249 protein-coding genes, 2 tRNA genes, 5 pseudogenes and 1 riboswitch (1 of these 257 cut by a window edge) are annotated in these 230,686 nt (G+C 46.2%); of the genes and pseudogenes, 38 read left to right on the plus strand and 218 right to left on the minus strand.

From position 1 onward, the window contains the following. Positions 1-13 precede the first annotated feature (13 nt). The 3 genes from ABXS70_RS17175 to metA are packed head-to-tail and all read right to left on the minus strand — an operon-like array spanning position 14 to position 3,318. Positions 14-1,195: an aminotransferase class I/II-fold pyridoxal phosphate-dependent enzyme gene (locus ABXS70_RS17175; protein ID WP_366289417.1), complete on the minus strand. Its 1,182-nt coding sequence runs from the start codon at positions 1,193-1,195 to the stop codon at positions 14-16. After that, positions 1,192-2,376 (minus strand): aminotransferase class I/II-fold pyridoxal phosphate-dependent enzyme, encoded by a 1,185-nt coding sequence (locus ABXS70_RS17180; protein WP_342555087.1) that lies wholly within the window; start codon positions 2,374-2,376, stop codon positions 1,192-1,194. Before ABXS70_RS17180 ends, ABXS70_RS17175 begins: the two co-directional genes overlap by 4 nt. 24 nt (positions 2,377-2,400) lie before the next feature. Continuing rightward, the gene (gene metA, locus ABXS70_RS17185) at positions 2,401-3,318 is read right to left on the minus strand and encodes a homoserine O-succinyltransferase (protein ID WP_342555086.1); all 918 of its coding nucleotides are present in this window, start codon (positions 3,316-3,318) and stop codon (positions 2,401-2,403) included. Between the two features lie 125 nt (positions 3,319-3,443). Beyond that, positions 3,444-3,568, minus strand: a riboswitch (SAM riboswitch). Positions 3,569-4,034: 466 nt separating this feature from the next. Between metA and corA the strand changes: the two genes are divergently transcribed. After that, positions 4,035-4,970: a magnesium/cobalt transporter CorA gene (gene corA, locus ABXS70_RS17190; protein ID WP_123065051.1), complete on the plus strand. Its 936-nt coding sequence runs from the start codon at positions 4,035-4,037 to the stop codon at positions 4,968-4,970. A gap of 119 nt (positions 4,971-5,089) precedes the next feature. On the opposite strand, the gene ABXS70_RS17195 is transcribed toward corA, so the two are convergent. The 15 genes from ABXS70_RS17195 to ABXS70_RS17265 form a co-directional block, all read right to left on the minus strand. After that, positions 5,090-6,091: an HRDC domain-containing protein gene (locus ABXS70_RS17195; RefSeq protein WP_342555085.1), complete on the minus strand. Its 1,002-nt coding sequence runs from the start codon at positions 6,089-6,091 to the stop codon at positions 5,090-5,092. A gap of 180 nt (positions 6,092-6,271) precedes the next feature. Next, entirely contained in the window at positions 6,272-7,150 is an 879-nt protein-coding gene (locus ABXS70_RS17200; protein WP_342555084.1) for an ROK family protein, read from the minus strand. A gap of 78 nt (positions 7,151-7,228) precedes the next feature. Next, positions 7,229-7,915, minus strand: coding sequence for an MOSC domain-containing protein (locus tag ABXS70_RS17205; protein WP_342555083.1), 687 nt, complete (start codon positions 7,913-7,915; stop codon positions 7,229-7,231). 28 nt (positions 7,916-7,943) lie between these two features. Beyond that, a complete protein-coding gene (locus ABXS70_RS17210) occupies positions 7,944-9,050 on the minus strand; it encodes a phosphodiester glycosidase family protein (RefSeq protein ID WP_342555082.1) in 1,107 nt (368 codons plus the stop codon). An 8-nt stretch (positions 9,051-9,058) separates the two neighbouring features. Next, entirely contained in the window at positions 9,059-9,952 is an 894-nt protein-coding gene (locus ABXS70_RS17215; RefSeq protein WP_342555081.1) for a 5'-3' exonuclease H3TH domain-containing protein, read from the minus strand. Between the two features lie 196 nt (positions 9,953-10,148). After that, positions 10,149-10,511 (minus strand): arsenate reductase family protein, encoded by a 363-nt coding sequence (locus ABXS70_RS17220; protein ID WP_342555080.1) that lies wholly within the window; start codon positions 10,509-10,511, stop codon positions 10,149-10,151. A gap of 911 nt (positions 10,512-11,422) precedes the next feature. Continuing rightward, positions 11,423-12,439: an RluA family pseudouridine synthase gene (locus tag ABXS70_RS17225; RefSeq protein WP_342555079.1), complete on the minus strand. Its 1,017-nt coding sequence runs from the start codon at positions 12,437-12,439 to the stop codon at positions 11,423-11,425. Continuing rightward, entirely contained in the window at positions 12,436-13,011 is a 576-nt protein-coding gene (locus tag ABXS70_RS17230; protein WP_342555078.1) for a cob(I)yrinic acid a,c-diamide adenosyltransferase, read from the minus strand. The genes ABXS70_RS17225 and ABXS70_RS17230 overlap by 4 nt, the downstream gene beginning before the upstream one ends. 89 nt (positions 13,012-13,100) lie before the next feature. Next, positions 13,101-13,637 (minus strand): bifunctional adenosylcobinamide kinase/adenosylcobinamide-phosphate guanylyltransferase, encoded by a 537-nt coding sequence (locus tag ABXS70_RS17235; protein ID WP_366289426.1) that lies wholly within the window; start codon positions 13,635-13,637, stop codon positions 13,101-13,103. Positions 13,638-13,672: 35 nt separating this feature from the next. After that, positions 13,673-14,224 carry a hypothetical protein gene (locus tag ABXS70_RS17240; protein WP_342555076.1) on the minus strand — a complete coding sequence of 184 codons (552 nt, stop codon included), beginning with the start codon at positions 14,222-14,224 and terminating at the stop codon, positions 13,673-13,675. A 183-nt stretch (positions 14,225-14,407) separates the two neighbouring features. Beyond that, positions 14,408-14,596 (minus strand): aspartyl-phosphate phosphatase Spo0E family protein, encoded by a 189-nt coding sequence (locus tag ABXS70_RS17245; RefSeq protein ID WP_342556286.1) that lies wholly within the window; start codon positions 14,594-14,596, stop codon positions 14,408-14,410. 222 nt (positions 14,597-14,818) lie between these two features. Continuing rightward, a complete protein-coding gene (locus tag ABXS70_RS17250) occupies positions 14,819-16,027 on the minus strand; it encodes an aminotransferase class I/II-fold pyridoxal phosphate-dependent enzyme (RefSeq protein WP_342555075.1) in 1,209 nt (402 codons plus the stop codon). Positions 16,028-16,040: 13 nt separating this feature from the next. Continuing rightward, positions 16,041-16,541 (minus strand): Lrp/AsnC family transcriptional regulator, encoded by a 501-nt coding sequence (locus tag ABXS70_RS17255; protein ID WP_342555074.1) that lies wholly within the window; start codon positions 16,539-16,541, stop codon positions 16,041-16,043. A 159-nt stretch (positions 16,542-16,700) separates the two neighbouring features. After that, a complete protein-coding gene (locus ABXS70_RS17260; protein WP_366289431.1) occupies positions 16,701-17,084 on the minus strand; it encodes a spore coat protein in 384 nt (127 codons plus the stop codon). A gap of 44 nt (positions 17,085-17,128) precedes the next feature. After that, the gene (locus ABXS70_RS17265) at positions 17,129-17,362 is read right to left on the minus strand and encodes a hypothetical protein (protein ID WP_366289434.1); all 234 of its coding nucleotides are present in this window, start codon (positions 17,360-17,362) and stop codon (positions 17,129-17,131) included. 95 nt (positions 17,363-17,457) lie between these two features. Here ABXS70_RS17265 and ABXS70_RS17270 point away from each other — a divergent pair, with 95 nt between their 5' ends. Further along, a complete protein-coding gene (locus ABXS70_RS17270; protein WP_342555071.1) occupies positions 17,458-18,702 on the plus strand; it encodes an FAD-dependent oxidoreductase in 1,245 nt (414 codons plus the stop codon). Between the two features lie 99 nt (positions 18,703-18,801). Here the strand turns inward: ABXS70_RS17270 and ABXS70_RS17275 are convergent, their stop codons facing one another. The 4 genes from ABXS70_RS17275 to ABXS70_RS17290 form a co-directional block, all read right to left on the minus strand. After that, the gene (locus ABXS70_RS17275) at positions 18,802-20,022 is read right to left on the minus strand and encodes an MFS transporter (RefSeq protein WP_366289439.1); all 1,221 of its coding nucleotides are present in this window, start codon (positions 20,020-20,022) and stop codon (positions 18,802-18,804) included. A gap of 129 nt (positions 20,023-20,151) precedes the next feature. Beyond that, entirely contained in the window at positions 20,152-20,712 is a 561-nt protein-coding gene (locus tag ABXS70_RS17280) for a hypothetical protein (protein ID WP_342555069.1), read from the minus strand. 120 nt (positions 20,713-20,832) lie between these two features. Further along, on the minus strand, positions 20,833-21,252 hold the full coding sequence (locus ABXS70_RS17285; RefSeq protein WP_342555068.1) for a DUF350 domain-containing protein: 420 nt from the start codon (positions 21,250-21,252) through the stop codon (positions 20,833-20,835). Between the two features lie 68 nt (positions 21,253-21,320). Continuing rightward, the gene (locus ABXS70_RS17290) at positions 21,321-23,687 is read right to left on the minus strand and encodes an endonuclease MutS2 (protein WP_342555067.1); all 2,367 of its coding nucleotides are present in this window, start codon (positions 23,685-23,687) and stop codon (positions 21,321-21,323) included. 190 nt (positions 23,688-23,877) lie between these two features. Here ABXS70_RS17290 and ABXS70_RS17295 point away from each other — a divergent pair, with 190 nt between their 5' ends. Continuing rightward, positions 23,878-24,237 carry a phage holin family protein gene (locus ABXS70_RS17295; protein ID WP_342555066.1) on the plus strand — a complete coding sequence of 120 codons (360 nt, stop codon included), beginning with the start codon at positions 23,878-23,880 and terminating at the stop codon, positions 24,235-24,237. Positions 24,238-24,466: 229 nt separating this feature from the next. Then, on the plus strand, positions 24,467-24,844 hold the full coding sequence (locus tag ABXS70_RS17300; protein ID WP_342555065.1) for a cytochrome C oxidase subunit II: 378 nt from the start codon (positions 24,467-24,469) through the stop codon (positions 24,842-24,844). 102 nt (positions 24,845-24,946) lie between these two features. Here the strand turns inward: ABXS70_RS17300 and ABXS70_RS17305 are convergent, their stop codons facing one another. The 15 genes from ABXS70_RS17305 to leuB all read right to left on the minus strand — a co-directional run bounded on the left by ABXS70_RS17305 (position 24,947) and on the right by leuB (position 45,814). Further along, positions 24,947-27,730, minus strand: coding sequence for a hypothetical protein (locus tag ABXS70_RS17305; RefSeq protein WP_366289445.1), 2,784 nt, complete (start codon positions 27,728-27,730; stop codon positions 24,947-24,949). A gap of 138 nt (positions 27,731-27,868) precedes the next feature. Further along, positions 27,869-30,322: a phenylalanine--tRNA ligase subunit beta gene (gene pheT / locus ABXS70_RS17310; RefSeq protein WP_366289448.1), complete on the minus strand. Its 2,454-nt coding sequence runs from the start codon at positions 30,320-30,322 to the stop codon at positions 27,869-27,871. Between the two features lie 45 nt (positions 30,323-30,367). Further along, positions 30,368-31,402, minus strand: a complete 1,035-nt coding sequence (pheS, locus tag ABXS70_RS17315; protein ID WP_342555062.1) for a phenylalanine--tRNA ligase subunit alpha — start codon at positions 31,400-31,402, stop codon at positions 30,368-30,370. Between the two features lie 418 nt (positions 31,403-31,820). Then, entirely contained in the window at positions 31,821-33,716 is a 1,896-nt protein-coding gene (gene abc-f, locus ABXS70_RS17320) for a ribosomal protection-like ABC-F family protein (protein ID WP_366289453.1), read from the minus strand. A gap of 449 nt (positions 33,717-34,165) precedes the next feature. Beyond that, positions 34,166-34,236 (minus strand) — tRNA-Gly (locus ABXS70_RS17325). Between the two features lie 11 nt (positions 34,237-34,247). Beyond that, positions 34,248-34,321: transfer RNA gene (locus tag ABXS70_RS17330), tRNA-Pro, on the minus strand. A 140-nt stretch (positions 34,322-34,461) separates the two neighbouring features. Continuing rightward, positions 34,462-36,588, minus strand: a complete 2,127-nt coding sequence (locus ABXS70_RS17335) for an EAL domain-containing protein (protein ID WP_342555060.1) — start codon at positions 36,586-36,588, stop codon at positions 34,462-34,464. Positions 36,589-36,919: 331 nt separating this feature from the next. After that, a complete protein-coding gene (locus ABXS70_RS17340; RefSeq protein WP_366289458.1) occupies positions 36,920-37,876 on the minus strand; it encodes an aldolase catalytic domain-containing protein in 957 nt (318 codons plus the stop codon). 83 nt (positions 37,877-37,959) lie between these two features. Continuing rightward, the gene (locus ABXS70_RS17345; RefSeq protein WP_366289461.1) at positions 37,960-39,279 is read right to left on the minus strand and encodes a hypothetical protein; all 1,320 of its coding nucleotides are present in this window, start codon (positions 39,277-39,279) and stop codon (positions 37,960-37,962) included. Then, positions 39,276-40,391, minus strand: coding sequence for a DUF58 domain-containing protein (locus ABXS70_RS17350; RefSeq protein ID WP_366289463.1), 1,116 nt, complete (start codon positions 40,389-40,391; stop codon positions 39,276-39,278). The genes ABXS70_RS17345 and ABXS70_RS17350 overlap by 4 nt, the downstream gene beginning before the upstream one ends. Positions 40,392-40,395: 4 nt before the next feature. Beyond that, entirely contained in the window at positions 40,396-41,361 is a 966-nt protein-coding gene (locus ABXS70_RS17355) for a MoxR family ATPase (RefSeq protein ID WP_342555056.1), read from the minus strand. A gap of 124 nt (positions 41,362-41,485) precedes the next feature. Continuing rightward, positions 41,486-42,565, minus strand: coding sequence for an ATP-binding protein (locus tag ABXS70_RS17360; protein ID WP_342556285.1), 1,080 nt, complete (start codon positions 42,563-42,565; stop codon positions 41,486-41,488). A gap of 485 nt (positions 42,566-43,050) precedes the next feature. Further along, complete coding sequence (locus ABXS70_RS17365) at positions 43,051-43,467, minus strand: hypothetical protein (protein ID WP_090922221.1); 417 nt, start codon at positions 43,465-43,467, stop codon at positions 43,051-43,053. A gap of 353 nt (positions 43,468-43,820) precedes the next feature. Continuing rightward, positions 43,821-44,360, minus strand: a complete 540-nt coding sequence (locus ABXS70_RS17370; protein ID WP_062320195.1) for a peroxiredoxin — start codon at positions 44,358-44,360, stop codon at positions 43,821-43,823. Positions 44,361-44,728: 368 nt separating this feature from the next. After that, on the minus strand, positions 44,729-45,814 hold the full coding sequence (gene leuB / locus ABXS70_RS17375; protein WP_342555055.1) for a 3-isopropylmalate dehydrogenase: 1,086 nt from the start codon (positions 45,812-45,814) through the stop codon (positions 44,729-44,731). 250 nt (positions 45,815-46,064) lie between these two features. Between leuB and ABXS70_RS17380 the strand changes: the two genes are divergently transcribed. After that, positions 46,065-47,045 carry an aldo/keto reductase gene (locus tag ABXS70_RS17380; RefSeq protein ID WP_342555054.1) on the plus strand — a complete coding sequence of 327 codons (981 nt, stop codon included), beginning with the start codon at positions 46,065-46,067 and terminating at the stop codon, positions 47,043-47,045. 193 nt (positions 47,046-47,238) lie between these two features. Here ABXS70_RS17380 and ABXS70_RS17385 read toward each other — a convergent pair whose 3' ends face one another. From ABXS70_RS17385 to ilvB, 4 genes are all read right to left on the minus strand, one after another. After that, a complete protein-coding gene (locus ABXS70_RS17385) occupies positions 47,239-48,780 on the minus strand; it encodes a 2-isopropylmalate synthase (RefSeq protein WP_342555053.1) in 1,542 nt (513 codons plus the stop codon). A 143-nt stretch (positions 48,781-48,923) separates the two neighbouring features. Then, positions 48,924-49,916, minus strand: coding sequence for a ketol-acid reductoisomerase (gene ilvC, locus ABXS70_RS17390; RefSeq protein ID WP_090922211.1), 993 nt, complete (start codon positions 49,914-49,916; stop codon positions 48,924-48,926). Positions 49,917-50,239: 323 nt separating this feature from the next. Further along, the gene (gene ilvN / locus ABXS70_RS17395) at positions 50,240-50,722 is read right to left on the minus strand and encodes an acetolactate synthase small subunit (protein ID WP_342555052.1); all 483 of its coding nucleotides are present in this window, start codon (positions 50,720-50,722) and stop codon (positions 50,240-50,242) included. Further along, positions 50,719-52,470 (minus strand): biosynthetic-type acetolactate synthase large subunit, encoded by a 1,752-nt coding sequence (gene ilvB, locus ABXS70_RS17400; RefSeq protein ID WP_342555051.1) that lies wholly within the window; start codon positions 52,468-52,470, stop codon positions 50,719-50,721. Before ilvB ends, ilvN begins: the two co-directional genes overlap by 4 nt. 598 nt (positions 52,471-53,068) lie before the next feature. Here ilvB and ABXS70_RS17405 point away from each other — a divergent pair. Further along, complete coding sequence (locus tag ABXS70_RS17405; protein WP_366289472.1) at positions 53,069-53,515, plus strand: GNAT family N-acetyltransferase; 447 nt, start codon at positions 53,069-53,071, stop codon at positions 53,513-53,515. 6 nt (positions 53,516-53,521) lie between these two features. Here ABXS70_RS17405 and ABXS70_RS17410 read toward each other — a convergent pair whose 3' ends face one another. From ABXS70_RS17410 to ABXS70_RS17450, 9 genes and pseudogenes are all read right to left on the minus strand, one after another. Next, complete coding sequence (locus tag ABXS70_RS17410; protein ID WP_366289475.1) at positions 53,522-53,896, minus strand: hypothetical protein; 375 nt, start codon at positions 53,894-53,896, stop codon at positions 53,522-53,524. A gap of 177 nt (positions 53,897-54,073) precedes the next feature. Further along, complete coding sequence (locus tag ABXS70_RS17415; RefSeq protein WP_342555048.1) at positions 54,074-55,036, minus strand: ABC transporter permease; 963 nt, start codon at positions 55,034-55,036, stop codon at positions 54,074-54,076. Then, positions 55,037-56,116 (minus strand): ABC transporter permease, encoded by a 1,080-nt coding sequence (locus ABXS70_RS17420; RefSeq protein WP_342555047.1) that lies wholly within the window; start codon positions 56,114-56,116, stop codon positions 55,037-55,039. Beyond that, positions 56,109-57,647 carry an ABC transporter ATP-binding protein gene (locus ABXS70_RS17425; RefSeq protein WP_342555046.1) on the minus strand — a complete coding sequence of 513 codons (1,539 nt, stop codon included), beginning with the start codon at positions 57,645-57,647 and terminating at the stop codon, positions 56,109-56,111. The genes ABXS70_RS17420 and ABXS70_RS17425 overlap by 8 nt, the downstream gene beginning before the upstream one ends. A gap of 307 nt (positions 57,648-57,954) precedes the next feature. Beyond that, positions 57,955-58,994: pseudogene (locus tag ABXS70_RS17430) on the minus strand (BMP family ABC transporter substrate-binding protein). Between the two features lie 573 nt (positions 58,995-59,567). After that, positions 59,568-59,927 carry a 50S ribosomal protein L20 gene (rplT, locus tag ABXS70_RS17435; protein WP_017689664.1) on the minus strand — a complete coding sequence of 120 codons (360 nt, stop codon included), beginning with the start codon at positions 59,925-59,927 and terminating at the stop codon, positions 59,568-59,570. An 88-nt stretch (positions 59,928-60,015) separates the two neighbouring features. After that, the gene (rpmI, locus tag ABXS70_RS17440; protein ID WP_017689665.1) at positions 60,016-60,219 is read right to left on the minus strand and encodes a 50S ribosomal protein L35; all 204 of its coding nucleotides are present in this window, start codon (positions 60,217-60,219) and stop codon (positions 60,016-60,018) included. A gap of 24 nt (positions 60,220-60,243) precedes the next feature. After that, the gene (infC, locus tag ABXS70_RS17445; RefSeq protein ID WP_342556284.1) at positions 60,244-60,738 is read right to left on the minus strand and encodes a translation initiation factor IF-3; all 495 of its coding nucleotides are present in this window, start codon (positions 60,736-60,738) and stop codon (positions 60,244-60,246) included. Positions 60,739-61,077: 339 nt separating this feature from the next. Continuing rightward, complete coding sequence (locus tag ABXS70_RS17450) at positions 61,078-62,316, minus strand: glycosyltransferase family 2 protein (protein ID WP_342555044.1); 1,239 nt, start codon at positions 62,314-62,316, stop codon at positions 61,078-61,080. 707 nt (positions 62,317-63,023) lie between these two features. Here ABXS70_RS17450 and ABXS70_RS17455 point away from each other — a divergent pair. Together ABXS70_RS17455 and ABXS70_RS17460 are read left to right on the plus strand one after the other, a co-directional pair. Then, positions 63,024-63,551 carry a phosphatase PAP2 family protein gene (locus tag ABXS70_RS17455; protein ID WP_342555043.1) on the plus strand — a complete coding sequence of 176 codons (528 nt, stop codon included), beginning with the start codon at positions 63,024-63,026 and terminating at the stop codon, positions 63,549-63,551. A 50-nt stretch (positions 63,552-63,601) separates the two neighbouring features. Then, the gene (locus tag ABXS70_RS17460) at positions 63,602-64,753 is read left to right on the plus strand and encodes a glycosyltransferase (RefSeq protein WP_342555042.1); all 1,152 of its coding nucleotides are present in this window, start codon (positions 63,602-63,604) and stop codon (positions 64,751-64,753) included. A 111-nt stretch (positions 64,754-64,864) separates the two neighbouring features. On the opposite strand, the gene ABXS70_RS17465 is transcribed toward ABXS70_RS17460, so the two are convergent. The 3 genes and pseudogenes from ABXS70_RS17465 to ABXS70_RS17475 all read right to left on the minus strand — a co-directional run bounded on the left by ABXS70_RS17465 (position 64,865) and on the right by ABXS70_RS17475 (position 68,384). After that, a complete protein-coding gene (locus ABXS70_RS17465; protein WP_342555041.1) occupies positions 64,865-66,400 on the minus strand; it encodes an extracellular solute-binding protein in 1,536 nt (511 codons plus the stop codon). 105 nt (positions 66,401-66,505) lie between these two features. Beyond that, positions 66,506-67,442, minus strand: a pseudogene (locus ABXS70_RS17470) (carbohydrate ABC transporter permease). 36 nt (positions 67,443-67,478) lie between these two features. Next, positions 67,479-68,384, minus strand: coding sequence for an ABC transporter permease subunit (locus ABXS70_RS17475; protein ID WP_342555039.1), 906 nt, complete (start codon positions 68,382-68,384; stop codon positions 67,479-67,481). Between the two features lie 395 nt (positions 68,385-68,779). Between ABXS70_RS17475 and ABXS70_RS17480 the strand changes: the two genes are divergently transcribed. Further along, complete coding sequence (locus tag ABXS70_RS17480) at positions 68,780-71,044, plus strand: AraC family transcriptional regulator (RefSeq protein WP_366289484.1); 2,265 nt, start codon at positions 68,780-68,782, stop codon at positions 71,042-71,044. 60 nt (positions 71,045-71,104) lie between these two features. On the opposite strand, the gene trmB is transcribed toward ABXS70_RS17480, so the two are convergent. Both trmB and ABXS70_RS17490 read right to left on the minus strand, forming a co-directional pair. Next, positions 71,105-71,866, minus strand: a complete 762-nt coding sequence (gene trmB / locus ABXS70_RS17485; protein ID WP_342555037.1) for a tRNA (guanosine(46)-N7)-methyltransferase TrmB — start codon at positions 71,864-71,866, stop codon at positions 71,105-71,107. Positions 71,867-72,017: 151 nt separating this feature from the next. Further along, positions 72,018-72,218, minus strand: coding sequence for a hypothetical protein (locus ABXS70_RS17490; protein ID WP_251502605.1), 201 nt, complete (start codon positions 72,216-72,218; stop codon positions 72,018-72,020). A 301-nt stretch (positions 72,219-72,519) separates the two neighbouring features. Here ABXS70_RS17490 and ABXS70_RS17495 point away from each other — a divergent pair, with 301 nt between their 5' ends. The 4 genes from ABXS70_RS17495 to ABXS70_RS17510 all read left to right on the plus strand — a co-directional run bounded on the left by ABXS70_RS17495 (position 72,520) and on the right by ABXS70_RS17510 (position 76,259). Further along, complete coding sequence (locus ABXS70_RS17495; protein WP_342555036.1) at positions 72,520-73,473, plus strand: TIGR01212 family radical SAM protein; 954 nt, start codon at positions 72,520-72,522, stop codon at positions 73,471-73,473. Then, a complete protein-coding gene (locus tag ABXS70_RS17500) occupies positions 73,474-74,058 on the plus strand; it encodes a class I SAM-dependent methyltransferase (RefSeq protein WP_342555035.1) in 585 nt (194 codons plus the stop codon). A 210-nt stretch (positions 74,059-74,268) separates the two neighbouring features. Next, positions 74,269-75,249 carry a type I phosphomannose isomerase catalytic subunit gene (locus ABXS70_RS17505; protein ID WP_366289489.1) on the plus strand — a complete coding sequence of 327 codons (981 nt, stop codon included), beginning with the start codon at positions 74,269-74,271 and terminating at the stop codon, positions 75,247-75,249. Positions 75,250-75,293: 44 nt separating this feature from the next. Beyond that, positions 75,294-76,259, plus strand: a complete 966-nt coding sequence (locus tag ABXS70_RS17510; RefSeq protein WP_342555033.1) for an alpha/beta hydrolase — start codon at positions 75,294-75,296, stop codon at positions 76,257-76,259. A 246-nt stretch (positions 76,260-76,505) separates the two neighbouring features. Here ABXS70_RS17510 and odhB read toward each other — a convergent pair whose 3' ends face one another. The 8 genes from odhB to ABXS70_RS17550 form a co-directional block, all read right to left on the minus strand. Next, entirely contained in the window at positions 76,506-77,777 is a 1,272-nt protein-coding gene (gene odhB / locus ABXS70_RS17515; protein WP_366289492.1) for a 2-oxoglutarate dehydrogenase complex dihydrolipoyllysine-residue succinyltransferase, read from the minus strand. 5 nt (positions 77,778-77,782) lie between these two features. After that, the gene (locus ABXS70_RS17520) at positions 77,783-80,656 is read right to left on the minus strand and encodes a 2-oxoglutarate dehydrogenase E1 component (RefSeq protein WP_366289495.1); all 2,874 of its coding nucleotides are present in this window, start codon (positions 80,654-80,656) and stop codon (positions 77,783-77,785) included. A 614-nt stretch (positions 80,657-81,270) separates the two neighbouring features. Beyond that, positions 81,271-81,699, minus strand: a complete 429-nt coding sequence (locus ABXS70_RS17525; protein WP_342555030.1) for an NUDIX domain-containing protein — start codon at positions 81,697-81,699, stop codon at positions 81,271-81,273. 65 nt (positions 81,700-81,764) lie between these two features. Continuing rightward, positions 81,765-82,250, minus strand: a complete 486-nt coding sequence (locus ABXS70_RS17530; protein ID WP_342555029.1) for a GNAT family N-acetyltransferase — start codon at positions 82,248-82,250, stop codon at positions 81,765-81,767. Between the two features lie 147 nt (positions 82,251-82,397). Next, entirely contained in the window at positions 82,398-82,832 is a 435-nt protein-coding gene (locus ABXS70_RS17535; RefSeq protein ID WP_342555028.1) for a GNAT family N-acetyltransferase, read from the minus strand. Positions 82,833-82,919: 87 nt separating this feature from the next. Next, positions 82,920-83,288: a nuclear transport factor 2 family protein gene (locus ABXS70_RS17540; protein ID WP_342556283.1), complete on the minus strand. Its 369-nt coding sequence runs from the start codon at positions 83,286-83,288 to the stop codon at positions 82,920-82,922. Further along, the gene (locus tag ABXS70_RS17545) at positions 83,278-83,793 is read right to left on the minus strand and encodes an 8-oxo-dGTP diphosphatase (RefSeq protein ID WP_342555027.1); all 516 of its coding nucleotides are present in this window, start codon (positions 83,791-83,793) and stop codon (positions 83,278-83,280) included. Before ABXS70_RS17545 ends, ABXS70_RS17540 begins: the two co-directional genes overlap by 11 nt. 219 nt (positions 83,794-84,012) lie before the next feature. Beyond that, positions 84,013-84,801, minus strand: a complete 789-nt coding sequence (locus ABXS70_RS17550; protein WP_342555026.1) for a DUF3891 family protein — start codon at positions 84,799-84,801, stop codon at positions 84,013-84,015. Positions 84,802-85,017: 216 nt separating this feature from the next. On the opposite strand from ABXS70_RS17550, the gene coaA reads away from it, so the two are divergent. Both coaA and ABXS70_RS17560 read left to right on the plus strand, forming a co-directional pair. Continuing rightward, positions 85,018-85,947, plus strand: a complete 930-nt coding sequence (coaA, locus tag ABXS70_RS17555; RefSeq protein ID WP_342555025.1) for a type I pantothenate kinase — start codon at positions 85,018-85,020, stop codon at positions 85,945-85,947. A 96-nt stretch (positions 85,948-86,043) separates the two neighbouring features. Next, complete coding sequence (locus tag ABXS70_RS17560) at positions 86,044-86,406, plus strand: DUF423 domain-containing protein (RefSeq protein ID WP_342555024.1); 363 nt, start codon at positions 86,044-86,046, stop codon at positions 86,404-86,406. A 73-nt stretch (positions 86,407-86,479) separates the two neighbouring features. On the opposite strand, the gene ABXS70_RS17565 is transcribed toward ABXS70_RS17560, so the two are convergent. The 21 genes and pseudogenes from ABXS70_RS17565 to ABXS70_RS17665 all read right to left on the minus strand — a co-directional run bounded on the left by ABXS70_RS17565 (position 86,480) and on the right by ABXS70_RS17665 (position 103,977). Further along, positions 86,480-87,058: a histidine phosphatase family protein gene (locus tag ABXS70_RS17565; protein WP_342555023.1), complete on the minus strand. Its 579-nt coding sequence runs from the start codon at positions 87,056-87,058 to the stop codon at positions 86,480-86,482. Positions 87,059-87,082: 24 nt separating this feature from the next. Further along, positions 87,083-87,880 (minus strand): glutamate racemase, encoded by a 798-nt coding sequence (gene murI, locus ABXS70_RS17570; RefSeq protein ID WP_366289502.1) that lies wholly within the window; start codon positions 87,878-87,880, stop codon positions 87,083-87,085. 556 nt (positions 87,881-88,436) lie between these two features. Next, on the minus strand, positions 88,437-88,679 hold the full coding sequence (locus ABXS70_RS17575; protein ID WP_366289505.1) for a hypothetical protein: 243 nt from the start codon (positions 88,677-88,679) through the stop codon (positions 88,437-88,439). Between the two features lie 2 nt (positions 88,680-88,681). Beyond that, complete coding sequence (locus tag ABXS70_RS17580) at positions 88,682-89,194, minus strand: GNAT family N-acetyltransferase (RefSeq protein WP_342555020.1); 513 nt, start codon at positions 89,192-89,194, stop codon at positions 88,682-88,684. 25 nt (positions 89,195-89,219) lie between these two features. Further along, positions 89,220-89,594, minus strand: coding sequence for a hypothetical protein (locus ABXS70_RS17585; protein ID WP_342555019.1), 375 nt, complete (start codon positions 89,592-89,594; stop codon positions 89,220-89,222). A 66-nt stretch (positions 89,595-89,660) separates the two neighbouring features. Beyond that, positions 89,661-89,936, minus strand: a pseudogene (locus ABXS70_RS17590) (serine/threonine protein kinase); the annotation flags it as partial. 59 nt (positions 89,937-89,995) lie between these two features. After that, positions 89,996-90,541, minus strand: a complete 546-nt coding sequence (locus ABXS70_RS17595; protein ID WP_342555018.1) for a GNAT family N-acetyltransferase — start codon at positions 90,539-90,541, stop codon at positions 89,996-89,998. A 155-nt stretch (positions 90,542-90,696) separates the two neighbouring features. Next, complete coding sequence (locus tag ABXS70_RS17600) at positions 90,697-90,864, minus strand: hypothetical protein (RefSeq protein WP_342555017.1); 168 nt, start codon at positions 90,862-90,864, stop codon at positions 90,697-90,699. Positions 90,865-90,927: 63 nt separating this feature from the next. Next, the gene (locus ABXS70_RS17605; protein ID WP_366289510.1) at positions 90,928-91,941 is read right to left on the minus strand and encodes an SDR family oxidoreductase; all 1,014 of its coding nucleotides are present in this window, start codon (positions 91,939-91,941) and stop codon (positions 90,928-90,930) included. Positions 91,942-91,953: 12 nt separating this feature from the next. Next, on the minus strand, positions 91,954-93,273 hold the full coding sequence (locus ABXS70_RS17610; RefSeq protein WP_366289513.1) for a F390 synthetase-related protein: 1,320 nt from the start codon (positions 93,271-93,273) through the stop codon (positions 91,954-91,956). Beyond that, positions 93,270-94,154 carry an MBL fold metallo-hydrolase gene (locus ABXS70_RS17615; protein ID WP_366289516.1) on the minus strand — a complete coding sequence of 295 codons (885 nt, stop codon included), beginning with the start codon at positions 94,152-94,154 and terminating at the stop codon, positions 93,270-93,272. Before ABXS70_RS17615 ends, ABXS70_RS17610 begins: the two co-directional genes overlap by 4 nt. Beyond that, a complete protein-coding gene (locus tag ABXS70_RS17620; protein WP_366289518.1) occupies positions 94,148-95,143 on the minus strand; it encodes an NAD-dependent epimerase/dehydratase family protein in 996 nt (331 codons plus the stop codon). The genes ABXS70_RS17615 and ABXS70_RS17620 overlap by 7 nt, the downstream gene beginning before the upstream one ends. Continuing rightward, entirely contained in the window at positions 95,140-96,489 is a 1,350-nt protein-coding gene (locus tag ABXS70_RS17625) for an ATP-grasp domain-containing protein (RefSeq protein ID WP_366289521.1), read from the minus strand. The genes ABXS70_RS17620 and ABXS70_RS17625 overlap by 4 nt, the downstream gene beginning before the upstream one ends. Continuing rightward, positions 96,479-97,480: a beta-ketoacyl-ACP synthase III gene (locus tag ABXS70_RS17630; protein WP_366289524.1), complete on the minus strand. Its 1,002-nt coding sequence runs from the start codon at positions 97,478-97,480 to the stop codon at positions 96,479-96,481. Before ABXS70_RS17630 ends, ABXS70_RS17625 begins: the two co-directional genes overlap by 11 nt. Positions 97,481-97,738: 258 nt before the next feature. Next, a pseudogene (locus tag ABXS70_RS17635) lies at positions 97,739-98,628 on the minus strand (TIGR01777 family oxidoreductase). Positions 98,629-98,782: 154 nt separating this feature from the next. After that, positions 98,783-99,223 carry a hypothetical protein gene (locus tag ABXS70_RS17640; RefSeq protein WP_366289527.1) on the minus strand — a complete coding sequence of 147 codons (441 nt, stop codon included), beginning with the start codon at positions 99,221-99,223 and terminating at the stop codon, positions 98,783-98,785. Positions 99,224-99,501: 278 nt separating this feature from the next. Next, the gene (locus tag ABXS70_RS17645) at positions 99,502-100,290 is read right to left on the minus strand and encodes a YdcF family protein (protein ID WP_366289530.1); all 789 of its coding nucleotides are present in this window, start codon (positions 100,288-100,290) and stop codon (positions 99,502-99,504) included. Then, the gene (locus ABXS70_RS17650) at positions 100,260-100,811 is read right to left on the minus strand and encodes a nucleotidyltransferase family protein (RefSeq protein WP_366289533.1); all 552 of its coding nucleotides are present in this window, start codon (positions 100,809-100,811) and stop codon (positions 100,260-100,262) included. The genes ABXS70_RS17645 and ABXS70_RS17650 overlap by 31 nt, the downstream gene beginning before the upstream one ends. Positions 100,812-101,086: 275 nt before the next feature. Further along, positions 101,087-101,932, minus strand: a complete 846-nt coding sequence (locus ABXS70_RS17655) for an AraC family transcriptional regulator (RefSeq protein WP_366289536.1) — start codon at positions 101,930-101,932, stop codon at positions 101,087-101,089. 121 nt (positions 101,933-102,053) lie between these two features. After that, positions 102,054-102,911, minus strand: a complete 858-nt coding sequence (locus ABXS70_RS17660; RefSeq protein ID WP_366289539.1) for a DMT family transporter — start codon at positions 102,909-102,911, stop codon at positions 102,054-102,056. Between the two features lie 106 nt (positions 102,912-103,017). Then, the gene (locus ABXS70_RS17665) at positions 103,018-103,977 is read right to left on the minus strand and encodes a metallophosphoesterase family protein (protein WP_342555005.1); all 960 of its coding nucleotides are present in this window, start codon (positions 103,975-103,977) and stop codon (positions 103,018-103,020) included. A 348-nt stretch (positions 103,978-104,325) separates the two neighbouring features. On the opposite strand from ABXS70_RS17665, the gene ABXS70_RS17670 reads away from it, so the two are divergent. The 3 genes from ABXS70_RS17670 to ABXS70_RS17680 all read left to right on the plus strand — a co-directional run bounded on the left by ABXS70_RS17670 (position 104,326) and on the right by ABXS70_RS17680 (position 106,916). Beyond that, positions 104,326-105,096, plus strand: a complete 771-nt coding sequence (locus tag ABXS70_RS17670; RefSeq protein WP_342555004.1) for a DeoR/GlpR family DNA-binding transcription regulator — start codon at positions 104,326-104,328, stop codon at positions 105,094-105,096. A gap of 85 nt (positions 105,097-105,181) precedes the next feature. After that, positions 105,182-105,727, plus strand: coding sequence for a TetR/AcrR family transcriptional regulator (locus ABXS70_RS17675; RefSeq protein WP_342555003.1), 546 nt, complete (start codon positions 105,182-105,184; stop codon positions 105,725-105,727). Between the two features lie 79 nt (positions 105,728-105,806). Beyond that, positions 105,807-106,916, plus strand: a complete 1,110-nt coding sequence (locus ABXS70_RS17680) for an MFS transporter (protein ID WP_366289544.1) — start codon at positions 105,807-105,809, stop codon at positions 106,914-106,916. Between the two features lie 34 nt (positions 106,917-106,950). Here the strand turns inward: ABXS70_RS17680 and ABXS70_RS17685 are convergent, their stop codons facing one another. The 3 genes from ABXS70_RS17685 to ABXS70_RS17695 form a co-directional block, all read right to left on the minus strand. Then, complete coding sequence (locus ABXS70_RS17685) at positions 106,951-107,556, minus strand: DUF1349 domain-containing protein (protein ID WP_366289547.1); 606 nt, start codon at positions 107,554-107,556, stop codon at positions 106,951-106,953. A 123-nt stretch (positions 107,557-107,679) separates the two neighbouring features. After that, positions 107,680-108,213 (minus strand): hypothetical protein, encoded by a 534-nt coding sequence (locus ABXS70_RS17690; RefSeq protein WP_366289550.1) that lies wholly within the window; start codon positions 108,211-108,213, stop codon positions 107,680-107,682. Positions 108,214-108,265: 52 nt separating this feature from the next. Further along, positions 108,266-108,763, minus strand: a complete 498-nt coding sequence (locus ABXS70_RS17695; RefSeq protein WP_366289553.1) for a GrpB family protein — start codon at positions 108,761-108,763, stop codon at positions 108,266-108,268. A gap of 251 nt (positions 108,764-109,014) precedes the next feature. Between ABXS70_RS17695 and ABXS70_RS17700 the strand changes: the two genes are divergently transcribed. The 4 genes from ABXS70_RS17700 to ABXS70_RS17715 all read left to right on the plus strand — a co-directional run bounded on the left by ABXS70_RS17700 (position 109,015) and on the right by ABXS70_RS17715 (position 112,356). Next, positions 109,015-109,284 (plus strand): hypothetical protein, encoded by a 270-nt coding sequence (locus ABXS70_RS17700; protein WP_342554998.1) that lies wholly within the window; start codon positions 109,015-109,017, stop codon positions 109,282-109,284. A gap of 274 nt (positions 109,285-109,558) precedes the next feature. Then, a complete protein-coding gene (locus ABXS70_RS17705) occupies positions 109,559-110,500 on the plus strand; it encodes a DUF5643 domain-containing protein (RefSeq protein WP_366289556.1) in 942 nt (313 codons plus the stop codon). A gap of 91 nt (positions 110,501-110,591) precedes the next feature. Then, a complete protein-coding gene (locus ABXS70_RS17710; protein WP_366289559.1) occupies positions 110,592-111,185 on the plus strand; it encodes a sigma-70 family RNA polymerase sigma factor in 594 nt (197 codons plus the stop codon). Beyond that, entirely contained in the window at positions 111,157-112,356 is a 1,200-nt protein-coding gene (locus tag ABXS70_RS17715) for a DUF4179 domain-containing protein (protein WP_366289562.1), read from the plus strand. Before ABXS70_RS17710 ends, ABXS70_RS17715 begins: the two co-directional genes overlap by 29 nt. A gap of 145 nt (positions 112,357-112,501) precedes the next feature. Here the strand turns inward: ABXS70_RS17715 and ABXS70_RS17720 are convergent, their stop codons facing one another. From ABXS70_RS17720 to ABXS70_RS17760, 9 genes are all read right to left on the minus strand, one after another. Continuing rightward, entirely contained in the window at positions 112,502-113,512 is a 1,011-nt protein-coding gene (locus ABXS70_RS17720) for a carbohydrate ABC transporter permease (RefSeq protein WP_366289565.1), read from the minus strand. A 28-nt stretch (positions 113,513-113,540) separates the two neighbouring features. Beyond that, the gene (locus tag ABXS70_RS17725) at positions 113,541-114,440 is read right to left on the minus strand and encodes a sugar ABC transporter permease (protein WP_342554993.1); all 900 of its coding nucleotides are present in this window, start codon (positions 114,438-114,440) and stop codon (positions 113,541-113,543) included. Continuing rightward, positions 114,437-117,022 (minus strand): DUF5696 domain-containing protein, encoded by a 2,586-nt coding sequence (locus ABXS70_RS17730; RefSeq protein WP_366289567.1) that lies wholly within the window; start codon positions 117,020-117,022, stop codon positions 114,437-114,439. Before ABXS70_RS17730 ends, ABXS70_RS17725 begins: the two co-directional genes overlap by 4 nt. A gap of 14 nt (positions 117,023-117,036) precedes the next feature. Then, on the minus strand, positions 117,037-117,657 hold the full coding sequence (locus tag ABXS70_RS17735; RefSeq protein WP_342554991.1) for a YIP1 family protein: 621 nt from the start codon (positions 117,655-117,657) through the stop codon (positions 117,037-117,039). Then, positions 117,638-119,104 carry an NHL repeat-containing protein gene (locus ABXS70_RS17740; protein ID WP_342554990.1) on the minus strand — a complete coding sequence of 489 codons (1,467 nt, stop codon included), beginning with the start codon at positions 119,102-119,104 and terminating at the stop codon, positions 117,638-117,640. Before ABXS70_RS17740 ends, ABXS70_RS17735 begins: the two co-directional genes overlap by 20 nt. An 11-nt stretch (positions 119,105-119,115) precedes the next feature. Further along, the gene (locus ABXS70_RS17745) at positions 119,116-119,979 is read right to left on the minus strand and encodes a carbohydrate ABC transporter permease (protein ID WP_342554989.1); all 864 of its coding nucleotides are present in this window, start codon (positions 119,977-119,979) and stop codon (positions 119,116-119,118) included. A 2-nt stretch (positions 119,980-119,981) separates the two neighbouring features. Beyond that, positions 119,982-120,893: a sugar ABC transporter permease gene (locus tag ABXS70_RS17750; RefSeq protein WP_342556282.1), complete on the minus strand. Its 912-nt coding sequence runs from the start codon at positions 120,891-120,893 to the stop codon at positions 119,982-119,984. 75 nt (positions 120,894-120,968) lie between these two features. Beyond that, positions 120,969-123,899 (minus strand): extracellular solute-binding protein, encoded by a 2,931-nt coding sequence (locus tag ABXS70_RS17755; protein ID WP_342554988.1) that lies wholly within the window; start codon positions 123,897-123,899, stop codon positions 120,969-120,971. Positions 123,900-124,011: 112 nt separating this feature from the next. Then, positions 124,012-125,388 carry an extracellular solute-binding protein gene (locus tag ABXS70_RS17760; RefSeq protein ID WP_342556281.1) on the minus strand — a complete coding sequence of 459 codons (1,377 nt, stop codon included), beginning with the start codon at positions 125,386-125,388 and terminating at the stop codon, positions 124,012-124,014. A gap of 528 nt (positions 125,389-125,916) precedes the next feature. Here ABXS70_RS17760 and ABXS70_RS17765 point away from each other — a divergent pair. Continuing rightward, entirely contained in the window at positions 125,917-126,957 is a 1,041-nt protein-coding gene (locus tag ABXS70_RS17765) for a LacI family DNA-binding transcriptional regulator (protein ID WP_342554987.1), read from the plus strand. 96 nt (positions 126,958-127,053) lie between these two features. Here ABXS70_RS17765 and ABXS70_RS17770 read toward each other — a convergent pair whose 3' ends face one another. The 13 genes from ABXS70_RS17770 to ABXS70_RS17830 all read right to left on the minus strand — a co-directional run bounded on the left by ABXS70_RS17770 (position 127,054) and on the right by ABXS70_RS17830 (position 136,558). Then, complete coding sequence (locus ABXS70_RS17770) at positions 127,054-128,232, minus strand: DUF4272 domain-containing protein (RefSeq protein WP_342554986.1); 1,179 nt, start codon at positions 128,230-128,232, stop codon at positions 127,054-127,056. Positions 128,233-128,322: 90 nt separating this feature from the next. Then, positions 128,323-129,543, minus strand: coding sequence for an RtcB family protein (locus tag ABXS70_RS17775; protein WP_366289572.1), 1,221 nt, complete (start codon positions 129,541-129,543; stop codon positions 128,323-128,325). A gap of 243 nt (positions 129,544-129,786) precedes the next feature. Then, the gene (locus ABXS70_RS17780) at positions 129,787-130,245 is read right to left on the minus strand and encodes a GNAT family N-acetyltransferase (protein WP_342554984.1); all 459 of its coding nucleotides are present in this window, start codon (positions 130,243-130,245) and stop codon (positions 129,787-129,789) included. Further along, positions 130,242-130,694: a GNAT family N-acetyltransferase gene (locus tag ABXS70_RS17785; RefSeq protein ID WP_342554983.1), complete on the minus strand. Its 453-nt coding sequence runs from the start codon at positions 130,692-130,694 to the stop codon at positions 130,242-130,244. Before ABXS70_RS17785 ends, ABXS70_RS17780 begins: the two co-directional genes overlap by 4 nt. 33 nt (positions 130,695-130,727) lie before the next feature. Continuing rightward, on the minus strand, positions 130,728-131,258 hold the full coding sequence (gene pgsA / locus ABXS70_RS17790; RefSeq protein WP_342554982.1) for a CDP-diacylglycerol--glycerol-3-phosphate 3-phosphatidyltransferase: 531 nt from the start codon (positions 131,256-131,258) through the stop codon (positions 130,728-130,730). Further along, positions 131,255-131,983 carry an SDR family NAD(P)-dependent oxidoreductase gene (locus tag ABXS70_RS17795; RefSeq protein ID WP_342554981.1) on the minus strand — a complete coding sequence of 243 codons (729 nt, stop codon included), beginning with the start codon at positions 131,981-131,983 and terminating at the stop codon, positions 131,255-131,257. The genes pgsA and ABXS70_RS17795 overlap by 4 nt, the downstream gene beginning before the upstream one ends. Positions 131,984-132,051: 68 nt before the next feature. Next, positions 132,052-132,792 (minus strand): class I SAM-dependent methyltransferase, encoded by a 741-nt coding sequence (locus ABXS70_RS17800; protein WP_366289577.1) that lies wholly within the window; start codon positions 132,790-132,792, stop codon positions 132,052-132,054. A 264-nt stretch (positions 132,793-133,056) separates the two neighbouring features. Next, a complete protein-coding gene (locus ABXS70_RS17805) occupies positions 133,057-133,440 on the minus strand; it encodes a VOC family protein (protein WP_342554979.1) in 384 nt (127 codons plus the stop codon). 151 nt (positions 133,441-133,591) lie between these two features. Continuing rightward, positions 133,592-134,122 (minus strand): GNAT family N-acetyltransferase, encoded by a 531-nt coding sequence (locus tag ABXS70_RS17810; protein WP_366289580.1) that lies wholly within the window; start codon positions 134,120-134,122, stop codon positions 133,592-133,594. Positions 134,123-134,134: 12 nt separating this feature from the next. After that, entirely contained in the window at positions 134,135-134,659 is a 525-nt protein-coding gene (locus ABXS70_RS17815; protein ID WP_366289583.1) for a YfiT family bacillithiol transferase, read from the minus strand. Between the two features lie 45 nt (positions 134,660-134,704). Further along, entirely contained in the window at positions 134,705-135,259 is a 555-nt protein-coding gene (locus ABXS70_RS17820) for a GNAT family N-acetyltransferase (protein WP_342554976.1), read from the minus strand. Positions 135,260-135,546: 287 nt separating this feature from the next. Beyond that, positions 135,547-135,867, minus strand: a complete 321-nt coding sequence (locus ABXS70_RS17825; protein ID WP_366289586.1) for a hypothetical protein — start codon at positions 135,865-135,867, stop codon at positions 135,547-135,549. A 13-nt stretch (positions 135,868-135,880) separates the two neighbouring features. Then, on the minus strand, positions 135,881-136,558 hold the full coding sequence (locus tag ABXS70_RS17830) for a class I SAM-dependent methyltransferase (RefSeq protein WP_342554974.1): 678 nt from the start codon (positions 136,556-136,558) through the stop codon (positions 135,881-135,883). Between the two features lie 166 nt (positions 136,559-136,724). On the opposite strand from ABXS70_RS17830, the gene ABXS70_RS17835 reads away from it, so the two are divergent. Further along, entirely contained in the window at positions 136,725-137,498 is a 774-nt protein-coding gene (locus tag ABXS70_RS17835; protein ID WP_342554973.1) for a sporulation protein, read from the plus strand. Between the two features lie 168 nt (positions 137,499-137,666). On the opposite strand, the gene ABXS70_RS17840 is transcribed toward ABXS70_RS17835, so the two are convergent. The 38 genes and pseudogenes from ABXS70_RS17840 to ABXS70_RS18025 all read right to left on the minus strand — a co-directional run bounded on the left by ABXS70_RS17840 (position 137,667) and on the right by ABXS70_RS18025 (position 160,180). Beyond that, entirely contained in the window at positions 137,667-137,945 is a 279-nt protein-coding gene (locus tag ABXS70_RS17840; protein WP_342554972.1) for a hypothetical protein, read from the minus strand. 21 nt (positions 137,946-137,966) lie between these two features. Further along, positions 137,967-138,533, minus strand: coding sequence for a DUF4375 domain-containing protein (locus ABXS70_RS17845; RefSeq protein WP_342554971.1), 567 nt, complete (start codon positions 138,531-138,533; stop codon positions 137,967-137,969). A gap of 245 nt (positions 138,534-138,778) precedes the next feature. Then, positions 138,779-139,450, minus strand: a complete 672-nt coding sequence (locus ABXS70_RS17850) for an HAD family hydrolase (protein ID WP_342554970.1) — start codon at positions 139,448-139,450, stop codon at positions 138,779-138,781. A 57-nt stretch (positions 139,451-139,507) separates the two neighbouring features. Then, positions 139,508-139,681 (minus strand): YHYH domain-containing protein, encoded by a 174-nt coding sequence (locus tag ABXS70_RS17855; protein ID WP_342556280.1) that lies wholly within the window; start codon positions 139,679-139,681, stop codon positions 139,508-139,510. Between the two features lie 104 nt (positions 139,682-139,785). After that, positions 139,786-140,562, minus strand: a complete 777-nt coding sequence (locus tag ABXS70_RS17860) for a Cof-type HAD-IIB family hydrolase (protein WP_342554969.1) — start codon at positions 140,560-140,562, stop codon at positions 139,786-139,788. Positions 140,563-140,687: 125 nt separating this feature from the next. Next, on the minus strand, positions 140,688-142,331 hold the full coding sequence (locus ABXS70_RS17865) for a PH domain-containing protein (protein WP_366289592.1): 1,644 nt from the start codon (positions 142,329-142,331) through the stop codon (positions 140,688-140,690). Further along, a complete protein-coding gene (locus ABXS70_RS17870) occupies positions 142,328-142,858 on the minus strand; it encodes a PH domain-containing protein (protein ID WP_342554967.1) in 531 nt (176 codons plus the stop codon). The genes ABXS70_RS17865 and ABXS70_RS17870 overlap by 4 nt, the downstream gene beginning before the upstream one ends. 120 nt (positions 142,859-142,978) lie before the next feature. Beyond that, positions 142,979-143,554, minus strand: coding sequence for a GNAT family N-acetyltransferase (locus ABXS70_RS17875; protein WP_342554966.1), 576 nt, complete (start codon positions 143,552-143,554; stop codon positions 142,979-142,981). A 31-nt stretch (positions 143,555-143,585) separates the two neighbouring features. Beyond that, positions 143,586-143,987 carry a hypothetical protein gene (locus ABXS70_RS17880; RefSeq protein WP_366289596.1) on the minus strand — a complete coding sequence of 134 codons (402 nt, stop codon included), beginning with the start codon at positions 143,985-143,987 and terminating at the stop codon, positions 143,586-143,588. A gap of 102 nt (positions 143,988-144,089) precedes the next feature. Next, positions 144,090-144,260, minus strand: a complete 171-nt coding sequence (locus ABXS70_RS17885; RefSeq protein WP_366289598.1) for a hypothetical protein — start codon at positions 144,258-144,260, stop codon at positions 144,090-144,092. 49 nt (positions 144,261-144,309) lie between these two features. Further along, positions 144,310-145,098 (minus strand): hypothetical protein, encoded by a 789-nt coding sequence (locus ABXS70_RS17890; protein WP_342554964.1) that lies wholly within the window; start codon positions 145,096-145,098, stop codon positions 144,310-144,312. A 114-nt stretch (positions 145,099-145,212) separates the two neighbouring features. Next, a complete protein-coding gene (locus ABXS70_RS17895) occupies positions 145,213-145,665 on the minus strand; it encodes an NUDIX hydrolase (protein ID WP_342554963.1) in 453 nt (150 codons plus the stop codon). A 123-nt stretch (positions 145,666-145,788) separates the two neighbouring features. Beyond that, positions 145,789-146,655, minus strand: a complete 867-nt coding sequence (locus ABXS70_RS17900; protein WP_366289602.1) for a GNAT family N-acetyltransferase — start codon at positions 146,653-146,655, stop codon at positions 145,789-145,791. Positions 146,656-146,684: 29 nt separating this feature from the next. Then, the gene (locus ABXS70_RS17905) at positions 146,685-146,957 is read right to left on the minus strand and encodes a hypothetical protein (RefSeq protein ID WP_342554961.1); all 273 of its coding nucleotides are present in this window, start codon (positions 146,955-146,957) and stop codon (positions 146,685-146,687) included. Positions 146,958-147,072: 115 nt separating this feature from the next. Then, on the minus strand, positions 147,073-147,717 hold the full coding sequence (locus tag ABXS70_RS17910) for a Type 1 glutamine amidotransferase-like domain-containing protein (protein WP_342554960.1): 645 nt from the start codon (positions 147,715-147,717) through the stop codon (positions 147,073-147,075). Further along, positions 147,714-148,286, minus strand: a complete 573-nt coding sequence (locus tag ABXS70_RS17915; RefSeq protein WP_342554959.1) for a GNAT family N-acetyltransferase — start codon at positions 148,284-148,286, stop codon at positions 147,714-147,716. The genes ABXS70_RS17910 and ABXS70_RS17915 overlap by 4 nt, the downstream gene beginning before the upstream one ends. A 56-nt stretch (positions 148,287-148,342) precedes the next feature. Further along, positions 148,343-148,738, minus strand: coding sequence for a hypothetical protein (locus ABXS70_RS17920; protein ID WP_342554958.1), 396 nt, complete (start codon positions 148,736-148,738; stop codon positions 148,343-148,345). A 58-nt stretch (positions 148,739-148,796) separates the two neighbouring features. Further along, the gene (locus ABXS70_RS17925; protein ID WP_366289607.1) at positions 148,797-149,369 is read right to left on the minus strand and encodes a histidine phosphatase family protein; all 573 of its coding nucleotides are present in this window, start codon (positions 149,367-149,369) and stop codon (positions 148,797-148,799) included. A gap of 11 nt (positions 149,370-149,380) precedes the next feature. Then, on the minus strand, positions 149,381-149,872 hold the full coding sequence (locus tag ABXS70_RS17930; protein WP_342554956.1) for an NUDIX hydrolase: 492 nt from the start codon (positions 149,870-149,872) through the stop codon (positions 149,381-149,383). Further along, positions 149,869-150,057 (minus strand): hypothetical protein, encoded by a 189-nt coding sequence (locus ABXS70_RS17935; protein WP_342554955.1) that lies wholly within the window; start codon positions 150,055-150,057, stop codon positions 149,869-149,871. Before ABXS70_RS17935 ends, ABXS70_RS17930 begins: the two co-directional genes overlap by 4 nt. Positions 150,058-150,107: 50 nt before the next feature. Continuing rightward, the gene (locus ABXS70_RS17940) at positions 150,108-150,359 is read right to left on the minus strand and encodes a hypothetical protein (RefSeq protein ID WP_342554954.1); all 252 of its coding nucleotides are present in this window, start codon (positions 150,357-150,359) and stop codon (positions 150,108-150,110) included. A gap of 35 nt (positions 150,360-150,394) precedes the next feature. Next, positions 150,395-150,910 (minus strand): hypothetical protein, encoded by a 516-nt coding sequence (locus ABXS70_RS17945; RefSeq protein WP_342554953.1) that lies wholly within the window; start codon positions 150,908-150,910, stop codon positions 150,395-150,397. Positions 150,911-151,188: 278 nt separating this feature from the next. Then, positions 151,189-151,494 (minus strand): annotated as a pseudogene (locus ABXS70_RS17950) (hypothetical protein); the annotation flags it as partial. 169 nt (positions 151,495-151,663) lie between these two features. Next, complete coding sequence (locus tag ABXS70_RS17955) at positions 151,664-152,077, minus strand: hypothetical protein (RefSeq protein WP_366289612.1); 414 nt, start codon at positions 152,075-152,077, stop codon at positions 151,664-151,666. Next, complete coding sequence (locus tag ABXS70_RS17960) at positions 152,074-152,523, minus strand: LytTR family DNA-binding domain-containing protein (RefSeq protein WP_366289615.1); 450 nt, start codon at positions 152,521-152,523, stop codon at positions 152,074-152,076. Before ABXS70_RS17960 ends, ABXS70_RS17955 begins: the two co-directional genes overlap by 4 nt. A gap of 150 nt (positions 152,524-152,673) precedes the next feature. Further along, complete coding sequence (locus tag ABXS70_RS17965; RefSeq protein WP_366289618.1) at positions 152,674-153,183, minus strand: hypothetical protein; 510 nt, start codon at positions 153,181-153,183, stop codon at positions 152,674-152,676. 29 nt (positions 153,184-153,212) lie between these two features. Further along, the gene (locus tag ABXS70_RS17970) at positions 153,213-153,728 is read right to left on the minus strand and encodes a DUF4188 domain-containing protein (protein ID WP_366289621.1); all 516 of its coding nucleotides are present in this window, start codon (positions 153,726-153,728) and stop codon (positions 153,213-153,215) included. A 47-nt stretch (positions 153,729-153,775) separates the two neighbouring features. Further along, complete coding sequence (locus tag ABXS70_RS17975) at positions 153,776-153,970, minus strand: hypothetical protein (protein WP_342554948.1); 195 nt, start codon at positions 153,968-153,970, stop codon at positions 153,776-153,778. A 1-nt stretch (position 153,971) separates the two neighbouring features. Further along, entirely contained in the window at positions 153,972-154,466 is a 495-nt protein-coding gene (locus ABXS70_RS17980) for a GNAT family protein (RefSeq protein ID WP_342554947.1), read from the minus strand. 24 nt (positions 154,467-154,490) lie between these two features. Then, complete coding sequence (locus ABXS70_RS17985) at positions 154,491-155,126, minus strand: hypothetical protein (RefSeq protein WP_342554946.1); 636 nt, start codon at positions 155,124-155,126, stop codon at positions 154,491-154,493. 36 nt (positions 155,127-155,162) lie between these two features. After that, positions 155,163-155,627 carry an NUDIX domain-containing protein gene (locus ABXS70_RS17990; protein WP_342554945.1) on the minus strand — a complete coding sequence of 155 codons (465 nt, stop codon included), beginning with the start codon at positions 155,625-155,627 and terminating at the stop codon, positions 155,163-155,165. Positions 155,628-155,859: 232 nt separating this feature from the next. Next, the gene (locus ABXS70_RS17995; protein WP_342554943.1) at positions 155,860-156,084 is read right to left on the minus strand and encodes a hypothetical protein; all 225 of its coding nucleotides are present in this window, start codon (positions 156,082-156,084) and stop codon (positions 155,860-155,862) included. A gap of 70 nt (positions 156,085-156,154) precedes the next feature. Then, the gene (locus tag ABXS70_RS18000) at positions 156,155-156,643 is read right to left on the minus strand and encodes an isochorismatase family cysteine hydrolase (protein WP_342554942.1); all 489 of its coding nucleotides are present in this window, start codon (positions 156,641-156,643) and stop codon (positions 156,155-156,157) included. Positions 156,644-156,694: 51 nt separating this feature from the next. Beyond that, a complete protein-coding gene (locus ABXS70_RS18005) occupies positions 156,695-157,408 on the minus strand; it encodes an AAA family ATPase (RefSeq protein ID WP_366289627.1) in 714 nt (237 codons plus the stop codon). A 113-nt stretch (positions 157,409-157,521) separates the two neighbouring features. Then, entirely contained in the window at positions 157,522-158,472 is a 951-nt protein-coding gene (locus ABXS70_RS18010) for a radical SAM protein (protein ID WP_366289630.1), read from the minus strand. A gap of 140 nt (positions 158,473-158,612) precedes the next feature. Continuing rightward, positions 158,613-159,269, minus strand: a complete 657-nt coding sequence (locus tag ABXS70_RS18015; RefSeq protein WP_366289633.1) for a pyridoxal 5'-phosphate synthase — start codon at positions 159,267-159,269, stop codon at positions 158,613-158,615. Positions 159,270-159,381: 112 nt separating this feature from the next. Then, entirely contained in the window at positions 159,382-159,996 is a 615-nt protein-coding gene (locus tag ABXS70_RS18020; RefSeq protein ID WP_366289636.1) for a histidine phosphatase family protein, read from the minus strand. Positions 159,997-160,111: 115 nt separating this feature from the next. Then, positions 160,112-160,180: a DUF2569 family protein gene (locus tag ABXS70_RS18025; protein ID WP_366296678.1), complete on the minus strand. Its 69-nt coding sequence runs from the start codon at positions 160,178-160,180 to the stop codon at positions 160,112-160,114. Positions 160,181-160,326: 146 nt separating this feature from the next. Here ABXS70_RS18025 and ABXS70_RS18030 point away from each other — a divergent pair, with 146 nt between their 5' ends. Then, entirely contained in the window at positions 160,327-161,271 is a 945-nt protein-coding gene (locus tag ABXS70_RS18030) for a hypothetical protein (RefSeq protein ID WP_366289639.1), read from the plus strand. Positions 161,272-161,313: 42 nt separating this feature from the next. On the opposite strand, the gene ABXS70_RS18035 is transcribed toward ABXS70_RS18030, so the two are convergent. The 8 genes from ABXS70_RS18035 to ABXS70_RS18070 form a co-directional block, all read right to left on the minus strand. Next, positions 161,314-161,613 (minus strand): RNA polymerase alpha subunit C-terminal domain-containing protein, encoded by a 300-nt coding sequence (locus tag ABXS70_RS18035; protein ID WP_342554936.1) that lies wholly within the window; start codon positions 161,611-161,613, stop codon positions 161,314-161,316. Next, the gene (locus ABXS70_RS18040; protein WP_366289642.1) at positions 161,600-162,394 is read right to left on the minus strand and encodes a hypothetical protein; all 795 of its coding nucleotides are present in this window, start codon (positions 162,392-162,394) and stop codon (positions 161,600-161,602) included. The genes ABXS70_RS18035 and ABXS70_RS18040 overlap by 14 nt, the downstream gene beginning before the upstream one ends. 37 nt (positions 162,395-162,431) lie before the next feature. Further along, a complete protein-coding gene (locus ABXS70_RS18045) occupies positions 162,432-163,025 on the minus strand; it encodes a DUF4304 domain-containing protein (protein WP_342554934.1) in 594 nt (197 codons plus the stop codon). A 73-nt stretch (positions 163,026-163,098) separates the two neighbouring features. Next, positions 163,099-163,656: an NUDIX domain-containing protein gene (locus tag ABXS70_RS18050; RefSeq protein WP_366289645.1), complete on the minus strand. Its 558-nt coding sequence runs from the start codon at positions 163,654-163,656 to the stop codon at positions 163,099-163,101. A 208-nt stretch (positions 163,657-163,864) separates the two neighbouring features. Then, entirely contained in the window at positions 163,865-164,542 is a 678-nt protein-coding gene (locus ABXS70_RS18055) for an ABC transporter ATP-binding protein (protein WP_366289648.1), read from the minus strand. After that, on the minus strand, positions 164,539-165,714 hold the full coding sequence (locus ABXS70_RS18060; protein ID WP_366289651.1) for an ABC transporter permease: 1,176 nt from the start codon (positions 165,712-165,714) through the stop codon (positions 164,539-164,541). Before ABXS70_RS18060 ends, ABXS70_RS18055 begins: the two co-directional genes overlap by 4 nt. Positions 165,715-165,781: 67 nt before the next feature. Next, complete coding sequence (locus tag ABXS70_RS18065; RefSeq protein WP_342554930.1) at positions 165,782-167,170, minus strand: HAMP domain-containing sensor histidine kinase; 1,389 nt, start codon at positions 167,168-167,170, stop codon at positions 165,782-165,784. Further along, complete coding sequence (locus ABXS70_RS18070) at positions 167,167-167,844, minus strand: response regulator transcription factor (RefSeq protein ID WP_342554929.1); 678 nt, start codon at positions 167,842-167,844, stop codon at positions 167,167-167,169. Before ABXS70_RS18070 ends, ABXS70_RS18065 begins: the two co-directional genes overlap by 4 nt. Positions 167,845-168,178: 334 nt before the next feature. Between ABXS70_RS18070 and ABXS70_RS18075 the strand changes: the two genes are divergently transcribed. Continuing rightward, on the plus strand, positions 168,179-169,162 hold the full coding sequence (locus ABXS70_RS18075; RefSeq protein WP_342554928.1) for a cation diffusion facilitator family transporter: 984 nt from the start codon (positions 168,179-168,181) through the stop codon (positions 169,160-169,162). Positions 169,163-169,381: 219 nt separating this feature from the next. Here ABXS70_RS18075 and ABXS70_RS18080 read toward each other — a convergent pair whose 3' ends face one another. The 9 genes from ABXS70_RS18080 to ABXS70_RS18120 form a co-directional block, all read right to left on the minus strand. Beyond that, positions 169,382-169,762, minus strand: coding sequence for a VOC family protein (locus ABXS70_RS18080; protein ID WP_342554927.1), 381 nt, complete (start codon positions 169,760-169,762; stop codon positions 169,382-169,384). Between the two features lie 141 nt (positions 169,763-169,903). Next, on the minus strand, positions 169,904-170,287 hold the full coding sequence (locus tag ABXS70_RS18085) for a hypothetical protein (RefSeq protein WP_366289656.1): 384 nt from the start codon (positions 170,285-170,287) through the stop codon (positions 169,904-169,906). Positions 170,288-170,317: 30 nt separating this feature from the next. After that, positions 170,318-171,166 (minus strand): hypothetical protein, encoded by an 849-nt coding sequence (locus tag ABXS70_RS18090; protein WP_366289659.1) that lies wholly within the window; start codon positions 171,164-171,166, stop codon positions 170,318-170,320. A 423-nt stretch (positions 171,167-171,589) separates the two neighbouring features. Then, positions 171,590-172,453: an MBL fold metallo-hydrolase gene (locus tag ABXS70_RS18095; protein WP_366289662.1), complete on the minus strand. Its 864-nt coding sequence runs from the start codon at positions 172,451-172,453 to the stop codon at positions 171,590-171,592. 168 nt (positions 172,454-172,621) lie between these two features. Then, positions 172,622-173,488 carry an aminoglycoside phosphotransferase family protein gene (locus ABXS70_RS18100; RefSeq protein WP_366289665.1) on the minus strand — a complete coding sequence of 289 codons (867 nt, stop codon included), beginning with the start codon at positions 173,486-173,488 and terminating at the stop codon, positions 172,622-172,624. 21 nt (positions 173,489-173,509) lie between these two features. After that, positions 173,510-173,797: an SHOCT domain-containing protein gene (locus ABXS70_RS18105; protein WP_366289668.1), complete on the minus strand. Its 288-nt coding sequence runs from the start codon at positions 173,795-173,797 to the stop codon at positions 173,510-173,512. 34 nt (positions 173,798-173,831) lie between these two features. Then, complete coding sequence (locus tag ABXS70_RS18110) at positions 173,832-174,152, minus strand: hypothetical protein (RefSeq protein WP_366289671.1); 321 nt, start codon at positions 174,150-174,152, stop codon at positions 173,832-173,834. Between the two features lie 4 nt (positions 174,153-174,156). Beyond that, the gene (locus ABXS70_RS18115) at positions 174,157-174,702 is read right to left on the minus strand and encodes an HAD-IIIA family hydrolase (RefSeq protein ID WP_366289674.1); all 546 of its coding nucleotides are present in this window, start codon (positions 174,700-174,702) and stop codon (positions 174,157-174,159) included. A 78-nt stretch (positions 174,703-174,780) separates the two neighbouring features. Then, a complete protein-coding gene (locus ABXS70_RS18120; protein ID WP_342554919.1) occupies positions 174,781-174,993 on the minus strand; it encodes a hypothetical protein in 213 nt (70 codons plus the stop codon). 144 nt (positions 174,994-175,137) lie between these two features. Between ABXS70_RS18120 and ABXS70_RS18125 the strand changes: the two genes are divergently transcribed. Both ABXS70_RS18125 and ABXS70_RS18130 read left to right on the plus strand, forming a co-directional pair. Continuing rightward, positions 175,138-175,650, plus strand: coding sequence for a sigma-70 family RNA polymerase sigma factor (locus ABXS70_RS18125; RefSeq protein WP_366289677.1), 513 nt, complete (start codon positions 175,138-175,140; stop codon positions 175,648-175,650). Next, positions 175,650-176,726, plus strand: a complete 1,077-nt coding sequence (locus ABXS70_RS18130) for an anti sigma factor C-terminal domain-containing protein (protein ID WP_366289680.1) — start codon at positions 175,650-175,652, stop codon at positions 176,724-176,726. The genes ABXS70_RS18125 and ABXS70_RS18130 overlap by 1 nt, the downstream gene beginning before the upstream one ends. 179 nt (positions 176,727-176,905) lie before the next feature. Here the strand turns inward: ABXS70_RS18130 and ABXS70_RS18135 are convergent, their stop codons facing one another. The 5 genes from ABXS70_RS18135 to ABXS70_RS18155 all read right to left on the minus strand — a co-directional run bounded on the left by ABXS70_RS18135 (position 176,906) and on the right by ABXS70_RS18155 (position 179,756). Next, positions 176,906-177,769 (minus strand): DUF4085 family protein, encoded by an 864-nt coding sequence (locus tag ABXS70_RS18135; protein WP_366289683.1) that lies wholly within the window; start codon positions 177,767-177,769, stop codon positions 176,906-176,908. A 39-nt stretch (positions 177,770-177,808) separates the two neighbouring features. Continuing rightward, positions 177,809-178,318, minus strand: coding sequence for a hypothetical protein (locus tag ABXS70_RS18140; RefSeq protein ID WP_342554915.1), 510 nt, complete (start codon positions 178,316-178,318; stop codon positions 177,809-177,811). A 60-nt stretch (positions 178,319-178,378) separates the two neighbouring features. Then, complete coding sequence (locus ABXS70_RS18145) at positions 178,379-178,603, minus strand: hypothetical protein (protein ID WP_366289686.1); 225 nt, start codon at positions 178,601-178,603, stop codon at positions 178,379-178,381. A 225-nt stretch (positions 178,604-178,828) separates the two neighbouring features. Further along, positions 178,829-179,323, minus strand: coding sequence for an NUDIX domain-containing protein (locus tag ABXS70_RS18150; protein WP_366289689.1), 495 nt, complete (start codon positions 179,321-179,323; stop codon positions 178,829-178,831). A gap of 19 nt (positions 179,324-179,342) precedes the next feature. After that, positions 179,343-179,756, minus strand: coding sequence for a helix-turn-helix domain-containing protein (locus tag ABXS70_RS18155; RefSeq protein ID WP_342554912.1), 414 nt, complete (start codon positions 179,754-179,756; stop codon positions 179,343-179,345). 275 nt (positions 179,757-180,031) lie between these two features. Here ABXS70_RS18155 and ABXS70_RS18160 point away from each other — a divergent pair, with 275 nt between their 5' ends. Next, positions 180,032-180,628, plus strand: a complete 597-nt coding sequence (locus tag ABXS70_RS18160; RefSeq protein ID WP_342554911.1) for an NAD(P)H oxidoreductase — start codon at positions 180,032-180,034, stop codon at positions 180,626-180,628. A gap of 221 nt (positions 180,629-180,849) precedes the next feature. Here ABXS70_RS18160 and ABXS70_RS18165 read toward each other — a convergent pair whose 3' ends face one another. Continuing rightward, a complete protein-coding gene (locus ABXS70_RS18165; protein WP_342554910.1) occupies positions 180,850-181,491 on the minus strand; it encodes a FusB/FusC family EF-G-binding protein in 642 nt (213 codons plus the stop codon). Positions 181,492-182,007: 516 nt separating this feature from the next. Between ABXS70_RS18165 and ABXS70_RS18170 the strand changes: the two genes are divergently transcribed. Continuing rightward, complete coding sequence (locus ABXS70_RS18170) at positions 182,008-182,991, plus strand: hypothetical protein (RefSeq protein ID WP_366289694.1); 984 nt, start codon at positions 182,008-182,010, stop codon at positions 182,989-182,991. Between the two features lie 250 nt (positions 182,992-183,241). On the opposite strand, the gene ABXS70_RS18175 is transcribed toward ABXS70_RS18170, so the two are convergent. The 4 genes from ABXS70_RS18175 to ABXS70_RS18190 all read right to left on the minus strand — a co-directional run bounded on the left by ABXS70_RS18175 (position 183,242) and on the right by ABXS70_RS18190 (position 186,489). Continuing rightward, on the minus strand, positions 183,242-183,709 hold the full coding sequence (locus tag ABXS70_RS18175; RefSeq protein ID WP_342554907.1) for a GNAT family N-acetyltransferase: 468 nt from the start codon (positions 183,707-183,709) through the stop codon (positions 183,242-183,244). Positions 183,710-183,787: 78 nt separating this feature from the next. Further along, positions 183,788-184,447, minus strand: a complete 660-nt coding sequence (locus ABXS70_RS18180) for a hypothetical protein (protein WP_366289697.1) — start codon at positions 184,445-184,447, stop codon at positions 183,788-183,790. Positions 184,448-184,739: 292 nt separating this feature from the next. Then, the gene (locus ABXS70_RS18185; RefSeq protein WP_366289700.1) at positions 184,740-185,612 is read right to left on the minus strand and encodes a carbohydrate ABC transporter permease; all 873 of its coding nucleotides are present in this window, start codon (positions 185,610-185,612) and stop codon (positions 184,740-184,742) included. Positions 185,613-185,631: 19 nt separating this feature from the next. Continuing rightward, entirely contained in the window at positions 185,632-186,489 is an 858-nt protein-coding gene (locus tag ABXS70_RS18190) for an ABC transporter permease subunit (RefSeq protein WP_342556279.1), read from the minus strand. 455 nt (positions 186,490-186,944) lie between these two features. Here ABXS70_RS18190 and ABXS70_RS18195 point away from each other — a divergent pair, with 455 nt between their 5' ends. The 3 genes from ABXS70_RS18195 to ABXS70_RS18205 all read left to right on the plus strand — a co-directional run bounded on the left by ABXS70_RS18195 (position 186,945) and on the right by ABXS70_RS18205 (position 192,764). Further along, positions 186,945-188,756, plus strand: coding sequence for a histidine kinase (locus ABXS70_RS18195; protein WP_366289703.1), 1,812 nt, complete (start codon positions 186,945-186,947; stop codon positions 188,754-188,756). A 597-nt stretch (positions 188,757-189,353) separates the two neighbouring features. Next, positions 189,354-190,961, plus strand: a complete 1,608-nt coding sequence (locus tag ABXS70_RS18200; RefSeq protein ID WP_366289706.1) for a response regulator — start codon at positions 189,354-189,356, stop codon at positions 190,959-190,961. A gap of 123 nt (positions 190,962-191,084) precedes the next feature. Next, positions 191,085-192,764 carry an ABC transporter substrate-binding protein gene (locus ABXS70_RS18205; RefSeq protein WP_366289709.1) on the plus strand — a complete coding sequence of 560 codons (1,680 nt, stop codon included), beginning with the start codon at positions 191,085-191,087 and terminating at the stop codon, positions 192,762-192,764. Between the two features lie 208 nt (positions 192,765-192,972). Here ABXS70_RS18205 and ABXS70_RS18210 read toward each other — a convergent pair whose 3' ends face one another. From ABXS70_RS18210 to ABXS70_RS18280, 15 genes are all read right to left on the minus strand, one after another. Next, a complete protein-coding gene (locus ABXS70_RS18210; RefSeq protein WP_366289712.1) occupies positions 192,973-193,278 on the minus strand; it encodes a hypothetical protein in 306 nt (101 codons plus the stop codon). Between the two features lie 21 nt (positions 193,279-193,299). Then, positions 193,300-193,464: an aspartyl-phosphate phosphatase Spo0E family protein gene (locus tag ABXS70_RS18215; RefSeq protein WP_366289715.1), complete on the minus strand. Its 165-nt coding sequence runs from the start codon at positions 193,462-193,464 to the stop codon at positions 193,300-193,302. A gap of 445 nt (positions 193,465-193,909) precedes the next feature. After that, positions 193,910-194,524 carry a hypothetical protein gene (locus ABXS70_RS18220; protein ID WP_366289718.1) on the minus strand — a complete coding sequence of 205 codons (615 nt, stop codon included), beginning with the start codon at positions 194,522-194,524 and terminating at the stop codon, positions 193,910-193,912. 111 nt (positions 194,525-194,635) lie between these two features. After that, on the minus strand, positions 194,636-195,382 hold the full coding sequence (locus tag ABXS70_RS18225) for a hypothetical protein (RefSeq protein WP_366289721.1): 747 nt from the start codon (positions 195,380-195,382) through the stop codon (positions 194,636-194,638). Positions 195,383-195,615: 233 nt separating this feature from the next. Continuing rightward, the gene (locus tag ABXS70_RS18230; RefSeq protein WP_366289724.1) at positions 195,616-197,553 is read right to left on the minus strand and encodes a hypothetical protein; all 1,938 of its coding nucleotides are present in this window, start codon (positions 197,551-197,553) and stop codon (positions 195,616-195,618) included. Between the two features lie 106 nt (positions 197,554-197,659). Then, positions 197,660-198,274 carry a hypothetical protein gene (locus tag ABXS70_RS18235; RefSeq protein WP_366289727.1) on the minus strand — a complete coding sequence of 205 codons (615 nt, stop codon included), beginning with the start codon at positions 198,272-198,274 and terminating at the stop codon, positions 197,660-197,662. Positions 198,275-198,429: 155 nt separating this feature from the next. Next, entirely contained in the window at positions 198,430-199,566 is a 1,137-nt protein-coding gene (locus tag ABXS70_RS18240) for a hypothetical protein (RefSeq protein ID WP_366289730.1), read from the minus strand. A gap of 166 nt (positions 199,567-199,732) precedes the next feature. Next, the gene (locus tag ABXS70_RS18245) at positions 199,733-199,873 is read right to left on the minus strand and encodes a hypothetical protein (RefSeq protein WP_366289733.1); all 141 of its coding nucleotides are present in this window, start codon (positions 199,871-199,873) and stop codon (positions 199,733-199,735) included. Positions 199,874-200,100: 227 nt separating this feature from the next. Then, the gene (locus tag ABXS70_RS18250; RefSeq protein ID WP_366289736.1) at positions 200,101-200,550 is read right to left on the minus strand and encodes an NUDIX domain-containing protein; all 450 of its coding nucleotides are present in this window, start codon (positions 200,548-200,550) and stop codon (positions 200,101-200,103) included. A 117-nt stretch (positions 200,551-200,667) separates the two neighbouring features. Continuing rightward, on the minus strand, positions 200,668-201,312 hold the full coding sequence (locus tag ABXS70_RS18255) for a hypothetical protein (RefSeq protein WP_366289739.1): 645 nt from the start codon (positions 201,310-201,312) through the stop codon (positions 200,668-200,670). Positions 201,313-201,520: 208 nt separating this feature from the next. Beyond that, positions 201,521-202,600, minus strand: a complete 1,080-nt coding sequence (locus ABXS70_RS18260) for a phospholipase D-like domain-containing protein (RefSeq protein ID WP_366289742.1) — start codon at positions 202,598-202,600, stop codon at positions 201,521-201,523. A 362-nt stretch (positions 202,601-202,962) separates the two neighbouring features. Further along, positions 202,963-203,169: a hypothetical protein gene (locus ABXS70_RS18265; protein WP_366289745.1), complete on the minus strand. Its 207-nt coding sequence runs from the start codon at positions 203,167-203,169 to the stop codon at positions 202,963-202,965. A 95-nt stretch (positions 203,170-203,264) separates the two neighbouring features. Then, a complete protein-coding gene (locus ABXS70_RS18270) occupies positions 203,265-203,678 on the minus strand; it encodes a hypothetical protein (RefSeq protein WP_366289748.1) in 414 nt (137 codons plus the stop codon). A gap of 210 nt (positions 203,679-203,888) precedes the next feature. Then, complete coding sequence (locus ABXS70_RS18275) at positions 203,889-204,110, minus strand: aspartyl protease family protein (RefSeq protein WP_366289751.1); 222 nt, start codon at positions 204,108-204,110, stop codon at positions 203,889-203,891. After that, positions 204,100-204,357 (minus strand): hypothetical protein, encoded by a 258-nt coding sequence (locus ABXS70_RS18280; protein WP_366289754.1) that lies wholly within the window; start codon positions 204,355-204,357, stop codon positions 204,100-204,102. The genes ABXS70_RS18275 and ABXS70_RS18280 overlap by 11 nt, the downstream gene beginning before the upstream one ends. Before the next feature lie 500 nt (positions 204,358-204,857). Here ABXS70_RS18280 and ABXS70_RS18285 point away from each other — a divergent pair, with 500 nt between their 5' ends. Continuing rightward, positions 204,858-205,301: a hypothetical protein gene (locus ABXS70_RS18285; RefSeq protein ID WP_366289757.1), complete on the plus strand. Its 444-nt coding sequence runs from the start codon at positions 204,858-204,860 to the stop codon at positions 205,299-205,301. A 562-nt stretch (positions 205,302-205,863) separates the two neighbouring features. On the opposite strand, the gene ABXS70_RS18290 is transcribed toward ABXS70_RS18285, so the two are convergent. The 5 genes from ABXS70_RS18290 to ABXS70_RS18310 all read right to left on the minus strand — a co-directional run bounded on the left by ABXS70_RS18290 (position 205,864) and on the right by ABXS70_RS18310 (position 211,423). Then, positions 205,864-206,700, minus strand: a complete 837-nt coding sequence (locus ABXS70_RS18290) for a carbohydrate ABC transporter permease (RefSeq protein ID WP_251502444.1) — start codon at positions 206,698-206,700, stop codon at positions 205,864-205,866. A 17-nt stretch (positions 206,701-206,717) separates the two neighbouring features. Beyond that, on the minus strand, positions 206,718-207,653 hold the full coding sequence (locus ABXS70_RS18295) for a sugar ABC transporter permease (protein ID WP_366289760.1): 936 nt from the start codon (positions 207,651-207,653) through the stop codon (positions 206,718-206,720). A 70-nt stretch (positions 207,654-207,723) separates the two neighbouring features. Beyond that, positions 207,724-209,022, minus strand: a complete 1,299-nt coding sequence (locus ABXS70_RS18300) for an ABC transporter substrate-binding protein (protein WP_366289763.1) — start codon at positions 209,020-209,022, stop codon at positions 207,724-207,726. A 546-nt stretch (positions 209,023-209,568) separates the two neighbouring features. Continuing rightward, entirely contained in the window at positions 209,569-210,693 is a 1,125-nt protein-coding gene (locus ABXS70_RS18305) for a GntR family transcriptional regulator (protein ID WP_366289766.1), read from the minus strand. Between the two features lie 607 nt (positions 210,694-211,300). Further along, a complete protein-coding gene (locus ABXS70_RS18310; protein ID WP_366289769.1) occupies positions 211,301-211,423 on the minus strand; it encodes a hypothetical protein in 123 nt (40 codons plus the stop codon). 141 nt (positions 211,424-211,564) lie between these two features. On the opposite strand from ABXS70_RS18310, the gene ABXS70_RS18315 reads away from it, so the two are divergent. After that, on the plus strand, positions 211,565-211,885 hold the full coding sequence (locus ABXS70_RS18315) for a hypothetical protein (protein WP_366289772.1): 321 nt from the start codon (positions 211,565-211,567) through the stop codon (positions 211,883-211,885). 205 nt (positions 211,886-212,090) lie between these two features. Here ABXS70_RS18315 and ABXS70_RS18320 read toward each other — a convergent pair whose 3' ends face one another. The 6 genes from ABXS70_RS18320 to ABXS70_RS18345 form a co-directional block, all read right to left on the minus strand. Continuing rightward, positions 212,091-212,705 carry an oxidoreductase gene (locus tag ABXS70_RS18320; protein ID WP_342554890.1) on the minus strand — a complete coding sequence of 205 codons (615 nt, stop codon included), beginning with the start codon at positions 212,703-212,705 and terminating at the stop codon, positions 212,091-212,093. A gap of 377 nt (positions 212,706-213,082) precedes the next feature. Then, entirely contained in the window at positions 213,083-214,804 is a 1,722-nt protein-coding gene (locus ABXS70_RS18325; RefSeq protein ID WP_366289776.1) for a helix-turn-helix domain-containing protein, read from the minus strand. 45 nt (positions 214,805-214,849) lie between these two features. Beyond that, entirely contained in the window at positions 214,850-215,626 is a 777-nt protein-coding gene (locus tag ABXS70_RS18330; RefSeq protein ID WP_342554888.1) for a (2Fe-2S)-binding protein, read from the minus strand. Position 215,627: 1 nt separating this feature from the next. Further along, entirely contained in the window at positions 215,628-216,668 is a 1,041-nt protein-coding gene (locus ABXS70_RS18335) for an iron-siderophore ABC transporter substrate-binding protein (protein WP_366289779.1), read from the minus strand. A 150-nt stretch (positions 216,669-216,818) separates the two neighbouring features. Then, positions 216,819-217,097 (minus strand): hypothetical protein, encoded by a 279-nt coding sequence (locus tag ABXS70_RS18340; protein ID WP_342554886.1) that lies wholly within the window; start codon positions 217,095-217,097, stop codon positions 216,819-216,821. Positions 217,098-217,123: 26 nt separating this feature from the next. Continuing rightward, a complete protein-coding gene (locus ABXS70_RS18345; protein WP_366289782.1) occupies positions 217,124-217,702 on the minus strand; it encodes a TetR/AcrR family transcriptional regulator in 579 nt (192 codons plus the stop codon). 177 nt (positions 217,703-217,879) lie between these two features. On the opposite strand from ABXS70_RS18345, the gene ABXS70_RS18350 reads away from it, so the two are divergent. After that, positions 217,880-218,581, plus strand: coding sequence for an NAD(P)H-binding protein (locus tag ABXS70_RS18350; RefSeq protein WP_366289785.1), 702 nt, complete (start codon positions 217,880-217,882; stop codon positions 218,579-218,581). A gap of 1,097 nt (positions 218,582-219,678) precedes the next feature. On the opposite strand, the gene ABXS70_RS18355 is transcribed toward ABXS70_RS18350, so the two are convergent. The 9 genes from ABXS70_RS18355 to ABXS70_RS18395 form a co-directional block, all read right to left on the minus strand. Beyond that, positions 219,679-220,161, minus strand: a complete 483-nt coding sequence (locus ABXS70_RS18355; protein ID WP_342554882.1) for a GyrI-like domain-containing protein — start codon at positions 220,159-220,161, stop codon at positions 219,679-219,681. A gap of 15 nt (positions 220,162-220,176) precedes the next feature. Beyond that, positions 220,177-220,404, minus strand: a complete 228-nt coding sequence (locus ABXS70_RS18360) for a hypothetical protein (protein WP_366289788.1) — start codon at positions 220,402-220,404, stop codon at positions 220,177-220,179. After that, complete coding sequence (locus ABXS70_RS18365; protein ID WP_366289791.1) at positions 220,405-220,512, minus strand: hypothetical protein; 108 nt, start codon at positions 220,510-220,512, stop codon at positions 220,405-220,407. It lies immediately after the preceding gene. A 43-nt stretch (positions 220,513-220,555) separates the two neighbouring features. Beyond that, on the minus strand, positions 220,556-221,437 hold the full coding sequence (locus tag ABXS70_RS18370) for an alpha/beta hydrolase (protein ID WP_366289794.1): 882 nt from the start codon (positions 221,435-221,437) through the stop codon (positions 220,556-220,558). 15 nt (positions 221,438-221,452) lie between these two features. Then, entirely contained in the window at positions 221,453-221,995 is a 543-nt protein-coding gene (locus tag ABXS70_RS18375; protein ID WP_366289797.1) for a hypothetical protein, read from the minus strand. 46 nt (positions 221,996-222,041) lie between these two features. Then, positions 222,042-222,224: a hypothetical protein gene (locus ABXS70_RS18380; protein ID WP_366289800.1), complete on the minus strand. Its 183-nt coding sequence runs from the start codon at positions 222,222-222,224 to the stop codon at positions 222,042-222,044. 196 nt (positions 222,225-222,420) lie between these two features. Then, positions 222,421-223,146: a hypothetical protein gene (locus ABXS70_RS18385; protein WP_366289803.1), complete on the minus strand. Its 726-nt coding sequence runs from the start codon at positions 223,144-223,146 to the stop codon at positions 222,421-222,423. A gap of 38 nt (positions 223,147-223,184) precedes the next feature. Beyond that, positions 223,185-223,535, minus strand: coding sequence for a hypothetical protein (locus tag ABXS70_RS18390; RefSeq protein WP_366289806.1), 351 nt, complete (start codon positions 223,533-223,535; stop codon positions 223,185-223,187). A 106-nt stretch (positions 223,536-223,641) separates the two neighbouring features. Beyond that, positions 223,642-224,202: a histidine phosphatase family protein gene (locus ABXS70_RS18395; protein WP_366289809.1), complete on the minus strand. Its 561-nt coding sequence runs from the start codon at positions 224,200-224,202 to the stop codon at positions 223,642-223,644. A 116-nt stretch (positions 224,203-224,318) separates the two neighbouring features. Between ABXS70_RS18395 and ABXS70_RS18400 the strand changes: the two genes are divergently transcribed. Together ABXS70_RS18400 and ABXS70_RS18405 are read left to right on the plus strand one after the other, a co-directional pair. Then, entirely contained in the window at positions 224,319-224,663 is a 345-nt protein-coding gene (locus ABXS70_RS18400; protein WP_342554873.1) for a hypothetical protein, read from the plus strand. Positions 224,664-224,774: 111 nt separating this feature from the next. Continuing rightward, complete coding sequence (locus ABXS70_RS18405; RefSeq protein WP_366289814.1) at positions 224,775-225,389, plus strand: hypothetical protein; 615 nt, start codon at positions 224,775-224,777, stop codon at positions 225,387-225,389. Between the two features lie 94 nt (positions 225,390-225,483). Here the strand turns inward: ABXS70_RS18405 and ABXS70_RS18410 are convergent, their stop codons facing one another. The 9 genes from ABXS70_RS18410 to ABXS70_RS18450 all read right to left on the minus strand — a co-directional run. Then, positions 225,484-225,963, minus strand: coding sequence for a hypothetical protein (locus ABXS70_RS18410; RefSeq protein WP_342554871.1), 480 nt, complete (start codon positions 225,961-225,963; stop codon positions 225,484-225,486). Positions 225,964-225,999: 36 nt separating this feature from the next. Next, a complete protein-coding gene (locus tag ABXS70_RS18415) occupies positions 226,000-226,554 on the minus strand; it encodes a hypothetical protein (protein WP_366289817.1) in 555 nt (184 codons plus the stop codon). Positions 226,555-226,615: 61 nt separating this feature from the next. Beyond that, complete coding sequence (locus tag ABXS70_RS18420) at positions 226,616-226,990, minus strand: hypothetical protein (protein WP_366289820.1); 375 nt, start codon at positions 226,988-226,990, stop codon at positions 226,616-226,618. 56 nt (positions 226,991-227,046) lie between these two features. Next, positions 227,047-227,610 carry a hypothetical protein gene (locus ABXS70_RS18425; RefSeq protein WP_342554868.1) on the minus strand — a complete coding sequence of 188 codons (564 nt, stop codon included), beginning with the start codon at positions 227,608-227,610 and terminating at the stop codon, positions 227,047-227,049. 34 nt (positions 227,611-227,644) lie between these two features. Beyond that, positions 227,645-228,301, minus strand: coding sequence for a hypothetical protein (locus ABXS70_RS18430; RefSeq protein WP_366289822.1), 657 nt, complete (start codon positions 228,299-228,301; stop codon positions 227,645-227,647). Positions 228,302-229,134: 833 nt separating this feature from the next. Next, positions 229,135-229,404, minus strand: coding sequence for a hypothetical protein (locus ABXS70_RS18435; protein ID WP_366289825.1), 270 nt, complete (start codon positions 229,402-229,404; stop codon positions 229,135-229,137). A gap of 29 nt (positions 229,405-229,433) precedes the next feature. After that, on the minus strand, positions 229,434-229,832 hold the full coding sequence (locus ABXS70_RS18440; protein WP_366289827.1) for a hypothetical protein: 399 nt from the start codon (positions 229,830-229,832) through the stop codon (positions 229,434-229,436). A gap of 36 nt (positions 229,833-229,868) precedes the next feature. Next, positions 229,869-230,252: a hypothetical protein gene (locus ABXS70_RS18445; RefSeq protein WP_366289830.1), complete on the minus strand. Its 384-nt coding sequence runs from the start codon at positions 230,250-230,252 to the stop codon at positions 229,869-229,871. Then, positions 230,249-230,686 carry the 3' portion of a GNAT family protein gene (locus tag ABXS70_RS18450; protein ID WP_366289833.1) on the minus strand. The gene runs 111 nt beyond the window's last position, so 438 of the gene's 549 nt are visible here — the last part of the coding sequence; its start codon lies beyond the right edge, outside the window; it ends in the stop codon at positions 230,249-230,251. The genes ABXS70_RS18445 and ABXS70_RS18450 overlap by 4 nt, the downstream gene beginning before the upstream one ends.

Here is a 230,686-nt window from a genome sequence, read left to right on the forward strand (position 1 = left end):
ATCGAGTTTAACTTTATAAAGTGGCCTGAAGCGCCTGCTCAAGATCAGCAATCAGATCATCAATATCCTCAAGTCCAACAGAGAAACGAAGCAGCCCGTCCGTGATTCCCCGCTCATGTCGAACCTCTGCCGGCATGGCAGCATGGGACATCATCGTCGGATACGAAAGAATGCTCTCAACGGCGCCCAAACTTACAGCAACAATTGGCAGTTTCACCTGATTCAAGACTGCTTTGGCTCGATCTCCCGAACCAACATCAAACGAAACCACAGCCCCGTAGCCCGTAGACTGACGCTCGTGTGCTTCACGCCCCGGATGATCCTCCAGTCCTGGGTAGTAGACAGCCGTTATATCAGAACGCTTCTTGAGCCAGCCAGCCAGTTTAGCCGTACTCTGCTCACTATGAGCCATACGTGCACCAAGTGTTTTCATACCGCGCATCAGAAGCCAGGATTCCTGTGCTCCGAGAACGGTACCGAGCCCGTTTTGCAGCTGTTTCAGCTGTCTTCCCAGTTCGTCTGTACGTGCAACAGCCAGACCCGCCAGCACATCGCTGTGACCACCTAGAAACTTCGTAGCACTATGTACAACGATATCTACACCAAGCTCAATCGGACGCTGATAGTACGGTGTCATGAACGTGTTATCCAAAATGGTAATCAGATCATGTTCCTTCGACCATGACGTTACCGCCGCAATATCCGTAATTCTCAGGGTCGGGTTGGATGGTGTCTCCATATACACAGCTTTGGTGTTCGGCTTGATCGCTGCCTTGACTTCCTCAATGCTGGTCATATCCACAAAGGTAGTCTCAATCTGCATCCGGCTTAGTATCGTAGTCAGCAGACGATATGTACCGCCGTATACATCTTCCGTTACAATGATATGATCCCCTGCGGAGAACATCATGAACACACTGGATATGGCAGACATCCCTGTAGAATAGGCAAATCCGCGTACCCCGCCTTCAAGCAGTGCAATGTAATCTTCCAAAGCTTGACGGGTTGGATTACCTGAACGGCTGTAATCATGCTGCGGCGGATTAAAAATATCAAAGTGATGGAATGTAGAAGCCTGATAGATCGGCACACTCGACGCACCCGTCGTCTTGTCAATCTCATCTCCAAAGTGAAGCAGTTTGGTATCAAACTTCAGCTCCGACGTACTCGGCTTATGGTTGCTCGATTCACTCATGAGGTTACGCCTCCTTCAACTTCCTGCTGTGCGGCCAGCAGTGCAGCGTTCAGGTCTGCAATCAAATCTTCCGCATGTTCAATGCCTACCGAGAACCGAAGCAGGCGATCATCCACACCTACAGCATCACGAATTTCATGTGGAATATCCGCGTGGGTCTGCACCGCAGGATACGTCATGAGTGACTCTACACCCCCAAGACTTTCAGCAAATGCAATTAATTTGATATGGCGCAGCAGCGGCTCAACATAACGTGCGTCTTTCACTTTGAACGAGAAAATGCCTGTATTTCCCGAAGACTGCTTCTGCTGAATCTCATATCCCGGATGATCAGACAACCCCGGATGAAACACTTCGGCAACAGCCGGATGCTCCAGAAGGAACTTCGCAATGGTAAGCGCGTTATACTCATGACGTTCCATACGAAGGGCAAGTGTTTTCATGCCTTTCATCAATTGGTAGGAATCATTCGGTGATAACACGGCACCAATGGAGTTATGAAGGAAGGCCATCTCTTCAGACAAGGCTTCCCCTTTGGTAATAATCAATCCGGCAAGCACATCATTATGCCCACCCAGATATTTGGTCGCACTATGGATGATGATATCTGCGCCAAGTTCGATCGGACGCTGGAAGAATGGGGTCAGCAGCGTATTGTCCACGATGGTTAGCAAGTTGTGTGTTTTGGCCCAAGAAGCAACAGCTTGTATGTCCGTAATCATCATGAGCGGGTTCGTTGGTGTCTCGATAAATACCGCTTTTGTATTCGGCTGACGGATGTCTTCCAGCGCTGTAAGATCATTCGTATCTACATAGCTTGCAGTTACACCAAACCGGGACAAAATTCGTTCCAACAGGCGATATGTACCACCATACAGATCCAGGGAAACAATCAGGTGGTCCCCTTGGCTAAACATCGCAAAGATTGTTTGCAGCGCGGCCATACCCGAGCTGCAGGCAAAACCTGCATCACCGGACTCCAGAGCAGCAGCGGCTTCCTCAAGCACTTTGCGCGTCGGATTTGTTGTACGGATGTAATCAAATCCCGTGCTTTGTCCCAATTTTGGGTGACGGAACGCAGTGGATTGATAGATCGGAAAGTTCACGGCCCCGGTGACCGGTTCATTGATGGACCCGATTTGTGCTAAACGGCTTTCAATTTTCAACTTGTTATCTTCCATTACTGCATCCTCCTGTAATCTCGATTAGATTTGCGGTCCAATATCGTAAGGTGTTTCTTGATACACATAGTAATTGAGCCAGTTAGAGAATAATAAGTTAGCATGCGCACGCCATGTTGCCGGAGGAATCCGGCTAGGATCATCATTAGGGTAATAATACTTCGGCAGTGCGATATCCATTCCTTTGGCAGCATCACGGTCATACTCCCATTTCAATGAGAACGGGTCATACTCGGCATGTCCTGTAGCAAAAATTTGCTTGCCGTCTTTGGTCGCAACCAGGAATACGCCTGCTTCTTCCGATTCAGCTAAAATGTCGAGCTTATCGTTCTTCTCGATATCCTCTCTTCTTACCTCCGTGTGACGAGAGTGGGGAACGTTAAACACTTCATCAAATCCACGCAGCAGCGGAACATGGGGTTTGCTGATCGTGTGTGGAAATACGCCAAAACACTTTTCAGCCAAGGGAACTTTGGGTACATCAAAATGGTGGTATAAACCTGCTTGTGAGGCCCAACATATATGCATAGTCGAGGTCACGTTCGTTTTGGTCCATTCAAAAATCTCCTGAATTTCTTCCCAATAATTCACATCTTCAAAATCCAACTGCTCTACTGGCGCACCGGTAATAATCATCCCGTCAAAACGACGGTGCCGAATCTCGTCAAATGTTTTGTAGAACAGATCGAGATATTCCTGGGACGTGTTCTTGGAAGTGTGGGATTTGGGATGTACCAATACCACGTCAACCTGAATTGGAGTGTTACCCACCAAACGGAGCAATTGCGTTTCGGTTGTCTCTTTGGTAGGCATCAGGTTCAGAATCGCAATGCGGAGCGGTCGAATATCCTGCTTGTATGCAGATGATTCGTCCATGACGAATATATTCTCCCCTTCAAGCACTTCTTTGGCTGGTAGTGTGTCCGGAATTTTAATTGGCATGGTGAGTTGACTCCTCCTTGTTCATAGATTACATTGGCCGCGAAAATCACTGCTGAGAAGTTGGGCATATAACAAAGACCTTTCTCGGATTCCGAGAAAGGTCATATGTAAATAGATATGCGCCTCTCTCATCTCTCAGTTACAACAGCACTACGGGAGTGCTTGGTCGCTGCAAGAATTAGCACCGTGCAGTATATCGCCGGTTGCCGGGTTTCATCGGGCTGGTCCCTCCACCTACTCTTGATAAGATTTCGCTGTATTCAATTTTAATTCAAATTTATTAACTTTTACTTTAAAACATTACTGTCCTCACGTCAAGATGCAGTTGCTTGGTTTCGAGCCTGAAATTGTAACCGTTTATCGTCCCTTGTCATACACTGCCTCAGGGCGCGAAATAGACACATTTTTGCGCTTGAAAGCACTCTGGACCAGCGGTATACTAGACAAGTGTTTATAAGCCCTTATGTGAGAGGTGACATATTAAATGGATGGCGACCCGAGGCCCAACTGGCAGTCGAATTCCGAACAACTGCATAGAGAATTGACATCAGCATGTCGGCAGCGGGACGTTTCTTTCCGTTTGATTATAGATTGATGAACGCAAGCAAGCGGAGACCTATACATCAGGCTTCGCTGCCGACCGGCTGATCTGTTCTTTTGCGCCCATATTAATGATGATATCCGCCAAGACGGCGGGTGCAGAAGGAGTAGATAACATGAAAATCCGGTTGGTTAACAATGGTGTATTTATCCCGGTGGACGATATTCAGCAAGCGCTGACTCCGCCAGCGGAAGGATTCTACTGGATTGATGCGGATGTGGACGATCTGGCTGTACTGCAGCCTCTGTTCTCCATGCATGATCTGGCTGTGGAAGACTGCTTGAGTGATGAGGAGCAGCGCCCAAAGATCGAAATTTATGAAAATCATTATTTTATTGTTATTAACAGCATTCGTTTTGATGATGAAGAAATATTCCTGCGGGCAGTAAATCTCTTTCTCGGCAGACATTTCATCATCAGTGTAACCAAACAGAAGGTCAGTGAACTGCGTACATTGAAGCCGATCCTGTGGGAACAGGAGATCAGCAGTCCCGACCGTCTGCTCTATCTGCTGGTTGACTTGATCGTAGATAATTACTTTACTGTTGGTGACCGAATTGAAGCTCGCATTGAAAAGCTTGAGGAAGACATTCTAATGCATACCAAAAAGTCACATTTGAATGAAATTATCGGGCTGCGAAGCGAGATTTTATGGCTGAAGAAGGTACTGGGACCTCAAAAAGAGGTTATCAATACATTAAACAAAAAAGATCTGCGTCTCATTGATGACCAGCTGCAGAAATACTTCAGTGACATCTATGAGAACGCCGTAAAAATATCAGAAACGTTCGAAACCTACCGCGATCTGATGGGCAACTTGCGAGAAGCTTATCAATCCAGTATTGCGAACCGGGCGAACGAGATCATGCGGGTGTTTACAGCCATCACGACCGTGTTCATGCCGCTGACCGTTATTACCGGAATATACGGAATGAACTTTGATAACATGCCGGAGCTGCACTGGAAATACGGTTATTATGCGGTGATTGGCCTGATGATTACGCTCGGCCTGACGATGTTCTTTATTTTCCGCAAAAAAGACTGGATCTGAAATGACCGCAGTATCCGTCTTATGACACAAAATACATGTTGAAGACGAAGCGCTCCTTCCCGGAACGACTTCGTCTTTTTGGTCTTTACGGCTTTTGTGTATTTCTGAACGCTTTCCAACTAACCTGCATTGCGTTCGGTTTCGGCGTGTCGGCGGAAACGAATGCGAATCATACGTAATCGCTCATAGACCTGTTCCAGGCTCCCTCCTTCCGGACGCTCTCCTCCATACACTTTATGTAATACAGGCTTCAGAAACGCATCTCCCAGTTCCTCATAGGCATTCCATACTGCCTCTTGTTCCGTTTCAGGCATAACGGCCAGTTCGACGTCAAGCAGCGAATCTGTGTCGTACCCTTCCAGATCCAGTGCCTCCAGCAGTTCGATTAACTCCCTGCGGGATAGACCGGAGCGATTCACAATCTCTTCCAGAGTCTGTCCTTCTTTCATTCCTTCCAGCACATGTTTACGTGTAACGAATTTGTCCAGTTCCTGCTTGTATTTCTGCTCTTTCTGCTTGTACAACCAGCTTTCGTACTCGTCCTCTCTCAATACGGTATATACCCAGTCCAGCGGAAAAGATCTTGATCTTTCAATGCCACTTGTCATTTCCAGCCATTCCATTCCATATTCCGCAGCTTTGCTATCCCCTACGCCAGGAAGCTGTATCAACTCGTCCATCGTCTGCGGAACAAAAGCGCTGATCAGACGCAGCAGACGATTCGTTGCGACAAAATACGGAGCTTTCCGATCACTGGCGGCTTTCTGCCGTCGCCATGTACATAGATCATCATATAACTGTTCATTACCATACAGCTCGCTAAAACAATGCAATCGCTGGCCCGCATAACTGCGCTGCTTCAAATCATCTTTTTCATCATATAATCCATGCAGCAGCGGACGGTAGCCCTCGCTCATTCTCATGGCTAGCTGATGACGATATATATGCAGCAGTTCCACCCATGAATTCCCTTCGTACCAGATCGTATCCTCCCGGTCCCCTGCTTCATATCGGCTCCACCCCAAATGCCAGATGCTCTCCTCCTCGCCAATCCATAACTGGGCAATTTCCTCAGTGTGCTCTGACATTCTGGATAATTTGTTCATAAAAATAACTTCCATTACCATTCCCTCCTTTTTACATTTCAGCCTGTACGATTAATGAAATATTCTCTGTTTCCAAACAGCACGAAAAAGCACCCCTCCTGCAAAATGGCTGCAAGAGAGGTGCTTCCTCATTAATCGTACTATACTGTTGCTCCTATCATACCACACTGGTAAAATTCGTCAATCCTAGAAGCGTTATTTGCACAAGGCCAATTTTGCCAGTGCCAATGAACCGCACAACCCCGCATTGTCTCCCAAACCGGGTGGAACAACATACTGATCTATTCCGGCATGAAGTGAAGGATGCTGCACATAACCTGCAAGCAGTTCCTGCAGTTTTCCGCGAACCATCGGGAACAGATGCTCCTGCTTCATTACGCCTCCGCCCATCACAATTTTCTGAGGGGACAGAATCAGCACGTAATTCATCAGAGCGTGTGCAAGATAATGGGCTTCAATCTCCCACGCTTTGTGATCTGCCGGCAGTTCATAGGCTGGCTGTTCCCAGCGTTTGTTAACAGCTGGACCGGCTGCAAGACCTTCAAGACAATCCCCATGAAACGGACAGAATCCTTCGTATGTATCTTCCGGATGCCTTCTTACCATGATATGACCCATCTCGGGATGGGACAATCCATGAACCATTTTCCCGCCGACCACAGCTCCGGCACCAATACCTGTACCTACTGTTATATACAGACAGCTGTCCAGTCCCTGTGCAGCTCCCCAAGTGGCTTCGCCCAGAGCAGCTCCGTTCACATCGGTGTCAAATGTCATGGGTACATCAAAGTGTTCCTTGAGTTTGCCAATCATGTTGTACTGTCCCCAATGCGGCTTCGGTGTGGTGGTAATGTAACCATATGTTGGGCTGCCTTCAATTGGATCAATCGGACCGAACGAACCTACACCCAGTGCTTCAACACCTTTACCTTCAAAGAAAGAAATAACCTGAGCCATCGTTTCTTCCGGTGTGGTTGTAGGAAAGCTTACTCGTTCCAGAACCTCTCCACTTTCTGTCCCAATGCCGCATACAAATTTGGTTCCGCCTGCTTCAATCGCACCTAAAACTGTCATGTTGGTCTCACTCCCCTGTTGATTTAGAAGAAGAAATGCCGCTGGCCCAATAGAACAGCAGCATTCCTGTAGAATGGTTTAGTTACGCTCAAGCTTGTTCAGCCGTTTCAGTAATGACTGCTTCCAGCTGTCCGATAGTGCAGGCACAGATAACAAAGCCCGCATTCCCTCCTCATCCTGTTTCCCTTGATGCATAATTCGATTAGCCTCTAGAATTGTCATCGATGCAGCATCCGTCTGGACTCGTTTGAAACGTGGTGCAGGGCCGACTTCTCCCTCCTGCAGCACTCTGAAATAAAATCCTGTATGACCGCTTTCCTGAAAATAGACAGGCAAGTCCTTATAATTATATCTTGCACTCAGCTTGAAGCACGGCTGCCTGGGCTGACTGACCTGGACCTGCGCATCTCCGATTTCAAATACATCACCAATGCGCACCTCTTCTTCCTTACAGCCAGTAACGGTCAGATTCTCTCCGAATGCTCCCCAATCCAGCTTACGGTCCATCAATCGCTCAAGGGCTGAATACCTGCTGTAGTCATATACACAAACAGCTTTATCAGGACCGCCATGATTCACAAGGTCTGCCTGCCCATCCCCGGTCATGCCAGTGAAGGATAGAAATACGGGGACAGAGACCGGATGTTTCACGATACCGCTCAACACTTCACGCTTCTGACCAGGCAGTGGTTTAGGCTGCCCTACATTAATCGCCAGGACGGCTGTACCGTCTTTTTCTGTTATCAGATCAGGTATAGATGTCATGCCGCGTCATACCTCCTGCTATCCGTTTTTATCGAACAGAACCACCGAATACGAGGGTATTGCTTAACAGTCTCCCTGGAGAGGTCAGCATCTTGCCGCCTGCATACATGCCTGATGATGCACCCCCATCCAGATTCATTGCCTGTTTAGCTCCCAGCTTCTGCATGATGGCTGCCCATTCTTTTATTGTAGCACCTGATACGGTAGCAAGCATCACTGAACCATCGGCCATGATTGCAATTCCACTTCTTGCACCGGACGCATTCAGAATCTTGGGATCTTTGAACCCTTCACCTGCGGGATTTACAGCAATCTTGCCGTCTTTAATCAAACGCGGACCAGCGCCAACAGCAGTCACGACATCCTGCCATGGAATCTCCTGACCAGATGCATTGGTATATCTGTAGTTCATCTCTACGGTAGAACCTACAGTGAAACGGTCTGCTGTGGATTTCTCTCCGCCTGTGAAGACAAGCACAGCACCATTTTTGGGAATGGCCGCATTTGTATTAGGAACTTTTTTGGTGACTTTGCCCTTTTCTATGACAACTGCGGTACCTCCCTTAAATCCAACGTTCGCTCCACGCTCCGGAGTGTACAGCATCGAGATGCTTGCATCTGCTGAAGGTGTGCGATTAATAAACGTCGCATACCAGCTGCGGGATTTTCCCTTCGTATCCGTAACCGTGCCCGTCAAACTCACTTGGAGCGAATCCATTACAGCTGATCCGTCGGATTTAAAGCCAATCGATGTTCCATATCTTCCTATATGTATAACTTTTCCGTTTGCTATTAACATCCCGTAAGGATCAGGTGCCCCGTGATAGGCTTCGAAAAAAGCCCCGTTAATTGCTGCCTGTGCACCGTACGCTTTTACAATGGATGGCAAAGTCGCGGTTTGACCCACCTGTTTCTTCGCAAGTCCTACGGTTACCGGTGTACCTTTGGGAATCGAAACGGTCTGCACGCTAAAACTGCGTCCTGCTGCTTTTACTTTCTGTACTTTCGCGCTAATGGCTGCCTTCGCCTCAACTGTCTGTGGAGCACTTATCGCCCCCGAAAGCAGTACCGGAAATGCCAGGACAAGGGCCAGCGCCCCGGTCCACCACTTTTTATTTGCTATTCTCGCTGTCATCCTGCTGCTCACCCGATCGCCACTCCCATCCAAGAGCCTAGGCTCTTCATCTCAAGTTGTTCAAACTTGTCCATCACCATATCCGGATCCAGACGCAACTCACAGCCATCCAGTGCACATGCCACCGGAACCGCACAGTGAATCTCTGCCAGTTTGCGGGACAGATGCAGCATATCGAGATCATTCTCGATTTTTTTGCGAACTGAAGGGGTCAGCTTGTCCAAATTGCTCAAAATCCCTTCAATCGAGCCATATTCCTGCACTAACTTCAAAGCCGTTTTCTCGCCAATCCCCCGTACTCCAGGATAATTGTCGCTGGCATCCCCCATCAAGCCTTTCATGTCAATCACCTGACGAGGCGTCAACTGTTTCTCAGCCATCAGCGTTTCAGGATTGTACACCATGTAGTTGCCATGACCTTTTTTCATAATAATAATACTTGTGCGGTCATTAATCAGCTGCAGCATATCATGGTCACCCGTCAGCACCATTACATTCATATCGGTTTCTTCGGTGTAATACTTGGCAAGCGTCCCGATACAATCATCGGCTTCGAATCCTTCAGCTCCAATATTCGGAATATTAAGGCTGTCCATCACTTCACGAATGAGTGCAAACTGGGGAATGAGGTCATCCGGAGCTTCGGCACGATTTCCTTTGTACGCTGCGTACTCCTCACCGCGAAACGTCTTGCCTCCCATATCCCAGCAGCAGATGACATGGCTTGGTCCAAATGTCTGAACCGCATCCCAAAAATAACGGATAAAGCCATAGACTGCATTAGTCGGAAGCCCTGCCTTTGTGCGTCTGATATATCCGCTTGCAGATGTTGCGTAGAATGCACGGAACAACACTGCCATACCATCTACCAGTAACAAAGTAGGTTCATTACGTTGATTCACTTGAATTTGTTCTCTCCTTGATCTATAAAAGTTGAACATTTAATTCAACCTCGATAGCGTATAAAATATCGAAACTCATTCTACCATTATAACATAGTTACGCCAACCCTCATTACAGCATAATTATGCCACCTGCGTAGTTAAGCCAAAAAAGCCCTGAATTGTGAACAATTCAAGGCTTAACTATAGCATTAGATTAGACAGCGCTCCATTCCTGCTCATATGTTTCTTCTTTAAAACCAACCGTCACTTTGTCACCATCCGTCACAATCGGCCGTTTGATTAGGCGGCCATTGGAAGCCAGTAAAGTAATCTGCTCCTCCTCTGACATGCCGGGCAGCTTATCCTTGAGCTGCTGCTCTTTGTACACTTCCCCGCTGGTATTAAAAAACTTTTTAACTTCCAGCCCGCTCTTCTGAATCAACTTCGTCAATTCGTCTTTGGATGGCGGTGTGTCGAAAATGGGGATCAGCTCCAGCTCATGTCCTTTCGCTTCAAGCCATTTCACGGCCTTGCGGCACGTACCACATTTAGCATATTGATATACTGTAAGTTTCATGGATGTTGCCTCCTCGGGGGACTCGGGGGCTCGGGTTTCGACCTCTCGCTTCCCTTGGTTTGCTCCGCAAATCCAAAAGTCGCTCCATCCCGATACCCTCGCCCTGCATCTTTTTTTAGTCGAATGCGGGCTTATCGCCCCTCACTACGACGTGATTTTTCAACATTTATTCCAACATCTACAAAGAGAAATGTTGGGAGATTCCGTACCTTAAGATCTTAGAGGATTATGGGAATCAGGCTTAAACTACCTTCAACCCTGAGAATCTTAAAAGCTTTAAAGTCTCTTTAGCCTTCGGCGTGCTGTTCAGGTGCTTTGCTCTCTGAACTTTAAGGCTCAAACACCTTAAAGCTACAAAACCTCTCTAGCCTTCGGCGTGCTGTTCAGGTGCTTTGCTCTCTGAACTTTAAGGCTCAAACACCTTAAAGCTACAAAACCTCTCTAGCCTTCGGCATATTGTTCAGGTGCTTTGCTCTCTGAACTTTAAGGCTCAAACACCTTAAAGCTACAAAACCTCTCTAGCCTTCGGCATATTGTTCAGGTGCTTTGCTCTCTGAACTTTAAGGCTCAAACACCTTAAAGCTACAAAACCTCTCTAGCCTTCGGCGTGCTGTTCAGGTGCTTTGCTCTCTGAACTTTAAAGCTCGAAAACCTTAAAGCTCAAAACCTCTCTAGCCTTCGGCGTGCTGTTCAGGTGCTTTGCTCGCTGAACTTTAAAGCTCGAAAACCTTAAAGCTCAAAACCTCTCTAGCCTTCGGCGTGCTGTTCAGGTGCTTTGCTCGCTGAACTTTAAAGCTCGAAAACCTTAAAGCTCAAAACCTCTCTAGCCTTCGGCATATTGTTCAGGCGCTTTGCTCTCTGAACTGTAGACACCTTTATTTACGAACATGCAGCTGCGTCCAAAATCATGGTTACTTTTCCGCTTGGGTATGTCCATCTGCGTCCTGCAGCACTTCTCTTGGCGCCGCCTCGGCATCTAAACGTTTCTCCAGTGTGGCCATATCAGCCGGAAATGGAGCCTGGAACGTCATACGTTTCCGGAGAATCGGATGTTCAAACGTGAGCTCACACGCATGCAGCGCTTGGCGTTCAATCCATGCATCCCGTTCTTGCCGAACTGTCAGTATCTTCTCATTCACGTCATGCATCGGCAGCGTTTTATACATACGATCACCAATCAAAGGACAGCCAATCGACGTCATATGTACACGAATCTGATGTGTTCGCCCGCTCTCCAGCTTCAAACTTACAGCACTGGCACTGCAGTCCGCCCAGCGTGATAATGTTCTATAAAGGGTTCTGGCTGCATACCCATCAGGTGTAACGATGCGGCGATGTGGTTCCTCAGGATCACGGTCAATCGGGCCGTCTACGGCTCCCTGTTCAGGCACAGGACTGCCGTGTACAAGTGCGATATACTTTTTGTCCACCGTACCTGCGATCATCTGCTCGGACACATGCTGGTGTACATACGGATTTTTGGCGATCGCCAGCACCCCTGAGGTTTCCTGATCCAATCGATGGATTGGCCGGAACCGAAACTTCTCGCCTTTCTTTTGCCAATAATGAACTACGCCGTTAGCCAGAGTGCCTGTATAATGCCCATGGGTTGGATGCACGATGATTCCGGCATCTTTGTTCACAATGAGCAGATGTTCATCTTCGTACAGCACGGTAAACGGGATATCCTCCGGCAGTATATCATCCGACTCCTCCTGCTCCATCCGCACTTCCACCAGATCACCTGCACTCACTTTGACACTGATATATACCCGTTCACCATTGAGCATTACACCCTGTTCGGTCAGTTTGATTTTGGACAAAAGTTTGCGCGAAACCAACAGCCGCTTCTGAAGCACGGTTTTCAACAGCCATCCTTCCTCCTGCTCCGTAACCGTGTAGGTGATTGGCGCATAATACGGGCTCATTCTTTGCGGCGGAATACTTTTTTGCTCCGCACATATTCAATATCAGCAACCTGCTGTCTAGCATTGGCTGTCCGTGCCACAACAAAGAAATAGTCCGATAGACGGTTTAAATACCGACGTACCGACGGATTGATATCCGCATGCTGCCCCAGCGTAACCGTGCGGCGCTCTGCCCGGCGGCATACCGTACGGCACACATGCAGTGCTGATGACAGCTGACTGCCTCCAGGAATGATAAAACGTTCAACCTTCGGATTTTCGGCATCATATTGATCGATCCACTGTTCCAACCGAGTAACCATTTCGTCCCGCACTTTGTACTTTGTCTCACTTATACGTACAAAAGCCAGATCTGAGCCGCAGTCGAACAGCTCCTGCTGCACTTCCAACAGATTTTCGCGCAAATCCTCGAACTCCCCATTGGCAGCGTCAATCAAGCTAATAGCTTGACCAACGAAGCAGTTTAATTCGTCAATCGTACCGTAAGCTTCTACCCGGTCATCATCTTTAATGACCCGGCCTCCGATCACCGAAGTTTGGCCTTCATCCCCGGTTCTTGTGTATATCCCCATCCTTAATCCCTCCAATTTACAATTTAAGCTGTATGGCCAAATGCCAGACATTTCAGCCTGATCATTTACCACTTATCCATCCAAATCCTCTAATCCTCATAGCGCACTTGTTGGGCCTTCATGTCCAGTGCAATGCCGGATACCAGCATGTACATCTGTTCCGCATGGGCGTGCAAAATCCGATTAACCGAAGCCATTCTCGCAGCAAAAACACGTTCCTCTTCCGATGGATGCAGGCTGCCGTGCATCTCGTTCGTAATCACCAGGATCTTCCCCTGATAAGACAGCAGTGCTTCAATCAGAAGCTGCGTTTCTACACGCTGTTGGTGCAGATCCACTGCTGTCCTGAAACTGGCCGCCATCCAGGATGTCAGACTATCTACGACCACGATGCGTTGGTCCGCCAGAAACAGATTGGATTCCCGATTAATCTGGGTCACCACTTCTGCAAGTTTTGGACCGTTCCCCGCTTGAATGGCACGATAATGAGCGGATGGCAATTCGGGCATAACGGGATCATGATCACCAGTGGATAAATATACACCCTCCCGGCTGATTTGGGCTGCGTGTTTCAGCGCAAAACGCGTTTTACCACTGCCAATGCCGCCCGTGACCGTAATCAGCAATCCGCTCCCTCCTTCTATACTCTTCTAAATGAATGTTACTCCGTCAACGCCTTAAGCACTTTTTTTGACTCGTCTGTGTTAGCTGCCGACAATGGGATCGTAGCGAACAAATTGCTTGGAGCATAGTTTACGTCTTTGAACATCTGCATATCCTCTACCGGAATTCCGTACAAATGCGTTTCCTTTTTCATGTCTGAACCGTCGTCGCCTTTCCCCTTTTCAACCAATACAGACCCTTCAAACACACCGCGTTCGTATTTTTTGACATCAAACGTATCATCCAGCGGCACATTCGAGCCGTTCTGACCATACTGCTTCATATCATTTTCAGGCAAAATGAAGATGTCGTGACTGCCTGCTGCATATTCAACCATTATTTTTTGAACATCATACATCGCACTTGTAATAATTTCGACTTTCGGCTCTTCACCAAGCTTTTTCTGCAAATTTGCCTGCAGTTGTTCCGAAATACCGGATGGATTGCCCTGATTATCAATGATAAACACCGTGAATCCGTCTTTGCCCCCACATCCAGCTAATAAAAAAATGAATGAAACCATAACTGCAAGCCCCAAAAATCTCTTCATTCCAGCTCCCCCTTTAGTCTCCTAAGTCCAATATATCACAATTGTTCCACGCAAAAAAATAACTTGGTTATTCAAAAGCGCCTGTAGAGGCACAGCAAAAAAGAGATCCTCTCGGATCTCTTCTCCAACGTGTCATTCAGCATTTCTCTAACGTTATATCCAGCACGTATCCAGCGTCCGTAATTATTTGGGCTTGACTGGGTTAGCCTTCATGTATTCGTTAATTTTGAGATCCAGCAAACTGCTGATTTCAATAACAATATCAGAAGTAAATGATTTTTCTTCCAAAAAAATCTGTTCCATCCTGCGCCGAAGCATATGAATCTCATCTTCCAAGGAAATGTTATGCAAGGATGCGTGATCAGGGTTCACCGACCATCGGTCGCCATGATCGCCTTCTGCCAGAACGTGTCCACGATTCGTCGGTAAATCATATTCAACACAAAACAAAGCTAACCCCTCCTCGGAAAATGTCTTTTCCAAATATATGAAATCTCATTTCAAATTGAAATTATATCATAATATTTTGTAAAAGAAAGTATTTTTTTGGTAAAGTTCCAGATAAAATTATTTAAACCGACCTTCTTCTTTCTATTAACCCTCTTTTTGAACTTTATAAACAAAATTTCCGATTCGTTCCAATGCTTCATTCAATTGGGACACCGAAGTCGCATAAGAGCAGCGTAAAAATCCTTCTCCCTGCGGACCAAATACGTTACCGGGCACAGCAGCCACCTTGTTCTCCGTTAACAAACGTTCAGCAAACAGGTCAGAATTCAGGCCCGTCTTCTGAATACTTGGAAAAGCGTAGAACGCACCTTGAGGTTCATGGCAATCCAGCCCGATCTCACGGAATCCCTGTACAATCAAACGTCTGCGCTGATTATAAGATTCAACCATCCGGTCTTTCTCGCCCAGTCCGTTAGTCAGCGCTTCAAGAGCCGCTACCTGTCCCATTGCCGGAGCACACATCACGGTATATTGATGAATTTTGAGCATCGCTGCAATAAGCTCGGGATGTCCGCACATATAACCAATCCGCCAGCCTGTCATTGCAAAAGCCTTCGAAAAACCGCTTACCAGAATTGTACGGTCTTTCATGTCAGGAATTGAAGCAAAGCTGACATGTTTTTGATTATACGTCAATTCAGCATAAATTTCGTCAGCAATCACAATCAAGTCATGCTTTTTGATAACTTCGGCAATCGGCAGCCAGTCTTCATAAGTCATAATGGCCCCTGTAGGATTACTCGGATAGCATAGAATAACGACTTTTGACTTCGGTGTGATGCTGGCTTCCAGCGCTTCAGCCGTTACCTTGAACTGATCTTTCGCATATGTCTCCACGCCAACAGGGACGCCTCCGCCAATCGATGCAATTGGCGAGTATGCTACATAAGATGGTTCCGGAATCAGAATTTCGTCTCCCGGTACAATCAATGCACGCAGAGCGAGGTCAATCGCTTCACTACCGCCTACGGTAACAATGATCTCGTCTTTGGGATCGTATTTGGTATCAAACTGCGTATCCAGATAATGACTGATTGCTTCACGCAGCTTCGGCATACCCGCATTCGATGTGTAGCTGGTCATGCCTCTTTCGAGCGAATATACGCAAGCTTCGCGCATATGCCAGGGCGTTACGAAATCCGGCTCCCCTACACCCAGTGTGATGATATCCTTGTTGTCACCCACCAGATCAAAAAACTTGCGAATACCGGATGGCGGAATCTGCTTAACGAGCGGAGCCAGATATGAGGACATCGTTTTGCTGCTTCCGGTTGTCTGTTCATTCACTATCATGGCACATCTTCCTTTACGGCGAGATCATGAGACGGTTGTCTTCCTGATGGTCTTCAAAAATAATCCCGTCCTGCTTATATTTTTTAAGAATAAAATTCGTCTTGGTTGACAGTACTGAATCGATCGGAGACAGCTTCTCCGATACAAAGTTCGCGACTTCACGCAGATTGCCGCCCTCCACTTCAACGAGCAGATCGTATGCCCCTGACATGAGGTAAACGGACTTTACTTGTGGATAGAGATAGATGCGCTCGGCAATTCCTTCGAAACCCCGGCCGCGCTCGGGCGTAATCTGAACTTCGATCAGGGCCGTTACTTTCTCATCATCGATCTTGCTCCAGTTCACCACGGTTGCATATTTCACAATGACATGGTCCTGTTCAAGCTGTGCTACAGCAGCTTTAATATGATCTTCCGACTCCCCCAGCAGCGTTGACAGCAGTGCGGGAGTCCTTCTCGCGTCTTCTTTCAACAGATCCAGAACTTTAAGTTGCAGATCGTTCAACTCTTTCATCGTTTTCCCTCCAGCGTCATCCAGGTTCCTGAAAATGAATTAATACTTATATTACATGAATTTAACGTTGATGCATAGACAAAAGACCGCCTGCCCTGAATTCAGGCAAGCGGTGGTATGGTCCGGTTCTGGGTATGCTTCAAAACCCTTGTTCACAGGTTACATGTAATAAGGGTTACCGTAATTCGGCTGACGTGGAGACACATTCGGGATCTGGCTGTAAGGGCTGTTTTGAACCGTTTTCTCCTGCACGAACTGCTGGCACTTTTGCTGTGCCTGGTGTGCAGACTGAATCTGCTTATCCAGATCCTGACGGGGTGCTTTGGCGGAAGCCGAATACATGTTGTTCTGCTGCATCAGGTTGAACAGTTCACCCTGCAGCCGGAGTGTATCATTTGTCAGTTCATTAAACATGCTGCGCACCATCGGACATGATGACTCCGTCGTTGCTGTTGTATACTCGCGCGAAGTTCGTCTTAAATCGGCAAGAATCGTTTTAAGCAAATCCTGCTCCTGCATAAAATTACCGGTTTGATTGTACATGTATTTTCCTCCTATACGCTGATATTACTAAGACTGCCTGTGATTCATTGAGATTGAGAAGGCGCAAGGGACTGATGCTGATGCAGTGTCTGGATCAGCGTATTCATATGCTGCTCATGGGAGCGAACATATTGATTCAATGCCTGCTGAATTGCCGGTTGAGTGGAGATGGAAGCTGTCGCTGCACACTGCTTGATCAGCATCTCCTCATTGGAGATGGAATCGGCAATATAGTTCAATTCCTTGGGGCTCAGTGGTTGCATCTGTGAATGCTGCATGTACGTCTTACCTCCTTGATCTAAAGTTTATGCGAGCTTATTGTTACCTCGAATTGCAAAACTATACCAATGTGATGACAAAGGAGCTGTTTCAGATGGATCTCGTGTATGGCACACCTTATTGGCCTTCGACTTATAAACCGGACTTTGAATATCCCTCTTTAAATACGGATATTTTATGTGACTGCCTGATTATAGGCGGTGGTATGGGAGGTGCACTTACTTCCAGACTGCTTGCACAGCGCGGCATAGATACCGTTGTCATTGATAAACGAAAAATCGCTCATGGGAGCAGTTCGGCCAATACCGGTCTGCTTCAGTATACTAATGACAAAACGTTGACATCCTGCATCAACACGTTTGGAGAAGAGAAAGGCGTACGATTTTATCAGCTGTGCCGTGAAGCCATGCAGCAGCTTGGCGAGATTGCCGGAAGTCTGAAGACCGATCCGTGGTTTATTCCGCGAACCAGCTTTTGCTTTGCCAGCTGTGAAGAAGATGTCGCTTTGCTGGAGGAAGAGTATCATACCCTGCAAAAGTATGGATTTGATGCAGAGCTGTGGAGTGAAGATCGGATCAAGAATCATTTCCCTTTTGCTAAGCCTGCGGCCCTTTATACCAAGGGAGATGCTGAAGTCAATCCATATCGCTTTGTCCAAGGTTTGTTTGAATCTGCACGGGAGCATGGTGCCCGGATTTACGAACAGACTGAAATGATACACTGTGATTATGATGGCGAAGGGGTATGGTGTTATACTCCTAATGGCAAAATTCGAGCAAAACAGGTGGTTTATGCCGCCGGATATGAAACTCAGGAGATCAAGAAGGATCGTGGAGCTTATTTGAAATCCACGTATGCAATTACTACCAAACCGCTGCCTGATATGAACAGCTGGCATGAGCAAGCCATGATCTGGGAAACGGCACGTCCGTATCTATATATGCGTACCACTCCGGACAATCGCATTATAGCGGGTGGTCTTGATGAAGAGACACCTGCCGAGGATCAGCGCGAGCTTCGTTCCAAAAACCAAGGTGCTGTTCTTCTGGAAGAGGTTAAATCGTATTTTCCACTTGAAGCTCTTGAAGTGGATTACGCCTGGGGTGCGGTGTTTGGCAATACGCATGATGGTCTTCCCCTCATCGGAACGCATCCTGATTACCCTCATTCTTTCTTCGTTGAAGGTTACGGAGGGAACGGAACGGTTTACAGCATGATTGCAGCCTCTCTGATCGCAGATGCGATCACCGGTAAGGACAATGAAGACATGAAGCTCTTTTCCTTAACCAGAACGAGTAAACCTTCTCCTCCCAAAACAGACGATCTACCCATGCTTTAATCCAATTCCTCCGTATCAACGTAAGCAGAGGAAAAGATCATAAAGGGTACTGCAGAGGAAATTCACATTTCCTTGTACAGTACCCTTTTCACGTTCATATTAGACAGCTGCATTCGAATCCTCAGATGCCGTTTGTATTAACAATTTCCGCATAAAAATCCACCCGATCAGCGGGAATGTACCTAACAAAATGATCAGCCAAATTAACACCTGCTGCGATGGAGCATTTATAACCGCAATTAAGAATATGATCAAACCAAAAAGCCGTCCAGTCATGAGACACAGCTCTCTTAATACGACAAGTTCAACTCTTTTCTCTACATTTTCGCCGCTTGTGCCCATCATGTCGAAACCTGCGGATATCATCGGCAAAATATAAAGCGGCATCGCTGCTGCACTACCGATCCCCATAAAGAGCAGCGTCCCGTAATTGACTTTCCAGAGCAAAGGCAGCAGAACCAAAAGCAGCAGTATAGAGCCCGTCAGCATGCCTTTGGATCTATAATTGGGCTTAAACCATTTTCCTGCGGCCCAGTAACAGACCAAAGCCACCGCTGAAGTAATCAGAGAAAATTGTCCAAGTTTGTACTCTTGAGCTGTTGCCAAATATACAAGCAGTGCAATCAAAAAGGCAAATACGCCTTCCCGTACCCCTTGGGCAAACAGCCCCATCGCCAAAGGACGCCATGGACTTTGCGATGCAGACAGCTGCAGAACTGGTTCTGACCAACGGTATGTACCGCTGACTTTCCGTTTTTTCAGAAAAAAACTGAAGACTACGGCGATGATATAAATGACAAGGGACACCGTAAAGATGAGCCGGTACCCCGTATTATCTGCCATGCGTGAAATAACAAACCCGGAAAACCACGGCCCGATAATTCCCGTCATAGAGCCCAGCAATCCAACCCAGCCATTAAACAAGTCTCTGTTATCGCGATCGGTGACTTCAAAATACACGACATTAAATGCGAGCCAGAACAGTCCCAGTGCACAACCCAGCAGCAGTCCAAGCGGCCAGATCCAATCTACTGCACGCGCACCGGTCCACAGAACCAGCATATAGAAGACGCCAGATAACCCTGTTCCCAGTCTGAGCGCATTCATTTTATTGTGTTCTTTGACCCACTTTCCGGCGAGCCAAAACGTCAGACCGATCGCCAGCTGCTGACTTATGGTGAACCAGCCGAGCATAGCGTAATCCGGGCGGCTCTTCCAGAGAAACACGTTCAAAAATGTACCGGATAATGCTCCGGCTAACGCAAACAATCCATTCACGCCCAAAAGCAGAATGGATTGTCTTCCTAAAGAAATCTTCATCTGCCCCCTCCTTGATCACCTGAAGCAAAAACATGAACAGGCTGCTCTTGGGTTTAACCTGCCCCAAGCGGAAGAAAAACATAATGATTCTTTAGGTTTGTATAAAATTAGCTCTCCGTAAACGATTGCTTACTGTGCACTCAGGTTCTGAATCAACCGCAGACGGTCATCCTCAGACAAACTGTATTGGACTTGGAAGCAGCCTGAGCAAACATAGGTAAGGACCGTAAATGGAGGTGCCAATACGGATCCTTTACCTGAAGCAGCGTTCGCGATCGGCGTAAACGTATCCTGACTGGCTGCCTGTGATCCGGCAAGAATCATGAACTCCCGGCAATTCGGACACTCCGGTACTTCCTCCTGCTGGTCCAACTGCTTCTCCACACCCTGCTCATACTGAATGAGATCATTACCCTCGTCTGCGTATTTGTTCAATGTGCGCAGCTCCGGCAGTTTAAGTTCGACCTCGTCCCCCCATAATGAGGTCAGATCCGAGATTTGCTTTTGATCCTTCACTTCGACATCATAGAACTCTTCCTCGGTTTCATCGCTCTCTTCGTCGCCAATGTTAATATTCAGTGTACGGTAACCATTCAATTCATTGTGACAATACGGACATTCTTCTTCAGGTCCCAGCTCCTCGTCCCAAACAATTTCCGTCTGACACCAAGGACATACTGTTGTTTCCATCGTGTATCAACCTTTCTATTTCATATAATTACGTGTTTATCACATAGATTACACCGATGGCAAAAAAAACAATCGATGCCGCAAACAAAATCCGTATCAATAGTTTCATCATCGATCCCCCTAGATAATGCTTGCGCCGATCACAAAGGACAGTGAGACAGAAATGATCATCGATATCAATCCGACTGCGCGATTATCTGCTTCAATCTCCCGGTCGATTGAAAACACTGGCGTCAGAAATTCAAACAAAAAATAAGCAGCAAGCAGCAGTACGAACCCGACTATGGACCATGTCATCGCTTCATAAACGGAAGATTTCGCTTGAATGCAAAAACGCAGCACGTTGCATATTCCGAAGATTTTACCTCCTGTAGCCATCGCTACAGCTACGTTTCCTTTCTTGATCTCCGTCCAGCATTTATATTTGGTCACCAGTTCAAAGCATGCCAGAAAGACGAGCAGCTCCATAATCGCTACTGAGAAGAAACCGAGGACCATCCCCAAAGGATGGGACAGCAGTCCGTCAATCGCTTCTTTCACTCCCCATTCTCCTTCCGAATCCGCTCTTCAGATCAACTGAACAGCAGATTTATTCATTCGTGTTCCGGCTATTCAAGCTCAGCAACAGTTACACCATTGCCGCCCTCCCCATAGTTGCCCAGACGATAACTTTTAATATGTTTATGCTTCCGCAGGTAATCCTGAATACCGGAACGCAAAATTCCTGTACCTTTACCATGAATAATATATACTTGACCCAAGTTCGCAAGGAAAGCCTCATCAATGAAACGGTCTGTCTCCATCAGCGCCTCTTCCAGATTCGTGCCGCGCAGGTCGAGCTCGCTCTTCACATTATCATCACGAGTTCGTTTCATGCCCGTAACCGGTTTTTGCTTCGTCTGCTTCGCTGCAGGTGCGGCCTGCTGCAGTTCCAGATCGTCCAGCGACACTTTCATTTTCATAATTCCGAGCTGTACAACGGCGTCTTTGCTGCCAGCCATCTCTACGACATGTCCCTTCTGATTAAGACTATACACAAGCACTTCGTCCCCAGGACCGATAGCACGGGCTTTCGGAACAGCTGCCTTTTTGACCGTTTTTCTTCGCTTCTCCGGCTCTGCTTCATCCAGCTGTTTGCGGGCTGCAATCAATTTGTGCTCCTTGACAGAAGCACCTTCTTCCATAGCCAGCTGACGAAGATCAGCAATAATTTTCTCTGCTTCTGCACGAGCCTTATCTACAATGCTGCGGGCATCTTCCTCTGCTTTTTCAATCCGGCGGTCACGCTGCTGTTCCAGTTTCTCCAGCTCCGCCTGATGACGGCTGCGTAATTTTTCCATATCTTGACGAAGCGTCTCCGCTTTCTCACGTTCCTGTTCGGCCGTAAGACGATTCTCTTCGAGGGAAGCGATCATGTGCTCGATCCGCTGATCTTCTTCTTTCACTTCACCGCGGGCATATTCCAGAATGTATCCTGGCAGGCCGAGTCGCTCGGCAATTGCAAATGCGTTACTGCGCCCAGGTACACCAACCAAGAGGCGGTATGTCGGACTAAGCGTATTAATATCAAACTCCATGCTCGCATTAATGACTCCTTTGCGCTCATACGCATAGGCTTTCAGCTCACTATAGTGAGTTGTTGCTACCATACGGCAGCCTGTCCGGTGCATATGCTCCAGCATGGAAATCGCAAGCGCAGAACCTTCTGCAGGATCTGTTCCTGCTCCAAGCTCATCCAGAAGGATGAGACTTTTGGGTGTCATATTTTTCAGAATACGAATGATGTTGGTCATATGGCTGGAGAACGTACTCAGATTCTGCTCAATGCTCTGCTCGTCCCCAATATCAGCGTAAATGGCATCAAATACGCACAGCTGACTGCCGTCCTCGGCTGGAACAAATAATCCTGACATAGCCATCAAACTCAACAGGCCTATTGTTTTCAGCGTTACCGTTTTACCACCTGTATTCGGTCCAGTCACAATAATAGAGGTATAGTCATTCCCAAGCTCCACGTCAATTGGGACAACATGCTCAATCGGAATCAGAGGATGACGTCCTTTTTTCAGCTTGAGGAATCCCCTGTCATTCATACGAGGCAGCGTTGCTTTCAGCTCACGGGCAAGGCGGGCTTTAGCAAAGATGAAGTCCAAGGATGCCAGCAAATCGACATCATACAGCAGCCATTCTCCCTGCTCACTGACATGTGCCGTCAATTTCTGCAAAATCACTTCAATTTCACGTTCTTCCCTGATCCGGGTTTCACGCAATTTATTGTTCATTGCAACGATCGCTTCCGGCTCGATGAACAGAGTCGCGCCTGAACCCGACTGGTCATGGACAATGCCGCCGAAATACGAACGGTATTCTGCCTTAACCGGAATAACAAATCGATCTCCGCGAATCGTTATGAGCTGGTCCTGCAGCATTTTGGAGACGGTAGACGAACGAATCATGGAATCCAGTTTTTCACGAATGCGCGCTTCTCCGCCCCGCAATTCACGACGGATCTGTGCCAGCGTCACACTTGCACTGTCTGCCACCTCCGCATTGTCATCGATACAGATCCGAATTGCGTCCTCCAGCTCCTTCTGCTCGGACAACTGATCACTTAAAAAGAATAGGGATTCAATGGGTTCATCCTCATGCAGTGCTGCAATCTGGCGTTTCAACCGTCTGGCCGCATTAGTCGTATTGGAGATGCCAAGCAGTTCATGCGGATTCAGGGTCCCGCCAATCTCGGCCCGTTTCACGGACGCTGTGATGTCTACAATCCCTCCAAAAGAAGGCGATCCTTTGAGTCGGTCAAAGGTGAACGCTTCATCTGTCTGCTGCAGCAGACGTTTTACTTCTTCAAGTTCACTAATCGGCTCAAGCTGCTCCGCTTTTTTCTTGCCCATTGACGTCTGGGCGAAGCCAAGCAATGTATTTAAAATTTTTCGATATTCGAGTGTGTGTAATATTTTCGTGTCCAAATGTACAACTCCTTCCAACCTATATCTGTATTATAACGAAAGAAACTTTGCCGCGCTATTTAACGAATCCTTCCACACATAACTTGAAGTACAACACCACAAACTACGAGAGTCAGGATTGTGCCATCCATTCCGCTCGCCTTCGAGCCTGTGCTGTGCCCAATCCAATCTGAACAAAGGAGGTAACCCCATGAATTTTCTGGGTCATGTCGTACGATTTATTATCGCAGCTATTGTATTAATGGTCGTTAGCTGGATCGTTCCCGGTTTTGCCGTTGGCGGTTTCTGGAGCGCATTGATGCTGGCTCTGGTCATCGCACTGCTGGGCTGGATCATTGAAGGCATCTTTGGCAGAAGAGTTAATCCGTTCGGTCGGGGAATCGTCGGTTTTATCGTGAGTGCACTGGTGATCTGGCTCGGTCAATATGTCGTTGATCACGTTGAAGTCAGCCTGCTCGGTGCTATTCTTGCTGCTTTGGTCATCGGGATTATCGATCTCTTCATCCCGGTATCCACACCGTTTGATGCTGGAAGAAACTCCAAAAGCTAAACGCAGGCCGCTTGTACAAGCTTGACTGTTTGCAAGAAATGTAACCTCGGAAGGCCTTTGGCCCGAAGAGGTTTTTTCGCCGTATTTCGAAAAACGGGCAGCTAATTTGTATTCTTAATCACTTTTCAAGAAAACGTCATACCTGACATGTACAGGCGTCTGCAGATTGAGGTATGATGACTTGAGAAATCATTCAAATTTTATCCATCTTACATGTTTAAGGAGGCACATGATGAAGAGAGGTATAGCATGGCTTGCCGCCTGTATGTTAATCCTTGTTCTCGCTGCATGCGGAAACCCCAAAGACTCAGGAGCATCATCCGAGCCTGAGGTTCAGGCTAGTGAACAACTGGTAATTAAGGCAAGCAACTACGAGTTTGACCAACCTGAATACCGACTCAAAAAAGGGGTTCCTGTTAAAATTGTCTATGAAAATGTAAACGGGAATCACGGTCTGCTTGTACCCGAGCTGAATCTTCGGCTGGACACCCAAAAAAGTTCCAAAGTGATTACCCCGGACAAAGCTGGTGAATTCGAGATGTCCTGTTCTGTTTTTTGCGGTCCCGGCCACAGCAGCATGATCTCCAAAATCATCGTAGAAGAATAACTTCATCACAAGGAGCCCCCGCAGCGACGGGAGCTCCTTGTGTATTATAACAAATTATGCAGGAGTTCGCTGTTCCGCGTCTGGACGAAAAAAGTCTGTCCGCTACGTCTGATCCTGCTCGATCAATTCAATCCATTCGTTATATTCCGTCTGTAATTTCGTATATTCATCATGCAGCTGGCGATATTCCGTATTTAACTGCTCAGCCTTCTCTTGTTCCATTTCCCGCTCGACCTGCAGCAGCCGCAGCTGGTTGGCTGCCAGTTCATAACGTTCTCCTATTTCTCGCAGTTCATTCTCCATAATCTGTTTTTCTTCATTCACTTCAGCCTGCAGCTGTTCGCGCTGTGCACGCTCTTTCAATAACTGATCTCGTTGCTGTTCCAGTTCTTCAAGCTTCTCGGAACTCACCGCACTTTCACGCTGCCATGCTGTCAACTCGTTCTCGAGTGCAGTCCAGCGTTCCTGCCAGGTCTGCTCCTGAACTGCCCATTCATCTGCGCGGAGCTGCCACACCTTTTCGTTCTGTTCTGCAGTCTCTGCTGCCTGTTTTAATTGAGAACGAAGCTCTTCTTCGGTTGTTGTCAACTGCTGTATGCGTGAAGACAGTGCAGCCTGATTGGCTGACAGATCCTCATGTTTAATTTGCCATTCGAGCGCTTCCTCTTCCGTCTGTGCAAGCTGATTAGCCTGCTCTGTGTACCGCTTCGCAAGCTGCTCAGCCGATTGTCTGGCTTCCAACAGGGCCTGCTCTAAGGTCTGCTTCTCTGCCTCAAGCTCACTCATTCTGGAGCCAGCATTTTCTTCTCGCTGCAGAGCATCACTATACTCATTACGGATTTGTTTGTACTGTTCCTGCAGACGGCTTAACTCCTCCTGAGCACCATGCAGTTCATCACGAGTATCCTTCAGCTCCTCACGAATACCGCTGATTTCCTCCTGCAGCTGCTTGCGCTTTTGTTCCAGAATCTCTGTTTCCTTCTCATAACGAACGGCCTCTTCATTGTAGAGACGTGCTTCTTCCTTCACGACGGTTAGTTCATCATGCAGGGACTGCACACCAGATTCCAGAGTTTCATTTTGCTCGGCTGCCTCAAGTATTTGATTCTCCAGATCACCTATATCCGCCAGCCGCTGTTCGGCAAGTTCTTTCCAAGACCGTTCACTCTCTGTAAGTGAAGCAATCTCTTTTTGCAGCGTACGTACAGCAGCATGAGCCTGTTCAAGCACCTTATGCAGTCTGCGCTGTTCCTCTTCCGATTTGGTCTCAGCTTCGAGCAGATGCTGTGCATCCTGTTCAAGCTGTACGTGCTGTTCCTGAAGTTTGCGCAGCTGGGCTGTGAGCGCGGTTTCGCGGTCTACTGCTTCATTATACTGCTCCTGCCACTGCTGCTGGGACTCCCGTGTCTGCTTCAGTGACTGCTCTGTTTCGCGAAGCTTGTTCCGCAGCTCCGTGCTGTCTTCTTTCAGCTGCTCCAACTGCTGCTGAAGCTCAATAATCCGACGTGCCTGAGTCTCCTGCTCCTGAATACGAGTCTCATGCTCCTGACGCAGCGACTCCACTTGTGTCCGTTCCGCCTGAAGCAGGTGCTCCTGCTCAGAAACCACTTCCTGCGCATGCTTCAGTTCATTTCGAACCGAGGAAAGCTGTTGATTTATCTCGGATATGCGTGACTCAGCCTGTGTACGTTCTTCTTCAAGCTGACGCAGCAGCTTGCTCTGCTCCTGCTGATGCAATTTCTCCGCAGCAGCCGCGGCCTCAGCAGCACGGGAAGCCGCGGCTTCCTGTTCTTCTTTTAATTGCTCTTCATATAGTGCCTCTTTCTCCATCCATTCCAATTCGGACTGTTCAGTAAGAGCTTTGAACTCAGCCTGCATCTGTTCAACGGCAGCCCGGCGCTTCTGTTCAGCTTCAGCAAGCAGCGCTTCATGCTCTTGTTTCGCCTGTGCTTTGTAAGCATCCGCCTGTTTCTGAGCATTTTGTTCAGCCTGCTCCAGCCGCTGCTTCATCTGCTCCTGCAGCTCACTATATTGAAGGGCCGCTTCTTCCTGCACCTGCTTCAATTTAACCTCAGCCTGCTCCAGCTCGGACAGAATGGCGGATTCCGCCTCTTCTTTGGCAGCCTGCACCTGCTCTGCTGCCTGAGCCTGTACTTTCTGGCGTTCTGCTAAAGCCCGACTCTCGGCTTCTTTCAGCTGCGCTGCGGTTCGATCCTGCAGCTCTTTGTATTGGGCTGACGCTTTTGCCTGTACCTGCTGCAGCTCTGCTGCCGCACGGTTCTGCGCTTCCTTCAGCTGTGCAGCTGATTGTGCCTGCAGCTGTTTGAGCTGGTTTGCCGCTTTTTCCTCTGCCTCCTTAACCCGTGCTGTCCCTCTTGCTTCGGCCTCTTTGAGCTGTGCCGAAGCTTGGGCCTGCAGCTTCTGAAGCTGCTCTTTCGTCTGACTGCGCTCCTTCTCCAGCAGGGCGTTCAACTTGGAGATTTCAGCCTGCTTCTCTGCAGTCAGTTTTTGTAAAGCCTGTTCCGCTTCAGCCTTCTGCTGCCGAACTTCGGCGAGAGACTGGTCCCGCTGCTGCAGTTCTTGTTGGTGCTCACTCTGTATGGCGTTTAACCGGTTGATTTCTTTGCGAAGCTCTGTACGTTCTCCCGTAAGCATCTTGAGCTCATTGCGGATTTCCTCCGTCTGAAGAGACTGCTCAGCCATATGTACGGCCGCAAGTACAGCAATCCGCGGCGTATCCAAACGGGAATGACTTTTGGAGATGGCGCTCATACGTTCATCTACCAGATTAGCTACTTGTTTCATATAATCGGCACTGCTGCCGACAAGTTTATAGGAAGTCCCGTAGATCTCTACGGTGACGCGTGTACGATCAGGTGTAGTCACAGTTGTGCCCTCCTTCAAGTCTGTATGTTGATTCTAAGCTGTAATGACAAAAAAGTCACATCGATCCTCTAATGCTAAGGATTCGATGTGACTTCAAGCAATTCCTGCTAATCTTTGTTCAAAAAATTGACTTCTGTCCTATTTGCGCAGTTCTGCGTTGAATTGCTCTTCCAGACGTGTTACGACACGGGTATGAACTTCGGTAACTTCCTCGTCTGTCAGCGTACGTTCACGATTTCGGTATACCAAAGCCATAGCTACACTTTTCTTGTCTTCACCAAGTTTGCTGCCCGTGAACACATCGAATACCTGTACCGTCTGCAGCAGCTCGCCTGCTGATTCACGGATGGTATGAAGCATGTCGCCAGCTTCAATATCTTTGCTTACCACCACGGCAATATCCCGCTCTACTGCCGGGAAACGTGGAAGCTCACGATAACGGATATCCGCATCGGCTTCCTTATAAATAGCTTCAAGTGCAATCTCAGCAGCATAAACATCGTTCAGATCATACTGCTGCTGCAGCTCTGGATGCAGCTGACCGATCGTACCGATCAGGGCGCCTTCGCTGCCATCTTTTCCATCCAGATAGATAGAGGCAGAACGACCAGGATGGAATCCTTCCGGACTATTCGCTGCGAAACGAATACGCTGCTCCAACCCCAAATAAGCAAACAGATTTTCAAGCGCACCTTTAATGTCAAAGAAATCCACTTTCTCTGCACCAGCATTCCACTGCTGCGCTGCACGGTTACCCGTGAGCAGTAGAGCCAAAACCGGAATTTCATGCGGCTGCTTGGTCAGCTTTTCTTCTTCCGTGAAGAAAATACTTCCTACTTCAAACACGGCAAGCGAATCCTGTTTCCGGTTCATATTGTATACAGCAGCGTCCAGCATCTGCGGTAGAATGCTCGTACGCAGCACGCTGCGATCCTCACTCATCGGCATAGCCAGTTTAACAGCTTTGCTTCCTTGCGTCAGCGCAGGGAACAGAACGGTTTTGTCCGGATGCACAAAGGAATAACTGATCATTTCCTGCCAGCCGCTTCCAGACATCACACCACGGATGGTACGGCGGATGGCTTGAGGACGTGTGTAAGCTCCCGGAGTAGTCGGCCCTTCGATCCAAGTTGTGGGAATGTTGTCGTAGCCGTACAGACGGGCAACCTCTTCAAACAGATCCACATCCAGCGTGATATCCCCTCTTCGCGTTGGGACTTCAACGTCCAGAACGCCCTGCTCCGCATCACCGCAAGCAAAATGCAGACGGCCAAAGATCGTTTTCACCTCAAGCAGGGACAGGTCCGTGCCGAGATAACGATTGAGTCTGTCCAGAGACATTTGAATGACACGTTTCTCGGAAGCTTCCTCGCCAGCCTGAACAATCCCCTGATGTACTTGGCCTGATGCATAACGCTGAATGAGTTCAGCCGCACGATCCAGAGCCGTAATGACCGCACCCGGGTCTACTTCTTTTTCAAAACGCAGGCTTGCTTCGGAACGCAGCCCCAGTTGGCGCGACGTCTTCCGAACCGTTCCGCCGTCAAACTTGGCGGACTCCAGCAGCAGATTCACGGTGCCTTCCGATACCTCGGAATTCTCACCGCCCATAACACCAGCGATGGCGACCGGTTTCACGCCATCGGTAACGAGCAGCATATGCGGTTCAAGCTTGCGCTCCTGACCGTCCAGCGTCACAATTGTTTCGCCTTCATGTGCCATGCGCACCTCAATGCGTCCGTTCTCCAGCTTATCGGCATCAAAGGCATGCAGCGGCTGACCGTATTCCAGCATGACATAATTCGTAATATCCACGATATTGTTAATCGGACGAACACCGGCTGCCATGAGACGGTTCTGCATCCAGAGCGGGGAAGCACCCAGCTTGATGCCTGTCACATAACGAGCCGCATAATGGCTGCACTGCTCCTGAGCTTTGATCTCTACAGAAATGTGATCAGCCGCTTTATCACCAGCCTCGACCAGCTGATCCTTAGGGCTCGGCAGCGTCACTTCGCGGCCAAGAATCGCAGCCACTTCGTATGCTGCACCTCGCATGCTCAAGGCGTCGGAACGGTTCGGCGTCAGATCCAGCTCCAGCACGTGATCGTCCAGACCGAGCACCTGGCTGATTGGTGTGCCGATCTCTGTGTTTTCCGGCAGGACCAGAATACCTTCCTGTTGATCCTTCGGCAGCAATTTATCGTTCATGCCGAGCTCTTTGGCGGAGCAGATCATACCGAGCGACACAACGCCGCGCAGCTTCGCTTTTTTGATGTCCAGCCCGCCGGGAAGTTTCGCACCAACGAGGGCTACAGCTACCTTCTGACCGGCATCCACATTTTTCGCACCACACACGATCTGCAGCTCTTCTTCTTGGCCTGCGTCAATGACACATACATTCAGTTTGTCCGCGTCCGGGTGTTTTTCCTTACTTTTGACGTAACCGACGACAACCTTGTTTACGCCCTGATTACGGTTCTCCACTACATCAATTTCGATCCCTGCACGGGTGATTTTCTCTGCCAGCTCCTGCGGTGTGACACCTTCAAGGGCAATATAATCAGACAGCCAATCTGTCGATACTCTCATGCACGTTCACTTCCTTAATCTATTTATTAGTGGTGCTCAATATAATTACAACCGTCCGAATTGTTTCAGGAAAGTCTGATCACTATTATAGAAATGGCGAATATCATCAATGCCATACTTCAGCATCGCGATCCGCTCTACCCCCATACCAAAGGCAAAACCGCTGTATTTCTCCGGATCATAACCGCCCATCTCAAGCACTTTCGGGTGAACCATGCCGCCGCCCAGAATTTCAAGCCAGCCTGTTTGTTTGCAGACCCGGCAGCCGCTGCCGCCGCATTGTACACAGGTAACATCCACTTCCGCACTTGGCTCTGTGAATGGGAAGAAGCTTGGGCGCAGACGGATTTCGGTATGAGCCCCGAACATTTCGCGTACAAATTGCAGCAGCGTTCCTTTCAGGTCACTCATGCGAATGTTTTCACTGATCACAAGACCTTCGACCTGATGGAACTGGAAGGAGTGGGTCGCATCGTCATCATCACGGCGGTATACTTTACCCGGGCAGATGACCTTGACAGGCACTTCACCTTTCATGCTCTGCATCGTGCGAACCTGCACCGGAGATGTATGCGTACGCATCAGCAGATCCTCCGTCACATAGAAGGAATCCTGCATGTCGCGCGCCGGGTGATTCTTCGGCAGGTTTAGAGCTTCGAAATTGTAATAGTCCATCTCCACCTCAGGACCTTCCGCTACGCGATATCCCATACCGATGAAAATATCTTCGATCTCCTGCACCACTTTCGTTAGTGGATGCAGTCCGCCTTGACGTCCGCGACGTCCAGGCAAAGTCACATCAATCTTCTCGGATTGAAGACGCTTCGCAGTCTCTTCCTTCTGGAATTGCTCCTGTTTGCTGTTGATCACCTCTTCAATCGCTGCACGCACTTCGTTGCCCACCTGTCCAATGACAGGACGCTCCTCGGCACTAAGCGCTCCCATACCGCGCAGAATCTCAGTCAGTGCACCCTTTTTTCCCAAATACTTTACACGCAGATCACCAAGCGTCTGCGGATCGTTTACGCCGGACAACTGCTCCAGCGCTTCGATCTTTAATGCTTCCAAACGTTCTTTCATGTGTAATTGCCTCCTTTATGAGCTGTTATTGCAACAAAAAAAGGCCTTTTCTCCCCAAAAGGGACGAAAAGACCGTGGTACCACCCTTGTTAGACTAACGCTGTCACATCGCTACAAGCTCTGCAGCACGTTTTGCCTCACTTTGTACGGAATAACGACCGTTAACCGTTTGCCTCTACTTTTGCCTCTGTGTCTGCACACATCATCAAGTTCAAGGAACCGCTCCGGAGTGAATTTCGGCAGCCTGGTTCTACAGAAACGCTCTCAATCTACGGCGCTTCCTCCCTGTCCAGAGGCACTGCTTACTTGTCTCCATCATAACGTTTGTTTCATTAGACTAACCTTTATCGATACCAATGATCGATGATCGTTCATTATTATATGCAATATAAGGCGAAATAGCAAGCATGCCCAGCTGCTAATTTGCAGATGCACCCTGATTTCTCAGCTCTTTGAGCCGCTGCTGAATCATACGAATCTCAACTGCTTCCGCCTCTCTTGCGGTCTCATCTGCAGCTGTTGTCAATCGCTCTGTTCCTGCAGCACATACTGGAGTTAGCAGTTCAGATAGCCGCATCTCGAGCCGTAGACGCTCATCATCCGAATCCCGGGTATCCAGCGCCGCTTCTCTTAGCTGTACGGATTGCTCCCAATCCGCCACTCCACCTTCGAAGAGCGTGGCCGTTCCGTCAGGCTTCAGATCACATAGACGGTTTGCCAGAGAACGGATCAGCATCCTGTCATGTGACACGATAACCAGTGCGCCGGAGGCTTCTTTTAGCACATTCTCCATCACTTCCTGGGTGTCGATGTCCAGATAATTCGTTGGTTCATCCAGCACCAGCAGATTGGCACCACCGAAATACAACCGCAGGAATGCCACCCGGCATTTCTCCCCCATACTTAAATCTCCGATGCGTTTAAACACATCTTCTCTTGAAAACAAAAAGCATCCCAAGATGGTTCTTGCAGCACTTTGCGTCATAGAAGGGAGAACCAGTAAGCTGTCCAGCAGCGCTGCATCTTCAGGCAATCCTTCCAGCTCTTGTGAAAAGTAACCGATACGGAGCCGGGGATGCCGGCTAATTTTTCCCTGCGAGGGCTGCAGCTCTCCGATCATTAATTTCAGCAGTGTGCTTTTGCCCGTTCCATTGGCTCCACGTACAGCAAGCCGATCCCCGCGCTCGACTGCAATTCGCAAATCATGAAGAAACGACTGCCTGGCATCGTACGAAAAGCTTACTTCTTCCAGCGCAAGAAGCTGCCGGGTGCCCAGTGAAGTCATCTGCAGCTCCATATTCAGTTTCGCGGCTTCCCGTGGTTTATCCACCCGTTCATTTTCGAGCCGCTCCAGCTGCTTCTGTTTGGCGTGGTAACGCGAGATATTTTTGTTGGCTCTGGCCTTGTAGAAGCTCTGGGTAATCTTCACTTCTTGGCCTCCTGCCGAGTTATGAGCTTTATGGAACCACTGCTGGTAATTACGAATGGTCTCCTCCAGTGCTTTACGTTCCAGCTGCTGCTTGCGATATATCGTCTCCTGTTCCTTCAGCTCCCGCTCTTTATAACCCTTGTAATCGGTGTAACCACCTTTATATTTCGTCAGTTTTTCTGCACTAAATTCAATCACACTGGTCGCTACCCGGTCAATAAATGTCCGGTCATGGGATACAAATAATACTGTTCCCTCATATGCGGACAACCAGGTTTCCAGCCAGCGCATGCTCTCTTCATCCAGATGGTTGGTTGGTTCATCCAAAATCAAAAAAGTGGGCTTGCTAACCAACAATCCAGCGAGGCGTGCTTTTGTTTTCTGACCACCGCTGAGTGAGTGATATGGCCTGCTCCAGTGTTCTGCAGTTAACCCGAGCCGGGTCAGTACCTTCTCTACCTCTGTTTCCCACATGTAGCCGTTCAGCTGCTCATATTCCTCCAAAGAACGGGCATAATCGTCCAGCAAAGAGATATCCTCGGCAGCATCGGCAGCACTCAATCGGTGCTCCAGTTCTTCGAGCTTCCGCTTGATGTCGTCAATCCGCCCGCTCTCCCGTCTTACTGCATCTAATACATTTATTCCGCTTGGGACCTCTGAACGCTGACGCATGAACCCCCACTCTGACAGCGGAAGTTGACGATCAATCCTTCCACCTCCATCCTCTTCGCCGAGTATAATCTGCAGCAGTGTGGTTTTGCCGCATCCATTACGACCTAGTATGGCAAGGCGTTCGCCTTCGTTAATTTCAAGGTTTAATCCGGAAAATAATTCGTTACCGTTCCATTCTTTTGATACTTCATGCAAGCGCACCAATGTCGTCATGAGTCCTCATCCTTTCCTGAACAAAAAAATTCAAAAAAACCGCTGGCATCAGCCAGCGGTTTAGCAATTTGTATGGAATCAGCATTCAAAATGCAGATATGAGGTCACATATAGCATGAACAAATACACCCTAATAAGGGTATACGCAAGCTAAAACGCCTGCTGGTTTCATACTTTTCCCATAGCTGAATTTGGACACACGAATCCCCTCATTGCTCAGCCGCTCGGCTGACTGCGTCATAATACAATCTGCAGTTAACTGGGGTTCATTTCATGTGTCTTACTTCATGGGACGTATGGTTACCTCTCATTCATGTGTAGTATCAATCCTCGTTATTGTACCAGATCATTGGAAAAAAGCAAAGATCAGGATGCAGCTGTCTGCAATAAATGTTCAGACAAAAAGAAAAACCCTTGATCATTCAAGGGTTTTCCAAGTAATGCTGTTAAGCGGGTGATGGGAATCGAACCCACGCTATTAGCTTGGAAGGCTAAAGTTCTACCATTGAACTACACCCGCAAGATAAGCAATCGGGACGACACGATTTGAACATGCGACCCCCTGGTCCCAAACCAGGTGCTCTACCAAGCTGAGCTACGTCCCGTTAAATTCCAATGGAAGTTAACAGTAATTTTACAAAAACTAATATACCACGATCCGCACTAACGTGCAAGGTGCATTTGCAATTTTTCCATTAAATTGAATAACCAAAAGGCAGGAACGCTCACGCGACCCTGCTGCTCTTTATCCCGCAGGTTTTTCTACGTCTCTCAAAAACCTCTTCTCAAAGTTTACCGCATCAATGGGTTTACTGAAAAAGTACCCTTGTGCCTCATGACAGTGCTGGTTGCGCAGGAACATCATCTGTTCTTCGTTCTCTACACCTTCAGCTGTAACTTTTAAATGCAAGTGGTGTGCCATCGAAGTGATGGTGGATACAATGGCAGCGTTATTACTATCTTCCTTGATCTCATTAACAAATGAGCGGTCAATCTTGAGCCGGTCAATGGGTAAATCTTTCAGATAATGTAATGAGCTGTACCCTGTACCAAAGTCATCAATACTGATGTGTACACCAATTTCCTTAATTTTGTGAAGCTGCTCAAAGGCACGGTCTTTATCAAATGTCATGCTCTCGGTGATCTCCAGTTCAAGCCATGCCGGTTCCAGCCCCGTTTCTCTCAGTATACTGTTAATACTATCGAGCAGGTGGGAATGTCTGAACTGTCTCATCGAAAGGTTAACGGATACACACAGCTTGCGATAACCGGCTTCCTGCCACAACTTGTTCTGTGCACATGCCTGACGCAGCACCCATTCCCCAAGAGGAACAATCAGTCCGCTCTCTTCGGCCAGCGGAATAAATTCTGCTGGAGACACCGAACCTCGCTGCGGATGCTGCCATCTAACAAGAGCCTCCATACCTACGACCAACCCACTTTGCAGATTCACCTGAGGCTGGTATACCAGATAAAACTGCCCCCGAGCCAGCGCTTTGCGCAGGTCATTCTCGAGCTGCAGGCGTTCCTGGGCTTTCATCTGCATCGCATGTGCGTAGCGATTGAGCTCAATCCCCTGCTCCTTGGCACTGTGCAGTGCTGTATCCGCATTCTGTATCATCTCTTGTGGGGACTCTCCGTCATAAGGATAAATTGCCATACCTATGCCCAGGGTAAGATGGTACTCATTCCCGTCAACCATAACAGGTTTCTCGAACAGCTGCAGGATGGATCTTGTTCTGCCCAGCGCTGTATCTGTACTGTAAAAATCCGTCATGGTCAGCGCAAATTCATCTCTACCCAGTCCAAACACCTCTTCTCCCGGAAGTGAGGAGTGATTCAGACGCTGACCCACTTGTCGCAAAACCCGATTAGCCGCTTGCTGCCCAAGCGAGTCATTAATCGTTTTGAAGCGATTAATATTAAGCACGAGCACACCCACGAGTTTTTCTTCCCGGGCAGCATCCTTCATCATTAATTGAAGCCGCTGACTAAGACGGCGGCGGTTCGGAAGACCTGTAACATCATCATGATGTGCAATATAGTTCATTTTGGCCTCGGCAGCCTGCTGCTGCAGAAAAGGTGTATCCACTACAGATGCATAGAGCCCCTTTTGAATGAAAAAGTAGCCCATACAATTGCTGAGCATGCCAAGCAGCAGATTGAGATCATCCACTGCGGTGGCGGTCACGCAGTAGACCTGGCCCATCAGAAAACTGAGTATACCGCATAATACCGGCGGCAGATCGGCATTTCTGGTCTTTTTCCACTGCACATACAGAACGACAGCCCCAGCCAAATACAGTCCGCTTGTTATCAAATGCATACGAGTGAATAAAATACCAAGCAGGTGAACATCAAGCATTTCAGGCATCATACTCCACTCTTGAATGGCGAGTATGTACAAAATAAGAAAACTGCCGAGCGTTGCGCCAAACAAAAGAAATTTGCGCGGTAATGCAAATTCTTTCTCCCTTACGGTATATATGAATAATAGACCTGATGAACTTATTAGTGATCCCATCGTTGACATCATTAAGGAAAATTCGGATTCCATCATCGCTCCGCCGGGTGTTTCTTCAGCAAAAGAAACGACGTGTACCAACTCAAATAGACCTATCATCAAAAAGAGTGTTGTCAGCAGCACTCTGCGCAGTGTCAGCTTTTGAGTCTGGAACAACCAGCTTTGATTATAGATTCCAATACAGGCGGCAGCAGCAGCGAACCCACCCAGAAGCATTAGTACCGGGTAACCCGAAATGATCAGATCAGAGCCTGAGTAAGAACGAAACCATTGACTTACGAGGAAAAACAATAAGCCGCCGATGGCGACCCAAACTATTTGACTCTGACCTTGCATTTTAACCTTCATGCCATGTTTTCCTTCCCGGGATCACTATCCTGAAATACGTATAAAACTAAATTCTGCTTATCTAAATTCATCATGTTTATTAAACAGTTCACCAAGTATATTACACATTTCGACAAAAAAATATATTGACCACTGTTTAATTTAATTCTACGAATGTTCTATCTGGTACATAATAACATTTAAATCCGTATTCGTGAACTAAAAATTAGGCATAAGTAGGAATATCTATTCATAAAAATGAGTAAAAACAAGGCATAAAGAACTAAAAAAACATGGACCTCTTCTCAGAGACCATGTTTTTTAGAATTTACATCCGCTTTTCAGACTATTTTTACTTATCGAAACTCACTTCAGGCGTTGTCAGCTTATCGTAGAAATCAACGACTTTGTCTTTGTTCTCCGATGAACGAAGTGCCATAGCTGAACGTGGATGCTCATCCAGTGCACCCGTAATCATGTAAGGCAGAATGTAACCCCATTCTTCTTTTTCTCTCAACGGAACCATCAGCTGTTCCAATACGTCAAGGACTGGACGCAGATTATACTTCGTTCCTTTCAGATGGGCTACCAGCAGCTCCGTAGGGCAGTTGCCTGCCGCACGTCCCATGCCGTATACGGATGCATCCAGCAATTCAACACCGAGTTCAGCAGCAACAAGTGTGTTGGAGAACGCCAGCTGCATATTGTTATGGGTATGCACACCAAGACGTTTGTTTGGCAGATGTGTTTTGAACTTTTCTACGAGATACTTCACATCGTTATGATCCAGACTGCCGTAAGAGTCTACGATGTATACCACATCAACCGAACTCTCTTTGATCAATTCAAAAGCTTCCAGCAATTCATTCTCCATGACATTGGAGAGCGCCATAATATTCAGTGTCGTTTCATAACCGCGATCGTGGAATGTCTGCACCAGTGCAAGTGCCTTGTCCACATCTTTGCTGTAACAAGCAACCCGAATCAGGTCGAGCATACTCTCGCTGCGCGGTAAAATATCATTCTCATCTACACGTCCTACATCAACAAGTGCGGATAATTTGGTATTCCCTTTTTGCGGAATCACTTTACGAAGAAAATCATCGTTCAGGAAGCGCCATGGTCCGGCATCCTCGGAGCCTTTGAGCAGCTTCGGCGAGTTTTTGTAGCCAATTTCCATATAATCAACGCCAGCTTCGTTCAGTCCTGCATACAGCTTTTGAACAAAGTCCACGCTAAAATCCCAATTATTTACCAATCCACCATCACGGATGGTACAATCTACTATTTTACAATGATTTGTCTTCATTAATGTCTGCTCCTTTTCTGACCAACTTGTGTATTCCTCTCATGATACTTGAACGTGACAAGAAAAGTAAAGGGATTCCGCGCTTATTTACTGTAAGATTTCCAGATTCGGTCCATCTCAACCATATCGGTATTCTCCTCGGCTTTCTCCCCGTAACGTACAGCGTTATAGACTTCTGGGAGCCTCCGTGCGATCTCGTCCTCTGCCCCGTCTTTAGGCTTCGAACGGCTCATCTTGATCGTTTTCGCTGCTTCCAGCGGTGTATGAGACTTTTCAATCTGGGCGCCGCGCTCCACGGCCTGGCTCACCCACATTCGATAGTAATACCGGATACGATCTCCAGCCTGAACTGGAACAGGCTCCTTCTTACGAAACCACCGCTTGCGGACTTTGGTCGGCGCTTCCAGCGTTTCGCTGATATCCACATATTCCGTTTTTGGTCCCTGTCTCTTCTGCACAGGCTGCAGCATTCCCTTAAACCGCTGCGCCAGTTTATCTAGGACCGTTCTACCCAGTCTGAATAAAAGCCAAGCAATTAATGCCGCTGCCGCTCCAAAAACGATCCAGCCGAGTATGTCCCAGAACACCGACGGTTCCGAAGGCGGCCCGCTTAATTCATCAGGCAAATTCATAGGCTCATTAGGCATCTGAGGCGTATCAGGCAGCTGCGGCGGAGAAGGATTACCAAATAAACCTCTGATCCACGCCAGCAGACGATCACGAAGTGGTGCAAGCCAGGCAGCGAGACTTGGAAAAGCACCAATGCCTGCTATTATAATCAGCATCCAAGTGATTCGGCGATGGTTCGCCCTTGTGAATTCCCTCAGTACCATTCTGCGTCTGCCATCGTTAAGCACCGCCCGATCCAGCTGCGCCCTGTACTGTCCCACAATCCAGAATCCAAAGCTGATAACTCCGGCAGCATAGACATACCCTGTATACAGCAGCATCGGCTGCAGGAATTCAATCTGAGCTGCCGCAATCGTAAGCACAATCGCACTGATTGTGCCGGTGATCTGCAGGCGCCACAGCGTAATGGAATGGTAAGCAGGATCGAAATTCAAACCTATATATACGGCAGTGAATATTCCTACTCCAAGCGTAATGACCTCAGGAAGCGAGAGAGTTAATACTGTGCCCAAAGCCAGTGCTGACAAAATGCCTGCAGCAGATGCGATAACACCTCGAACGAATGAACTCTGTTCTGCTAATTTCGTATATCGATATCTCGTCCATTGAGCGGAACAGGCGGTCAGAGCAAACAAAATAAATAGCAGGTAAGGAAAATATGACTCCGTGTAGAGCGATGTGAGTGTGAAGAACGGAAACAGGTAGATTGCAATCAAAAGGACAGACAGTACCGGGATGAGGAATGTTTGTTTTATTTCGCCTTGATCACTCATGCGCCCACCGCCTCCGCTTTACGTTTCGACTGCTCGACAGGCAGAATTGTTACCCGGTGTCCCTGCTCATGCAGACGTCCGATCTCATGCTCCATCGCAGGAGATACATAGGACGTAATTAACAAATAGCTGCGGACCTGCTGTTCCTCTTCGTTTAACCTTACTTCATCCTGCAAAAACTGCTCCATCGGCACCAAACACTTCAACTCGGTTTCAGCCATTGCCTCCAGCAGCAATTCCAGATGAGGTGTTCCATAATCCGGTTTAATTCGAACCACATCGCGACCACCCCCAGCAGGATAGCCGTTATGAGCAAATCCGGCAGGCAGACCTCTGCCAACAGCATCGACAGCGGCAGTGGCTGCATAGCGCAGTGCCTGCTCGATCAGCTCAGGCTTCGTAACAACACTCCACATCTCCGCCGAATCTTGGATATTCACGATAATCCACGACTGCGGGTCTGCCGTCCAACCCTGCTTGTACACTTGAAGTTCTCCTGTACGCGCACTCGCTTTCCAGTGAATACGATTCATAGGGTCACCAGCACCATACGGCCGCACCCCTAAGATCAGGAACGGATCTTCCACAATCCAGCGAGAAACTTCCACCTCACCCTGCCATACCTGATAGATTGCCGGCATATCTTCTATGCTGACTAAAGTAGGGTATACAACCATTGACATCTGCACAGAAATGGGCTTTGTGCTGCGCCATACACCAAACAGGTCCCCTCCGGTCATTGTCACTGTATCCATCGTATACACTCCGCGCCTCGAGCAGACGAACGGATGCATACGCGTAATTCGATTGTACGGTTTTAATGTGAAGATGCTTTTATGGTTCTGATAAATATTGCCTTGACTGATGTCCATACCCGAACCTGAGCGAAAAACAAAAGAAGCCGGCATCATTGCCTCAAGTCTGAGCCACGGTACGGAAATTCGTTTTTCATTCGATATGGTTTCAACCATCTCCAGTTCATCGCCAGCGTAACAGCGCGTTTTGCTGAACTGTCTGCTGTACTTGAGATTCTGAAGCACAGGACGTCCAAACCATATGCCGTGCAGCACAATGACTAAACTCCCTACGACGACAAGCCATAGAAGTGCCATACGCCTATTGTCCGCCTGCAGCAAGTGTCTCGGTTGGCACCTCGGTCTGGCTCAAAATCTGCTGAATGATCTGTTCCGCAAGTCCATCCTGCTGTCTGATTCGATTACGAAAGACCAGTCGATGGGCCAGCACAGGTTCGGCCAATATCTTGATATCATCCGGTACCACGTAGTCTCTGCCATGCAGAGCAGCCCAGGCCTGACTAGCTTTCAAAAGCGCCTGTGCACCCCGCGGACTGACGCCAAGCGACAGTTCGGCATGTTTTCGGGTTGCCTCAGTGAGCTGTACGATGTAATGCATGAGATCTTCGTTTACGGTAACGGTTTTATACGCTTCTTGGGCTTCCATAAGCTGTTCACGCGGAATAATGGCGGACAGCTCATCTACAGAGCGGCTGGCCACGGTTCTTCGCAATATCTCTATACTTTCTTCCCCGGTTGGATACCCCATACGAATCTTCATCATAAAGCGGTCCATCTGAGCTTCCGGCAGTGGAAATGTCCCTTGATTATCAATGGGGTTCTGCGTAGCGATAACGATAAACGGTCTTTCGAGCTGTCTCGTTGAACCGTCTATACTGATCTGACGTTCTTCCATACATTCCAGCAAGCTGGACTGCGTCCGCGGCGTGGCCCGATTAATCTCGTCTGCCAGCACAAGATTTGCAAACAGCGGGCCAGGTCTGAATTCAAAGTCTCCTGATTTTTGATTGTAGAAATGAATGCCTGTCAGATCGGATGGCAGCAGATCAGGTGTAAATTGTATCCGCTGGAATGTGCAGTCCAGTGAAGAAGCAATGGATTTCGCGAGCATCGTTTTGCCCGTGCCGGGTACGTCTTCAAGAAGCACATGGCCGGACGCAATGATCGCTGTCAAAATAAGTTCCATCGTATGAGCTTTACCCACAATCACTCTACCTGCATGTTCAATTAATTGTGCATTCATCTGTTCCATATCGTGTATATTCACTTCTAATCCCTTCCTTCCGTGATGCATATGTATTCGCATTCATTTCTAACTATAACCCTATTTGTTCCAACAAAAAACAAAGGAACCGGCAGGATACCGATCCCTTCTGACATCATTTGTGCCATTATACCAATGGAAGCTTGATCACAAAGCTGGTGCCTTCTCCCTTTTGGCTGTCTACTGAGATCGTGCCTCCATGATTTTTAATGATACGGTAGCTCACGGAGAGTCCCAGACCTGTTCCGCTCTCTTTCGTCGTAAAGAATGGATCGAACAGACGTACCAAGGTGTTGTGATCCATGCCGCGGCCATTATCAGCGATCGTGATCTGTACAAAATTGTTTTCCGTAGCTGTCGTGATCCGAATCCTGCCTGTATACTCTTCACCTACTTCTTCGATCGCGTCCATAGCATTTTTGACAATATTCAAGATGACCTGTTTGATCTGTTTCACATCGATGGACACATGCAGCGGAGTGTCATCCACCTCCAGCAGAATTTCGCACCCTTTCATCAGCCCTTCACTCTCGGTCAGCAGAACGACTTCTTTAAGCAAAGACTCTACGGTTATAACCGTTTTTTGGGGAGCCGAAGGTTTGGAGGAATTCAAAAACTCATAGATGATATCATTTGCCCTGTCAATCTCCGTTAGGATGATTCGTGCATACTCATCCTTGCCAAGCTGCAGCAGGTGGGGCCGGAGCAGCTGGATAAATCCGCGAATAGCTGTTAACGGATTACGAATTTCATGGGCAATCGACGCGGAGATGCGGCCAAGCATAGCAAGTTTGTCATTTTGATAGGCGGTTTGCTCAATCTGCTTGTAATCCGATACATCCTTGACGCTGAATAGAAAATCACCATCCATCTGATCGCCGTAAGTCACCGTTACCAGCCAGTGTCTTCCATACTCATCCGTCAATTCATGATAGCGCTTACGATGAAAGATCGTCTCCCGGTAAATCCTCAAAATTTTCTTTTTCTTAAACCGGCTCATCTGTGGCAGACGCAGCATCTGCATTAACGTACAGCCGCTTAACAGATCTCTCGGCAGTTCCAGCAGTTTGGCCATCTGAACATTAATAAACGTCAAGATACCGAGATTGTCAAACAGCATGATGCCGCTATCCATGTGTTCCAGCACATTTTCGTACTTATTGTTATCCAGATGCACTTGAGGAAGCACGTCCGTTGGTTGAGGCACTGTATCCTGAAATTCACTAATCACTTCAGGTTCCTCCTTTTCACGTAAATGATAAACTTTGCCGTTCGGACATCATATCATCACAGAAACAGGAAGGGCCGATTGGGTTGTTGATTACCGGGTCCCTTTCATCAGGGGGCTGAGCCGAAAATATGGATGGCATGTCCGGAACGTAAGCTGGTCTAATCCGGTTAATCCAAAGAAAGTCCGGAAAAATCATATACGTTTGTTCCTTTCTAACCTTTTCCAATTCCCAAACGAAAACCCTTTATTTTGCTCCGCCTCTTTTGCAAGTCTGTTTTTATCATAGACAAGTTTAGGGAATAGAGTCAATCGGAGAAAGTGTCGAATGGGAGTTATTTTGCAAATAATCCATGAATCTATTTAAAAAACACAAAAAACGAAGCCTCTTCACCTTAAAGGAAAATCAGCTTCGTTTCGTATTTTCTGACAATCGTTCACTGACATAACATCTCAACTGCAATCTATAGTCCGGTCTTGTTATGTTGAATTTTCAATTTCCGCTGACTCATGACAGCAAGGCGGCGTTTCAGTTCGCTCTCCCATTTCTCATCTTTCATTTCCTTGGCGAGCCGCAGCAGATCAAGTGACATATCAATCTGACGCTGAACGATGACCATCGCATCTTCACTTTCACGATTTACGCAATTCTCAAAGATTGCATCCTCATCTTCTGTCACATAGTCTTGAAAATCAATCTCAGAAGCTCCATCACCATGTGCATACTCAGCAAGAATCTCATACTCATTCTCAACCTTGTAGTGCACCTCAACCCGGTGACACACCGGACAGAACAGCAGGGGAACATTATGAACCTGGGTGCGGTAATGCTTCAGCGTGCCCTTCGTTCCAACCATACTTGCCCCACAACAGTAACTCATCTTTGTTCACCCTCCTTATTAGGTGCCGGGATTTTTGTGTAGACACAACCCGTGCACTTCAAAAACTTCCGAAAGGGAATCGTTCAAACAGTGTATCACATTCATATGCAAATTATAAATGCGGATTACCGGAATAATTACCGGGTTTCCATACCCTATTCGCTTTATAAGCCTTCAATTCCTCTTTCCTCTTATAAAAAAGAAATCATTCTTCTATTACATTATTAACACGCTTGGCAGCTTGTTCAAACACCTTGATAAAGTTAACGTTCTGCTGTGGAAAAAGGTTGCAAAAAGCCCTCAATCCCGAGTGGGATGAGGGCTTGAACATAAACCGTTCAAGTAAACCTGGCTTACAGGTTGCTGTCGCCTGGTTTCCAGTTCATTGCACACAATCCGCCGGATTGCAGTGCTTGCAGTACGCGAAGTGTTTCTTCAACACTACGGCCTACATCGTTGTGGTTAACCACTTGGTATTTCAGTTCGCCTTCTGGATCGATGATAAACAGACCGCGCAGTGCTACGCCTTCTTCTTCGATCAGAACACCATAATCTTTAGCTACTTGCTTCGTGATGTCGGAAGCAAGCGGGAAGTTCAATTGACCAAGACCATTGCTGTCTTTTGGTGTGTTGATCCATGCTTTGTGGCTGTGTACGGAGTCTACGCTCACGCCAAGAATTTCTGTATCCAAAGCTTTGAATTGCTCGGAAGCGTCGCTCAAAGCTGTAATCTCTGTTGGGCACACAAATGTGAAGTCCAAAGGATAAAAGAAGAATACAAGCCATTTACCGCGGTAATCGGACAGTTTAACGGAACCAAAATCTTGTCCGTCTCCTGATACTGTTTCCATTGCGAAATCTGGTGCCGGTCTACCTACCAAACGTTCTGCCATAACTAAAAATTCCTCCTTTGGGATTATGTAAGCATCCGTGCGGATTGCTCATCATCAGGATACACGCAAGCGCTTGTCCTGTCATTAATTGTTTTGATACTTGTTCTCAAGTACAAATAAAATGTTATCATCCGCACTTCTCAAAGTCAAGATTATAAACGTTATTTTTTTATAATAATTATAAATAAGAAATTTCCGTGCCGAATTTAAACGAAAAATGAGAAAGGAACAGCCCTCTGCATTTTCCGCTATTAGAAACCAAAAGACGTTCTACTAGGGTATCAAAGGGCTGTTTCTTATACGAAGCACAGGACTGTATCCTGAGATATGTTTAATGTTTCAATACGCGGACAGGCTGAAACGGAAATTTAAGCCTTTTTCTGAATAGCTGCGACAATCAGGTCGCCCATCTCGGTGGTGCTGATCGCTTTGCTCTTGTCGACGGCGATGTCACTTGTACGGTGACCTGCGTTCAGAACATTCGCTACAGCCTCTTCAATTGCATCAGCACCTTCTGCATATCCAAACGTTGTACGGAACATCAACGCCAGAGACAGGATGGTTGCAATCGGGTTAGCCAAGCCTTGGCCGGCAATATCCGGCGCAGAACCGTGTACCGGTTCGTAGAGTCCGAAGCTGCCTTCACCCAGCGATGCGGAAGCAAGCATACCGATGGAACCTGTAAGCATTGCCGCTTCATCACTCAAAATGTCGCCAAACATATTTTCCGTTACAATAACATCGAAGCTTGCCGGACGACGCAGCAGCTGCATCGCACAGTTATCTACAAGCACGTGTTCCAGTTCAACATCCGGGTAATCCGGAGCTACCCGGTTAACCACTTCACGCCAGAGGCGGGACGTTTCCAGCACGTTCGCTTTATCAACGGAAGCCAGCTTTTTACGGCGGCCCTGAGCAATCTCAAAGGCCTGACGAACGATGCGTTCTACTTCAGATACGTTGTAAGCACAAGTATCCACTGCCTCTTCGCCCTGTGCACTTTCACGTCTGAACTTCTCACCGAAATAAATTCCGCCTGTCAGTTCACGAACGACCATCAAGTCTGTGCCTTCAAGCACTTCCGGTTTTAGGGTGGAAGCGTCTTTCAAGCAGTCGAATACGACAGCCGGACGCAAATTAGAGAATAGACCGAGCGCTTTGCGAATGCCCAGCAGTCCTGTTTCAGGACGAAGCTCCTTGCTGTTATTGTCCCATTTCGGTCCGCCTACTGCTCCGAGCAGCACTGCATCTGCATTTTTACATACAGTCAGTGTTTCTTCCGGAAGCGGTGTACCTTTCTCATCGATGGCAATACCACCAAAGAGTGCATGCTCAGTTTCAAAGCGATAACCGAATACTTCCTCCGTACGTTTCAAAACTTTCTCCGCCTCGGCCACAACTTCAGGACCAATTCCGTCACCTGCGATTACTGCAATTTTTTTCACGTCTGCCATAGGTTGTCCACTCCCTCATCTTCATTCGTCACTTATCTGCCAATCGATTGTGACTGTGTAAAACATCGTCTCATAAATAACTCTCTTCTTTGTATCATATTCTGCGGTCATTTGACCAAGATATACAATCTATGACTTTAATAGTTTTTACCTATAAGGGGGCGAATCCTAGCTTTAAAGTTGTTCGTCAGGACAGGGTAAGTTAAAATATAGCTGAAATCAAATCAGGTATGCTGGAGGGATGTTCACCATGCATTATTCTTATTTAGGTAAATCAGGCCTTAAAGTCAGCCGCATCTGTCTGGGTACGATGAATTTCGGGCCGGCCACCGACGAGAAAGAAGCTTTCCGCATTATGGACGCAGCGCTGGATGCAGGTGTTAACTTTTTTGATACCGCTAACATTTATGGCTGGGGTGAAAATTCCGGTCTTACGGAAAAGATTATCGGGCGATGGTTCAAACAAGGCGGCGGCAGACGTGAAAAGGTTGTGCTTGCTACCAAAGTCTATGGTTCCATGCATGATGAAACAGATGGCCCCAACAACGAGGCGGGGCTCTCCGCATACAAAATCAGACGCCACCTCGAAGGTTCGCTGCAGCGTCTGCAAACCGATCATATTGAGCTGTACCAGATGCATCATGTCGATCCGGTTATTACGTGGGACGAGCTGTGGGGAGCATTTGAACATGCCGTATATCAGGGCAAAATTGGATATGTCGGCTCAAGTAACTTCGCCGCTTGGCAGATCGCGCTTGCCCAGAGTGAAGCGAAGAATCGTCACTTCCTCGGTCTTGTATCCGAGCAGCATAAATACAGCCTGAACTGCCGTCTGCCTGAACTGGAGGTATTACCGGCCGCTAAAGCGCTCGGGCTCGGCGTTATTCCATGGAGCCCGCTCGATGGCGGATTGCTTGGACGTAATGCGATGCAGAAGCTTGAAGGAACACGCAGCGGAGGCATTGCAGAACGCATTGAGCAGCATCAGACACAGCTTGAAGATTTTGCTGCGCTGTGCCGTGATCTGGGTGAGCCGCAGGATACGGTTGCCCTTGCTTGGGTAGCTGCCAATCCGGCTGTGACTGCACCAATTATTGGTCCCCGTACACTCGAGCAGTTCGAAAGCGCCCTGAAATGTCTCGACCTGACACTGGATGAATCCACCCTCAAACGTCTGGATGAGATCTTCCCTGGGCCTGGTGGGCACGCTCCTAACGCATACGCATGGTAAAATTGTAATAAAAAAAGTCTGCCCCCCGTTGAACTGTGCTCATAATAGATAGACTTCATCACGTCTATACTTTAGGATACAGTTGACTTCAGAGGGGGCAGACTTTTTAATATTTTCGGCTTTAGCTGTTGTACTGTACACGCCTAGTTAGCAGGCCTGAAATTGTGCTTTAAGCACGCGGTGCAGTATTCTTCTACAAATTAACGTTAACACGGTTCGTGTACGTTTTGCGCTTCTCAATCAATTGGTTCAAACCGTCTACGTACGCACGAGCACTAGCACCAAGAATATCTGTGCTCACCCCGCGTCCTTGAACAGAAACCTGATTTTGAGTCAGCACGACATGAACTTCACCAAGGGCATCCTTGCCATGTGTTACCGATTTGATGGAATAATCCGACAGCGTGACCTCTTCCCCACTCACTTGATCGATAGCGTTATAGATCGCATCCACTGAACCATTGCCTTCAGCCTGTTTCTCCACCGCTGCGCCATCCAGCATCGCAATGCGAACTTTAGCCGTAGGCACGGATTCATCACCATACGTAACAAAGATGGATTCCAGTTTGTACACCTCAGGAGCATCCTGCAATTTTTCCTCGATTACAGCAAGCAGGTCTTCATCGGTAACTTCTTTTTTCTTGTCTGCCAGATCTTTAAATTGTGCAAAAGCACGGTTCAACGCCTCTTCGTCCAGCTCATAGCCGAGGTCAATCAAGCGCTCGCGGAACGCGTGGCGACCGGAGTGTTTACCCAGCACCAGCTTGCTCTCTTTAAGCCCAATCGTTTCTGGCGTCATGATTTCATAGGTGGTTTTTTCCTTCAGCATGCCATCCTGGTGAATACCAGACTCGTGCGCAAAGGCGTTAGCGCCAACAATCGCTTTGTTCCCTGGAACAACCATACCCGTCAAACGGCTGACCAAACGGCTGGTACGTGCAATTTCTGACAACTGCAGCGTTGTTTTCGCCTGGAAAAACTCCTGACGTGTTTCCAGCGCCATTGCGATTTCTTCAATCGCCGTGTTACCTGCACGCTCTCCAATTCCGTTGATCGTTCCTTCGATTTGATCTGCGCCATTAAGGATGGCTGCAAGTGTATTGGCAGTGGCCATACCCAGATCGTTATGACAGTGGGCACTCAGCTGAACCTTATCGATATTGTGAACATTTTCCTTCAGATGTTTGAAAATATTTCCGTATTCGTACGGACTCAGATAACCGACCGTATCTGGAATATTGACGACCGAAGCACCCTCTTCAACCGCCATATTCACCATTTCCACGAGGAAATCATACTCGGTACGCCCTGCATCCTCCAAGGAAAATTCAATTTTCGAAAATGTCTTCTTCGCATAACGAATGGCAGAACGTGCTGTATCCAGCACCTGTCCTTTATCCATGCGCAGCTTGTGCTGGCGATGGATCGGCGAGGTCGCTAAAAACACGTGAATACAAGGGTCCTGTGCGCCTTTAAGCGCTTCCCTCACCGCATCAATGTCCTGCTCTCTCGAACGGGACAAGCCAATTACCGTAACATTTTTAACCGCTTTCGCTACGGCGTTAACTGCGGCAAGGTCACCTGGAGATGCTGCCGGGAAACCTGCCTCCATCCGGTCAATGCCAAGCCGCTCCAGTTGATGGGCAATCTCCACTTTCTCACGAGTGTTCAGATTGACTCCTGGAGATTGCTCTCCATCACGCAGCGTTGTGTCAAATACATAGATTTTACGCACGCTTCGCACCTCCTGCTTTATTTATAGCTTCCCGCAAACCAGAATAGCGGCTCACGCATAAGCACGGCCGCTATTCCCAGTTCACGCTCTAAGCTCCTTGGATCTTTTACAATGCTTGTTCAAAAAGCGAGCCAAATGACTGCTTATTTTTTGATCCAGTGCATCATTTCGCGCAATTGTCCGCCAACCACTTCGATTGGGTGTTCAGCTTCGTTGCGGCGTGTTGCCGTCAGGAATGCACGACCGGATTGGTTCTCCAGGATGAAGTCACGTGCGAATTTACCTTGTTGGATATCGGAAAGCACTTCTTTCATCGCTTTCTTCGTATCTTCTGTAACAACGCGAGGTCCAGTTACATAGTCACCGTACTCTGCTGTGTTGCTGATGGAATCACGCATGCTTGCAAGTCCACCTTCATACATCATGTCAACGATCAGTTTCAATTCGTGCAGACACTCGAAGTATGCCATTTCAGGAGCATATCCAGCTTCTGTCAACGTTTCGAATCCAGCTTTAACGAGGGCACTTACACCGCCACACAGAACCGCTTGCTCACCGAACAAGTCTGTTTCTGTTTCTTCACGGAAGGAAGTTTCGATTACGCCTGCACGTGTGCAGCCGATTCCTTTTGCATAAGCGAGACCGATGTCTTTCGCTTTACCTGTTGCATCTTTTTCGATCGCGATCAGACCAGGAACACCGAATCCTTCTACATAGGTACGACGTACCATGTGGCCAGGGGACTTAGGAGCTACCAGCAGTACATCGCTGTCTTTTGGAGCAACGATTTGGCCGAAGTGAACGTTGAAACCGTGAGAGAAGAGCAGTGCTGCGCCTTTTTTCAGGTTTGGTTCGATTTCGTTTTTGTATACAGAAGCTTGAGTTTCATCCGGCAGCAAGATTTGAACCACATCTGCACGGCTAGTTGCTTCAGCCGGAGACAACACTTCAAATCCATCATTTTTAGCAGCGTCAAAAGATTTACCTTCACGAAGTCCGATAACTACGTTCAATCCGCTGTCACGCAGGTTTTGTGCCTGAGCATGACCTTGGCTGCCATATCCGATCACCGCGATCGTTTTTCCTTTCAATACGCTAAGCTCTGCATCCTGTTCATAATAAGTAGTTACTGGCATGTTATAAGTCCTCCTTTGTATTGTAAAGAACCCTTCATTAATGAGCGGGTGTCTCAATGGACCGATAACCTTCGCATCTTGTAAAAAACTGCATGATTGATGCGGGTACCGCTGCACATGATCCGATCCGTTCAGACACCCGCTCGTTAATGCGGGGGTGTGGCTCTCTTTTCAAGCGTTACATCACTAAAATGTTACTTTACAGAAATGACGGGACTGACCCATCTCTATCACATAACGTTTATTTTACGCTAACTGTGCATTTTCACAAGTAAATCATTGTGTTCATGTATGAATCAACCCATCTTGATTGCATTATACCTCTAGACGTTACCCCGTACCAATGCCGTTACACCTGTACGCGATAGTTCACGAATGCCATAAGGCTTGAGCAGTTCAATCATGGCATCAATTTTGTCCGTATCCCCAACCGCCTGTACCATCAGGCTTGCTGGGCCTACATCGACAACCGATGCTCGGAATGTTTCCACTACACCCAAAATTTCCGGACGCTCAGAAGGCTCGGCTTTTACCTTGATCAGTGCAAGTTCACGGGCAACCATCGGTTTGAGGCTGAAGTCAACCACTTTGATAACATCGATAATTTTATAGAGCTGTTTCTCAATTTGCTCGATCGTTTTGTCGTCACCCATCGTAACAATGACCATCCGGGAAAGACCTGGCTCTTCAGATTGACCTACCGTAATACTTTCAATGTTATAGCCGCGTCGACCAAACAATCCGGATACACGCTGAAGGACACCTGGCTGGTCATTAACCAATATCGAAATCGTATGTCTTATCATTCCTCAGCATCTCCCATCAGCATTTGATCGATTGTTGCTCCCTGCGGAACCATTGGATAAACATTTTCATCCTTGCGTACTACAAATTCGACAACGACTGGCCCTGGTGTATCCAAAGCTTCCTGCCAAGCACGCTCTGCTTCTTCCTTGTTTGTTGCGCGCAGCCCCTTCACGCCGTAGGCCTCCGCCAGCTTCACAAAATCAGGGCTCCCTGCCAGGTCGATGTGACTGTATCGATTTTCGTAAATCAGTTCCTGCCACTGACGAACCATTCCAAGTACTTCGTTGTTAATAATTACAATTTTAACCGGAATGTTGTTAATTGCGCAGATAGCGAGTTCCTGAGAACACATCTGCATTCCGCCATCTCCGTTGATGGAAATAACCAATCGATCCGGATTGGCCATTTGAGCACCGATCGCAGAAGGGAAGCCGAAGCCCATGGTTCCGAGTCCACCTGACGTAACCCAAGACCGCGGTTGATTGAACTTGTAGTACTGAGCTGCCCACATCTGATGCTGCCCAACATCGGTGGTTACGATAGCTTCACCTTTGGTAGTGTCGTTCAACATTTCAATAACCCACTGTGGTTTCAATACTTCATCAGAATCTGTGTAGCTGTAAGGTTTTTCCTGCTTCCACTGTTTGATCTGGTCTCGCCATGCATCCGCACGCTCAGCACGCTGCACTTCCTTATTGGCAATCTCCAGTACCGTTTTCACATCACCTACGATCGGGATATCTGTCGCGATATTTTTACCGATCTCTGCAGGGTCGATATCGATATGAACAACTTTCGCATGCGGCGCGAACCCATCCAATTTCCCTGTAACCCGGTCATCGAAGCGTGCTCCAATATTAATCAGCAGATCGGATTGCTGTATCGCCAGATTCGAAGTGTACGTTCCGTGCATGCCCGGCATCCCTGTCCAAAGCTCATGACCACTAGGGAAAGCGCCAAGTCCAAGAAGGGTTGTCGTGATCGGAATGCCTGTCTTCTCTACAAACTCGAAAAGTGCTTCGTGTCCGCCAGAGTAAACTACACCGCCACCTGCAATAATCATTGGGCGTTCCGCTTCCTGAATGGCCTGCGCCAAGCGATCTACCTGTAATTTGTTTGGTACCGTCCGTGGATTGTACCCTCTGAGAACAACAGGTTCGGTGCTTGGTTCAAACAACGTTTTGTTCGCCGATACGTCTTTTGGAATATCGATTAATACAGGTCCTTTACGTCCGGTATTCGCAATATGGAATGCTTCATGGATGATACCCGGCAGGTCTTTTACGTCTTTGACCAGATAACTGTGTTTCGTGATCGGCATCGTGATTCCGGTAATATCGGCTTCCTGGAAAGCATCCGAACCGATGAGGCTTGATACGACATTACCTGTGATAACCACCAAAGGTACGGAATCCATATACGCCGTTGCAATGCCTGTAACAAGGTTCGTAGCACCCGGACCAGAGGTTGCGATGCAGACCCCCACTTTGCCGCTCGCACGGGCATAACCGTCAGCCGCGTGAATGGCACCTTGCTCGTGACGAGTCAAAACGTGTTTGAAATCTTCAAAACCATACATCGCATCGTAAATGTACAATACTGCTCCGCCTGGATAACCGAAGACACAATCCACACCTTCAAGCAGCAAACTTCTCAGCAGAATCTCGGAACCGCTAATGACCTCCGGCTTCATCCATTTTTCACGTAATTCATCTGTTGATCGTACTTCTGGAATTTGAGCTCCCATCAGTCATCCTCCCCTCGGAATTTACACCATTCTGACATTCAAAGTTACAAAAAAAACCTTCCATCCCTGCAAACAAGTTCATGCTTGCGAGGGACGAAAGGTTATCGCTTCCGTGGTACCACCCAACTTTGTCCGAAATTTCGCAATAACGGACCTTACCAGGTATAACAAAACGATGTTCAAACGAACACAGTCGTCTCCCATACCTGTTGTCTGTAACGCAGACTTACGATTCCCCCTAATACGCAAGGATTTGACGATCCAATGCTTTTCAGGAAAACAGCTCCGAGGTGAGCTCGTATATAAGGGATAATGGTGGTGGTTTCAGCAAATCCAGCCACTCTCTGAGCAAAAGAGCCCTTAAAACTTCGTCCTCTTCATAGCCGATAAAATATTCTCGTTAAATGTTAGGAACATTATATGATTCCTCCAACCGATAAGTCAATACCTGTTTTTGATAAAATTGTACAAACCTCTTTTTGCAGGCTCTCTTCACCCTATTTTAACCCTGAGCCTCCGCCTTCATACAGTCACCTTTTATCTCGCCTCAGGCATAGGATATACAGGCTGCACAACTGGCCCTGAAAGGAGGCTCCGCATGATTATTCGTCAGCGTTCATCCAAACTGGATGACGGCGCCATTATGAAGCTGATTGACACGCAGCTTGTTCCTCTATCACATATGAGTGAGAAGGAGATCCATAAAATACGCAAAGAAATACCCCTGCGGATGAACAGGGGCATGACCTTTGTCATCTCGCCGGAGCCAAATCAAGCTGCTGTCGCATTCATTCATTTTCTCATGCATGGAGAACTGCTCTACGTCGATATGATGGCCGTGAGCACCAAAGAACAGCGCAAGCGTTACGGACAGACGTTACTGCATAAAGCAGAAAGCTTTGCGGTATCTCGCGGCTGCCGAAAATCCAAAGTTATGGTAGACGAGGGCAACACAAAAGGATTTCAGTTTTACCAAAAAAACGGATATCAAAACCTAAGATATATTATGATGAGCCGCTGTTACGAAATGGAAAAAAGACTCTAGTATCTTCTAGAAAATGCCTGGTGGTCTAGGACCTGGACCATAAGGACCGTATCCTGGACCCGGGCCATATCCCGGTCCCGGACCATAACCGGGTCCATAACCAGGACCGTATCCAGGTTTCGGACCCGAACCATACCCCGGACCGTAACCAGGGCCTGGACCATAAGCGTAAGGCAGCGTTGCAATCGCCAGTAAATCAAACAATACCAGAGGTAAAATGGCCTTGGTACGTACTTTTTTTCCACCGAGACGCTTGAGAACCAGTTTGCTGCCTGATACTTTTAGCAGTTTCCCTGTAACCCGAGTACCGTCTTTTTTGATCGCAACAATGTTTTTGCCTATGAGTTTCATCGCTTCAGTACGCGTGACATGTTTTTTCATACTATCCCTCCTCCTCGGATCATTCAAAACAGTGTATTCGTCCAAGACTGGATTCGCCTGTTTCTTTGTCCATACCGAAAAAGTTGGGTGCTTAGAAACAAATACAAAAAAGGCCCGCTCGATTGCGGACCTCTTGTGTATAACGTATTCCTGATACAGCATTAAATCATATATTTATTACCTCTTACCCGGATCATACGGTTCTCCCAGTGCAGATGGCGCCGAAGAACGTCCCACTGCTGCTACAAGCACAATAAGTGTCAGCAAGTAAGGCAGCATGTAGATAATTTCCTGGGGAATACTTTGGGTCCATTCAAAATTTTGCACATAGTTTCGAATGGCTTGAGAAAATCCGAAAAATGCCGCTGCTCCAAAAGCCCCGATCGGATTCCACTTACCAAAGATCATCGCTGCTATGGCAATAAAACCTTGTCCCGATACCGTGTTGTGCGAAAAAGTCCCTGTCGTCGTCAGTGTAATGGCTGCGCCGCCAACGGCTGCAAGTGCTCCACTGATCATCACACCGATATAACGGTAACGACGCACTTTAATACCTACTGTATCGGCCGCACTTGGATGTTCACCCACTGCACGCAGACGAAGGCCAAAAGGTGTTTTGAACATAATGTAATAGGTCAAAAACACAAATAATATTGCCAAATACGTTGGTGGATAAACATTTTTGAAGAGCGCTTCTCCGAGCAAAGGAATATCCTCAAGAAAAGGCACATTGAATTTGTTAAATCCTTGAACCAGAGGTGAATCTCCAGAACCTTCAAACAGCAGTTTTACCATGTACAGCGTACTTCCTGCTGCCAAAAAGTTAATTACGATACCGCTGATAATTTGGTCAGCTTTAAACGTGATCGAGGCCACTGCATGAATAAGTGAAACGAGCACACCAATGACTATAGCAAGCAGGACTCCCATCCATGCTGCTGTCGTTCCGCCCATACCCGCTTCCTGAGCATAGTGAGCCCCAATACCGGCCGCAAAAGCACCGAACACCATAAAACCTTCGAGACCAAGGTTTGTTACTCCGGATTTTTCCGAGAAAATCCCCCCGAGGGAAGCAAAAATCAATGCCGTAGCAAAGACAAGCGTCGTATTAATAATTTGCCCGATTGTCAACAAGTCCATCTACAACACCTTCTCTTTCTTGCGCTTGGAATAGAACGGTTTAAGAATCCAGCGCACGATGCCTTGTGCTGCAATGAAAAAGATAATCGAACCGATGACAATCCGAATAATCTCCGGCGGTACATCCGCAGCAAAGCTCATTCCTGCTGAACCGTATGTGAGAGTTCCGAATAGAACTGCCCCCAGCAATACACCAAATGGATGATTCAAACCAATCAATGCTACGGCTATACCATCAAATCCTGTTCCAGGTGAACCCGTCATTAAGGATTGATAGTGGAATACACCCAAAATTTGAAAAGCGCCGCCCAAACCTGCAAGCATACCGCTAATAAACATCGCTTTTACAATATTTCGATTAACACTCATCCCTGCATATTCTGCTGCGTTCGAGTTGAGACCTACAGCGCGAATTTCAAAACCCTGCTTCGTTTTCCACATATAAATATAAAAGACTACAGCCATCACGATCGCAATCAACGTTCCCATATGAACGCGGGAGTCCCCCATTAATTCAGAAAGCCAAGTCAAACTAATGGATGCCGTGTCGCTGATATCTGCTGAACGATTGTCGCCTGGAAGCAGTAAGAACTGTCTTACGATAAGGTTCGCCAGATACAATCCGATCCAGTTGAGCATAATACTGCTGATTACTTCATTAACTCCGCGAGCAGCCTTCAAATAACCTGCAATGGCAGCCCAAAGTCCGCCAAACACCGCCCCCGCAATCAACGCCAGAGGCGCGTGAATATAAATAGGCAGGCCTGCGAACTTCACACCTACGAAGGTAGCAGCAGTCATACCTACGAGAAACTGTCCTTCGCCCCCAATATTAAACAGTCCGGCGCGAGCGGCAAAAGCAAACGCGAGCCCTGTCATGATGAGTGGTGTCATCTCACGAACAGCTTCACCGAAGTTGTACATATCGCCAAACACCTTTTTAAACAACGCACCATACGCTTCAAATGGGTTATATCCACCAATCATCATAACAATTCCCCCGAGAATGAGTCCCATCAGAATCGCCACGACTGGCATAATAAATGAATCCCGGGTAAACCATTTTAATACTTTATTCATGCACAGTACCTCTCTTTTGGGTGCTGCCCGCCATCATCAAGCCGAGCTCCCTGTCATTGGTTTCTTCCGGCAGCACCTCACCTACGATCTGTCCTTCGTAGATCACCGCAATGCGGTCCGAAACGTTCATGATCTCATCCAACTCGAACGAAATAAGCAGCACGGCCTTCCCCTGGTCTCGTTGTGCGATCAATTGCTTCTGTACAAACTCGATAGCTCCTACGTCCAGTCCACGAGTTGGCTGAGCCGCAATCAGCAATTCAGGGTTTTTATCGACCTCACGGGCGATAATGGCCTTCTGCTGGTTTCCTCCGGACAGCGAACGCGCTTTTGTCTCGATGCTCGGTGTACGCACGTCAAATGCTTCAACAAGCCGCTTGGCCTGCTTTTTGATTGCCTCAAAGTTAAGGAAACCTTTGCGCGTATACGGTTCCTTGTAATATGACTCCAGAACGATATTTTCGCTCACCGAAAAATCCAGAACAAGCCCATGCTTATGTCTGTCCTCTGGAATGTGTGCGACACCCGCCTCGGATATATGACGCGGAGAGTGGTTGGACAGTTCTTTCCCCTGCAGGCGGATTGATCCACTGTCGACTTTACGCAGGCCAGTAAGAGCTTCAATTAATTCACTCTGGCCATTACCGTCAACGCCGGCAATACCGACAATTTCTCCGGCACGCACATTCAGATTGAATTCGTTCAGTACTGCGATTCCTTCTTTGTTTTTGGACATCAACTTGCTGACCTCAAGCACATTGGCTCCAGGCGTGGCAGGCTTCTTGTCCACTTTGAACGTAACGTTGCGGCCAACCATTTTCTCTGCCAGTTCATTCGGATTCGTTTCCGATGTTTTGACGGAATCAATGACCTTGCCACGACGAATAATGGTTACTGTATCCGAAATCTCCATGATTTCTTTCAGCTTATGGGTAATGAGAATAATCGACTTGCCTTCTGCAACAAGTTTTTTCATGATAACCATCAGCTCTTTGATTTCCTGCGGTGTAAGTACCGCTGTAGGTTCATCGAAGATCAGAATGTCCGCACCGCGGTACAATGTTTTAACAATCTCAACACGCTGCTGCATACCGACAGAGATATCATGAATTTTGGCATGAGGGTTAACCTTAAGCCCATACTGCTCGGACAATCGCTGTACTTCTGCAGCAGCCTTTTTATAGTTAATATTGAGACCCTTCTTAGGCTCGGATCCCAAAATAATGTTCTCTGTTACCGTGAACGGCTGTACAAGCTTAAAATGCTGATGCACCATACCGATGCCAAGATCGATTGCCCGGTTAGGACTATCGATGATGACAGGTTTGCCATTCACTTCAATGGAACCTTCATCTGGCTGATAGAGACCAAAAACAATATTCATTAATGTTGACTTACCAGCGCCGTTTTCGCCCAGTAGAGCATGAATCTCGCCTTTCTGAAGCTGAAGGCTGATGGCGTCGTTGGCAACAATGCCTGGGAAACGCTTCGTTATCTGTTTCAACTCAACGACGGGGGTTGCTGCACCCATGTAATCACCCTTATAACTGATATAGTGTGGTTCCGCAAACGTAAAAAAAACGTCTATCGACGTACTTTATGGAAGAAAGATCGCACTTTACTGAAATTTTTCTTGCGATAATACAGTTGTTCAGCTCCGCTGAAAATATCTTAAAACTCTATTATCTTAAGAAAAGCTCCGATCCGGAGCAGTGTTACAAATGTCACCTTGTACAAATGTTATGATGGCTTGATCAAATGTTCCTGTCTTTACAATCACAAGGCCGGTCAAGACCGGCCCTGATAATTATATTCAGCAATTTCAAACACCTGCATTATTACTCTTTAGGTACTTTGATTTCGCCGCTGATGATTTTTTCTTTGTATTCGTCAACTTTGGCCAAAACGTCAGGCTTCACGTTTTTACTGGAAGTATCTGCAATGCCTACGCCGTTATCTTTCAAAGTCAATGTTTCTGCTCCACCTTTGAATGTTCCGTCAATCACTTCTTTATTAACACGTTTAACTGCTTCATCCACTTTTTTAATCATGGAAGTCAGCGTTACTTCATCACCGAACTCCAGGGATTGGTCCTTATCGACACCGATTACCCATACATCCTGACCTTGTTTCTTACGAGCATCTGCTTCTTTAAACACACCGTTACCAGTTGCACCTGAAGCGTGGAAAATGATGTCTACGCCTTGGTTGTACAATGTAGCAGCTGAGCTTTACCCAGGTCAGGCTTGTCAAAAGCACCTGTGTAGTTTGGAATAAATTGAGCGTCAGGGTTAACTGCTTTAACCCCTTCTCTGAAACCTACTTCAAACTTTTTAATCAGTGTGCTCTCTGCTCCGCCTACAAAACCAACTTTATTTGTTTTTGTTGTCAAACCAGCAACAACACCTACGAGGAAAGAACCTTCTTCTTCAGCGAATGTTACGGATTTCACGTTAGGTGCATCCACTACGCTGTCGATGATTGCAAGTTTGGCATCCGGATTTTGATCAGCTACTGCTTTGATCGCTTTTTCCAACTGATAACCGATACCCCAAGTCAGGTTATATCCACCTTTAACAAATTCGTTCAAGTTTGGAATATATTCTTCATCCGATTTACTTTGCAGGTATTTAACTTTTGCACCTGTTTCTGTATTGGTTGCTTGAAGAGCTTCCCAAGCGGATTGGTTAAAGGACTTGTCGTTTACGCCGCCTACGTCAGTAACCATACCGATTTGAATATCGGATTTGGCTTCGCTTGCAGCACCGCCGTTGTTTCCACCAGCGTTTGATTCTTCTTTCGGTTTGCTTCCGCATCCTGCGAGCATGACCGATACTGCCAGCAGCATCACCAGAGACAAGCTGAGCATTTTTTTCATTTCTCTTTTTCCCCCTTAATAATATGTCCCTTTCAAATCTTGTCTGCACTGCACGGACCAACAGATAGGGAAACAGGTTAGAAGCGGAATGTTTGGTTAATTGGAATGAAAAGCGCATTCTTATCTTCACAACATCTGCTCATCTGTCGAAAAACCGAACATTATGACCCGAAAAGAAAAATTTAGGACTGACCTACTAGAGGTGATTATACAATCAACCAGTGTTAAAATCCAGATGTATAATCACCAAAGTTCACTTATTTTTGTACTTTTTTTATTGAAAGCGCTTAATAATTTAACGTTTTAACACACTAACGTTACAGCGATGTGATGTTGTGTAACAAACACTTACCATCACTCCCCTTATGCATCGCAAAAGAGGCGTGTTTCTTTGCATTATTCCACCGTTCGTATTTTATGTAGTGTCATGTTGTGTTATTCACTAAGGAGCATCGCAATTTGTGCTCTTATCTCCTGATGCTGCGATGTATCTAGGTTGTTCTTCCTACGCTGTTCTTATTCTCCAATCCGTAAAAAAAGCCGCCGTAGTACGGCGGCTTACATTATACAGATTTAAGCGTTGATTTTGCCTTTAGCTACAGTCGCCAAAGAGTTGAACGCATTGATGTCATTAACGGCCAGATCAGCCAACATTTTGCGGTTCATGTCTACTCCAGCAAGTTTCAATCCGTGGATCAGTTTGTTGTAAGACAAACCGTTCATACGTGCTGCAGCATTGATACGAACGATCCACAGTCTGCGGAAGTTACGTTTCGTGTTGCGACGGTCACGGTATGCGTATACCAAGGATTTCATTACTTGCTCATTAGCTGTTTTAAAGATACGGTGTTTGGAACCGAAATAACCTCTTGCCAGTTTCAAAACCTTTTTATGACGACGACGTACTACAAAACCGCCTTTTACTCTTGCCATATTAAAGAACCTCCCAAATAAATATAAATGTATCCGTGGTATGTGTATGGCCGAAGCCAATCCCCCGTACGGAATCTAGTATTTTGAATTAACCTTTCAGGTTAGCCAAACCTTGTTTCAAACGTCTCACGTCACCTGCAGCCATAACCGGGTTACCGTTCAGAACGCGCTTCGCACGTTTGGATTTGTGAGAAAGCAAGTGGTTTTTGTGAGCTTTGTAACGAAGGACTTTACCGGAACCGGTAATTTTGAAGCGTCCTTTCAAACTGCTGTGTGTTTTCATTTTAGGCATATTGTGTTTCCTCCTCCAATGTTATCAGGCTTTAGGAGCCAAGATCATGATCATACTGCGGCCTTCCAGTTTGGGTTGACGCTCAACGGTACAAAGTTCTGCAACTTCCACCTTAACGCGTTCCAAAATCTTTTGACCAATAGACGCATGTGCAATCTCACGTCCGCGATAACGAACGGAGCATTTCACTTTGTCGCCTTCTTTCAAAAACTTAATTACATTACGAAGCTTCGTCTGATAATCGTGCTCCTCAATATTGGAACGGAACCATACTTCTTTAATATCAACAATTTTCTGGTTCTTACGGGCTTCTTTTTCTTTCTTCTGCTGCTCATAGCGGAATTTGCCATAGTCCATGATGCGGCACACCGGCGGTTTAGCCTGTGGGGCCACATTGACCAGGTCCAAGTTCAGGTCAATTGCCATTTGAAGTGCTTCACGAATGGGTGTAATCCCGATTTGTTCTCCTTCAGCTCCGACAAGGCGTACTTCCTTCGCCCGAATCTCGTCATTAATCATGTGATCTTTACTAATAACCGTCCACCTCCAGGTCATTTTGAATATCCAGTTACACAAAAATAAAAGGGATGCCGGTCAAGCTACCGACATCCCTGTAATCAACACAATTCTTCATGAGTATACACTTCATAAATTATTGGGATCGTTGACCAGCCAACTGATGTTGGACAGGTGAGAAGTCGGACTTCTGCTTGTGATTCCATTTTGCTATTTGTTTAACACACTTGAACACTATACCATTCGCCAAGCAACGTTGTCAACATATACAGCATATTTTTTTGAAACAGTATGACAAGACTCATAGCAGTGTACTGATTCTCACATTACTCTATCCGAAAGTTAACCTTGTTTGCTCTGCACTTCGTCCAGACGTACAACCCGTGTGTGCTGTGTGTGGCTCCACTGTTTGTTGTTCTGTGTGAAGAACGCATAGAAGGTAATCGGATACCACGACAGCAGATAAATCGGGAACAGGATCAGATACAGATACACTTTGGCAAAAGTAACTTTCTCCAGAGCCATCGATAACAGGAACGTCAGCACATTCATACCGATAGCAATGAACCCGACCCATAGCGGGAAGTAGCCATAGATATTGGCAATATGCGGCCCATCCAGCACATAGATATCGATCGACATTACAGCCGTCAATAGAAAGGTAAGAAGCACTACATATACATTGGCACCATACACAGCAAGGTCAAACTTCACCAGACTTCTTTCTTTGATCGACTGCCAGAGCAGCGGGAAGAAGTATCTTCTGGCAACCGTAAAGTGACCCTGCATCCAGCGCAGGCGCTGTCTTGCAGACGCTTTGAATGTTAATGGTTTCTCATCAAATACTTTGGCATCATAGTTAAACACTGGATATACATTACGCTGCACGCTGCGCATGGTAAACTCCAGATCTTCTACCAGACTTGTAGCTCCCCAACCGATATCTTTTAGCAAATTCGTCTCGAAGCACATGCCCGTACCACCGAGGAAATTCGCCATGTTCAGATTATGACGGGACAACTGCCACAAACGGTTGATGTACCAATACGATACACCATAAGCAGCTGTAATCCATGAATCTTCAGGATTCTTTGTATCGATGTATCCTTGAATAACACGTGCTCCATTGCACAAGTCGTTGTTCATCTCGCGCAGGAAGTTCTGTTCCACCAGATTATCGGCGTCAAACATAACTACCGCATCATACTGGCGCGGCAAATCCCACAAGTATTTAAGCATCCATTCGATGGCATAACCTTTACCTCTCAGGTCAGGATTCGTGCGCACACAGGCATTCCAGCCATGCTCGCGAACGATATCTGCCGTACTATCTGTGCAGTTGTCACAGATAACAAATACATCGTACAGATCCCTAGGATAATCAAGCTGCTTCAGGTTTTCCATCAGCGCGCCAATAACTTGCTCCTCATTGTGCGCCGCAACGAGCACGGCAAATGATTTTGAAGCAGGATAATTTTTCTTTTTCTTTTTCTTATACAGACCGAACAGCGAAAACGTGAATTGGTACACGGCGAGCAGTGCCAGAATGACCTGCAGCGTGACAAATATAGCGTCCAACATCGTTCTCTGTTACCCCCTTTTAATAAAACCCAAATTACTTCGGCATTTCTCTTCCTGATTCTGCATTTTGTTTTTTTGTAATTGCAGAATATGACCCTGTGCTTTTGTTTACTACGTCAGTGATACAGGCAATGTTTCAAATCATGGCTGCGGCCCGTGGGCTGCTTTATCGATTCTGTATTCTTTTCAGCGATTTGTCAAAACCCCAATTCTACTGTCTGAAGCAGAAATGTGAACTTTAAACGCTGAATAGCCACTCCTTGATACCACAACCTCGCATTCATGCCTGTTATATCTTATTTTCAGCCGTTTTCTTGATTTTTATTTCTAAAGTCCCTTCTTTTTTCTGCGGCTTACTGCAGATTAACTGCACCTCTACTTCAAATAACGTAAATGGGCACCAAAAAGTTTAATCTAAAACTCACATTTTTTTACCTCATTTCAGCCACGTTGAATCATTGTATCTTTTTTCAAGGATTGAAGTCAAAAAAATACACTGGTTTTTTACCCACTCTTTTACATGAATTTTACGTTCTTTACATGTGTTCTTCTTGAAAAGGACAACATTTAAAAATATGATAAACATATGTCTGAAATAACCTCAAGACTTCAAAAAACGGTTATATACTAATCAGGTGGAAACCGGACACCCGCAGCATCCCGGAAATACTGCCGCCCTTGGGGCGGCCTACTGGCAGGAGGCCAATATGAGCCGTTTTTTCTTAAAGTTCCAAGAGTATGATCGTAACGTATTTATGTGGATTAACGGCCGACTTCATAATCGGTTTATGAATTTCTGGCTGTACTATTTCACCCACCTTGGTGGAGCAACTTCTTCCATTGCTGTATCTCTTTTGATCTGGCTGCTCGCCCCGGCTCCATGGAGCACGATTGGACTTCAGGCCTGCATTGCTTTAGCCGTAAGTCACATCCCAGTAGCCATAGCCAAAAAATTGTATCCTCGCATTCGGCCCTATCTGGCCCTGCCTGATACAATCACTTTCCGCAACCCTCTGACGGATCATTCGTTTCCGTCCGGGCATACGACTGCTATTTTTTCGGTTACAGTGCCCTTCATGGCTGCTGAACCGTTTCTACTGCTAACACTGCTGCCTGTGGCTCTTATTGTCGGATTCTCCCGAATCTATCTGGGGCTCCACTATCCGTCCGATGTTTTGGCAGGAGCTGCAATCGGTACTTTAGTCGCACTTGCCGCAGTTGCATTCTGGCCTTAAAGCCGATATGTTAGACTCAGGAAAACCTAGCAGGAACAGGTGAAGCAAGCGTGGAGAAAAAAAGAATCTTACTATTATCTGAAGGGTTTGGTGCAGGACACACCCAAGCCGCTTATGCATTGTCCAGCCATTTACGAAAGCTCTCTCCCATGATTCAAACCAAAGTGCTTGAGCTGGGAAGCTTTCTCAATCCAAAAGTAGCGCCACTTATTATTAATGCGTACAAAAAAACGGTGACCAATCAACCGAAACTTGTTGGATACATGTACAAACAGCAGTATAAAAAACCTTTAAACCGGCTGACAACTCTTGCACTGCACAAATTGTTTTACACACATACCCGCAGTGTCGTTCGTCAGCTGCATCCGAGTGCCATTGTCTGCACTCATCCGATCCCAAGTGCTGTAATTTCTCGTTTAAAGCGGCTGGGAACGAATGTCCCGCTGTGCAACGTCTTAACTGATTATGACGCACACGGTACTTGGATTAGTCCTGAGGTTGATCTGTATCTCGTTTCCTCGGAAGAAGTAAAGTCAAAATTGATGTACCGAGGTGTAGCTGTAGACAAAATCAAAGTGACAGGTATTCCGGTTCACCCGAACTTCTGGGAACACCCTGGACATGAAGAGATTCGCAGCAGATTCAATCTGAAGAACATGCCCACTGTGCTGGTGATGGGCGGTGGTTGGGGAATGATTAGTGATAAGGTTGTCCACCAGCTGCTGGCACGCTGGCATGAGGATATCCAGATCATTTTCTGCCTCGGGCGTAACGACAAAATACGCACCCGTATGGAACAGGACCCGCTGTTTCAACAGGAAAATATCCATATCATCGGTTATACGACGGAGATTGACAAATTAATGGAAGTTTCCGACCTGCTGATTACCAAACCGGGTGGTATGACCTGCAGTGAAGGTTTAGCCAAAGGTATTCCGATGCTTTTTCATAATCCAATTCCCGGGCAGGAAGAAGAGAATGTGCATTACTTCACAGCCAGAGGTTTGGGCGAACCCCTCACCTCACTTGATGTGGTCGTACAATGGATGAATAAACTCCTCCACCATTATCCGGAAGTAGTCGAGAAAAGGAAACGGCATCTGGCCGAAATTGCCAAGGTGCATCCGATGGAAAGCGCCCACTGCATCATGAATTTGCTGCAGGATCTGCAGTCCTCCTCTTCCGAAGAAACACGAGTATAATCAGAACGATCCGAGCATCTCGCATTCATCATTTCTTTCAATTCATGAGTAAAGGTGCCTTCAAAACGAAGGCACCTTTTTTTGGTTTTTTAGAGCAGCGGCTTCATCGCCTTACTGTATACCCGCCGTTTTCAGATACTCCTGCCACTGCTTTGTATACTCGGATTGGATTTTCTCCAGACCTGCCTGCTTGGCTTTCTCCATAAACGTGTTCAGACCGCCTTCTACATCTGCGACAAGACCTACGTTAAGCGGATACAAGTACTGCTTCTCCACCTGCTCCAAAGCCGCTTTTTCTGCTTGATAAGGGGTCCAATCCTCGGCAAAACCGGTGAAAATATCCGGTTTTTTAATCTTGTCGAGGTCTTTAAACATGGTCAGCACATCATCAAAACTTTTGTCATACAGCATAAACTCCGGGTTACGCCATGCCCATCCATTCATACCTTCACGCGGGAAGCCGTTGCTTTGGGCATCGCCGATCATATGATAATAACCATCTTTCACTTCAAAGTTTTTGCCTTCCACACCATACTCCGTCAGCCAGTTATATCGTTTATCCGTCACAAGCTTCTCATAAAATGCCAGTGCTCTTTCCGGATTTTTGCTGCTGCGCGGAACAGCAAAACCGTTATGAATCGGATGCACCGGCTGTGCAAATCCTTTGGCATTCGGATAAGGAAAATATCCCAGCTTCCAGTCCGGGTGAGTGGATTGGACCTTAATTACGTCGGAATTGAATTTGTTCGGATTCTCCCCGGCAAGAACGACAGCCGCCTTACCATTCTGCAGCAGTGAATTGGATGTATCCTTGACGTTCAGCACGTTTTTCGGGAAAAAGCCTTTATCCATCCAGCGTTTATATGTTTTGAGATCCTCCAGATGCTGCGGTGAGCCCCAATAGGACGTTACCGTCGATGGTGAGTCATACATAATTTCCAGGCCGTATGGAAGCTGTCCTGCCGTATTTACCAGCTTGGAAGTTAATTGACGAACCCCATGAGTGTGGTTTGCACTGCTGTCTGCGATCGGAATCATATTGGGCTCGTTTGCCTTGATGCCTTCCAGATAAGCTTCGAGCGTTTCCATAGACTCAGGCTTCGGCAGATTATACTTCTCACGCAAGTCTTCGCGGTAAGCAATGCCTTCTGTTACGTATTCAATCCATGTGGATGGAACCGTGTAGATTTTGTCATTGATCTTAACCGCATTCCACATATCATCCGGGACATGAGATTTAAGCGCAGGTGTCTTTGCAAGAAGTTCATCCAGCGGCAGGAAAGCGCCTTTTTTGGCATAGGACTGATAATTCGTCCAGTCCGCTGTAAAGATTAAATCGATTGGCTGTCCGGAAGACAGCAGCAATTTATATTTTTGATCCCAGTCGGTCCAGGACGTGAAGTTAAATTTTACATTAACATTTAAATCCGCTTCAGCCAGCTTGTTAATCTCGGACTCAATTACAGGCAGATCTTTGGGCGCATCACCAAGCATGTAAAATTGCAGTGTTACTTTCTCGCCTTTATTGTCCGATGAGCCTCCCTGCGCATTCCCTCCTGACCCGCCGCCATTACAGGCAGCCAGTACCCCGGCAAACAACATCAGAGCAAGTACCATAGACAGGTGCCGAATCATTTTATTACGCATGTGCATCCTCCCTTTTTGTGTTAAATCTATATGTTAGCGCAGACCCGCCATGCATCAGACCCTGGATATCCAGCATCGGCCTGACGTCCCCAGCGTGGATACGTTCTAACCTTTAACTGCACCAATCGTGAGTCCTTTGACAAAATAGCGCTGCACAAACGGATACAAGAACAAAATGGGACCGGTAACGATAATAGCCATTGCCATCTTGGTGGACTCTGTTGGAACATCCTGACTGAGGGTAACCCCCGTACCAATCGCCATCTGGTCAATGAAGGTAATGGTATTCATCGTGTTGTAGAGATAAAACTGAAGCTGATACATATCCGGATTGTTAATAAATAAGGATGATGTAAACCAGTCGTTCCAGTACCCCAGAGCAAGAAACAGTCCAACGGTGGCGATGCCGGGCATTGCCAGTTTCAGCACAATGCTGAAATAGATGCGAAAATCGTTGGCTCCGTCGATCTTGGCCGATTCAATCAGCTCATCCGGCACAGCGGAGCGAATAAAGTTTTTCATCAGAATAATCAGAAACGGAGTCATAAGTCCCGGGAAAATCAGAACGGTATACGTGTCCGTCAGGTTAAAATAGTTCGCCAGCATGATGTACCAAGGCACAAGTCCCCCACCAAACAGTGTTGTAAAGTAGATGAAGAAGGAGAACGTGTTGCGGTATTTGAAATCCTTGCGCTCGCAGCACAAATCCGGCCATGGTGATAAAAAACAAGCCCAGTGTCGTACCAACTACCGTGGTAAACACGGTTACCCCATATGCTTTCAGGACCTGGGTTGGGAATTTGAACACCATTTTGTATCCTTCCAGAGAAAAGTGTGTTGGAAAGAGATGATAACCGTCCCGCACGATGGATTCGTTGCTGGTGAATGAGCCTGACAAAATGAGCAGAAATGGCAGCAGGCACATGATGGACAAAATAATGATGACAGTATAAGCGATCACCTGAAATGCCAGGTTGAATTCGGAATCCTTTGCATGAGTGCGGGTTCGAAGCCGTCTTTGGGTATGCGTTTGTGTGCTCATGATAGCTCTCCCTTCTGCCCTGCGGGCGTGTTTATTCTAGAACAAGGCGTAGTCTTCATTAATTTTGCGAATGATGTAGTTGACCGTCATAATCAGGATGAAACCGAATAACGACTGGTACAGCCCCGCTGCGGTTGCCATACCGATATCGAAGGTGACTTTTAATGATCGATATACATACGTATCAATAATATCCGTGGCATTGTACAGTACACCGTTATTTCCAATGAGTTGATAGAACAGATCAAACTGCCCCTTCATGATGCTGCCCAGTGAAAATAACAGGAGAATAACAAAAGTTGGTTTCAGCATCGGCACCGTAATGTACCAGATCCGCTGGAAGATATTTGCCCCATCAATGCGGGCCGCTTCATAGTACTCGTCACTAATTCCGGTGATCGCAGCCAGATAGATGACCATGCTGTACCCCAGATTTTTCCACAGATAAAAGATAATAATCAGAAACACCCAAATCCATGGAGTGTTGTAGATATCCACCGGTCCTGCCTCGAATCGTTTGAGCACCGTGTTCACGAACCCGGATTCATAATTAAACATGTTGTAAGCGATTACACTTAATAGAACAAAAGAAATAAAGTATGGCAGGAACATGACGGACTGGGTAATTTTTTTGAACAGTTTGCCCCTGATTTCACTAAGCATGATGGCACAAAAGATCGCCAGGCCATTCCCCAGTATAATAAAAGCCAGATTGTAACCTACCGTGTTCGTCGTAAGTTTCAGCAGCATTCCCGATTGCCAGAGGAACTTGAAGTTCTCCAGTCCAACAAACGGACTGCCGAATAACCCGCCTGCAAAATCATAACTGGTAAATGCGTAGTAAATACCGACCATCGGAAAATACGAGTTAATGAGAAAAAAGATCAGCGTGGGCAGCAGCATCAGAAACATGATTTTGTTTTTGTTCAATTCTTTGAGCATGGCTCGATCCCTCCCAATATGCAGCAGTGGTACGTGTGAAGCTCTGAATTTATTGTAGGCTGCCCTCTTCAAGCTGGATACTGAAGCTTCCTGCCAATTGATGAACGATGCTGCGAATGGAGCTGTGAACAATATGCACCAATGATGAAATGAACACACGTACGTTCACAAAAGTTGATATCGTGCACAGCATCATGGAGGTGAACAATCCAGCGATCGTTGAACTTTATCTAGGGAAAAGGAACCAAAACACTCGTCCAGCGTTGATGTAAACGCATACATAATATATAATTCAAGTTACCTTGCTCTTCTGTTCTACCGCATGTGAAATCAGATCTATGTTATGAAAAATACATAAGTTCACTCATATCAGAAGGTTCGAGGGGGAAAAAAGGATGCGCAAACGTTCAGAGGACAGCCAGAAAGTATTCGCGCGGATTCTGATTGGCATTATTATCAGCACAGCAGCAACCCTGCTTGTAGCATCAGCCATCTTGTACGTTAACTATAATCGGATTGCACTTCGCCAAGTCTACCGTACAGATATGAACAGTCTCACTCAGACAAGTCGTGAGGTAGCCAAAATGACCGAAAGTGCCAAGTCGCTCTCCTATCAGATTTATCAGGACTACACCATTTCATCCCTGATGCTCTATTCGAAACCAAGCATCTATCAGATTACCTCCGCCATGGAGCAGCTCGACAATTACCGCATGTCTCTTCCATTCATTGAATCCATCTATGTATACAACTCCAAAAGCGATGAGTTTTTTATCAGTTCCGACGGGGTACGCAATGGCCAGCAGTCTGTAACCGAGATCGATGATCAGGGGATCAAGCACATCCTCGAACGTTTTCATGACTATAAACCCTTCGTGCCCATCCCGCGCACGTATAAGGTCGGCTCAACGGAAGCCAGTGAGGTGAACAGCTACACATACCTGTGTTATGACACCATTAATGATAATGCCAAGCTGAATTATGCCGTTATCGTTAACATTAAAGATGACTGGCTTAGTCCCAACATGAATGCCGCGGATCAACCAGGCACGACCTTTATCGTGAATGAAAAAGGAGACTTGTTGTCCGATTTCGGAGATCGGCCGCTGCTTCATAATCTCTCTGGCGAAACATTCATGCGTCCGATTATGCAGGATACGGAGCATTCTGCTTATTTTACCGAACAAGTGGACGGAGAAAATTCACTGATTACCTATACCGTACCAGACAGCCTGGGATGGCGTTACGTGCGAATTACGCCTTACGATGTTATCACTTCAGATATTCGCAGTATGCGAACTCACACGCTGCTTTTCTGCCTTGGGCTGCTGGCTGCAGGTCTCATTCTCTCTTATCTTGTATCCCGTAAGCTGTACCATCCGATTAATAATGTGCTTGTACGCATGCGTGTAATGGAAGCGGAACGCCGAGGCAGTCTGCACCTGTTGAGACAGGACTATTTACGGGGTGCGCTTCAGGGACGGGAAACGGTAACCTGCAGTATGCTGGAAGACCGGATGAAATTTTACGGTTCCTCTGTCGATGTGCATCGCTCATCCCGACTGGTGCTGCTGCGCATTGACCACTATACGGAGTTTTGCGAGACTTACCGTGATGATACCAAACTGGTGAAATATGCGATGATGAACATCTGCACCGAAACGGCCGACCTTCATTACCATGTAGAGGCTGTGGATATGGGAGGTGACCTGATCACACTTCTGTTTAACGAGAAATCGGGGGCGCATTCTTCTTCACTCTCAGAGAACGGGGAGTCGCATGAAATGGAAGAATTGCTGCGTATGATGCAGGCCGCAGTCATGACTCATTTGAAATGCTCCATCTCCTGTACGCTTGGTCCAGAAGAACAGTCGCTTGTGCAGTGTATTGAAGGTTATGCACGCTCTGCCGAAGCCTCTCTTCACCGTTTGTTCATGGGTCCAGGCTGTCTGATCTACACCTCGGAGATCATGGCGTATCAGACGAAGGAATACACCTTCCCTGCTGGCAAAGAGAGACAGCTCGTGGATTGTTTGATGACAGGCAAGACGGGGGAAGCAAAGATGATCTACGCCGATATTGTTAATGAAACAGCGGAATTCCCGTTTAATGTTTTTCAGCTTGCCCTGTCCCATCTCACAATGACACTTAATCATGTTCGCAACACGCTTAAGAAAAACAATCAGTTTAGACTGGATTCCGTCTCAGGCAGTTTAATGCTTCCCGTGAAAAATGCGGAGGATATCAGTGAGGTGCATGAACATTTTTACCACATGTTTGACGAGCTTGGCTCCAAAGTGGAAGAAAAGCGCACGCTCAAACACGAAGAACTTATTCGGAAAATCAATGACATTATTGAGCGAAACTATGCTGATCCGAATCTGTGCCTGACCTCGATTGCAGAAGAGCTGGCCATGTCCCCCATTTATGTCAGCAGGCTGTACAAACAGCTCACCTTAAAGGGATTAACCGATGTTATTAATGAGACACGTATTGCTAAAGCGCAGCATCTGCTTGTCAAAACCGAAAGTTCTGTCGCGGATATTGCCGAGAAAACCGGTTTTACCAACAGCTCTTACTTCTATCGGATGTTCAAAAAATTCAACGGGGTGACCCCCAACGATTATCGCCGCAAAGAACTCCACTCTGATCATCTTTAACGACAAAAAAGAGCGGTATCTGAGAGTAAAACATTAGCCCTCAGATGCCGCTCTATTGTATTAAGCTTCGTCTTGATCCTGACCGTCACCAGATTCGTCAGCCGCTTCACGTACTTTATACTTGTCCAGACGCATCTCGTTATACTCCCGCAGCGCCTCTTCGCCTACAATCACTTCAACCCTGTGAATGTTCATGCCTTTGCCCATAAATTTCTGTTCATACTCGGTCATCACATGCTCTTCATTCAGGCCGTCACGATGCAGGTTCAGAGACAGATTCGTCATCTGCAGTCCGAAATCAGCGATAGAGTTCAAAGAGAACTCAAACAGCGTCTCTGAATCGGTTTTAAAATGAATCTGTCCTTTCGGATTCAGCAGCTCAACGTATTTTTTCAGAAAGCGCGGGTGGGTTAACCTGCGGCGTGCATGTTTTGCTTTTGGCCACGGATCACTGAAATTCAAATAAATGCGTTCCAGTTCTTTCGGTTCAAACACCTCTTCAATCTGTTCGATGTTTGCGAGCGCCAACTTCAGGTTCGGTGGCGTCTCCACCTCAGCTTGACTCCAGGCGTTACGCGCTTTCTCACTGGCACGACGGACCAGTTCATCATACATATCAATCCCGATAAAATTGTACTGCGGATATTTATAACTCATTTGACTGATGAACTGACCTTTACCCATGCCAAACTCGACAAAGATCGGATGATCATTGCCAAACAGTTCAGCCCACTTACCTTTATGCTGCTTTGGCTCCAGTACAACCAGGTCCTCCTGCTGCTCCAGATTTTCTCTAATCCCTTTTCTGCCACGTAAACGCATCTTATTCCTCCGTTTGTCCATACTTGTCCTAGACTCATTTTGCCGAAGAACCGGCCAATTGTAAAGAGCAATGAAAAAGGAATCTCCGGACCTGCCACGTTGGGCAGATCTCAAAGATTCCCTTTTCGATTTATTTGGAATTGGGGTCCAACTACTTTAGTAGTTCATAGTCTACCTTATCTTGGTGTGAAAAATCAAATGTCTTTTCGAAAGCATCGCGAACTTTTTGTCTTGCAGCCGCTTTCACTTTTGGATTTCCATTAAAACGTACACCTGTCAAAGCCAGTGCCTCTTCTGCAGTCAGTTCAACGGATACATGCTGGAATTCTTTATTTTTAACTTGGGAATTCATTCGTATCACCTCACGGTATAGTATGAACCATAACGTCAGCATTCATTCAAATGCTGCAACGAAAACTGCTCACTGGATGGTGTCTGACGCTGATTTAAATATAACATAAGGTGTAAACTGCATCAAGTAAAAACCGTTGATTTGGCGGCCTTTTTTTTCGTTTGCATTCCCCTTTTTTTCGGATTTTTGATACAATAAGTGACGGAAACCGCACAGCGTCTGTATTCCCTATTCAGGTACGATAATACGGTATCAGAGATGTACCCAATACAAAGACATCGATCTCAAAGGAGTACCTTAAATGAATGCACCTGCTTTACAGCCTCCACGGATGTGGGGGGATAAACGTTTTCACACCTGGAATTACGAAATGCGTGATCAATTTCACAACAAAGTATTCAAAGTCATGCTGGATGCCGGGTTCACCTGCCCGAATCGGGACGGTTCTATCGCCAAAGGCGGCTGTACGTTCTGCAGCGCACGAGGTTCAGGCGATTTTGCGGGCAGCAGACGTGAAGACCTTGTCAGCCAGTTTAATACAATTCGGGACAGGCAGCATCTTAAATGGCCCTCTGCTCACTACATCGGCTACTTTCAGGCGTACACGAATACTTATGCGCCGGTCGAAGAACTGCGCGAATATTTCGAAGAAATACTGCAGCAGCCCGGCGTTGTGGGGCTATCAATCGCTACCCGCCCCGACTGTCTACCAGATGATGTCGTGGAATATTTGGCCGAGCTTAACGAGCGCACTTATTTATGGGTAGAGATGGGACTGCAGACGATTCATGATTCCACTTCAATTTTGATCAACCGTGCACACGACACCGCATGTTACGAAGAAGCTGTCGAGAAGCTTCGCAAACACAATATACGGGTTTGTACACATATCATTTATGGCCTGCCTCAGGAAACACACGAAATGATGCTGGACACCGGCCGTGCTGTTGCTCGTATGGATGTGCAGGGTATCAAAATCCATCTGCTGCATCTGATGCGCAAGACGCCGATGGTGAAACAGTACGAAGCAGGTCTGCTTCGATTCCTTGAGCAGGATGAGTACATCAAGCTGATTGTAGACACGCTTGAAATGCTTCCGCCCGAAATGATTGTACATCGTCTTACAGGCGATGCCCCTCGCGATTTGCTTATCGGACCCATGTGGTCTTTGAAAAAATGGGAAGTCTTGAACGCCATTGACCGGGAACTGCGTGAACGGGATACCTGGCAGGGTAAGTATTGGAGGGGAGCGTAAATGGGATTTCTATCGGTTCTAAGCTGTGCGCATCAATGGATTGCTTCCCGGCTCCAACCGGGAGATTTCGCGATTGACGCCACGGTAGGCACAGGTGCTGATACATTGTTTCTTGCACAGCAGGTAGGCGCGCGTGGTCAAGTTATCGGATTTGATATCCAGAGCGAAGCACTCACACTGGCTCAAGCCCGAATCCGTAAACAATCGGAAGGCAGCAAACTTGGATCAATTTCCATGCTGGAATTAAGTCATGCCCGGATGGCTGAAGCCGTACCTGATGTCTGGGTTGGCAGGGTAGGAGCCATCATGTTTAATCTGGGTTACCTGCCTGCCGAAGGTGCTGATGCTTCCATTATTACCGAGACAACCAGCACCATTGCAGCGCTCGAAGCCGCACTGACGTTACTGCGTCCTCGCGGCATCATTACAGCTGTGCTCTATCCAGGTCACGAAGGGGGCGCTCAGGAAGCTGAAGCCGTATCCGCATGGGCCTCTGGTCTGCCAGTAGAAAAGGCCCAGGTTGTACTGTACCGTCAGATGCAGCGTGATAATTCCCCGTATCTAATTGGCATTGAGAAAAAGTAACAACGAATTCCCTTCGGTCCCCAAATGAAATACACTAGACACAATCACAGGACAAGCCGCATCAGATTAATCCGATACGGCAGTGTGTCTGCATATGGACCTGCAAGCGCATCCACCTGTTCATGACACTTCACCATCGTGAAGTTAAAAGCTTAGCACCGGAACCGTTTAAAGGGATTCACCATTTCATATACTAGAGGAGAGATACCCATGTCTACGCCATACCCACTTCAATTCCAGCCCGAATTCAAAGAACGTGTATGGGGAGGTCGTGCGCTCGAGCAATTCGGCCTGACGCCCCCTGAAGGACACATCGGCGAGGGGTGGATGATCGCGGATCATGCCAACGGTACAACCAAAGTGTTAAACGGTCCATTGGCCGGTAAAGGACTTGATGAGATCCGCAAAGAGCTGGGAACAGCCTGGCTTGGAACTAAGGGTGTTTCGGAAAAAGGCGGACGCTTCCCTCTGCTGATCAAGCTGCTCGACTGTAACGATGACTTGTCGGTTCAGGTTCATCCTACAGATGATTACGAGGCTCTGCCTCCAGGTGAGCTGGGTAAAACGGAAATGTGGTACGTGCTTGATGCCAAGCCCGGTGCCCATATCATTTATGGTCTGAATGAAGGTGTAGATCGTGAGAGGTTGAAGCAGGCGCTTGAAAATGGCAGCGTGATGGATACTCTCCGTCAAGTCCCTGTGGAAGCCGGCGATACTTTCTTTATTCCTGCCGGAACCGTTCATGCCCTCTGTGCGGGTGTTGTCGTTGCCGAAATACAGCAAAACTCGGATACCACCTACCGGATTTATGATTACAATCGTCCCGGACTTGACGGTCAGCCGCGTGAACTTCATGTAGAAGATTCTCTGAACGTCACCGCATATGAAGGCGCAGGAGCCACCACAATGAAAACTAATCAGGCCGTACCTGGGGAATGGCTCCAGCTCGCAGCCTGTCCATACTTTGTTGTGGAAAAAGGCGTCGTTACCGACCGTTGGGAATTGTCCACCACACCGGACAGCTTTACGATTATTGTCGTCTGTGATGGTGAAGGCACACTTGAGTGGGCTGGCGCAGAAGAAGACAGACAGATGCCATTGAAATCAGGCCAATGTTACTTGCTTCCAGCCAATCTGGGTTCCTACACCTTAAGCGGGAACACCACCGTTCTTCGCTCCTATCTTCCTTAAGTAACGAGACGGACAACATACCTGTGAAGGAGGAATCACACGAGATGCAGGAGTCTACCTTTACGCTGATCAGCAATGAAGGTACCCGTATTCATGTGTACCGCTGGCTTCCCGATCCGAACCATCCCATCCAAGCCGTTGTGCAGATCGCACATGGAATGGGCGAGACGGCGGCGCGTTATGCCGAATTTGCGGGTTACCTTACCAAACACGGATATGCTGTGTATGCCAATGACCATCGGGGCCATGGCAAAACCGTGGAGAACACCGAATTACTGGGTGATGCAGGTGTTGATGCGTTTCGCTGGATGGCCAGCGATATGCTTAATCTGGGTGAGACGGCAGCCGAAGAAAATCCGGGCCTGCCTCTATTCCTAATGGGACACAGCATGGGGTCCTTTTTGGTACAGCACCTCATGTATGCCGGACATGAAAGATACTGTGCTTTTCTGCTGTCTGGTACAAACGGCAAACGAGGACTTCTGAGATTCGGAGAAAAGCTGGCCCTGCTGCAGTGCGGCATTCAGGGTGATCAGCATCGCAGTTTACTGCTGAATGCGATTGTATTCGGGGGGTTTAACCGCGCTTTCCGCCCTGCTGCAACACCCTTTGACTGGTTGTCCCGTGACCGCCAGGAGGTGCAGCGGTTCATCGACGACCCGATGTGTGGAGTCGTCTGTACAGCCGGTTTTTTCAGGGATTTCTTTAAACTGCTGCTTGAAATCCATAAGCCGCAGCATATGGAACGTATCCCCAAACACAAGCCGGTTTTCCTGTTTTCAGGTGAGCTGGATCCTGTCGGTCTTCGGGGCAAAGGTATACTTAACCTGTTCTCCCAGTATCAAAAACTCGGCTTGCAGGATGTAGAATATCGGCTTTATCCTGGAGGACGTCATGAAATGCTGCATGAGACGAATCGTAAAGAGGTGGCTCAGGATGTCCTTGACTGGCTGGAGCGGCATATGCCGGATCATGAACAGACCGATGAGCAGGATAGTCATGCGAATTAACAGTCTATCAAGTGCTTAGTGCAGTAAGCCGCTTAGCAGATGAGCGCTCTCTGATGATATCATCCAATGTCTCCAGCCCCTTATCTTAACTATTTCTCGGACGGTTTCATTCAATCTCAACAGTTATAAGCCAAAAAATCCCCTGACCAGCACAATCTGTACTGTGCCCAATCAGGGGATTTTGTTCTACTTCCATCTCATAGAGATCATATAAGTCCGATGCAGCTGCTGCACGTTTTGCAGGTATTAACCTTCGATCAGCAAGGATTCCGGATCTTCAAGCAATTCTTTCACCGTCACCAGGAATCGTACTGCTTCGCTTCCATCAATAATCCGGTGATCGTAAGAAAGTGCGATATACATCATTGGACGGTTCTCCATCCGTTCAGCATCAATCGCTACCGGGCGAAGCTGAATTTTGTGCATGCCGAGAATACCTACTTGCGGAGTATTCAAAATTGGCGTGGACAGCAGGGAACCAAATGTTCCGCCATTCGTTATTGTGAACGTGCCGCCCTGCAGATCAGACAGTGCCAGCGTGTTGGAGCGCGCTTTGGATGCAAGGTCTGCAATGCTTTTTTCGATCTCGGCAAAGCCCAGACGATCAGCATCACGTACAACCGGAACAACCAAACCTTCTTTGGCAGATACGGCAATACCGATATCGTAGAATTTTTTCAATACAACATCTTCGCCATCAATCTCTGCGTTAATCGTCGGGAACTTCTTAAGCGCACCGACTACTGCTTTGGTAAAGAACGACATGAAACCAAGGTTGATATCATGCTTCTCTTTGAATTTGTCTTTACGGCGTTTACGAACGTCCATAATAGCTGTCATATCAACTTCATTAAACGTGGTCAGCATCGCTGCAGTCTGCTGCGCTTCGACCAAACGCTTCGCAATTGTCGCCCGGCGGCGGGACATACGCTGACGCTCTACCGGCTTGGCATAAGTAGAACCGCCGGAAGTCGGAGCAGCAGGCGCAGCTGCCGGAGCTTTGGGAGCAGCAGGCGCAGACGGAGCGGAAGGCTGACTGCCATGGCTTTTCACGTCATCCTGATACACGCGTCCAATCGGATCTTTGCTCTGCACTTGATCCAGTTCGATGCCGCGCTCGCGAGCCAGCTTGCGCGCAGACGGAGAAGCTGTTTTGCTGCTGTCGGATGCCTCTGGAGGTGCCGCAGTTGCCGGAGCTGCTGCTGGAGCCTCAGGAGCAGGGGCAGCAGGTTTCGATTCAGCTGCTGCTGGTTCGGAAGCGGCAGTACCGCTTCCTCCCCCTGCTCCAGCTGAAAGTGTACCGATCGTTTCACCGATTTCGACAGTCTCGCCTTCCTGACGAATGATTTTCTCAAGCACACCGCTTTCTTCCGCACTGATCTCAATGTTGACTTTGTCTGTTTCCAGTTCAAGCAGGACATCACCTTGGTTAACGGTGTCCCCTTCTTTGACCATCCATCTGGATACCGTTCCCTCAGTAATCGATTCACCCATTGCAGGTACTTTAATTTCACTCACAGCTGTTACCTCCCCAGTGGAATATTATTCTTCGCCGTTTGTTTTAGCGCTGCTGTAATGATTAATTGCTGCTCCATGCTGTGCACAAGCTGATAACCGCTGGAAGGACTTGCATGTTCCGGACGGCCTTCATATCTTACGGTTGTGCCTTCAGGCGCAATTTCGCGAAGACGAGGCTCCATATACGTCCAGGCTCCCATGTTTTTGTTCTCTTCCTGCACCCATACTAGCTCTTTTAATTGGCTGAAACGCGCAAGTACACGTTTGATCTCTTCCGCTGGGAACGGATAGAGCTGCTCAACACGGATGATGTGAAGCCAGGACCAGTCTCCTTTATCCTTTTCAATCGCATCTTCCAGGTCAATGGCAACTTTACCGCTGCACAGAATGATTCGTTCTACCCGATCCGGCTTCGTACCGAGACCTGGCTGCTCCAACACAAGTTCAAACTTGCCCTCACTGAATTCTACAGCCGGTGACGCCACACGCGGATTACGGATCAAACTTTTTGGTGACATCATCACAAGCGGACGTGCATCTTCCGTCTCCGTTAATGAAGCCTGACGACGCAGGAGATGGAAATACTGTGAAGCACTCGACAGATTCACCACTGTCATATTGTCTTCAGCACACAGCTGAAGGAAACGTTCCAGACGTGCACTTGTGTGTTCCGGTCCCTGACCTTCGTTTGCGTGAGGAAGAAGCATTACCAGACTTGATTTTTGAGACCATTTCGCCCGGCCTGCCGATACAAACTGGTCAAAGATCACTTGTGCACAGTTTGCAAAATCACCGAATTGAGCTTCCCAGATCACAAGTGTTTCTGGAGAATATACGTTGTATCCATACTCGAATCCAACAACAGATTCTTCAGACAGCGGGCTGTTGTAGATCGCAAACGATGCTTTTGCCTGCGGCAGATGATGCAGCGGACAGAATTTATCACCGTTCTTCGAATCATGCAGTACCAGGTTACGGTGAGCAAAGGTTGCCCGCTCTGCATCCTGACCGCTGATACGGATCGGCTTACCGTCTGCCAGAATAGTTGCAAATGCCAGCGTTTCCGCAAGGCTCCAGTCCACTTTTTCCCCTTCATTCAGAGCAGTACTCCGGCGCTGCAAAATCCGCTGCAGCTTTGGATATACATTAAACGTTTCAGGCCATTTCAGAAGATCCGCATTAATGCTGCGCAGTTGGTCCAGCGGTACTGCTGTTGGCGTAATTGCAACAGCCTCGGACTCGCTAATGTTGCGCTGGTAATATTCATGCACTTCATTTTTCTTCATCTGATCGTAGGCTTCTTTCAGGCGATTAGCTACGCCATCACGAACCTTGGTGATGAAGGCATCATCGATGACAGATTCCTTCTTGAGCATATCCTGATACAGATGGCTGACTGTCGGATGATTCTTCACCTTGTCATAAACAAGCGGCTGTGTCGTTTCAGGATCATCCGTCTCGTTGTGACCATAACGGCGGTATCCGATCAGGTCAATCAGGAAGTCCTTTTTGAACCGGTTGCGGTATTCCGCAGCCATGCGGACTGCTGCAATACATGCCTCAGGGTTGTCTGCGTTCACATGCACAATCGGAATTTCATAACCTTTGGCAAGGTCACTTGCATAGTAGGTTGAACGAGAATCGCTGCTGTCTGTAGTGAAGCCAAGGCGATTGTTCACGATAATATGAATGGTTCCGCCATTCTGGTATCCCGGCAGCGCCTTAAAGTTCAATGTCTCGGCTACAATGCCTTCTCCAGGGAATGCGGCATCCCCGTGCATCAAAATAGTTGCTGCCTTCGTTACATCCTGCTTCGGATAACCAGGTTCACGGCGATCATCCTGAGCTGCACGTGCGAAGCCCTGCACAACCGGATTCACATATTCCAGATGGCTCGGGTTGTTGGCGAGTGTCAGGCGAGCCTGCACAGTTTCCCCGTCTTTTACAAAACGGTTCGCGCCCATATGATATTTGACATCCCCCGTCCAGCCATAGTTGATTCCGGTAGAACCTTCAGATGGAACCAAATCTTTGTTCGGGGCATGGTGGAATTCAGAGAAAATTTTGCTGTATGGCTTGCCCAGAACATGAGCGAGAACGTTTAGACGTCCGCGGTGAGCCATACCCATCAGAATGTGGCTGGAACCTGCTTCTGTCATAAGACGAACCGCTTCGTCCAGCATCGGTACAAGCACATCGTTACCTTCAATAGAGAAGCGCTTCTGTCCTACAAATGTTTTGTGCAGGAAATCTTCAAACTGCTCGGCTTCAACCAAACGCTCCAGCAGTGCTGTACGTTCATTCTGGGTAAGCGGAGCCGGAGATGTACGGGATTCTGCACGGCGGTTCAGCCACTCACGTTCCTGTACTTCGTGCACATGACTGAATTCGTAAGCAATAGGTCCGGTATAGATTTGGCGAAGACGCTGAATCGCATCCCACCCCGTCGCTGTCTGACCATCTGCACCTTCCCAGATCAGGGAAGCAGGCAGTGCCTTCAAGTCTTCTTCATTTAATTGAAAATGCTTTGGTTCCAGCAGGGATGTATCGGTTGCTTCACTGATCCCGAGCGGATCAATATCTGCAGCCAGATGACCATACGTACGAATATTCCATACGAGCTTACCCGCTGTAACCGCTTTCTGCAATAATTGAATATCTACGCTTCCGGATGCAGTTTGGGCATTCCCGGAATTCGAAAGAGTCTCTGCACCTCTGCCAGACATCGGCGGTGCACCCCATTGTTCAAACAATTCACGATAAGCCGGTGTCACTGCACCCGGATCTTGGGTGTATAATTCATATTGTTCTTGTACGTATCCCATATTGGGACCATAATAACTCTCCCAGGGTTTCATGTTGCCTTTCTCGATCGTCATCGACGTTCCCTCCGTCTTGATTTTGTCATAGGGTTTGACGGAAATCATTGAATAAGCCGTAATTCGCGTTCGTTCAACATTTTAAGCGAAATTTTTCATGAAGTCCAATAGTCGTGCTGTTAGTGGTGATAACGTTGTTCCGACGCTCCCGTCAAAGGTTTGTCTGCGTTTTCAAAATCAAAGTAAAACAATGATTATCTTTACCATCGCACAGATGTCGAATAATGTCCTGATCCGTTCGAAGGTATACATCCTTCCACCATTTCGGCGAAGTACGTGTTCTAATATCTATTCTATAAACTTTTACGCTCAGGAGCATTTCCTATTTTTAGTTCAATTGATGCATAAATTAGATCAATCGAATAATCGGTGCAATTCCGGGCAGGCCTCGAACGCCGGATTCCGCCAAATCCAGATCTGATTCCGTATAACCTCCTTATAAGAATTGTGGTCCATTCTGTCTAAAAACAAACCGTCCATTTAAACATTAACCAATTGACATGTTATTCAACAAGAAATTGGTTTTTCTCAGACTGGCTTGATGAAAAATTCAATAGAATAAGCCGCTCGAATCGTATGACTCCGGCGGCTTCTCTATGATATGATTCATGGTTTCAGATCCAATTTATCATATATCGGGCAAAGGGAGTTAACTCGAGACCTTTCACCTGCTCCAGTGTAAACCACGCTGCTCCCAGCGAGTCTTCTCCATCAGGTTCTCTTCTGATATACTGCAGCTGATCATCCTGCAAAGCGGTAATATTGTAGAGTATACCAATATGGTGTACTTCCTCCGGTTCACCTTGATATTCCCACTCTATCCTGTTGGATTGTGAAGAATGAATGGTCAGCTGCAGCGGAGTGAGTCCCGTTTCTTCCTCAAATTCACGTTTCAATGCCGCTTCCGGCTGCTCCCCGAATTCCATTCTCCCGCCAGGCAGATCCCATTTCCCGCAGTAAGGTCCACGAGCCTTCTGAATTAAAAGACAGGATCGTTCCCGCACGGCCAGTCCATATACACCCACATGAGTGTGCCTGTTCATATCCCAGCCCCCCTTTTTTCGTGCTCTTGCGCCTCTCGAAGACTTATGCGTATTCTGCTCCAGCCTTACTTCTTGTCCTCCTCGGTTGCTGATTCCAGGTCGATGGCCAGGCGAATCATATCTACACAGCGTATGCCGTTCTCTATAATTTCTTCTTCATAATGCCTTACGAAATAATCGCGATCTACTCCCGTAATTCGAAAACCGCAGCGCTGGTACAGCTTCAATTGATGCAAACTGGAATTCCCCGTGCCAATCTCCAATATGCTGCACCCAAGCCTTCTCGCAGCTTCCATTGCTTCTTTAATCATGTGTTTACCAACACCTTGTCCCTGCAGCTCCTCCTGTACGGCGATGTTAACAATCTCTGCAGTCTCCGGGCGAGTCTTGAGCAGTACAAACTCTCCTACCATCTCTCCTTCATACTCCGCGATGAAACAAACGCCTCTGCTGAGGTATTCGTCCACAATGGCTTTTGAAGGATCTGCCATCAGCAGGAGTCCGTACGGTTTTTCTTCATCCCAGTCCAATATCCGGAACGACAAGTTCATGCCAATCCCCACCTTTTCTCATCATACAATTTTTTCTCCTCCATGCCTTTTGCAGAAGCCTATGTATGGCAGATCTACAAATTACTCATCCCACATTTTAGTGAGGTCCCTGATGCTGCTTATAACGCTGCTGCTGCACAATCTATGTTAGTCACTCTGTCTGCTGCTGATATTTCCCGCTTGATTGGAATAACGACGGATGGACATGCCCGTTGATCTCCGCATCCCATGTTTCTCATAAAATTGCTGTACTTCCGCATCACACAGAAGGTCAATCATATATAACCCCTCAAGCCGCTGGAGCATACGCTGGACAAGCCTACTTCCAATAAGCTGATTTTTGTACTCCGGCAGCACTTCCAGTAGAGGAATGTAGGCACTGAGTACCCCATCCGAGATGGCTTGAATGAATCCCACAACCCTGCCGGTATCTTCATCGACAGCCAGTTCAACAGCATAGGACTGCTCCAGCAATTTTAGAAACGTTGACGTAGAGGGCGGATTAGGCCACCCATCAAAGAAACCTCCACTAAGCTGCTCGCAGTCTAATCCCACAAGCGTATCCTGAAAAATGATTCCCAAGCACCTTCACCTCCGTAAAAAGACTAAACTTCATTATATCATAATATCTGGAACAAAATATATAGATATGGATACTATGCCGGTGTTCTATTCCCCCAGGCTCAAATGCTCATGAACCAGTTTCCAAGCACCTTCGTCATCTTTTACAAATACATTCGTTGCTCTACCCTGCCCTGAAGCATGCTTGCCCCGAACGTATCCTTCCCAGTGATAAGTGTAGGTACATACAGCCTGATGCTCGTCCACAGCAATCCAATGCACGTTCTCCGCACGATATACCTCTTCTTTTACTGTCTCCCAGGCATTTTCGAAGTAAGCCTGAATCTCATTCAGGGTTGTGCAGGAAGTACCTGTGAACCAATACAGTGCATTCGGGGCAAGCAGCCTGCTTACCTCGTCAAATTGATGTGTGTTTGTTGCTTCAATATACGCACGCAGCGCCTGTTCATGCCCCATAACCATAATGCTCATCCCTTCTGTTATCTGTGTATGTTTTGAAGGTCTCCTGCAGCGTTTGTCCGCTGGACTTCTCCCAGACGACACTTCGTTCAAATGTACCTGCATTGAAAAAACGTGGAAAACGCTCTGCAAACCAGTCCTGCATTGGCAGCTCCAATGCCTGTTTCAATGATATCCATAGAAGCTCTCCCTCCGGCGGATTGGCCATCAGTTCCCCCTCAAATGCAGTAACCAGGTAGTTAAAGACCATGTACCTCAAACCCTGCTCCGGATCACAGAACTCATCCAGCCCCTTGTACGTAATCTGCTTCACAATAAGCCCTGTTTCCTCGCGAACTTCACGAATGGCTCCATCCACGATACTTTCGGGGAATTCCACTTTCCCTCCAGGCGCAATGTATCCCGGAAACCCTTTATGATTCGGCCTGTTCATTAGTAAAACCTGATCGGAATCCGGGTTCCAGACCATACACATCGTATAGATCTCAACGTGATGATTCATGCCTGACCTCCCCCAATATATGTTTTTCTCACGGCTCATTATCATTTCTGGAAATCATGTGTTTATTCCTGCTGTATGAAATGTATATAGATTCCTTTTCTTAAACACACATCTAAAAGACGGACGTCCGTAACTCCAGATGCCCGCCTGAATGAACTCGTTTGTATGCTGTTCTGACTTGAATGTTCTGAACTGAAATCAATCAGGATATGCCTTAGTTCAGGATAATTCTGTGATCAGTACCCGGCGTTTCTTCCAACCGGCTCGACGATAAGCCTGTAACATTCCAAATTTGCGGATGCTTGCCTTGGGCAGCACCTTGGTTGACATACTTACTTCGAACTGCTCGTCAAATGGAAAAAAAGATAATCCTACTTTCTCGCCCGATACCCACTCGGCCTGGATGGTCTGGCTTGGACAGGCGTCAAAGCCGCAGCCAAGTCCTTCTGCAAAGAAATCATAACGCGCTGCAGGTGTACCCGGCTCTTCCATACATAAGAAGAGACTGAGCTGATCACAGAACAGCATTACGCCTACATCATTTTTCAGCTGCCCTTCCAGCGCTGCGGCATCCCCGCCAAGCTCTTTCTTCCAACTTTCCTGCTGCTGCTGTTCTTCCAGCAGATATTCTCTGATGTCATCATCATCCTCTGGGTTTGCTCCCAACGTTTTCTGAAACAGTTCTGTGTACATCAGACTGCACAGCAAACCGGCATACGGACTTTGCTGTCTCACTTCCTCGATTCCCTTGCGATAAAATACAAAGCGCGGGCGCAGCGGAAAATCCCGAAAGGAGTATGGAATCTGATTGTAGTCGTTCCACAATGGTGCAGCATCCAGCTCAATCCAGCCCCGGTCATGCTCCTTCGCAGCGAGAACCAGCTCGTCCCGGTGCGGACCATGGGGAAGCCACTCGGTTTTCCAGTGGGCAGCCATCTCCCCGGCAGCAAGTCCATGCTCATGCTGAGCGGTCAAAACAAAATCATGCTCTCTCTCATATACGATCATTTGCTGTCACCCTTCCGCATGGTATACGTTGACTTTAACATAAATTGGGTTACACTTTCTTATAAGCCGCTTTTACGCTGCATTTAAGCTGCCTTATCCTTTATATACATGACGTTGATTATTAAACAGAGCATGTAAAAGTGTTGTCAGTTGCCTGAAATTTGGTACACTAATGATTGTGTCTTCGATTACATTACATACAGAAAGCGGGATCTCATGAATTTATACTCACCTTACATCGAGTTTGACCGCAAAGAATGGGCCGAACTCAAACAACATCAGATCACTCTTCCGCTGACGGAAGCTGAACTGGAACAGTTAAAGGGCTTAAACGAAGAAGTATCCATTCAGGAAGTTGAGGATGTTTATCTGCCCCTTACCCACTTCATTGACTTATATGCAAGAGCTTCTCGAGATCTTGATCGGCTAACGGCCTCATTTATGAAAAAAGAAGCACTCCACACCCCCTATATAATTGGCATCGGGGGCAGCGTTGCTGTGGGAAAAAGTACGGCGGCCCGTCTGCTTCAAGCCCTGCTCGCCAGAGGCAGCAGTAAACCCAAGGTCGATCTGGTCACGACGGACGGCTTTTTATACCCGAATGCGGTCCTCGAGGAAAAAGGCATCATGAACCGTAAAGGTTTTCCCGAAAGCTATGATATCAAATCACTCATCAAATTCATGGGCGATGTGAAATCAGGCAAGCCTGAAGTGAAAGCACCCGTCTATTCACACCTGGCTTACGATGTGATCCCGGGCGAAGAGAAAACGATCTGCCAGCCGGACATTCTGATTATTGAAGGCATCAACGTACTGCAGGTGAAACGGGAGACGCCGTTACTGGTCAGTGATTTCTTTGACTTTTCAATCTACATTGATGCAGAGGAAGAGCACATAAGGCACTGGTATGTCGAGCGCTTTAAGCTGCTGCGGGAGACCGCTTTTCAAAACGTGAATTCCTTCTTCCATCAACGATTCGCCAATATTAATGAAGAGGAAACCATTGAAACAGCCAATCAGATCTGGCAGGACATTAACGCCAAAAATCTGCATGAGAACATTTTGCCAACCAAAGGACGCGCACGGTTAATTTTGAAAAAAGAAGCCGATCACTCCATTCAGCAGATTCAACTGCGCAAATTGTAATCAGATATCACAGCATCCTCTCTCGTCAAACGATGGATGTACTGCTTATTACCCGTTAGCTGAACGATAATTATCATATAAAGGAGAGAAAATGACATGCAAACTCTGATCGTTCTTGGCAGCATTATGATGTTTCTGGCCGTTGCATTGGGAGCCTTCGGGGCACACGCACTCAAACGCAAGCTGTCCGCTGATATGATCAAAATCTACGAAACCGGTGTTCAGTATCATATCGCTCACGGACTCGGCATCATCATGCTTGGACTGTTCGCAGACCGATTACCCTCCACATCCCTTGTCATGACCTCGGGTTGGCTCTTGTTTGCCGGAATCCTCCTGTTCTCCGGGAGCCTCTACACGTTGAGTATTACAGGCGTCCGCAAGTGGGGAGCCGTTACACCACTAGGCGGAGTGGCCTTTCTAGCAGGCTGGGTCACTTTGCTGATCGCAGCACTGTAAGCAACCAGCAGCTTCCATACCGTTTAATTACGTGTTCCGACTGAACGAAAGTGATGTCGGAACACTTTTTTATTTAATCCGGCCACAGTCTCGTCATACTGACCTTGTGTTCAGCCTCCTTGGTTATCCCCTCATCTGACGATGCCTGTTCGCGCCTCAGAACATATACATCCGGGTTGGACAGCTTGGCCCATTCGGTATAACCAAAAGAAGGATTGTAATGACGAATAATTAACGATAACAGGTTGCCATGTGTGACAACTGCTCCATTCGGCTCCGGTCTGCTCCAGCATTCCTCCAGCAGTTCCAAACCTCTGGCAGCCGCAGTTCTTGAGGACTCTCCGCCTTCTGCCGTCCAATCTTCATCATCATATGTACGTTTCAGCGCATCCATCCAGTCCGGCAGATCGCGAGTACTCAGCACCCGTTCCTGCAGACGTTCATCTATATGAACATGCTGTTTGACCGCTGCGCCCAGAGGCACCGCTGTCTGCACCGCCCTTTTCCACGGACTGGATACAATGTAGGAGATTCCGCGACTGGACAGCATATCGGCCAGTTTTTCGGCCTGTCTGTATCCCTCATCCGTCAGACTTGCGTAAGGCTCCTGTCCTCCGGCTCTCGCGTGACGAATCAGATAAATGGACTCCATCTCTGACACCTCCGTTGGTCTGGTCTAGAGTGATTTTTCTTTGAGATATTGAAGTGCAGTACGCATTTTATCCTGATCTTCCGTTCGGCCCGATGAACTTAGAAAAATTACTTTGTCTTCCCTTCGCCGTTCTCCGCTTCCAGCCTGCTGCTGCACATGAAGTCCCAGCCGCTGCTTCAGGTGATTCACGGTACCCGTGCTGCCGTCAACGATCTGGATATGCTCTGGCAGCACCTTACGCAGAATGGACGTATAGAACGGGTAATGAGTACAGCCCATCACCACCGTACCGTATTGGTCCAAATCCAGATTGGACAGCTTGGAGCGGAAGTAGGCTGCTGTTTGTACCGGGTCAAACTCAAGCTGTTCGCACCACTCCACGAGCTCCGGGAGCGCAAGTGAGTCAACGCGGTGCTCATCATCAACACGCGATACCAATTCGTTATACTTCGTTTGACTCAGGGTCAGAGTCGTAGCAAACACAAGCACCCGCTTGCCATTGTCCCGGTTCATCTCGACGGCGGGCTTGACGGCCGGCTCCATGCCAATAATAGGAATGTCATACATCGAGCGCAGCTCATTAACCGCCAAACTCGTTGCTGTATTGCAAGCAATGACAACCGCTTCTGCGTTTTCCCTTACAACCGCTTCTACGCAGGCAAAAATATAATTGCGGACTTCGTCCGCTGACTTGGTTCCATACGGAACATGCAGTGTATCTGCGTAATATATGTAGGATTCATCCGGAAACTGCTGCAGCGCTTTGTGCAGCACCGTTAATCCACCGATGCCTGAATCAAAAAATGCAATTTTTTTCGTCAAGGATGTCACCTCTATCACGTATTCTTTCGGCTGCAGGAACCGTTCATTACTGCTCATGCTGACTGGAGGTGAAAGTTAAATTAGAGATAGATCTGGAGTTAAACGTATTTATACAGTCCTCTATACTGACCAAGTTCTCTTCGTTAAAGTGCAAAAAAATCGTTCGACGAATACAGCCTAATCTATATTCATTTTATACTGCCTCAACCAATCTTTGCCACTGTTCCAGTCAAGCACCGGATTATCGTGTCCCAACATCTCAGCACTGGCCTGAGCCATAACCCACTCCTTCAGACCGTTGTCCTCACTGGATTCAAGCTGTTATTTCTCATGACAGCACCTCCATTAAACCAAATTTTCCTCAAATAGAGACCTGCCTTGCGACTTCCAATAACATTCTGTCTCCGGAACCCTCTCCAGAAAATTGGAGTAACTCCCCGTCCAGCCCTCAGGCATGTAATGCTCGTAAGAGGCAGGTTCAGGGAACATGGAGAAAAACAGCCTTTGATCAAAATCGACAAGAAAGGACGGTACATACTTGAGCCATTCATCGCCTTCACGGTGCTTTTCGCGAAAATGCTCGGAGCTCACATCTCAGCTCCGCTGTGCTTACCTGTTCCTCCTGAATCGCTTCCAGAAAAACAGCCGCCGTCTCCTCATTTAACACATGAATGCCAAATCGTTCTTCCATCTCAACATTCAGAAACCAATATTCCCGCTCGGTAACGTACCAACGCCATATGCCCTGAAAGCACACACCTGCAATTGTATGTTCAGCATAAACAGGTTCTGTTTTCATCGTTACACCTTCCGGCGCAGGTCCTGCTCCTGCAATTGTTTGAGGTCTAAAGCAAGTTCCCAGCGCTCCTCCGTCAATTCCTGGCCCGACAGAATTTGCGTTCGAATCTCTTTCACTTCAAAACCATAAGACTCATACAACCTGCGAGCACCAAGCAAAGATTGATTGGTCCACAATAAAATCAATCGGTATCCCTGTTGGTTCGCATACGCAATCACGTGCTCAAGGAGCTTCCTTCCCCAACCTGCCCCCCGAGCTTCAGGTTCAAGCAGGAACCAGCGCAGCTGAGCGGTTGTCTCGTTTACACGTGTCAGCCCAATTGAGCCACAAGGCCTCTGAGAAAGCTCAACGATCCACAACATCTCACTTGTGAAGTCACCCGTTTGAGCGAATGTCTGGACTGTCTCGGAGATAAATGCAGCAAAGCTGTCATCATAATTATACTCGTCCCCATAAATACGGCTATGCGCTTCAATGACATATTGCAGGTCTTTTTGTATGAAATTGCGAATCATGGCTGCATGTTCTCCTGTCCTGTTCCTATCTCATCCATTGATGAAGCAGTCTCTCCCCTTCACTTCTTTGGCCAGCGGCCTGCTGTTCCAGAAATTCAGGTACCTCACGCAGATCAGCAGGACGATATCCTGCCCCGCATCCACAGTTATGAAAGGTCACACCATGACGATACAGCGTCATTACTTTGGTCCACTGCTTGACATCTGTTTGCTTCGGAGCCTGAAAATCATGACCCATATTCACCATGATCTCCGCACATTGCGGGCATTTATGTTCAAGCCCTGCTGCCGTTTGCGGATTCAAATCACGGGGGGATACTTGTTTAAAAGATTTACGGCAGTTAAAACAAGCATATATTTCTTTATACGGTCCAGACATAGCATATCGGCACACCATCATCAAACCTCCTTATCATTTTCCATTATACGGGATTTTTTGCATAGATACGAATCCGGTGATGCATCATTATGCATTCGCCTTATTCCAGGCCAGACCGAGCTCCGCCACAGATGTGTAACGGTGGGAACGGTCAGGATTGACCGCACGTATGACGACCTCATACAGCGCTTCACCGGCATCCCAACGCTCAAAGGAACGATCCAGCTCGCCACCAAGGAGAGCAAATGCCATCGCTCCCATGTTAAACACATTCGTCACCGCATCAATCGGTGCTCCAAGTTCAAATTCCTCTGGAGACATAAAGCGAGAGGAGCCCCACATCCGTCCCATTGTATTCGTGAAGGTACCTTATGAATAACTTCATCCATCATTGAACGGCTCCTCCTGCCTATTCTATCGGTTCAACCGGGCTCTCCATTGTAAAAATACGTCATGTGCGCCTCATCGTAAACCTGGCCTTCAACTTCCAGTGCATGGCGTTCGATCCCGTAGGTTTCAAACCCGTGCCGTTCATATAAACGTCTCGCCGCAGCGTTGGCCGTGACGACACTCAGGTTAATCTGCTTGAGGTTGTCCAGTTGGCTGCCCCGCTCCAGTACCTCGGTTAACATTAGAGATGCCAGTCCCTGCCCCCGATGCGCAGGCGATACATAGACACCCCAGATGAATCCCTTGTGCCTGAGCTTCAGGCCGTATTCTCTTTTAAAACCCATGATACCCGCAAGTGTGCCGTCAGGTGTGAACGCACCCAAAATATAGTCATCCGGCTCATTATGTATGCGATCCTGCACTTCACTCACAGACAGCTGGCTGGATATCTCATAAGAAGCCCCAAAAGCTTCGGGATGCGTTCGCAGGGCTTCAAGACGCAGGGGCCAATACAGCCCGTATTCTTCACGCTCCACACTGCGCAGGATGTACCTTTCTCGCCCAGCTTTCTTGTTCAACGTTCATCCACTCCCTGCATGTCATAAGGGTAATCCATCTGAAGTTTGACATTCGCCGTCGCTTCCATCTTCGTCTGAACACCCCCAAGATTTGGTTTTTTCTGCGCCTAAGAATAATTCAACTTATACAGCTATTTTTCGGGTACTCGTTCTAGTTAGTTCTTGTTGTGATTCGAATTATGGTTGTGGTCGTGGCTGTCTCTCTGGGCAAGATCACGGTCCAACGCTTCCCGTACCCGGTCACGGGCCGGGAGCTTGATGTTGATATGCAGGAGCAGACCAGTAATAATAAGAAGCAGGGCAATCACGATAACCTCAAACATGAACCAACCCCCAGTAGAAAAGTATACGGCTTCCATACATACATGTCACAGATTCACGCCCCTTCACGATCGAAGGGCACGGGCAATGATTCGCTCCAGCCACTTCCACGGCAGCAGCGCCTTTCCCATAATAAGCATCCTCGAGCCTTTACCAAGCGCATACCGCAGCCTTGGTGCTCGCATGCGTGCAATCCGCCCGATCAGTTCAGCAACCTCCTGTGGATCAGGTGCAGTCTCGCTCGCATGTCTGGAATATTGAAGGACTGCATCCAGCTTATGCTTATAAGGTGAATTCTCATTCCGATGAATCTCCCCCAATCCTTTTTTCCAGATGGGTGTGCGATACGCCCCTGGTTCCACGAGTACGACCCGAATGCCAAACGAAGACATCTCATGACGCAGGCTTTCTGTGAATCCTTCCACAGCAAATTTCGAAGCGGCATAAGGCGCATATCCCGGAAATCCCGACAGGCCACTCACACTTGAAAGGTTAACAATCAGTCCCTGCTTCTGCTGACGCATAACAGGCAGGACGGCACGTGTGACCGCGATTAATCCAAACAGATTGGTCTCCATCTGCCGCCGCCAGTCCTCCATCGACACTTCTTCAATGAACCCGCCCACAGCGAAGCCGGCATTATTCACCAGTATGTCAATGCGTCCATATTGCTGTATCACCGTGTCGACCGCGGTCTGTATAGACTCCGAATCCGTCACATCCAGCTGCAGATAATGGAGCCCGTCCGTTACACCCGCTTCCTCGGCACGGTTCACAAGTTCTCCCTTGCGGCTCAGATCACGCATCGTTGCAGCAGCAAGATAACCCTGTTTGGCAAGCGTGATGGCCGTCAGCATACCGAAGCCGCTGGATGTGCCTGTAATTAAAGCAACAGGACGCTCGCTGCCGTGTTTGAGTGTTCTTGTTTCTTCTGCACCCGATGTCGGCACTGTTTCCGCTGTCTTGTTTTCCCGCGCTGCCTCTCTTCCATCTGCAGTATTTGGCGGTACATCTTCTCCTATTTTATAAGCCCATACCGTCATTTCATCACCTGCTCTCTGATCATTGGTTACCTGCACCTGCTTCTTCCCTTAGTCCTGGCGTCTCTCCACCCGCCGCAGCTTGGTTATTCCGGGCTCGAACGTGTACGGCACATAACGCACCTCTGGCAGCACACACTGCATCCGGTCTGCTAATCTTCCGAGCTCCCGCATGACTGCAGCCTGCACCTGGTTCTCATCTGCTTCTTCGCTGATCCGCATCGAAACTTCCAGTACTCCGCTCCCGCGCTGCACCACACGATAATGCTTGATGGCCGGCGAAGCTGCAATCACGGCACGACTGATAAAATCCGGGAAAACCGAAACTGCCTCACCCTCCGATATATGTGAAAAATAAAGCGTATCATCACTGCGGCCTTCAATCCGCTCAATGGGAGTAAACAATGAACCGCAGGGGCAAGGCGCTGCCGCTTCGGTTAGTATATCATTCAGCCGATATCGGATGATCGGCTGTGACGTTCTGGAAAAGTCCGTGATCACAGGCACGAACCGACGAGTCGCAGGATCAATGTATTCTTTTTCAATATGCACAATGTCTTCGTTAAGATGTAATGTACCATGAGAACAGGTCGCACCCAGAAAACCCTCTGTGCACTGATATACCTGATGAACGGTCTGCCCGAATACGCGCTCCAGCACGTTACGATCGAGAGGATCAAGCACCTCAGCGGCTGAAATGATCTTGTGCGGCTCATGGGTCAGACGGCCCTGCAGATACGCATCGGCCAGTATACGAAGCATGGAAGGCGGAGCCACCCACACAGTGGGCTGGTATTGTTCCATACGTTCGATCAGAACATCCACATGTTCCAGCAGGTCAAAGTATTGAAACTGCAGTCTTCCGCGCTTCACAGATTCGTACAGCTTACTGTTAGCACGCAGGAAGAAAGCAATCTTGGCGGGTTTCCACAGCCCACCCGGCAGCAGTTTGGCCAATACTGTACCTGTCCAAGCATCCTGCTCCCGATCACTCACAAGAAACAGGCCCCGGTTACCAGATGTCCCCGAGGACAGCCCAACCGTTATTCCTTGAATGGAGGACTGCTTGAAATCACGAGTGTCTTCACTTTCCCCTGCCAGAATAAACGCCTCTTCCTTCGTGATACCTACGGTGTTCAGCGCATCGAAATGCTGCATCATAATGGACTTGTCGATCTGCGGAAAATGTCTCCACTGCGATGCGTTCCGTTCGCCCCACCACTCGCGGTAGAACAGTGATGCCGCTCGGACATGCTCGACATGCCGCCGGATTCGTCGTTCCTGCCAGCGTTCAAGCTGCTCCCGATTGGCCCATCTTCGCATCCCTCGCGCAAGTGCATAATGAGTTACAATGCGAAACGGACTGCTCATAACTCGGTACCTCCCATGCCCCATGAACGCAGCACTTCTTGACAGTGGCTCGGTACAATCCGAAGATCAGGAAACTGCTGATGCAGCTGAACTAACTTATCAAAGTTCCGTCTGTACTCCCGCCGATCCGACATAATGATGCTCGCAAGCGCATGGGGTCTGCGCTGTTCACGAAATGCCCGACTCGACCACACCGCATCGGCACACAGAAAATAGGTATGCTGCTCTGTCCGCAGCAAAAGCCCCATCATGCCTTCCGCATGACCGGATACATCGACACCCAGCACGCTGCCGTCCCCAAAAATATCGTACACCTCATCCCAAGGGAATCCATCCGGCGCTACTACTCCCGCATGCTCTGTCACCTCCGCCCATCGTTTGGGATGCGAGTTCACGGGCAGCGACCGAGGGACAAAATCATCGGGGAGCAGCCCTGCCAGAAAGCCGGCCTTTACTGCCGCAATCGGACCAAGTGAACGAACAGCATCATAGGCTCTTGGCAGGTAAATAAAAGCGGCCTCCGAAAAATCACGCACACCAGCGATGTGATCCCCGTGAAAATGGGAAAGAATGACATAACGAATATCCGATGCAAGCAGCCCGATCCGCTTCAGAAAATGAACAGCGCTGTCCTCGTCCCGATATACCACGGGTGTGATATGACGATATAATGCATTAGGGAGACGTGCAGTCTCATCGAAAAAGCGGGAACTGTACCCCGTATCCAGCAGCACAGGACCATGTACCGGATGAATGATGCAGGCAAACCCTGCCGGAAAAGGAACCGGCTTGATGCTTCCGCCGCGAAGCGTCAGCCTTTCGGGATGTGTACAGTACCCTGCTGCACCCAAATATAACTTTACTGGCATTGTCGTCAGCATGATCCACCTCTCCACCAATCCGCAAATTGCTGCAGTCCCGCTTCAATAGACACCCGCGGTATATATCCCAACCGCTCTTTGGCATCGTTAATGTTCAGCGTCTGCGGCACACCCAGAGATCCAACCGTATATCTGGTAAGCATTGGTTCGCCAAGAGCCGGAATGATCCGATGCACACCTTCCAGCAAAGCTGCAGCACCATAAGCCGTCCGATATGGGACATTCAAGCGCCGAAGCGGCATGTCTAACAGTTCAAACAGGCTGCTGACCAGTTCAGCAAACGGTTTGGGATCTCCATTGGAAATATTATAGGCTCTACCCAGCGCATCAGTAGAAGCACGCTGGCACAATAACAAGGCATCCACTACATTATCTACGCATGTCAGGTCAATCCATGCCTGCCCACCGTCAATCATAGGCACTCCCCGTTTGGCATTTGCCGCCACAATGCGGGGAAAGAGGGTCTGGTCATACGGACCGAAAATAGCTCGCGGACGAATCATGATTGAAGGCAGACCTCTACGGTGTGCATCCATAACCAATTGCTCGGCGAGCCGTTTGGTAGCCGCATAATGATTGGCAGGTTTGGCTGGCAGCGGATCATCTTCATGAACTTCGTAACGCGGTGTAAAGTTAAAATATATACTTGGAGTGGAAACGTGCACGAAACGTTCCACCTGGCTGCGCCCAGCACTATCGACCAAGTTCTGCGTGCCCTGCACATTGCTGCTGTAAAAGTCTTCGTACTTTCCCCACGGCGCCGACAATGCCGCACAGTGAAAAACGACATCCTGACCCGCACATACCTCATCCACAATCCGCCGGTCCCGAATATCGCCTTGTACAAATTGAATGCCAGCGGGGCCCAGTAAAGTCCCAATCTCTTGCTGACGGCCTAGTCCCGTTACAACCCAGCCTTCTGCGGCAAGCCGTACAGCCAGGTGTCGTCCCAAACAGCCTGTAGCCCCTGTGACCAGTGCTTTCTTCATGATTGTTCACCGTTCCATTCTATGTCATGAGTCAACGCTTCTGTCAGTGAAATCTTCTGTGAACGCGCAAGACGCCATGCCGCGAGCACTACGCTGCACTGCATGAAGAAGGGCCTCCGATCCTGAGGCATATACACGACATCCCTCGCACCACGCCAAGCGGCCATCCATGCCCTCATACTCCCTCTGCTGCCTCGAATCTGTCTCATGCCGCTTCCCAGCATAGGCAGTGAAAGCATGGCCTTAGCTCCCGGCTGCGGCGTTACTTCTATACCTTCTTTCAGAAGGCCTGCGGGGTCAAGCAAAGCGCGCACCAAACCATCACCTGGATGAAACAGATGAATGCCGCTGGTTGCCCTCGGATTGCACTCGATTGCATATACTTGTCCGTTCGCGTCTTCAATAAAATCAAATCCGATCTGTCCGCTAAAACCCGCTGCCTGCACAAATCGCTTCACCCAAGCATGAGTCTCCTCATGCTGGACCTGTTCAAAAAACACACTCGCACCTACCTCACCTGTACGGTATCTGCTCTCGTAGGCAGCATGAGCAACCAACTGCCCTTCATGCACCACACTGTAGGTGCACAGCCCCCGTCCATCTATGTACCGCTGGGCCACCCAAGGAGCCCGGGGGGATAAAAGTATTTCGTCCGGTGGATCATGACGCAGCAGGGCAAACCGGGATGGCGTGGTCATCCGTTTATGATGAGACCGCGTCTGATGTGCTTTTGCGGTACTTCCACCTGAATCGGCGAGGTTATTCTTATGGATATGGGACAGCCTCTGTACCGGCATGCGCACTCTAGCAGCAAAACGGGAATACACCGGTTTCCAGACCCACTCCTCCGTTTCTCCGAGCACCTGCTGTGTTTCCAGCCACTCCTGAGGACTCTGAATCAGATGTGTCTCTGGAACCGGAAGCCCCGCAGACTTGGCATAATGGATAAAATCATACTTGTGATGGAGCATATGCAGCTTTTCCAAGCTGGAAACCAGCACTCGGCAGTGCTTCCTCAAACGATCAGCCCCAAGAGCTGCATAAAATACTTCCTCGCACATCGGAATGACCAGATCAATCTGCCATATTCTGATCCAATGTTCCAAGGCTGACAGGTATGCCTCCGTATCATGGCGCGGCGATGGAACGATAACCGACTTCTCGACTGCTCTGGACGCACTGCACAAATGCCGCTTCATGCTCTCCGCAGCAAATACCCGATGGCCCGCACGATGAAGCATACGAGCCAGATCCAGCGTCACCGGAGCTCTTCCTCCTGTAAGCAGCACTCTGCATGCTTGGTCTGCTTGAAGCATGCTTCGTCCGAGTTCAGGTTTAGTAGTCAAAGATAAGTCCTCCCAAGGATAAACCTGCCGCCGTACCAATCATTAATACGCGATCCCCGCGCTGTAACCGATTTTGACGAATCGCTTCATGCAGTCCCATTGGAATGGAAGCTGCAATGGTATTGCCGTGACCTCTTGTAATATCCATGAAGCGTTCTTCAGGGATGCCAAGCTTCTTGCGAATGAGACGCATAGCCATTGCACTGCCCTGATGGGGAATAACCAGCTTGAAATCCTCCATCCGGTTACCCGAAGCTTGAAGCATCTCGTCCATAAAACCTGGTAACAGCTTGGATGCCATACGAAAAATCGCCTGTCCATCCATGTGAAAGAGATAGGGAGCGGGCTGCTCACGATTATAGCTGGCTGCGTGCTGACGTGTACCCCCGCCTGCTATTTCCGAAAACCTCGCCCCGCGGCTGTAAGTGCGAAGCGAAGCGTGAATGATCTGCGAGCCTGACGCCTCAGGTGTACGCTCGATAATGACTGCGGCCGCTCCATCTCCAAACAAGGCTGTACTCTCCGGGTCTTTCCAGTTTAATCCGGCAGAAGCAATCTCAGTGGCAACAAGTAATACACGCCGGTAACGGCCGGCATCCACCATATAGGAGATCACATCAAGTCCGTTCAGGAAACTCAGGCAGGTTGCATCCATATCAAAAGCAGGTACACCCGAATCCTGCTGCCCCATCGCCTGCTGGATAAACACAGCTGTACTTGGCAGCGGCTGTTCCTTTGTTCCGCTTGTGCATACCAGACAATCGATCTCTTCAAAAGAAAGCCCGGCATCCAGGAGAGCAGCTTCTGCGGCTCTTGCCCCCATATAGGAGGACGTCTCTTCGCCTGAGGCATAGAAACGAAAACCTACACCTGTCGCTTTACTGACCCAGCCTGCGGGTACATTCAGGCGTGCATCCAATTCCTCGTCCGTTACTTTCATCTGAGGCAGATATTTCCCTGTTCCTGCGATTCTTACTTTTCTAAGCTGCATGTGTTCAACCTCTTCTCTTCCATACGTCTTATGTAGAATTGGTGCTATTACCCATTAACCGAATCTGCCTCATGCTGAATACCGGGAAATATTTCAATACAGCTAAACCTGCAGCATGATGAGATTTTAATCTGTATATCATCAGAATCTGTAGAAGGGCAGATTGCTCTGCCCCTCCCACATTTTACATTTATGATCATCTCTACCCTGTGAGCACAGTTCCGAAAAACGTGTATGTGCGGCCTTTCCTGCTTCGCACTACTTTGAAGTTTTGAGGATGTCGGCAAGTGCGGCATCCAGTGAAGCAAAGTGAAATGTGAAACCTTCCTTTTCCATTCTGTCAGGGATCACCCAGCGGCTTTTGAGCACCAATTCCGTCTCCGTGCGAATGAATACGGCTCCAAGCTCAAGCATCCAGCGCGGAGAAGGCAGTCCAATACGTACACCCATCTGTTTCCTCAGAGACGCCATCAGTTCCTGGTTGGTCACCGGATGGGGAGATGAGGCATTAAAGACACCTTCCAGACGCGGGTGCTCCTGTACAAACATGACCATACGGAACAGATCTTCGATATGAATCCAGCTGAACTGCTGGGTACCTGCACCCTGTGCCCCTCCAAGTCCAAACCGGACCAGGTTGGTCAGCGGCCCCATCACTCCGCCTTCGCCAAGCACAATCGCAATACGCAGTGCAATCTGGCGTGTAGACGGCAGCTTGAATTCAAAAAATGCCTGCTCCCATGCTTTTGCTACATCCACGGAAAACCCTGAGCCAATCTCACCCTCTTGTTCCGTCATTGGACGATCTTCCGCATGACGATATATGGTGGCTGTACTGGAGTTAATCCACAATTCGGGCGGCTGCGCACATGCCAGCACCGCTTCTCCGAGAATGTTCGTCGTCTCTGTTCTGGATTTCATAATCATGCTGCGGTTCTCTTCCGTATAGCGGCAGTTTACCGATTTGCCAGCCAGATTAATAAGCATCTCCGCGCCTTCAAGAGCTGAGCGATGGCTGATCGATCTTCCCAGGCAATGTGTCCGGGTTGGCGTGAAATGATAAGCACGTCATATCCCCGTTTTTTAAACCTGCGTGCAAAATCCTGACCAACGAATCCGGTTCCTCCAGCAAGTACAACCTTTTTCATGGTATTCCCTCATCTCTCCATATGGGTAATGCCCTGCATTCATAACAGCTTAAACACCGCAGCCGACCCTTTCGTTTGATGATGCTCCATTTTTTTGTTGAGCAGTGCTTGAAACGCTGCGTTTCGCTTGAACCGTTTCAATATCAATCCGAGGTCACTTCACACCAAGAGACGCGTACAGACGGCTTCGCTCTTCACCGGCCCAGGCATCCGCACAATTTTGTTCAAGCCGATATAGAAGCTCGTCATGAAAATCATGAATCATATAACCTTCTGGCAGTTCACCCAGCATTGCCGCAAAATCATACTTCGGCAGCACCTGCTGTCCCTCACCGATCTGCTTCAACCAGTACATCCAGTCCTGCAGTGTGAGCACTCCCTCCTGCCACAACTCCGCCTGCAGTCCAAGCACATCCTGCAGCTGCTCGTAGGCGTATGAATCCGTGAAACACCGGCAAGCCTTCACAGCCAATTCATACAGCTCAATCACGGCACGCCGGGTTTCTTGCGTCAGTTCAACCTCCAGTCCTTCCATATAATCCTCGACCTGAATGTGCTGACCATCATCGTATAGTAAAGGCGCATGAGCCAACATCCGTATAATGTCTTCCAATTCGTTTGCTGAAACGTTTTTCTGCTCCTGAAGAGCAGGTAATTGATATGCTGTAATGATCGTTCACTCCTGCCTTGTCCATCTATTTTTGACCTTTAGTATAACATGCTTTGTCCACTGCTTTTGAAGTGCCGAAAGGGGATAGGGAAGTGAATTTCCTCATGACTTGAGGTTCCTGTGAAAGTCTGTACCTCTTATCTTGAAAAAATAAAAACAAACCCGCCTGAGAAGTTCTCAGCGGGCTTACGAATGCAGTACGGCTATAGGAACGCTTTGACTGTGCCAAAATACTCACGAATCATGTTGATCGGCTTCATATATCCCGGTGAAGGAGCGGATATGCCGTATTCTGCGGCGTAGCCGTTTTTGGCAGCAATATATTTGGATCTGAACATATGGTAATCACTGGTGACAATCATAATTTCGGGATGTTCCACCCCGGATGCCTCAATGATTTTTTTTGAAAAAGCCAGATTTTCCTGCGTACTTGTCGAGCGGTCTTCCATAATGATCTGAGCAGGAGCGATGCCCTGATCTACCAGATAATTTTTCATCGCAAGAGCTTCGGGAATGGATTCACCTGGTCCTTGTCCCCCGGATACAATGACCGGGATCTGCGGGTGGTCGCGAACGTAATCCAGACTGGCATCCAGCCGCTGTTTCAAGGTCAGTGATAATTCGGTCCCCTTGATTCCCGAACCGAGAATGATAACATAATCCGCCTGCTCGGTATCCTTCGAACCAAGCTGGGTAAATACAAGCGCTTCAATAATAACAAAGGATACTGCGCCGATGCCGAACCCGATCAGAAGCACACGCTTCAACCAAATGTGCTTCTCGTAATTTATCCTTCTTAATATCATAAAGCTTGCTGTGATGAGCGCGAAAAATTGAACAGCAAAGTTCCAGCCCCAGAATGCAAGAAAGAAAACAAGACACGCCAGCAGCATGAGATCGAGAATATATCCTTTTTCCCGTATAAACTTCTGTACCAGTACAGCAGCACTCCTTTCGGTACTTACGCCCTTACTATCGTTAATTTGGGCCAATGTTCCTGCCAATTCTTATTGCGAACACGCTCGTTATAGTAGGCCGCATCCTTAAACGCCGGGCTTTTCCGCACAACTAACGCATACAGATCCTCCAGCCCGTATGGTGCACATATGCTGATTTGATCGTCTGTATCCAACTGCACAGCCACTGCGGTTACTCGTTCAGGCCAGAAGCGAAGCGCATCCTCGGTAGATTGATAGGGTGCATCCCCGTTCCGAAGATGCATTCTCGCCTGATTTTTAACCGACCACTTGCTGCTGCCTGAAGCAGCACGCAGCCTCTGTTCAAGCTCGATGTCCCGTTCCTCCTGAAGATGAACGGCATCAAAATAAACAACATCAATATCGCTATGCAGCTCTCGTCTGGCGTACCCATGAAGATCATCCCATATGTAATTGCGAATATAACCTGCGCCGATGTAACAATTCGGCAGCCTAAGCTCACGCACACGGCGTAAATCCTGCATGATCTGCTCATCCTGCCGAAGCGCTCTGACAAACCTCTCTTCACACTGCATAACCATCTCTCCCTGCCTGCACGACTTCTGATATCTTAATTCATTTCCAATATAAGTCTTCTTGTGGGGGACAACTATCTTTCAATATAACATGATTCTAACCCCGGAATAAAATAAACAACTCCGCTCAAGGTCCTCATTTTTCAAGCACACCCTTAACAAATGTACGTTAAAAAACGGTTCCTGAGAGGAGTCGTAATGTTATTATGATAAAATGTCGTGACGGCAATAGAACTATATGCACCACTCTTCTTACTCTTATGATACCAGTCTGTCTATCTAATCGGAATCCAGATTTGAGGCAGTTGATGCATCCCAGGATAGACTTCCAGTTCGGGCAGCCAGGCATGTTCGTACGAAGTGGAAGGAAACCACTCGCCAACAATCCGTTTCCACAGCTTCTGCATCCCTTGAGGCATCGCTTCCTCTACCTCAAATACCGCCCATTTGCTCGCCGGAAATGATAACGTAGGCAGTCCTTCCGGTTCATCACCTTCATAGGCTGCTGCAATCCAGTACTCCATCTGTTTATCCTGAATCTCGGACTGGTCAACACACACCCCCAGCAAACCCGGGATCACCCCGTTATTCAATGCAAAAATCCGGTCCTCCGCTCCGCTCTTGTAAGCTTCCTGCCACATATTACCGATGCCCTGCAAGTGCTGTCCATCAGCATACGAAAACCTCTGGCTGATGCCTGCAATCGAAAACGGCCCCTGCTCAACAATACGATGCTTCATCGGTTCTGCTCCTACTAAACTAATTTGAATAACAAGCCGATTATATGACTGCACGGAGGTACCAGACTTGCGAATTTCACTCGGGGTTATTCCATGCTGTCTTCGAAAAGCTTTGGAAAAAGATTCAGGTGTGTCATAGCCATATTTGAAGGCCATGTCCATGATTTTACAATCCCCCTGCAGCAGTTCATGTGCAGCAAGTGTCAGCCTTCTGCGCCTTATGTACTCCGCAACGGTCACCTCGGTCATCAAAGCAAAAATACGTTGAAAATGAAATACCGACATGTGTGCCTGTGCCGCAATCTGCTCCACCATCATAGATTCCAGCAGATGTTCTTCCATATATTGAATAGACTTCTGAATTGAATTAACCCATTTCATGCAGCTCATCACTCCCTGTTCCCTATCATACAGGATGATGTGCACAGCAGCCTGTCATTTTGTGCTTTTCTCTGTCCGGTATACGTTTCGCGCTCTTAGATCACAGCTTCTGGTTCCCGCACTACCCCCACATACCAATCAGCAGAATGCCGCCAAAAATGACGAGGGAACAGAGAATACGTTTCATGCCCTGCTGCTCTTTCAATAACCAGATTCCAAGAAAAGCTGCAAATACGGTACCTACCTCCCGAAGCGGACCCAATCTGGCCATCGGAGCCTGTTCCAGTGCAAACAGAAAGAGCAGGTATGATCCCGGATTCAGCAGAGCTCCTAACATAATGGTTGAACGATTCATCTTCCATTCCAGGCGCAAACCACCTGAAGCGAGCAGGGCCGGGGTTAATCCAGCCACGAAGCCAATGTTCGTTACTTCAAGCAGCGCCAGTGGCGATATATGCTGCAGATTTAATTTGTCTACAAATACGTAACTCGTTGTGCACAGTCCAACACATAATGCCATCAGAACCGGCTTTGCTCCCTGCATCCCCGTGCCTGTTCCCTTCCTTCTGCCCACCACACCGCTAAGAATGGTAAACCCAAAAATCATGCAGGCGATGCCCAGCCATCCGTATCCCGTCAATCTTTCGCCTAGAAAAGCAGCCCCGATCAAAGGCACCAGCAGTGTGCTCGTGCCCCGCATAATCGGATAGATCTGAGAGAGATCTCCAAGCTCATAGGTTTGAGACAACAGCCAGGAATACAGCGCCTGCAGCCCCATTGATACAAGCAGCAGCGCATAGGCTGACATCGTTAACGGCTCACGGGACAATTCCACGACCAGTACAGGGAGCAGCAGCACCGTAGGAATCATCATAATGGACCATAAAAAAACACTTTTGTTCAAACTTCGCTTCGTGAACATACTCCAGACCGCATGAGCCATTCCCGAAGCAAGTACCAGTATTAACGGTAAAATCATGCTGTCTACGTTCCTCTCTTTTTCCTTCGCTCACGATTACTCTACAGCTGCTGATTGCTGATCTCGTCGTGTATGTGTATCTTGGGTTGATTACAGCTAAACCACTTCACCGAGAGGTCTCAGGCTGATGCTCCGGCTGCTCCTTCACCAGCGATCCATCTTCCAGACGAAGCCAGGTATCAAACGCCCGCTCGCCAGCCCTTAGCTGAATCACACGTGCTCCGCGCAGCATCCCTTCCCTGCCGTATGTGCTGTGTCCGCTGGAACGCCCGTAGCAGAGACGTATCCCATGATACTGTCCGTGAAAATCATTCACATGATCATGCCCGCAGAACGTACCCATCACATCACCCATCTCCAGCAGCGCAGCGAATAACCCTGAATTGACCTGCGCACAGCAGACCGGTTCGTATTTGCTGCCCCAGCAGAGCTGCGTGTCCCACATCGTTTGATATTCCGGAATCGGGATATGAAAAAACGCCAGAGCTGGGAGCTTATCCCCGCGGCTGCGGCCGGGATTGACGCGTGTGGATTCATCCATCAGCCACCGCAGCTGACTCTGCTGAATCCAGCCATAACCCGGGATTGATTCCACGGTTGAATAACTTCCCGAATCGAGCAGATACAGCACAGCTGCCGGAAGGCCATCTGCCCCGGCAATCTCCAGCGTGTAATTGCCCACACCTGCGATGTCGCGAGGTCCCGCCTGCGTCACGCTGCAGGCATGTTCCTGAACCACACGCATAAGTTCCAATGGAGTGATTCGCTGCTCAGCATCATGATTACCGTATACAAAAGCCCACGGAATCCCGCATTCTTCCACAGCAGAAACGGCATCGCGAAAAGCCTGCTCCGGCTGCTCGCACGCTTGATTCCCCGGATCTACAGGGCCGGTGTAGATGACGTCTCCTGTGAAAACAACCAGATCAGGCTGCTCAAGCTCGATGATGGACTGCATCATCCGCCGGGTTCGAAGATCCTCAGGCCGCCCGTCTTTCCAATGCAGATCGGTAAATTGTACGATCGTAAAGGTTCCATTTTCGCGAAAAGCAAGCTGTCGTTTCAATGTTTGTCCCTCCCAAAAACCACATGAATATGCATTGGAACAGAGCAGTAACCGTGACCAATGGCTTGATTTCATGCAGCGTGAATGATGTATTTTTCGATATGTATGATTGATTAATCTTCACAAATGACTAAACAGGTTAATCCATTCTCCTTATTTTAAATTGTGGTTTAATGTGGTTTTTAGTTGTTTTACATGATATTACTCTCGCTATTTGCACCTGTCAACACATTAAAACAGCGTCTGGACAAATGAAATTGACAAGGAGTTTGTACAAACTTACACTATTAGAAAACAACAACAATCCACAAAAACAGTAATATCGGATCGCAAGGAGGCCGGATCAACATGTCTTTAACATACGAGGAACGAAAACATACCATTCTTGCTCAGCTTGCCACACAAGGCAAAGTCCAGGTACAGGCACTGGCTCAGCTCTTTGATGTCTCTACAGAGACTATTCGGCGGGACCTGGATCGTCTGGAGAAAGAAGGCGAGCTTCGCAAAGTTTACGGAGGTGCTGTACGTGTTCGCTCAGGTATGATTGAAGCGCCCTTTCAAAAGCGTTCACAGCTGCAGCTTCAGGAAAAAAAGGCGATTGGTGCAGCTGCGGCTTCATTGATTGAGGACGGTGAGACCATCATGCTGGATAATGGCACAACCACCCTCGAAATTATGCGTCAGCTGCAGCATCGTTCACTAGTGACGGTCATTACCAATTCGGTTCCCATTCTTACGACAGCTCTCGAGTCTTTTGCCGGCAAAATCATATTCGCCGGGGGTGAGATTCGTGCAGCTGTACAAGCCGCTACCGGACCTGCGGCACATGATATGCTTGAACAGTTCAAAGTCAACAAAGCGTTCATCTCGGCTGGCGGTGTTTCCTTCACGGATGGCATCACGGATTATATGCTGGAAGAAGCTTTGATCTCGCGCAAAATGATGGAACGGGCTGAAGAGGCCATTTTGGTGGCGGATCATACCAAGTTTGGACGCTCCACCTTTGCCAAGATTGCACCTGTAGAACATATTTCCATGGTCATCACAGACTCAGCATGTCCTGCGGAATGGATTGAGAGCCTTCATCGGCTGGAAATTGAAACGGTCATTCAAGTTTGACAACGGAAACCGCTTTCTATATTTTGGATAGATACAGCCATCATTCTGCTGCACCCGTGAAAATGTTTGAAAGGAGTGAGCCAGCATGAGCAGCAAAAAGGAAATGCTCCTGAATGTGTCAGAAGATCTTTTTTATCGGCATGGTTTTCATGCGATTGGTTTAAAACGGATCATTACCGATGCCGGAGTGGCCATTATGACCCTATATAATCACTTTAGTTCCAAGGATGATCTCATTGTCGAAGTACTTCTGCGCCGCGAACAGCGCTATTTGGAGCAGCTGCGTTTATATGCAGATAACAAGACACAGTCTGTCTTTCTAAATCTGGCTGAGGGACATGCCAAATGGCTGATGGAATATGAGGCCAGAGGATGCCTTTTTTTACGGGCAAAGGAAGAGTTCGGCGCTGATCCGGACCATATTGTCGTGCAAACGGTGAACGGACACAAAAAACATGTCATGACCCTGATAAAAAAATGTGATCCCCAAGCCAATGACCGGAACGTCATGCAGTTTATGCTTCTGCTGGAGGGTTCTACGGCGCTTGCCGAAACGGAAAATGTAAAAGTTGTGTGCCGGGAACTGATTCACATGACTCAAAATAGTTTCAAATCATTACACAAAGGGTGAGTTCATATTTCAACTCACTTTTTTTATTTCACAAGAAATATAATGATCGTTCTATCCAAAAAAGGCGGTGGAATTGTAAATGAAAAAAATAGTCCTTCCTGGCGTTGCCCTCATCGCCGTATGTTATGCTTTTGGGCGTTTCAGCTACGGACTGTTTATGCCGGAAATATCCGAGGCACTGCAATTATCTGAATCGGCATCCGGGGTCATTAACTCGGCAACCTATATCGCTTATTGTCTTGCACTTCTAACGGCTCCTCTGATTATTAATCACAAGGGGCACCATTACGTGATTCAGCTTGCAGGGATCAGTGCGATTCTCGGCTTGATTGGTATTGGCTTGGCCCATGACGCCTGGCTGCTTGCAGTCAGCGTTTTTCTCGCTGGACTCAGCACAGGCTGGGCATCGCCTGCTCTTGGTAATGCGGTCAGTGCGGAGCTCGAACCAAATCTGCATGCCAGAGCCAACAGCTGGATTAATACAGGAACCAGCTTCGGCATTATTGTGTCCGGTCCGCTCTATTTGCTGTTCACCGATTACTGGCGTATCAGTTATATCTTGTTCGCCCTCATCGGCGTGACTGTGCTGATCTGGAACAGACGGGTGATTCCGGCAACTAAAACCCTGCCCTGCACGAAATCAATCTGGGCCTGTATGAAACCGACCAGACCCGGCTCAGCTTTACTTATGGCTTGCCTGTTAACAGGTGCGAGCTCTGCGATTTATTGGACGTTTGCCCGAAATTTCCTTACGGAAGACAAAGGGGCCTCCGATTCGGAAGCCGTCCTGTTCTGGATTGTGATGGGTATTACGGGGATTCTGGGCGGATGTGCAGGACGAATCATTGAACGAATTGAGCTTGCCTGCTCTTATCGGTTAGGCATTCTGTTATTATCCATCTCGCTCGGCGTTATTGTGCTGCCTTCCATGACAGCAAGTCTGGTCTCTGCCGTCCTGTTCGGAAGTACGTACATTTTTCTCACCAGCATATTTATCGTATGGGCGACTAGACTGTTTCAACCTAATGTATCCATTGGGATCAGCCTTGCCTTTCTTGCGCTGGGTGCGGGTCAATTTCTGGGATCATTCATGGCAGGTTATACCATCGAAGTATTTTCCAATACAGCAGCCTTCATCGCTTTTGCAGCACTTGGTTTGCTGGGGTTATTCCTTCGTGTAAAAGCTTAAACAGGTGTGGTAGTCGTAAGACAACAGACGAGGATTACTGCACTTGCAGAATACTTCCCTCCAACCCTTGCTGCAGTCGTACGCCGCTGAACGCAACTTGGGTCCCCTGCCCAATGGGTGACTGGGCCACAAGACCAACCTGAATCTCTTCAGGACAATCCATGCCAAAATAACGAACCAGTTTCCATTTCTCACCATCTTGAGAGTAATGGAAAGCAAAACTGCAGCCAACCCGAGCCAAACGCAGATACGGTTTCGTGACGTGTATTGGAGCAGATACGCAGTCATCCGAGTGTCCACGGGTAACGACGCTCAGAATGGATGGCTGCTCTTCAAAATATTCAAAGCATACTTTTGCCCAGGTTGTCTCGTTTGCTCTGACCATTAGACATCCCGAATCATACTGCTCCTTCATCTCCACATATACCTGAGCAGTTATACTGAAATCACCTGTAATCCGTGTATGTAAAAACGGTGCTGATGCCTTCACCGCCGCGCCCGCCGGATCAATGAAAAAATCACTTGCCGGCGGCACGGTCATACATACTTCTCCATTTTCAACAAACCATTCCTCCGGCTCATTCAACCACTCCAGATCCGCAGCTAATCTCTTACCTGAACTATGTTGGAACAGATTCATTACGCATCGCTCCCTTTAACTGTAAAATAAATGTACATAGACTACACGAAAATATTCCTTGTATATCACGAAGCGAATTCTGTTCAGGCACCAAAATGCTGCTCCCTTACTTTATACAATGGACTAACAAAATGGTCTGACGACACGTTCGTCCCAAACCTGCACCTCAATATAACGTTCGGGCCCCTTTTTTCCTGTCTGATTCCATTCCTGCGGCAGGCCATAGGTCTGTATGAGTTCACCGATTTCGGATTTAGTATAGACCTGCCTGCGGTAAGGCTTGCCGTCTGCATAACGCATTGTTGGAAAAAGATCACCGTACGTGAAACTTACCACGTCTGAGGGAAGCTTCTCCCATGGTATGATGATATGCTCCGGCTCCCTATACCACGATTCCAGCCAGGGGCATGAACCAAGGGTCATATAATGGGGGTAGGATTGTGCCGGCCGGCCTCCTTTGGCTGCAAATTTCACATATGCTGTCTGCTCAAGCTCTCTGCGTATAGTCATATAATCAGCTGAGCGCTGACTGGCAAAGATTCGGCCTTCCTGCCGGATCTGCTGCGAAGCTGCTTCCGCCTCGCTTAACGAAAGGCTGGAAAGATTACAGAAGGGACCTCTCTTTTTCTCATAGTAGTGGTATGCATTCAAGTTCATGCAGCTCAACTCCCTGATGGTATATGAATCCAATTAAACTCAATCCATTCGATTACAACCCTGCACTCTGGATGACGGACTGTATAAAAGAAGCTTTGGCACTGGTATACCCCACCCGGTCATGACGGAATTGCTGTGCGAGTTCTCTTTTTAATCTATCATAAGTTTGCATCAGACGGGGATCATGCCGAAGCGCATTACGAAACCTCAGCTGATCTTCCCACGCTTCCCCCTGATATTTATACACATGCAGATGGTGAGTGCCTGCTCTCCACTGCCCTTTGCGGAAGAAAAGACGCTCCGGGAAATCCGGTTTGTGCATGTATTCATAACCGAGTACGGACAGCGAGTCAATGTGTTCCCGCTGCACTACTTGCAGATCAGAAACACCTGCCATCATATCGATTAAGGATTTGGCACCAAGCCCGGGTACAGCGGTACTGCCGATATGTTCCATACCCAGACAGATATCGTGCAGCGCTGCCATTATGTGTTCACGCTCGGTCAGGTAACTCTCGACCCATTCAGGATTGTATTCAGTAATCTCCACCAGCTCTTGGACAGCAATACACCTCTTTCCTCTTCAAAATAATATGACAGATCGTTTACTGCAGATAATTGCATCGTTCCCTGTAGATGATATACATAGTTTACTTTAAAGGCGCAGCTCAGTGAAATATGCTTCAGCTCTAATCGATCAAATTCAAGTATATTAATTAGGAATTTTTAACCAAAAATGATAAACTGGAACTATCCTGCAATGACTACTATTTTAGTATCACAGAACAAGGAGGTCATCTTATGTTTGGTGTAAGCGCAAAACAAGTAGAGGATCAACTGGTCATTCGTTGGCAGTTTTCCAAAATTGAAATCCCTCTTGCAGAGATCACATCGGTTACGCTGGATGATTTTTATGGAGGCAGTGAACCTTCGGCTATTCGAATTGGACCTGTGAATGGGACAACCGAACGGATTGCCATCCGCACTACGCGTCAATCCTACATTTTATTTACGAACAGCGAGAATCTGTTTCCCGAAATTCAAGCCATGCTGACTCACGCGGCGGGTTAACGGTCCAAGATCAGTTCTTCATCTATCCCGAAATCTTGATAACCTCAAAATTTACGCTTAATGAATATCGAAACGCCGGAGAGAATGTTCTCTGGCGTTTTCTATTCCCCTCACTAAATACCTTTCTATTACCGAGCATCTAAGACGAAACAGAATCCAGATAAACGTAACTCATACTCCGTCTATAAGGCCTCTTGTTCAATCCATGTCACAATATCATGATCGGGAATTGTTACATAGATATCCGGATAATCATATGACACAGGAGGAAAGCATGAAAAATCAAGTTAATAAGAAGCTCTCACTAAGTAAAGTGGCTGTGGCTTGTTTTATGGCCGCGGCTGTAACAACGACAGGAACAGAAGTATTGTGGAACTTTTCGTCTACAGCAGAAGCAGCTCAAGCAAGTACGGCCAACTCTAAAAGTGTAACTCATGATGGGGTCAAACTTACGTTGTCTGAGGTAGAGTATGACGGTTTGGTACTCAAAATAACGATAAAACGTGAAGGCAAGGGGCTGCCTGAGGGAATGATGGCTTCCTATAATCAAAAAAATACCGTAAAAGGCCATCTGAAGACACCTGAAATTCTAATCAATGGTCAAAAAGACAGTAAAGCCACGACTGGATTACGCAGTCATTTAAAAGAATCAAATACTGCTATTTTGGAATATAAATCCGAATCTCTTCCAGATCAATTTGAATTGACCCTTCGGATGCCTGTAAGCAGCATTAAGGAGAACTTCGAGTTTAAGATTCCGGTTAAGAAACAAAACGGACTCATTCAAATCAAGCCGAATCAAACGAAGGAAAGCAAAGGATTCAGTTATACAGTACAAAAAATAAATATGACTTCTAGCCAGACCCAACTCGTGCTGGACAGCAAAGGAAAAGTCCCTGCATCTTCCAAGCAAACGGGTGTATATGCCCCAACCATGATGTATTACGATATTGTGGACGACCAGGGCAAGACGCTGAAGCAGAAACGATTAGCTTTCTATTCCAAAAAGCCCGGCACCAAGTATCATATTGACGAACTATATGATGCCGTCAGTCCGCAAACCAAATCGATCACCATCAAACCTTACACCTTCACGGTAAAACCTTCGGATTGGAGCATTGTGGGAGAAAAAGTGGACAAAAAAGGGAGAATCGTCAGCTCAGGAACCAAGACATACATCAAAGAATTAGAAATGAAAGTTAATATCACAAAATAACTTCAATTAACAGCACAAGAAAACTTTTAATCGTGTCACAGATGAACTCTTTCAGATTGTTATATAAACATCAAGACAAGGAGGTGAGCCCATGCAGGCCGCCATCCCCGGGGACATGCAGGTTAAGAAAGAAAAAAATGAACGAATCGAACGAGCTGTACAGCGAGTGATCACTGGCGAAAAGGAAGCCTATGAGCTTATTATTCAGGAATTTGAACGTCAGATGTACACCTACTGTTATTACATTCTTAAAGATCATCAAGAGACTGAGGATGCCGTCCAGGAGATTTTTATTCGGGCCTATGAGAATCTGAATAGTTATAAGAGAAAGGTCAGTTTCTCCTCATGGCTGTATAAAGTAGCCTACAATCATTTGATGAACATGAAGAAAAAGCACAGTCGCTGGTTGAAGCTGGTGGATGAGTACAAGCACCACAAACCTGTCGTACAGGAATATCCTTATACGACAGTTATTGAAGAGCTCATGGAATATTTAACACCGGAAGAACGTCACATCCTGCTGCTCAAGGCTGTGGAACAGTACACCTTTGAGGAGATTGCCATCATTATGAATACCAGGTCTGCTACGCTGCGCAAGAAGTACGAACGTCTTCGCCGTAAACTGATGGAGCAGACAACCAAAGGAGGACAACTGCATGGACAAACAGCCCAACCCTTTTCCTGACCAGCGGCTTGAAGAACTGGAACAGCGGATTCGAAACACACCCATGCCGCGAAATAGTATGAGCAGTGAAATTATGAACCAAATCGGAGGAATAAACATGACCAAACAACGGAATGGATCGAAAATACTGAAACGGACTTTAACCGCAGCCTCCATTGCTGCAATTATGGGCGCAGGTGCTGTAGGCGCAGGATTCGTATCACCAACCATGGCTAGTGCATTGAAACAAATTCCAGGAATCGGATCTATGTTCTACGGGCTGAATTCCGATGAAATTCAAAGGGCCGTTGATCAAGGTATCCTGACACAACCATTGGAAAAGGTAACGAAGGACGGGATCACTTTAACACTTACAAACGTTTTGTACGATGGGACCCGTCTGAGCTACACCATTGAACGTGCCGGAGAGAATCTCCCGCAGAAAGTCACCAGCCCCTACATTCCTATGGACAGCCAGCTGATCTCGGATGATGAGGAATGGAAGAAATCTCGCCAAGTACCGGAACAACAGCAGGAAAAGGGTTATGTCACATTACCTAAAACCTTTATCAATAATGAAGCGTTGAAAGCCTTTAGTGGTTTTGGAGATGATATCGGGAACTCAAACGCAGTCTTTGTTGAATATACGAATCTAGGCTCGCTGCCTAATGAATTCGAACTTACCGTTCGGACAAAAGTAACTCGGGTAGATGAACCTTTTGAGTTCAAAGTACCCGTAAAAATCAGTGACAGCAAACTTGTCGTCCAACCGAATGAGACTAAAAGCTACGAAAATTTCAGTTACACATTGCAAAAAATGGAATCTACCGTAACTAATACACGCCTTATCCTCGAAAGCACAGGAAAGGTGCCCGCTGCCTCCGAGCAAACAGGAAAATATGCTCCGACCATGATGTACTATGAGATCATAGACGATCAAGGCAAAGTATTGAATCAACGGCAGCTTGGCTTCTTCCACCGGGCTCCCGATCTGGAGTATCAAGTGGATGAATTGTATGATGCGGTCAGTCCGAACGCAAAATCAGTGACGATTAAACCGTACACATTCACAGTGAACACAGACAATTGGAGAGTTGTAGGGGAGAAACTGGACGAAAAAGGCAGAGTTATCAGCAGTGGCGACAAAACGTATATTAAAGAGTTGGAAATGAACGTCACACTTAAACCGTAACACTTAAGGCATGATCTTCAAACCGCATCCATTCTTTACATTCACAGTGTACCTATAACATAAGAGCCATCGATCAGATTAAAAACATCTGCTTGATGGCTCTTTTTTAATAAGCTGGAGCTGAATTCCGATCCATCCACCCCGATTAACCTACGATGCCTGAACGCTCAATGCTCTCCACGAAATAGCGCTGTACAAACAAATACAATATAATCAGCGGTGCAATGGCAAGTAATATACCCGTATCCACAATCATCGCCACATAGTTCGGATCAACTTTCATGCCCGAATTCGAGCCAAATCCCATCAGCTGCGGGACCAGCTGGTTCGTTTGGGCGGGCAGCGATGCCACTTTTAGCGAAATGAGCGGACTTTCACTCATGAATAAAGCTGAATAAAACGTGTCATTATACTGCCATACAAAAGAGAACAGAATAACGGTAATCAGCGGTGAGATCGCGTTTGGCAGCATAATGCGGGCAAAGGTCCGGAATCCTCCGGCGCCATCGATCAGCGCAGCCTCTTCTATTTCCTTCGGCATCCCCTTAAAAAACTGACGGAAAATGTAGATGAACAATCCTGCCTTGAGTCCACCCGCCGTAGCGGCCGTAATCATGGAGGGCCAGTAGGTATTCAGCAGATTAATCCCGTCCCGCCCAGTGAACAACCGAATGATTCCCAGAAAATCAAAACTGCGAAAATGCAGATACATCGGTACCATCAGCGTACTGGTCGGTACCAGAATGGTCAGAATGACCAGAATAAACAGCAGGCTGCTGCCGGGAAACGTAAACCGTGCAAATCCATATCCCGCAAGCGCACAGGATGCGGCCGTCAGCAGCGTCGTCATGGCGACGAACAATAGTGTGTTTGCCAGCAAAGGCATATAATCCATCACTTGCGCGGCAATCCTGATATTATCCAGCGTAAAATGCCGGGGAATCATATAAATCGTTGGATTATAGATATCCTGCTTATCCTTGAATGCAACGGACAATTTGAGAAATAACGGATAGAGAATAATAAAAGAAATCCCGATAACCAGTGCATATCTAAATATGGAATACAGCAGGTCCGATGTCTTGTTTCGTACCCGCTGCATACGGTGGTCCGACTTGGGCACCACCACCATGCGATCTGTTCCTGACGCAGCCATAGCCTGCAGCCTCCCTTGACGTTAACCTTCAGTTGTAATGGACCCTCCGTGAAAGCACCCAGCCTACGATGAGCAGAACCAGCCCAATGACCAAAGTGTACAGCCAGGACATCGCCGAGCTTAGGCCAAAGTTCTGGGTTTTGAATGCGGTCTGATAGATGGCACGGGTAACCGGACTGCCGGCAAACGAATCAATGATGGTATAGATGACATTGGTCAGAATGAGTGGACTTACCATAGGAAATGTAATTTTCCAAAATGATTCATATGCTGTGGCTCCCTCGATCTTGGCAACCTCATACATCGAGCCGGGAACCGATTGCAGCGCGGCAAGAAAGATCAAAATCTGTACCCCGGAGCTGCTGATAATGTCATAGATTCGCATAATGGCTTCCACGATGTAATCCACGTAAGCCATCGGAAGTCCGACATCGGCCAGCATACGTACAATGGACACCACGTTAAATGAAGCTCCTCCATCTGCCGCTGCTTCCACTGCACTTGCATCGCCCATCAGATTAATCAGCCCCGCGGATTCAGCTGCCGCTACAGCACTGGACGCCAGAATGACGGGCAGAAAGAAGACAGCACGCGCCATCGTTCTGCCTTTGAATTGCTGATTAAGCAGTGCTGCCGTAAACAGGCTGAAAAACAAAATCATCGGCACGTTCAGCAGCATAGCCCAGACCGAATCCACCAGAATGCGGTTAAAAGCGGCATCGACCAGGAGCGCATCCTTAACATTTTTCAATCCCACAAATTCCAGTACATAGCCATTCGGTGCAACAGACAGATTGCTGAGGCTGAACCGGACCGATTGCAGCAGTGGTGTGGCAAAAAGAAAAATAAAACCGATCAGCCACGGAGAGATAAAGGCAAGCCCCAGCAGGGCTCTCCGTGATTTCAACGACAGTCGCATGCTTCTCATCGGCCTGCCCCTTCCACCACATAATCCATTCCGCCAACCGTTGTTCCATTTATGGTGACTGGATCTGCGTTATAATTTACCAGAAGTGCTGTACCACCGCTGTAGGTAATCCGGACAACACCGATCTGAATGCGTTCATGCTTGAGCATCCGTTCGTTCCCCAGCTTACCCAGTACAGCATTGGCCTGATGATACAAGTCAATCGCCTCATTCACCCAAAACCCGTATTCGGCAGCATAAACCCAATCATAGTTTGTCAGCTTCAGTTTTGAGGACGGCTCGTATGTCCATTGAAAATACGGGGCTGCCCCAAGCTCCAGACTGCGAAGCAGCTGTTTCCGCAGATTCTGATCTCCCGATGTATTCATTGGTGATGAAGCATAGTTCACATAACCATGAATAACCATCGCATAGAACGGCACCTCTTCATCTGTAATGCCGAAACGGCTCGAACTCGCCGGAATGTTCACGATATGCTGGGCACTCCCCCAAGCGTAACTGTTCGCTGCAGATAACATCAGATTCGGATAAGACTGCCGCAGCTGCTGAAGCTGTTCTTCCACGATGTATTTTGCGGTCTCCCGGTGGATGACCCGGCTGTCGCGATAATCGGATGCCAGGATCTGACCCAGGTCTCGCAGCGACAAACTTTCAAGACCGATATCCCTATACTTTTCGGCAAATTCATTCACAACGTACGGAAGTTTGGCAGCGGAAAGCAGATAATAGCTGTCCTTGCTCCGATCCATGCGGTTCAATGCCGGATTGTAAGGATACAATGCTGCCGTCTCTCTGGTGACGAACCTTGCCGCATCCTCAGAAGGAGCAAAATTCATATCATCGTGGTAAATCTGTTGAAATGCCGCATCCGGGAACAATGCTCCACCGGACTGCTCCAGCTGACCGGACAGCGCCTGAAGGTCGGTACGGCTGCCCACTTCACGATCCAGCTTCATTCGGGTTGGTGTGTGATGACTGAAGCCGCCACCGAACCACCCCTGGAACCGCATTTGTATCCGGTTCACACCGTCTCGCTGCAGCCTGGATGCCATCTCTGCAGCCTGTTCATACGTAGTCATTGCCAGAGTGGTCCGGTAAGGCACACTCAGGAAGGACGACTTTTTGTCCACTGCCCCCAGCACATCCACATAAAACGGCAGATCCGTCTGTTTGGGCAGCGGTTTCAGCATATTCTGCTTCACCAGTTGTTGTTGATACAGACGAGCCATGCCGGAATAGTTGGCATCCTTTCCGTGCAGGAATCGGTATCTCACCTGAATATCCCCGCGAAAGGGTTCTTCGCTCAGAAGCTGAATCTCCTGCATCTTCTGTGAGGTGTACATCTCCAGCTCATCCTCACCCCTAAGGGCAAAGGACGCATGCACGTGGTTATAGCTATTTTGTCTTCCGCCAACATCTGCGGTGATGCTGGCCATGCCGTCTCCTTTTTCAATGACAGCAAACCATGCGTTTTCACCCTTCTTCAAACCGAATACAGGCATTCGTACCGACTGACTCACTTGAGGACGACCGAGTGAATTATCATTCGGATCTGACCCGTATACACGCTGAACATACTGTTCTTCCTGTACCTTTCCGTTGTTCAGATAGATCAGACTGCCGGAACCGTCCGGAACCAGCATGTAACCCTCATCCTGCGTTCCCGCTGCACCGAAGTATGCCAGCAGATCCAGATGCCGAATGCGATACTGTCCGCTCTCTTTTACCTGACTTAACGGTACCTTCACAACCAGCGCACCCTGATCCAGTCGGTATTCAATTGGAATAACGAAGCTGGGTTTGTCAGATACTGTCCCGCCTTCAACTCCATTTTCCTGATTGTCAAAAGCCAGATCGTCCGCTGTATACCCCGCTGCCTCAAAAGCACCCAGCATCTTGTTTAACACCAGCTGCTTGGAGATCTGTCCATCCAGCCGCTCCAGCACCTCCGGATTATCTTTAACCGGGTAATAACGGGCAGACGTGTACTTTGCTGCAGAAGCGTCCAGTTTGGACAATACTTTCTCCTCCAGCCGCTCCTTGCTAATCAGCTTGGGCAGGGCTTCAATGCCCAGAGAAGTATCCCCAACCGTATAAGTCACCCGTACTCCCTGCTCAATCGGGCCGACAGTGAATTGTTTACTGCTGATGCTGGCACCGAAATTCGGAAAGTTCTCCAGCGTGCCAATCGCATCCCGGAACGATACGTTCAGCTGTGAGGAGAGCACTTCCTTTTCATAGGCGGAAGCCAGACTATCCTCATTTCGTTCCGGCGGATTGCTGTACCATATCTGACCGCTGTTCTCGTCCCGCACCGCAATTTCCGTAGTTTCCTCGTTGTAGTAGAGAGCCAGCCCCTGATCCTGCGCTGCCAATTTCATCCCTGGAACCCCCTGCGAAGTATCTGCCAGAAAGGATATAGGCTCCCCCGTGACAGGATAAGCTTCTGTCGTTGTCTCCAGATAGCCCGAGACGTCAACGGCAGGAATGCCTCTGCTGCTCATATACAGCAGACTGCCTGCAATCAGGATTACAGCTGTACCAGCAGCCAGCACCGTATATAATCGCTGCCTCTTGTTCACGGATGCCGCCTCCTTTAGGTCCGAAAAATCAACTCGCGGTAAATGTTATAACCGAATTCATACAACTGCTGCAGCATGCTGAATACCAGTGCACCGAGAAAAATGATGATTCCCATCACAATGACGGTCAGCAGCATCGTCAACAAGGTTTTGAACACCGTATACTGATGCACAGTCATCATGCCGATGAAGAGCAGCAGCAGAAACCAGAGAAACGCAATGCTGTTGAACAGGTAATAAAAAGACGTTTCCTCTTGAACCATGAACCGGCTAACCACAATCATGGGAGCATAGATCAGAATGATCGGAATCAGCGAGTATCCTGTCGCCAGAAAAATTTCTCTGAATCTGCCCTCGCCTTCCATAAGGGTGGTTACTGCCCAGTTTGCAATGCACCATAAAAAGAAAGGCAGCGCTGCTGTCGCAATCTCTACAAAGCTATTAATGGTCCGGGGATCGATATCATTGACCAAAAAACCGGCGTACTCCTTTTGCAGAATCATCATCGTAATGGTCAGCGCCAGCGCCGTGTAAGCCACCACCATCCGGCCGCGATGATCCGACTTGAGATCCCAGAATGCATCGATGGGGTGAAAAATGAGATGCAGCGGAAACTTAATGTAATCCTGCTTCACGATCAATCTGCCTCCTCCGTCTCCATTTAACCGCCATTCGGGTTACAATCAGAATCACAATCAGCGCAATGGCAGCCGTCAGAAAAGTGCCCAGATGTTCCTTCATCATCTCCCGCCGATACCGTTTGAATGCGACTGAGTAATTTTTACGGTCCATACCAAGTTCAAAGTACTCCAATGCTTCCTTGTTTTTCTTCTTCATAAGCAGAGATTTCCCTATACCGATATAGGCAATATCATAGTTGGCGTTCAGCATCAGCACTTCTTTCCAGCGGCTGACGGCCTCCGTGTCTTCCCCCTGATAGTGAAGGGCCGACGCTTCATTCACAAGTGTTCCGAAACGGGTTGGTTCATACACGACCAGGTTATTCTTTCCCCGGTCGAGAATCAGCCGGTGACCGCCGGACCGTTCAATGGCGACTGGCGTCTTGAGGGTGCCGACCTGATTTCCTTTCCCCCCGTATATGTAGAGCAGATGGCCTTCATCGTCGTAAGTGAACACCCGATTCTGCGTGGCATCCAGAACGCTGTACATTCCGTTACCAAGCACCTTCACATCAACCAGTTTGGAAGGTCCTGTATTGCTGCGATATCGGATATCGCCCTTCACGTCATAGTATCCAAACCGCTTCAGTACATCCTCTCCCGATGGATTCAGGCGTTTGACCGGTTCATTGGAGCCTGGATCCATGTTGGCTGCATATACGAAGCCTTTGGAATCCATGTCCGCATTGGAAAACTCGGTCGGTACAAACAACACCATCTGAGCTCGCTGCGCCTTGGTAGAAAACATTCGCCAGATATACTCCCTGTAATCCCTTTCCACTTTGTTGGTGCCCACGTATCCGATAAACTCCCCCTGTTCATCAAACTGCATGATGCCCTCATATGCGCCCTGCGCCACGACATACACTCGACCTACTCCATCAACGGTCAATTTCAAAGGCTGGAACTGGAACGCTGCAGGAAGGATGTCCGATTCCGGCTTCGAGATGGTCTGAATCCATTTTCCTGTAGAATCAAGAACCACTACCCTGCTGCTGCCTGTATCTGCGACGTAAATTCGCTCTTTTTCATCAACAAACAGTCCTCCGGGCAAATGGAAACTCTCCTTGCTGCCATCCTTGATAAAACCGTCCAGCACCCGCACCAGTTGGTACGCTTTATCCAATACGACAATACGGTTATTCCCGCTGTCCAAAATATAAATCCACCCGCCTGGAGAGACGTTGACGTCACCCGGTTCCTTGAAGCTGCCGACGCCGAGATCTCCACCTGTAACGATGCGGCTGGGCAGGTAGGCATCTGGCGAGGGCACTGCCTCTTTCCAATAATTGTAGTTATAACTCTCATACGGCGCCGGGGAGCCCGCCGCAGGAACGGCATTGACCAGCAGAAGCGATACTGCCGCCAGAAGAACAAGCCATCTTTTCACCGTGCGTGCCATATCGTTCCTCCCTACTCCTTCATGCCCGAACTCGCCATCGTCTCAATAATCCGGCTTTGAGAGAAAATGAATAGCGTAATCGGCACACTCATTAGAATCAGCGCAACCGCAGCTCCCGCACCAGCCCGCGATATGCCGCCCTGAATAATCTGTCCGGCTGCATAGTGCAGCGTTTTGAGCTGCTCGCTGTAGATGTAGCCATTCCCGTCGCTCCCCCATAACATCTGAAACAGCAGAATGATCAGGGTCAGCCATGCAGGCTTTACATTCGGCATCACAATAGACCAGAAGATCCGGTACTCACTGGCTCCGTCAATCTTGGCCGCTTCCAGCAGCGCATCCGGGATCTGCTCCATAAACTGCTTCATTAGATAGAGTCCCAGAGAATAGGCAAATGCAGGAATAATAACGGCCCAGTACGTATCAATCCAGCCAAGCCATGACATGATCATGTAGTTGGGAATGGCGGTTACGGCTGGCGTGAACATCAGCGAAAGCACAACGACCTGGAACATGAATACCTTGCCCGGAAACTTGTGCTTCGCAAGCGGATAAGCCGCCGCCGAAGCCAGCAGCACATGACCGATAATACCGATGCCCGTGATGAATACGGTGTTGAAGATGTACCGTGAAAACGGCACCCACGAGTCACTTAACAGATTCAGCAGGTCTGTGAAGCTGCTGAACGTCGGATTTCTGACAAACAGCGTAGGTGGAAACATAAAAATTTCATCCAGCGGTTTGAAAGCATTATTGATGGCATAGATGAGCGGCAGCACCATAAAGGCACCGAAAACAAGCAGCAGGGCAAACAGGGAGAGACTTCCTGACAGCGAGCGGTTCACCCGCTTTTTACCAGTCGCAACAGCCGCCATAGCTATTCTCCCACCCTTCGAAGCAGTTTCTGTACCAGCAGGTTGGTGCCCACCATAATGATGAACAGCACGGCCGCAATTGCCGATGCGTATCCCATCTCAAATCTTGTTGTGCCAAAGTCGATTAAGTGCGTAACCACTGTCTCGGCCGCGTAGTTTACACTTGGAAAACCGGCCAGCGCAATCGACACATCCGCCACGGCAAATGAAGTGGTCAGTTGAATAACCGCACCGAACATGAGCTGCGGACGCATCGAAGGCAGCGTAATATACCACAGCTCCTGCCAGCGGTTTTTGATCCCATCCACGGCTCCCGCTTCGTACAATGTTCGGTCCACGGTCTGCAGCCCCGCAATAAAAGCAAGGAATCCGGTCCCGAGACTCAGCCACAGCTGGACAAGAATGAGGATGGGCATAATATAGGCTTCCGTCTTCAGCCACTGAATCGGTTCGAGCAGCACTCCCCATTGGATCAACAGACCGTTGGCAATTCCATAGCGATCTCCCGAAAAGATCATCAGCCAGATAAAATACACATTGCCCGAGATGGATGGCGCATAGAAAATCAGTGTCATAAACGCTCTCCATTTCGGTGTCAGTTCATTGATGATCCATGCAAATACAAAGCAGGCAATGTAACTGATGGGTCCGGTAATAATGGCGAACAACAATGTATTTTTGATCGCGATCAGGAATACGTCGTCTTCCAGAAACAGGCGAGTGTAGTTCTGCCAGCCGATAAAACGTGGAAATTCCAGCATGTTAAAATATGTGAAGCTGAGTATGATCGAGATGACAACCGGAATCACGGTAAACATGGAGAACAAGATCATATAAGGTGCCAACAGCACATAGGAATGTTTGCTGGCCTTCATCTCCTGCAGCTTCCAGCTCCACCACCATTTCACGCCCATCCTGGTTGATTTCTCAGGAGTACGCTGCTGCCCGTCTTGAAGTGATATTTGCGGCACGGTTAACCCTCCCTCTGCTTACGGAAGACCAAATTCATGACGTTTGACCCGAATCTCGTCCTGAATATACTGGGTATAATCCATGATGGACTCCCTGGCTTCCATTTGGCCCACAACGGTTTTGTAAAATGCATTGAATAGATGGCGACCGGTAAAATAACCGCCTGGTATCTCGGGTATTCCCTTAACCGTTTCGAATTGTGCCTTGAGATTGGCGTAATCCTCCGCAGGCCATGGCAAGGAATCCAGTGCCTTGATATTCGCCGTCGGGTAACGAGCCGCAGCTCCCATCAGCCCTTCCATCTCTCGGCCAAATTCGGCCTGAACCGGGGTACTGGTCCACCATTTCATGAATTCCCACGCCGCCTCCTGATCCTTGGCGTTCTCCAGCATCATGACTGCACTGCCTCCACCCGGAACGTCACGGTTTATCGTTCCATCCGGCTGGATGGTTCCCGGAACAGGCACAAATCCCCACAGCCCGCGTATCTCTGGAGCAAATACGGATAGTTGGTTATACATGGTGTAATCACTTAAACCGATCGGCATCTGTCCGGTGCGAAACCGGTTGGCAAAATCATATTCACGCTCCAGCTTGTAGTCGGTGTAAAACTCCGTCCACTGTTTGAACGTCTCAATCCCGATTTTGGAATCCAGATCCGACTCTTTGCCATCATTCCGATAGAAGGCTCCCCCGTTCTGGAGAAGCATGGCTGCATACTGAGAGTTTGGCGGAATATTTACTCCCTGCATATTGGCCTGGGTTACCATCGGCATGCCAAATTCCATATGATTTTTGCTCAGGATGGCGAGCAGAGCTTCAACCTCATCCCAGGTTTGAGGCACCTCAAGTCCAAGCTCTTCAAGCACGTCTTTGCGATAAAAAAGCATATTAAAGGTTTGTGTCTCCGGCAGGGCATACACCCCTGCATCATAAACATACGGAACGATGGCACTATCTCTGAATTCCTGCTGCACCTCTCGGTAGTCACTGAACTGTGTCAGGTCCACAGCCGAGTTCCGCATCGCAAAGTTCACGGGCAGATCGTTACCAATCTGCATCGCGATATCCGGCCCTTCCCCGGATAACACTGCAGGCAGTAACGTTCCCATGTTCACCAGCTTCAGATTTACGTTGATGCCGCTGTCCGGAGTGAAGGTTTTGTCAATCATGGCCTTCATCGTGTTGGCCTGATCACGTCCGCTGCCAATCCAGACGGTAACCGTGCGTTGGTGCTCGGAATCCGCTATGTTGCCAATCTGGTTATAGTCAATAAAGAACGAGTTATAGAAGGTTCTTGCTTCATGACCCAGCTTGGCAAAGGGTCCCATACCTGCAGCCGGAATATCTTGGTCTAACGAAGCGATATGCAGTGCGTCAATTTCAAGCGGCTGCTCACGCGCCTGCTGCACCCAGGTTCCAAGGCCCCCGGTATTCGTTTTGTATGCTGCAAGCCGTCTTGGAATGGTGTCGGGTTTGTCGATCATTTCATCCAGCTGCAGTGCCATCGTTTGAAGCAGGGCTTCCTGATCGCTGGATTGACCTGATAACAGGCGAAGCTGCGCGGCAACTTCCTTCAATCGTTTGCTCTCCCCGGCAAATACATCCAGCAGATTCGTAATCTGCTCTTCCACTCGATAGTCCCTGAATTCGTCCGGCTTCGTGCCTGTAATCATCAGAATACGGCGATACATGGAGTTGAGGTTATAGAGACTATCCTCCACATTTCGAATCAGTGGAGCAAAGCCACCAAGACTATTCTCCAGGCGAAGCACATGTTTGCCCTTTTCGAGTTGGAAGCGATAGGCTTCCTCTTCCCTTCCCATGACATCAACTCGATAATTGCTCTGATATCGGAACGCTGTTTGGGCCATCTCGGCAAATGGCACTTTGCCATCAATGGTTAACCTGCGATTGGAGTAGATCCCTTTAACAAAATTCTGCTGCGCGGTAAATGCAATTTGATATAATCCGCTTTCTGGCACATCCACTTCCCACTCAATCCACTGTCCGGGCAGACGCCAGTTGTAGCCACCAATGGTGTTGATGCGAACCTGGGAAGCGCTGTAAGGAAATACGGCTGAACTTGATCTTTCGCTCGTTGGATATAACGTTGGAGAGGACTTGCGAACAGCATGTTCTCCTTCAATGCGAATAAGAACATCCTTCGGCTGCGCATTCATGTCCGTCTGCTTGGCTCCTTCTGTCTCTGCATAAGGAATCGCAGGCTGTTCATTAAACAGTCGGAGGGAATGAATGACCATCGGTTCGCGTGACGATTTCAACGTCAGTGAATGCTTTCCTTTCTCCAAAAAAAACTTGAACGGGGCCTGCTCATAGCCGTCCGGGTCCTGAAATATTTCCTCCAGCCAGCGCGGTTTCTCCACCTGTCTTGGACGCAAATCATTGCCTTGGTTATCCTGCTCTACCACATCTTTTTCATTGCCCCACACCCGGTCAAACTGCAAATAGGCGGCTTCCGCAAATGGGAGTTCACCATCAATGTATAAGGCGCGTTCTACAGCCGAGCTTTTGCCCTCCACCGGGTAATATAAGGCCGAAAGGTTGTACAGCCCGCTCTCCGGCACATCAATGATCCATTCAACTTCCCCGGTCTCCCCCGTGTGCAGGGATTCACCCTGCATCCCTTCGTAATCCTTCAGTTTGCGGACGCCCCCACCTTCGGCTCTTATGTAATTTCCCGCTTCAATGGTGATGTCCACTTCAGGCTGTCCCGCCTGCCCTACAGCTAAAAAATATTGTTCATATCCCTTCTTTTGCCGTGTCTGCTGCAGCAGTTCATCCACCTCTATGGCTGGCAGGCTGCCAGGCGCAACAATGGCTCGCTGCCCATCTACATCAGACGTCAGGTATAGAATCATGCCGGCCGCCGCAGTCATCATCACTGCGGACAATATCCATTTCTTGCGCTTAAGAATTCCAGCCATTCTACGAGTCCTCCTCATCAAGGCTGATGTCTATAATAAGGTTCAGGAAAAAGGGGCCCGGTGCGTTTGCGGACACGCGAACCCCTGCCTGAATGAACTGCAGGTGATTTAGCTATTGCTTGCCCAGTTTATCAATGGCAGCTTGGGCTTGGGCCTTGTATTTCTCTGCAGTCGCAGTCACCGAAGCATTATTTTTAATAATATCGTTCACGTAGTCGCCAATCGGATAACCGGTGTATGCATCATCCAGCAGAATGCGTCCTGTTCCCGCGATATGCTCGCGAATCATCTGGATGTCTCTTTCGTCTGTATAAAGACTTTCCAGGTAGTCTTGACCCGGATATTCTTCAATCTGCGGAATGTCAAACGTCTCTTCGTAGATTTGGTAGACTACCTTTGGGTCTTTAACTCCCTTGGCTATAAATTTGGCCGCAGCTGTGTTATTGGCATAAGTTACATTTTTGCTTCCCTGCGGTCCGTTTGGAATAGGCACTACACCAACGGAGAAGGTCAGATCGCCGAGCTGCCACTCCGCAGCCGTAAACAGAGCAACATCCCCATCCTTAAATGTGTTGGTTTCTTCCCAATTGGTTTTGTCTCCTGTTTTGACCTTCACTACATTTTCGACGTTATACAATCGTTTGACGAATTCAGCTGCTTCAATCGTTTTGGGATCAGATAATCCTTCCTTCCTGTTTACGTCATCTGCAATCGTCCCGCCATTGGCAGCCGTGAAGTGACGAATGACATCGATGGCCCAACCGGAAAAACCATATACGTCAATTTTGCCGTCGTTATCTGTGTCCTTGGCTGCCAGTTTGGCGATTTCCAAAAACTTATCCCAGTTCCATTCACCTTTCTCATACAATTCCTGCGGATCAGGCAAAGATAATTTCTTAAACAGGTCACGGTTATAGTGGAGGCCGAGCCCAATGCTGGTTGGTGATTCAAATGCGTATTCACTGCCTGCAATGGCAGGATATTTGGCGATCAGATTTCCCTCTTGGTTGATATTGTTGTCAGCTGTAGTGAACTCGGAGAGAGGCAGCAGTTGCCCTTTGAGGATAGCTGGAAGCGCGGATTTATACTCCATCTGCACGATATCGGCGAAAGGTTCACCAGCAAGTACAGAGGTAGTGAATTTGTTCATATATTCTTCAAAAGGTACGTTAACAAACTCAATCTTGACGTTATATTTTTTTTCGACTTCTGCAATCTTATCCAGCCTTGCTTTGTCAGAAGCGGTTTCTCCCGCTGGCTTCAGATCCCACCAGGCCGCAACTTTGATAACACGTCCACCCAAATCCGGTACATCTGCTGTTTTTTCTTCAGCACCGGCTTCCTTGTTAATCTCGGCAGCTTCAGTATTACTCCCCGGATTGGCTGCTGCCCCAGGGTCAACTCCGGTTTGCGCAGTGCCCCCACTGCAAGCGGATACAAAAAACAGTACTGCAAGCAGCATCAACGGCAGAACATTCCATCTTTTCATCATGTTCCTTACACCCTCCCCGAATGTGTTTATCACCATGACCCACTTTAAAACTTTCGTTATTATTAAAACCAATCAAAATAACAACACCACCACCTTTTGTTATTTTATAGTTTGTTTTTAACAAACAAAATTTAACACGTAAAAATGTAAGCGTCAACATTTTTATTGTTAAATTTTTCTATTTTTTCTTCTTAAATTGTTTGGAATCATGTTAATTCCCTGATATAACCTCCTGAAAATATATTCATACCTCTTTATCCTCTCGATAATCCATATCTAAAAAATTCAGATTTTATAATTTTGTTATTTTACAAAATAACAAAAACATAATAATAAAGACATGATTCGTCATCATTTGATAGATTTCTTCTATGAAATGCTGCGATATATGACGTATGATGCACACCTGTTTTTCATTAAGCACGAATCGTTATTAGATCAAGAGAAACACTGCATGCTATACTAGAATCTGTTAAAGTCGCTTATACACTATGGATGCGGCAGAATTACGAGTGTAAGGATGGTATGATGAAAACGAAGGTAACAATCCAGGAAATCGCACACTTTACGGGTTTGTCGAAATTCGCAGTTTCCCGTGCCCTGTCGGGAAAATCCGGGGTTAGTGACCAGACGCGGGACATTATTCTTAAAGCCGCTGGCAAACTCGGTTATTTTAAAGATAACAGCATGTTATCCGGAGAACTGCACACTCACGCAGACACACAAGAAGCAAAAGCGGCCAAAAGCAGCGGCACGATCCTGATTTTGTTCCCTAATGTGCGTTATCAGAATCAAGATTCTGTATATTGGGGACCTGTATTTAACGGGATCTCTTCCAAATTAAATCAAAAGGGCATTAACATTCTGACCCTGACCGAGCCATCTGCGGATCAATTGTTTACACTGCTTAATCCGGATGCCATTCGTGGTATCATTACGGTCGGCTCCATCTCGACTCCTATTCTGCTGGAAATCAAACGTTTGGGTATTCCTGTCGTTATGGTTGATCATCTGGATCCGGTTTTTCACAGTGACAGCATTTTCACGGATAACTTTGCATCCATGCGTGAAATCATGCTTTACTTGCTCCGTAAAGGGCACACCTCATTTCAGTTTGTCGGGAATATTAGTGATGCACAAAGCTTCTACGAGCGATGGATCGCATACAATACCGCCTTGGCGGAAAGCGGAATTGATATGCGTCAGATCCCTGAATTAACCAGCAAGGCTTTGGATCAATTCCGCGAAACGTTCACCTCCGTCATTCACCCAGATCATCTACCCGAGGTGTTCGTTTGTGCCAATGATTTCTATGCACTCTATACCATTGAAGCTTTGGAGAGCATGGGGATACGTGTACCTGATCAATGTGCAGTCACCGGATTCGACAATTTATATGATCATATTCCAGTGCTGGCAACCGTCCATGTAAAGAAGGAATTGCTCGGCTCCCGTGCAGTCGATCAGATGTTGTGGAGAATAGCCAATCCCGAGAGCAGCGTGGAGAAAAAGCTCATCCTTGCTGATGTCATTATTCGAGAACAGTTCGGAAGATACGGCGGATAACCATAGTATCTGGACAATATAAATACCCCCACACCGTCTTTCAACGGCTGGGGGTTTACATCTATCTTTTACAACAGCGTGCTTCATCATCTGATTTTACGTATCCGTACGTACCTCGTCCCACGCCTGATCCAGATAACAGGTCAGCCAGTTGAGTGCGCGATGCCGCTCATAAGCCACACCGTGACTAAGTCCCGCAGGCGGCGCCTCCCCCTTGATCCGACTGTTTACACACACCCAATTGTACCGATAGATCAGGTCAGCCTCATCCAAAATTTCGCTTTTGCTGCGCAGTGCGGCATCGGCCAGAAACGCTGCAAAGCTGTCCTTTTGCTGTAAATAACCAACATCCTTACTTACGTTACACAGCTCTGTCGGCGCACCCAATTCCTCCACATATCCCAGTGCCCACAGCATCACATGGTACCCTTCATAGCCCCATGAGAAGCGGATAATTTCCTGCTGGTCAGCTCCATCTTGTGCCAGAAACGCCTTTTCATCGGGAGAAAAAAAGGTGGATGCATCATACTTATCAATCACTTCCTGTACCAGCGCTGCGGTGTCAGCAGTACTTTCACCCGATCCCAAGCACTCCCCTTTCAGCGCAGCCAGGCAGAGAGCAGCCGCACGTTTCGCAACCTCCTCCTTGGTTCGAATCTTCGTATCTTCCTCCCCAGCTCTTGCTGGCAGATTTACGTTATATGGAATCCCAAGTGCCGCCAGCTGCTGCTCTGAACGCGCCTTGCGCTCTACTGCATCGGCAGCAGGAGGACGGGTATCATCCAGAAAACTGGTATGTGCTGTGACCGTATAATCCTCCACCTCCGATTCACCATTCACATCCAGAAGCAGCTGGCCTTGAGCATTCAGGAGGGAGCCGCCTCCCCAGAAAATGACACCATCCAGCGCATCAGCCAATTGTAATAACTCGTTAAAGAACTCTTCCGAGATATCTTCCTCAGTCTCGATGCCAATCACCATGTTCAAGGTGGAGCATTTAATCAGTACCTTTTCCTGAAGCGCAGCATTACGCCCCTCGATCTGGCTTAGAAAGCCAAGCATGCCCCCAATCATCGTGCTGAACTCCTCGGGATGGGTCTGGCTGGTCATGATGTTAAAACCTTTTGTTTTTTTGCTGAACCATTTCTTCTGTGTTACTTGAATGTGCGTCTGATCTTCTCTCCGCTGGATGGAAGCCTCAGGGTAAATGGATTGTATGATTTCATATAACTGATCCAGATCAAACTGGGAGCTGTATATCGCGCAATTTCTCATAGCATATGCCCTCTTCCTTATGTCAAAATTTTGGCTTAAATGACCTTGGGCCTATGATCAACCCTTAATCAACTTGCTGTTAATCCTTGATTAATCCTTGTACGGGTCAAATTCATTGCCACCAGCCATGGCTACACCTACCGGACGCAGCACATGATTGATCTGGAGTGTATTCGCATGTGCATGCAGCACGTCCTGCAGTTTCTTGTATACAAACGGGCTCTCGTCGGTCCCTGCTCCACGAAGCTCTACACCGTAGGCGTGCACAGCCGCCTGCATCTGTTCTTCACTAATCTCGCCGCCCATACGCGTGCGAAGTTTGTAGTTCATTTTACCTGCTGCCTGTGTACGGCTCATTACCCGCCCTGCGCCGTGAACCGTGCTGCGGAAGGATTCTGTATTTTCCTCACTCTCGATCCCTTCTACAATCACCGAAATATCGCCCATACTTCCGCCGACAAAACCAAGCTGGCCCGGCGACAGCGGTGTAGCTCCTTTACGAACTACAACGACCTCCTCGCCCATATGCTGCTCTTTCCACGCAAAGTTATGATGGTTATGTACGGCATATTCAGCGCTGGCTCCAAGGATACTCAGCACCTGCTCAATCACGTAATCCCGTCCGGCATAAGCATAACGACCCGCCAGCGTCAGCCCCGCCCAATACATATCACCCATTTCACTGTTCAGGTCAAACAGGGTCGGCGGCTGATCCATCGATTCACCTGGTGCTTTGCCACTGAATTCCCGTCCTGCCGCCAGATTCAGGAAACCACTTGCTACCTTATGCCCGAAGCCGCGGCTGCCAAAATGATTCGCAATCCATACCTTTCCCGTCTTCTCTTCCACGAAAATATCGACAAAATGATTGCCGCTGCCGACGGTTCCGAGTTGATTCCGCGCCAATGTCTTTAACTTCTGCTGCAATCCGCTTTCGATCGTATCAAAGAGCTTCCAGTTCGGATCGTCAAACAGCTCATGCTCCACTGGAGTCGGATTGTTCCGGCCTACGCCGAATGAGATGGCTGCGCTGATATCATCCATAATAACCGCAATCCGGTCACGAATATCATTCCACATCAGATTGGTGCGTACGGCTTTGTTGCCGCAGGCAATATCATACCCGACTCCTGACGGGCTGATCATATTGCGGTAAGCCACCACCCCGCCAATGGGCTGCGAGTATCCTTTGTGATGATCGGCCATCAGAGCCACGCCCAGCACATCCCCATATTTCGAACAAGTTACCGCCTGAGCGACGGCATTCTCCAGCGGTTCCCCCCAGACTTTAATGTTATCCACGATACGCATGTTCTGGTAACCTCCTATGTATTCTTTTCCTAAGTTTAACAAAGATCCGCTCTGCTCGAAACGATACAATTCTATAGGTCCGTTGTGAAAAATTGACCTTGCTGCAAACCAGCATGCGTACTTGTGAATTCATCAAAAAAGAGAGCCGCAGCTCTCTTTGCCCCATCGCATCTAATCCCGTGTCTATCCCGTGTCCATCTGTATCACTCAACATGTATTCACTCACTGCCAATGGAGCTGTGCTCAACGCCGATTCAAATGCTTTCGGTAACCCTGAACAGGCTCGTCTTTGAAGCCCAGCTTCTCATAAAAAAGGTGCGCTTCCTTACGCTGATCCCCTGACACCAGAATGATGTACGCACACCCCAAATCTCTGGCGATATGTTCGATCTGAAGCATCAGCTTCTGACCAATTCCCTGCCTGCGCACACGATCCGAAACAATGACATTCTCCACGACCATAAACGGCTCGCAAGACCCCATCAGATCCATGCACTCAATCCCCATGACCGACCCAACAAGCTCATCACGATCATAGGCTCCAAGCACATAGTAACGCCCCTGCTTCTCCATATGCCGAAACGTCTTCTGCATCTGCTGCTCATTCTTCTGCCGATCATCGGGTGATGTGCCCATCAATTCATGATACAGCTGGTTTAACCCTGGCAAATCCTTCGATTCAATCGGTTTGATCGTAATCATCGTGATGAATCCGCTCCTTCTGAGGCGGTGAGATCCTTCTTGAAATAATAATGCTGGTGTCCTGTAGGCGCATTGTCAATCACCGTCATAAGCTCATATCCATGTCTTCTATAAAATTCAGGAGCCTGATACGAGAACGTATTCAGCATGATAAAATCACAGTTTTTCTCCCGGGCCAAACGCTCTACTTCCTGAAGCAGCTGCGTCCCGTATCCTTTGTGCCTTTCTTGGGCATCGACCCATAAAATATCCAACTCAACCCAATTCCAGCACAGCGTGCTGAGCACCCCGGCCACAATCTGTCCCGACTCGTTTCGAATGTGAAAATGAAGCTCCTCAAATCGGTCCTTCAACGCTTCGCCCACATGTGCGGCATTGTAGGCACTTAATTGTTGACGGACATATGCAGACTCTTCTGCCGTACTCACTGTTATGTTTGTATTTGACATCTCGTTCTCCTTTAGGCATTCCGATGTATACTTCTATCTTAACAACTTATAATTTACGATAATATAATTCAAACCGGATAACAAAGTAATACCTGCCGCCAGCCACATCAACATCATATCCAATCTGATGCCCGTAAACGCATGAAACAGGACATTATTCAACAGCACAGCCAGAATTGCCGCGACTTGAAGCACCATTTTGATTTTTCCATATCGATCAGCCGCAAGGGCAATCCCCTGTTCTGCAGCTGCCATTCGCAAGGCGGTTATCCCTATCTCACGTGCAATAATGATAACAGCAATCCACGAACTAATCATATTTACCTGAACCATCATAATAAGTGCTGTCCCAATTAGAAGCTTGTCTGCAAGCGGATCGAGCAGTTTACCCAATCTGGTTACCTGATTATATTTTCTGGCAATATACCCATCCAGTTTATCCGTCCCTGCGGCTAGTGCAAAAATAAATACCGCGACCATCAAACCCTGCTGGTTAAGAAAGAAGAACATAAACAGCGGAATTAATGCCATTCTTGCCAAGGTGATCCGATTGGCCAGATTCATTGATTTCCCTCTACTGATGCAGTCTTCTCCTCCAGCAGTTCCAGTAGGGCCTGTGCCGCCTCAACCGGGGATCTTAATTGCCCCGACTCATACACATCCTTGAATACGCTGGATAGTGCAAATTCATCTGCATCCTTCCCTCTCGCCACAGCCTGCAATTCCGTATCTACCATTCCCGGATCAAAAACGATGATCTCCACCGGATTGGGCCGTGAAGCTTGTTCCATCGTTACACACTGTGAGAACATGTTGATTCCTGCCTTCGAAGTACAGTAGGCCGCCATAGAAGGCGCGGGATAATTACCCGAAGCAGAACTTACATTGATTATTTTTCTTCGAGCCGTCATGTGATTGGTATAATGGATAAAAGATGACGTAAGAATCATTGGCGCAGCCAAACTGATATTCAGATGAACGCTAATCTCATCTATAAGGCACTCATCTATCGGTTTCAAAGGTTCAAGCATGGCCGCATTGTTAACAAGCCCGATACACTCCGTCTCGGTAAGCGGAATCTGCTCCAATATGCCCGAGATCAGATCGTCGATGCTGTGAAGGTCTTCCAGATCGAACTGAACATGCGTATATCGCTCATATCTATTCCCCAAGTCCGAACTTCCGCGTGCTATACCGTAGACAACATCCCCTCTTTCCAAACAAAGCTCCGCAAGCTGTCTGCCAATCCCTTTGGACGTACCTGTAATAATAAAATATCTGTTACTCATATGCTTCCCGCCCTTCTGTTCCTTGTTATGCTGCTCTGCTGCAGTGCCCAATAGTTAGCCCGCATGGTCTAAACCAGGATGTGTCCATCCCGTGCCTCCGGTTTCCTCCACAACGCTGCCCACAAAATAGGCAGGCCAAAATAAGCATCATTCTGCCCCATCGCCTTCATTGGACGCAGCTCTACACACTCGAATGTATCCTCCAGTAAATAACGAAGCTTCTCCTCCGTAAAAGCAAGACCGCCCCGCATCGACTTCTCGCGGTAAACTTCCCAATCGTCCATCACATGTTCTGGTCCGCCTTGGTCGCCAAATCCCGGAGCAAAACAGGTCAGACCAAAATAACCTCCAGGCTTCAGCGCTTGATCAATCATGGCTATGTAAGGGATTCGCTGATGCGGCAGCAGATGATGCAGACAGCCCGAATCGTAAACGAGATCATATTCCTGCTCCGGCGTTAGTTCAAACACCGATCGACACTCAAAATGCACATCCAGCTGTTCTTCGGCAGCCCGTTCCTTGGCCCATGCAATCGCAGTCTCTGACAGATCATAAGCCTCCACCTGATATCCCTGACGAGCCAAATACAGCGCATTCCGGCCCGGTCCACATCCCATTTCCAGTGCTCTGCCTCCTCTTAGCAGACCCTTTTCCATACCAGCAACGAGATTTTCATCAGGCTTGTTAGGAAAGAAGGGAATGGGTCTGTCCCGATTTTCATAGAAAGGCTCCCAAAAATGTTTGGCTGATCTGAAATCCGCATCGAGCATATCATAGAGATCCTGAACACTTTTTATCGTTTTTTCCAAAGGCCGAATCCTCCCGTTTCATCGCTATAGATGAATGTTTTTGACTGTCGTTTTTTAAGCCACTTTTCAAATCATCCAGCTTATTCAAGCTTACTCTATTATAACATTTTTACCCATTCATTCTCTATTTTTCATATGTATTTCCGCAAGGTTTTTATCCATTTCCCATAGAAAAAGCGGACGACATTTCATGTCGCCCGCTTGAGTCACAGCCGTAATATTACTGCTGCATAATTGAACCAATATTTATTTTCAGGCCTGCATTCAGGCCCTGCGTTCCATCACGGCAAAGTAGTTCTTCTCATTGTCTGCAAAGTTAAAAACACGGCCTGTTGGCATCTCTACGATCTCTCCAACCGTTACATGTTTAGCAGCCAAATCGGCATATAACCGATCGAGGTCATCTGTGAAAAACATTAGCGAAGGTGTGCCCAGATTTACCCCCTGTGACATCCGTGCCACAACCTCTTTATCATGCAAAATGATACTTGTCTGTGAATCTTTCGCAGGTGCGATCTCAATCCACCGCATGCCTTCATCCAGGATGACCTCATCGACGATATGAAATCCAGCCACTTCCGTCCAGAAAGCCAGTGATTCATCCTGGTTATTGACGTACAGCATAATCTGGCCTACTCTGCTAAACATGCTTTCACCACTCCTCTAATCAAGTCATCTCCGCATACATCTATTGTAGATTGCCACAGATTCCCGTTGAGTATAACACGCAGCCGCTGCTGCAGGACAAACATTTATTTTAGAGAAGTTGAATCGAACTTTTATCCCTGCGTACCGTACTTTAAAGCTTGATGTTCTGCGCCTGCCCCAGCTTTTTGGTCAAATACAGGACAACATCATCGTCGATCACCGTCTCTTCACCCGGCTGAAGGTAATGATCGCTCTTGTAAACGCCCCGCCCGTCTGGAACATATCCACGTAGAGCATATAAAACTTGAGCATTTCCATAATCCGCATATATCCCTACGCCAAGACCTGCCGTATTCGAGCGTTCCATCGCGACTGTCTCTGCGTGATCCATCAGTCTGGAACCAATCCCCCGTCGCCGGAACTTCATCAGCACATTAAAGTCACTGATCTCGGGAATACCTTGTTCTTGAAACGAAGGGTAGTCTGATGTCCAGATCACATTGACGTAACCGGCAAACTGCCCGTCCAGTTCGGCAATCAAGGTTATGCGCGCTCCCTGCTGCTGTTCTTCCCAATAACGTTCATATAGTTCTGACGGTTTGTACCACCCCTGCTCCTGAAACGCCTGTGAGATGACCTGCGCGTCCTGCTTGTCCAAATGGCGAATATGTATCGTGTTCATAGTGTTCTCCTCTCAAATACCCAGTCGATTTCGAAGCGACATGATCTGCGCTGTATGATGCTGCCCGTGCCAGGCATACAGTCCCAAACAATGATCCAGTCTCATCGTTTCCTTCGAAGCAGGGTGATAGAACCGTCTGGCGTAATCACCATCCGATAATGTGTGCAGCAGCGCCGTCCAGCGATGGTGCAGCGCGTTCAGCAGCTGCAGTGACACCTCGATATCCAGCGCTCTGGAGTCACTCAGCTCTGCCCAGCGTTCTTCGTAATAAGGCCGAATCTCAGGTGTATCCTCCGTCAGGGCAAGCTTAAAGCGAATGACACTGTTCATATGACTGTCTGCCATGTGGTGAATAACCTGCTGCAGCATCCATCCGCCTTCCCGGTATGGCAGGCGTAACTGCTCTTCACTCAGACCTTGAACTGCTTCCCTCGCTTGAGTCGGCAGTTCGGCAATATCCTGAATCCACTGCTTCCTGTGAGCCTGTGTCACCTCACCTGTATGTGCAAACTGTCCAATTGGATATCTCAAGTCCACTGCAAGCCCCCCTTTATAATCTCAGCATCGTGACCCGTTTGCATTTTATGCTGACGAGCACACTCCATACTCCATAAGCCAGCAATCTCTCATCTGCCCTTCGTGCAGCTCATGCTGCGGCAGTCGTTTAACTCGTCTGAAGCCGCACTTCTCATAACAGGCTAACGCACGTTCGTTCCAGGCTTGAGGGTCCATGACGATTTTCCGGGCGTGCCTCTCATAGGTTAAGTACGATTTCATGGACTGGACTAATTGTGTACCTATGCCTCTATTCCAGCAATCCGTCTCACCAATAAACTGATCGGTTCCATAGATGATTTCATCGCTGTCTGTGTAACCGTATGCAGCTCGTTCCTCCGGCTCCAGTTCATAGAATTGAATGTATCCGATCGGTCGTCCGCCATACTCCACGATACACCGCGAAGCTTCATCTTCCTGATGATAAAAATGTGCTCTTACCTGCTCCAGATCATGCGGCTGATCCCGTCCTTCGTAGTACTGCAGTACCTCCGGGTCAGACAACCATCTAACCAGGATTAACTCATCCTCCGGCTCCAGCAAACGAACTGTGATTTCTTCCGTCTGATATACGTTCTTCACCTCGTTCCCTCCTTCACGATATCCAGCTTCTGACCCGCTGCCCAGCTCAAATTTTTAACTGATAATTGTCTAACAAAATCAGCCATACTTCTACTATCCTCTGATATTAAGTCCACTCCAACCGTGTTTGACATCATCTTTTTTGCGTATTCTGTACTCCTGGCTGTTTATCAATACTCCTGCGCAGTATATCCTCTTGAGTTAAAGACTTGGTCAACTGATCTAACTCGGGAGAGGCTATCCAATCGCTGTAGGTTTCAGGTCCATGCTTGATCGTATGAATTACACTATGAGCTGACATATATATTATGTTTAGTACCTGGCTCAACAACGACAAGCTCTCCTTCCTTCATGATCTCGATAGTCGGTAACTGCTTTTCTCCTAAACTGGCATAAGCAATCCATCCGCTTTGGACTACATAGAACTCTGTTACGTTGACATGCATATGGCTATTCTGCCAACCGCCACGAGATGATGCTGCTGTTCTGCAATAATAACTACCATCAGATGCTGTCATTTTTACTTTTGTATCACCATTGTCCATTTGTTCGATACTGGTTGTTATCTTCTCATCATTAAGGTCGATGGTATCATTTCTTCCATTCATCCTCTGAACCCCTTTACACTTTTACAGCTCTCCAGATAAATTTATGTTCTTGAACCGTTATTTTTCCGCCCAAAGTATGTTCTTTTGTTTTGGCCTGCAGCAGTTCGCGGTATTCAGGCTGTGTGTAGTCCGGGCTGCCCGGAATATCCGCAAGGAAGAGCGCAAACTCGGTCTCGTCAGGAAAAACCATGCATGCGTCGCGATACTCTTCAATCTCAATTTGCTCGTATCGGTTGCGCTCCAGTCGCTCCCGAACTTTGGTAACATCCGTATGAATCCCAAACAGTACGCCTCCCGGAGGAAGAAGTCTGCCGTACTCAATAATGGATGTGGGACCTCTTCGATTGTAGATCAAGTCAAACTGCTCATCCTGAAAAGGGAGTTCTTCTTTCGTCGCTGCACAGACGAAATTTACATTTTGTACTGTACTGGATTCGAGCCCCTGCTGCGCAATCCGGATCATCTCTTTGGAATTATCGAATCCAATAATATGAGAAGCGTATGCTGCCATTTTAAGCGTAAAATCACCATGACCACACCCAGCATCCATCACGGATGTATAAGCAGGAAGCATGCGGATCAACCGTTCTTCGAAGATCTCCTCCGCTGACTTCCCTTCCCATATATACCGCGCCCGACCTCTATATCCCCCATTGCGGCGTGCGATCATATCGTACCACTCCATGCTCATAGACATCCTCCTGACTGCTATTTTTATCTTCCGTATCAATATTCGACAAAATCCTGCTGTTCCCCCTTTTTTTTCAAAAATTGAAACGCATGGATTCCAACGTCCGTATTATGCTCGAAGTCGTTTCTCTTTTAATTAAAATCCATGGAATTCGGGGGTCACTAACATGTCATTTTTCAAGAAAATGTTAGCCAGTGTTGGTGTAGGTGCAGCGAAGGTAAATACGGAATTACATACGACAGAAGTCATGCCAGGTGGAACTCTTTCAGGAATGGTTTATATCGAGGGCGGAGATGTAGAGCAGCAGGTTGATCGGATCTATCTGCTGCTTAAAACGCATTACATTCGGGAGAGTAACGACCGCAAAGTGCAGGAGACGGCTGTTGTTGCCAAATATGTGCTGACGGATGGATTCGTCTTACAGCCTGGTGCCAAGCTGGAGAAAAGCTTTCAATTCGATCTGCCGCATAATCTGCCGATTACACTTCGCCGTGCGGAAGTCTGGGTTGAGACAGGGCTGGATATCTCCAGCGCAGTGGATCCTTCAGATCGGGACCGTTTACATGTCGTGCCTTCCAGAGAGATGAAAATCGTGCTGGATGCCATCGATTTGCTGGGCTTCAAGCTTCGTGAAGTGACTAATGACTATGCACCAAGGCTTGGAGGTAATCTGCCATTTGTACAGGAGTTTGAATTTGTGCCGACCAGCAAGTTCCGCGGATATCTGGACGAACTCGAAGTTCTCTTTTATCCCATGGGAGATTCCCTGGAGCTGCTGCTGCAGATCGACCGCCGTGCACGCGGACTTGGCGGAATGCTGTCTGAAGCCATGGGTACGGACGAAACCTATGTGCGCCTGCAGCTGCACGAGAGACATCTGGAGCGCGGTGTACGCTCTGTGGCGCAGGGTCTGGAAGAAGTTATTTCAGAGCATATTTAATAGAGGACTTAATACCAGTCTCTACTCATTACGTACTCAGAACTCATACACGTGGACCTGCGCGGATTAAGCAATACCCATAAAGAAACCCTTGTCAGCCGGATCTGATGACAAGGGTTTACTTTATTCGTATTCATAGTGCAGCAGTATTTATCGTCGCCATGAGAATCACTTTCTTTTCCCGATAAAATAAGAACGAATGACGTAGTATCCCGCAGTAAACAGCATGATCATGCCAATCCCTACAACAATCGTAGAACCACCGGCACTTGTCACACTTCCAAACTCTACTTTCGATGGTGCGCCAGAGGTATGCAGCTGCTGCAGCTCAGGAACATGCTTCATGGTTAGAAACATCCCCTCCACAACGTTCCAGCCCACCAGGATCAGTAAGAAAACAAGGGCAACAATCAGCGACTCCATCCCTACACGTTTGTTCATACGCATTCATTCTCCTCCTCAGCTTGTCTACGATAACAAATGCTCCAGCTGCTGCTTCAGTTGAGCTTTATGCTCATCTGCATATTGATACAGCAGGTCGAAACTTTCTTCATTGTCCGTTTGAAAACTAAGAGAATCCGCTTCCCGCTCCACCTGCTGCAGCACTTCATGAATCTGAGGTCCATGTGTCTGCAAGCTTGTCGTGATGTCATGTTCGGACAGGCGCTCCACATGCTCTCTTAATTGTCCTACGGTAACACCCTGATCTGACAGCAGCTGACCCACTTTTTGCAGAATCGCCGCATCCGCATTATCACCAATCCGTACCAATGCTTCAATCGTTTCGTCCATATATTGTCCGCTGGCATTTTCCAGAAATCCGGTCATTCCATTCATCGACAGCTCGGTATCCAGGTCAATAATCAGTATAATATCCCGTAATACTGCGGGCAGCTCGGTGACTCGTTCCCGAATGGAAGCAAATTCAGCACGGTACATATCCATTGCGATACTGCCCACAATCTCTTCACCAGACATTCCGTCTATGTGTGCTGGCGGCAGCAGCTCTGCCAGTTCTTTCTGTAACTTGTTCATTTCACTTGTCCTCCTGTATCTCTCTGTCCCAACCTATGCCGACACGCCCTCCTATCATAACAGAATAAGCTGTATAAGCTGAAATGCATTGGTATAGAAAGACGAAAAGATCACATCATTACAGAGCAGTTCTAACAACACCTTGAGGGATCCGATTTGCTGCCATCCTGTTCAGGCTATCCCGTTAGTAATTATGGATTATACTGTTTTTCTCGTTGGAAGCTTTCCTGTCTGAACAAGGGTTTCTATAATATATCTCTTAATTCACGGAGCTCCTGAATGGTATGTATCGGTGCTGCCTCAATCCCCTCGGGCCAAGGCTGATTTACCTTGATCCAGATCGTACTCATCCCCGCCTTCGCAGCCCCCTGTATATCGTTCACTGGGTGATCACCAATGTAGAGGCACTGCTTAGGCTCCAGCCCAAAATAATCGAGAGCCATCTGAAATATGCGTGAATCTGGCTTTTTCACACCTGCTTCTTCCGATACAATGATATGATCGTAGTCCTCCCGAATCCCGAGCTGATCTATTTTCCCATGCTGGATATCCGTCTGACCATTCGTGATTAAACCGATTGAATATTTGCCTTTCAGATACTGGACTACTTCCCGCGCCTCGTCCATCAGCACCGAATTCAGTACATATTCCCTGCTGTAAAACGTCATGAGTTCCTCATGCGGCGGCTTCTCGTTCCAAGGCAATTCCTGCAGCAGTTCGTTGAACAGCATTGTTTTATACTTGTATCCATCTTCATCAAGCTCAATGATCCGCTGCTGTATATGTTCAGTAGACTCCAGGTGTCCAAAATACGTATCGATCAGACTTTGGGTAAAACCTTCAAACGTTTTGGTCCGATTCAAAATGGTATTGTCCAAGTCAAAAATGACTGCTTTAATATGATCCATATGACTCATGCTGATTGTCCCCCAATTCTGCAGTTCCCACCTTCTAATGGATATGAATGTTCAACGTTATTTTTTCTTTTTATGATAATGATAACCGGTGCAGAGACCTTTTTTAATCGATTTGGCGGAGCACTTGTGCCCGCCGCTCTTATCCAGACGACCAGGATGGGCATACGCTGCGGATGAAACACCAACGAGCATAATCAGAGACAGCAAAATAATAAAACCTTTTTTCTTCATACCATTCACCCTTCTTTCCCCCTATGCTTTAGGGTTTGTCACTACAACTCATTTTACATAAAACGCCACAATCTGGATATCCTTTATTTCCAACTTATGTCCCTTTATATAAGCTTAAAGTGCTTTAATGCATGACTTACCCCGTCTTCACTTGCTTTCAGCGTAACATAGTCCGCACATTGCTTGACTCGCTCACTTCCGTTCCCCATAGCAACACCGACTCCTGCATACGTCAAAAGGTCAATATCATTCTCTCCGTCACCAAAGGCCATCGTATCCTCTCTGCGGATTTGGAGATATGTCAGGACTGTCTGTGCTGCTGCAGATTTACTCACTTCACCTGCTTCAAGTACATTGCATACATAGGGATGGAATCTTACCAACCGCAAGGAAGGAAATTGTTCTTTATACCTGTCTGTTTCGGCTTCATTGGCGTAAAGGCACATACAGTATATATCTTCACCCAGCGTCATCGTCTGCTGCGGGTACTCCATTAACCCAAGTGTCTCCCGCAGGGCCTCCGTCACACGGTGATCGGTTCTACATGCTCCATTCATGCCAAAAGCTTCGGTAAAATAGGAAACCGCATGGCCCTGGGAGGCAGCGAAATCGCTAAACGCTCGGAGCGTCGATGGAGACAGAATGGATGAATGGATCTTCTCGCCTTTACAGGTTATAAGAGCCCCATTAGCCGAAATAATAGTTTCAATATCGAGATGACTGAACTCTTCACACAGCTGATGCGGTCTGCCCGTGACAAGAATACTATGAATTCCTTTTCGAGCCAGTTCGCGTATGCATGATTCCGTACCCCGGGAGAGGCTTCGATCTTTTTCACTGAGCAGCGTACCGTCCACATCAAAAAATACAGCTTTAATCACAACACACAACCTCCTTGGCTGCGAATCATTGGTTGGTCAAAATAAAGAATAAGCGAGCAAAGATAAACCTATGTCATTCGGCCTGTCTTCACTCGCTTTCGTTGTCTGCATCTATTGCCGATCATCTACCGGGTCTGCACCTCTCTGGAGCGTCCCATGTACCACATCTGGAACTCACCTGCAGCACTATCCGGGATATCATGAACGTGATGATGCATGACGGGTTTGGCACGGTTTACCGTATGGATCGAAGCCAGCCCGAGCCTGCGCTGCAGGGGGTGACGTGTAATTTTCACTTCGATAACCTTCTCCCGTTTGGATACAAAGAGTGTGGACGTCAGTGCACCTGAGCGAATCTGAATGAATTGATCGTTCAATCCATATCGCGTATGATAAAAATCGATTACTCGGTATGCAGCAATGCACACGAACAGTAACAGTGAGATGATCCACCAAGCCTGTGAAATCCCGAAGAGAACCGGTTTGAAATAGGCCAGGCCACCAGCAGCGATGATCCAAAACCAACTTGGTTTAAGCAGACGCAGTCCTAAGGCTGCACGCGGCAGTTTTGCCATCTCCTCTTTAACATGATACGAAGGCAGCATCTCCTCAATAATCCGATGGGCTTCTTTTACGGGAAGAAACGGGTACAGTGAATTCATCTCCTGCCCGGATTCACCTAAGCTGCCTGCTGTCGTAAGTTCTACCTCGGCCAGGCCCAGCATTCTTTTCATCGGGGACTGCGTAATTTTCACGGCCTGTACACGATCTTTCTGGATCGAAAAAGACGTTTTCTCCAGCATCCCCTTGGTAATATAAATCCGTATGTCATCGGATGTAATCTGGAAATCTCCATATTTTACGAAGGTCCGTACAATGCCAAGCCCAATAGAGATGAGGATCAGGAACAAAATAATCAGGCTGGTTACCCACCACGATTCAAGCCAGGACAAGACCAGGCTTTCCGTTACTGTTTCGTCCGGAAAAAAATCCTTCACTGTTGAATACAATGAACCCAGGATCGGAATCAGCACGAGAAAGCTGAGCGAAGTAAACGAAGCTTTGAGCACATCCTTGCGGGTAGAACGGTAGTGAATAACCCGTTGGTCTGCTGCAGCAGATCGTGGGAACATCTCCGCATCTTCAGAGTGACCTGTATCGTGCACTTCATGTGCAGCCTGATTCATGCTGTTCACTGTTTCATTGACATCCTCATTTTCCCTGCCATCCGCTGCTTCCTTACCGATAAATTCCGCATTGGATTGCTCCTCTTCCTTGGCATCCTGTTCATCCACTCCCACCGCAGCCTGCCCCTGTACTTCTGATCTATAACCCGCCACCAGCTTCTCAAGCTGCTCCGCTTCGGAGAGGGAAACCACCTGCAGTTGGAACGTCGCATCCTCACCCTTGATGCCTGTTTCGAAGCGTATGGAGGTTACACCGAACAAACGATGAAAGAAGCTGGTATGGCGGCTCACATTTTGCACCTTCGTATGCGGGATTGTTCTGCGAGTGCGGCTGAATGCTCCTGTGTAGATATGAAATGCCTGCTGATCCGCGGAGTAACGTGTGGTCAACCATTTCCAGACAATGGACACCAGCGCGATAGAAATACCGATATAAAAAATGTACCTTGCATAGAAAACCCATGTTGATTCTGAACCTGCTCGAAAAACGAATAAAAACAAAATAAAAGCAAATGTACTTTTGACCAAATTGCCCAGGCTCCACAACAAACTGAGTGCATGATGCCGTTTCAATTCCGTCATTCATCCACCTCATTAATCCGGGCATATGCCGCGATCTGATTCCGCAGTGCGAACGCCACTTCCTCCGGCAAAGCAGGTATATCATGCGACGAACCCATCGTGCCGATCGAAACGGAATACAGCCCATATTTTCTCATCAGCGGTCCCTGATTCGTCGTAACCGACTGCACTTTGGCCATGGGAATCACCTGATGGACCTTGTTCAGCGCACCATGCTTCAGCTGCAAAAACTCTGCGCTCACGCCATAGTACCAATGCCGATACAGCCATACAGGCTGCATAAAAATATCCCACACCGCATAACCAAGGGATATCGCCGCCACTCCCCACAAAATCCAGCCAATCCAGGGCCTCCAATCATATACCGAATCCAGAATAAGCAGCACAGCCAGCACGATAAAACCGATGAGGTTGGTTATAACAGCACTGACTCTCCACAGACTCACCGCGTGAGGGGAAAGCTTCTGCTGCGGTGTGCTCCATTCCTCTGTTCCAGATGTTTCTATTGTTTCTGCTGTTCCTGTCATCCTATTATCCATCTCCTTCCCTTCTCTCTCTGTCTATACACTGTACGATCATACGTGTGTAATCGATGCAGCTGGATAAGCGAAATTAAAAAAAGATGACACCTGTCCCTGTACAGGCGGTCATCTTTCGGTTCTGTTCATTTGAACTGCAAAATCCTGCACCGCACACAACCACACCATATTTTCACTGCCTTCGCCCCAGTAATCCTTCACCACGGCATACGGCTCTCCAAACTTCCGGCGCCACTTCTGCTGTGCAATGCGATAACCGCTGTCCAGACAAAATTGTTTGATGCCCCGCTCCTGCAGTTGTGTAACCAGAGCTGTAACGAGCGCAGAAGCAATTCCCTGCCCGTGCAGTTCAGGTAAAACATACAATGCTCCCAGCTCACCAACCTGGTCCAAACGATGATTTGTGCAATCTTGAATGACTTTACTGCAGGGGCCATATGAGATGGTACCCACGACTTTATTTTCTTTCTTGGCTGCGAGAAAGATCGGAGCCGTCGGTGCACCGAGAACAGATCCATGCTGCAAATAAGCTTGTGCCACAGCTTTCTTCAGCTCGATCTCATGCTGTATTTCCTCCAGAAGTGATCCGATTCCTTCCTGACTGTACGCCGCCGGAATGGTCGTCTCAAAAACATGGTATGCTCCATCCACATCTGCTGCCGTCAGTGTTCCGATTGTTATCAACTTGTCTACATCTCCATTTATTAGCTTGTAATTAACTGCCCGTCTGTCTGTTCCATTCACCTAATAAATCGATTAAGCGCCGGACCGTTCTGGCAGCAAAGGCTTGTACGATCTCTTCTGTAATGTAACACGGTACAATTCCAGGCTCTTTCCCATGCAGCAAAGTAAACGTTCGATCCCGCCAGCGTTCAATTTCATTTGCTGTCAAACGATCGGTCATGTCATAACCTGACGTGCCGTTTAGCGCCGACCATACCTCTTTGCTCCAGCCTGCGTTTTGATAGAGATTAACATCAATCTGATCCGTCTCTTGATAATATAAACAGGAGACTTCTTCCTTCGTTCGAACGATCCCCTCTCGCTGGTCATCCTCTCGAACTTGCTCCACGAACTGTGGATGTACACTTCGAAACCAGTAATAATCCGTCATCACATGCATGAAATATCCAATGACAAACGAATGCCATCCTTCATCCGAACCCTCACTTCTATAACCGCTGTATAGTTTCTGAAGACGTCCAGAATAATTATTCTCTTATTCAGGGTAAAAATGAGTGTGCTGCTTGTCTTCTCTCGTTGTTCCCTCACGCATGTGAATGGAATCCGGGGCGATACTCCCGAGATAAAATGCTCCCCGATCCAGCGGCTCAGGCAGAGCATCAGCCAATGGATAAGCTATGCTGAGATGTACCATAGGCAGAGGCATAAACCATTCTCTCCTTTTTATACAAGAAGTGCACACAATCCATCGTTGATCAGCTGACGAAACCTGCCGCTCTCTCCATCTGCATTCGGTCAAACAACTGTTCCAAGTCCGTATGATATGCAGGGTGTTCCTTCACAAGCAAACGAATATATTGTGATCCGCATTCGTAAAATACGAGTCGGTTAAACGGCGCTGTATCGCCGTAATGATTAGGTTGTAGACCATATTTGGCCCGAATCAGATTCTCGACATACCTTGCAAACCCTTCGTTCCATTCCAGCCAGCTCCAATATTCAGCTTGTTCTTCCGTCAAAGATTCAAACAGTTCCTTGCGTGCAGCCTGAATCTGCTGGAGATTCTCACTTTTCAATGCGGATAAAAGAGAATCAATCCGCTTCGCGACACGCTCATCCTCGTACGGGAAATCATAATCGATCTCCCAGGTTACCCGTTTCAATTGAGTCATTTTATGTTTAATCTGCAGACGGTCCACGATCCGCTCCTTATATTTCCCATAGACAGAGCAGTGCACGTACTCGTGAAATAGAAAGACTTTCTGCTCTAGATTTTGGAAAACGGAAGCCGTGACGATCGCGCACATCCGATGGTTTATATGATGTACAGGCATCGCGCCAAGACAATCTTCTGGAATGTACAGGTCATCCGGCACAGTTTTGACCCACTCATACTGCCGGGTTCTGGATGAATAATCATAGATATGTAACAACGTTTCGTCCGCTACGACAACAGGATGATGCTCTGCAAAAAAAGGATGCAGGCTGACCAAGTCTCTCTGAAGCTCGTTTAACTCGTTGATCTGCTGCAAAAATGTATCCATTGTCTGACCCTCTCTCTTTGCAAATGATACATTCATCATACTAAAACAGCAGCCGTAAATCACTGAGAGAAAAATGATAATGTTGTGCGAGTATAGCCGAAAGGAATCTATGAACTAACTCTTGATATATCCTGCTTTCGTCAATACGTATTTGGTAAATGGATTGATATCAGGTATCGGCTGAGTCAAGTCAAAGTATCTGAGCTCTAACCCTTCATCGTCCATCACGGTTGGGCTGCCCGTAATGCCGTCTGCTTCATAGATGGCCATTACGTTATAGACTTCATCTCCATGCGGATACTGATAATACATATCCTGTCCCGAGAAAACGGTAATGAGCTTGTATCCTGCTGCGCGCAATCCGGCTTCTTCATATAATTCACGTGCAGCAGCTTCCTCTAGAGATTCACCCGGCTCAAGGGAACCGCCTATGGTTCCCCAGTCCAGACTGTCTGTTCGTCTCTGGAGCAGCAGATGACCTTGTTTATTAAACACCAATACACATGAACCTGCCATAACTATGGGCCGTGTCCCCACTAGTTTACGTAATTCCAAGATGTATCCCATACTGCTCCTCCTGTGTTCAGACATATATTCATAACATCGATGGTTTCATCTTATTTGGAATGCTTCAAGATACCCTGATCTACCGAATGCTGTACTCTTTCGACTCTAACTCCATCCACAGATTTAACTGCTTACAGACGATGAGATGGTGTACCAATACACCAGATAGTTAAAATCGAGAGACAAACCTATGTTTTGTGCTAAACGGATTGAACCTGTGTTATCAGGTGAGCAGTCCCAATATGGATGGATGCCTGCCTGATTGCACTGCTCCATATACGCTTGAGCCGCCAGCGCAGCATAATTCTGCTTTCGATAACCTTCCAAGGTTTCAATATCAACAGCATGTGTACTTCCCTCAACGAACGCAGAGAGGCATACACTTACGATATCTTCGTCATGAACTACAACACAGCCCAAACCATGTTCTAAAAAAGCATCCACCGTCGTCCAGAAGGAATTGATTTTATCGGTGACAAAGGACAGATGATTCAAGCGGCTATCTTTAAACAATGCTTCGTCTATTCGGATCACCCGTGTTTCACCATCTGCATGCAGCTTCATTCGGGCAGCGGGCTTAGGGTCGTCACTTCCTGCAATGCTGTGCATCGGATTTAACATAAACACATGCTGCACATCACAGTTAATCTCACTCGAACCCGCCATATGTTGGATTACATCTTCCCAGCGATCATCAGCAGCCCCGATCTCTATCGCGGAGATTTGTAAGGCTGCCCATTCGGGCCTCACGTATGTCTCCATGTATAACCGCAGCTCACGTCGAAAAGCTTCGGACTGCGCATCACCAATGAGTTGGTAACCGGACTGCCCCTGAATCCATATAAGAGCTGCCTTGATGTCATCGGCATCATCCACATAGATTCGCCCGGGATTTACGCCCGAAGCGACTGCTTTGGCCTCAATATTGCGGCAGTCGTCCGTGAGATGTTTTATTTTGTAAAACTCAGATGAGCTAAGCTCCGTAATCATGTTCTCATTCCTTTTCACACGAGATAGAACTACCTTCTGTTCTGCTCTACTTTCATCTTCAGAATTTTCCACGTCCAGACCCCATACCAAATTCCAGCGGCCGGGAACAGAACTAGGGCGGTCAGTAAATTCACATAAAACTCACCATTCAGCGTGAGACTTTGCCCACTCCATGAGGTCATCACCAAGGTATACAGGAAAGCCAGAGGCAGTCCCCAGCCAAGAACGCCGCGCACCCAAATATGATACCGCTTACCTTGTTTCAATTGTTTCTCCCATTTGATCCGTTTTGACTCTTTCATTGTTGTTTTCTCCTTTAAGCCTGCATTGCCTCATAACCTTTGTCTGAGCATATACTCGGCATAATTCTTTAAGACGGCAGCAGACTTGAATGGTATACATCATTATCATCCTCTTTTAATGCACGGCAGCTGCCCCGCCAAACCGTTCAATTGAATCATCTTCAACAATGACAGCTCCGCCATCCGGACAACCATAAACCTCCGTTTGCTGCAGTTGCGCATATTCCTGAAGAGCGTGCAGTGTTTCTTCCGTACCATCCCAATGGGGTGCAAACTCAAAATGCACAAGTCCGAGCGCCTGCAGATCCGTTAACTGGATATAATTCTCGTCCGCATCTTCACCGTGTCCAGCCAAACGAATGGAAGGTGTCATCAGAATACTGCCTGCGCTGACTCCAATCAGAATACCGCCTTTATCGACATAGGAACGCAGCTGATCCAGCACATTTCGTTTCTGCAGCAAGCTTAGAAAATAAAATGTATTGCCGCCGGACAGATGGATCGCATCATGTTGGAAAAGAGAGTCCAGCATTCCTTCCTCGTACTCCGTATCGAGATCATAGTACTGTACATCTTCAATGCCAAGCTGGCGGTAGTAACGCCGGGTATGTTCGACATAGATCCGCTGCGGGTCGGAACAGGAAGGAATGTAACCGATGGAAGGCTGTTTCGGCTGAAAAAGGCTTCGAATTCTCTCATTCAATCTATCATTTGCATGAAAGTATACGTCACTCAGCAAAACCAGTTTGCGTCTTGTCATTGAGACACAGCCTCCTCATGTTCACTAATAACTTCCTTAAACTCTCTATCCAAAATAGAAAAAAAGTACTGATCTGTCCACTTGTTCTGCCACCATAACTCTTCCTTGAAAATCGCTTCCCTCGTCATGCCCGCATGCTGCATCAAAGCAGTGGAGCGTACATTTTCGGCATTACACATCCCGACAACCTTATGAGCCTTTAACTCATTAAATGCATATTGAAGTAATAACCGGGCCGCCTCGCTTCCGTACCCTTTGCCTGAATATTCGGGCAGTACAGCATATCCCAGTTCCCAGCTTTTGCGAAAGTCAACATAACTCCATATCTGAACAATTCCAATGGGTGTCTCGCTCGAATCATTCAAGCGGCGGATGACAAAATCATACGCATACGGTGTCTCACCTTCAACGGGAAAATGACTGCGGTACTTTTCCTTCACATCATCTTCCTTCGTTTCCACCGTTTCCTCAAAGGCCCACAAGTCTGCATCACATTCCAGTTTGCATATAAAATCCATATCCTGCTCGGTTAAGCTGCTGATTTTAATCTGTTGTCCGATCAACTCCATGTTCGCTAACTCCCTTATCCTTTACGTTACGAGATGAAATTTTTTGAATGCCTTGACTACTGCATCTCTCCATTGATATATCTTCGATGATTGTTGGAAGCATCCTGTATCCATGACTCCAGTTCAACCCGGCTTATGTAAAATTGATCCTGCACTTTAATAAACGGGAACATCTTGCCCTCAAAACGGTGAAACGCATTCAAACTACGCTGCTCAGCCTGAATAATACTCATCACCTGATCTTCTTTCATACCTAGATATACAGCCGTTTCCTGCAGGGTCAGCATGGCTTTCTGACTTAGAATCGACTGCTCTGCACTTAGAGCCGGTACTGTGTTAATCTGATTCTGACCTTTGTCTTGATTCACGAACAGCACACAGCCAATGATAAACGCAGCTCCCAGAACAGCACTGGCTAACAGAATCGAAAATGAAAGTGAAATTGACTTCATATAAGCCTCCTATGGATTTTATCATCAACCGTATGAGTTCAATGGTCTCCACCTACTCTTAAATACTGCGGACGGTGCAGTATCCAGCTTCACCTAGAAAATCATCTCTTGTTAATCCCTGTTCACCTAAAAGCACTCTATAATTCGTAATCGTACCATCATGTGAGACGATAAAGGTATGCCCGTTCTGTTTCCTGCACCAATCCAGAAGCTGTTCTGCTAATCTCGTAAAACGCTGTGCCGCCATCTGATTTATACTTTCTTTCCATTCATTCCGTCCACCATGAAGGACCTGCATCTCTGAATATAAAGTGCCAAGTTCTCTCCTCGTATAGATCTGGTCACATCTTAACGGAGCAAACGTTGGATCCTGAGGAAACATTCTTGGCCCGACCAAAGGGCTGATCATCACCCTGCTGTGCTCACTCGTCGGTAACAGCTGTGCCGTTTCAAGCGTTCGTTTGGTCGGACTGACTATGACGGGATCACCCGTTTCCACCTTTATTGTTTTACGTAAGGCTGTAATCTGACGCTTCCCTTGTTCCGTCAGACCCGGGTGCACCCGGTTAAGCTCATTCGGATAATTCAGCAAATGCTCCGCGTGGCCATGACGGATAAATGTAATGTCCATTGACTGCCCCTCTATCTCTGGATGATGTGTCTGATATCGTTGGGATCACGATAGTTAACAAGTTCCCTTTTCAGAAAAACAGGATAAATCTCCATGTGCTCAAGCTCTCGCAACGGGAACCAGCGAAACGTCAGTTCGCCATCACGCTCCAAACCATTGAACTCAGCCTCATCATAGTACGCATGTCCTTCGGGTAACGAGATCACGTAATAGAACCCAATCTCGTGCATGTTCATGCCATCGTATTCATAAAAGTCTTCGCAAACACAGGCAAGCTTCCCGACCCGGACATGTACCCCAATCTCCTCCATCATCTCTCGCCGAACAGCATCCTCTGTTGATTCGTTCATTTCTACCCGCCCTCCGGGCAGGTTCCAGAAATCATCCTGTTTCGCCTGATGCAAAAGAACTCTGTCCGCATGCATTACGATCCCTGCCACGCGAAAGTTAAATCGGCCGCCGTTCTGCACATACGATATATTGCTGTTCAATGAATTCGTCACTTGGCTGCCCATCCATCAACAAACCCGTTCTGAAATCCATTCACAAACGAAGGAATAAATAGTACAAGCAGCAGAAGCAGGCTGGCAATCCCCCATCTAAAGAAAGATTTACGCCTGCTTACTGCACCCCTGATGAACAACAACACTGTAACCACGATCAGACCAATCTCTACATATTCCATCATTCATACCATCCTCCGTTATGTATAATTCCTCGATGCCTTAATTCCATCTACTATTCATAGATTTTGCCCATATACATGATCTGAGCAGAGCGTTTCCATGGATTATCCGGCTTCTCGTAGTGCGTTAATCCATTAACCGATTCCTGCCCCCACTCGGATGCAGCTTCCAGAAAGGATTCTATCGCATCATGCTGCCATTCATCTGGACAGGACTGCCGGTCTTGGCTTAGCGCACTCAAAAATGCAATAAAAGTCGCCTCATCCTTCACTTCATTGACAAGCTCGAATAATATCTTATTCATCGCTGCTCCTTCCTTCTTACGTGTCCATCCTATTGTTAATCGATGTCTGCAATGAACCATTGTGCTGCATCGCCGTCCGTTTTCTTTCGTTGAAAGACCATCATGGAGCTGTACTCATTCTCGTCTCCCGCCCTTAATTCTGTAACGTTTACGGTTGCTTCATAGATCTTCCGTTGTTCCGTAATCTTAATATCACTTAACGCAATCACTTTGCGGACCTTATATTCAGACATGCCGCTTACAGGAGCCCTAGGTGTAAACAAGCTCATATATCCCTCTTCATCTTGTTCATATAAATAACGCAAACGAGCGTTCATTTGTTTGACAATGGCCAGTTTATCCCCCGCATATATCCTCTCATCAATATATTCCGGCGGGGCATCCTCATCTTGTAATTGTGAAGGAGAAGCTGCCGACTCATCTCCGGTGACTTCTTCATGGTTCACACTGCTCGGCGAAGCTGTTTTCTGTGTATCCTCTGGCGCTTCTTTATTCTGGCAGGCCGTAACAAGCAAAATCATGCCCAATATAAAAGCTAACCTCTGGATCATGCTTCTTCACTCCCTACTCCTTTTCCACCAAATGAATTCCTGTTGTTGTCTAATTTTCTCTCAGGTACATCATAACCCATAATGTGGAATTTGCGAACGTATAAATGAAGTTAACTTCCATGCCTCCGTGCTCTCACATAAAAAAACACGCTGTCATGCATGGATTGAACCATACATTGAACAAGCGTGATAACCGGTTATTTACTGCCTCCAATTCCCCCACACTGAACATCAGCCGGGACTCAGCCCTGATACAGTTATCTGTTCAAAAGCCCCTCATCAAACCATACATCCTCGTAATCCTCGGCAATCAGGAATCTCCAACCCGGAGCAAGTCCAAGATACGGCTTGATTTTGGGGTCCCAATCATCGATATGTGCCGTATGCAGCGGTACGAAGAAATCATCGGCATCGGAGTACTCTTCAGCCCAAATGTACCAACCGGTCGTATCGCCCTCAGGCTGAATGCGCATCCCGTGAATCGGTTCGCGCTTTTCCTTAACGTTCCAGGCAATTCCCACCTTCAGGTGTAGTTCACTTGGAACGTAGTCTGCCTTGTATTTCCTGCACAGCTGTTTCTGCATCACTTCAGCAGTCTCTGGCTTCAATATCTATCCCTCCTTTTTTGGCATCAAACGCCATAGTACGCCTTGTATCCAGACAACCACTGATCTTTGGAGAAATCCACAAAGTCATAGAGCTCGCACTGTTTAAGATACAGCAGCAGCTCATCTTCGTTCATAGCTGTTCACCCTACTTTAGAATATCGTTTAACTCTTCCGCTTTCTTCCTGCTGTCTATTCTAGCATAAAAATAAAACGCTATAACGTGCAGCACGATTGACAGCAGCCACATTCCCGGGAACCAAGGCGCGATTAACTCAAACATTTCCCTCGAAAAAAGCCAAACGATTACCATCCCCCCGGCGATATTACATGTAGAAGAAATGACGATATTCCACAGCGGTTTTAGCGTAAAATGATTCCACAGTGCGCTGTACATCACCCCGAACAGCACAGCGGCAGCGAACGAAATGCCTGCCACATTCCACAGAAACGTCATACGGATCGGCTGGTTGTGATAGAACAGTGTCAGCAGCAGCGTTACCCAGAGTGTCGTGACTGTGAATACTTGAAAAAAGGATTGTTTAAGTTGTTGTACCATCATAATTTCCTCCTAAAGTTTTTCATATAGAATCGACTTACATAATAGCTTGAACCATCAGTCAGGTTGACCTGAACTCTGGCATGTTCCGCAGCTGAGAAGCTGCCGATATGCCTGGTGTTAATGATCGTCTGATTGTTGATTCTGACAAGTGTAGTGTCCTGCTCCTGCAGCTCTTGCTCCACATACTTCAAACGCTGATTAAGCAGGTACCTTTCCCCCGTAATAACACTCACGCCGCACATCCGATCTTCGGATACAATGGCAGCCACCGTGCTGAGCTTGATCCTTACGTTACGGTTGTTCCTTGCCTGGATGACAACGAGTTCATGTTCCATTTGACTCATCGCTTCCCGAATACGATCCCACTTTGATTGATCTTCAGGGTGAGTTATTATTTTCGCCTCATTCGGCTGCATCTCCTGACTTTCTTCAAAAAAGACTTTCACACGATGTCCTCCTCTCACCACTCATATTACATATCCGCCAGCACAATTCCCACGATATTGCGTTTTGCTGCATGAATCTGCAGTTTCGCTGCACTCGTTTAGAAAAATGAAACAAAAAAACTACTCTTTTCAGAGTAGTCTCCTGCAGCTTCATACTTCTTCCTTCATCTCCACTACCGTGTCCTGATGATGCCGAACCCACTCATTCATCGCCATAATCCCTTTCTGTGAAGCCTCCTGATATGCCGCGTATACCCGTTCAGTTCGCTGGCGCAGCTGCGGGTCATGATCCAGATCGGTTGGCGATACCTCCTGCCATGTTTCTCCTGATTTTTTAGCATCGGCTATCAAAGCCTCAATGTCATCCAGAATACGAACCATTCCATCTAACTGAAAGAACTGCATGCCTTTTCTGATCCCGTTCCAGCTCTGCAGATCCATGATATGATATGCCGAGAACCAGTAAAACTCAGCCAGACTCCGGGTATGATTATGATACGAGTAAAATAGGTACAGCGCCTGCTGCCCCTCATTCAGCTGCAGATACACCTCTCTTTTAGCCGCCAGATCCTGTCCGCGCACAGAGAGCAGCATCGGTTCAATGCACAGCCAGCTTAATTGGTGCGAATCCAAATCTTCTCTTTTAATCGCAGCTTTCATTATATGCTCCTCTCTATTCATCATTTGCACTATTCCTTGTTCCGCGGGTTCTCTGGTACCTCTACTGCCGGTTCGTTCTCCCCGCCCATTCTGCGCCTTGATGTTGCCCGTCTTCCTGATGCAGGTACATGATCGGATACTTTCGCCAGTCCAAACTTCGGCATGTTGGCATAGATGCTTTCGTGCGAACCTGTTTGAGCTTTATATGTCTCATGGTAGATTCCCACAGAACCGTCGGAGCCGATCGACTTATTAAATCGTTTCCATGCCTCCAGATGTAATCCGCCACGCGCATAAGTTTCCAACTCGTCGTATGAACGCCAGTACTGCAGCAGGGTTACTCCGCGCCAGTTCACCAGAAATTCTGTACCTAAAAATCCGGTGTCCGGGTTCTGATATAATTCTTTAATCATCGGCCCCATAGAGTTGAACACAGGCAGCCACTTATGAATCGCCCACAGCCGATTAATTCTCATGCCAATAATAAAAACAACGAACTCTCCCTCGATCTGAGCGGTGTATCTTCCCTTATATATTTTCGCCACACGGCTGCCTCCCTGTCTGATGGATCGAATCCTTTAATTAATCTGTACTATTCGGCCAATTCGTTCATACGCATTACCATGACAACCTCCTCAGTTCCCTTATGGAGCGAAGCAAGTTGACGTGCCATATCCCCCAGCGCATCCGAAAGCCACGAAACCGGGAGCTCAACCCGTTCGTGCGTCTTATATTCAATTGATACATCCAGCCAGCCATGCGGCTCCAGCGTCAGTGTGATGTCCATTCTATCTCCCCGATCTCATCAAGCTGTAGTGCAAAATATACTGCATACCCTGCCTGCCCATTCTTCTGACCCCCAAGTCGAGGAAACCGGATTTCAAATACAGCTGCCGTGCAGCCTGGTTTGCTTCATTCACCGCGAGAATAATCTCGTTCATCTCAGGATGAAACTTGCGTACCCAGGCAGGCAATCTTTTCATCGCCTCCAATGCATACCCTTTCCCCTGCTGTTCCATCGATATGGACAGCGCACGAATGAGAATTTTGCAATCCGACTCTGCTGGCTCTACGTATTCTGAACCTTTGTGTAAAACAAAGAATCCTACAGGCACCGCCCCACATAAAATAACAACCGGATCTTTGTCCGGATTCGTCACAGCCTCTTCAATCACTGCAGCAGGCATCGCCGTAAAGTCCATCTGTTCCTTTTTCAGCATAAAATGGGTCAACGCTTGATAATACTGCTCTTCGTAAGATACCAAACGAATTTCCTTATCCACCCTGCAACCTCTCTTTCCGCCTCGCTAAGACTGCAGCTGCTCATAGATCTGCCATTCTTTGAATCTGGTTTTCAAGTCGGAAGCCGTTTTATGTATAAATTCCGTTACTGTCTCCATTGTCAGTATTTTTAGATCACCATCAGGTTCATTCTCAGAGTATGCGAAGAAATCAAACTTTTCTTCCCTATACGCGCATACCTCCTGCGCTTTCAAGCCGCCGAACTCATACCCTTTCGCTATCCTCAACTGATCTAACCATTCCGAAGCTCCAGCGTATTCACGCCGTATTCTGAACTCCAGCTTCTTGACGTCATGGGTGTAAATCTCTCTTCCATTCGGGTCCGCTTCATATGGAGGATAGATCTGAAAAGTCCACTCCCGGTCCGTATAGATATGGGCAATATAACCGCATAGATAATGCAAAAACTGGGGGTCACGCCGCATCCGAAGCACGTTCATTTCCGAAGCCATAACCTGCTGTAAATCGGTATCTGCGGCAAATTGGTGTTCTGTGGCCATAAGGTGAGTCTTCGCTTTTTCACTGCGTACATTGGTTCTCACATGAATGGAATCCGGAGCTAAGCTTCCCAGCAATAATGTCGGAGATGGATGCGGTACGATTTCGGATGCAATTGCAAAATGAACCATAGGCCAAGGCAATAGAAGCCCCCCTTATATTCAAGAAATGTTGTTATTTCAACTGCGAAGCAATGTGTTCTTACCTTCAATCAAGTCGATAAATACAGGCTGCTGCACCTTATTAATTACATTCAGATCAATCTCATCGAGACTGTGAAAAACGAGCTGCAGAGACTCATGATGTTCGTCTTGAAATACAAGGGTTCTAAGATCGGGAGCCATCCGCCCGGACAGCTCTGCAGTAACATTAAATAAAAACATAACAAATACGACTTTATTCCCGTCAGGGTATGTATATTTCATTCTTTCGCCGGTATATACGGCAGCCAGTTCATATGAGCTTACTTCCAATCCCGTCTCCTCTTTCACTTCCCTGATCATCGTCTCTTCGATCTGCTCGCCAGCATCCATTCCGCCGCCGGGTAGTCCCCAATCTCCATAATCCGATCTCCGTTGAAGCAAAATTCTCCCTGCATGGTCGCGAATAATCGCACCGCCAGTTACAATAATACGTCTGGTCATTCCAGTCCCTCTTTCACCAGATACTCATATGCCATTCAGCGCCTACATCCTCCCTCATCATACTACAGATCTTTTCCAAAGCACACTTATTCACCCATCATAACCCATGTATGGGAAAAGGGGAATCCAAAAAGGCCCTTTTTCTTCTCCAATAAGAGAGGAAACAGAGCCTTGTTATCTGCCCCAAACACAGACCGCCCGAGGGCGATAGTTTCTTTAAGAAGTTCATCCATTATGCCTTGTTTCCTTCTTTCGGTACAAACAAAGCAGCAGCAAATGCAGCAGCACTTACAAGCGGTAACCAGGTCATCCAACCCATCATAATCAGTACAGGTGCCAGAATCAGAATGACACTGAAAAACACCATCAGCCTTAACTTTTTCCTGAATCCTTTGAGGGTCCAGATCACACCTGTGAACGAGAGAAGAAGTAAGAGAGCGTTGTAGTATACATCCATATCCTCCAGCCTCCTTTTAGAAAGTAAACGCTGTTCTTTGATCCATTTGGATATCTGCTTCCGTTACCAACTATCGAATCAAATAATCTACTACCGGATACGAGATTACATTACGGTCCCTGTATGTGGAGGATACCGCCTCAGTATGGGTGCTGAGAATGCCATTTTGCAGCATCACAGGCCTGAAACCGCGTTCCGCTGCACCATTGTATGTGAACAGCACACACTCTTCTGCCGCAAATCCTGCGATAATGAGCAGTTCGATGCCCTGATTTTTCAAGGACTGCTCCAGTCCCGTTTGCCAGAATGCGTTGGAACTCTCTTTTGTGATCGTCATATCCTTCTCATCCACGTCAATCTCGGGAATGACTCGATACAGTTCCGGCTCTGCTCCCTCCATCCCCTCGACATCCTGCACATGTACAACTGCGTGGTCATTGGAGCGGAGTACGTTCGCCACATGATTAATATATTCGCAGGCATGGTCGATGGCCTTCTGATCCATCTGTTTGCGTACAATACTCTCCTGCATATCAATAATTAACAATCCTGCTTTCATCCCATCTCTCCTTAACTCGTTTGTTTTCCAGCTGGTTCCTGCGTTCTCCATTTATTCATCCTTAAATAATTCATGCAGCATACGATCCCGATTCTCCAGAAAGCTGCGGGTGATCAGGTAATGATCCGTATCCTCGTACATCATTTTATGAATATGACCGTCATCAAAACTCAAAATCTCGGCCCCCGGATACCCAAGCAGAATGGGTGAATGTGTTGCAATAATAAATTGCGAATGACCGGATAAATCATGGAGAATTCGCAGCAATGAGAGCTGCCGGGCTGGGGACAAAGCCGCTTCCGGCTCGTCAAGCAGATAAATGCCTTTGGAGCTGAAACGATTGATGAACAGATTAAGAAAAGACTCCCCATGGGACTGCTTATGCAGCGAACGCCCTCCATAGTATTGAAGTGATCCCGGCATCTCATCGATATGGGATGCAAATTGATAGAACGACTCCGAGCGCATAAAAAAACCATTGGTGATCTTGGGCATCCAGGCCAGTCTCAAGTAGTCTCCAAGCGCTGACTCTGACGCATGTGTCTCAAAATAGTTATTGCGCCCGCCCCCGGCAGTGTTGAATCCACACTGATGAGCGATGCCTTCGAGCAGCGTTGATTTTCCCGAACCATTTTCACCCACGAAAAAAGTAACGTTATGGCTGAACTCCAAACGATCCAGAGATTCAATCGAGGGAATATGAAACGGATACTGCTCCGGATGATCAATTTTGTCTGTCATCAATTCGACTCTTCGAAGATACATGATCGACCTCCTGCACTGAGTTGACTCACGTTCATCTTCCTCCATCGTACCCTATAACCGTTTAAATGGGAAAGCTCTCCCATCAAAAAAGAGCGAGCACATTGGCTCACTCCTTACGCAAACAAAGCATCATATGCTGGACAAGGCCGCTTATCCAGAAAGTCCGTCAAGGCAGCAGGCTGCTGCTTATAAATATCCTTTAATGACGTTCCGTCATAGATGTTCCCGATGACCACCGGATGACAGAGTTCACAGATCAGAATATCTCCATTGCCATGCAGGTGCAGCTGCTTCGTCCCATCCACACAGTTCGAGAAGTATACCCCGGGCTGTTCACGCAGATCCAATTGCTCAGCAAACCGATCCATGCATGTAAAATAAAGCGTCGTATCCGGCTTTTTATTTTCAATTAACGCCGTGACTGATTGAACCAGCGACGCTTTGGAGACAATCTGACTCCAGTCGGTGTGCGGCATCTTGATACTGTTCTGAATCTCATGGATGCGCACGCCCAAGTTGTAGACTTTATCGCTAATTGCCTGCATACTGTCCTGATTGCCTTGGAACAGCAGGGTTTCCAGCACCGTCTCCAGACCCAATTCCGTGCACAGGCGAATGTTATGCTCTAATCGCTCATACATGCTGGGATGCACACGGTAATAGGCAGCATACGAATCCGCATCGGTATAGTTATACGAGATATGAATGTTAGACAAACCCGCATCCCGCAGCGCGATAATTCGTTCCTCGGTTAGCAGACTCGCATTTGTATTCAGCTGTGTATCGATGCCTTGTGCCGCACAGTACGTTACGATCTCCAGACAGTCCTTATATTTCAGCGTCACTTCCCCGCCTGACAAGCGTACCCGTTTAAGGTGAGGCAGCTCACGAATGATGCGGATGACCTCTGCGCTGCTGATGCACTCGCCATCATCTCGATTGTACGCACAGCAGTAGTCGCATTTATAATTGCAATTCGAGGTTACCCCTACCTCCAGCCCTTCCAGTTCATAAATACCGGGTGTCTCCAGTTCAAGTGCTTTATATTTATTTCGAATCGTCATACGCTCTGCCTCCTGCTTCCCTGCTTCATTTCAGTTCTATCGTCCTGATAACCTGAAAATTATAGCGAAGGACATTCTACAAGCGCTATGACATTACGTACAGTTGTCTTCGTCACTCCTGCTGCTGTGTGCCTGTACTTTCAAGGCCACAGCCTGTTCTTTTGCCAATGTTCATCCTGCAGCTTATATTGTACACGTAAATGTTTGCGCTCCGTATCCCCCTGCCAGAACTCTACTTCCTCTGCATGCACAGCATATAAACGCCAATAAGGCGCAGCAAAATCAGGGTCATCCTGAAGGCGTTTCCTCTGAGCTTCAATAGAACGTTCCAACTCGTCTTCACAATCCAGCAGCTGACTTTGACGCTCCGTCATGGCTGCCGCTTTGGCTCCAGGTTTGCGTTTCCGGAAGTCCGCTGCCCCTGCTTCGTCCCCCTCATCTTGAGCAATCCCCCGAATTCGAATCTGTCTTCCTAATGAAGGCCAGTACAGGGTAAGTGCGACCCTTGGGTTATCCTTCAACTGCCGGCCTTTTCGACTGTTCGAGCTGGATGCAAAATAGAAGGTATCCTCCATAATATGTTTTAAAATTAACACCCTCGCATCGGGATAACCATGCTGATCCACTGTAGAGAGAGTCATGGCATGAGGCTCTTTTACCTCCTTTTCGACAGCCAATCTCAACCAATCCAGAAATAACTCTCCCGGCTGATCCGGCAGCTGCTCCATATTCCACATGGGGAATGGTCCAGATAAAGATTTGAGATGATGCAGCAGTTCTTCTGATTTACCACTCATGTGTCGGCCTCCCTACTTCTCGGATTTGATGATGTGCATTGATGTTACATATGGGCACTCTATAATTTCAGACGGATAAAACTGGCGACAGCAGTGATGCCGATGGTTTTTCTTATCTCAGGTGAGGAATCCTGTTAGGGTGTATTATGCTCCAGCCCTCCTTATGTTTCTCGATCGTATGAATGCTTGTATTGTCGATGGGATAGAAACTGGACTTGCTGCTCCACTCCCTCTTAGCCAAAAGATAATACAGAATATTGATTACTCCTCCGTGTGTGACCAAGAGAACGTTGGATTGAATCTGTTCCTTTTCGAGTTGAATACACAAATGTTCGAACGTGTTTCTAATTCTTGTATGAAAATGAATCGGACTCTCTCCGCCGGGAAAAGCAGTACTCATGTCTAACGTATTAAAATAAATACCCGGGTACTTTTCTTCCGCTTCCGCATGAGGCATACCTGCCAGCTCACCATTGTTCATCTCACGCCACTCAGGTGTGTACATGATCGGCATATCCAATGCGGCTTCGATTTCACTGCTTGTCTGCACCGCACGGGGGAGATCACTGCTGATAATCGTTTGAATATCATACTGCTCCGCATGCTCCTGCAGATACGTCCCTAATCTTCTGGCCTGAAGAATTCCATGATCGGTAAGTCCCCGCTGACTCCAGCCACCGCGGTAACCTTCTTCATCTGCACCGTGCCGAACTAGATAAATCTTCACGTCCCACGTCACCTTCCACTATAGAATCTAATATGTATATAACCCCCTGAATAACCCTAAAAAAACCGATCTCAGATCACTTCGATCCAAACTCGGTCATTTCCTGCTCCGTCATTTAACGAACAAACGTATTCCGCACTCGTTCTGACTTGATAAAATACGGAATCCAGGTCTCACAAGCTATAGCGGATCTTGGCTTATTTACTTATTTTATCGCTCGTTATACTTTCGCCATGTTCCATCCAATCTGCTTATGGCATCATTCAAGGTAACTACAGCAGCCCAAGGTACTGCTTGCATTGGTTTATGATCATAAGGGAGGATTTAACGATGACTGATTCAAAATTAACATTATTACCTTTTGCCGACATCTCCTGTTACACCGAGGATTTCAGCATAATCTCTGTGCAGTGGGGACATGATGGCCTTGCATATATCCTGCTCATCAACAATGTTCCTGAACGAAAACAGGACATGTTTGTACAGACCAAACTCCAGAAAACCTACACATACAAAGTGCTGATCGTATCGAGTCAGTATGTAGAGGAAATCATTATTCAGGGGCAGCAGTATCACTATCATTACGTGCAGCCGCTGCAGGAACATCTGCTGCTGGTTGGCGCTCGCAGTACCTATTACGGAAATGGTAAATTTGATCTGAATGCTAAATTATGTGATCGGCAGGGTACAGCAATTCGTGAATTTCTACTAGGCGATGGCATTCAGAGTGTCCAGGTGACGGAACAGGGGACCATCTGGACCAGTTACTTCGATGAAGGTGTGTTCGGTAATTACGGCTGGAATCCGCCTGTTGGGGAGAGTGGGCTGCTCGCTTGGGACGCTTACGGGAAGATCATTTATAAAAATAACAGCGCAGACATTGCCGACTGTTACGCACTCAATGTCGTGAACGAACAGAAAGTCTGGTTCTACTATTACACTGATTTCAAACTCGGCTGTATTTCGGGAGAGGTCCGCACAGAGTCACCTCAAGTTACCTACTTGAATCCGAATATATCCGGTTCCTCGGGTTTCTGCACGGATGGATATCACTTCTTGTTTGATGCCGGGTATGAGAAGCATGGAACATTTATTTTCAAGATAATGCAGAAGCCTGGCAGCCTCACCAAGGGAACGAAGTTCACATTGCTGAACGAAAAAAACAGCCCGTTCCAACAGGCACGACAAGATTTTCGACAGGATCGCCTGCTGCTGAGTGAGGGGAACTTACTGTATCAAGTAACGATGGAAGAGCTGTTATCGGTTATAGAATAGTTCTGAAAAGGTGGAGGAAGAGGAAGGCGAACAGCAAAAAGCTTAAGGCTGCGCCTTGAAACATAGTCCCTCTTCCTCCAGCGACTTACGCAGTATGGGCATGGACGAAGGTCCGATCCCGTGCAGCTTTAAAATGTCTTTCTCCGTATACTCGGCAAGTTTCGGGAGGGTTGTGATTCCCTCTGATTCCAGTGCACGTCTTACCGGAGCAGACAGCAGGCTCATAAATCCCTCTTTCGGTTTCCGTTCTGCTTCGCATTTGGGGCAGGTAGAACAGTCACTTTTTTTATAAAATACATGCCCCTTCTCACAAGTCCGCCTTGTTCCTTTATTGGTTGTCATATGTGATTTCCTCCCCTATAACCTCTACGGATCCGATTTGTTTTAATTTTGGCAGCGTTTTCTCTAACATTCTTGCTTTATCTCGAATCTGGATATACAGCACCATGCCATCCGGATCTCCCGCTTCAAGACCGTGTTCTTCTGTATAGGACAGATAAGCATTGAAATGCTCCGGCGCAGTACCTTTACTAAGGATAGCACAACTGAACCAGAAATCCGTATATTCTAGAGCTTTGACGATCTCTTCTTTTGTCTGCAGTTCATACCACAACACACTTTTAAAATGCGGAGGTACATCAGCATGCTTCAGCCACAGCTTATTTTGGTATTTCACTCTTGGACGAATGAAATGCCGCACAGATTCAGGATACTCTTTTAATTCATAAGTCGTACACATGTCATATAACAACTCTTGAATTTCATTTTTCAATCCATTATCTATGTCGTCCAGTTCCTGCTTGCGAAACTCTTCGATCCATTGTTCATTGGTCACATTAACATCTTTCCTGAATGATTTACGTTTTAATACATCGACTACTCTGTTTGCCATTTCGTAATCTGGGTCCCATAACACACCCGCATGGAATTGTTCTAAATTCATTTTTGATATCAACGCTTTATGGGAATCTTTTGTTTTGTCGTATTCTATAAAATGAAATAATATCTCTTCGTTATCTTCCTTGAAGGCTAAGATGAGCTCAGCTAATTCGGCGCTCGGCCCGAAGCCTAGTTCATATCCGATCTCTAATTTGATGGGATCTAGATTTAAAAATAGTTTCAATGTTGATCTCTCCTGGTCTGCAATCAGAGTTATTTTTTCACCTACCGCACGAGGCAAAAATAGCTGCATACTTCTTCTCAAAGATTGCCCAGCGATTTTCGGCTCCGTATTTGGCCTGCAGCTGCTGCAGATATTTCTGAGCAGTCGTCGTATCACCATTTTGCAGCAGATAATGAAAGGTTTCTTCGCTTAAATGTAATGCTGTCATTCTCATATAATACTCCACAATATCTCTGGTGCTGGTTATGTTCCGCATATATTCCACAGCTTCTTCGAGATGAGACAACAATACTTTTGAAAAAGTGACCAGGTCGGCGTCAGATGTCAGCGAGTAGCGGTCTGGAGCAGATGGAACAATCTCTTCAATCCTGCAGTTTAGATGAGCCTGCTCCTGTATCGTTTTACCGCCTGATATCATAGACTGCAGCTGCGCCAGCTCCTTGGAATGAATCATGCAGTTCATATAGAAGCGAACGTGATTGGCTGTATTGGATTGAGACTTCTGAATGTTGAATGTGTAAATAAGATCGCCTTCGACTCTTCGAAAATTCAGACCTTTTTTGGTATAACCGTGACGGGCAAACAAAGGTTTTACTTCATTTTTAATCATCTCTTTAAAAAGCCCCTGCATCGAAACTCCCTCCCCTCAAATCCAGCAAATCCAGCATAGGTTAATTTCTTCCAGGACCATGCGGTGCTCTTCCCTAGTTCTGTCCACTACCTTCGTGTTTTTCTGCTTCCCGCAGCACATAGGCCAGTTCGTACATTTCAGCTATATCCTGCCGATTCTGCTCCCGGAAACGCTGGACCGCTTCATCGATATTAACCACCTCAACCGACACGACCTGCTCTCCATCCTCGGGATTGAGCGGATCACTGACCAATTCCACATCGCCATACCCAATCACTCTAACGAAATGTGGATGTGGTATGTACGGCCGATACGGCGAAGGTGCACTGGAGGTACAGTGGAATTGCCCGAAAATCTGATAAGAACGCAGCTCCGCACCCAACTCTTCCATCAATTCACGTTCTAATCCGCCCATGTAAGGCTCGCCTGCTTCCAACGTTCCTCCGGGCAGCTCCCACAATCCGTTATCCAGTTGAAACACAACACACTGTTCCCCGACAAACGGAATGATGCTCACGTTGCTCACCAGTGTCTCGTCTACTTGCTTGCCCAGCCGGAATTCAGCCTCTACAATTCCCCAATGGATCGTCGTGCTCAGTGCAGGAAATTGTGCTGCATCTATGCCGCTCATCTATGTCCACTCCTCTCCAAGTTCAATTCCTGATAGCCTGATATTATGCAGTGATCCGGTTCAAGTGCATATGCTTCATACTCTTCCGATTATAATCGAAAACACAAAAAGAAGGCCAACTCCCCACACAGGGTATATGGACCTTCCGTTAACATGTTCAATATCAATAATGAGCCGTATATTTTCTCGAATCGTATTCCAAACGTCCTTAATGCTGAACCAGCTTTCCCTTTTCCAAAAAAAGAACCCGGCTGCAGAGCGGCAGAATCCGCTCATCATGCGTAACCATCACTGCACTTTTGCCCTGCTCCTTGACGAGCCGTGCAATCGTGCCTACAATATCCAGCCCGCGCTCCGCATCCAGGCTGGCCGTCGGTTCATCCGCCAGCAGCACAGCCGGATCATTCATCAGCGCCCGCGCAATGGCAGCGCGCTGGCGTTCCCCGCCCGACAGCTTATCGGTGTAGGCTTTACGGCGGTGAGACATGCCCACCGTCTCCAGCAGCTCACCTGCACGGCGCTCGGCTTTGCTTTTATCCATACCTGCAAGCTTCGCCACCACCATCAACTGCTCCTCCACCTTCAGGTAAGGAATCAGATTGGCACTTTGAAAAATAAATCCGAGCTGGCGCAGCCGCACATCCGAGATATCTGTCCTGCTTTTGCCCATAATCGAAGTACCGTCCAGCAGTACATCCCCGTCCGTTGGTTGAAGCAGTGCACCTGCAATGGACAGGAATGTGCTTTTGCCAGAGCCCGAAGGGCCCATTACCGCGACAAGCTCTCCTTCTGCCACCTGCAGATCAAGCCGATCCAGAATCGTCCGCGGGCTGCCGCCGTCATCAAATGTCTGTGTAATGCCTTGCAATTCCAGTCGGTTTCTCATGCTGCCGTCCTCCCAATTGCATCAAGTGCATCAATTTTAGCGACCTTCCACACCGAGAATAACGAACCCGCCATCGACATGAGGATGAACAATACACACGTTAATGCAAGCGTGGATAATTCTAATTGAAAGGGCATTGATGCGGGCAGCACAGATTCAAACAGCCTTACAAGCAGGACGCTAATGGCCAAACTGCCCACGGATAACAGCAGGACCTGCAGTGATACACTGCCTGCCAGATAACCGTTTCGGGTCCCGATTGCTTTTAAAATGCCGAACTGACTGGTCTTCTGAATCGTTATCACATAGAAAAATACAGCAAGTACAAACGCCGAGATCACATATAGAAAAGCAATCATCATCAGCAGCGAGCCCTGCTCCTCCTTGTAACCAGGGATAGCAGATACCGCCTCCGATTTGGTGATGATCTCTGTCTTGGGCAGTGCAGCACTCAGGCTGCTCATCTGATCATCTGCATCCTTGACCGCAATGGCATTGTATACTGGCGTAACCGATGCTGCAGATGCAGCACCAGCGCCATTGCCGATTTCAGCTTCACTCCCCGCTGCCGATGGCACCTGTGCAGCTCGTGATCCAACCTGCAGTGCGAGCCATTCCTGCTCATTCAGGAATACCACTGGTGCGTGGCTGAACGATTCATTTTGTACAAAACCACTGACCGTCCACTCGGTTCCCGAAGCCTGATCTACCAAAACCGTGCCGATCGTTACGCCGGATTTCGCGAGCTTCCGATCTACCACAACCTGTCCCGCGGACTGATCATTGATCGCTCTGCCTTCGGTAACCGTTGGCGCAAGCCAGCTGCCCGGGTTCACCATAAAGAGGGCGACGTCGATCTTCTTGGTATCGTCCGCCGGACTGACGGTGGTCATTCGAACGCCAAGCGGCTCGGCATGATCCTGCCCAACGACAGCACGCGCCTCATCCAGCTCCTTCTGACCTACCTGTGAACGAGTGAAACGATGATTCGAATCCTGTTCGAGTACAAAGCGGGATGCTGCCATATTTTTAATCGAAGCCGCGTTATCATACGACAGCCCCTGTGCAAGTCCGGTTACAAACAGCACCAGAAACGAAACCAGCACCATGATCGTGGCAATCAAGGCATAACGTCCCTTTGCAAATCTCATTTCTCGTAAAGCCAAGTACATATGCTCTGACCTCCCTCTTGATAACCCAAGTATAAGAGGTGAAAATGAACGGAAAATGAATAACAGATTACATCTGCGGGAGCGTCACGGTGAAGACCGTGCCTTTGGCCGAACTGGACACCTCAATCGTGCCGTGATGGATGCGGATAATTTTCTGCACAATCGCAAGGCCCAGGCCCGTCCCACCGGAAGAACGTTCACGCGCATGATCCGCCCTGTAGAAACGATCGAACAGAAACGGCAGATGCTCCGCTGCAATTCCGTCTCCGTTATCCTGAATATAAACGACACATGCGGTATCCGTCTGTTCTGCCCGAACCTCAATGCTTCGGCCTTTCGGCAGATGCTGCACCGCATTACCCAGCAGATTCATCCAGACCTGCATCAGCAGCACTTCGTTGCCCTTAAGCGCTATGGAATCGGGTATGGACATGCGAAGCAGCAGCTCCTTATCCTCCAACTGCCACTGCAGTACCTGAACGGCCTGACGGAATTGATCTTTCAGAGAGAATGCGGTTTGGGTCTGAGTCATATCTTCATGTCCCTGTTCAAGGGAAGAGAGCAGCAGCAGCTGTTTACTCAGCGACGAAAGATGTCTGCTCTCCTCTTCAATAATGGATGCGTAATGCGCCCGTTCTTGCTCCGGTAATTCCCGATCCGCCACCAATTGGGCAAACCCCTGAATGGAGGTTAAAGGTGACTGGATCTCATGTGAGACATTGGATACGAACTGCTGCCGCGCCTGATCCACCCGTTCCAATTCGCTGCTCATCGTCATAAAATGCTGGGCGAGCTGGCCAATCTCGTCACGTCTTGCTGTATTTAATTTCAGGTTATAATTGCCCTGCGCAATGCGTTTCGTCGCTTCGGACAGCCGTTCAATCGGATTCACCAGATAACGCGTGCTGAACAGAAAGATCAGGACACTGATGCCCACCGTTAAAGCCCCAATAAGTGCAAAGAAAATGCGCAGTTCTCCAAACTGCAGGATCACATCGGGACGCATGAACATGGCATAGCGAGCATCGCCTACCTGCAGCGGAACACCCACCGTATTGCTTAATTGATTATCAAAAAATCCCGTAATAAATGGTTGGCTGGGAAACTCGGCCACGCCATGGTACACATCGCCCCCCAGCACCAGACGTACAGCCTGCCTGTCCAACTCTTTTTCGCGGAACTCCCGACCGTAAAACTGATCATGCCCTTGACCGTCTGTGACATAGATTTCGTATCCTAATGCCGCTGCGTTGTGAAGATATCGCTCTACCGTACCCGGCTCAGGCTGCTCTTCGGCAAACTTTTTCATGTCCATGGCGATACCGACCAACTTCTCATCATTAAAGTCTTTAAGTTTCGCATGATAATAGATGTTGGAGAAAAAGAACCCGAGAAGACTGCTGACGATAATCACAGCCACCGTAATGAGAAATATTCGAACGTACAGCGTTCTCAATGAGATTTCACCTCGATCTTGTATCCAATCCCCCGCACCGTATGGATTACAAAATCATTTGTATAATCCGCAAAGCGGTCACGCAGCCGTTTGATATGTACGTCTACCGTTCGGTCATCTCCTTCATAATCCGCCCCCCAGACCAATCGAATCAGTTCGTCCCGCGAAAAGAGGCGTCCGGGAAACTGCGCAAGCTGCGACAGCAGTTCAAATTCCTTCATTGGTAAAAAAAGAATCGACTGCCCGTCGCTCACTTCCACATTGCTGCGGTCAATCACAATCCGGTTCATACGAATTATATCGCTGGAAGTCCGGTGATATCGGCGAAAAAGAGCTTTAACCCGGTATACCAGTTCTTCCGGTTCGAATGGCTTCGTTACGTATTCATCCGTACCTCGCAGATACCCTTCTTTCTTGTCTGACAGCTGATCCCGTGCCGTCAGCAGCATAATGGGAATATCGTAATGCTGACGGATGTAGTCACACAGCTCAAGTCCATTCATACCCGGCATCATGACATCCAGAATCGCCAGATCGATCGGCGTCTCCTGTATGATTTTGACGGCTTCCGCACCGTCCTGTGCTTCATGTACCCGGTATCCTTCCTTCGTCATAACGTGGCGCAGCAGTGCGCGAATATGGCCATCATCGTCTGCCAGCAGCAGATGTTTCATCTTGTTGTCCGCCCTTCTATAGTGATCCTGCCCCGATGGTAGCACAAATGCGAAGCCATTAGCCAGTACAGCTGCCAGTAGATCTCCATTACAGCTGTCTGTGTCGATACATGTTTATATTTTCGCCAATCTGGTTGACACTACTATGAGGGAGATTTATAATAAATCCATAACATATGAGTGATTGTTCATATGTTCATATAATATATATAAGAATTCGTTATCCTTTTTACTATGAAAGGAAGAAGCACAACCACAGTCGCTGGAAATACACAGCATGTCGTTATCAGGTAACTTACATAATGGAGCAAGGCTCCCAAGGAGAGGATTTACAATGTCGGGACAACAACACAGTCATACCCATGGTCACGACCATGGACATCATCATGCTCACACCACCAATAACAAAAAGGTACTGCTCTTTTCCTTTATTATCATTACCTTGTACATGATCGTGGAAGCCTTCGGGGGATTCATCACCAACAGTCTCGCGCTCATCTCTGATGCAGGTCATATGCTCTCGGACTCCATTGCGCTCGGCATTGCTTTGCTGGCGTTCACGTTCGGGGAAAAAGCCGTCAATACAGGCAAAACCTACGGATATAGACGTTTTGAGATTCTGGCAGCTGCACTGAACGGCATCACGTTAATTGCTATTGCCCTTTATATTTTTTACGAGGCTGTAGGCCGTTTCATCAACCCGCCTGAAGTTGCAACGGTCGGCATGCTGATCATCAGTACAATCGGATTGCTCGTGAACATTCTCGTTGCATGGCTCATGATGCGAGGAAGCGATACGGAGAATAACCTGAATATGCGCGGGGCTTACCTTCATGTCATCAGTGACATGCTCGGTTCCATCGGCGCCATTGCTGCCGCACTGCTCATGATGTTTTTCGGGTGGGGCTGGGCTGACCCGCTGGCAAGTGTCATTGTAGCAGCGCTCGTACTGCGCAGTGGATTTCATGTCACCAAATCCTCGCTGCACATTTTGATGGAAGGTACGCCGGCTAATGTCGATGTCAACGATCTGGTGCAGACCATGCAGCAGGTAGAAGGTGTTAAAGGTGTGCATGATGTGCACGTATGGTCGATTACCAGCAACCTGAACGCGCTGACCGCCCATATCGTCGTGGATGGAACGATGGATGTATATGCATCCGAGATTCTTGTGCAGCAAATCGAACATCTGCTGGAGCACAAAGAGATCAAACATGTCACCCTGCAGGTCGAGTCCGAAAAGCATCTTCACGACACCTCGGTTCTCTGCACCGTGAAAGGCGACGCACCTGATGCCCATGCGCATCACCATCATTAAATCTATCGCAGGCGGACTGCCTGCTTATATCTAATAAGACAAAAACAGGACGATTCCAGTGAAGGGATCGCCCTGTTTTTTGATGCTGCATTGTTAACATCAACGCTGCGTTAGTACAACAGAGCATTAGCATAGCGTTGGTATCAGCTTAGCCTTAGCGTTCGCTATGGCATGGGCATTAAAGTTAGCTGTATGCTTTGCTGTTGTTTATGCTTTTGTTTATGCTGCAGTAAACTCCAGAAATTCCAGCCGATTCCCGAAGGGATCATTCAGATAAAAGCGCCGGACTCCCTCATCTGCTCTTGCCTCATCATCGATAACTTGAATACTGTGCATGTGCAGGTGTTCACGCAGCTGCTCCAGATTCTGTACATGGAATGCCGGATGGGCTTTGGAAGCGGGTACAAAATCATGCTGCACACCGATATGCACCTGATGATCTCCGCATTGAAACCACACACCGCCGCGTTTCTGCAATGCTTCAGGCTTAGGAATCTCTGTCCAGCCCAAGATTTGATTAAAAAAATGTCTGGCTTCCTTCTCGCACCCCGCAGGAGCTGCCAGCTGCACATGGTCAATGCCTTTGAAATGAAAGTTCATGTTATACACACCCTCTCTAAGTTTCATTTGATGAAACCTAGTTTTATTTTAACACTTCCATTTTATAGTTAAACGAGCAGTAAATCCAGTCTATTTTTTCAGCAAACTACGCGCTATGTACCTTCACATTAATATATGGGTCTAGATATCGATCTCGTCCCAGTTAAGAATGACATACCCCAGCTGACATAACAGAATAACCAGATAGCTGATGTTGATGATCATGCTTCTTTTCACATTTCTAATCTGCCTCGCATGTTCTTCTGCATCTATCGCTCCGCGTCTCGCTCTGAAATTTATCCTCTGATTTTGCTTCCATATTAGGGCGAACTCCAATACTCCGAAAACTCCCCAGAACAGTGTAAATAATAAAGAAGCTGCATTGAATACCGACAGCAGCATGAGTATCCCCATATCCCAACCTTGTTCTATCCCCCATCTAAAACTGAAATGTACCATGATCGTCAAAGCTGCAAGCCCAAAACCAATGTAACTTAAATAAGGTATAAATCGGGTTCCACGCATTTTTCTTCCCCTCCTTAGGTGACATGTCATTCACCTGTAAAGCATCAGCTTTTGAGCTTCCGCCGTCAGTCCGAATGAAATAAGTCTGTCTTTCATCGCCCGGTACACATCTGGATCATTGAACCCTTGTGCCTGACTGTCGCGGATGAAACTAAACAGACCGATTGGATCTGCACTCGATAGGTAAGACAGCAGCTGTTCCTCCTGATCATATGGAATCTCCTTGCCATACCACGGATGCGGAACGGCTGCCGCAGCACCATCACTCATCATGCCTTTCCCCAGCGCAGCACCAAGACCATCAAGCGTATCGACAATGACTTCGCTGCGTCTGATCTGCCGAGCTTCCTGCATATAAGAGTAACCGTCCGGGATCAGCTGCAGGTCAAATCGCTGCACAGCCCAGTTCCGAACCTTGTTTTTTTCAAGATGCCAACGTTTTCTATCAAAGTATTCACTTTCACTCATGTCCTCTGCCTGTTCTTTCACAAAGTTGAGATACTGCTGTTTTGATTCAAACTCATTGAGCAGTAAGTCCACGTGACCTGAGAAACCTAACGCAAAAAACTCTCGGATATTGCTGGCCACAATTCTGGCATAACGTCCAAAATCCGTTGGATCTACACGTATGATAGGTGCTGCGCTTAAGTCCGAAATATGGCTGAAGTCCGTCAAAAACGAAAAATGAATGCCGCCCATGCCCGTATTGGCAAATACGATGGCATCCGCGGGAGAACACAGATAACCGCCATGGTCATGGGGGTCGAACTGTAGAAAATACCCCGTTGGCGTCTCCAGATAAGGCACTTCATGCTTGATTTCCTGCTCCCATTCCATCATTTCCTGCAGCAGATCAGGAATCTTATAACTGCTTGTCATCCCTATTTCTCCTCCTCTGTAAGATTGCCTGAGAATCCAAGCTGGCAAATGCATCAATTTTCATTGTATCACGATTCAACTTCAGCGCTAACGATCTGGAGAAGCCTTATTCAGCCATATGTAATCACTTCACATTTCTAACGATTCACAGCGACGCTATTTCGCTGATTTCGCCCCAATCGAGGATATTTTTCAGGTTTCTTGATGGAATAAGCTTCCTGGGAATCGTTAGAATGTTGAAACTCCCCATGGAGGGCAAATAAGGTTCGTGGAAATCGTTAGATTTTAGTTCATCTCCATTATGAAGTTCGGCAGCGCCTATACTCAAGTCGTATGTCACGTAACGTTAAAGCAATAAAAAAGCCCCGGCTTTAAGCCAGGGCACAATTGGTATACAGTAAAATGTACAGCCACCGCTATCTTCTAATTGGACGGCAATTCAGCATTTAGAATCCGATCATTGACCAATGCTTTTAAGAAAAACAACTCATCCCCCACTGGAGCGCGCCCCTGTTCTCGTTCAAACGAATCCATCGCTTCTTCCAGAGATGTCGAGGTTACAGCTTGGCTGCATGCCGTCAATTGACCGAAGAACATATCCATTTCTTCTTGGTCACAGATCGACTCATGCCCCAGCAGGAAATGAACTGCATCGTAACGCTGTATATCCTCGATCATAGGCAGCAGTAGGTGCTGCTTATAATGAAACAATGAACGCGTCGTCGTAGAATAAGGGCTATCCCCAAGGAATAACGTTCTCTCATCTGGAACATACACAATAGTTGAGTCATCGGTGTGTGTACTGCGAATCTGTTCCAGTGTACACACTTTGTTCCCCAGATCAAGCTCGAGAGAGCCTTCGAACACAATTCCCGACCTGCCTAGTGTAAACGATTCTCGATTCGGCACCTCATTCTGGATCATTTGCATGCCATGTGCACTCAGCCTGTTCCCCTCTACATACTTAAGGAGCGCAGCATCATCAAAGGTATATGCTCGCCACTCATTCAAGCGCTGCTCTGTTAGACGATTGACGATAATCACTGCATCTTCATATTGATTCATTCCCAGAAAATGATCCCAATGTGCATGAGTGATAACCACATACCGAACTGGGGGCACCTGCAATTGCCGAATCTCGGCCAGGAACTCTTCAGCATGCTGAACCGAATTGCCCGCATCGATCACAAGGCTGTATTTTTCTCCGCATACCAATCCAAGCACCGGTCTTTCTCGTTCATTATCATTAACCATATAATAAATGGACTCGCTTAATTGTTTTAACATGTCAATTCTCCTCTTATATGATGTTTGATGTCATAGGTAGAGAAAAACCACATGTATTTCGAGTGCATATCATGGGATTCTTCTCCGTTTATGCGTTTACCAATGGAATGACCTCCTTTACCCTGCTGATATCATCATTACAATCTTTCATTTTTTCAAAAATATGCATTAATGCTTCTCACACTGCCGTTTCCACAAATCCCACGCTTCTAGATACTCAGGCAGGTCCTGCGGATGATGTTTGTTACTGAGCCCAACCCGGCAGTATAGATGAACCAGGGCTTCTTCCATCAATCTGAATTTATCCATATGCACCTGTTCAAGGTGCTCAAATACCTCCCATAACAATGTCGGGTCGAGGTCATCGGGTGAGGAACAAAAAGCATAGAGAAAGTCATAGTGAACCGGGCCCACCATGGGAGACGGATCGATCACCCCGATCATTTTCTTTTCCTTGAATACCACATTATGTACACCTGCATCCCCATGCAAAAGAAACCTCGCCGCCTCATCCTCATGAAACAGACGATTTACTGTAGATAGAACTAGATTGTAATCTTCCAATCCAAGTACATCACCGAGATTCTCTCTCGCCTCTTCGATACTAATCTGATTGAATACCTTCCATGTCTCACGTGGATACTCCATTCTCCCCCATGAATCTGTATCCGGCAGACGAACATATGTATTAAACAGTTCTTTCACAAGCCGGGTTAACCAGACTTTCTTCGTCCCCCGATTGTAATGAGTCTCCCCCTCCCTATAGCTGTATACAAAGTAAGTGTTGTCCTCAGCTGTAAAGAGAACCTTCGGCAGCAGCATCACATGACTGTACGCAGCCAAAAACTGCTGTGCAATCTGGATTTGTTCCGGATCATCCCATTTCAAAATATACTGCTGGCCCGAGCTTCCACGAAGTCTCAACACCCGTCCATCCGTCGTGCCTGACAACTCCTCTGCTTCTACAATCTGTTCGTGAATCATATGTTTGTGAAACAGCTCAGTAATCTCCTTGAGACCTTGATTGTTGTTCATGTACTTCACCTGTTTCTAATTTCATCTTATTTTTGCAAGCAATTTCTCTTTTTTTTGATCGAATTCATACTCCGAAATGATATTTTTGTCCCTTAATTCCCCTAACTGCAAAAGCTGTTCATGGACATTAACCACTGGTTTCTTCAACTTATTGACCATTACAAGCACAAAAATCGAATAAGGTATGGCAAACAACATAGATACAAGTGCTATAAATGCAGCAGCGCCCTCGTCTATGGGTCCCAAAATAAATATGAATAATAAAGTCAATGAGAATATTAAAACTGCGATGATGGATAACGCCTTCAATTTCATTTCCCCTTCGATTTCGCTTAGTTCTATTTCAATCCTCGAACGGACTGTGGGCGCTGGTCACTTCCTGTATAATTACGATTGGATCAGAGATTAAACCAAGCTCCTCATCCTTCGGATACGTTACCGCAATCGTAGGCTCAGGTCCTGCATAAGCCATCATCGATGCCATATCCTCCCACATGGTGCACAGGAAAAAGTGCGCGTATGCACCCTGATCAACAACCTTCAGATAGGCTCCGCAATTCCCTTGGATCGCCATTGTATCCTTCACACCTGTTTCATACTCATATTCCAAAAAAGCTTCCTTATGCTCCATCGGCACTGCTCCATGCCATGTTCTGGCGATCATGAAATCACTCCTTATAAACGAAATTACCAATAATCCAATGCACGGCCTCCAAAATATCTGCCGCAACATAATCCGGTTCAGTCTGAGCCCATTTCTCTCTGAACTTCGTTAATGAAGATTCTCCCCAACCTGTTCTCACCATCACCTTGACGGCTCCTACCGCGTGAGCAGCAAGCATGTCCGTATCACCTACGTCGCCAATAACGATGCACTTGGTCAAGTCCAAGTCATGCTCCTCAGCGGCCTGAAGTAACATGCCGGGTTTTGGCTTTCGACAGCTGCATTCTTCTTCATGTGAACATATGTAGGCCTGATCGAACCCATACTCCTGAAACTGCTGCTCGAACTCCTGAACGGTTGCTTGTCCGCGTGAAATTCGGTATTGGTTCGTAAATGCAAATACCTTCGTTCCTGTCCCCTTTAGAAGCGTAATCGCTTCCTGTGCATTCGGATATAACTCAAAATCTCTCGGATGAATAAAATGCCCCGTGCCCCCGATCGTGCCATCTCTGTCGATAAAAACAGCTTGAACGTCTTGAACGGAATACATCAAATGTGTTCACTCCTGATACAAGTTATTGGTTAGGCTCCATTTACATTCCAAATCACACACAGGTGCTCACCGCGGCTACACTTTCTCATCGATAAAATGTTTACTTTCCTGCTGCTTGGTGTGCCGAAGTGTTCTGACTTCCGCTCGCAGATCACGTACTTCTTTCATTAAAGAATCGAGTTTTCTTGATGTTCTGGACGAATCTACGGCATAGCGTACGATCGCTATGACGATCAGAACAACAATAATAAACACAAAAGCTGCGATTAACGCTGTAATCCATTCCATATTGTTGAACACCTCCCTGATGAATATGAACTGATGTGTCTGGCAATAGGGTGGTTCAACCCAAGTCATACCTAAACTTTCAATTTAATTGTAACATTTTTCAACTCCATCCGTTGTCTTATTTGAAGGAGGATGAAATCTGGAATGAGGAGTGATTTATATGCCAAACTGTTCAAACAGTACCAATCCTCCCTGCAGCTCTATCTATACCGGATGTGTGGATCACAGGAGATCGCTGAGGAGTTAGTTCAAGAAACATTTTACAGAGCTATGGTATCGATGAAAACAAACCATGCAGCCTACGCCCGAGCGTGGCTGTACAAAGTAGCCAGACATTTATTTATCGACTGGTATCGAAAAAATCGCGGAGAATTGGAAATGAGCCGGGAATTGGAGAAACAAGGTGTAGAAAATACATATCGTACGCCTGAGGAAATGCTCGCTGCCCGTGAACGATCAAAGCTCATTCAGCAGGTGATGAAAATGCTTCCCGAACAGTATCGGACTGTACTGCTGCTGCGAGAGTTGAATGAGCTGTCCTATAAGGAACTCTGTGAGGTTCTGGATATGAATATGAGCCAGGTCAAGGTAACCCTGTTCCGTGCCAGAGCACGGTTCAAAGAAGAGATGTTACAGATGAAAGGAGAGAATGAATAATGTCCAAACCAACAGAACCAGACGATCTGTATGTGCTGCATCAGGATGATTTTGAACCGCAGCGCCCGGAATGGAGTCATAAGCAGTTCAGACGCATGGTATGGAGAACACGCTGGAAATTTTTTCTCAATGCGGGGGGAACTCTTCTTGTCGTTGTTATACTCTATCACGTCTATGTGTCTGCACTGCATATCTATTTCGATCAATCGAAAGTGCGCAATGAGTTTATGCGTTCGATTGTATCTGTAGTTGAGATGAACGGTGACGGACTTCGAGTGGATAAGTCGAATAGGGGGCCGTTTGAAGTTACCCCTTTTCTGACACAGAAGGCTAATCTGAAAGTATATCGCCAGGTCGGCTCATGGGAAGTAATCACTGGCGAGGTTCAGGCCGAACTTAGTATTACCGGTAAATTCAGTTATAAGATTACCAAGACAGGAGCTTATCTGAATGGCAATGATACAGGTCCGTTCTACCTTCCGTATGCTTTAGTCGATGGCAAACCTGAACAGGAAGGTTCTGAGCAAAACAGCAGCCTCAAGCGGCTTCGTCAAATAGATGACGGACATGTCGCCGAGATGTCGATGTCTTTGAAAAATCTGAAATCGCCTGAGCAGCTGATGCAGATTCTCTCTAAATACGATGTTGGAGTCACGGCTATGCCCATCTATTCAGGCGAGCTGCAGGAAAAGAATCTTTCCTATTCACGTGCAGGTATGTTCGACTACAATACGCCTCATCTGAGTCTCAAACCTCTGTATGAAATGGGGGAAGATGGATCCAGATGGTTTATTTACTTCCCCGCAGAACCTGAAGATCAGAAGCAGGCACAGCCAGAAGGATCGATGAAGGAACAGGTCGAATTTATGATGTCTGATCTGGAATGGATGTCCGGTAATTTGAATTACAGTGGTCAGGAATTCGATCAGCGGCGTCTTGCCTACTTGAAGGAAAATGGCGTACAAGTATATGGGGCGGTTGTAACTGGTCCTGTACGTGAACTGCAGAAAATTGCTCAAAATCCCGAATTTCATCATGTGCATCTGAATCGGGTAGAGATATGGAATTGGGATTAGATTAGATTAGATTTGATTTGATTTGATTTGATTTGATTTGATTATGGTAGACAAAGAGATCCTGCCTTTCTATGAAGGGGCAGGATCTCTTAACTTGGATATTGGTCATCCGCAGCGGTTCAATGTTCTCTTCTGCAGACGGAAGTACAGATATTTCATTCATAATATCTTTTCCCTCCTTACTCGATCTCCGCGATAATATCAGCACACCGCACAATCAGTTCAGGCTTCGATCCCCCGTCCAAAAGAACATGCAGCTCATATCCATTGTCGATTCGATACAGTTCCTCGTACAGCCAGTATGTTCCTACAATCTCGCCCTTCTGCTTGACTATTTCAGCTGCAGTTAGTGTAAGTTTATTCACCTCGGTGAAACCTCCGTCTGTATCAAAGCGAATGACAAGGTCATCGCCTGTCAGCAGTTCGGTCACGGTGCAGTCATGGAACTGTATCCGGCGGCGCACGTCAACCGGAATTTGCTGCGCTGCCATAACTTCTCTGTACGCCTGCTGTACACGCTGCATCTCTTCTGTATTTTCTGCACTTTTTTTCTTCAGCTGCTCCATGACTTCTCTCGTGCAGTACCCCAGGGAGAACACGCGTATATCCGCAATCTGTTCCAATATTTCAGCGGGTAAACGCTCTGCATGGAACTCGTAATGCCCCCGCATGGATTGTTCGTAATCTTCTTTGCACTTCTTTGTATCAAACGCAGGACGGGCATCAAACTCGGCGATCATGTTCTCAATACGTTCGCGCTCTTCGGGAGGCATATGGTAAACGATCTGATCTGCTGGCGTGACCTCTTCACCGCTAAAAGCTTTGTCTGCTCTTGTCAGCACCTGACCATCATGCTCCAGCATGTAACGAGGGTCGGTGTCGTACATCTCTCGCTGAAACTTGACATACTCCTTTTCCTTCCGCTTATACAGCCTTTCGAAAAGGGCTTCATCCAGCGAAGCCGCTCCTCTATGTACTCGCATTCCAAAATGCAGTCCTGTCTGCTGACATAAATCGTACCACTCATTCGTTAAAAATTTCATAGGCATCTCTCCTGCTGCTCTTGCATTTTTAGACACACCCTAGATAGAAGCGTATAACTTTTTAATCTGCGAAGCGAATTTGGCTGCACCGGGAATATGTGTGCGTTTGAAAAAAGCGGTCAGCTGTTTCGGATGATTTTGGACCAGATCATATTCAATAACCGTGTTCGCGATGACCGATCTTGTAAAACCGAGCACCTCCACCACCTCGGAACGGTCCCCTTCCTCCAGTTCTTCACCCTCGGCAAATTCGCCGTCAGGATCATCCGTCAACTGCTCACTGAACGTTAGTCTGGCAGTCACATAAGCCATAACCTGTTCCTTGCCCTCTTCGATCTGTGCCATGATCCACTGCACACATTCCTCTTCAGTTGGAGCAGCGGCATCGAAACCTTCCAGAACATATTTCCGTTCTCGAAAAGATTCCATCAGCATAGGTGCTTCATAACCGGCATGCTCCACAAATTGAACCTGAGGTTTAAGCTGAACGACTTCAGCCGTCAAATTTTTATACCAATCGCCGGTTAGAAATTGTTCGATCGTTATCATGACTGCTCCTCCTGAATTTCCAAGTCCAACTATCGTTTACTTATACACAGACGTATCTGTTTACGCCAAAGTTTGAAAGAATTTATGTTTTATTTCTTTATGGTTCTGTTCGGCCCACTGCTGCACTGCTTCTACCCCTGCGGTTTCCTGACCTTTCTGAAAATAAAAGCATAGATCCATCGGCACAATTCGTTTGCCATAAAGCTTAATCCCGATCCGTCTGTAATTCATATAGATACACTCAATCTGGGAAGCCTCATATTTCTGCTGTTTGGTAGAGATCACATGATCATGTTCCAGCTTAACCCTAGGTTTGGGGGACAACAATCGACGAATAAGAAAGACAATATAAATTAGAACATAGAGAAATATCAATAACCCGAAGTACTCTAAAATACCGTTTCCATCGAAAGAAACCGTTCTGAACAAAATCACCTCAAGAACTAACATACAAATTAGGTTCAATACTGCTCTTGGATAAATCACCTGGAATGTGATAAGTTATCCCTCCTATTTAATCTCCCTCGGGATTCGCAGCCACTTGGAAGGAGTCTTTTTTGCGAAATGCTTTTCAACAAAATCTAAAATGTCATCAATCCCAGGCAGTGCGGCGTTATGTTTGGCATCGTCAAACGTCATCCATTGATACTCACGATGCTCATGATTTAACCGCACTGTCTGATCCTCGGGCACATAACCGACAAATACAGGAGCCATGTAGATATAATCTCCGATTGGTGAATAGAACTGTTCGAACTGGTTCGAAACATATAAATGGACATCTGTCATGCCGGTTTCCTCATGAATCTCCCGAAGTGCTGCTTCCCAAGCTTTTTCTCCCTGTTCGATGCCCCCGCCGATGTAACACCATTCGTCACGCAGCACACGACCAGCGCGCTTCATCATCAACACAAGGTAATCATCCTGACACTTTTTCAAAAGCACAACGGCAACCCCTTCACAGCGGATAGGCACTGCCGGTTTGGCCTGTTCGGTATGTTCCATTCATTCAGCCTCCTGTTGTTCAGCTTTCGGTAGATTTGAATTTCTCCAGTACCTTCGACCGATCCCCGTATACCTTATCCAGATGTTCTTCTCCCCAGTAACATAAAAGGTCCAGAGCCGGTTTCAGCCCGAATGCATACTCCGTCAGCTCATACTCCACCTTGGGAGGGATTTCGGAGTATACCCTGCGCTGCACAATCTCGTCTTTTTCAAGCGCTCTGAGCTGTGTGGTCAGCATTTTCTGCGTAATGCCTTGAATCAACCGCCGCAGCTCCGATGTACGTTTACGTCCTGTAAACAAATGATAAATAATTAACGGCTTCCACTTCCCGCCCATCACCTCCAAAGCGGCTTCGACACCAACTCTATATTTCTTCGGGACAGCCACATCTACAACCGTCTCCGCATCCGTCTTCCCTTGTTCTGCCACCATCGATCCCTCCATAGTCCATGTACGTTAACCCCATATTCACACTGACACAGGCTCAGTAGAACAACCTTACTCAATCTCTCCATCTGCATTCCGGACCGCATATTCGCGTCACATCGCGGTCTGCTCATCAAGGTACATTCATGTTCTCAGGGTACTTTTTTCTCCCTATAGAACATCAAAGTGCGTACTTCCAGATGTTCTCAACCCTGTTTATAATAGCATCAGCAGAGGAGCTGTGGCTACCGAACCAAACTCCAGAAAGGTTGTGATTGATAATGAACGTACTCGTCGTTGTATCCCATTCACGCAAAGATTCCCTGACTTTCCAGGTTACCGATCGCTTTGTTCAAGGTCTGACAGAGGCAGGCCACCAAACAGAAATCGTGGATTTACATGAGATTGGTTTTGATCCGATTCTGCGAGCAGAAGATGAGCCTGACTATACGCAGGAGAATCAGCGCTTCTCCCCTCAGATTGAAACGGAGATCCAGCGGCTTAAGAAACACGATGCGATTGCTTTTGTATTCCCTTTGTGGTGGTGGCATCTGCCAGCCATGCTGAAAGGGTACATTGACCGTGTAATGAACAACAGCTTTGCCTACGGTACGAACAAGCTGCATCATCAGCAGATTTTATGGCTCGCTCTTGCCGGGGTAACGGAAGAACAGATGAACAAGCGCAGCTATGGTGATTCGATCCGCAATCTGCTTAATGTCGGTATCGCCGATTACTGCGGCGTGTCTAATTCAAAGGTTGAGTTCCTATACCATACCGTAGATGCCCCACCGGAACACTATGAGGAACTGCTGCATCAGGCGTATGCGTTGGGCGTTAACTATGCCGGCGTATCAACCGAGCAGCTAACAACATAAATGATGATGTACATGTACCGTTAACGATTGGACAAACAGAACCCCTATTGTGCTTCACATGCTTCGCCTTTGGAAAAATAAATCATCCGTTTCCGCGTTTCAAGAGCGGTATGGTAAGTAAGAACCCAAGCTTATATTAAAAAAGGTCGCTCCAATGAGCGACCTTTCTGGTCTGTAATGCTGCTTGTTTCGTAATATACGCTGTACGCAGCTCTCCAGCCTTATTTAACAGCTGCAAGCAGAAATCTCTCCAGCATGCTGATATCCGTGATGCTCTCGTTGCACGCCTTATCATCCATACACACATACTGACCGATGGAAGCAAAATGGTCCGCCGACGATCCCTTGGTCTTCACATTGAAAAATCCAAGCTCCTGATGACGATGACAGAACATACAGTACCCCTTCTTGTTCGTGGCGGTGATGCGTCCCTCAATCCCGAGGAACTTACCCTCGTGTGGATACACGATGAACAAGCGGCTTGTCGCAATGTCGACCCATCGCAGATAGGTAGTGTGTGCGTAATCGATCGATTCCAGATCGGGCAGCTTGAGCTTTTTGGCCTTCGGAAACAGCTTCTGAATCTGCTTGGCTGTGACCTGTGGATATGGAATCAGGTAGTCCTCAAGCTGATTCAAGTAGGTCTGCACGTCATGCGGCGTCGCGTACGTGGACAGCTGCTCCAGCAGGTGTGTCTGCTCTACCGTCGGATCCTCGAAGATGCCAGCGGCATTCGTACTGACGGTGTACCGGACCGTATCCAACACTTTGGGGTCCACGACCGAGCGCAGCGTTTTCACTAGAAATTCGGCTTGTTTATAAATATAGTTAAATTGATGGTTATGAATAAATGGTGTTTGCATGGCCTTCAGCCCCTTATTTATAGTGGTCGAGCAAATAAGGTGCAAAGCCTGCGGGTTGAACCATGATGTTAATGCTTCTTTCAGGGCACACGATCTCATTTTGTCGCGCCCTACACAAAGTCCGCCCCTATTCAGGCTTTGCGTAAGGCTTTCTAGCGAACGAGCAATCCGGCACAGTCCATATTGCCACGTCATAACCCCCAATGCAGTCGATATACGAAAATTATAGCAGGAATGGGGGAAAGGGGGCAATGCAGTTTATTGTCTTAGTTTCTTCCGCACTGGTGCATAAGACCATTTGTATACAGCCCCTGATACAAAAGCGACAAATACAACGACATGTTTAAATTTTAATTTCTAAATTCAAAAATTCAATTGTTGTCAGCACAATCTGAATTCATCCCAAATTAATTCCCTCAGCATCAATTAAAATTTATGTTGTCTGCACCATTTGGAAAAGTTAGTATTAAGAATACTGATATCTCTAACAAAATTACTTAATAAGGAGAATACTCTATGCATCCACATATAAAAGCTCTTATGGCAACCTTTAATAAATCAACATTAAAAGATTTTCAAGCATTTTTAAGGCCATTTAATGAAGCAGAAGTAACAAAATGGATAATATGTAGTGATTACTGTATAGAAGATAAAAGTAAATTTTATGACTCAATGACATTTACCTTAATCCCTTATGTTCTTTCCTTCGAAGAATTGCAAGAATTTATCAATGAAATCGCTCCTACAGATTTAAAGAAAACACAAAGCATCGATGAACGATTCACTACTTTTATAAAATCAGGGCTAACCTTCTCCTTCTCGTTTATATTTCAAAAAGGTAAGAGAAATTTTTTTTTAAAAGCAGATATGAATCAATACATAGAAGATATGAATCGTTTAAAAGATCAATACCAGAAATGGATTATAAATACACCTCAAAATAAAGTATATTATGAAAGTGTAATAAAAAAACTCAATAAATTAGAGCAAGAAATGAGAAGGGACAGTTTTAATAAGAAGTTATTTCATAACATAATAATAGTCCAAATGTTAGTTGCATTTATAATGGCTACGCTAAAAAAAGAAACAGATCATACTATAGAGATAATATCATGGTTATCTGATAGAGATAAAATTGTAGATTCATATGAGAGTTTAGCTTATGATATAGCCCACTCCTCATTTCATGAATTGTGTACACGGATGGGCCTTAATACTCAAAACACTACAGAAAGATTTCTTATTGCTTCGACTGACAAAAACACAAATCAGCTTTGGTTTGATGAAATGCTGCGCGTCCCAGATTTGATCACAGGTGCAACTGCTGGAAGAAATTATTTGCCTAAGAAAAAAGATAAATACGATCTTATATTCGAAAAAGTCTTTTCCGAAAACAAGTATTTGTCCATTATAGATTGCACTAGAAAAAATAATGTAGGTAGATTGAATGTATTGAAAAAGCAACAAAAAAGTAATACACAAGTTAAAGAACAGTCATAATATTCGATTTCTCTCTAAATTTATCTGAGTTATAATCCATGAACATTTTGTATACAAGTGAGCAATTTAATTGGTTATTGGAACTATAAATAATTCATATATATAGAGCTTGAAAATCTACTTTTAATCAAACTTTCTAAATCTAGGTGTTGCGTAACTACAGATGTCAAACACTCTCTTACCATCACGAATTTTAATAACTGGAACAACATATTGACTTTTTCAACTAGCTCAAAACCATTTAAACGTACTATAACACTAATATCGCCTGCACCTCACCACAAGCCAGTACGTCACCCGTAAGCTGAAAACCAAGCGAGTCATAGATTTTCTTGGCTGCCGCATTTTCCGGTTTATACGTCAGCTCTACCACTTTGGCTTTGCCGCGAGGGGCTGATTGTGCATACTCTATCGCTTTCTCTACCATTTCTCTGCCGTATCCCTGGCCCTGGTACCGATGATCGATCATCATTTTGAAAATACCATAGCTGCTGTAATCGAAATTCCCGTCCCCATCGTCATAATACATCGAAATAAATCCGATCATTCGTTCTTCCTTGTATACCGCAAATGTGATAATAATCTGCCCCTCATCCGAGGCTATGTACGCTTCTGCAAGTGCATGCTGGTTCGAAGAGATGAACTGCTGCTGTTCTGGAGAGACTTTAAGTTCGATACATTCAATAAAATTATCCCAAGTGATCTTTCTGAATTCCATTTGATTTCCCCCTGATTTAGTGTGAACTGCTCATGTTATCACTGCACCTTATCACTGGACTATGCCGAAATTGCCTATTTAGTACTTCTCTTGAAATCGCTCGCTCCACCAGTGCTGTTTCATTAAATAGTCGGTTCTGATCGGCATAATGACGTATTCGTCCGTAACCTCAATCGGCTTAGTTGGACCGTTATAGATTAAATCCACATTTAAATGAAACGGTTGAATTCGCCTACCCACTTCCATCTCAAACTCCTGTACATAGCGTATAATATCAGGTTTACCTTCCCAGTAATGCATGGCGGCTTGTCCTCCCGCTGGCATGTTCCACCACTGGATGAAGCACGGCCATTGTGCTGCCAAAGCTTCCCTTAATCCCTGATGTTCGATAGCTGCGAAATGCGGCGGTTCCAGAACAAAAGGAGATGCGGAGCTATGGTTAAGGTGTGCAAACAAGGTATGAGACACAGCTGGATCCGGTGTTTGGGATTTTGATGCAGCGTTTTGAAGGAACTTTGCTTCCGCTTTTCGTTGAATGCTGCCCTCCCAGAAATCATTCCACTGTGCCTCAAGCTCCTGATGAAGCTGCTCCGGTAATACGACCTGTCTATCAGGCCAAGCACCGTGCTTATCAAAGTATTCATCACAGATGCTGTACGCTCTCGCAACATAAACCAAAAAGTTTAATTTAACATCGCTTGATATACATACAGACCAGGAATCTGGATCTGAAATCATGCCGCGCTTCCCCCCTATCTTACTGCACTTGTAAAACTTGCTTAGAAAATATGATCATAGGTATGGTAACTATGGAATAACAAGAATCAGAATTCCATTTTATTTTTCCTATCGTACCATTTTATTCAAGTAAAGGTAACAGGACAGATTCAAGTATTTTTATGCAAAAAAAGAAGCGCCTCCCTGGCCTTCCCCAGTTTGGCAGCTTCCTCTATATCTACTTGGACACTCCGATGACACGTATTAATACGTCGTTCAACTTATACAGGTATACTCTATACAACCGAACGCCCTACTCCTTCACAGCCCCAACTACAATCCCGCTTACAAAGTACCGCTGCAGGAACGGATACACCAGCAGGATCGGCAGTGCGCTGATGAAAATTTGCGATGCCCGGATGGTTCGCTGGGACAGGTTCGCAATCGCTTGCGGATCCATCTTGGTCATGTCCCCTTGCACGATGATCGTCTGCATAAATGTCGCCAGAGGCAGCTTCTCCGAATCACGGATGTAGATGATCCCGTCGAAATATGCGTTCCAGTGTCCCACCATCATGAACAAGGACACCGTAGCAATAACGGGCACGGACACGGGCAGATAGATTTTGATAAACGACTGGAAATGACCTGCACCATCGATAAATGCCGCTTCCTCCAGATCCTTCGGCACCGTGCGGAAGAAATTCAGCAGCAGAATAATGTTGAACACCGCCACCAAACCCGGCAGGATCAGTGCCCACAGCGTGTTCATCAGCCCAAGCTTCAGTATGAGGATATATCCCGGAATCAGACCTCCACTGAACAGCATCGTGATGACAAAGTACCACAGGTAGATATTCCGTGCGCGGAACACACGCGTTTCTTTGGAGAGCGCATACGCCGCAAGTGTATTGACGATCAGTGCAAGTCCCGTACCGAGCACCGTCCGCTCCACCGATACCCAGAGCGAGGACAAGAAGTTGGCGTTATCAAATGTCTTCGCATACGCTTCGAACGTAAATCCAATCGGCCAGAATGTCACGAGCCCTGCATTCGCAGGGGCGGACGAACTAAGCGATACCATCAGCAGGTGATACAGCGGCAGCAGGCAGAGCACCGAAAGGATGGTTAGAAACACATTGTTGAAGATGCTGAAAATGCGATAAGGTAACGTTTTATGATACATGGTTCGTCATCATCCTTTCTTAGAAAATTCGGTATCCCGCAAAACGGTACGCCAGTCGGTACGAGATCACGATGAGGATCAGACTGATGACCGATTTGAACAGATTGACCGCCGTTGCAAAGCTGAACTGTCCGCTCAGCAGACCTTCGCGATACACAAACGTATCGATGATATCCGCCTGCTGATAGATTAATGGGCTGTACAGGTTGAAGATTTGGTCAAAGTTTGCGTTCAACACGTTGCCAAGCGCCAGCGTCGCAATAACGATTCCGATAGGAATGAGTGCCGGAATGGTGATATACATCGTCTGCTTCCAACGCCCAGCTCCATCCACTTCAGCTGCTTCATACAGAGACGGGTTGATGCCCGCCAGTGCCGCGAGGAAGATAATCGTGTTAAAACCAAACTCTTTCCAAACATCACTGACAATAACCGTGAAGCGGAACCAGCTGCCATCCCCGAGGAAGAAAATCGGTTTGATGCCAAACACCGACACCAGAAACTGATTCAATATGCCCGTCTGTGCCAAAATATCGATCAGAATACCGGACAGCGTAACCCAGGACAAAAAGTGTGGCAGATACACCAGTGTCTGGATCGTACGTTTCAGCGCCATCTTGCGTACCTCATTGAGCAGTAGCGCAAAGATAAACGGAATAATCAGGTTCATGACGATCTTCGAGCAGGCAAAGAATAATGTGTTCCACGTTATTTGCAGGAAATAATCATTTTTCCACATATACTCGAAATGCTTCAGCCCCACCCACTCCGAACCCGTGAACCCCCGCGCAGGTTTGTAATCCTGAAAGGCCATTAGAATACCCGACATCGGAATATATGAAAAAATAAAGACCATAATGGCCGCTGGCAGCACCATGAAATGCAGCACCCACGGCTGTTTGTAGCGTTTTTTTCTTTTCTGTTCCAGCTTGTTTCCCGCATTCGCCTGCGGGAGCCGTTGACCCTCCATTTTAGCCTCCATAATGACCTTCTCCTGTTCCCAAAAAAAGTTTTTTGTGTGTCTTGGGCTTCTCTGATATAAATAGTATCAAGCCATTCCGAGGTCTGACTATATAACATTGTTAGGGTCGATAGTGTTTTGTTAGTTTGATCTATATTGATAAGCATCCGTTCCTCACACGAGACACTCCGATGGCAGAATAAACCTCCAATCGCCGTTATCCCCGTATTTCTTTAATCTCCCTTTTTAAGGGAGAAATTCGGTGATAAATGCGAACACTTCGTTTTTCCGGTTTTTTTCTGCCCTCTCCGTTAACGTGTGAGAAAAAGGGCCATCAATATAGTTAGATGTGAATATAGAGGAGACTTTTTATGTATACATGGGGGCGCTTTAACGTTTTTCAAAAAGGAATCCGATCCCGCTTCAGCCTTTTCGCTAAAATCAATCTGTTAATCGTCATTCTGTTCATTCCGATTCTGATCATGTACACCTATTCGAACAACGTCACCTACGATGTCGTCAGCAAAGAACTGCAAATTTCCAATACCAAGCAGCTCACGTTCCTGTCCAGTCAGATCGATTCCCGCATCAACCAGATGATGGATTTCAGTCTTATTCTCTCGCGAGATCCGAATGTGCGGGCCTTCAACGGCCTGAACCTGTGGCAGGATAAGTACGACCAGATGCAGACGCGTTATATCATTCAGGAGAAAATGACGCTCCAGACCGGCGTAACCGATCTCTGGCCTACACGCTATGCGGTATACTCCCAGCAGAACAAAGAGGTTATTGCCAACTACAAACGGGATACCGGCTACGACGAGGCGTATTTGAAAAAAAACATGAGCGGACAATGGACCTACGGGGATCATTCCACCGATTCGAAAGACACACTGCAGTCCTTTTACTGGTTCTATACGGATTCCTTGTCACAATCAGGTGTGCTCACCGGGAGCAATCTGGTCATTGAAGCCAGCTTCAGCTACGAGAACATTCAGAATATGCTCGACACGTACAAAGCAGGCGGGCAGGGCGATCCGATCTTGTATCACAAAGGAAATGCTCCTATTCTGAACCGAACGGCAGACAAGCAGTTGTCCGGCGAACTGACCCGTTATCTCGACACTCATTCCCTTGAAGATACCACGCAGGATGTCGTAGAACTGGGCGGCAAAAACTATCTCGTCAGCACGGTCAAATCCACGTATTTGGACTGGCATCTGGTCGATGTCGTACCGCTGTATCAGATTCTGCAGCCGATCTCGCTGAGTCAGAACCTGTTCTATGTCTGTATGATTTTGCTGCTCGTTGTGGGCATATCCGCGTCCATCCTGCTCTACCGCAATGTGCAGTACCCGATCCAGAAGCTGATCAAAGGGCTGCGGCGCGTGCAGCAGGGCGATTACTCCGTGCGTCTGCACAGTAACAAACAGAACGAGTTTTCATTCCTGTTCCACCGCTTTAACGACATGTCCCACCAGATTCAGGATCTGATCGAAAATGTCTTCCAGGAAAAAATCCGGGCCAGAGAAGCGACGCTGAAGCAGCTTCAGGCACAGATTAATCCACACTTTTTATATAACTGTCTCGGCTATATTATCAACATGGCTCAGATGAAGGACGAACAGGCTGTCGTATCCATGGCGCATAACCTGAGTGCATACTATCGCTACACCACCCGCATGGAACGGGAAACCTCTTCGCTCCAGGAAGAGATCCAGCTGCTCGTTAACTATCTGGATATCCAGAAGCTGCGCAACGGACGCATCGAATATCACATCGATATTCCGGAGCATATGCTTGCCCAATCAGTGCCGCGCTTAATGCTGCAGCCAATGGTCGAGAACTCGGTCATTCACGGGATCGGGAAGTCGTATACATCAGGGGAGATTCGAATTACCGGGGAAAGTGCGAATGGCTTTGGCAAAATATATATCGATGACGACGGCCCGGGCCTCACGCCAGAGCAGTACGAAGCATTGAACCAGGAAATGCTGGAACCACTGCAAGAGGAGGTCGGCTGCGGTCTTTGGAACACGTATCAGCGCATGATCCACACCTTTGGCAGTCATTCCTACCTCCTGTTCGGTCCATCTCCACTCGGCGGCTTCCGAACCGAAATCGTCTGGGAGATCCCCAGCGAGGATGTGGACAAGGATCGGGGAGATTCGGGTAAGAGTTGATACGGATATTAGGATATTAAGATATCGAGGGTCGAAAGAAATTTTCCAATCCGAAGCAGCCTGTTCACATGATCTGTCGATTCATTTTGAACAAGACTTCGTAAATGTTAACGCAGAGGACAGAAAAAAACTGTAGAAACAGTTTTAGGAGATATAAGGTTCTCTCTTTTCTATCTATTCGGCCTTTATATAAGGCCTTATTTTAAAATAAACGTATACCTTATGTGAACTTTAGCGGAGGATTGAAGGAATTCTGGAGAAACGAAGTGTTCGCCTTTCAAGCACCATTTTGACATTCTAATAATCCAATTCGGAAAATGGGGCTTGAACAGCGATCGAAAGAAACCTTTAATTCCGAAGCGGCCTATTCACACATGATCTGTCGATTAATTTTTGAACAAGACCACGTACACGATAACGCAGAGGACAGAAAAAACCTGTAGAAACGAAGTGCTCGCCTTTATCACCGGATTTACACATTTATTAAAGTCATTCAATAAATCCGGGGATAACAGCGATCGGAAGGTTATTCTGGCATCGGAGTGGCAAGTGTACAGATGTCACTTGTTCAACCAACGTTAAGGAGACAAAACAACTATGCAAATGATTATCGTAGACGACGAAGCACACTGGGTCGATAACCTGTCCATGACCAAACCCTGGCATACGCTCGGGATCGAACAGGTACACCGGGCATACTCTGCTCGCGAAGCCCTGCAGCTGATCGAAACCCATCCGATCGATATCGTGATCTCGGACATTCAGATGCCGGAAATGACAGGTATAGAGCTGATCGAACGCATCCGCATTCGGGACAAAAAAATAAAATGCATCCTCTTATCTGGCTACTCCGAATTCGAGTATGCCAAGAAAGCCATCCAGTACGAAGCTGTGGACTACCTGCTCAAACCGCCAACAGATGACGAACTGATCGGCGCCGTGCAGAAAGCCATCGATCAGTTGAACAATGAATGGGCGCTTGTCAGCTCCCTATCACGAACGCAGTTTACTTTGCGCGAGAATTTGCCGCATTTGCGGGGGCGTCTTCTTTTGGAAGCATTACAGGGACATCGGTTCTCCGCCAGCGAATGGGAGCGGAAGCTTGCCAACTACGATCTACCCTTTCATACCGGGGATGCTGCCCTGATGCTGGTCCGTATGGAGGAGGAGTTCGGCCGTTACGACAGTCATGATCAGACCCTGATTGAGTATGCCATCATCAATATAGCGGAAGAAATTATGGGTGAGTTTATGCACGTGTGGGGCGTGAAGGAGGAGCACGGATACGTCGTGTTTTTGCTGCAGTTGAAGGAACAAAGCGGCGATATTGGAAAAGAAACCATTCTGGAGAAGCTGTCCATTCAGCTTCAATCCAAAGTAAAACAGTTTCTGAAAGGCTCCCTCTCCATTGTCATGACCGAGTGGTTCACCTTCCCGGAACAGATCTACGATCGCTTCCGTCAGGCTTCCGCCTATTTCCGCCAGATCGTAGGGGATGAGCGTGAATTCGTCATGCGGGTGACCGATGTCGAAGCACCTGCGGCACAAGGTCCGCTGGACGTGCTGTACACACCGCCTACCTTCATTCAGCTGCTGGAAAGCGGCCAATGGGATACCGCCGAAGACAAAATACATGCCGTCTGCGCCGAACTGGACGAAAAATGGTCCGAATCATGGGAACACTGTATGGAGGCCGGGTTTCTCATCACCGCTGCTTTCACGAATCTGGCTCATCGGAACAAGCTCACCCTGTCAGGTCTAATGGGCAGTGAGATCGAGCAGCTGCAAAGCGGCGAAGTTTTCTCTACCATCGGCAAGCTGCGCAAATGGTCGCTCGGTGTACTCGCCAAACTCAAAGAAGGGACGTCCAATGAGGTCAAAGATACCCGGTCAGAATACGTGAAAAAGATCCAGGAGTTTACAGATAAAAACCTGCATCTAGACGTGTCTTTACGTGTGCTTGCAGATCATGTGAATCTGCATCCAACGCATCTGTCCAAGATTTATAAGATTGAGACTGGCGAAGGCATCAGTGAATATATCGCGCGTTTGCGCATGGATCGGGCCTGCCACAAGCTGGTCACAACCACCAAGAAAGTATATGAGATCAGCTTGGAGATTGGCTATATGGACCCGGCGTATTTTATCAAAGTGTTCAAACGGCAATTCGGCATGACACCCCAAGAGTACCGCGATCAGCATTAAACCAAAGTTTTTACACTTTCACTAAGAGAGTCCTATCGAAACTAACAAACTCATATAGATGCCCTCCCGCTCCACTTGGTACAGTTACAGTGTAAAGATCATACATCGTAGGGGGATTGAACAATGATCAAATTCAAAGCATGGTGGTCCTTGCTCACGGTTATCGCACTCATCACTATCACTGCATGCGGCAGTGGCGGGTCAGCCAGTGAGAAAGGCACGAATGATACACAAGAGGCTGTCGGCTCTGCGGAAGCCGAAGCAGCGTTTGCCAAAGGAAAATACGACCCGCCCATCGAATTCAGCTCCGTGCTGATGCCGAAAAAATACGCTCATGGCGATACCAAAGAAAACAACGTACATGACCGTTGGATGCTCGAAACGCTGGGCATGAAGCACAAAGATACGTGGTATCCGGCCACTGACGATCAATACAGACAGAAGCTGGAGCTCGCAATTGCGTCCGGCGAGAAGCTGCCTGATTTCGTAACCGTGCCAACGAACGCGGTACTGACGAATCAGCTGATCGATTCCGGTCAATTCATCGCCATTGATGAGTTGTTCGAGAAGTATGCAAGCCCGATTCTGAAAGAGCACGCAGCAGCACATCCTGAGCTGTGGTATCCGTTCACCAAGGACGGCAAAAAGTACAACATGCCCATCATGGAGTACACGGATAACGACGATACCCTGCTCTGGCTCCGCGAAGACTGGATGGAGAAGCTGAACCTGCAAGCTCCGAAAACCATCGCAGACCTTGAGAACATCATGGACAAATTCAAAAACGAGAACCCGGACGGTCTATCTCCAGACAAAGTATTCCCGCTGGCCATCTCGCTCAAAAACAACACCAACACCTGGATGGGTGGACTCGACTGGTTGTTCGGTGCATACGGCACGATTGAAGAACAATGGAACAAAGACGCAAACGGCAATCTGGAGTACGGCTCCGTGAACCCGGGTGCGAAACAAGCTCTTGCCAAGCTGGCTGAATGGATGGAAAAAGGGTATATCCACGCCGACTCCGCGCTATGGGACGAAGGTAAATCCGCTGAAAGCTGGACGGCTGGCAAAGCCGGCATCCTGCCTGGCGCAAACTGGGTACCGGACTGGCCTGCTCCAGACCTGCTGAAGAACGTACCTGGCGCGAAATACAAAGCCTACCCTGTTCCGGCTGGTCCAGACGGCAAGATCGGTACGAAATGGCAGAACTCTGGCGTCAACGCAAGTATCATGATCAACAAAGACGCGAAGCACCCGGAAGCGATTTTCCTGTATTACAACTATCTGCTGGAAAACCTCGCGAACCCGAAAGCAGGCAGCCCGTATGAGTACGGCTTTGCGAAAGGGTACGACTGGGATGTCGTAGACGGTAAACCGACCAGTGACAAAGAGAAGATCAAAGACTTCTCCAACGAATTCCCGTTCCTGACCGGCCCGGCGCGTATTCCAGATCTGTACATGAAAACACTCGTGAAACTCGCGAACGGCGAGAAAGCTGAGACACCTTACGAGAAACAAATGGCCGAATTCCGTAAACCGGAAAACTGGTACGCGGGTAAAGTCGTGATGTCCCAGATCGACATCCGCAAACAAAACTATTTCACAGGCGCAGCCACACCAACCATGGTATCCAAGTGGAACCTGCTCCGTCAGTCCGAGCTCGAAACCTTCAACAAAATCATCTACGGCAAACTGCCAATCGATGCATTCGACCAATTCGTAACCAACTGGAAATCCAACGGCGGCGATCAGATCACCCAAGAGGTGAATGATTGGTTCAAGTCGGTGAGTGGGAAGTAAGAATTTGTTGTTGTGAAAAGTAAAGCATTAAAACCCGAGCCGAAGCGAGTTATTCACGCTTCGGCTCGGGTTTTTAAGTATAAAGCGGGGTCGCTCCCCCATGATTTATGGGTGCGCTTTAGTGGATCAAACCCGTGTATGCTTACTAAGCTAATCTATGTAAGCATACATAGCTTTTCACACTGCTAAGTTCGTAAATCAACTAGCGTTAGTCAGATTCATGTCCTTTCTCCACCAACATCGACTGATTTAACAAGGAAGTCGTTAGCTGAATGCCATCTCGCAGCCCCTGCATGTACAACCGTTCATTCTCTATGCCTTTGCTCACAATGTAACGATTCTCCCATTCAGCATATTCAGGTGTCTGCTCGACATTCTTGCCAGCAAACAAAGCTTCAAACGCTTCGTCGGTTTCCCCACGTACACGACTCAGTTCAGAATCATGCTCGATCTGCACAGTCACCTCATCCAGCCTTTCTTGAATCGCTCGCTGCATCCACGGTGGAAAATCCATAACTTCTCCTCCCCCTACGCATTATGTAATTCGCTCATTAACTCGTGCCACCAGTTCATCCACCCTTCGGCTCTGTTCCTGAACCGCAGGATTGTCACACAACGGAATCGCTTGCTTCAAGGATGCCTCACCAAGCTGATTAAGCTTGCGCCGTTCCTCTTCCAATAAGTCAAGCAACCGGCTCATACATGCACCTCTCTGATGGGTCTAAATTGCATCATGTCTTGTTAAGACTAGACATGAGCAATCATTTTAATACTTTGATTTATGATTCATAGAATACAGTTCTTGTTTCATACAAATTGTACGAGAAAATATTACCTTTTTAATGCGAATATCGAATTCAAATAAAATAAACTGATTGAATCACTTGGTAGTAAAAAACAGTGTTGGACACTGAGAAATTTTATAACAAATTATTTCCAATAAAATCTCTTTTACGAATTTGTCTTTTTATAAGTAAAGAACGGCTGCGTCGAAATTTGCAACCGTTCGTCTGAACTAATACCTTTTTAGAACTTTAAGTCAATATTAATATCATTTAATGTCGTAATTCTTCAAACAGAGGCAGCTTTGCAGCCCGATTGTCTCTACCCGTACAAGGATTACCGACCAAAGCGTAAACAATATGTCATCTCCCTCTTTTAAGTACTATCAAATTAATTCTCTTCCATAAGGGTTTAGGTTTCAATTTCCCCTTTAGTTCTTTTACCTTCTTTTCAATGTGATCATAAAATTCATCGTGCTTTGATTCACTTTGTTCCAACTTTTCAATTACTACTCTTGGAATACTTTCAGTTAGCGCCCTATTCCAAATTTCAATATACTCACTAAAAATGAACTGCCACTCTGTGGTCTCTTCATCTGCCAATGAATAATTAGTAATTAGTAGTTTAAGAATATTTTGATATTGAGGAATTAATTCTTCTTTTAATTGTTTATTATCATAATCAATAATTTTCAAATACGGTTCAATATCAGGTTTTTCAACAGTCCCCCCTGATTTTTGCCATTCTCTAACTTCTTCTTTCCATATTTCGTTTGCTATATTGCTTATTCTAGTTCTAATACTACTTTTGGTTTTTATATCTTTTATGATTCCGAGCATCGGTGAATACAGTTCATTAAGCTGTCTCTCTATAAAATTAAATCTTCTTTGAAATTTAAATATTCTTGCCCCAAACAAGAATCCTAAAGTTCCTGTTATAAATGGCGTAACTATAGATATTATATTAGAAATGTTCATTTATGACCTCCTCTCCGCTATAGTTTTGGATAATGATTCTGTATTCAACTCAGTCGAATGTGTCTACCGAAATAATTCACCAATGCTGATCCTCTATCATTCCCCTAAGAATCAGAACGCTTTCTCAATCCTGATTGTTTTAAGAGTAAATAATTGTGATTGTTCTATTCTATAACTAAAATATATTGAGCCAAGGGGATCTTTCTTATCATAATCACGGAGTTCTCCGATTAAAACTCCTTCACCATAGATCGAATTGATCAATACATATACTCCACAAACAGCCAATATAGCATTCTCCAATGTGGCACTCCGAATGCCATCTTGAGTATGTTTAATTTTATTGTATGCAGACCACCATTTTGGAATAAATGCATCTTGAATTTCCGACTGCCTGTCCCAACTCATTAATTCTATAAAAGGAAAAAGATCAAAGGATTTTCCATTATTCGATGCAACTATATACGGTGATGACAACTCTTCATCCCTATAATATAAATATGCGTCCAGTGACAAATAATCTTTTATATTCATTTTTTTCTTTCCTGAATTAAATAACTTACTGTAAAAGTCCTTAGATACCAACTCAAACAAGTTACATGACTCCCGTACTATAGAAGCAAATCTGACAGAGTTGGTTCTGTAATTGCTAGTATTGGGTTCAACATATTCAAATGTTTTAATTAATTCACGCTCAATTAATAAATATTGGCTTCTAATCCGCTTTACATAATCAGTATTTTTAACCTCAAAAATTTCTTTTTCCTTTCCAAGATCGCTTCCCCTATACTGAGAAGGTATAACACAGTGAATAGCTAAATCCTTTTTTACTTCCGGTAATTGAAAATCAGCACTCAAATAATCACCTTCTTTTTGTATATTAAAATCAGGAGCTAAAAATCGATTAAACTCAAAAAACTTTCATTGACTACTTTGGCCGTCTTTATTTTGTGTTTGAACCAAGGTGTTTCCGATATATTCTTGATTTTAAGGACAATAGGACGAATTGTGATTCTTCCCACAGATCAAGGCTCTGTAAGAAAATACTACTCGAATATTATGTTATGTCGTTTGAGCCATCTTCGAATTAATCAATCATTATTCGAATGCTTTTTTGTACAAAAATCATCATTAATTTTTATTATGGTTAAAACAAATATTCTCAGTAGAATCAAATAATTTTGTTTATGGACCCCCTCATTATTTTCTATGTTTGGCTGAATGTGACTATATTTGTTCCGTAAATCTAATCCATTATTAAATTGTGATTTATTAAGAGTATAATTTATATAATCTGTCTCCTTTCTAGAAAAGAGAGTGCTATCAAATTCAATTATTCGCTTCTCTTCCAACTCATCAAGTAGCTTGCGCTTATACTCTGAACATTTCCAATAGCAGACTACTTCATTCACATACAAGTCATATAAAAGTAAGGCTAGTTGATAATCTTTAAAAACTACATTTTCATCTGCATCAATAGATAAATAATTTTTCTCTATGAGCCATTCAATTTCTGTCAAGTTGTAACTAGGAATTTCATTTTTGTTCAATGTTTCATTTGTAAGCAACTCAAAAAAGTTGTTATAAGATTCAGTTAAATTTTCAAGATATCCTAATCCACTCTGATCTGAAAAAAATAAGTAAATTAAATAATTAAATTCATCTCCACAACCATAGACATATTTCTTTGGTATAGATGATGGGATGTTTTTGTAGACAAGATGTTCAGATCGGATTTCAAGTAGCTCAAAGTCTATATGCCCATCTTCAACATATAAAGTAAATTGCTTAAGAACTGATTCTAATGCAGGCGTAATATTAGTGCATTTCTCAAAAAAAAGGGAATTTTCTGAGGGCATTCTTACTTTAAAGTTGCCTGCATCGAATTCTGCCATCAAATAATCTTCAAAAAACCATTCAATGATTTCTTCTAATCGTATACCAATACTAAACAGCTGGTGATAGTAACCCGACATTTGGAGTAATGATAAAACGTTCTTACGCTCAAAAACAAAACCAACATTATATGCGTTTTGAGATGAAATAAAAATATGACGTTCAAATACCCCCATCTCGCTTGTCTTATTAACTATTGTACTTCTCATTTGCAAATCAACAAATTCAAAGAGATATATAAAATTATTAAGTAAGGTTGGGAAATCCTTGTTTTCTTCAATCCATTTCGTGCTGTAAGTTGCAACTATAGTTTGACCTTCATATATTAACTTCACTTCTTCATTCTGACTTTTCGAAAAACTCACACTTGTCTCAATTGGCATTCCAGAGTTTTCTACGAAATATTGCTTCTCAAGTTCTTCTGCTTTTCGCTTTGCTTTTAATAAAAGCTTGGGTGACACTTCAATTTTATCCTTACTGCTCTGTATATTAGAAATAAGCCGTACATAATTTAAATTCGGTTCTTCACTATCCAAATAGTTTGAAATAATGAATTCTTTATCTTGATTAGTTAATTGTTTCGGAAAATGTATGGCCTGGAGTTCTCTATGATGTTTTAATTCAAATTTGTCCAGAAGCAATTGAACTGACGAGATGGGATCAGATAACATTCTATCTTTAATAATTTCACCATATTGATTCGTGATGCTCCTTGATCTTAATAGCTCTGCCAGAGGCACACTTGTGGTACTTATCAATTTCTGAAAACAGTCGGATGTAATATTCTCATATGCCTTAAACTTATCTATAAGTTCCCAAAATTCATCTTTATAATTTCTTTCGACCCTACTATACATTTCTAATAAGTTATTATCATTAATTGCCTTAATAAACTTAGCAACTGTTCCAAATAGTTTATTAATTTTCTTTTCCAAACTGTCTATTGTATTAGCTGTCCAATCACTAAGATATACTTTATTATCGATATACTTTTTTGCACTATATAGTTCAATTACATCGTTAATATCATCTATTTCTTTGTATATGGAGTATTCTTCTATCAATATTCGGCATTTCAATAGATTTCTTCCATTGATAATATCATTTATTGAATAAAATTTTATTCTATCCATGCAAACTCCTTATTAATAATAGATTTTGTCCCAATATTACATAACGTTACTGTTTTCACTATCCAGCGTAACGCGTGAATATCTTGTTATCGGGAATTCGTGGCATCTATGAGTCACTATCTCTCATTTTTTGTTTTTCTATTTTTTCATCAATTATCACATCGAAATCTTTTTCAATCCAAATTTCTTTATCTTCGCTATACGTTACTACATATTCTTTTGTGACCAGTATATTTTCAAGTTTTTCTTCTTTTTGTTCGTTTAGAAATACTAAGATTCTATCTAGCGCCGACAAGAATGTTTGTTCTGAGGAAATATTGTCAAACCTAAAATTGAATTCTTTGGTTTCTAACTTAGCTTCAACCCCGATCGAGATTGTTCTCTCTTCTATGCCATTCGAGTTGATTTTATTATATTTCTTTCCATTAACTTTTTTATATATCTGAGTAATTGATCCTTTTACACAATCCCAGGCTACATTAGGGATTATGCCACTGATTAAATTGGTTAATGTAATACCGCTAAGAACAACAGAAAAAACATTCGTAAGTTCCTCGATAGAATTGTAGAAAAGACCGCTTCGGTCATTTAAAACTAATGTAATATCAACCTCGGCTAACCTTATTTTTATCTCTTCAAGTTCAATTTCGGTTAGTACACCCGATAAATAATGAAGTCCGATTATATTTACTTTTTCGCTTTTATTTTTTAAATTCATCATAGCATCTCCTTCATATTATTTGTATTTCATAAATTTCGATAACGTTCTGTATTCACGACCCAGCACATGCTGGGTGTCCGACAATTGCCGGACCCAGGACGTATGTACGCAGCATGAATAATATGTTATCTGATGGCTCTGGGTTCTTAAATTTCTCAACTGATATTTTTTCTATCATTCTTATTGAATTTCAAATAAAAATACTGTTCTTTATAATCATAAGAATCATCAAAAGTGGAACTCATTTTGAATATTACATCATAGTATTCCGTATGTTCTTGTCCATGGATATCTGTATATGAAATTTTCAATAACGAAATTTCTTGTTCGCTAACTAAAGCATTATTATTTGTATTTTTTTCTTTATTGTTTTCAAGAGACTTTCTATATAAATACTTAATAAATAATATAACTTCATTTGGAACAAAAGCTTTGACCTTATTATCAGTATTTGTATTTAGCATTATATCTGCTTCAGCTATAGCTAAACGATCTAGTGAAAAGTTACTTAACATTTGCATGTACTCGTTTTCACTAAAACCTAATTCATTACATAATTTTTTGTGATAATTCTTGCTGAAATCCCATGCAATTCGAATATCTATAGCATTTCCTGCACCAACATTATAAAGCCAAAAGAATACAAACGATTGGCGCTTTGCTTCGCTCATAGCTTCATAAACAATCTTACGGCGAAAATTTTCATGAATTTTTTCTGCGAGTTTTTCTCCAACACCATCATTGTATTTTTCTGGTAACCGATTTAAAATATCAGAGAATGCCTCTCCATAAGTTCTTGATTTACAAATACTTTTTATTTCTTCGAATAGATTATCAGCATCCACTTGTGCAAAAACCTCTCCCCATTCTCTATCTTGATATTCTTCTACTAAATCATTGAGTATAATCACATAATCATACTTATCCATTTCAGAGAAATAAACTTTTTCTTTCTCTGAAAATTCTTTAACAAGAACCGACCTTGATTTTTCAGTAACAAAAATTCCTTGATTATCGTATAAAAAAAAGTCCGTTCTAACAGGCCTTATTACAGGTTTGACGTTTAACAGTGTATTTTTTATCGTATATTCGATACCCCAAAGTGTGACTAAGCCAGCTATTCCAGCCCCAATAATACTTCCAAAGAAACCTAACCATGCATTTACATTTGCAAGACTTGGAACAGGGATGTATAGAAAAACATTCGCTAAAAACCCTATTACTATAGTAACTATAATAAGTATTCCATATCTCGCCCAAATATTTAAATTTGAGTTTTTTTGTTTTTTCATTATCCTCACATCCATAATCTTTTATTTTAAAGAAGTTTTTCACTTACGTTTTATAGCTTTCAGATAAAGTTCCTGTATTCACGACTCAGCGTATGCTAAGTGTCCGGCGAATGCCGAACTAAGAGCGTATGCCCGCAGCGTGAATATATTGTTAAGTGTAATCCAATTAGGCACGCTTAAAATAATCGCTAAATTTCTTGATTAATTTTTTCAAACCTCCTATTTCGTTGACTGGTTCCATTTGTTTGATTCGCAAGACAAATCGGTCAAATACAGGCTCCAATATCAATTCAATTAAACTATCCATCGATTTCATCCTTTGTTTACATGTTCATTCTTATATTTCAGCAATTGCACATAACGTGTTGTGTTCACGACGTTCATTCCCCTTAGATAGCTCTTATCTTAGGGAATGGATGTGTCCGGCTGCTTAGCTACATCGAATTTCTTCTGCCGAACCCGAGGGACGAATGTCCCGAAGCGTGAATATTGTGTTAGGCGATTCCCTTGCCATCCTGTATTACTACATGGGTTCTATTCTAATATTTCATACTTCGCTACTTGTTCTTCTCTAAATACAGTCTTTGTATTACTAACAGCGTCTTTAAGTCTCTCGACTGTAAAACTTGAAATTGGCCTTGGCAATTCATCCATTCCAAAAAAAACATAAGAATCAATCTCTTGATTATCTACTTCCAACTCACCTTCGTAAGCATGTGATCGGAATGTATAAATGTATCTATTCTTGTGGGGTTGAAAATATATTCCTGAGACCTCAATGTCTTTTGCTGTTATATTTATCCCTTCCTTAAGTTCTCTCTCTGCTGCATCCCATGCTGATTCACCATCTTCGACCATCCCGCCGGGTAAAGACCATTGCTTCTTTCCATACGTATGATGAACTAATAAAACTCTTTCTTGACCATCTATTATAATGATTCCTGAAGCATCTTGACCTTTCATCTTTTTTACAAGTATTTGCAAGGGTTTCGTCTAACGTTCCTGTATTCACGACCCGACGCATGTCGGGTGTCCGGCGACTGCCGGACCCAGGGCGTATGCCCGCAGCATGAATATTATGTCAGGCGATGCCTCATTGAATTACTTACAAAATGCTTTTAAATAGTGTTTACTTACTTCGCTAGAAAAATCAATAAGTATTTCAATCGATTCTCTAATACTCATTATCAGCTCTTCAATGGGTAGCTCTTTTTCTAACTTAAGTTCGTTGGGTGAAAACAAGGATCTTAATAAAATCGTATTCTTTATGTGCTCTGCAAAGAAAAACTTTTGATTATTCTCTTCGTAAGCTAAAACTTCATTACTTGATGCTTCTAATGCTTCTGACAACTCTTTTCTTTGAGGTTTAGTGTAATGATAAGTTATGTTTCTTGTATTTGATAATCTCTGCAATAACTCTGCTTTCTCTCCGCTTCTGAATAGCTGTTTAAGAATTTCGTATTTCTGAATCATATACTGGGGTAGGGAATTGATATAAATTCTTACCTCTTCTAATTTTTCAGACTCTTCTAGGTAGAAGATAGCCTCTCTTAGAGAGGCAGTAAGAATTTTAAGAACAGATGTTGTTTCAAAAATCCAGTCTGAAATGTCATCTGAGGTTTTAAATAATTTTCTCTTGAGAAATACAAAGTCGTTATGTACGATTGCCAATCCAACTATCCACTTAGCAACATCGCTATCATGTGGAAAAACTTCATTCATACGAATAAGAGCATAATCCATCATTGTATTCTCCTCTATTTACTATCTATTATGAGGTTTCGCCTAACGTTCCTGTATTCACGACTCGACGTATGTCGAGTATCCGGCGAATGCCGGATCAAGGGTGTATGCCCGTAGCGTGAATATTATGTTAAGTGAAGTTACTGTTTTCTTGCTAGTTTTACTTTTAAAAATGAGTGAGCCGTTAATTTTGACTCACTCATTTTTAAAATTACGTATTATCAATATTCATTTTTTGTTCTTCTTCCAGTTCTTTAAGCTTTGTAATAACTGATTCAAAACTATTCTGAATTTTTGAGATATATAAGAAAAAATTCTCTATATCTTCTTGCGCAGCTTCTGCTAACTCTTGTTTTCTCTCAGCAGTCTGATCTGAGGCTTGTTGCGCAGCTTCGTCCATATCCTCATTATGAACATTCCATTCAGCAATCAAATCTGAAGCATAGTTTCTCTCGCTGAAATTTGCTAATTCTGAGATATGGTCATTTTGTGAAAAAAGAATTTTAATTTGTTCGATAGATTCTGAATCTATTAAATCTGCAAATTCATCCGTTTCGTACAATTCATTAACTCTATATATTTCTTCTTCAACTTCTTCTAAAAGCTCTAAGACATTTTCTAACGACTCTTGATGAAGCTGTGGGTCCCAGTAATTATAGTTTTTCACTTCTTCAAATCTTCCAACATACGTATAGGATTCTTCTTCAATTCTTATAGAAGCAGATTCAAGCCGAGAAGCAAGCAATGAAAATACAAGTTTTTTTTCCTCGAAAGAATTCCCGTAATACCTGATACTTTCGTTCAAAATTATTGGAACAAGATTATCTATCACAACTTGAACGAGATTTTTATCTCTTATTATAAATCCAGTTTCTCTATTGTTACTGCTTTCTTCAGAGAAGTTAGCAGAACCGATATAAGCAATATTGTTTGTAAGGATAACTTTAGAATGATTTTGAAAATTAAAAAAAGCATCTATTGATTCTTCGTCGTTGCTATTAAGTTTCTTCGTATAATTATTTATACTTTCTCTAGCTTTCTTACGTACCTTATCTCCATAATAAGTCTCGAAACGATTTGGTATATTGGTTACAATTCTTACCTCTGCATGTTTCGCTGCTTCTTTCAGCGAATTTAATAAGGCTTTTCTATTCTGAGATATATTATAAGTCGTCACAAAAATATAATCTGCTGAATCAAAATCATTCAGTACCTCTTTATAATTAGATTCTCCTTTAGAAGTGACGATTTCTATTTGACCCGGTATTAGCGGAAACTTTTGATAACTCATTACTTTTCTCCCCTTTACTAGATTTTAAAAGCTATCTTTATATAAGATCCTACTCGTTCACATTTTGAAATGCATTCGATCACATAAAGAATTTATTGTCTTTGGTAATTTCACTTAACATCTAATCTATGTACTTCGTAAATACAACACATTCTACCTGATATCTGAATTACGTATATGATAACCTATGCAGTGTTTTTTGCGAAGAAAAATTTGGTGAAAAAGGGAGGAAGTTCGATACGCATGCCCTCATATCCATACGATCCAATGGACTTTGAACACGTCGAGTATTTGTAATTTCACAACAAAAAGGAAGGTCCTTCTTCATCCCATATGGAATCAAGCGATCTTCCAATGTCTTCTTAGTTATTTACCCAAGCTGAACTATTAATCGGTTCTGATGAATAATAATAAACAACTGAACCAACCACTATTTCACTTGGCGGTACCTCTTTCCCCAAACATATCCAAGAAACAACGTTATATCCCCGCTCTTCCCCATCGACTGTTTTAATCATGACCTGATCACCGATCATCTCTTGGATTGTCGAAGGAAGAAGATCATCCAACCCTTCATTCGCCCCCCTCGGGCTTCAGGAAAATCTACTTTCGTTAATTACACTGTCAACCATATGTAAAAAACCACAACTCTTTCATCACTTGATCAAAGTTGTAGCTCTTGATCCTGATACACTTTTTTCGTTATCATCTTAGTATATTTCAATCTCGTGATTTCGATTAGTTCATCTGGCTGCATCATATTCAGGATATGACTATCTCTTATTAGTATTTTTTGATGACCTCTCCCCAGCCCATTAACGATAATGATATTTTTATCCTTCTTCACATCTACGATTTGTCCAATGGTTACGAATTGTTCTTGGTTCTTGAGATCAAGGTAGGTTAGCAGTCCTAGTATACAAAATATAATAAAACCAGAAATGGATAATCCAGTTGCCCATGCAGGGGGATGATTCACGAAGTAGTTTTTGACAATTAATTGCACGCCAATGATAAAAATAAATAATATGATGAAGCCAAATTGCATTTTCAATTTCTTTTCAGCTCTTTTACTCATAGGCCTCCCCTTCTAAATCTTTTGACAATAGCCATTCAAGTGCTTCTCAATTCAATATTCACTTGTACAATTCTAATCTCTTCAAATCAATAATAAAATTTTGTTGTTTTAGAATATCCAATCCGAGAAGACCTTTATGGTCTTTAGGCAATATACCTACATCGATTTCTATATTCTCAATGCTGTCTGTACCTATTACAATCCTGTCCATTATTTTGGTATAAAACGGAATACACTTCCTCCGATGCCGTAAGCTTCGAAAATTGAATCTCCTGTTTCGTAAGTCACGCCGATTTCCTCCAAAACATCAGGACTAATAATCGTATGTGAAGATCCAGTGTCAATAATGACATCATCAATTTTCAATGTTCTTCCCCTAAATGTAACGGTAAGTGACGTTGTAATGAGCTGTCCATCATAGTTAATTTTCATTCGTATTACGTCTCACTCTCATTAATGGATCTTTGCGGAGATGAATCACAAAGTCTGGATTTGAAGTATGATATACAACGTTACCAGGCTCTACACGAAAAAACTCTTTATTTGCATCTTGTTCGGATACGGTACGAATCGGTGCAACCTCATCCACAACTTTTTTGTTATCTTCCTCATGAAACTGAAGGATAGAAACTAAAACAAATTGGTCAGGGAATAGCTCTCTTACTTCCTGCCATTTCATGTGCTATACCTCCTTTTATTCGTATTTATAAAACTTTCTATCATTTTATCATATACACCTGAATTCAAATATCGTTCCTGAATCATAACATTTCCTTCGAGACAAGATGAGGGCGATACATTTTCACTTAATTTATACACCAAATTTGCTTGGAAGGTGGTCGGACTTTCTTTAAAAACAACTCATGGTGAAAAGATGATCATTTGCCTTAAATGATATTATGTAATTAATTTAGGAAGTGATTGGATATAAAACGTTTTAAAGTATATTATTTAAAGGAGTATCCGTATGGAAGAATTATTCACTTCTTTTTTTTCTCTTCTGATTCTGATTGTTGGTATTTCAAGCATTCGAGTAGCAGGGGCTACTGGTCTTTGCATAATCGAAGCATACAATGCTTGGCTTCTTAACTAAGGATATGTCGAAACAATCCACAAAATAAATATTTAAGATAAGTTGATGTCATTAATGTTGGCTTCAACTACTTATTCAAAGGAGATATGATGTATAGAAGACTAATAATTATTGCTTGTCTGATAGAAGTGGCCTTTTTAATTTTTTTACAATATCGATACAATAATATTTTAGATCTTTTTCCTTTCATTGGAGTGTTAGTTTTTTTCATAGTGCTGAGTTATTTCTTAAAAGTTCAACTAAGTAAAAAACGTAAAGAAATAGTACTTTTTTCACAAACACTCTTCTTAATATTTATTCCAATTTATACGATAACCACACTTCCTCAATACACGTATGAAAGTGCGGTAGATAAGGTTACTCAGAATTTAGAAGAACCTTATGTGGTTAATAAACAGAAGAATACGTTAATTGAAGATGAATCTAATGAAATTAAAAAAGGTTATATGTTCTCAGTTGAAAAAAATTCAGAAGTAACTTCATACGTTTTTGATCCGTGGACTGGTAATTATCATGAAGTACAAGATTGAGATAAGCTTATCTACTCGGTTAAATTGATGTAGATTCTGCTATCATGTTAAAATTGTTTTTTAACGCTGTAAGAATGAGAATGAAACTCACTTTTAAGAATCGGTTCGCCGATTCTTTTTTCTTGTAGATTCTTAGCCTTCCTATCATGCATACCTGCAAATACAAGACCACGCAACATGAATATGATGTTAAGAGATATTCCTTCAAATAATCAGGAAACTTAATCTCTCTAATCCATACATCCATTGGGCTTTGAATACTGAATATACGCAGTGTTACCTCCTATTTTTCTTAATGGATCAACTTTCTATCATTTTAACATATACACCTGACTTCATATATCGTCCTGTATCAACCTCCGAGCTAGTCCAATGTATCCTCACTCAAGTATGTAAAATGTACAAAGAAACCGTCTCCTTGGGTATATGGTCACTCTCGCTTCCATTTACTACGAAACGGTTTCTTTTGTTTTTTCCTCATGAAAAACTGCCTCTCAAGTCTAGGTCTTTCCTAACACTCCTTGGTTCCGCATCGCTGGAGCTTCAGTCATACCCATGATGTTTAACCTTTTATACCGCTGAAGGTAATGCCGCTAATAAACGTCTTTTGAAGAAAAAAGAACAAAACAATAATAGGTAATGTCATCAAGGTGGATACGGCCATTAATAGACCCCATTCGGATCCCTTTTGACTCTGGAATTGCTGCAATCCGAGCGAAACCGTGTAAGATGGTTCATTGGTTAAATAGAGCAAGGGGCCCATGAAATCAGTCCAGCTCCCCATAAATTGAAACAAAGCTACGGCTAATACGGCGGATTTGGCTAGTGGAAACATGATCTGTAAATATATACGGAACTCACTAGCACCGTCTAAGCGGGCCGCTTCGCGCAGGGCATCAGGCAGTCCCATGAAAAACTGCCGCAATAGAAAAATGTAAATGGGCACTCCAAAAAATTGGGGTACAATCAGTGGAAGAGCTGTTCCTACCCAACCTAATTTAGTAAACAACAAGAATAGCGGGATCATCGTCACCTGTCCGGGAATCATCATAACAGCCAGGGTTACAAAGAAAAGTATACCTCTCCCACGGTACTCTAACTTGGCAAAACTATATGCAACCAAGGGACAGGATATGATCACACCAAGCGTACTCGCGATGGTTATAATCGCTGTGTTTTTCAGATAGGTCCAAAAAGGGATATACTCAACGGCACGGGAATAATTACTCCACAGAATGGGTTGCGGAATCCACTCTGGCGGGAATGTAAAGATTTGTGTGAGTGGTTTAAGAGAAGTCGAAAGCAGCCAAATGAACGGAGTAATGAAAAATGCAGAAGCAACAATGAGACATACATAGGCTAACGCACGATTGATTCTTTTGATCGCGATAGGACTCATCCCTTACTTCCCCCTCCTTATTTCCCTTGATAATGAACCCAGCGTTTAGATGTAATAAAAATAATTCCGGTTAATGCCATAACGATAATAAATAAGATCCAGGCCATGGCGGAGGCATAGCCCATTTTGAAATACCTGAATCCGTTCTCATATAAATACATGACGTAAAAAGTCATGGAATTTGCAGGAGTTCCTTGCCCTTTGGTCAACGTATAGGGAAGAGTAAACTGTTGGAATGCACCGATCATTCCCATGACAAGGTTGTAAAAAATAACGGGAGTGAGCAAAGGCAGGGTTACCTTTCTCGTTTTTTGAAACCAGTTAGCTCCATCGATTTGGGCCGCTTCATAGTACTCATCAGGGATGTCTCCTAGTCCAGCAAGGTAGATAACGACCGCTTGCCCAATACCCCAAAGCGACATTAAGATGAGAGAGGGCTTGGACCACGCCTCACCGCCAAGCCAAGAAGGCCCATCGATACCGATATGCGCCAGCATCCCGTTAACCAATCCGAAGTTTGGATGTAACAGCCACATCCACAGAACAGCCAGAGCCACTTGCGGCACGAGCGTAGGTAAGAAAAAAATCGTTCTGAATACAGCCATTCCCTTGACTTTCATATTCAGCATCATAGCGAGTGCCACACCGAAGAATATACTTAATGGAACAAAAAATACGGTAAAATAAATCGTGTTGTATATGGATTTCCAAAACAGAGGATCTTGGAAAAGATCTCGATAATTATTCATTCCGACAAATTCACCAGGCTGCAGAATGCTGTAAGTCGTGAAGCTGAAGTAGATGGACATGAGCATCGGAATTGCATAAAAGCATAGCAGCCCTATAGCCCAAGGTGAAGCAAACAGCCACCCAATCACGTTAGTTCTGTGGAGTGCTCGTTTCCTTGCCGATGGAATTGCGCTTACTTGAACGGAATCGGCCAGTTTCGCCATGTGCATTCTCCTTCCAATTGTCATTCATGAATAGGCAAGGAGAAGATACGCTCCCTGCCTACCGAGCATCCTATTTGTCGTATTTTTCTAAAGCCTTATTAACCGTCTCTGTTACTCGATCAAGGTTCTCTTTTGGAGTACCATTACCGCGGGTAGCCTTTTCCGTAGCGGAAGCTAACTCATTCCACAACAGCTGTCCTTCAGGAATAACCGGGCGGTTGTGTGAATTGGGTAAAATATTAATAAATTCCTTCATGATCGGATCGTCCTTGTAACCGTATTTGTCGTTAACCGCATCGATAACGGAAATTTGAGAGTCGGCGTTTAATAACGTTTGCCCCTCTTCTTTCCCTAAGAATTCGAGGAATTTCCAAGCAGCAGCGACGTTCTTGGCCCCTTTAGGAATAATAGCGGAGCCGCCTCCTGACCATGTCGTAAAATTCGTTCCCGTTGGAGTCGGTATCGGTGCAACGCCGTAATTTAGATCCGGCTTAAATTTTTCGATCCCCTTCACCGTGAAGTTTCCATTTATCTTCATGCTGATTTGACCGGAAATGAACGGATCCATTTCCTCCGTGCCAGCTGCGCTTGTGAATCCGGCAATGTCCTCGACATTGTATTTTTTGCCGAAGTCGGTCATCCATTGCAGCGCTTCAACGACTTTAGGATCATTTGCAGTAATTTTGCCGGTGGCAGCGTCCTGGAATTCGCCTCCAAATGCCCATCCCCAAGTATACAGCCAGCCTTGCGAATACCATGGGATGAACCCGATCCGTTTGAAACGTTTACCTTCCTTGATGGTTAACTTATCGGCGGCCGCTTCAAGCTCGGCGATTGTTTGTGGCGGTTTGTCGGGATCCAACCCTACTTCTTTGAAATGATCCTTATTGTAAAATAGCAGGCGTGAGTCCGTATCCATCGGCATTGCATAAAGCTTTCCTTGATAACTGGACTCCTCCCAAGCAAATGGATAATACATTTCCTTACGAATTCCGGATTCTGCTGCCATCGAGGACAAGTCAGTCAGCGAACCTTGCGCAGCCCAAGTACCGACCTTAAATCGGTCGAAAAGTGCAACGTCAGGAGGATTGCCGCCTGCGACTGCAGTCAGCAGCTTCTGATCGGATCCCTCGCTGGATTCCGTATAAACCAAATTCATTTTGATGGTAGGGTTTTTCTCTTCAAATGCCTTCACAACTTTATTCATATTATCTAAATCAATGGAGGTAAGGCCATGCCACATTGTAACCGTTGTCTTCCCCTCTCCGGCCGGATCGCTGGAGCCTTCCGTTGAGCAAGCGGTTAGAAGTAGTAACATAACCAGAAAGTAAACAAGAATTGGAAATGCGATTTTTTTGGATCTCCTCATTCAAAGTCCCCCTTAAGTTAAATGAATTCGTTTAACTTGAATTCCTATACCATCCACTTCCTTTTCTGATCAATCCATTATTTATGTAAGCGTTAACAATATTGGTGATATGAATGATTAAAATCAGAAAATATGAACGAAGTGGATTTGTTGTAAGAATTCTACTAGTTACACTAGATATACTAAGTATATTAATATGACATCATAAAACATGTCAATTGCAATATTACGACATGAATGTGTATGACGTATGGCTATAATTAGATATGTGAATCGATGTTTCGAGGTTCGTTAATCTCCGGTCTCCCAGCCCATTCCCTGATATGAAACAAGCTTTACCATAAGAAAAACGGCTATCAACATACTTCATAGAAGACAGACGACATCTAGAAGAAATTTTTCATGCGATATCAGGTCCGTAAGGTCCAAGCTTTGAAGTTGTTCATATTTCTGATATCAAAAAAAGTGCCGAAAAGCCCCTGGGGACTTCTCGACACTTGAAAAATGTCCTTGATTTTGTTGAGTTGCACTGAGCTTATATTAACCCTATGTGTTATTTTTCACGACCATACGATGTTCAATAATGTTCAGCTCGGGAACGGCTGCTCCATGCAGCTGAGAGATTAGCATATCCACTGCCAATTCCCCCATCTGCTTCTCATCCTGCTTAATATGAGTGAAGATGGGTTGACCCAAGTAATCATTCAGGGAGTCGAAACAAACAATCTCGAATTCCTCCAGAGATTTCCCCATCGAGTGGATGACTTGAGCCAGCATAGTAGCTATTAGAAATTCCGACGCAACAAACGCCTTTACATCAGGGTGTTGTTTCAAAAAATGCTTTATTGTTTCTTTATCACTTTCAATCGCTGTTCCATTTATGTTTATAGGAAGGGTGCCCTTCAGGTTCGTCAATACATAATCTTTGTTCAAATTCATCCCTTCCTGGGTGAAAGCAAACGTATATCCGAGCAGCCTTTCCTCCAATGTCGAAGTGTTCTCTTCCGGCGGAGATAAAAAGGCAATTTTTTTATGGCCTTTGCTAATCAGATGTCGTGTAAGATCCATGGCTGCTTTCTTATTGTCTGTGTATACCGAACAAACCGGAATTCCTTTTAGATATCTATCGGCCAAAACAATCGGAAACCGATCTAATACAAGCCGAAGCAGTTCCGAATTATAGTGTTGACCATGAATGGGGGTCACGATTAATCCCTTGATGCCTAGACCGATAAACAAGTCGATCGCACGTTTTTCCTCATCCCGATCCCCGCAAGTTCGCTTGATAATGAGTTGATAATCGTGCTCAGCGCTCCGCTTTTCCATCGATCTAAGAAGCTGCAGGCCAAACTCGTCAGAAAAATCCGGTATAATAAAACCGATCAACCGTTTATCATCCTCAGGAATCAAGGTCGTTTTTACCTCTGAATAGTGCTTCGGTTCTTGTCCCCCAATGATACTATCGGCCACGAATGAACCTTTTCCTTGTATTCGTTTGATCACCCCGGAATCGGCCAATTTCTCCAGAGCCTTTTTAGATGTAATACGACTGACGCCGAATTGTTCCGCCAACTCTTTTTCAGAAGAGACTCGGTCTCCTTCTTTTAATCGACCTTCTTTGATCTCTTGTACAATATAGACATATATCTGCTCGTATAAATGCAATTCCACAAGACCACCCTGACATCATAATATTAATATACTAAGTATATTACACAAGAAGTCATTCGCAAAGTTAATCAGATATACGGCGAACTTCTGTGGGCAATCTACAAGTAACCCCCATTCCTATTCAGCTGAATGGAGATCATTTCTCCGAACTTTCGTGTATCACTTTATGAATTATCAATTTAATGTGATATAATTGTTATTTTTTATAAAATTCACCTTTATCAATTTCGTATAGTGACATTTGTATGAAATGCATATGCATCAAACAATCTCGATTTTAGATAATCTTTAGCATTGCATTACATAGCGTGAATAAGGCCTACTCCGCCCTAATCACGTTTTAGTTATTGGAGGCGACTATTCGACAAAAGATATAACACTGCTTTTCTTTTCATGGGTTGGAACGTAAAGTTAGTGAAATCATACTATTATAAATGTACAAAAAAACCGTCTCCTTTGGTATGTGGCTGCCAAAACACTTCCGCTTTACCAAGGAACGGTCTCTTTTGGTTCTATCATTTTAAATAATGGGGCAATGCCTAATCGTTTACGACTGATGGGACAGTCCCCACGAGTTAGACGTTTCTTATCATCATAAAGCTACTTCTTAAGCCAACAATGCCTGTGCGATCTGATCCACAATCCCACTGATCCCGATTAGCCCATAACATCCAATCCAGGTTGCTGCATCGACGGAGTGGACATATTGCTGCTCACTGGTATCAAGCATTGTCCACACACCATCGCTAATGTAATCCTTCTGCTTAAATACCTCCTGAATTTGAACATTTCAATATGATTATGTAAACTAGTGACAATACAACTATATGTACATTTATTCCTTGTTTAAAGAAAGCAGAGGTGTCCCTTTTTGAGAAAACCTTTCTTCCTGTTTGTAATCTTAATTATCTCCTCTCTCATGCTTGGAGGCTGTGCCTCAGAAGAGGAAAAGACGATTGTATCCTCCGCCGAGAAGTTCGCTGCAAATTATGTTCTCGAAAAATACGGGGTAACCGTTCGTTTTACGGATTATAGATTCTCTCCTCCCGATCTAAGCAAGTCGTTAGGCCTCCACGGCTATATTGAAGGCGATAAGAAAAAGAAGGTATTTGTTTTCGTGAACTACGATCCTTTAAGTATTAAGACTCTATCGCTTCCTGATGGAATATCCAAGAAATCAGATTCCAAATAGAGCGTTGGATTATATTTTTACAACGATCCATCGAACTAAATGCTCTCCTGAAAATATACCTGGAATTATAATGATCCTCTTTTTTCATTTTTCTGGATAATTATTCCTTCGGCAGTCACATCTTGCAGCTCCACTTTCGCAAGTTCAAGCGCAGTTGCTATCGTAATCTGTGGAATCTGCCTAAGCCCTTTCCAATATGTATTGTCTAGCTTTCGTACAGATTATGTTTCGTTCTAATCCTTTCATACAACTTAAAATTCTTATTTCTATTTACAATCTCCCCGATTAACTCTCTCCATTTGTTTTCAATCCACTCAGGACTTTTCCCCTTCAGAAAATCCTCGTCAAATTGACTATCTAAATACTCAAAATCTTGTTTAAGCAATCCTATATCCTTAATCAATTGATCTCTCGATTCTCCTTCTAGTGATACCTTATTTGTTAAAATATCATCTTTGATATCTGCTCTTATATAACCATAAATATCTCTAAACACATTATAGATTAGATAGGTTGATGATCCTCCATCTTCCCTGAAATCAGAATCAAGAAATACAAATGACTCTTCCCCCACTTTCAAAGATTCTGTTAGATTGCCTAATGTGAATATAACTGTTTCCTTTGAAGAATTGTCTTCTAAACTTTTAATGACATAATCAAAATTCTGGATTGATAATTTAATCCCGATTTGAATTCCATGATTTAGTTTAACCGCATAATCAACTTCTTGATTTTCTTTGTACTCTTTGAATTGATAATTAAAATACATGCTTATGATCAATCCGGCCATAAGGATAATTATTGCGATATTTTTTCTCATTAAATCACCTCGTAATTGTCAACTGAATTCCTATAGTATCTATTATTTTGCATTACTCACTACAACATATTCTATCTCACTCGTGCCTGAACTTCGTAAAAGATAACCCATATTGTTACAATTGTGAAAGTGAATTGGTGAATAAAGGAGATTTATTAATATTATTAAGCCCTTATACAATCGATTCAATGAACTTTGAATACTAGATATACACTGTGTTATACAAGATGCAAGCAAAAGAACCTTCATTTAACACAAAGGCCCTTCTTCATCCTTAAGGGAATCCGACGGCCATGCGATACAATTGAAACCTATCAACTTTTCAAAAAATGAACGTACTATCTTTCGCTGCAAACGGGTAAAACCACCAACTCCCCTCATCCCAACAACGCCTGCTCAACCTGATCCACAATCCCATTGATCCCCACCGGCCCATAACAACCAATCCAGGTTGCCGCATCCACCGAATGAACTCGCTGCTCTTCGCCTTCACCGAGCATTCCCAAAACCCGCTCCTCTGTCGTAGATATCCCATCCTGCATAAGTTCATTACTCAGCAAAAAGTAGTGACTCGCCTGCACTGCGGGTAATCTCTCAACCGAGATGTGATAGGCCGTGTCGGAGGTATCTGCGACAAACAGCGGAACGGGCAGACCTAGATCGCGATACAGCACAGCACCTGTGCGATGAGCCGCAGAATGCACTCGAACGAGCGAATCCAGCGGACGGATCAGAGCCACACTTTTGCCTGCCAATACTGCAGCTAATTCCTCAGACAGCAAAGCCGTTCTGCGAAAATAGTCAGCAATAATCTGCTTGGCCTCTGCTCGTTTGCCTGTCAGTTCACCGAACAAGCTTAGAATCGTCTGCCAGTTTTCATTACGTTTGAACATAAGCACTGGAGCAACCCCACTTAATCGTTCAAGATACTGCTCATGTACCTCGGTGCAGATAATCAGATCCGGGGCAAGTCGTTCTACCGCAGGCAGATCGGGATATTCATATGTACCTAGTAAATCGGTGTGCTGGAGTCCTGCCCGAAGGGACTGGGGGAACGATAACACGCCGCTTCCTAATCCGACACTTCCTACCGGGGCCACACCCAGCGCAAGCAAATGATCGGCATACTGCACATCAAGGACAGCGATACGCTGGGGTGTTTCAGTGACGATGTATTCCCCTTGCATATGGCAGATTACCGGGCCTTGGGCTGATTCATAGGAAGAAGCGGTGCGGTTTTGCAATAAGGCATTCGCATGGTCTGCATCCGTTCTCGAAGCGGCCGCATGCCGATAATGCAGCGGTGGGACACCAACATATTTTTTAAACGCCCTGCTGAAATAATACATATCCCGATACCCCAGTTTATCTGCAATTTCTCCTATGGAAGCATCCGTATGACGCAACATCCGTGAAGCACTTTCCATGCGCAGCTGAATGACATATTCCATCGGTCCGAGCTGCTTTTCTTGTTTGAAGCGGCGCTGCAGCTGTCTTACGCTGCAGCCCGCAAGGGCAGCCAGCTCTTTAAGCTCCAGGTTCTGACGATAGTGCGACGCAATATAGGAAGCGACCACATCGACCATGTCGGACTCCGCTCCCCCCTGACCGCGTTCATAGGCCATGATAAGTTCGTAAATCATCCCCTGGAGCAACGCGTTGGCATAAAAGCGCTCCAGTCCTTCGCCGCGCCGCCATTTGGCCACGATTTTTTCGGCGTTTTCGATCCATTCCGCGTGGGCTGCCGAGTTCTGCACAAAGGACCTGCGCAGCGGGTGTTTGCGGTATGAAGGCATAACAACAGAGGCTCCCTCCATGGAAGAAGCCTTGTACTTGATCACAATATAATGAATGTCCTCTGATCTGGCCGTCAGCGTGTAGGATGATCCCTTCACCGCATGACAGGCAAAAGAAGCTCCAATGTGGCAACCCTCGCCATCCATTGCAAGCTCCCCTTCCCCTCCGTATGCCAGCAGCAGCACATTAGAAGTTACATTTGTTTCGTGCAAAACGCTGCCTGTCTGCAAAGTACCGCTATATCCGTCCAGCATCTTGATTGCTGTATCACTCCAACCACTTGTCTGTTCCTGCAGCGGCATTTCTCTCATCTCCTGACAATCGCATCGGTATAATCACTGCTGTTGTCATTGTAGTTGAGATTCTTTCTCATTGTCAATTTTCGGACATTTGAGGCAATATTCCCCTGACATCTGATAATAGAAACAGCAGGTGATCCGTTCACTTTTGGCAGCATGTACATTGTCCTTACACTCGGTAAAACGGGTCAACGGATTCTTCCTCTCACCAAACACCTGCCCGGACGCTACCTGCGTCAGATAGGCGAAGTCCTCTCGAATGATCTTACGTTCCTGCTCCGTCTCACCTTCATCAGGAGCGAATAGTCGGCCGATCCGCACCATAATATTCTCCCAGAGAATACTCATCGAAAGGGGCGCAATTGCAGCCAGTGTCTTTAACAAAGGTGTGAGCTGTACCGCAAACATCTCATGGACTGCTTTTTCCCGCCAAACGTGTCTGTCTCCCGTCCATTCCTCAGCCCGAAGCTCGTTCACCGCTAGATAAGGAAATCGTGTCCCTTCCTCATGTTCTTCGAGTTTCGGATGATAGAGAAAGCTGTTCTCCAGCCGAAAGGTTACATGCTGATGATGAAACGTCATCGCAGTCACGAGCGGAGCCGTCCATAGATAGCCAAGTCGCTTGGCTAACATGGAAGCGGCAACCTTCATGTCTGGTGCATCGATATAATGTTGAAACCAGCTGATGTACTCTCGGCACGCCTCTTCGTCATGAAGCTCACTCAGCGCAATGCTGCGGACACTATGTTCAGGCGGCTCGCCAAGCAAAATCGAATGATCCTCCACCGTCTCTTTCCATACGTCTGTCGAGAGATATCGGCTCATGTTAGTTCGATCCGAGCAGGGCTTCCGATGCCTGATCTACAATCAGATTAATCGCAAGCGGTCCGTAATATGCAATCCAAAGTGTGGAGTTTACGTCGTAAGTACGGTTATTTTTCACAGCATCCAAAGACTTCCATACCGGATTGTTCACCATCGCCTCAGCTTCTGCCGCAAACAATTCGTCTGACAATACAAAGTAACGATCTGCCCCGATCTCAGGCACCTTTTCCATCGATATTTCAACGGAACCATCTTCATTAATCTCCTGAACCAAAGCAGGCATCTTCAGTCCCAAGTCATTATACAGAATACCGCCAATGCGGTGCTCAATCCCGTGTACACGAATGCCTTCTTTTCGTGGACGAATGATTGCCACCGTTTCATCGCCCAGCTTCTCTGACAATTGTGTTTTCAGCCCGGCGATTTTCTCTTCATACGCTGTACGCACTTTCTCTGCCTCGTCCTGCTTGTCTGTAATCTTAGCAACTGCAGCTAACGTATCCCGCCAGTCTTCGTAGAAATCAAGTACTAAGGTAGGAGCAATTTTGCTTACGCCCTCATACTGTTTTTCCTGAAAGTCGGTCATGATAATCAAATCCGGGTCGAGCGCTACAATCGCTTCCAGGTTAGGCTCGTCCCGTGTACCGAGAACTTCAACGCCACTTGCCTGATCACCCAAGTATTCTGGAAAATCGGTGTTCCCTCCAGCGATAACACTACCTGCTGGTTTCTCGCCAACGGCTAACATTTGATCCAAAAACTTAACATCGAGAATTGCAATTCTCTTCGGTTTTTCGTTTAGAGTGATATCACCCTTCATACCCTTGATCGTTACTGGAAAAGCGCCGTCGGTCTTCGTCTCCGTACTCGCAGGTGTCTCCGCTGATGTTGCGGAAGATGATTTACCGCTATCTGTACCCGTTCCGGTACCGCACGCCGTCAGGACTAGAATCAGGGCCAGCATCAAGCCCATGAGTAATCGTGATTTGTGAGCAGCATAACCTTTGCTTCCGGCCGCCTGCTCCTTTGTTCCTTGTTTCATTTGTAAATCCCCCTTATGCATACTAGTGATAATGATTTTCATTATCGAAACATAAAGAGAGTATAAACGATCTGTGTATCGTGTTACCATGTACTTTTGCGACATTTCAATCGGACTAATGCGACATCATGATTCGTGTTTGTCTATCCACTATGCACCTTTTAATTTCTCAGCAATATAAGCCTGTAGACGGTAAATGTCTGCAAGAAGTTCTTCTTCCTCCGGTGTATTGCCATACTCCCCCAGCCAGCGTGGTGTGCGGAACTGCCAATCTTCTGTCAGGTATTGCTTCTCATCTCGGTACTCTAGAATATGTCCCAGGAAATATTCCAGAGAGCCGAAGGATTGCTTCTGATTATCGTTGATGATGGATTGTGTGTTCTCAATGATAGTATGTAACATTTGTTGAATATGCTTTTCTGGATTCATCGTTGATCTCCTTCAAAGGAATATTTTTAAGGATTCGTATCCAGATTTCGTTCCAGCATGGCTCCTATACGTTCAGCCATCACGGAAGGTGGGAGAGGCTTTTCATGCGTAAACCACCATTCCACGACCCCAATGATTGCTCCCCCCACAAACTGAACCTCCACAAGTTGATCTTTCAATAATTCGGTGTTCTTAGCACCTGAAACGCTCTCGTTCCCATTTTTCCCATTCTGTAATTCATCGATAAAAAAGTCCAGAAACTGCTTACGAAAAAAAGAACCGCCTTTACTCGCCAGCAATGCGGAGAAAAATAAAAAATGCTTCTCAAAATACTCAAACCACATAAATACCATGTTGTTATAACCCGTGTCCATCTCCGTAGATTCACAGATTTCACGCAAATTCTCAATATGCTCTGTGATGAGTTTATTCAGAAGATCGAATTTATCCGTGTAATGAAGATAGATCGTTCTGCGGCTGACATCCGCTTTGTCTGCAATATCCTGGATCGTAATATGATCAAAATCTTTGTTCATCATCAGTTCAGTAACCGCCGTTTTGATCGCCTCTTGGGATTTTCGTATCCTTCGATCCACCTTAACCACTTCATATCACCCTTTTTTTTCATTGTTAATACGCATTTCTAAAGCATCTGTGCACAATTGCACGCAATCCAACTTTTTAGCCATTGTAAGATTTTTATTTATGTATAACATTATACATAAATGATAAATAATACACTACTGTGTACTAATGCGCAGTAAGGAATGGAGTTTAACCATATGAAAATTGCAGTCATTGGGGCTACCGGAGGAACGGGAAAAAAAGTGATCGAACGCGCCCTTGCATTAGGGCATGAAGTTATTGCCGTTGCTCGTCGTCCCGAAGCCATTGCTCCAACAGAAGGACTTACAGTTAGAAAAGGAGATGTGTTCGATTTACCTGTTATGATTCAAGCGATTTCAGGGGCAGAAGCTGTCATCAGTTGTATAGGCCCCCCTCTCAATGTATCAGCTGCTTCCGCCAAAAAGGGGATGGGTAATCTCAGCGCCTCTTTACTTACAATGAAGGCTAATCTCTCACCAGGTACGGTTATGTCTGAGGGAATTCCAAATATCATTGCAGCCTGTCAGCGTTCAGGGGTTCAACGTATTGTGATGCAGAGCGGCATTAATTTGAGCGATGGTAGAGAGCTTTCTTATATTCACAGTCTCGCCGTACGTCTGATGCGCCGTATTTTTTGGAAGGCCATTCAGGATAAACATATTGCGGAACAAGCGCTCATCCAAAGTGATCTCGAATGGGTCATCATGCGTGCATCCGTGCTTCAGTATGCGGAAGGGAAATTGGATTATACGGCCGGCCCACTCGCCCGCATCAATCCAATTGCTGCACTTCCTTTCACAGATTGTGCTGATGGGCTGGTACGTGCGGCAGTCAGCCAGTCCGATTGGATCGGGAAAGTCGTGAATATAGGGAGATAAGTCGTTCAGATTGGAGGTTCGTTCAACTTCTTATATACTCTATGTAGGCCTTTGTTTAAAACCAAAGAATCATCGATCCCCCCATAATGATGGAGACATCGATTCATATCATCTAACTCTGAGGTGAATCATAAGTATGCGGCTAAAAAGGAATTATATCGTTACAGTTTTCACCGCTGTCATTATTGCTTTTCCTATTGTCATTGGATTTTATATGTTAAACAAGGTTGTTGATCCAGAAGAGATTATGGTTACGAAAACGGAAGTTTCTTCTGAGCTCATTACGATCCAAGGTGGATTCGCAGACAGTATCAGCAGATATCACGGTTACAACATCTCACATCATAACCATTCATTATTCATTCAAATTAAAGGCAGCAAACTTCCGGTTAGAGGTCATAAGGACTTCAACATTTCACTCTCTAACACGTATGGGAATATTTCTGAAATCTATTTATTAGGACATGACAATGCTAAAAGAAAAATTTGGCCAAATCCCTGACGTTCATGTGCAGCCATATTAAACTCTTCCAGATCACTTCCTATTCAATTCCAGACCATGTCCTTCACCAGACATAACGGATACCTGTATTCCCAAATCTCTCACTACCGCATTTCCCATTACTGCACCTGCTTTTCAACCGACTTTTGCTTGATTCTGCGAATCTGGCTGAGATGGTTCTGCACATGACAACGTATTAACTTATATAACAATTCTATATCTCAATAAAATAATTAATGGGTGCGACTACACCACATCTTATCTTAGCAGCACCGAGAATCCGCACTTGCAATAACACAGCCGACTTCTACGCTCCACCTGAACATTGCCGTTATCTATCGGTTATCTAGGAGAGTTCAAAGCCACCCGTATAACGGGCGGTTTGTTCTGCAGCTGAAAGGTCACATGTTGATGATGAAACGTCATCACAGTCACCCGAAAAGCCGCTCAAAGGCAGCCAAGTCGCTTGGTTAGTATAAAAGCAGCAGCCTTCATATCTGATGCATCAATGAACTTGTTCCAAAAAGGAAGGTATGGATTCCCTCCCCCAGGGAATCCATACCTTCCGAACTGTTATCATCTTTTCTATTCTATATTACGGGTTGACTTTGCTGACTGGAAAGAGAATTTCGACTGGCTCTTCATCTGCTTCTTCATCGATATAATAAATCTCGATCTGACTTGAACCGTATAATTGAGGCTCATATCCATTTTGCCTGATCCATTCATGAAGTTTATCGTGACCTTCTCCAATGGTTTTATTTGTACACAGCACTTTGACATATGTGGTTTCTGGCAGTACAAAACCCAACATTCCCTCTGGGACATCCGCAATCTCCGTCACCTCAACACAGCCAAAATAGGTAGCTATAATGCCATTACACATAAAAGGGCTGAACAACACTTCGTAATCTGTTCCATGTTTGATTTCCTTTCTACGATCCCAGAATGCACGTTGAACCTTAACCGCGAGCTCAGGGAACGCATTTGGAAAATTCCCCGTCTCACACAGGCCTACGAGCTTAAGTTCCCTATTCAATACCTCAATGTCAAACGATCTTGAGAGTTCTTTACCCATCACCCTTCATCTCCTTTAGTCTCTTCGATTTATTTTCTTAAATGCCGAGTATTTCTGATCAGCCTGCATGTATTGCAGTATTATATCGGCACATGCAGCTGCACTGAGTTCTTCCGTGCTCACTTCCAGATCGTATTCATCATAGGCGTAGACGTAGTCGTATTGAGAATGAGCAAGTCCAGCTGCGCGATTAACCCTACTCTGCTCTCGTGTCATTGGAGATGACCGTATCCACGATGACATTCAAACCCATCTCCGAAAACAGTTTAATGGTTGCTTCATTTCCTCCGCGATACTGGTCTTTCCCGAACTTGACACTCCGTTCAAAAAAATAATGAGTCCTCGCTTCATATGATCATCCTTATGATTAGAACTGGTTTAGCTTTTTTAATATTCATGCATACCAAAAATCAACAATTTTCTGATTCACCAGATTCGCCTGTTCGTGGTTAATAGCGTGACCTGCATCTCGAATGATTACGAAATTCAGGCCGTTACGTTCCAGCTTATGTATGGCTCTTGGATAGTTAGAGAGTATGTCGTATTCTCCGATTAGGAACTTGGCCTTGTCTCTCAAGATGGCGAGTTCTGAATCATCAACCATCTCAATCTTGTGCTTCATCATGGATTTGTTGTTGAAATACTTCAGCAGATAATACCAATGTCTCATTAATTCTTCATTCTCGGCAAAGACTGCATAGTTAGGTCCGCTCAATTTTCGAAGCAGCTTCTCACAATTTTTCTCTGATGGGAACAGTGCTTCAGGCATGAAGGCCTTCACCATTTTAGAGAATACCTCAAACGAACTTGAAGGAATTCCTCCCGCCAGGCACATCGCTTTTCGAATTCGATCAGGTCTCTTTAGTGTGTAAAAATAGGAAAGGTAAGCGCCATACGATACACCGCAAATATACGAATCGTGGAGCTGGAAAGCATCCATGATATCATCGATCCATTTCACCTGATCAAAACGTTGATAATACTCGGCGTTCGGTTCGCTTTTCCCCGATCCTCCAATCGAATCGACGGCAATCACGAAGAACTTTTTAGATAACTCATTCATATTGTAGATCCACATCATCGCCGCGTTATCAGCGGTGCCATGGAAGAGGAGCAGCGGAGGGTTTTGCGAATCTCCAGCAGTAAGCACATGTGTCTGTCCAAAGGTTGTTTCCATACGTTTCTCTTCAACACATACGCCATACGACTGCAGCAGCTTGTCATACGACTCGTATATGAGCTGTCTCCCTTGAGGCGTTTTATATCGCTCTATCATGCAGCATGTCCCCTTCTATGGTTTTGATGCTTCTCTTTCCTTCTGAATATATTGTTTGAAATACACCCGGAATACATCATACATCTCCTGCACTTCATCAATCTCGTTTCGAAACTTATCCTGAATTTCTTCTCTTTGTTTATGTTCCAGCTCGATATCGAATTCTTCTGCCTCATATTCCGTCAATAATTCATAAAAATATTCGCAGGGTTCCTTTACAGCTTCACAACCATCAGCATACTGCCCTGCTTCCAGCAGCAAGCTCGCCCAGGATAACTCTCTTCTTGCATATTTGATGTACAAACAGGCAATGTATTGATCGCAATGTTTACTATTATAATAAGTAATAAAAGGCTCAGAGCGGATATACTTATTCACGATTTCAATAGCGGTACCCTGATAACGCACCGCGGCTAATTCAATGATCCAGTATGGCGGCTTCGCGTATTCCAGGATAATGTCATCGCAAAAAAGCTGAAAGTGTTTGTACCAGATTAACTTACTACCAAGCATCACACCCAGTGTACAAGCAAACTCTTTCGTCGGTTCTATTTTCATAGCGAAAAACTCCTTATCTCCCGTCTCTGCCTAACCTTCTAGGGAATTAAGCCAGCAATATCGGGCGAATCGGCGAACCCGATCCATTTTTAATTTTCAGAGGAAGTGCCATAAATATGCCTGCTGCCGGAGCCTGGTTCATACGGCTGAACCCTTCCATGATCAAGATCTGATTAGGCAAAAAATATTCCACATGACCTAGAGCGCTTAGAATTTCGCCGTTCACCATACAGATGTCTACTCCCGGGTTGATTCAAACAATTCATAAATTGCTGTACAAGCTCCGAAGATTGCAAAACGAACGCCTCCATATTTAAGTGCTTACTACGCTGCTTTAGTCTACTTTAATTATCTATCATACTTCTTTGTTGTTCTCTAATTCAGCTCATGCTCGTTTGACTGCTGCTTTTCAATCCCAACGTTCCTTAACGTTTGCCAATAAATAATTTCGTTTGAGTCCAATGCAGATGGTAACCATAGCGGTACAGCTCAAAGTATGGATACAGGCAGTTTTCCGCCTCTTGCAAACCTTGATAACGCGGCCACTGCAAGTAATAGGCAACCCAATAATCGCAAGCGATAGAATAGTAGGCTTCGCTTAATATTTCGATAGCTTCATCATAATCGCTGCGCGAGCTGAGAAGTTCACCAAGCGCTTCGTAAACGGCATCGCTATCTTCTTCATCTGTGCCTTGCATCGCTCTTTGCTCTAACGTGCCAATTTCACCAGGCGGCAGTACAACAACTTTCTTCACAGAATTCAAATCCTGTAATGCCTCCTTAGCAATGTCCGCCGCTTCGTCGTCCTCCGTCACCATGGAGAACAGGTCCTTCAATCCTCGAATTAACGCTTCTCCCAAACCACGCAGCTTTTCCTCGGAGACCTCCTCGTTTCCACCGTTGAAATACCCTGGCACATATTCACCGGCAAAGTCCTCGGGGTTCAACATCGTATAAATCGGTCGTATTCTGTCCAAGAACCGCCGGCCTTCTGGAATAGGCTCAAACACACGTTCAACACCTGCTCCCGTCGGCATAAACCACTGAAAAAATCCATACAGATGGTCTGCCTCAACCTGCTCATCCTCTTCTGGCATAAATTCTTCTCCGCCCATCGCTAAACAATAGCGGCCATATTCCTGTTGTTCCACTATACTGCCTCCTCTCCTCGTTCATCGCCCAATTCCAACTACCACTCTCTCCATTCTTCCGTAATATCTTCACCTTCTTGAGGAATTAATCCAGCCAGCCTTGCAGCCTTATCGATAAAACCAGCCAATTCCTCCCGTTCCATCGTCTCGATAAAATAATCGTTGTCCTCATTCATTTTATTAAAGGCAACCACAACTTCTTCTACAACCTTCATAATTCGCTCGGAGGCTTTCGTATCTTGAACTGCAATTAACTGGTTTAAAAAGTGATCCAGGGCGCGATCCGACATCTGTAATCTCTCTTCTGTAAATATCTCATCTTTATATTTGACCATTCTTTCATTCCACAGTTTTGTAGGTTTTTCCTGAAACAAATCTTGTAATGTCATAGGGGTCTTCCTCTCTACATTCAATGATATCTATATTTTACCAACATCCACATTTGCGCACAAGCGTTCCCATTTCAATTCTCTTTTTACCTACGCTGCCTTATCCTTACCACAGTCTTGTCACTTTCTCTAGTTTCATTTCGTCAAATTGTAATTGGTAGATATCCGGTTTGCTGTTCTGATTCATGAAATGCAATCCATAACTCGAATCAAAGTAATTCATCATCAGCGTCATCACATGTCCGTGTGTGCCGATCGCTATTTTTTTCCCCGGGTACGCTTCTAAAATCTGCTTCAATACACCCACAGCTCTGTTCTGGCAGACCCTGTTCGACTCCCCTCCAGGTAAAGCATAATCGGGGTGTTCAAACATCTGCTGCTCAGCAGACGTAAAGTCTTCATCGGCAATAAACTCATCGGAAAAATGTCTCTCTCGTAAATCCTCTATGATCTGTATATCCAATTTCAAAGCTGCGGCCAGTCCCTCCAAAGTGAGGACAGCTCTGGCATAAGGACTGGAGATGATCGTATGTATCCCTTCATTCTTTAAAAGTTCGGTTACTTTGGCCGCATTCATCCTGCCCTTCAAGGTAAGTCCTCTTGTTCTTTCCGTTCCTTCGTTATACGGTGACTCCGCATGTCTGACCATGTACACGATGGTTTTCATTGGCTCCTCCTTAAGATTCCTTGTAGATTTTCATTTTTGAATCCGGTTGATCTATTACAATAATTTGTATTAAAGTATCACTAGAGTTTATTTCCATAAAAGGAGAATTAACGCCTATGAAAATAAAACCTTTGGCTCTGACCATACTTATTTCTTTATTCTTATTAGGGGGATGTTCTGGTATATCTACCTCAGATAAGCAAATTATTATAGATAAAGCCGCACCAATAAGTGTTCAGTACATAAAAAAATACTATAATGCGGACTTTATTGTAACAAGTCACGATATGGATGCCCCGTCCATCCATTCACGCCTATACCTATACGGTCACATAACGGGACATGAGGATGAGCGTATTACCGTTTCCTACAACTACGATACACAGGAGGTTCTCAATGTAGAAGGACCAGGCTGGTTTATAGATAGCCGAATTCCGAAAAAGGATGCACCTTCGACTTGAGAAAAATCTATATCGAGACAGACAGAATGTATATCTTTGATTAGGGATAATGAACTGAAATCAAACTTCGGGTATTTTTTACAGTAAATCTTACGTAGAGAGGATCATATCATGTCTCTTTTCAAAAAGAAGAGCGTTCTGCTCTCCGTACTATGTATACTGGTTATCTCTATTGGAGCAATCGGATATGTAAAGGGTCAATCCAATCCGGATCAAACCGTTTATAACATCGTCAATCTTCCAGCCAACTCCATCACCTTTAGTGAGATAGATAAACTGGATGCATTTGCTGAATTGATCGTGATCGGTTACGCTGGAGCAGAGTTTAAGGATCGCGAACATGTGATCACCGCATTCGATGATGGAGCCATGCAGTCCTTTCACACCAACACCAACATCAAAATTAAGCAGATATTGAAGAAGCCCGAGGATTTCCCTTCAGATCAGAAGGAATTGACGATTATTGAACCTGTCAGCTTGAAAGAAGATGTCAAATATACCGTTAATCAGTATGTTGAGCTGCAGAAGGGTGAACCAAGTGTACTATTTTTAATGAAAAACACCTATGGTGACTACGGATTAATCAATGATAATTTGGGAAAATTCAGCTTGGAAGGCCTCAACCAGAGCAGCTTACCTGAAACCGCCACAGCACAGGAATGTTCAGAATACGAAGCATTTCGCGACTCGGTTATGAAGAAGTACCATTTAGGTCAGGATTCTTAATCTATTTCCATGGTCATAAAAATACGTTTGATCAGATCAGCCCCAGAATAGGGGCTTTTTTTATCGATCACATTGGTTTGGTTCATACCGTGCTCTACAACTTTTTATCCCGATCATACGCAGCTAATTGCTGTTCAATGAACGCCCATGCACTGTTCAGATCTCGGTGAACCCAATCAATGTCGTCAATAGTCTCGTCACTATACACACCCCAAATCAGTGTCCGTATCGCTTCTTCCGATTGTTCTCCGACAATAAGGGCTGCTGGAAAAGGAATTCTCCCAGACTTGGCTTTACCGATATCAAAAACACGCTCGATCAGATCGCCCCATTCGTAGACCAGCTCACTAAAGTCCAAAATCAAACCGTCTGGTCCCCAGGCTTCCACTGCTGCTTCTCCGATGGCACACATATAAACAGCATCTGAATTCCCAGATGAACCAAAACCATACTCACCCATGAATTTCAAGATCATGATGCTGCAGTAATGAACGGCTTGGGAATCTCCGATACGCACTTCATATTTCAAATCGCTAAGCTCTTCCAGCTTCAACTGCTTGGTTACAATGTCCATAACACCCTCCATAAATATAGCTGCATATTACTATTTCTATCCGAACCAGAAAATCACCCGTACATCTTGAGGCTCTCCTAGCACGGCAAGCTTCGGGATCGTTTCATCAATAAAATCGGAACAGATCTGTTTAACCTGTCTATATTCCATAAACGTATCACAATAAAAGCGCTCGTCCCAATTGAACTGCATAAGTTCTTCTAATAAGAGCCAGCTGTGGTCATAGAAGTCGTCTTTACTCTCTAATGCCACTTGAAGCAATTCGGGAGAAAGATCGGCGGGAAGACCTCGCGGAGCAGCTATAAACTTAAGATTACGGTCATTTCTGGTATTGGACAAAATACCAAACAGATCGTAGTTTCTCACTCCGCTGTAAAATTGATATGGATTGATCTGTATGAGTTGAGCAGCACGCTCTTCCGGGTACAGATGGTAGTTAGGATTGACCTTCCAGTGATCCTCGCTAACCCAACGGGCTGTGTCCTTCAATTCTTTTTCACTTTTCGGGATTTCGACCAGGGTGCCATTTATCCATTGATACTCTCTTCGGTAGTGTTTTTTCTCTACATAAAACCAAATATCCGTCCCCATAACTCCTCCTGAAACATACGGTGACTTGTCGAATGATTGACTTCTATCTCTTTTAAATACGTTAGTCTAATGCTGTGATTTCACCTTTCCAGTTCAAACTTATGATTTCTTTGTCTTTCATTAAGCACCAGTCGATGATTTCCCCAATCAATCGAGGTGTAACTACGCCATCGTTCCATGTGGGCGTTCGAACTCTTCGGTGACCCCTATAAGCTGCAGTCCACCCTTCAAACTCTTTACCGATAATCACTAACATTGGAGCCACGCGGTGACCTCTACTGCACTGTCCCACCTCATAAGTGACGATAAACATTTTGTCCTCCGAAATGATATGTAATTTTATGATCCCTTCATCGTCCAGATCGGGCTTTACATACCAATAAAATAATCGATTCGCACGAATAATGCTGCGTTTATGTTTCTTCCTTACGCCCATCCATTCACCTCATAGCACGGCGCATCTGATCGCTTGTACCCAGTCATAATATGCTGCTATTTTTTCATATAATTATAAACATTAAAATCATCATACTTCACATAGAAGCCTTCCTTAATAAGCTTCTGCTTTTCCTCCTCAATTCCAAAGGAAAACGCTGCGCCTGGGCCAAGTCCTGTCTGACTTACTGTTATTTCTTTCCCGTGTTTATCGTACAATTTCACATTAGTATCCGTAGGTGTGCTAATCCCCTCATCAGTAAAGTATCCATTATATATAAATACTCCCGATGGATCGTGCATATTAAAGATCGTCCTAAACGAAAAATAAATATCGTTACCTCTGTTGACCACATCCAGCAGCAGATTCGAGTTGTGGATCTCGGCAGCTTTGATGTCTTTTTTCATAGGTTCATCGACATTGAAGTTAATCCATTCCGGTTTCACAAAAATTTCAACAGGAATATGTTCTGATCTCAGCGTAACGGTATAGCCATCTTGGTTCAAAACCTTCTCTGTTATTGCCTCGCTTGTGGAGTTGGACAAGTAATACTGATAAATAAATACCGCAGCTGCGATCAGGATAACCGTTGAAAGTACTGCCCATCTTCTGTTATTCATCTCTGTTCCCTTCCTTCGCTGTGCTTAACTAAGACTATATGCTCATCCCTTCGGCGATTTGAATTAAAGCTGCCGCGGACTGCTGATCGCCCATCAGCTCATACTGCAGCGCCTTTCCGCTGCTTCCAGCCTCAATCCAGATCAACCGATCACTTCCGTGATTCGAGAAATAAAATGCTTCCGCGCCCCGAACGCGTAGTGGTTTCACCTGAGACAATTCATCCTCAGACAAGTAAATTCGGCTTTTGGTTGTTCCAAAAATATGAAGGGTCAGTGCACCTTCTCCTTTATAACGGATTCGGACACCTACAAGTTTGTTGTTTGGATGCAAATCGCGGACCACAACCTGCTGTCCCGTGCTTCTGCTCTCTTCAGCCATAGCTTCGATCTCATCCGGTGTCAGATTATCGAATCCATAATAAACCTGAAGGCTCTCGATCTCCGTTTGAGCTGGAAACTGCGGCTGCCACTCCGCCAGCGCTGCCTTCAACTGCTCCAGTCCGTGCTCCCATTCAACGGCTGCATAATTCGTCTGCTGGGTGAACTGGTGCTCTGCAGCATTTGCAATATAAATCGCCTTTCCATCACCGGGTTTCAGCGTGCGTATAATTTGATCTACGACATAATCACTCTCCAGTGATTCCATCTGAATTCTACCAAGAAAATCACCGCTCTGACTCTTCATATCCATGCGTGTTCACTCCTCAAATTAGCTGTTTTTGATCTATCCGATTTATCAGGCATTCTCCCAAACCCTGAACGCCATCTCACCTTTAATAGAATCAATCGATCTCTCATACTAAAACCATGACATTTTCTCTCAATCTTGTCAATTCAGCATACCAAATCGTATCTGTGCAGGGGTATCCTGTAAAAGGTGAAGCGGGGCGCGGCTGTTTAGCAGCAGGCCGCGTAAGGATGAGGTGCTGCACGGGGATGCAGCACCTCACGAAGAAAGCCCCGCGACCCATAGTCACGAGGCTCATATTCCCACCAAAGGCATATCACTGAGATTTCAAGATATATGGCCGCTGCAGCAATAGCGATGCAGACACCATTATATTTTTCGATTATCCTGTAGTAATATGCCGCAGCTCTCACAGTATCTTTTTACTTCTTTATTTATTTCATCTCTTACAGAGTCTTTGGCGGAGCCTTCACTGAAAATGATCGTTTTTTATTCTCATCGAACAGTAATACATGGACATGCCGATCCCCTATTCGTATTTCACGAATATGTTCAATCGAATAGATTATCTTATTTATGTATACTCCCTCAGGCGACAAAACCACAACATATTCTTTATATAGATCAATGCCCGTTTTGACAGCCAAAATGACAATAACTATACCATTCATGAAGATGAATGATATTCTGAATACCTCATTTATATACGAGCTGCATAGATTAAGAAGGACATTTATAAAGATCGGAATAAAAATGTATACAACCGATGATGGAACCTTTCTTAATACAAATTCTGTATTCAACTTTGGATACTCCCTTCATCACTTTCCAGGTGTTCAAAACTGGCCTTCTGAATTTCTACAAGTCCCCTCCACCATCTGGAATGCATGCTTTAAGCAGCTCAGGGGATTTAATTCCACTCCGGTCTTGTCTTTAAAAACGCTATAAATGACTCTCGCTAATTCAGTTTCATTGATATCTGAAGTGACTTGTTTACTTATCTCTTTTATCTCGAGATCGTATTCATTTCTCGGTGCCCCACCTGCCAGCAGTGCCAGCGGGTCCCAGTGGTTAATCACTTCTGCGATTCCTTCTTCTGTCTTCAATAAGATAATCACCCCTAAACCTTTAGAGATTAATCCCAATCCATGTATAAGTTCATTTCCAACGTTGTCTCCCCACACGCTGGGCAGTCCAGCTGCCCGCTCTCCACCTCATCTAAAGGAGGTTTTGTCGGCATTTGCGTGCTGCATCTGGGACAATCATACCGATTGGTATACATGTCATCTCCCGATTTTAACTCTAGAAATATACCGTTTAACAAGTACTTACATTGTTCACAGACGTAAATCCCATCATAACATTCAAAAATTGTATCTTCTCTGCTCATATATTCTCGAATGTGTTGTCGCCCTTCTTCCTGCTCATACCATTCCAAAATGCTGTTCAAATCCATATATCTAAAACCAATACCTAAAAAAACATTTTGACTGTAAGCGCACTGCTTGCAGCTTAATGTACCCGCTACTCCCATTGCCGCACCCCGCTTATCTTCTAATCTTTTGGAGTCCTAATACTCTCCATTGTATTCATTGAATCGAGATTTTTTAAAAAGAGAAATATGATATGGGGCATAACAGTATTTGACTTGCGGGCTTAACTCTTCGATAAACTCAATGACTGCATCTACCATATCGTCTGACGCAAAGACGTTTTCATCAAGAAATCCACTTACGAGAGCCGCATCTCCTTTGTATTTCACACACAGATAGCCATATCCAGGGTCAACAAAAACGAGATTGATGATGTCGCCTTCTTCTTGTTCTTTGGCTCTATCAAAAAAACGGACGATAAGGTCCCGATCTTTGTAATACATCTCCGTATCACAGGAAAAATGTTTATAACTGAATTTCATTTTTACTCCATTCGACTGGCTTCTATCCAATTTGCTCATTGTGCCTCATGTTCCTTACGTAATATCGAGAATACAACTGCATCAACAAATCTACCTTTCTCATAGAAGCAATCCCGTAAAATTCCTTCTTCCGTAAATCCTGTTTTTTCAAGCAGTTTTCTGGAGGCCATATGATCTGGATCAACAAAAGCTTCGATCCGGCGCAGCCCCAGTTCTTCGAATCCATATTGGACGACTCGTTCGACGACTTCAGCCATGATCCCCTTTCTCCAGTGTTCGGGGGCAAGTTCGTATCCGATCTCAGCTTTGAAATGCTCCTTGGACCAATTATGAAAACCGCATGTTCCAATCACCTGATCTGCAGCCGAGTATGTGATTCCCCATCGGATTCCCTCCAGCTTGGTATATCTATCATTCCAGCTGCTGATCAGCTCTGCTGCCTGCTTTAATTCAATGAAACTTTCCAAGTCATA

It is taken from the genome of Paenibacillus sp. AN1007 (assembly GCF_040702995.1).
In the GTDB taxonomy this organism is placed as follows: domain Bacteria; phylum Bacillota; class Bacilli; order Paenibacillales; family Paenibacillaceae; genus Paenibacillus.

Excerpts from the sequence above, each read along its gene's own strand:
- ABXS70_RS17175 (WP_366289417.1), bottom strand. The coding sequence starts at position 1,195 with ATGAGTGAATCGAGCAACCATAAGCCGAGTACGTCGGAGCTGAAGTTT.
- ABXS70_RS17180 (WP_342555087.1), bottom strand. The coding sequence starts at position 2,376 with ATGGAAGATAACAAGTTGAAAATTGAAAGCCGTTTAGCACAAATCGGG.
- metA (WP_342555086.1), bottom strand. The coding sequence starts at position 3,318 with ATGCCAATTAAAATTCCGGACACACTACCAGCCAAAGAAGTGCTTGAA.
- corA (WP_123065051.1), top strand. The coding sequence starts at position 4,035 with ATGAAAATCCGGTTGGTTAACAATGGTGTATTTATCCCGGTGGACGAT.
- ABXS70_RS17195 (WP_342555085.1), bottom strand. The coding sequence starts at position 6,091 with ATGGAAGTTATTTTTATGAACAAATTATCCAGAATGTCAGAGCACACT.
- ABXS70_RS17200 (WP_342555084.1), bottom strand. The coding sequence starts at position 7,150 with ATGACAGTTTTAGGTGCGATTGAAGCAGGCGGAACCAAATTTGTATGC.
- ABXS70_RS17205 (WP_342555083.1), bottom strand. The coding sequence starts at position 7,915 with ATGACATCTATACCTGATCTGATAACAGAAAAAGACGGTACAGCCGTC.
- ABXS70_RS17210 (WP_342555082.1), bottom strand. The coding sequence starts at position 9,050 with ATGACAGCGAGAATAGCAAATAAAAAGTGGTGGACCGGGGCGCTGGCC.
- ABXS70_RS17220 (WP_342555080.1), bottom strand. The coding sequence starts at position 10,511 with ATGAAACTTACAGTATATCAATATGCTAAATGTGGTACGTGCCGCAAG.
- ABXS70_RS17225 (WP_342555079.1), bottom strand. The coding sequence starts at position 12,439 with ATGAGCCCGTATTATGCGCCAATCACCTACACGGTTACGGAGCAGGAG.
- ABXS70_RS17230 (WP_342555078.1), bottom strand. The coding sequence starts at position 13,011 with ATGGGGATATACACAAGAACCGGGGATGAAGGCCAAACTTCGGTGATC.
- ABXS70_RS17240 (WP_342555076.1), bottom strand. The coding sequence starts at position 14,224 with ATGAAGAGATTTTTGGGGCTTGCAGTTATGGTTTCATTCATTTTTTTA.
- ABXS70_RS17250 (WP_342555075.1), bottom strand. The coding sequence starts at position 16,027 with ATGATAGTGAATGAACAGACAACCGGAAGCAGCAAAACGATGTCCTCA.
- ABXS70_RS17255 (WP_342555074.1), bottom strand. The coding sequence starts at position 16,541 with ATGAAAGAGTTGAACGATCTGCAACTTAAAGTTCTGGATCTGTTGAAA.
- ABXS70_RS17260 (WP_366289431.1), bottom strand. The coding sequence starts at position 17,084 with ATGTACAATCAAACCGGTAATTTTATGCAGGAGCAGGATTTGCTTAAA.
- ABXS70_RS17265 (WP_366289434.1), bottom strand. The coding sequence starts at position 17,362 with ATGCAGCATTCACAGATGCAACCACTGAGCCCCAAGGAATTGAACTAT.
- ABXS70_RS17270 (WP_342555071.1), top strand. The coding sequence starts at position 17,458 with ATGGATCTCGTGTATGGCACACCTTATTGGCCTTCGACTTATAAACCG.
- ABXS70_RS17275 (WP_366289439.1), bottom strand. The coding sequence starts at position 20,022 with ATGAAGATTTCTTTAGGAAGACAATCCATTCTGCTTTTGGGCGTGAAT.
- ABXS70_RS17280 (WP_342555069.1), bottom strand. The coding sequence starts at position 20,712 with ATGGAAACAACAGTATGTCCTTGGTGTCAGACGGAAATTGTTTGGGAC.
- ABXS70_RS17295 (WP_342555066.1), top strand. The coding sequence starts at position 23,878 with ATGAATTTTCTGGGTCATGTCGTACGATTTATTATCGCAGCTATTGTA.
- ABXS70_RS17300 (WP_342555065.1), top strand. The coding sequence starts at position 24,467 with ATGATGAAGAGAGGTATAGCATGGCTTGCCGCCTGTATGTTAATCCTT.
- pheT (WP_366289448.1), bottom strand. The coding sequence starts at position 30,322 with ATGAGAGTATCGACAGATTGGCTGTCTGATTATATTGCCCTTGAAGGT.
- pheS (WP_342555062.1), bottom strand. The coding sequence starts at position 31,402 with ATGAAAGAACGTTTGGAAGCATTAAAGATCGAAGCGCTGGAGCAGTTG.
- abc-f (WP_366289453.1), bottom strand. The coding sequence starts at position 33,716 with ATGACGACATTGGTGCGCTTGCATGAAGTATCAAAAGAATGGAACGGT.
- ABXS70_RS17335 (WP_342555060.1), bottom strand. The coding sequence starts at position 36,588 with ATGAAGGTTAAAATGCAAGGTCAGAGTCAAATAGTTTGGGTCGCCATC.
- ABXS70_RS17340 (WP_366289458.1), bottom strand. The coding sequence starts at position 37,876 with ATGAAGACAAATCATTGTAAAATAGTAGATTGTACCATCCGTGATGGT.
- ABXS70_RS17345 (WP_366289461.1), bottom strand. The coding sequence starts at position 39,279 with ATGAGTGATCAAGGCGAAATAAAACAAACATTCCTCATCCCGGTACTG.
- ABXS70_RS17350 (WP_366289463.1), bottom strand. The coding sequence starts at position 40,391 with ATGGCACTTCTATGGCTTGTCGTCGTAGGGAGTTTAGTCATTGTGCTG.
- ABXS70_RS17365 (WP_090922221.1), bottom strand. The coding sequence starts at position 43,467 with ATGAGTTACTGTTGTGGGGCAAGTATGGTTGGAACGAAGGGCACGCTG.
- ABXS70_RS17370 (WP_062320195.1), bottom strand. The coding sequence starts at position 44,360 with ATGGCAGAACGTTTGGTAGGTAGACCGGCACCAGATTTCGCAATGGAA.
- leuB (WP_342555055.1), bottom strand. The coding sequence starts at position 45,814 with ATGGCAGACGTGAAAAAAATTGCAGTAATCGCAGGTGACGGAATTGGT.
- ABXS70_RS17380 (WP_342555054.1), top strand. The coding sequence starts at position 46,065 with ATGCATTATTCTTATTTAGGTAAATCAGGCCTTAAAGTCAGCCGCATC.
- ilvC (WP_090922211.1), bottom strand. The coding sequence starts at position 49,916 with ATGCCAGTAACTACTTATTATGAACAGGATGCAGAGCTTAGCGTATTG.
- ilvN (WP_342555052.1), bottom strand. The coding sequence starts at position 50,722 with ATGATAAGACATACGATTTCGATATTGGTTAATGACCAGCCAGGTGTC.
- ilvB (WP_342555051.1), bottom strand. The coding sequence starts at position 52,470 with ATGGGAGCTCAAATTCCAGAAGTACGATCAACAGATGAATTACGTGAA.
- ABXS70_RS17405 (WP_366289472.1), top strand. The coding sequence starts at position 53,069 with ATGATTATTCGTCAGCGTTCATCCAAACTGGATGACGGCGCCATTATG.
- ABXS70_RS17410 (WP_366289475.1), bottom strand. The coding sequence starts at position 53,896 with ATGAAAAAACATGTCACGCGTACTGAAGCGATGAAACTCATAGGCAAA.
- ABXS70_RS17415 (WP_342555048.1), bottom strand. The coding sequence starts at position 55,036 with ATGGACTTGTTGACAATCGGGCAAATTATTAATACGACGCTTGTCTTT.
- ABXS70_RS17420 (WP_342555047.1), bottom strand. The coding sequence starts at position 56,116 with ATGAATAAAGTATTAAAATGGTTTACCCGGGATTCATTTATTATGCCA.
- ABXS70_RS17425 (WP_342555046.1), bottom strand. The coding sequence starts at position 57,647 with ATGGGTGCAGCAACCCCCGTCGTTGAGTTGAAACAGATAACGAAGCGT.
- rplT (WP_017689664.1), bottom strand. The coding sequence starts at position 59,927 with ATGGCAAGAGTAAAAGGCGGTTTTGTAGTACGTCGTCGTCATAAAAAG.
- rpmI (WP_017689665.1), bottom strand. The coding sequence starts at position 60,219 with ATGCCTAAAATGAAAACACACAGCAGTTTGAAAGGACGCTTCAAAATT.
- infC (WP_342556284.1), bottom strand. The coding sequence starts at position 60,738 with ATGATTAATGACGAGATTCGGGCGAAGGAAGTACGCCTTGTCGGAGCT.
- ABXS70_RS17450 (WP_342555044.1), bottom strand. The coding sequence starts at position 62,316 with ATGTTGGACGCTATATTTGTCACGCTGCAGGTCATTCTGGCACTGCTC.
- ABXS70_RS17455 (WP_342555043.1), top strand. The coding sequence starts at position 63,024 with ATGAGCCGTTTTTTCTTAAAGTTCCAAGAGTATGATCGTAACGTATTT.
- ABXS70_RS17465 (WP_342555041.1), bottom strand. The coding sequence starts at position 66,400 with ATGCGTAATAAAATGATTCGGCACCTGTCTATGGTACTTGCTCTGATG.
- ABXS70_RS17475 (WP_342555039.1), bottom strand. The coding sequence starts at position 68,384 with ATGCTCAAAGAATTGAACAAAAACAAAATCATGTTTCTGATGCTGCTG.
- ABXS70_RS17480 (WP_366289484.1), top strand. The coding sequence starts at position 68,780 with ATGCGCAAACGTTCAGAGGACAGCCAGAAAGTATTCGCGCGGATTCTG.
- trmB (WP_342555037.1), bottom strand. The coding sequence starts at position 71,866 with ATGCGTTTACGTGGCAGAAAAGGGATTAGAGAAAATCTGGAGCAGCAG.
- ABXS70_RS17490 (WP_251502605.1), bottom strand. The coding sequence starts at position 72,218 with ATGAATTCCCAAGTTAAAAATAAAGAATTCCAGCATGTATCCGTTGAA.
- ABXS70_RS17495 (WP_342555036.1), top strand. The coding sequence starts at position 72,520 with ATGAATGCACCTGCTTTACAGCCTCCACGGATGTGGGGGGATAAACGT.
- ABXS70_RS17500 (WP_342555035.1), top strand. The coding sequence starts at position 73,474 with ATGGGATTTCTATCGGTTCTAAGCTGTGCGCATCAATGGATTGCTTCC.
- ABXS70_RS17505 (WP_366289489.1), top strand. The coding sequence starts at position 74,269 with ATGTCTACGCCATACCCACTTCAATTCCAGCCCGAATTCAAAGAACGT.
- ABXS70_RS17510 (WP_342555033.1), top strand. The coding sequence starts at position 75,294 with ATGCAGGAGTCTACCTTTACGCTGATCAGCAATGAAGGTACCCGTATT.
- ABXS70_RS17520 (WP_366289495.1), bottom strand. The coding sequence starts at position 80,656 with ATGACGATCGAGAAAGGCAACATGAAACCCTGGGAGAGTTATTATGGT.
- ABXS70_RS17525 (WP_342555030.1), bottom strand. The coding sequence starts at position 81,699 with ATGAACAGGCACACTCATGTGGGTGTATATGGACTGGCCGTGCGGGAA.
- ABXS70_RS17530 (WP_342555029.1), bottom strand. The coding sequence starts at position 82,250 with ATGAACTTGTCGTTCCGGATATTGGACTGGGATGAAGAAAAACCGTAC.
- ABXS70_RS17540 (WP_342556283.1), bottom strand. The coding sequence starts at position 83,288 with ATGGGGCATGAACAGGCGCTGCGTGCGTATATTGAAGCAACAAACACA.
- ABXS70_RS17545 (WP_342555027.1), bottom strand. The coding sequence starts at position 83,793 with ATGAATCATCACGTTGAGATCTATACGATGTGTATGGTCTGGAACCCG.
- ABXS70_RS17550 (WP_342555026.1), bottom strand. The coding sequence starts at position 84,801 with ATGATCGTATATGAGAGAGAGCATGATTTTGTTTTGACCGCTCAGCAT.
- coaA (WP_342555025.1), top strand. The coding sequence starts at position 85,018 with ATGAATTTATACTCACCTTACATCGAGTTTGACCGCAAAGAATGGGCC.
- ABXS70_RS17560 (WP_342555024.1), top strand. The coding sequence starts at position 86,044 with ATGCAAACTCTGATCGTTCTTGGCAGCATTATGATGTTTCTGGCCGTT.
- ABXS70_RS17565 (WP_342555023.1), bottom strand. The coding sequence starts at position 87,058 with ATGGAGTCCATTTATCTGATTCGTCACGCGAGAGCCGGAGGACAGGAG.
- ABXS70_RS17575 (WP_366289505.1), bottom strand. The coding sequence starts at position 88,679 with ATGAAAACAGAACCTGTTTATGCTGAACATACAATTGCAGGTGTGTGC.
- ABXS70_RS17580 (WP_342555020.1), bottom strand. The coding sequence starts at position 89,194 with ATGATTCGCAATTTCATACAAAAAGACCTGCAATATGTCATTGAAGCG.
- ABXS70_RS17585 (WP_342555019.1), bottom strand. The coding sequence starts at position 89,594 with ATGATGGTGTGCCGATATGCTATGTCTGGACCGTATAAAGAAATATAT.
- ABXS70_RS17600 (WP_342555017.1), bottom strand. The coding sequence starts at position 90,864 with ATGTTTGAGGTTATCGTGATTGCCCTGCTTCTTATTATTACTGGTCTG.
- ABXS70_RS17610 (WP_366289513.1), bottom strand. The coding sequence starts at position 93,273 with ATGAGCAGTCCGTTTCGCATTGTAACTCATTATGCACTTGCGCGAGGG.
- ABXS70_RS17615 (WP_366289516.1), bottom strand. The coding sequence starts at position 94,154 with ATGCTGACGACAATGCCAGTAAAGTTATATTTGGGTGCAGCAGGGTAC.
- ABXS70_RS17620 (WP_366289518.1), bottom strand. The coding sequence starts at position 95,143 with ATGAAGAAAGCACTGGTCACAGGGGCTACAGGCTGTTTGGGACGACAC.
- ABXS70_RS17630 (WP_366289524.1), bottom strand. The coding sequence starts at position 97,480 with ATGCAGCTTAGAAAAGTAAGAATCGCAGGAACAGGGAAATATCTGCCT.
- ABXS70_RS17640 (WP_366289527.1), bottom strand. The coding sequence starts at position 99,223 with ATGTTGGCTCATGCGCCTTTACTATACGATGATGGTCAGCACATTCAG.
- ABXS70_RS17650 (WP_366289533.1), bottom strand. The coding sequence starts at position 100,811 with ATGCAGTGTGAAGAGAGGTTTGTCAGAGCGCTTCGGCAGGATGAGCAG.
- ABXS70_RS17655 (WP_366289536.1), bottom strand. The coding sequence starts at position 101,932 with ATGAAATGGGTTAATTCAATTCAGAAGTCTATTCAATATATGGAAGAA.
- ABXS70_RS17660 (WP_366289539.1), bottom strand. The coding sequence starts at position 102,911 with ATGATTTTACCGTTAATACTGGTACTTGCTTCGGGAATGGCTCATGCG.
- ABXS70_RS17670 (WP_342555004.1), top strand. The coding sequence starts at position 104,326 with ATGTCTTTAACATACGAGGAACGAAAACATACCATTCTTGCTCAGCTT.
- ABXS70_RS17675 (WP_342555003.1), top strand. The coding sequence starts at position 105,182 with ATGAGCAGCAAAAAGGAAATGCTCCTGAATGTGTCAGAAGATCTTTTT.
- ABXS70_RS17680 (WP_366289544.1), top strand. The coding sequence starts at position 105,807 with ATGAAAAAAATAGTCCTTCCTGGCGTTGCCCTCATCGCCGTATGTTAT.
- ABXS70_RS17685 (WP_366289547.1), bottom strand. The coding sequence starts at position 107,556 with ATGAATCTGTTCCAACATAGTTCAGGTAAGAGATTAGCTGCGGATCTG.
- ABXS70_RS17690 (WP_366289550.1), bottom strand. The coding sequence starts at position 108,213 with ATGAACTTGAATGCATACCACTACTATGAGAAAAAGAGAGGTCCCTTC.
- ABXS70_RS17700 (WP_342554998.1), top strand. The coding sequence starts at position 109,015 with ATGTTTGGTGTAAGCGCAAAACAAGTAGAGGATCAACTGGTCATTCGT.
- ABXS70_RS17705 (WP_366289556.1), top strand. The coding sequence starts at position 109,559 with ATGAAAAATCAAGTTAATAAGAAGCTCTCACTAAGTAAAGTGGCTGTG.
- ABXS70_RS17710 (WP_366289559.1), top strand. The coding sequence starts at position 110,592 with ATGCAGGCCGCCATCCCCGGGGACATGCAGGTTAAGAAAGAAAAAAAT.
- ABXS70_RS17715 (WP_366289562.1), top strand. The coding sequence starts at position 111,157 with ATGGACAAACAGCCCAACCCTTTTCCTGACCAGCGGCTTGAAGAACTG.
- ABXS70_RS17720 (WP_366289565.1), bottom strand. The coding sequence starts at position 113,512 with ATGGCTGCGTCAGGAACAGATCGCATGGTGGTGGTGCCCAAGTCGGAC.
- ABXS70_RS17725 (WP_342554993.1), bottom strand. The coding sequence starts at position 114,440 with ATGAGAAGCATGCGACTGTCGTTGAAATCACGGAGAGCCCTGCTGGGG.
- ABXS70_RS17740 (WP_342554990.1), bottom strand. The coding sequence starts at position 119,104 with ATGGCACGCACGGTGAAAAGATGGCTTGTTCTTCTGGCGGCAGTATCG.
- ABXS70_RS17745 (WP_342554989.1), bottom strand. The coding sequence starts at position 119,979 with ATGGCGGCTGTTGCGACTGGTAAAAAGCGGGTGAACCGCTCGCTGTCA.
- ABXS70_RS17750 (WP_342556282.1), bottom strand. The coding sequence starts at position 120,893 with ATGGGCGTGAAATGGTGGTGGAGCTGGAAGCTGCAGGAGATGAAGGCC.
- ABXS70_RS17755 (WP_342554988.1), bottom strand. The coding sequence starts at position 123,899 with ATGGCTGGAATTCTTAAGCGCAAGAAATGGATATTGTCCGCAGTGATG.
- ABXS70_RS17760 (WP_342556281.1), bottom strand. The coding sequence starts at position 125,388 with ATGAAAAGATGGAATGTTCTGCCGTTGATGCTGCTTGCAGTACTGTTT.
- ABXS70_RS17765 (WP_342554987.1), top strand. The coding sequence starts at position 125,917 with ATGATGAAAACGAAGGTAACAATCCAGGAAATCGCACACTTTACGGGT.
- ABXS70_RS17770 (WP_342554986.1), bottom strand. The coding sequence starts at position 128,232 with ATGAGAAATTGCGCGATATACAGCTCCCAGTTTGATCTGGATCAGTTA.
- ABXS70_RS17775 (WP_366289572.1), bottom strand. The coding sequence starts at position 129,543 with ATGCGTATCGTGGATAACATTAAAGTCTGGGGGGAACCGCTGGAGAAT.
- ABXS70_RS17780 (WP_342554984.1), bottom strand. The coding sequence starts at position 130,245 with ATGATTACGATCAAACCGATTGAATCGAAGGATTTGCCAGGGTTAAAC.
- ABXS70_RS17785 (WP_342554983.1), bottom strand. The coding sequence starts at position 130,694 with ATGTCAAATACAAACATAACAGTGAGTACGGCAGAAGAGTCTGCATAT.
- pgsA (WP_342554982.1), bottom strand. The coding sequence starts at position 131,258 with ATGAATCTGGCCAATCGGATCACCTTGGCAAGAATGGCATTAATTCCG.
- ABXS70_RS17795 (WP_342554981.1), bottom strand. The coding sequence starts at position 131,983 with ATGAGTAACAGATATTTTATTATTACAGGTACGTCCAAAGGGATTGGC.
- ABXS70_RS17805 (WP_342554979.1), bottom strand. The coding sequence starts at position 133,440 with ATGTTTAGCAGAGTAGGCCAGATTATGCTGTACGTCAATAACCAGGAT.
- ABXS70_RS17810 (WP_366289580.1), bottom strand. The coding sequence starts at position 134,122 with ATGAACACGATACATATTCGCCATTTGGACAAGCAGGACGCGCAGGTC.
- ABXS70_RS17825 (WP_366289586.1), bottom strand. The coding sequence starts at position 135,867 with ATGAATGGAAGAAATGATACCATCGACCTTAATGATGAGAAGATAACA.
- ABXS70_RS17830 (WP_342554974.1), bottom strand. The coding sequence starts at position 136,558 with ATGAGCATGGAGTGGTACGATATGATCGCACGCCGCAATGGGGGATAT.
- ABXS70_RS17835 (WP_342554973.1), top strand. The coding sequence starts at position 136,725 with ATGTCATTTTTCAAGAAAATGTTAGCCAGTGTTGGTGTAGGTGCAGCG.
- ABXS70_RS17840 (WP_342554972.1), bottom strand. The coding sequence starts at position 137,945 with ATGCGTATGAACAAACGTGTAGGGATGGAGTCGCTGATTGTTGCCCTT.
- ABXS70_RS17845 (WP_342554971.1), bottom strand. The coding sequence starts at position 138,533 with ATGAACAAGTTACAGAAAGAACTGGCAGAGCTGCTGCCGCCAGCACAC.
- ABXS70_RS17850 (WP_342554970.1), bottom strand. The coding sequence starts at position 139,450 with ATGAGTCATATGGATCATATTAAAGCAGTCATTTTTGACTTGGACAAT.
- ABXS70_RS17855 (WP_342556280.1), bottom strand. The coding sequence starts at position 139,681 with ATGAAGAAAAAAGGTTTTATTATTTTGCTGTCTCTGATTATGCTCGTT.
- ABXS70_RS17865 (WP_366289592.1), bottom strand. The coding sequence starts at position 142,331 with ATGACGGAATTGAAACGGCATCATGCACTCAGTTTGTTGTGGAGCCTG.
- ABXS70_RS17870 (WP_342554967.1), bottom strand. The coding sequence starts at position 142,858 with ATGACAGGAACAGCAGAAACAATAGAAACATCTGGAACAGAGGAATGG.
- ABXS70_RS17885 (WP_366289598.1), bottom strand. The coding sequence starts at position 144,260 with ATGCCTCTGCCTATGGTACATCTCAGCATAGCTTATCCATTGGCTGAT.
- ABXS70_RS17890 (WP_342554964.1), bottom strand. The coding sequence starts at position 145,098 with ATGGATACATTTTTGCAGCAGATCAACGAGTTAAACGAGCTTCAGAGA.
- ABXS70_RS17895 (WP_342554963.1), bottom strand. The coding sequence starts at position 145,665 with ATGGGATACATCTTGGAATTACGTAAACTAGTGGGGACACGGCCCATA.
- ABXS70_RS17900 (WP_366289602.1), bottom strand. The coding sequence starts at position 146,655 with ATGATTACGGAGCTTAGCTCATCTGAGTTTTACAAAATAAAACATCTC.
- ABXS70_RS17905 (WP_342554961.1), bottom strand. The coding sequence starts at position 146,957 with ATGAAAGAGTCAAAACGGATCAAATGGGAGAAACAATTGAAACAAGGT.
- ABXS70_RS17910 (WP_342554960.1), bottom strand. The coding sequence starts at position 147,717 with ATGACAAGACGCAAACTGGTTTTGCTGAGTGACGTATACTTTCATGCA.
- ABXS70_RS17915 (WP_342554959.1), bottom strand. The coding sequence starts at position 148,286 with ATGGAGTTGATCGGACAACAGATTAAAATCAGCAGCTTAACCGAGCAG.
- ABXS70_RS17920 (WP_342554958.1), bottom strand. The coding sequence starts at position 148,738 with ATGAAGTCAATTTCACTTTCATTTTCGATTCTGTTAGCCAGTGCTGTT.
- ABXS70_RS17925 (WP_366289607.1), bottom strand. The coding sequence starts at position 149,369 with ATGGACATTACATTTATCCGTCATGGCCACGCGGAGCATTTGCTGAAT.
- ABXS70_RS17935 (WP_342554955.1), bottom strand. The coding sequence starts at position 150,057 with ATGATGGAATATGTAGAGATTGGTCTGATCGTGGTTACAGTGTTGTTG.
- ABXS70_RS17940 (WP_342554954.1), bottom strand. The coding sequence starts at position 150,359 with ATGAATAAGATATTATTCGAGCTTGTCAATGAAGTGAAGGATGAGGCG.
- ABXS70_RS17945 (WP_342554953.1), bottom strand. The coding sequence starts at position 150,910 with ATGATCCAGAGGTTAGCTTTTATATTGGGCATGATTTTGCTTGTTACG.
- ABXS70_RS17955 (WP_366289612.1), bottom strand. The coding sequence starts at position 152,077 with ATGATGGTACAACAACTTAAACAATCCTTTTTTCAAGTATTCACAGTC.
- ABXS70_RS17965 (WP_366289618.1), bottom strand. The coding sequence starts at position 153,183 with ATGAAAGCTGCGATTAAAAGAGAAGATTTGGATTCGCACCAATTAAGC.
- ABXS70_RS17975 (WP_342554948.1), bottom strand. The coding sequence starts at position 153,970 with ATGGACATCACACTGACGCTGGAGCCGCATGGCTGGCTGGATGTATCA.
- ABXS70_RS17990 (WP_342554945.1), bottom strand. The coding sequence starts at position 155,627 with ATGACCAGACGTATTATTGTAACTGGCGGTGCGATTATTCGCGACCAT.
- ABXS70_RS17995 (WP_342554943.1), bottom strand. The coding sequence starts at position 156,084 with ATGGATGTATACTACAACGCTCTCTTACTTCTTCTCTCGTTCACAGGT.
- ABXS70_RS18000 (WP_342554942.1), bottom strand. The coding sequence starts at position 156,643 with ATGAAAGCAGGATTGTTAATTATTGATATGCAGGAGAGTATTGTACGC.
- ABXS70_RS18005 (WP_366289627.1), bottom strand. The coding sequence starts at position 157,408 with ATGTATCTTCGAAGAGTCGAATTGATGACAGACAAAATTGATCATCCG.
- ABXS70_RS18010 (WP_366289630.1), bottom strand. The coding sequence starts at position 158,472 with ATGACGATTCGAAATAAATATAAAGCACTTGAACTGGAGACACCCGGT.
- ABXS70_RS18015 (WP_366289633.1), bottom strand. The coding sequence starts at position 159,269 with ATGAGTGGTAAATCAGAAGAACTGCTGCATCATCTCAAATCTTTATCT.
- ABXS70_RS18030 (WP_366289639.1), top strand. The coding sequence starts at position 160,327 with ATGACTGATTCAAAATTAACATTATTACCTTTTGCCGACATCTCCTGT.
- ABXS70_RS18035 (WP_342554936.1), bottom strand. The coding sequence starts at position 161,613 with ATGACAACCAATAAAGGAACAAGGCGGACTTGTGAGAAGGGGCATGTA.
- ABXS70_RS18045 (WP_342554934.1), bottom strand. The coding sequence starts at position 163,025 with ATGCAGGGGCTTTTTAAAGAGATGATTAAAAATGAAGTAAAACCTTTG.
- ABXS70_RS18050 (WP_366289645.1), bottom strand. The coding sequence starts at position 163,656 with ATGAGCGGCATAGATGCAGCACAATTTCCTGCACTGAGCACGACGATC.
- ABXS70_RS18055 (WP_366289648.1), bottom strand. The coding sequence starts at position 164,542 with ATGAGAAACCGACTGGAATTGCAAGGCATTACACAGACATTTGATGAC.
- ABXS70_RS18060 (WP_366289651.1), bottom strand. The coding sequence starts at position 165,714 with ATGTACTTGGCTTTACGAGAAATGAGATTTGCAAAGGGACGTTATGCC.
- ABXS70_RS18070 (WP_342554929.1), bottom strand. The coding sequence starts at position 167,844 with ATGAAACATCTGCTGCTGGCAGACGATGATGGCCATATTCGCGCACTG.
- ABXS70_RS18075 (WP_342554928.1), top strand. The coding sequence starts at position 168,179 with ATGTCGGGACAACAACACAGTCATACCCATGGTCACGACCATGGACAT.
- ABXS70_RS18080 (WP_342554927.1), bottom strand. The coding sequence starts at position 169,762 with ATGAACTTTCATTTCAAAGGCATTGACCATGTGCAGCTGGCAGCTCCT.
- ABXS70_RS18085 (WP_366289656.1), bottom strand. The coding sequence starts at position 170,287 with ATGCGTGGAACCCGATTTATACCTTATTTAAGTTACATTGGTTTTGGG.
- ABXS70_RS18090 (WP_366289659.1), bottom strand. The coding sequence starts at position 171,166 with ATGACAAGCAGTTATAAGATTCCTGATCTGCTGCAGGAAATGATGGAA.
- ABXS70_RS18095 (WP_366289662.1), bottom strand. The coding sequence starts at position 172,453 with ATGTTAAAACAATTAAGCGAGTCCATTTATTATATGGTTAATGATAAT.
- ABXS70_RS18100 (WP_366289665.1), bottom strand. The coding sequence starts at position 173,488 with ATGAACAACAATCAAGGTCTCAAGGAGATTACTGAGCTGTTTCACAAA.
- ABXS70_RS18110 (WP_366289671.1), bottom strand. The coding sequence starts at position 174,152 with ATGATCGCCAGAACATGGCATGGAGCAGTGCCGATGGAGCATAAGGAA.
- ABXS70_RS18115 (WP_366289674.1), bottom strand. The coding sequence starts at position 174,702 with ATGTATTCCGTTCAAGACGTTCAAGCTGTTTTTATCGACAGAGATGGC.
- ABXS70_RS18120 (WP_342554919.1), bottom strand. The coding sequence starts at position 174,993 with ATGGAATGGATTACAGCGTTAATCGCAGCTTTTGTGTTTATTATTGTT.
- ABXS70_RS18125 (WP_366289677.1), top strand. The coding sequence starts at position 175,138 with ATGAGGAGTGATTTATATGCCAAACTGTTCAAACAGTACCAATCCTCC.
- ABXS70_RS18130 (WP_366289680.1), top strand. The coding sequence starts at position 175,650 with ATGTCCAAACCAACAGAACCAGACGATCTGTATGTGCTGCATCAGGAT.
- ABXS70_RS18135 (WP_366289683.1), bottom strand. The coding sequence starts at position 177,769 with ATGAAATTTTTAACGAATGAGTGGTACGATTTATGTCAGCAGACAGGA.
- ABXS70_RS18140 (WP_342554915.1), bottom strand. The coding sequence starts at position 178,318 with ATGATAACGATCGAACAATTTCTAACCGGCGATTGGTATAAAAATTTG.
- ABXS70_RS18150 (WP_366289689.1), bottom strand. The coding sequence starts at position 179,323 with ATGGAACATACCGAACAGGCCAAACCGGCAGTGCCTATCCGCTGTGAA.
- ABXS70_RS18155 (WP_342554912.1), bottom strand. The coding sequence starts at position 179,756 with ATGGTGGCAGAACAAGGGAAGACGGATGCGGAGACGGTTGTAGATGTG.
- ABXS70_RS18160 (WP_342554911.1), top strand. The coding sequence starts at position 180,032 with ATGAACGTACTCGTCGTTGTATCCCATTCACGCAAAGATTCCCTGACT.
- ABXS70_RS18165 (WP_342554910.1), bottom strand. The coding sequence starts at position 181,491 with ATGCAAACACCATTTATTCATAACCATCAATTTAACTATATTTATAAA.
- ABXS70_RS18170 (WP_366289694.1), top strand. The coding sequence starts at position 182,008 with ATGCATCCACATATAAAAGCTCTTATGGCAACCTTTAATAAATCAACA.
- ABXS70_RS18175 (WP_342554907.1), bottom strand. The coding sequence starts at position 183,709 with ATGGAATTCAGAAAGATCACTTGGGATAATTTTATTGAATGTATCGAA.
- ABXS70_RS18180 (WP_366289697.1), bottom strand. The coding sequence starts at position 184,447 with ATGATTTCAGATCCAGATTCCTGGTCTGTATGTATATCAAGCGATGTT.
- ABXS70_RS18185 (WP_366289700.1), bottom strand. The coding sequence starts at position 185,612 with ATGTATCATAAAACGTTACCTTATCGCATTTTCAGCATCTTCAACAAT.
- ABXS70_RS18190 (WP_342556279.1), bottom strand. The coding sequence starts at position 186,489 with ATGGTGCTGCCAGCGGCCATTATGGTCTTTATTTTTTCATATATTCCG.
- ABXS70_RS18195 (WP_366289703.1), top strand. The coding sequence starts at position 186,945 with ATGTATACATGGGGGCGCTTTAACGTTTTTCAAAAAGGAATCCGATCC.
- ABXS70_RS18200 (WP_366289706.1), top strand. The coding sequence starts at position 189,354 with ATGCAAATGATTATCGTAGACGACGAAGCACACTGGGTCGATAACCTG.
- ABXS70_RS18205 (WP_366289709.1), top strand. The coding sequence starts at position 191,085 with ATGATCAAATTCAAAGCATGGTGGTCCTTGCTCACGGTTATCGCACTC.
- ABXS70_RS18210 (WP_366289712.1), bottom strand. The coding sequence starts at position 193,278 with ATGGATTTTCCACCGTGGATGCAGCGAGCGATTCAAGAAAGGCTGGAT.
- ABXS70_RS18215 (WP_366289715.1), bottom strand. The coding sequence starts at position 193,464 with ATGAGCCGGTTGCTTGACTTATTGGAAGAGGAACGGCGCAAGCTTAAT.
- ABXS70_RS18220 (WP_366289718.1), bottom strand. The coding sequence starts at position 194,524 with ATGAACATTTCTAATATAATATCTATAGTTACGCCATTTATAACAGGA.
- ABXS70_RS18230 (WP_366289724.1), bottom strand. The coding sequence starts at position 197,553 with ATGGATAGAATAAAATTTTATTCAATAAATGATATTATCAATGGAAGA.
- ABXS70_RS18235 (WP_366289727.1), bottom strand. The coding sequence starts at position 198,274 with ATGATGAATTTAAAAAATAAAAGCGAAAAAGTAAATATAATCGGACTT.
- ABXS70_RS18240 (WP_366289730.1), bottom strand. The coding sequence starts at position 199,566 with ATGAAAAAACAAAAAAACTCAAATTTAAATATTTGGGCGAGATATGGA.
- ABXS70_RS18245 (WP_366289733.1), bottom strand. The coding sequence starts at position 199,873 with ATGGATAGTTTAATTGAATTGATATTGGAGCCTGTATTTGACCGATTT.
- ABXS70_RS18255 (WP_366289739.1), bottom strand. The coding sequence starts at position 201,312 with ATGATGGATTATGCTCTTATTCGTATGAATGAAGTTTTTCCACATGAT.
- ABXS70_RS18260 (WP_366289742.1), bottom strand. The coding sequence starts at position 202,600 with ATGAGTTATCAAAAGTTTCCGCTAATACCGGGTCAAATAGAAATCGTC.
- ABXS70_RS18270 (WP_366289748.1), bottom strand. The coding sequence starts at position 203,678 with ATGAGTAAAAGAGCTGAAAAGAAATTGAAAATGCAATTTGGCTTCATC.
- ABXS70_RS18275 (WP_366289751.1), bottom strand. The coding sequence starts at position 204,110 with ATGAAAATTAACTATGATGGACAGCTCATTACAACGTCACTTACCGTT.
- ABXS70_RS18280 (WP_366289754.1), bottom strand. The coding sequence starts at position 204,357 with ATGAAATGGCAGGAAGTAAGAGAGCTATTCCCTGACCAATTTGTTTTA.
- ABXS70_RS18285 (WP_366289757.1), top strand. The coding sequence starts at position 204,858 with ATGATGTATAGAAGACTAATAATTATTGCTTGTCTGATAGAAGTGGCC.
- ABXS70_RS18290 (WP_251502444.1), bottom strand. The coding sequence starts at position 206,700 with ATGAGTCCTATCGCGATCAAAAGAATCAATCGTGCGTTAGCCTATGTA.
- ABXS70_RS18295 (WP_366289760.1), bottom strand. The coding sequence starts at position 207,653 with ATGGCGAAACTGGCCGATTCCGTTCAAGTAAGCGCAATTCCATCGGCA.
- ABXS70_RS18300 (WP_366289763.1), bottom strand. The coding sequence starts at position 209,022 with ATGAGGAGATCCAAAAAAATCGCATTTCCAATTCTTGTTTACTTTCTG.
- ABXS70_RS18310 (WP_366289769.1), bottom strand. The coding sequence starts at position 211,423 with ATGCTTGATACCAGTGAGCAGCAATATGTCCACTCCGTCGATGCAGCA.
- ABXS70_RS18320 (WP_342554890.1), bottom strand. The coding sequence starts at position 212,705 with ATGAGAAAAAATATCGCAATAATTATCCTTATGGCCGGATTGATCATA.
- ABXS70_RS18325 (WP_366289776.1), bottom strand. The coding sequence starts at position 214,804 with ATGCCGCTGCAGGAACAGACAAGTGGTTGGAGTGATACAGCAATCAAG.
- ABXS70_RS18330 (WP_342554888.1), bottom strand. The coding sequence starts at position 215,626 with ATGAGCCGATATCTCTCGACAGACGTATGGAAAGAGACGGTGGAGGAT.
- ABXS70_RS18335 (WP_366289779.1), bottom strand. The coding sequence starts at position 216,668 with ATGAAACAAGGAACAAAGGAGCAGGCGGCCGGAAGCAAAGGTTATGCT.
- ABXS70_RS18340 (WP_342554886.1), bottom strand. The coding sequence starts at position 217,097 with ATGAATCCAGAAAAGCATATTCAACAAATGTTACATACTATCATTGAG.
- ABXS70_RS18350 (WP_366289785.1), top strand. The coding sequence starts at position 217,880 with ATGAAAATTGCAGTCATTGGGGCTACCGGAGGAACGGGAAAAAAAGTG.
- ABXS70_RS18355 (WP_342554882.1), bottom strand. The coding sequence starts at position 220,161 with ATGGGTAAAGAACTCTCAAGATCGTTTGACATTGAGGTATTGAATAGG.
- ABXS70_RS18360 (WP_366289788.1), bottom strand. The coding sequence starts at position 220,404 with ATGTCATCGTGGATACGGTCATCTCCAATGACACGAGAGCAGAGTAGG.
- ABXS70_RS18365 (WP_366289791.1), bottom strand. The coding sequence starts at position 220,512 with ATGAAGCGAGGACTCATTATTTTTTTGAACGGAGTGTCAAGTTCGGGA.
- ABXS70_RS18370 (WP_366289794.1), bottom strand. The coding sequence starts at position 221,437 with ATGATAGAGCGATATAAAACGCCTCAAGGGAGACAGCTCATATACGAG.
- ABXS70_RS18375 (WP_366289797.1), bottom strand. The coding sequence starts at position 221,995 with ATGAAAATAGAACCGACGAAAGAGTTTGCTTGTACACTGGGTGTGATG.
- ABXS70_RS18380 (WP_366289800.1), bottom strand. The coding sequence starts at position 222,224 with ATGGTGAACGGCGAAATTCTAAGCGCTCTAGGTCATGTGGAATATTTT.
- ABXS70_RS18390 (WP_366289806.1), bottom strand. The coding sequence starts at position 223,535 with ATGACATTACAAGATTTGTTTCAGGAAAAACCTACAAAACTGTGGAAT.
- ABXS70_RS18395 (WP_366289809.1), bottom strand. The coding sequence starts at position 224,202 with ATGAAAACCATCGTGTACATGGTCAGACATGCGGAGTCACCGTATAAC.
- ABXS70_RS18400 (WP_342554873.1), top strand. The coding sequence starts at position 224,319 with ATGAAAATAAAACCTTTGGCTCTGACCATACTTATTTCTTTATTCTTA.
- ABXS70_RS18405 (WP_366289814.1), top strand. The coding sequence starts at position 224,775 with ATGTCTCTTTTCAAAAAGAAGAGCGTTCTGCTCTCCGTACTATGTATA.
- ABXS70_RS18410 (WP_342554871.1), bottom strand. The coding sequence starts at position 225,963 with ATGGACATTGTAACCAAGCAGTTGAAGCTGGAAGAGCTTAGCGATTTG.
- ABXS70_RS18415 (WP_366289817.1), bottom strand. The coding sequence starts at position 226,554 with ATGGGGACGGATATTTGGTTTTATGTAGAGAAAAAACACTACCGAAGA.
- ABXS70_RS18420 (WP_366289820.1), bottom strand. The coding sequence starts at position 226,990 with ATGGGCGTAAGGAAGAAACATAAACGCAGCATTATTCGTGCGAATCGA.
- ABXS70_RS18425 (WP_342554868.1), bottom strand. The coding sequence starts at position 227,610 with ATGAATAACAGAAGATGGGCAGTACTTTCAACGGTTATCCTGATCGCA.
- ABXS70_RS18430 (WP_366289822.1), bottom strand. The coding sequence starts at position 228,301 with ATGGATATGAAGAGTCAGAGCGGTGATTTTCTTGGTAGAATTCAGATG.
- ABXS70_RS18440 (WP_366289827.1), bottom strand. The coding sequence starts at position 229,832 with ATGGGAGTAGCGGGTACATTAAGCTGCAAGCAGTGCGCTTACAGTCAA.
- ABXS70_RS18445 (WP_366289830.1), bottom strand. The coding sequence starts at position 230,252 with ATGAGCAAATTGGATAGAAGCCAGTCGAATGGAGTAAAAATGAAATTC.